This is a genomic window from Arthrobacter sp. MDB1-55 (assembly GCF_059092925.1).
In genome coordinates this window covers 340256-565509 of the sequence record NZ_JBNHID010000002.1, presented here as the reverse complement: position 1 = coordinate 565509, position 225254 = coordinate 340256, and the positions used below count along the sequence as shown (strand labels likewise).

Genomic DNA, 225254 nt, shown 5'->3' with positions numbered 1-225254 from the left:
CTCTGCCTGCAGGGTCGTACTCAGCACGAACACAGGGGTTTCACCGTAGAACCATTCGCCCATCCCCCGGACCACGTCATACGTGCTTCTTCCCATGACCAGGTGGTCGACCGAAGCCATGAACTCGTTGAAGCCCGAGTCGCTGGGGTCGTCAGCCCCGCCGGCGGATTCGCCCATCAGCCAGTCGAGGCTGTCGTCAGCCCTGGCGATCATGCCGTCGACGCTCATTCCAATGAATACATGCCCGGACCACTCCCGCTGAGTCATGGCAGCATCGTAGACCAGGGCCAGGCAATCGGGACCCTGTAATTCCGGAAATCAGCCCTTCCGCTGCGCCTGTGCACCCTCGCGGACGATCAAGTCCACGATCGCGAGAACATCCTGCAGCTCCTCGCCGCTTTGTTTCTCGGAGCTCGCACCCGCGAAAAAGGCGGCGTCGTAATACAGACCGTCGCCGAGCAGCTTCACTGCGCGCGCGACACCGCGACTGCCGAGCTCCGCCTCAAGCGCCCCGAGCCACTGCTCCTGAATGAGCGTGAAGGTGGCCTGCGCCTTGGCGTGTCCCTGCTGGGCCAGGCGGGCCATCGCAATCAGGGCCCGGTCCAAGGGGCTGTTTTCATACATCGAGGTGCGGACGTAATAGCGCGCGGGCCCCTCCGGATCGGCGGCCATCGCCTCCCGGTCTCGTGCGACAAGTCCGACAAGCCGGTCGGCCAGTCCATCGACCAAGGCTTCCTTGGACCGGAAGTGATAGAGCAGGCCGCCCTTGGAAACGTCGGCGGCAGCAGCCACCGATTCCATCGTGGCGCTGCGCTCACCTTCGCTGATGAGGATGTGTTCGAAGCTGTCGAGAATGCGCTCGCGGGCAGTTGCCATGACGTTCATCATACTGAACCCTGGGAGCTTTACTGTACCGGCTGGACGGTATAGCGTGGAACCCATGACCCAGTACACCCCTGCCTCGACGGTTGCTTCCCCAACGGTCGAATCCCCTCATGCCGGACGCCGGGAGTGGCTTGCCCTTGCCGCGCTCATGCTGCCGGTCCTGCTGGTGGCCGTGGACAATACCGTATTGAGCTTCGCCATGCCGGAGATCTCGCTGGCCTTCAATACGAGCGGTACAACCCTGCTATGGATCATCGACAGCTACCCGTTGGTTCTGGCCGGCCTGCTGGTCGCGATGGGCAGCTTCGGTGATCGATTCGGACGTCGCCGCCTCCTCATGATCGGCGCGACCGGCTTTGCGGTGTTCTCGGTAGCTGCGGCCTTTGCGCCGACAGCCGAACTGCTCGTGGCGGCCCGCGTGGGGCTGGGTGTCTTCGGCGCAATGCTGATGCCCTCGACGCTTTCCCTGATCCGCAACATCTTCCTCGACCGCAACCAGCGGCGCCTTGCCGTTGCGGTGTGGGCCGCGGGCTTCTCTGCCGGTGCAGCGCTGGGACCGCTTGTCGGTGGTGTCCTGCTCGAGCACTTCTGGTGGGGATCGGTCTTCCTGCTTGCTGTCCCCGTTCTGATGGTCCTGCTCGCAGTCACCCCGCTGCTGGTGCCCGAGTCTGCTGACCCCAACCCCGGACGGGTGGACTACGTCAGTATCGCGCTGTCCATCGGCACCATGCTGCCCATCGTCTTTGCCATCAAGTCATTCGCCAAAGATGGGTTCACTGCGGTAGCGGCTGCCGCCGTCGTCGTTGGTTTTGCAGCCGGCGTCACCTTCGTGCGGCGGCAGCTGAAGCGCGGAAATCCGATGCTGGATGTGCGGCTCTTCACCGTCCGGCCTTTTACGGGCGCTGTCCTGGTGAATCTGCTCGCGATCTTCTCGCTGGTTGGCTTCCTCTACTTTGTTTCTCAGCATCTGCAGCTGGTCGTGGGACTCAGCCCGCTGGACGCCGGCATAGTGCTGATGCCCGGCCTCATCACAACGATCATCGCGGGGCTCACAGTGGTTCCCGTGGTCCGCCATATTTCGCCGCACGTGGTCGTCCCGACCGCGCTGCTGCTCTCCGCGAGCGCCTACGTGCTGGTGGCGGTCGCGAGCCAGGACGGATCGGTGGGACTGCTGCTCGCAGCCTTCGTCCTGCTCGGCGCCGGAGTGGGGGCATCGGAGACGGTATCCAATGACCTCATCCTGTCCAGCGTGCCCGCCGCGAAGGCCGGAGCCGCGTCAGCGATTTCCGAGACGGCCTACGAAGTAGGCTCCGTCTTCGGCACGGCGCTCCTTGGCAGCGTCCTGCTGGCTTCTTACCAGGAGCACCTCGTGCTTCCCGCCGGCCTCACCGCCGCACAGGGCACGACGGCGGCAGAGACGCTGGGCGGCGCGATCAACGTTGCGTCGGAACTGCCCGCCGGCTCCGGGTCTGCCCTGCTTGAGTCCGCATTCCACGCGTTCGACAGCGGCGTCGTGATTACCTCCGGCATCGGCGCTGCGCTCATGGTTGCGGCCGCCGGACTGGCTTTCTGGAGCCTTCGCAAGCCGTCCGCATAATGCTCATACAGCAGGACACGCCCCTTATGCCGCGGGATAAGGGGCGTGTCCTGACCATTGATGGAGGTTTACGCGGAGGGGTCCAAGGCTCCGCTGCAGGCCGCACCGGGCTCGCGGGTCTGCTCGCCCTGAACGTACTTCGCAAGGAAGGCGACGAGGCGCTCGTCGTCAGCCGAATCGACACCGAGCTGTAAGCCCCAGGCGCTGGCCATGACCGGAGATTCCTGACCCTCGTACGGGCTGAGAAGAACGTAGCTGCGGTCGCCGACCAGCTCGGTCAGGGCGTCGATCTCCGACTGCGCGAGGTCCGGCTGGTAGGTGATCCAGACGGCACCGTGCTCCAGGGAGTGGACCGTGTTCTCGTTCGGAATCGGCTCGGTGTAGATGCCGCAGTTGGTCCAGAGAGCGTTGTGGTCGCCTCCAACGGGAGGAGCCTGCTCGTACTCGACCGGCCCGGGGACATGCTCGAACGAGCTCACCTCGATGGTCTCAACACCCTCGATATCCTGTTCAGCGAGCGCGTCCAGGCGGTCATTCTCCCGGACCTGCTGCACGATCACGATCGTTACGGCCACGATGATCGCCACGATCACCAGAGCAATACCGCCGAAAATCAGGCTGTTCCGCTTCCGTTCGCTGGCCCGCTGCTGTGACTGGATTGCAGCCAACCGCGCCTGGCGGTCCGCATTCTCCTGAGCTCGCTTCTTGTTCAACGCGCTGATTCCTTCTGTTCTTTCAAGGGGTTCGGGTCTAAATGTACCGGGCGGCCGGCCTAGAGCTGTGCCAGGAGCTTTTCCATCTCCGCGATTTCAATGGTCTGCCCCTCCGCCATCTTGCGGGCGAGTTCGCGGACGTCGGGCTCCTGGACGAGGTCCACTGCAGCCAGGGCCATCTCCGCGCCCGCCTCGTGGTGGTCGATCATGAGCTCCAGGTAGAGCCGTTCTGCGTCCTCACCCGTGGCTTCTGCGAGCTGTGCCAATTCTTCGTCCGTCGCCATGCCGGGCATCAGCCCTTCCGCGCCGATCGCACCGGAGCCACTCCCGCCGTCGTTCTCGGTGTGGGCATGACTGCTGCCCGACATCCACGCCATGCGCTCAGCGCCGTCGCTCTGGGGCAGGCCCCATTCCTTTAGCCAGGCGTACATCTGGCCAACCTGGTGCTGCTGGGTCATCGCGATGTCATAGGCAATGGTGCGGATTACGACGTCGTCCGTCTGGTCCCGGACGATGCGCGACATCTCCACGGCCTGTGAGTGGTGAACCTGCATATCGCGGGCGAAGCCTGCGTCAGGGCTGCTGTTGCCGGGGTGCTGCGGTGCGGCCGCCACCCTTCCTGCCGTGAAGGCAAGAGCAAATAGACCTGCAACGGCAATGAGGCCGAGCACAAGGAGGGCGCGCTTCTGCCACGCCTCGAGGTTGAGGGTCATAAGGGATTGCCTTTCATGTCTTCCCCTCTAACGTAGAGCACCCGCCTGAGCGTTCCCAAAACATACCCCCGGGGGGTAGTTGCGCCGATACCCCCTATGGGTATATCCTCGATGAGGCAGCCAAGGAGGAACCATGACACAGACAACTACGGAACACGGATATACCGCCGACAAGGAGGCCTACCTCCGCCGTCTCAAGCGCATCGAAGGACAGGTACGCGGGATAGCGCGAATGGTTGAGGAGGACAAATACTGCATCGACGTCCTCACCCAGGTGTCCGCGGTGAACAAGGCTTTGCACGCCGTCAGCATCGGGCTCCTCGAAGAACACATCGCCCACTGCGTTGTGGGTGCAGCCAACGAATCCCAGACATCCGGGGATCCCCGGGCTGTCAACGAAAAGGTGCAGGAAGCCTCGGCGGCCATCAGCCGCCTGTTGCGCTGACTGCCTGAACCATCAGGAGAAATCATGAGCACTACAACCGTCAGCATCTCGGGAATGACCTGCGGCCACTGCGTGGACTCCGTCACCGAGGAAATCTCTGCCATCGAAGGCGTACAGAACGTTGAAGTTGACCTGAACAAGGGCGGGATTTCAACCGCAACCGTCACCTCAGAGCGCGACATCGAACCAGAGCAGATCGGTGAGGCAGTCGCTGAAGCCGGTTACGTCGTCGTCTCGAACGACGCATAGCAACACGCCGACAGGCTGCCGGCAGCAAGCCGGCCTGGAAGGACCATCATGACCACCGAACCCGGCATCACCCGGACCGCCACCGCTACCGCTACCCGGACCGTTGAACTCGACATCCAGGGCATGACCTGTGCCTCGTGCGTGGGGCGGGTGGAGCGCAAGTTGGGCAAGCTCGACGGCGTTGAGGCGAGCGTGAACCTGCCGCTGGAATCGGCGGTGGTCACCGTACCCGCACATATCTCTGACGAGGACATCGTCAACACGGTCAACGCCACCGGCTACACCGCGCAGGTGAAGAAGCCGCATCACCAACCGGGGCCCTCCTCGGAGGGGGAACCGGCGGCCGATGGGCTCGATCACGATTCACACGACCACATGGCACACGGCGGGACTGCATCACAGTTGCGGCCGCGCCTGGTCACCGCTGCCATCCTGACCGTGCCCGTGTTTCTCATCTCAATGATCCCGGCGCTGCAGTTTCCCCACTGGGGTTGGGTTGTCCTGGCGCTGAGTACGCCGGTGGTCACGTGGTCAGCCTGGTCATTCCACAAGGCAGCCGCGATCAACGCCCGGCACTTCTCGTCCACGATGGACACCCTGGTGTCCATCGGCGTTACCGCGGCTTACCTGTTCTCACTCAGCCAGCTCCTCGCCGACCCGATGCTCACCGAGCACGTGGGCATGGACATGGGCGGACACGGGCTCTACTTCGAGGTTGCCGCCGTCGTCGTGACCTTCCTGCTCCTCGGCCGGTATCTGGAAGCGAACGCGAAGCAGCGGGCAGGCGACGCGCTGAAGTCGCTCCTCAATCTCGGGGCGAAGGATGCAACTGTGCTGCGCGAGCAGCACGGCAAGAGGGTCGAAGTGAAGGTGCCGGCGTCGTCATTGGTGCATGGGGATGAGTTCGTTGTCCGGCCAGGCGAGAAGATTGCAACCGACGGCTTCGTCATTGAGGGTCGCAGCGCCGTGGACACCTCACTCATCACCGGCGAGTCACTTCCCGTCGACGTCGGCCCGGACAGCACCGTCACGGGTGCAACCATCAACACGTCCGGGCGCCTGATTGTCCGTGCCACCCGCGTGGGCAGCGAGACGACACTCGCCCAGATGGGTCGGCTGGTCAGCCAAGCCCAGAGCGGCAAGGCGCCGATCGCCCGGCTGGCGGACCGCATCAGTGCTGTGTTTGTTCCGGTGGTCCTCGTCATCGCGGTGCTCACCTTCGTCGCTTGGATGCTGCTCAGCGGAGACGTGCAGGCTGCATTTACCGCCGCCGTTGCAGTGCTCGTGATCGCGTGCCCGTGTGCGCTCGGCCTCGCCACTCCGACGGCCCTGCTCACGGGAACAGGCCGTGGTGCGCAGCTCGGCATCCTGATTCGCGGCCCGCAGGTACTCGAGGACACCCGCACCGTCGACACCATCGTTCTGGACAAGACCGGCACCGTGACAAGCGGTCGCCTGTCGGTGACGGACGTCGTCGTACTCGGTTCGCGCACCCGTGAGGATGTGCTGTCGCTCGCCGCCGCCGTCGAGTCTGCCAGCGAGCACCCGATCGCTCAGGCAATCGCAGCTGCAAGTCCCGGGCACCCGACGGTGACGGACTTCACGAGCTCCGCCGGCGGCGGGGTGCGCGGCACGGTTGACGGTTCCACGGTGCTCGCCGGGCGTGCAGGCTGGCTGGAGGCAAACGACGTCGTTATCACCGACGCACACCGTTCAGCTTTGGCGGCGGAACAGGAGGCCGGATCCACGGCCATCTGGGTTGCGGTTGACGGTGAGGTTGCGGGCCTGGTGAGCCTGAAGGACACCGTCAAGGAGTCCTCGGCAGCGGCGATTGCGCGCTTGAAGGAGCTGGGCCTGCGCCCGATGCTGCTGACTGGAGACAACGCCGCCGTCGCCCGAAAGATCGCTGCTGAGGTCGGCATCGCCCCGGAGGATGTCATGGCTGACGTACTCCCCGAGGGGAAGGTCGACGCTGTGAAGCGGCTTCAGGCACAGGGAGCTACCGTGGCGATGGCCGGTGACGGCGTCAACGATGCCGCGGCCCTGGCCCAGGCGGACCTGGGAATCGCGATGGGTTCCGGTACCGATGTCGCAATCGAAGCCGCTGACCTGACCGTGATGGGCAACAGTCTCGAGCAGGTGGCCCAGGCGATCGAGCTGTCTCGGAAGACGCTGGGCACCATCAAGAGCAACCTGTTCTGGGCGTTCTTCTACAACACGATCGGCATTCCGGTTGCGGCTCTGGGACTGCTCAACCCGATGGTGGCGGGCGCGGCCATGGCGGCGAGCTCGGTTCTGGTCGTCGCGAACTCGCTCCGGCTGCGCCGGTTCGGGAAGTAGATTCCGGGCGCGGGAAACCCGTATCCAGGAAGGACCGCACATCGAAGGATGTGCGGTCCTTCCTTCTACCCGGCTAGATCAGCGACGCTGAATTCTCGAACAACCGGTTCGATGCGATTCGTGCTCCGGAGCCCAGGGCCTCCAGCTTCGCCGTGGCAATCTGGGGATGCAGGCGACCCCCAAGGCCACAGTCGGTGGAAGCGATCACGTTTTCCCGCCCTACCAGGCTTGCGAAACGTTCGATGCGCTGCGCGACCAGCTCAGGGTGCTCGACCACGTTCGTCGCATGGGACACCACACCGGGAACGATGATTTTGCCCTCCGGCAGTGTGACGTCCTGCCAGATGGCCCACTCATGTTCGTGGCGGGCATTGGCAGCTTCGAAGGAGTACGACCCTGCGTTGATGCCCAGCACGAGGTCGACGATGTGCCGGAATTCGAGGTCGGTGGTGTGCGGCCCGTGCCAGGATCCCCAGCACACGTGCACTCGGACCTGGTCCTCCGGCAGTCCTTGGAGCGCATAGTTGAGCGCCTCGATCCGGATCTGGGTGAAACGCCGGTAGTCCTCGATGCTCGGCTCCGGGGTGATCTGGTCCCAGTTCTCGGCCAGTGACGGGTCATCAACCTGAACGATGAGACCCGCGTCAACGATGGCCCGGTACTCCTCACGGAGCACGTCCGCCCACGCGTAGATGAACTCTTCCTCCGTGGCGTAGTAATCGTTGCCGATCCTGCTCGCCGACCCCGGCGAGAGGGCAGTGATGAAACCCGTCTGCACATCCGCCGCGTCCAGTCCGGCCTTGAGGTTGGCGATGTCCGAAGCGAGCGCTTCCTGTCCAATGTAGGAAATGGGGCCGGTCGCTGACGGGAAGGCAGTGGCGTTCTTGCCCAGTTGAATCCCGCTCTCGGGGTCCTGATAGGCGTCCGCGAAGCGTGTCCAGTCGCGCCGGTTGGCGAACGATGTCAGCTTGATCGCCCCGGGTTCGCTGATCACGGCGTCGGCGAGGATCGGATTGAAGTCGGTCAGCTCAAGACCGGCGGTGCGCTGAAAGCTGTAGGTCCACCATGCGCCGTAGTCCACGGAATTCGACATGGCTTTGCCGTACTCGCCATCGCCGGGGATAGTGATTCCGGCGTCCTTCTGCCACTGAACGAGGTCGACCACGGAGGAGGCGAGCAGGCTCTCGAATTCCGTGGTGCGCTCCAGGGTGAAGCCGTCATCGGCCAGGGTTCTGGCGGCGTTCGCGGCAATCAGTTTCGGAGTGCGCGGCAGGGATCCCGAGTGACTGGTGTGAATACGATCGATCGTCATTGGTGCTGTTCCTTCCATCGGTCCTGCCATTAGCACCCTTTCGGACAGGAATCCGGGGGAAGCTGCAGCGTCACGGAGGCAGGTCTCTCAGCTGCTCTGGATGGTGTGGCTTAGGGCTCTAAATCCACCGGCGACGCAGGCACGCCCCCTCCCCGGCCATAGGCCGAGCACCCACAGGAGAGGCTTCCCCCATCATCGCGGGCCGGCCCGCCCGACTCCAAAAAACACCTGTCATGAACGGACAAGAACGCGCGCTACGAGGGCGGCTCGGCCGATGACGTGCTAGTGGCTGATCCCGGTTTCGGCGCGTGCGACGTCCTCCACCCTCGTGAGTTCAAGGTTCTCGACAGCGTTGGACGGCGCCTTTGTCCGCGCATGCGTGATGTAGAGGGGAAGCGCAGTGAACAGCAGGCCGCCGACGAGGTTACCGAGCACCGTCGGGATCTCATTCCACGCCAGATAGTCGAGAACGGTGAACTGGCCGCCAAGCAACAGACCTGATGGGAAGAGGAACATGTTGACGATCGAATGCTCGAAGCCCATGAAAAAGAACAGCATGATCGGCATCCACATGACCATCACTTTCCCGGGAACATCCTTGGCGATCATGGCGCCGACCACGCCGATCGAAACCATCCAGTTGCACAACATTCCACGGACGAACAGTGTCAGCATCCCGGAGGCGCCGTGCTCGGCATAGCCGAGGGTGCGCCCCTCACCGATGTGGCCGATGGCGACACCGACTTCGTTCGGTGGGATGGCGAAACCGTAGGTGACGACCACCGCCATCAGCACGGCCACGGTGAACGCTCCGATGAAGTTCCCGACGAACACCAGTCCCCAGTTGCGAAGGACACCGCGCACCGTCACGCCCGGTCGCTTATCGAGCAAGGCAAGGGGCGTCAGGACGAACACCCCGGTCAGCAGGTCGTAGCCGAGCAAATACAGCAGGATGAACCCGACCGGAAAGAGAACCGCTCCCGCCAGTGGGATGCCGGTGGTGACGCTCACCGTGACGGCGAACGCCGCAGCCAGGGACAACAGCGCACCGGCCATTGCCGCGCGCACTACGGTGTCGCGGGTGGACATGAATACCTTCGACGCACCGACGTCGATCATGGTCGTGATCAGGTCACCAGGCTTCACATAAGACATAGCGGCAGGCTCCAGGGCTCTTCAGGCGGTCCAACTTGGGCAGCTTGAAAAACGGTAGGTGCCCGGCATTTCAGTGAAGTTTCCTTGAAGGCGCTTCCGCGTTACATCCAGCCCACCCGGCCGATCGCCCGCGGTGAGGAGTACACACGGTGCATAGGGACGGAACCTGTCCGCTTCAGGCCGCTCGGACCGGTTCAGCCACCCGGAACAGTAGGCACGGCCTCGACGACGTTGGGCTGGTCGAGCGGGTCCGCTGCGTCTGGGTTTCGACGCAGTTCGTCGATCCGCACCAGAATCACTCCGCCCACAATGAGTGCGCCGCCGAGCAACTGAACCAGCGACGGGAGTTCACCCAGAATCAACCAGGACGTAAGAACCGCAAACATAACCTCAGTGAGCCCGACAAAAGACGCCACCTTCGAGCCCAGGCGGCGCGCAGCGAAAATGCCCGTGACGTAGGAGAATACGGTGGCGATGAGGACAAGCGCCAGAACCGGAACCAGCCAGGAAGTCTGCCAGCCGGCAAGACTGACGTCGCGGAATTCGAAGGCGAAGGGCATAACGCCGACGAGGCCGAGAATCAGAATAGTGAGTGCGCCGACTACCATGCCGCCGCCGGCCATGACGAGAGGCGGCAGGTCATCGTCAGCCTTCGCGGACATCACGAAGAAAACCGCCAGGCATACAGCTGCGCCCAACCCGTAGAGCACCCCGACGGGGTCGAGGCGCTGGTCGCCCGTGAGGTCGAGGACGAGCAGGAGCCCGAGCATAGCCGCAACGGACCCGCTCACCGTCAACCTGCTGGGAGCACGCCCGGAGCGCAGCCACAACCATCCAACGATGAGTACCGGTGCAAGATACTCCAACAGCAGGGAGACGCCCACAGACATGCGCTGAACCGCACTGAAATAGAAGAACTGACACAGGGCGATCGCGGTCGCTCCGTAAATGATCAGGGTCAGGGCATTGCCGCGGAGGGTGCCCCAGCGTCCACGCAGGGCAATGATCACCGGGATGGCCAGCACCAGGGCGGCACCGCCGATGCGAATTCCGACGGCGGCGCCAGGGCTCCAGCCGATCTCCAGGAGGGACTTCGCGAAAGGTCCGGATACCCCGAATGAAGCGGCGGACATCAACGCGAACCATAGTCCGGTGGCGGTACCGCTTCTCATTGCTCTCCTCAGGGCGTCATAACCAAAACAAATCTATGGTGATGACGGTAGACGCCGGGTTCGTCATGAGTCAAGCGCAATTACACTCATGACGTCACGAAGTCTTCTTGGCCGCCGCCTTCGCTGCCCGCTTGGTTTCCCGTACCTTCGCCAGGGATTCAGGATCGACGATGTCGGCTACGGAACGATAGCTGCCTTCATCACCGTAGGAGCCGGCTGATTCCCGCCAACCTTGCCCGGCGTATCCGTAGCGTTTCCCCAGAAGCGCGAGGAAGATCTTCGCCTTCTGATCACCGAACCCGGGGAGGTCCTTCAGTCTGCGCAGCACCTCCGGGCCGTCCGGTTCACCGCGCGTCCAGATTGCTGCGGCGTTGCCGTCCCATTCATCAACCACGGTTCGACAAAGCGACTGGATGCGTGCGGCCATATTCCCGGGATAGCGATGGACCGCCGGAGGAGTGCGGCACAGTTCAATGAAACTCTCCGCCTCGTGATCAGCGATGGCGGCGGCATCGAACGAACCGAATCGTTCCTTGATTTTCGCCGGACCGGCGAAGGCCGTTTCCATCGCGACCTGCTGGTCGAGGAGCATGCCCACCAGAAGGGCAAGCGGATCGTTGGACAGCAACTCATCGGCCGTGCTGTCCCCGGTGATATTCACGTGTGGAGCCATTGCTCCATGCTAGCGATCGCCGTCGTCGTCCGTTCTCCCATAGCGCGGGGCTTCCGAGAAGATCCGCAGTAGCGCGCCGACCTCATGGTCGGATTCTGCCGGATGCCTGAAGGGCCGGTCGCCATCCACCCGATAAGTCGTTCGGCGCCCCTCCCTCAACCGCTGTATATACCCGGCTTCCTCGAGATCCTTCAAAATGCTGAGTGTGGCGCGGCGCGTGATGCCCACGCGGTGAGCTATCTCTTCAACGCGGATGTGCGGTTCCGCGGCTACAGCAAGCAGCACATGACCATGGTTCGTCAGAATCGTCCACGAGGGACGGCGGCTGCCGCCCCTCGTGGATGAAGGCTCCTCACCTGATGTCGGGTACCCCGCCTCACCCGACATACCGCCTCCTTAGTCACTGTTGGCCCCGCTGCCGGAACTTGATCCGGTCACCACGCCATTCTTACCCCGGAGCGGCTTGATTTCAGCCATTTCTTCTTCTGTTGCCTTCCGGAAGGGAGAGTCCGACGGCGAGGACAACCCGCGCCGTCCCTGTCCCCGCGTTGCCACCAGGCTCGCTGCAATGGCGACCGCCAGAATGGTGATGATCACCGTGAGGGAGACAGTCGTCGGAATGTAGTAGAGGTCGACCTTGAGCATCATCTTGATTCCCACCCAGACAAGCACCAGGGCCAGCCCCACCTTCAGGTAGATGAACCGGTGAATCAGGTCCGCCAGAAGGAAGTACATGGCACGCAGGCCCAGGATCGCGAACGCGTTGGCGGTGAATACGAGGAAAACCTCATCGGTCACGGCGAAGATCGCGGGGATGGAATCGACGGCGAAAACGATATCTGTCACCTCAACCATCACCAGGACCGCCAGCAACGGAGTAGCTAGCAGCACGCCGCCCTTGCGCACGAGGAGTCGCTGACCATAGAAGCTGTCGGTCATGGGCACGAAGCGTCGAAAGAGCTTAAGCGTCCGTGACCGCTCTGGATCGATGTGCTCGTTACGCTGATTGAGCATTCTGTAGCCGGTGAAGATCAGGAAGGCAGCGAACAGGTAGAGCACCCACTCCGCACCCGAGATGATGGCGGAGCCGGCAGCAATAAAGATCCCACGGAATACGAGGGCTCCCAGGACGCCGAGGAAGAGAACCCGGTGCTGATATTCGCGGGGAACTCCGAAGAACGCGAAGATGATCGCCCAGACAAAGACGTTGTCCACGGCCAGCGACTTCTCGATCACATATCCGGCAAAGTACTGCTGTCCGAATTCCGCGCCATAGCCGAGCCATACTACGCCGCCGAACGCGACACCCATGAGAACCCAGACCGCCGACCAGGCGGCTGCTTCACGGACGGAGATGATGTGAGCGCGCCGATGCGCGACGAGGTCGATGGTCAGCATGAGAAGAATCAGACCGATGACGGCGAACCAGAGCCACAGGGGCACATTCATGGGAAACCCACTTCCAGTCAGTTGGTACTAACTGGAGGTCTCTCCCGGCCGGTGGCGGGCCCGTCCACCGGGAGGCGCTGGGGCCGCCGTAATGACGATGGACTGGTTGGGGGATACTCCCCTCCGTACAAACAGTGAACCAGAGTTCACCTTTTCAGGCAACAGAGCGTGCTGCTGCGCCTAGGCTCCGCTGATCCCCATGAGACCGATGACGAGAGCCATGACAACGAAGGTCACCAGCTCATGCGCACAGTTGAGCACCGTGAGTCCGGCTGGCCGTCCCTCGAAGGCGTCATGGGTGATGAATCGGGAGGCGGTGAAGCCGGCCCACAGGATGACGGCGGTAACGAGTGTGTTCATCAGGAAGTTGCCGCCGTAGAACTCCTGGGCAATCGCGGCGCTGCCCGCCAGAACCCAGGCGCTGATGAAGCTCACTACCAAAGTGATGAGGATCGGCTTGACGGCGTCCTTTGCGTCTCCGCTGGGATTCACCTTGGCGAGCCGCATCCAGTAGTTGCCGAACACCCTCGGTGTGTACCAGATGGTGCCCACCACCATGGTGGAGAGGGTGGCAATAATGACAGCGAGGACGTTGATCTCGGGAACAGCCACGGACGCTCCTTTTCCTAACCGGCGTTGTCGCCGTTGTGGGGGTTGGTCCCGCGGGGATTGCCGTGCTCATCGAGATTCGCCGCACCGCCCCTGATCTTGGAGGACGAGCGGTTGATGCCGGTTCCTTTGCCCAGGTGATCGTCGTTGGGCTTCTCAGTCATCAGCAGGAGGGCGCTGATAACGAGCGAGGCGATGAACGCTATGCCCGCGGCGGTCAGACCGAGGTCTATGCGCGGTTCGCGGGTACCACCGCCGGTTGCAAAGACCATGGTGGCAGCACCGGCCACCGCAGCGAGAACGGCAGAGAAGATGAGCGGACCCTTGACGCCCTTAACCTGCTTGGACACGGTGCCTTCTCCTCAATATTTTCTACGAATAGTAGAAATCTAGTTTACGGGGTTGGTGCGGGTGGCCGAACCGGCAGCCGCACTGAGATCGTGCCGGTAGCTGAGCGCGGCAAGAGCGAGCACGACGGCGGTGATCACCGCACCGCCTCCCGCCACACCGAGCAGGGCGTGTGCCCCGAGGGCCTCGAACACCGGAAGCAACCCGCCTGTCAGCACGGAGACAGTGCCGGTCAGGAGGAAATCCCGGGCGGCCAGATGCGTGCCGCGGTTCCTGCCCCATACCACCAGGTGAACGATGCCCATCAGGACGAGGGCGAGGGCGCCGGTTCCGCTGAACATGCGGTCCGAGTGGACCCACAGATTGAGCAGCCCCGCAACGGCCAGGAAGACCGGCACCGTCCGGGTGAGCCACAGGGGCACTGCGTCCTGCGCCCTGAGGCTCCTCTCCGTGAGGTGAACGGCTACAGCCAACCCCAGAAAGTACAGGCCTCCCGCGACAGACATCACGTGCACGGAGGGCTGACTCCAGAAAATTGTCAGCAGTCCGAAGGCCCCGGCAACCGCCGCGTGCAGCAAAAAGGCGCGCCACAGCGCGGGAGATGCGGACTTGTCAGCCGATTCCTCGCTCATCGAGGCCTTCCTCTGGGCGGTTGGACGTTGCAAGTTTAGTCCTAGGCCACGCCAGTAACCATCCAGCGATCATCGCGGACACGCCAGCCAAGGGTCAGTGCACGGGCCAGCATGAAACCCACACCGAAGGCAGCCCACAGCCAGGCGATTCCCGCGGGCCCGCTGAGGTCCGCTGCGAACACCAGAACCAGCAATGGAATGTACAGGACGAGATTGACGACGCCGGCGAGCGCCAGATACCGAGCATCCCCTGCTCCGATGAGCACGCCATCCAACACGAAGACATAGCCGCAGATGGGTTGCGCCGCGGCCAAGACCCAGAGACCGACGGTAAAGGCCGTTCGCACGCCTTCATCGGATGTAAAGATCCAGTCGAGGAATGGTGCGACGGCGGCAAGCAGGATCCCGGTCAGGAAGCCGAACGCCACACCCCAGCGAACCATGGTGCGGGTCAGGGCGTGGGCGAGCGGGCGGTTGCCTGCTCCCAGTTCCTTGCCAATGAGCGCTTGGGCGGCGATTGCCAGGGCATCCAGCGCGAACGCGAGGAGGGTGAAAATGGTCATCACCAACTGATGTGCCGCGAGCGAAACAGACCCTTGTGCCGTAGCGACAAACACCGTTGCCAGAATTGCGATGCGCAGGCTCGCGGTGCGCAGCATCAGCCAGGAGCCCACCCGGGCGGTAGCACGCACCCCCAGCCAGGTGGGGCGCAGCGCAACGGAGTTCCTGCGGGAGAAACGAACGATGATGACGAGATAGACGGTTGCCATACCCCATTGCGCGATGCTGGTCCCCAGCGCCGAACCGGCAACGGAGAGCCCCACTCCATAGACCAGCAGGAAGTTCAGCACGATATTCGCCCCAAACCCTGCTCCCGCTACGACCAGCGGTGTCCGGGTGTCCTGGAGCCCCCTGAGCACGCCCGTGGCTGCGAGGACAACCAGCATGGCCGTGAGACCGGGCATCGAATAGCGGAGGTAGTCCACGGCGAATTGGTGAACCTGCCCTTCCGCACCCATTGCGGATGCAAGCGCAGGCGCGAGAACCCAGCCGAGGACCGAGAGGACAACGCCGAGCACAAAAGCCAGGCCGACGCCGTCGCGCCCTGCAGCGACGGCGTCCGGCATACGGCCGGCGCCCAGGAAACGGGCTACCGCAGGGGTGGTTGAGTACGCGAGGAAGACCATGAGGCCGACAGCGGTCTGCAGAACCGTTGAGGCCAGCCCCACCCCTGCCAGCTCTTCCACACCAAGGTGCCCCACGATTGCGGAGTCGGCCAGAAGGAAAAGAGGCTCGGCGATGAGCGCGCCAAGCGCGGGTACGGCGAGCCTGAGGATGGAACGGCTGAGCTGGCGCCGGTCGGGGACGGTGGCTGTCACGAAACCAAGCCTAGGCGCCGCTCCCGACAAAGCGGGCGAGGTGTCTTCCCTTTCCACTCGCTAGGCTTGGTCTTCAGGCCTCTGCGAAGGAGAAACGTGAAAGTTGGAGTGAAGCACTTCATTGCCGGTGGTGTGCTCATTCTTCTGAGTACTCTCTTCATTCCGGAAGGGATGTCCGGATTTGCGAGGTCTGCAGCTTTCGGTGAACCCGTGCAGGCGATGTCGGGAGTGCTCCTCGCCATCGGCGCTGTCCTGGTGGTGGCCGCGATCGCGCTGTTCGCCCGCGGGCACGTCCTGCGCTACAGGGCTCGGATGCGCGGCACCAGATAAAACTGTTGCGACCGGAGCGTCATAGGCCCTTTTCGACCATATCGAGCAGCCGGCTCGCGGCAAACGTCCGCTGTTCCACGTCGAGACCCTGCAAAGGTCCATCGATGACCAGCATTGCAAGCCCGTGCACCGAGGACCAGGCAAGGAACTCGGCGCCGAGGCGGCGTTCCGGGGGCAGGACGCCCGCTTCAACCAGTCCGTCGAGCGCTAGCGATAACAATTGAAACGGCGTCAGGCCGTTGTCCCCCGCCGAGTCCGCCGTACCGGCGTCACGCAAGTCAACGTGTTCAAAGAACGCGGTCCGGAAAAGCCCGGGCTGGGTCTGCGCGAACCGCAGGTACCCGGCACCGACGGCCCGTAGACGGGCCTTCGCGGTGGCGCCGTCGTCGTCATCGGACTGAAGGATTTTCGACTGCTCAGCCTCGATCGAGCGCGCCAGCTCGGCCTGCGCTGCCATCGACACCGCATGCAGGAGGGCCCGCTTGTCGGCGAAGTGCCGGTAGGCAGCATTCGGTGTCACCCCGGTGCGGCGCGTCACTTCACGAAGTACGACGGCGGACGGCCCGCCTTCCCGGGCAAGGTCAGTGCCAGCTGCTACCAACGCGCGGTGAAGGTCGCCGTGACGATAGGTATTGCGCTTCCGGTGCGACACCCCACCTCCTTGCTGCTCGGCGGCCAAACTGTGCAGCTCCCGCCGAATGTAAACACTGTAAACAAGATGTGCCACCATGATCTCATGCACCGGATCGAAGCTCTTCCTGACGATTCCCTGCGCACCAAGGCATTCGTCGCCCTACTCCGGGACGCGGCCGGGCAGGAGGATCAGGAGCTGCACCGTTTGATTGCAGACGTTCTTCCGGTGATGGCGACCATAGGCGTGCTTGAGGACGCGGAACCTGTCGCATTCGCAAGCTACCGTGCTCACGGTAGGGCGAATATGCTGGAGTACCTTGCGGTCCGTGCTTCCCACCGCGGACGCGGCGCGGGAACTGCTCTCATCCGGTTCATCAGGGCCGAGGATCCCGGGATGCCCCTCATCGCGGAAACCGACGATGACGCCGCCGGCTTCTACCACCGGCTCGGCTTCACCGTCGAGACCGCCCCTCCCGACCCGAGATGGCCCGGACGTTTACGCTACCGCTGCACCCTGCCTCCCCTCAGCGCAGCGTAAGGGCCTCAGCCCGCAGGTTCTGCTGGGCCTGGTCCGCCCATAGCCGCTGCCCCTCCCCTGTCCGGTACAGCGGGTCAAGGCACCGCAGACGGTCGACGACGGCGGCCCTACCGCGGGCGAAGTCCTCGTCCGGCACATGGGCGTACTCCTGGCGGACGGCTGACAGGTAGCGCCGGTATCCGCTCGGCGGGCGGCCCAGCACGGAGAGATCAGCGTCGCACAGCAGTTCCCCGGGCCGGTCCCCTTGGCCTGGCGCGTGGGTGGCGGTGAGTAACACCAGCCGTTGAACCTCAGCGGGCTGCTCGAGGTGGCGTGCAAGGCGGGCCTGCGCGAGCGCGGCGGACGCTTCCTCGTCCCTCCCGGCCTCGCCCGCATACACTGCGTCGTGGAACCAGGCGGCGAGCCGGACCTGAAGGCGGGTGTCGGCGTCGTCGTTCTCGGTGAAGAGGAGGTCCAGCGCTTCCAGCACATCGAGCAGGTGCTCGGGCGTGTGATAGCGACGGTGCGGCTCAGACCACCGGCTCAGGAGCTCTGACCCCAGCCGCTGCGCACCGGGCAGGGTTTGCTCCCAGCGAGCCTGCAGGGCTTGCTGGATTTTGGCAGGCCTTCGTCGTGCGGGAACCCGCAATCCGCTCGCGATGAGGATACGAACCAGGGCGCCGCCGTCGACCTCCCGTGCGCCGAGCGTGACGAGTTGGCGGTATCGGCGGGCGGGCACGTCGTAGTGGTCAAGGTCAAAGGCCCGCTCCGGGATGCCGGCTTCCGCTGCGAAAGCGTGCAGTTCCTCCAGCGAGGCATCCGAGATCAGGTGGGAAAAAACGGTTCCGTGCGCAGGCCAGAGGGGAGGATCAATGTACACGGCCATGGGCAGAAGCTTATCGGCCTACGGTTCCGGCGAGCGGCGCCCGGACTGTAGGGGACCTCTCCTTCAAAAACCTCTGTACAGCCCAAGGCGGCTGTGCCATTGTTTACAGTGTCCACATGCGGTCGGTCATGTGATGGTGTGTCCACGGCGGCCGCGTACTCCTCTTCCGGTGAATCGAGTACTCATGGAAACCACCGTCATTGCCATCGGCACCAAAAAGGGTCTGTGGCTGGCTACCAGCACGGACCGACAGAACTGGACCCTGTCCCAGCCTCACCATCTGATGTCGGAGATCCCGAGCATCGGTATCGATACGCGCGGCGGCAGGACGAGAATCCTCGTCGGGATGATGGACTGGCACTGGGGCCCAACTGTTGTCTACTCCGACGATCTCGGCTCCACCTGGTCCGAACCCGAGCAGGGTGCCATCAAGTTCGCCGAATCAGACGAGACCGCCCTTGGCCGGATCTGGCAGTTGCAGCCGGACTCCGAAGACCGCCCCGGCGTTGTCTGGGCCGGCTGCGAACCGATCTCGGTGTGGAAATCCACCGACGGCGGACAGCACTTCGAGCTCAACCGGGGGCTATGGGACCACCCGCATCGCTCGGAATGGGGAGCCGGATTCGGCGGGGCGGCAGCTCACACCGTCATACCCCACCCCGTTGACGACACCGTCCACGTGGCCATGAGCACCGGCGGCGTCTACCGCTCCATCGACGGCGGTCAGTCCTGGGAACCCCGCAACAAGGGCATCTCGGCCTACTTCATGCCTGACCCGAATCCGGAGTTCGGCCAGTGCGTTCACAAGATCGCCCGCGACTCGGAAAACCCGGAGCGGCTCTATGCCCAGAACCACCACGGTGTCTACCGGTCCGATGACGGTGCGGAAACGTGGGAATCGATCGCCGACGGACTGCCCGCGGACTTCGGATTCGTGATGCTCTCCCACCCGCGGCGCGGTGGTACAGCGTGGGTAATCCCGCTCAAGGCCGACGGCGAGCGCATCCCACCGGATGCGCGCCTTGCCGTTCACCGCACAGACGACGCCGGAGCCACCTGGACCCGCCTAGACAACGGCCTACCCTCCAGCGAATACAACGCCGTGTTGCGCGACGCCGCAGGCGTGGACACAGCAGAACCAGTCGGCGTCTACTTTGGCACCCGCGGCGGAACGGTCTACGCCAGCGCTGACGAGGGCCAGACCTTCACGGAAGTGGCAGCGCACCTGCCGGACGTACTGTGCGTACGTGCCGCCGTCGTCGTCGGGGCTACTGCACCTGTCCCCTCGCCATGAGTGCAGTGACGGTGCTCATCCCGACGCTGTTGCGGCCACTGGTCGAGGACCGGTCGGCCGTCGAGGTTCCGGTCGACGCACCGGCGACGGTGTCCGCCGTACTCGACGCCCTCTCAGAGGGCAGGCCCGTGTTGGCGCGACGCATCCGCGACGAGACAGGCGCACTGCGCCGGTACGTGAACGTCTACGTGGACGGCGAGGACGTCCGCCGGGTGGACGGGCTTGCCACATCCGTCACCCCCGGATCAGAGGTGATGATCATCCAGTCCGTCGCCGGCGGCTAGGACGCGGGTGAGCCGTCGGCCAGTTGCGAGAGGAATTCGTCGATCAGTTCCTCGGAATCCCGGAGGTTGTCCCTGTGCCGGGACGCCGCAACTCCCTCGATCAGACTCAGGTCGTAGCGGTCACCCTCACCGGCCTGGCGGTCTGCGGTGCTCGAGAGCCACCTGAGCACCACCCAGGAGTCGATGATGGCGCCGAGTTCACGCTGGTACCGCTTGCTGGTCTTCGCCGCCCTGTGTAGGTCCTTCTGCGGCTTGATTCCCGCGCCGTGCAGCACCGAGGCAACATAACGGACCGCTTTGGCGGCTTTGCGGACGTTGTGTGCGCGCTGTAGCACCGCCTCATCCGAAGACAGGGCGTGGTCCGGCGGCTCAGCCGCGCTTTCCAGGACGCCCCGCAGGCTTCGTCGGAGGAGTTTGTTGGCAAGTTGACGGGCGGTCAGGCCGGTCACCTTGTCGGTCAGCGGCGGATTCAGCGCGAAGGCGCTCATCTCCGTCAACAGATCATGGTGTTCTTTCTGCTGCAGGACCTGCCTGACAGCGCGGGACCCCTCGGTGTATTGAGCGAAGGCAAGCTCCTGCAGATGGGTGATCAGGTCCTCGTTCACAGGGGTAAGTGAATCTAGGCCCATGGTGAGCAACTGTGCCGTGATCTCAGCATCACGCGCCGGTGCGCATACCCTGGCGAGAGTCTTCAGCCGCTGACTAGCTTCCCGCCTGCGGCTGCGCTCCAGGAACGGTGCCGCGGCCTTCAGCAGGGCCCGCAGGGATCGGCAGGTCACGCGTAGCTGGTGAATGGCATCGGGCAGTTCAAGCCGGACGGCGAGGTCTCCCACGAGGAGTTGGTCCGAGAGATGCCGGAGCATGGCCGACAACGCCGCAGGTGCTCCTGCGCGCTGTGCGAGGGATGTACTGCCGGCAGCTCCCGAGCTGCCGCTCGGTCGCACCGGTGCGAGCTCCTCACCGCCGGTGAAGCCGACAAGGTGACGCGATAGGGCAACCGGGAGATCCAGGGGCCGCGATTTCAGGCCGGCGAAAGTCACCTCATGGTGCTGCCCGGCGAGCATCAGCCTGATGATCCAGCGGGCCGAATCATCCTGGACGCGTCGGACCAACTCCACTGATCGACGGCCGAGTGCATTCCCTGCGGTGTCGTAGGGTGTGTCCGCGGGGTCTGCTGCAGACGCCTCGACGCTCATGAGTCCATCATGCACGTTGCTTCCGTCTCCGCAGCGGCTGGCTGCAGAGGCTGCCCGATCCCCCATAGCGGTCCTCCTCCCGGTGAACCGCTAGTTTGTGTACATGTCCGAGTACCGGTACAACGTCGAAATACTTCATCTGCTGGTGTCGCCGCAGCACGCCTACTTCGGCAGGGCCCGCGACGGCGCTGCCGAGGTCAGCACCCTCGACGCCGACAAAGCCGATGTAGTAGCGGGCAAGGGCATCGTGGGTGACAGGTTCTTCGGAAAGGCCGCACACATGGACGCGGCCGTAACCCTGTTCCCGGTCGAAGCCCTGGAAGCTATCGCAGCGGAACTGGGAGCCGGTCCCTTCGATCCCCTGCTGACGCGCCGCAATGTGATTCTGAGGGGTGCACACCTGGCACCGCTCATCGGGCAGGAGTTCGCACTGGAGTCCGGCGGAGACAGCGTCACTTTGAGGGGTGGCAGGCCGGCCCACCCGTGTGTATGGATGGATAGGATGCTCGCCCCCGGAGCACATGCGGCAATGCGCGGGCGCGGTGGCGTTCGATGTCAGCCGCTCTCCACCGGTTCCTTGCATACTGGCGCGGCCGTGCTCGTGAGCCCCGTAGAACTCGTTCCGGCACAGGCTGGCGTGCCGCACCGCCTCAAACCGAGCCGATTGCCCTGACGGACTGAATTGGTTAGAACCCGCCGGTGTCAGCCGCCATGTTGTTGAAGCGCGAATAGTGCCCCTGGAATCCGACCACAAGCGTCTTGGTAGGTCCGTTACGGTGCTTCGCAACGATGACATCCGCCTCACCGGCGCGTGGCGACTCCTTGTCGTAGACGTCGTCACGGTGGAGCAGGATGACCATGTCAGCGTCCTGCTCGATCGATCCGGATTCACGAAGGTCAGACACCATGGGCCGCTTGTCAGTACGCTGCTCCGAGCCACGGTTCAGCTGTGACAGGGCGACGACGGGGACGTTCAGTTCCTTGGCCAGCAGTTTCAGGGCGCGTGAGAACTCGGAGACTTCCTGCTGCCTCGACTCAACGCGCTTACCTGAGGACATCAGTTGCAGGTAATCAAGGACAACCAGCTTGAGATCGTGCCTCTGCTTCAAGCGACGGCATTTGGCACGAATCTCCATGAGGGACATGTTCGGGCTGTCATCGATGAAGAGCGGGGCGTCGTTCATGCGGCCCATGGTGGTGGCGATCTTGCCCCACTGCTCGTCTTTGACCGTGCCCTTACGGAGGTCCTGCAGCCCGATCGTGGCCTCGGCGGACAACAGGCGCATAGCGATCTCGTTCCGGCCCATTTCGAGGGAGAAGAACACTGTGGTCATGTTGTGCTTGATCGCAGCCGACCGGGCCCAGTCGAGTGCGAATGTTGACTTACCCATGGCTGGTCGCGCAGCTATGACGATCATCTGCCCGCCGTGAAGGCCCTGGGTGAGCTCGTCGAATTCGTAGAACCCCGTGGGTACGCCGGTCATCCCCTCCCCGCGATGGCCGGCAGATTCGATCTCATCCACCGTGCCCTCGATGATGTCCTTCAGGGGCACATAGTCTTCAGCCGTACGCCGCTCGGCAACCGCATAAACCTCAGCCTGGGCAGCGTTGACGATGTCATCGACCTCCCCGTCATTGGAGTAGCCGAGCTGAACGATTTTGGTCCCGGCGTCCACCAGGCGACGCAGGACGGCGCGCTCACGGACGATCTCCGCGTAGAAGCCCGCGTTGGCTGCGGTGGGAACCGACTGGATCAGCGTGTGCAGGTAAGCCGGGCCGCCGATCCGTGAAATCTCGCCACGTTTGGTTAGCTCATCCGAGACGGTGACGGCGTCAGCCGGCTCCCCGCGACCATACAGGTCAATGATGGCCTCGTAGATGCTCTCGTGGGCCGGGCGGTAGAAGTCCACTCCACGCAGTACCTCGACGCAGTCTGCGATGGCGTCTTTGGAAAGCATCATGCCGCCGAGGACGGACTGCTCCGCCACCAGGTCCTGCGGTGGTGTCCGGGAGAATTCCGGGGAGCGAGTATCTTCTGATGTATCCGCATGAGTCAAAGACACTAGTGCGGCCTTCCTTCCCGAAACTTCCCCAAATCCCGTTCCCAAGCCCTTGGGGGCGATGGATCCGAGCTGAATAACCATAGGTACCAGCCGCCACCGACAGCCTTGCGCGGGATGGGATACCCCGTAACGCTAGTGCCCAAGCGCCACCCTGCCAAGCAAGTTATCCACAGGGGGTGTGCATAAGTGGGTAATTGTTCGGCGTGTTGTGTGCAGAGGCTGGGGATATCTATGTGGATTTACTCCGTCGCCCGCTCACAACAGCGGTTTGACTAGGCAAGACGTTCCGAACAGCCTGTGGAGAAAAACTTTCTGAGCCCAACATTCACCCGCTGGTTCCGTGTTGACAGAAGGTGAATTTGGCCCTACGGCCGGCCCTTTATGCACCCAATATCCACAACTCCACAGCTAGCTGGGTATATGTGCGGGGGATGGGTGGGCAGCGCCGTGACGGCCGTTTATTCTCAGGCCCTGATGGTGGCCCGGACATATACGGGGACGGGCATGCGCACCGATGCGCCCTTCGGCATCAGTACACGCGAAAGGCCCCGCTCCAAAGGAGCAGGGCCTTCCCTGAGCGAAACTGATCTAGCTGGCTACGACATCCAGGTCGATAACAGCGGCAACATCCTCGTGGAGACGGACGTTCGCCTGGTAGCTGCCGGTCGACTTGATGTGGGCCGGCAGTTCGACCTTGCGCTTGTCGATGGAGCCGAGGCCAGCGGCCTCGACAGCCTTTGCGACATCTTCGGCCTTTACGGTTCCGAAGAGGCGGCCGGACTCGCCGGCCTTGACGGTCAGCTTGACCGGCTTTGCCTGGAGGGCAGCAGCCTGGCGCTGGGCGTCCTCGAGGGATGCGTGCTCGCGAGCAGTACGTGCAGCCTTGATGGACTCCACCTGCTTCTCGCCACCCTTGGTCCAGGTCAGAGCGAAACCGCGGGGCAGAAGGTAGTTACGTGCGTAACCGTTCTTCACCTCGACGACGTCGCCTGCGGTTCCGAGACCGGTGACTTCCTGGGTCAGAATAAGCTTTGCCATGGTGTGTTCCTTTCCTTAGCCGCGGCCTGCGCCGGAGTAAGGCAGGAGTGCAACTTCGCGGGCGTTCTTGATTGCCTGGGCGATTTTGCGCTGTTCCTGCACGGTCACGCCGGTAACGCGGCGCGCACGGATCTTTCCGCGGTCGGAAATGAACTTACGCAGCAGTGCTACGTCCTTGTAGTCGATGACGGTGACGTCAGCGGCCTTCAAGGGGTTGGACTTTGGTTTGGGCTTACGAAGTTCAGCCTTAGCCATCGTGGTGCTCCTTATGTCTGGTGGAGCCCGCAGAACGGTTCTGCGGGATGGGAACTACGTGGTGAAGACGACGCCGCTGCGGCGACGCTTCGTGGAAGGTCTAGAAGGGCGGTTCGGACGAATCCGGGCCGCTGCCCCAACCGGACGAGTTACCGCCGGCCGGTGCACCCCAGGGGTCCTGAGCCGGCTGGCTCTGCTGGCCGCCGCCTCCCCAACCCTGGTTGGAGCCGCCGCCGCCGAAGCCGCCGCTGTCTCCCCCACCGAAGCCGCCGCCACCGCCGGAGCGCTGGGTACGGCTTACCTTGGCGGATGCGTAGCGCAGGGATGGACCGATTTCGTCCACCTCCAGCTCCATGACGGTGCGCTTCTCGCCTTCCTTGGTTTCATACGAGCGTGACTTGAGGCGGCCCTGTGCAACAACGCGGGTTCCCTTGGTGAGGGTCTCCGCGACGTTCTCAGCCGCTTCACGCCAGACCGACGCCCGGAGGAACAGCGTTTCGCCGTCCTTCCATTCGTTGGACTGACGGTCGAAGGTCCGCGGCGTCGATGCAATGGTGAAATTAGCCACTGCGGAGCCTGACGGGGTGAAACGAAGTTCCGGGTCGCTGGTGAGATTACCGACGACCGTGATTGTGGTCTCGCCTGCCATGGTGCCTCCTACGGTCACTGGTCCACCGGGGTGGACGTGGTTGAAAGCCGAAACTACTCGGCAGAAACCTTCTGCTCCTCGGGGCGGATGATCTTGGTGCGCATGATGGTCTCGTTCAGACCAAGCTGGCGGTCAAGTTCAGCTGCGATAGCCGGGGTAGCGGTGAAGTTGACGACGGCGTAAATGCCCTCGGACTTCTTCTTGATGTCGTAGGCCAAGCGGCGACGTCCCCAGATGTCCACCTTGTCTACAGTGCCTTCGCCGTTGCGTACAACGTTCAGGAACTTCTCAAGTGTTGGCTCAACGGTACGTTCCTCGACATCGGGGTCGATGATTACCATCAGTTCATATGCACGCATTGTGAACCCACCTCCTCTGGGCTAAACGGTCGCGGTCCTTCCGCAACAGGAGGTTCTTTTGCGTTGACCCGTGCAGCTGTTACCGCTTTACTTCCAGCGGCTCCACGTCGGCACGGACTTATCAATACTACCGGACTGTAAACGGGTCACCGAACCGCCTGTGGATAAGCACTACGGCTTAGGCAACAGTGAAGAAGCGCCGCGCAACGCGGGTCAGCTGGTAGGGATCCTCCACGCCGCACAGTTCGCGGGCGGAGTGCATCGACAGCAACGGAACTCCGACGTCGACCGTCCGAATGCCCAGTCGGGTCGCTGTCAGCGGTCCGATGGTCGACCCGCACGGCATCACGTTGTTGGACACAAACTCCTGGTACGGAGCATCTGCGTCGCGGCACAACCGGGCCCAATAGGCTGCGCCGGGAGCATCAGTGGTGTACCGCTGGTTAGCGTTGATCTTCAGCAGCGGTCCACCGTTCAGGACGGGATGATTTGCGGGGTCGTGGCGTTCGGCGTAATTGGGATGGACGGCGTGGCCCGCGTCAGCGGAGACACAGAATGAGGCCGCGAAAGCGCGCCGCCGCTGCTCTTCACTTGCGCCCAGCCCCGCCGAGATCCGGTGCAGGATGTCCTCCAGGAACGGCCCGCTCGCCCCCGAGCGCGAACCGCTGCCCACCTCCTCGTGATCGAAGGCGGCCAGCACCGCGATCGGTGCGTTCCCGGCGTCGTCCTTCGTCGCGTGGATGAGTGCGGTGAGCCCGGCGTGTACCGAGGAGAGGTTATCGAGCCGACCGGAGGCGAAGAACTCGCCTTCCGCGCCGAACACCCGCGGTTGCTGGGTGTCGGCGATGACGACGTCGAACCCGCCGACATCCGCTGCCTCCACGTCGGCGTCCACGGCCAGGAGCTGCAGGAGGTCAGCCCGCCCGGGATCGCCAAGGCCCCACACGGGGTTCATGTGCTGCTGCTTGTCCAGCTTCAGGCCATCATTGACGGCACGGTCGAGGTGTATGGCGAGCTGGGGGAAGCGCAGGAGCGGCCCGGTGTGCACGAGGTGCTCGACGCCGTCGTGCGTCACGAGCCGCCCGGCGAGTGCCAACTCGCGGTCCAGCCACGAGTTGAGCAGCGGACCGCCGTAGATTTCGACGCCGGCCTGCAGCCAACCGTGGCGTCCGGTGGTCGGCTTCGGCTTCAGCTTGAAAGAGGGCGAGTCAGTGTGTGCTCCCAGTATGTGGAACCCGGTGGTCTCGGTTGCCGTCGACGGAACAACCCATGCGATCAGGGCGCCGTCACGGACGACGAAATACCGGCCCGGTCCACCGTCCCAGGCATCACCCTCGTGCAGTTGGGTGAATCCGGCAGTCCGCAGTCGGGCACCGCCTTCATGAGCTGCGTGGAAACTCGACGGCGAAGCGCTGACGTAGGCGCCAAGATCGGCAATGTGAGCATGAGCGGCAGTCATGACTGCAAGCCTACAAGCCGCAGCGGGTCAGAAATCGAGTCCCTGGCTCGGCGTCACCAGGCCGGTCTCGTAGGCGTAGACAACGGCCTGGACGCGGTCGCGCAGGTGCAGTTTGGTGAGGATCCGGCGGACGTGTGTCTTCACGGTGGCTTCCGAGAGGAAGAACCGGTGCGCCAGCTCGGCATTGGACAGGCCCTCGGCAATTGCGCCGAGGACCTCGAGCTCACGCGGGGTCAGATCCTGCAGCAACGGGTCCCGCGGAGTTTTCGGCGCGCTCGGCTGGGAGCGCACATATTCCTCGAGGAGGCGCTGGGTGACCCTGGGCGCGACGACGGCGTCCCCGCTGGCAACCACCCGCACTGCGTGCACGAGCTCGTTCGGTGCAACGTCCTTGAGAAGAAAGGCCGAGGCCCCGGCCCGCAGGCCGGCGAACGCGTACTCGTCAAGATCGAAGGTCGTCAGGATGATGATCCGGGCACAGCTGCCCGAGTCAGTGATGCGTCTGGTCGCCTCGATGCCGTCCATAGTTGGCATCCGCACGTCCATGAGGACGACGTCGGGCTTCAGCCGCTCGGTCAACCGCACCCCCTCGGCGCCGTCGGACGCTTCCCCGACGATATGCATGTCCTCCTCGCCCTCAAGGATGAGCCGGAAACCCATTCGGAGGAGCGGCTGGTCGTCCACCAGGAGGACTCTTATCGGTTCACTCACGCAGACTTCTCCTGACGGTTCTCTTGTGGAATCTGTAGTTCAGCGGTGACGATCCAGCCGCCGGACGGTCCGGGCCCGCAGGTTACCGTCCCGCCGTAGATGGCCGCCCGTTCCCGCATGCCGGCGATTCCCTGACCGGTGCCGACCGACGGCACAGGCTCCATGGCACCCCGGCCGTCATCGGAGACGCGCACCCTCACGGTGGAGCCCAACCGCGCGATCAGCACGTCAACCGTTGTCACGGCCTTGGCGTAGCGCAGCACATTGGTGAGCGACTCCTGGATGATTCGGTGGATGGTCATCTGGAACGCAGCATCTTCCGGCAGCCCGGGTCCGCTGAGTTGCACGCGGATGGGCAGCCCGGCGGCGCGGAATCCCTCGAGAAGCCCCGCCAGTGAACCACCCGCGGGCAACGGTGCCAACGGCGCGGAGTCGGGTCCTTCCCGAAGGACGCCGAGGACCCTCCGCATGTCCGCGAGCGCGGTACGCCCCGTGGCCGAGAGTTCGCTCAGCACGTCGCGCGCACGGTCTTGATCGCGCTTCATGACGACGGCGGCGCCGTCGGACAGTGCAATCATCACGGAAAGCGAGTGGGCAACCACGTCATGCATCTCCCGGGCAATCCGGTTCCGTTCATTGGCGGAGGCGAGTTCGGCGTTCCGCTCCGCCCACTCACGCAGTTCATTCTCATGGAGCCTTTCCCGGCGGATGGTCACACCGACGCCGACGGCCACGACGTACCACATGACAGCGAAGCCCATGATGACCCACACCAGGTAGGGAGCTTCTCCGGGGACGATGTCGGGGATGAAGGCGAGCGGCAGAACCGAGGCGACAAGCGCGAGGGCAAAGGCCCCGATCGCCGTGCGCAGCTGAAACGCAACCGAGACGGCATATAACGCAAACCAGATTCCGATGCCGACGGTGGAGCGGGCATCCGAGTAGAGCAGGGCGACCGGTTCGATGACGCACAGTGCTACCAGTACTGTCCGCGGCGTGATGCGGCGGAAGAACAGGACGAGTGCTGCTGCACAAATGGGTAGGGCGGCCCACCAACCCGGGGCGCCTTCAACAGGCAGGACGACATTGGGCAGGCTGGCCAGGAGAAACAGGAAAACGACGACGGCATCCATCATCCGCGGATGCGACCGGAAGTACCGGCGGATGGGTCCGAGTCGTCGTGCATTGATCTCGGTGAAGGAGACGGCGGCCGTTCGCTCCGACGTCTCCTTCACCAAGGCTTTTTCACTCATGGAGTGAGCTTATTGGGTGTGCTTCTTCAGCCCGCTAGACGTCCCGCTTCTTGGTGACGATGAGCGAGAGGACCAGGAGTACAAGGGCCCAGCCGCCGAGCACCAGAGCGCCCTGCCACTGAGTCAGGCCGTCTTCCACGGTGGTGACGGCCACCATCGCCTCACCGGCGCTGCTGGGCAGGAACCGGGCTGCGTCGGGGATCCAGTCCGCGAGGCCGGAGAAGATCTGGACGATGATGGGCAGCACCATCAGCAGGCCGATTGCCGTCACGACGCCGCCGGCGGTGTTGCGCAGGAGGGCGCCGATTGACATGGCGATTACGGCCATCAGCGCGAGTACGGAACCGGTGTTGACGATGCTGAGCAGGACGCCGTCGGTTGTGATTGCGAAGTCGATGTCCTCGGGTGCGAGGAGCGGCTGCGCCACGAAGTAGGAGATGAAGGCTGCACCTGCGCCCACCACGAAGGCGATGGCGGCGATGATGAGGTTCTTCGCGAGCAGAGCCGGAATTCGCTTGGGCACGGCGACCATCGTCGACCGGATCATCCCCGTCCCCCATTCCGATGCGATCAGCACAACGGCGAGCGAGGCAATCAGGAGCTGGCCGAAGATGATGCCGGCACTGGGTGCGGTCAGCGCCATCTCGCCGTAGTCGGTCGCGGCGAGCTGAGCCGCGATTTCCGGGTCGGAAGACGTGAATGACTCAGCGGAGGCCTGACTTGTTGCCATTGACCATGCGAAGAGCGCGGACAGTCCGATCATCACGACCAGCGTGATGGATAGCAGGATCATCGTGGACGGAACTGTGGTCACCTTGATCCACTCGGACTTGAGGACGCGAGCGAAATTGACGCCGGATCCTGAAGTCGGTCGGCGGTGGCTGGTGGTCCCCTGCGGGCTCGGTGCGGTGGCGGTGTGTGCCATGGCTACTTGCCTTCCTGAAGGCCGGCTCCGCCACCGGCAGTGACGCCGGCCTGCGGAAGAGTGTGTGAGTGGTACTCGACCTCGTCGGAGGTGAGCTGCATATACGCGTCCTCGAGCGAGGCCTGAAGCGGCGTCAGTTCGTAGACGAGGATCTGATGGTTGAGGGCGACCTCAGCGATGCGGCGGGAGTCGGCCCCGGTGATCTCCAGAAGGTCAGATTCGAACTGCTGGCTCGAAACGCCGTCCGCGGCAAGCGCCCGGATAAGGTCCGCCGGGCGGTCGGTGCGGACGCGTGCGCGGGTCTGACCGTGGCCGGCCAAGATTTCCTTGATCGGGGCATCCGCAATGATCCGGCCCCGGCCGATCACGATGAGGTGGTCCGCGGTGAGCGCCATCTCCGACATCAGGTGGGACGAGAGGAACACCGTGCGGCCTTCAGAGGCGAGCCCCTTCGCCAGGTGACGAACCCACTGGACGCCTTCCGGATCCAGCCCGTTGACGGGTTCGTCGAGGATGACCGTATGCGGATCCCCGAGGAGGGCGCAAGCGATACCGAGCCGCTGGCCCATGCCCAGGGAGAACCCGCCTACTCGCTTCTTCGCAACGGGACCCAGGCCGGTCATTTCGATGACCTCCTTGACCCGGCTGTTCGGAATGCCGTGGGTAGCCGCCATGGCACGGAGGTGGTTATACGCGGTGCGCTTGGTGTGGACAGCCTTGGCGTCGAGCAGCGCGCCGACCTCACGCAGCGGCGCTGAGTGCTGTGCGTAGTGCTTTCCGTTGACCCGTACGTCGCCGCCCGACGGGTTGTCGAGCCCGACGATCATGCGCATGGTCGTTGACTTGCCGGCGCCGTTGGGTCCGAGGAAACCTGTCACTTGTCCCGGCTTAACGCTGAAGGAAATACCGTCTACTGCTGTCTTGGCGCCGTAGCGTTTGGACAGTTCTGCTGCCTCAATCATGATGGGCATCCTTGGGGAAGGGGGATTTTTGGACTACTTCAACCCTACGAAGCTTTGCCGTTCGCGGCGCCGACCGGGGGGATGATTCTGCGCCGAACCCACTACGTCGAAAGGATGACCCCTGCTAGGGCTGTCCGGAGGGCACGACGGCGAGCGCCTGCGGCCTGCCCGGCACTGCAAGCTCCTGCTGCTCGAATGTCTCCAGGTCGATGACGGTGATGCCGTCCCAAAACCCGTCCCGTGTGTAGCCGCCGGAGAGGAGTGCATAACGCCTGCCGGTCTCCGGATGAACCCACGGCGCTACTGTTTCGTGCAGCCGCTTTAGCGGCACTATCTCTTCGGCATCCGTCGCGAGGTCACGCACGGTGAAATTCGGCGTGCCTGTCGAGTTGCCGAACGCTCCCGTCCCTATGACCAGCAGCGTGTCCTCCACGATGGCCGTGCCGTGCTGATGGGAGTTCGCGGTCATCTTCTCCACCGTCACGGCGCCCGAAGCGGGATTGACGACGGCGAGCGCAAGGCCCTGGTATGGCAGGAGAAGGTTGCCCGCATCGTCGATGGCTGCGTAGTGGGGTTTTTCCCAGGAGGCTAATCCGCCTTGAATCCCGAACGGCGCCACCTCGATCCGGCGTGCTGCGAGGGACTCGGCGTCGACCACGTGTACGGAGAAGGAATCATGGTCGATTGTGTACAACTGGGTACCGTCCCCCGATAGCAGGACGTCGAAAGGACGCAGCCCCACCTCCACTGAATCCACGGTCCTGCCGGCCGTGACATCCATCTTCTCCAGCACGGAGGTACCGTCCGCCCGCAGCACGGCCACGTAGACAAACGCGCCGTCGGCGCTGGCTACGAGGCCGGTACCGCCGGCCCGGTACTCCCCATACTCGATACGGCCCGCCGGGTTTGCGTACGGGATCAACCCAGTACGACGCCGATCGTCCAGATCAACTACCGCCACGCCTTCCGCTGTGGAGACGAACGCCTGTCCCCCCGCGACGAACACGTCCCACGGTGCCTGCCCGACCACGACACTTGCGACGAGGGGATTCGCGGGATCGGCCGGGTCCACGAAGGCGAGGGAGTCTCCGGATGCCTGGGTTGCAAGCACGATCGACGGCTCCGGTGGCGCCTCTTCAGGCCCGTCAGTCGTCGCTGGCGCCGGCGGTGACGCTGCAGACGACGGTGACGCTGCGGACGACGGTGACACGGGCGAAGTAGGCGACGCGGTTGGGGAGGCGACCGGCGTCGTCGTTGGTGGCGGCCCGGGGGGCGCCGGGCCGGTGCAGCCGACACTGAGCAGCAGGAACGCCGTCCAGGCCAGCCCGGCAAACCTAGCCTGCAAGGGAGTCCGCGATGGCATCAAGACCCGCTTGGGCGCATGCCTCATCCGCCTCGCCCGACGGGGCACCGCCGACTCCAATGCCGGCGATGGACGCCTCCCCGGCCTTCACGCTCACGCCCCCCGCAAGGAACAGGGTGCCCGGAATGTCGCGGATCGTGGCACCGTCTCCTGCAGCGCGTTCCGTGAGTTCGGAGGTATTCGAGCCGAAGGCTGCGGCGGTATAACCCTTCAACCGTGCCGATTCCATGGTGTGCTCACCGGCGTTGTCTCCCCGCAGCATGGCCTGTACCTGACCGAACCGGTCGACTACCGCGACTGATACGAATCCGAGATTGTCCTCCTGGCACTGCGCGAGAGCAGCCTGAGCGGCTTCCGTGGCTGCCTGAATGCTAAGCCGCGGCATGGTGAGCACGGCCTCACCGGACGACTCAGCCGGTGCGGACTCGGCGGGAGCAGACTCGGTTGCAGGAGCTGCAGACTCCGAGGTCACCTCTGCGGCCGGCTCGGCGGTGTCCGTGTCGGGTGACGAACACGAGACGAGGGCTGCGGCAAGCGCCGCCGCCGAGAGGAAGGCGAAGGACGCGCGGGGAAGATGAGTATTGGACATGACACTCCTTGACTGGTCGGGACGCTGACTGGACCTCCAGTGTCCCGCTGCTGGACACATCGGTACATCCCCTGTTTGACCACCTTTGGGTACGACCTACAGTCAGGTCCGTCTCCTACCTTTGGACGAGGGCAGTTGAATTCTCCTCAGGCTAAAATCCAAGAAGTTCCCGCTACCGATCGGCCCCCCATGACCTTGCAGTTGCCCGGCAGGGCCACCGTTCTGATGTGGATGCATGCCGGTTTCTACCTGCTCCTGATAACGTCCGCGGTGCGGTACCTGCTGTCACACGGGCTGGACGGCGAGTGGGTGGTTCTGCTGGCCCTGTCCGTTCTCCTCGTTGTTCTATATGCCGCAGGGAGCATTTTTCTATCGACGGGTCGAACGGCCGTTGGCTGGCTTTTCGCGGTGTTGCTGTTGTGGGGAATCGTCGCCTATATCGCACCGAGCTTCCTCTGGTGCGCCTTTCCCCTGTTCTTCGTGTGCCGGCATCTCCTCAAGGGATGGGCGGCCCGTCTCTCCCTGATAGTGGTTGTCGCGGTGATGATGATCGCTCTGGCACGCCTCACCGGCGGCCTGGACATCACCCTCATCGTCGGGCCGGTGGCTGTGGCTGTACTCATGCTGGCCGTGTACAACAGGGTTGAGCAGGAAAGCCTCGCACGAAAGAAACTTCTCGATGAGCTCACCGAGGCGCAGGCGGAACTCAGCACCAGCAAGCAGCGCGAGGGCGCACTGGCCGAACGTGAACGGCTCGCCCGCGAAATCCACGACACAGTCACTCAGGATCTGACCCAGTCGGTGCTGCTTCTGGAAGCAGCAGACCAGCTGTGGGACGTCGCGCCGTCGTCGTCGCGGTCACATCTGGGAAAGGCCACGGCATCCGTCCGCGGCAGTCTGATGGAGGCACGCAGCCTGGTACACAACCTCACCTCCCCGCAACTCAGTAACCGGACGCTTGCCGAGGCGCTGCGGTCCGCTACAGCTGAGGTGCCGGGTCTTCAGGTCACCGTCACGGGAGAGGAGTATGACCTCCGCCCGGAGATCAATCATGCCCTCCTCCGCATAGCCCAGAGCGCAGCGGCGAACGTGAGGCTGCACTCGGGCGCCGACACGGCGGTACTCACCCTGACGTATGTTCCGGACGGTATCAGCCTCGATTTGTTCGATAACGGCAGGGGCTTTGATCCGGCCGCTGAACACCACGGCTACGGACTACGCGCGATGCGCCAGCGTGCGGAGCAACTCAACGGCACGTTTTCCGTGGAGAGTTCACCCGGCGACGGCACAGTGATCACAGCGTGGCTGCCGCGGCAGGATGACCCCTCATGAGGATTCTGCTGATCGACGATCACGACGTTGTGCGCGCCGGACTACGCGCCATCCTCGGGACGCAGTCCGATATCGAAGTAGTGGGCGAAGCCGCCAACGGAGCAGACGGCGTACGCCAGGCCCTGGCCCTGCAGCCCGACGTGGTCCTCATGGATCTCGCCATCGGTGCAGGAATGGACGGCATCGAAGCAACGCGGCGAATAACAGCCGACGCTCCCGGCATACGTATCCTCGTCTTCACCACCTATGACTCTGACGCCGACATTGTCCGCGTCATCGACGCCGGCGCCACGGGTTATCTGCTCAAGGATTCGACGCCGGAGGAACTGTACGCGGCAATCCGGGCTGCCGCCCAGGGTCAGGCAGCGCTGTCCGCGCCGGTGGCGTCCGTCCTTCTGAAGCGGATGCAACAGCCCGAAGGCGCATTGACTCCGCGGGAAGCGGAGATCCTGGAACTGTTGGCCGCAGGGCTGAGCAACCGTGAGTTGGGCCGGAAGCTCTACGTCAGCGAAACCACGGTCAAGACCCATCTCCTGCACATCTACCGCAAGCTGGGTGTGGAGACCCGCTCTGCTGCCATCGCGGAAGCGGGCCGCCGCGGTTGGGTGCGGCACCGTCCCTGAGATGTGCCGCCGGGAAACGACGACGGCGACACGTGGATGCCGCCGTCGTCGTGCCTAGGTCCTAGCGGGAACTAATCGACTTGAACTTCTTCACCGAGAGCGGGACGAAGATGGTGAGCATCACGACAATTCCGACGATCACAGTGATGATCGGGTTCTGGAGTGTCCACGCGGTGGGCTCGGGGAATTCCGGGTTAGTGTTCCCAAACAGCATCCGCGCCGACTCGACAAGGGCGGATACGGGGTTCCATTCCGCAATGTTCTTCAGTACCTCCGGCATGGTGTGGATCGGAACGAAGGCGTTGGAAATGAAAGTCAGCGGGAACAGGATCATGAAGGACGCGTTGTTGATGACCTCCGGGCTGCGCACACTCATTCCCAGGAGTGCCATGACCCAACTGAAGGAATAGGAGAAGAGGAGGAGGATCGCGACGCCGCCCAGGAAGCCCCAGAAAGACGTGGTCACGCGCCATCCAACCAGCCAGCCCGTTCCCATCATGATCAGCATGGAGATGCTGTTGATGACGAGGTCTCCGTTGGTCCTGCCGATCAGTACCGCAGCAGGGCTCATGGGCAGCGTCCGGAAGCGGTCGATGATGCCGTCCTTCAGGTCCTGGGCCATGGCAGCACCAGAGAAGGTGGAACCGAAGATGACGGTCTGCGCGAAGATACCCGCCATCAGGAAGTTCACGTAGTCGGGCACGTTCATGGCACCGGCGTACACCTGGCTGAAGAGCAGAACGAACATGATCGGCTGGAGAATGGTGAAGACGAGGATCTCCGGGACCCGCTTGATCTTGATCAGGTTCCTCCGGGTGGCGATCCACCCATCAGAGATCAGCTGAGTCAATGGAGACCCTACGCTCCCATAGGCGGGTTGGGTGACCGCGGTCATTGTGCATTCTCCAATTCAGCGTCAATCTTCCGGGTCTTCTCGTCTTCGGCTTTGTGGCCGGTGAGCGTGAGGAAGACGTCGTCTAGTGTGGGTCTGCGCATCCCGGCATCATGCAGCCTGATGTTCGCCTGCCCCAGATCGGACAGCACGTACTGCAGCGCGCGTGGGCCCTCGACGACGGACACCTCCACTGTGCGGTCGTTCACGAGGGGCGTGCCGTCGCCGTGGCGTGCCAAGATGTCGCGTGCGGCTCCGGCGTCGGCCTCGTCGACAAGAGTTACCACTACCCTGTGACCGCCGATCTGGGCCTTCAGCTCGTCCGACGTGCCCTCGGCAATGACCTTGCCGCCGTCGATCACCGCGATGTCGTCCGACAGGTGGTCGGCCTCCTCCAGATACTGGGTGGTCAGCAGGAGGGTGGTGCCGTCATTGACGAGCTTCGTGATGATTTCCCACAGCGCGAGCCGGCTGCGCGGGTCCAAACCCGTGGTCGGCTCGTCAAGGAACAGGATCTTCGGATTGATAACCAGGGCACCGGCAAGGTCAATCCGACGGCGCATACCACCGGAGAAGCCTTTGACCGGACGGTTTCCCGCCTCGGTCAACTCGAACTGCTCGATGAGTTCCTGTGCCCGCTTCCGCGCGGTTTTGGCCCCCAGGTGATACAGCCTGCCCACCATTTCCAGGTTCTCAAACCCCGTGAGGTTTTCATCGACCGCCGCATACTGGCCGGATGCTCCAATGATTCTCCGAGCCGCCTTCGGATTGCGGACGACATCGATGCCGTCAATGTGCGCGGACCCCTCATCGGGCTTGATGAGGGTGGTCAGCACCTTGACCGCGGTGGTCTTTCCTGCCCCGTTAGGACCGAGCAGAGCCTTCACCGTTCCCTGGGGAACTGAAAGGTTGAGACCGGCGAGTGCATGCACCGGTCCGCTCTTTGATTTATACGTTTTCTTCAGACCTTCGGCCTGGATGATTGTCATGGGTCAAACCTAAGTTCGGGGCAAGGGAGGGTGAAGCGCATCACGGACAGCTTCTGTCCGCTATTCGAATTGGACTGTCCTTAACGGGACTGCAATGCGTCCAACGCGACCGCCATCGCGGCCGCTACCCGCCAGTCCAAACGACCGCCCGGAACCGTCACGTCGTAACGGTCCCGGAGGGAGGCGCGCCGCTCCGAGGTGAGGACCAGCTGCCCAGATGGGTCACGGAAGTCGAAATGGAACAGGAAGGGCGCCGGAATGGCGTCAAGGAATGGAACGATCTCCCACACCCTGCGCGCTATGGCAACTCCCTGGCTGCGCTCACTCCCGACGGCCTGGACACCAGGTGCATCAAGCTGCCACGTGGAACGAAGCAGCGACGCCCCGAAGTTCTTGCGGAAACTGCCGATCGGGTTCCCCTGCGCGTCCAGCACGTCATAGGTCGCGCCCAGGTCCAGCCGCTGGCGCGCCTTGAAGGAAAACAACACCGTCTGCCGTGACTCGTCGGCGAAGAAGCGGACTACCTCCTTGAAGGCGGCGCGTTTCTGTTGCGCGAGGGCCATGAGCTGACCGGGGTTGCCGCTCGGGTCCACCGAACGCACTTCGTACCGATTCACCATCATCGTGATTTTCTGCGTTACCGAGAACTTCTCGATCGATGCACTGTGCTCCACTTGCTCTTCCTCCACGCTTTACCCGTGCCCGGATGAGGGCAGCGTTTCTGAGCATAGCCACGACGCCGGGTGCCGGCGTCGTCCTGAGGGAGGATCTCTTCGTCGACGGCCAGACGGCGGCATAACAGCCACCCCTTGACGACCCTCAAGTACAGGTCAAGAGTTACTACTAGACGTCCCTATCGGGCGCCCCGAATACTGGCTCGCCCGGCGTGGCAGCCATTCATCAGGAAGGCGAAGGCAATGGACGCAATGACATGGGTATGGATCATCATCGGGATCCTCGTAGTGCTCCTCATCATCGGATTGATCGTTTTCCTTGGACGCAAGCGCAAGCAGCAACACGATCAGGAGAAGCGCCGGAAGGATCACGAGCGTGCCAACCAGATTCGTGAAGAAGCACAGGTCAAGGACCTCGAGGCGCGCGAGCGTGAGGCCCACGCTACCCGTGCGGCCGCTGAGGCCCAGCAGGCCGAGGTCGACGCCGAGCGGTTGCGCCAGGAGGCAGAACAGCGCCAGGCGGACGCACAGGGACTACGCCGCGAAACCGAAGATCGCGCCCGCCACGCAGATGAAATCGATCCCCTGGTGGGGAACGACGACGCGCGCCGGGACAACGACCGCCGGAACGACGCCGATCAAGGCCGTCCCGGACGCCATTAGGGAAAAGGGCGGGCTGCGCTAAGCAGCCCGCCCTTTCGCATATCTGGAGTCATATCCTCAGTACGACGGCGGCCGCATCAGGACGGAATGCGGCTTCCTTCCGGTTCCCCGGCCTTGCGCTCGGCCGCCGCGGGAGCCACGAGGAATGAGGCCAGGACGGCCACGCCGACTGCCAGCAGCGCATTACGGATGCCCACCTGATCTCCGAGGAACCCAAGCAGGGGCGGCCCTGCCAGGAATGCCATGTAGCCGATGGTCGACACGACGGAGACCCGAGCGGCCGCAAGCCGCGGCTCATCGGCGGCGGCGGACATACCCATCGGGAAGCCGAGGGCGGCACCGGTTCCCCAGAGAACGGCCCCAAGTCCGGCGAGAATCACGTTCGGTGCGAAAACAAAAAGCACCAGGCCGGCCAGTGACGATGCCAGGCTGACCTGCAGCACCCGGACCCTGCCGAACCGGTCGATGAACCCTCCACCGATGAATCGGAACAGGGTCATGGACGCGACGAAGACGCCGAACATCAGGGCACCGACAGCCTCATCCGCGCCCAGCCCGTCGACCGTGGCCTTCGCTACCCAATCGTTCGCGGCACCCTCCGTCAGCGCGGCACCCAACACCACCAAACCAATGAGAAGCGTGCGCGGCTCCCTCCAGGCTGTGAGTCCGCTGCGGCGGGAGGCCCCGTCGTCGTGCTTTTCCTCGTGAGAGTGCTCCGGCAGGAAATAGCGCGGAATCCACAGCGAGATGATCAGCACCAGAACCGCAACGCCCACAAGATGTGTGGATAGTTCCACGCCGGCGGCAGCGAGCCCGGCACCGGCGAGCGCACCGATGAAGGCACCACCGCTGAAGGCTGCATGGAATTTGGGCATGATGGTGCGCATGAGCCGGCGTTCGACGTCGGCTCCCTCAAGGTTCTGCGCGACATCCCACAAGCCGATACCGAGGCCGAAGATGAAGAGGCCGGTTGCTGCGAGGGGAACCGACTCCGCGATCAGTCCTGCGGCGATCGTTGAGGCCGCAATGGTTGCGGCTACTCCGCCGACCCTCACGGTGTTGGCGGTTCCGATCCGGGCCGCGATTCCCCCGGACAGTGGGAGGGAAATCATTGAACCGATGGCGGCGACCAGAAGCAGCGCACCCGTAGCACCGTCACTCAGTCCGAGGACGTCGGAGGCGGCCGGAATTCGCGCCGCCCAACTGGCGAAGACCAGGCCGTTGAGTCCGAAGATTGCAAAGGTTGCCCACATGGCGGGGTTGACGTTGTTCTGCACCCATAAACCCTATGTGCCGTGACCGGGTCGGTCTACACACAGCACGGCGTATCAGGACCTAACTGCCCATGCACTACCGGGCGCGCTGCACCCTGCCCTCGTCCCACACCGGGGTCTCGGACTCGTACACCTTGCCGTCTTCGCCGAACACCAGGAACCGGTCGAAACCGCGGGCGAACCAGCGGTCGTGCGTCACTGCGAGCACTGTTCCCTCGAAGGCGTCGATAGCCCGTTCCAGCGCCTCGGCCGAATGAAGGTCGAGGTTATCCGTAGGCTCATCGAGGAGCAGAAGGGTGGCACCGGAGAGCTCAAGCAGCAGGATCTGCAAGCGCGCCTGCTGCCCGCCGGACAGGGAGTCGTACAACTGCTCCGACTGCCCTGCGAGCCCGTAGCGGTCCAACACTGCGGAAGCGGCTTCGCGCCCCAGCCCGGACCGGTGATCGTCGCCGCGGTGCAGTATGTCGAGCAGGGTGCGCCCCAGGAGGTCCGGACGGACGTGGGTTTGGGCGAAGAACCCCGGCCGGATGCGTGCTCCCAGCTTCACGACGCCGGTGTGCGGCACCGGAGCGATGCTCACCTCGGAGACCGGCTCATGTTCCTTGTCGGGATCGCTTCCGCCTGCTGCAAGCAACCGCAGAAAGTGTGATTTGCCGGAGCCGTTGGAACCGAGGACGCCGACGCGGTCACCGAACCAGATCTCCGTGCTGAACGGTTTCATCAGCCCGGTCAGTTCGAGCTTTTGTGCCACCACCGCCCGCTTGGCGGTGCGTCCGCCCTTGAGCCGCATGTTGACGTTCTGCTCGATGGGGATCGCTTCCGGCGGACCGGCCTCAAGGAACTTCGCCAGCCTCGTCTGGGCGGCGTGGTATCGGTTGGCCATATCCGAACGGAACGCTGCCTTGTTCTTGTACATGTTCACGAGCTCTTTGAGCTTGATGTGCTCCTCATCCCAGCGACGCCGGAGCTCCTCGAACCGTGCGTTGCGATCGGTCCTCGCCTGGAGATACGTGCTGAAGCCGCCACCGTGCACCCAGCTGGAAGCACCTAGAGCCCCGGGCTCCAGCGTCACAATGCGCGTCGCCGCATTGTCGAGCAGTTCGCGGTCGTGGCTGACGAAGAGCACGGACTTGCTCGACTCGTTCAGTTTTGCTTCCAGCCAGCGTTTGCCGGGTACGTCGAGATAGTTGTCGGGTTCGTCCAGGAGGAGCAGCTCATCCGGTCCGGCGAAGAGGGCCTCCAACACCAGCCGTTTCTGCTCACCGCCCGACAGTGACGACGCTGCACGGTATTGGGCGCGATCGTAGGGCACGCCCAGGGCCGCCATCGTGACTTCGTCCCAGGTCGTTTCGAGTTCATATCCGCCGGCGTCTCCCCAGTCGGCGATTGCCTGTGCGTAGCGCATCTGGGTGGGTTCGTCGTCGTGCTCCATCATGGCCAGCTCGGCGTCATCGATCCGCTTGGCAGCTGCGGCGAGCACCGGCGGGGCGGCCGACACCAGAAGGTCACGGACGGTGGTGTCGTCGCGGACCTGGCCAACGAACTGACGCATGATGCCCATGCTGCCGGACCTCGTCACGGCCCCCTCATCGGCGGTGATGTCACCGGCAACGATACGCAGGAGGGTGGTCTTTCCCGTTCCGTTGGGGCCGATGAGCGCAGTCTTGTGGCCCTCGCCCACTTTGAAGGAGACGCCGTTGAGCAGCTGGCGGCCGTCGGAGAGGAAGTAATCGATGTTGGAAACGTCAAGGTGTGCCACAGCTTAAGTCTTGCACCCGTAAGCCCAAGCCCGGCGCAAAGAGTTGCGTTTGCAGCACCGAAGGCACTCGGCGGCTCCGGGGCTGGTGTCAATCCTCTTGAAGTGGTGATCCCCGTCACTACCAAAGGAGCAAGCCGTCTCCGACGACTGATCAGCGTTCCGGCCTAGCTCATCGTCCGGTGAGCCCTCTCGCGCAGGTTGGCACGCTGGAAGTCCGTGAGCGATAGCCACTGCGCCGGAGTGAGCTTGAGGTACGGGAGCAGGCGACGGTCGGCAGAGGACAGCTCTGCAGGTTCAGGGGTGATCCGGCGCTGACTCGTCGCTGCAAGGCGGGTTGTCAGGCCAACGGCGGCTGCCACGGCCGTGATCGCCATGGCGCCGACTATCTCAATATCCATGGATCCTCCTGCGGACGGGTCTTCCCAGCCGCCACTGGGAAGGAATCGCTTCATGATTTCCCGCAGGCCTTGGGGAAAGGTTGGTTGAAGCTCTGGTGCAGGTGAAGGACGATGGGACGATCATGGAAAACGTCAGCCCCACGTACGTGAACTTCGCCAGCATCCTCGATGACCAGACTCGGGCGCAGAACCTGAAGACGGCCTCTATGCCGTTCATCTACCCTCATCTGGCGAGCATGCCGGACGCGCATCTCGGGAAGGGCGCCGCCGTAGGTTCGGTCATCCCCACCCTGGGCGCGATCATTCCAGCTGCGGTGGGCGTGGACATCGGCTGCGGGATGATCGCTGTACGAACCCAATTCACCCTTGAAGACCTGGCTAGGCTGGACCGCAAGGTACTTCGTCAGTCCATCGAGCGGGTCATTCCGCTCTCCGCCGGTCACAGCAACAAGCGCGTGCTTGACTCCGCGCAGCCGCGTGTCGATCGGCTGGCACGGGACGCTGAGCGCGCGGGTTTCGATCCGGCGTCGTATTCAAAGCAGTGGGCATTGCAGCTCGGGTCGCTGGGATCGGGCAACCACTTCATCGAGGTCAGCCTCGATGAGAACGACAATGTGTGGCTTTTCCTGCACAGCGGATCACGCGGTGTGGGAAACCGGATCGCCCAGCGGCACATCAGGGTCGCCCTGGATCTGTGCGACAAACGCCGCATCTCCCTGCCGGACAACGATCTGGCCTATCTCACGGAGGGCGATGAAGAGTTCGAGGAATACATCCGCCAGCTTCGGTGGGCCCAGGACTTCGCCCTGCTGAACCGCGAGGAAATGATGGACCGCGTCATCGGGTGCTTCGCCCGATGGACCGACGGTGAAGTGCGGGAACTCGAGCGCATCAACTGCCACCACAACTACACCGCCCAGGAAACGCACTACGGCAAGCAGGTTTGGCTGAGCCGCAAGGGTGCGATCGATGCCTCCCCCGGCCGCCCCGGGCTCATTCCAGGGTCCATGGGCACTGCGTCCTACGTGGTGGAGGGCCTGGGTTTCGCTCCAGCCCTGAATTCCGCTCCGCACGGTGCGGGCCGTGAATACAGCCGAAGCGCCGCGCGTCGCACCTTCTCCCGTGAGGAGCTGAAGAAGGCCATGCGAGGCATCGAGTACCGCGATACAGATGCCTTCATTGATGAGATTCCGGCAGCGTACAAGGACATCGATGTGGTGATGGAGGACGCCCGGGACCTGGTCCGCATCCGGCATACCCTCCGCCAGATCGTGAACGTGAAGGGCGACTGACTCCGGGCTCAGGCCCGGGGAATCCCCGAGAAGTCGTTGAAGCTGTAGACGTGCACCCCGGCGAACGCGTTACTGCGTTCGATGGACCGAACCAACGGCGCCGGATCGTACGACGACGGCGCCAGAACAGAACGGAGCAGCGATCCGCTGCGCTTGGCGAACTTCAGTGACGGACCGACGCCGATTCGACCGGCCAACGCAATGAGCCGGGTCCGCCGCACCCGCCCCGGGACCCCTGCCCACACCGGCACAGTCACACCGTCGGACCTCAGTCGGGCGACATACCGGTTGAGGACATCGCCCGAGAAACACATCTGGGTGACGGCCCAGCTGCCCAGCTGCTGCTTCTTCAGCAGTAACTGGATCAATTCCGGTTCAGAAATTGAGGGATGACCCTCGGGGTAGGCCGCGAAACCGGTATTGAACCCGCCGACGTCCGCGATCTCCTCCATGACCGGCATGCTCCAGTCGTAGGGTCCCTCCGGGTCCTTGTCATCGCCGGCGATCACGAAAATGTCCCGCACCCCGGCGTCAGCGAGGCGCGTCGTGAAGTGCATGAGTTGCCGACGGGACGTGAGCGTACGGGCCGCGAGGTGCGGCACCGCGCGATAGCCGAGACCCGAGAGCTTCACGGCGAGGCCAACGGTCTCCTCCGGACCATGGTGTGGAAGGCAGGTGACCGTGATCGTCGCCGGAGGAGAAACGAGTCCCTGCAGCCGGTCGACGACGCCGCCCCCAGGGACAATCTCGACCCGCGTCGGTAGCGCCATTCAGCATTCCACCACGTTGAGGGCCAGCCCCCCGCGGGCCGTTTCCTTGTATTTGTCCATCATGTCCGCACCCGTTTCGCGCATCGTCTTGATGGCGGCGTCGAGCGACACGAAATGCTGACCGTCCCCGCGCACGGCCATGCGGGCGGCGGTGATCGCCTTCATCGCACCGACCGCGTTTCGCTCGATGCACGGAATCTGCACCAGTCCACCCACCGGATCACACGTGAGTCCCAGATTGTGTTCGATGCCGATCTCGGCAGCGTTCTCCACCTGTTCGGGAGTGCCTCCGAGCACTTCCGCGAGCCCGGCCGCCGCCATTGCACAAGCGGAACCGACCTCCCCCTGGCAGCCCACCTCTGCGCCGGAGATAGACGCATTTTTCTTGAAGAGAACGCCGACGGCAGTGGCGGCAAGCAAGAAGCGGATGACGCCGTCGTCGTCGGCTCCCGGGACGAAATCTGTGTAGTACTTCAGAACGGCGGGAATGATGCCGGCGGCACCGTTGGTGGGTGCGGTGACTACGCGGCCGCCTGCCGCGTTCTCCTCATTCACCGCAAGCGCAAACAGGGTGACCCATTCCATGGTGCTGAGATGATCGTTCGGGTCCGCTTCCTTACGGAGCAGTTCCAGCTGCCGTGCCGCCCTGCGTCGGACATGCAGCCCACCTGGAAGGATGCCGCCGGTCGAGGACCCCCGGCGGATGGTGTCCTGCATGACGTTCCAGATCTCGAGCAAGCCGCTTCGGACCTCCTCCTCGGACCGGGAGACCAATTCGTTGGCAAGGACGATGCCGGAGAAGGGCTTACCTGTTGCTGCCGCAATGTCCAGCAACTGGGCCCCCGATTCGAAGGGGTAGGGCAGAGGAACAGTCGAGCCGACGGATACGTCCGAGTTGATTTCATCCTCATCCAGGACGAATCCACCGCCGACTGAGTAGTACTCGCGGGCCAGCAGAGACATTCCGGAAGCGTTATATGCAGTGAAACGCATGCCGTTGGTGTGGTAATCCAAGCGCTGCCTGCGGTGCAGGACGAGGTCAGCTTCCGGGTCGAAGCTGATATCCCGAACCCCGCCGAGCCGCAGTGTCCTGGACGACTCGATTTCGCCGACCCGCGGTTCCGCGCGCTCGGGATCGGTGAGATGAGGCTGCTCACCCTCAAGGCCGAGCAGAACGGCCTTGACCGTCCCGTGGCCATGACCGGTGACACCGAGGGAACCGAACAGTTCAGCCGAGATCCGCGTGACCTGCCCCATCAGCTCCTGCTCCGCCAGCAGCCTGGTGAACAGGTATGCCGCGGTCATCGGTCCACCGGTATGCGAGCTCGACGGTCCTATCCCGATCTTGAACAGGTCGAAGGCGCTGATGGTCACGAGCGGTCCGGACGCTTGTAGAAGGGCAACTCCACCACGGTGAAGCCTTCGGGGCGGCCGCGCAGGTCCACCTCCAGTTCCGTACCGGGTTCACTCAGCTCGGGATTCACGTAGGCGAGCGCCACCGGGTAGCCGAGCGTCGGGCTTGGCAGGCCGGACGTCACTGTTCCAACCGTGCGTCCATCCTGAACGACGCCGTACCCGGCGCGGGCAGAACGCCTTCCGGATCCACGGAGACCCACGAGCTTCCGGCTGGGAGTTCCGCCCTTGAGTGGTTCGAGCACGGCGCGGCCCACGAAGTCCTCGGTCTTCTTGAAGCTGACGACGCCGCCGAGGCCGGCCTCGAAGGGGTTGGTACCGAGCCCCAGCTCGTGTCCGTACAACGGCATGCCTGCCTCCAGCCGGAGCGAGTCCCGCGAAGCCAGCCCACAGGGCGCAAGGCCGTGTTCAGCGCCGGCCTCGGTCACGGCCTTCCACAACTGCAGCGCCTGCCCGTTCTCGATGAAGAGCTCAAACCCGTCTTCGCCGGTATAACCGGTCCGGGCGAGGAGAACCGTGAGCCCTGCCAGCTCCACTGTGACGGCGGCGTAGTACTTCAGTGAAGTGATCGCCTCGGCGTCTGCTGCGCCGGCCATACCGAGCAGGATCGCCTCGGCGTTAGGCCCCTGTACCGCGATCAGGGCTGTATCTTCCGACTGGTCCTGAACTTTCACCTCGAAGTCAGCCGCCCGGCGCTGCAGCTCCGCGGCGACGGTGTCGGAGTTCGAGGCGTTCGGAACAACCAGGAACTCGTCCTCCTCCAGGCGGTACACGATGAGATCGTCGATGACTCCGCCGTCCTCAGTGCAGATCAGGGAGTATTTGGCCTTGCCTACCGGCATGACTGCGAAGTTGCCGACGAGTGCGTAGTTGAGGAACTGTACCGCCTGCGCTCCGCTCACCTTCACCTCGCCCATGTGTGAAAGGTCGAAGATGCCCGCCGCACGCCGCACCGTATGGTGTTCCTCCAGCTCGCTCCGGTACTTCAGGGGCATTTGCCAGCCGCCGAAGTCGGTGAAGGCGGCGCCGAGTTCTTGATGCTGCGCGTAGAGCGCTGTCTGCTTGGTCATGAGACTTCCTTAGTTTCCGGTGTTCTCGTGAAGGGACTCGGCATTGTCCTCGAAAGCTTCGAGGGGCGGGCACGAGCACACGAGGTTCCGGTCGCCATGGGCGCCGTCGACACGACGGACCGGCGGGAAGTACTTGTCATGGCGCAGGGACCGCAGCGGGAATGCTGCCTCTTCACGCGAGTAGGCCTGGGCCCAGTCGTCGCTGATGAGTGCCTGCGCGGTGTGCGGCGCCTGGCGGAGCGGGCTCTCCTCGAGCTGCCATTCGCCCGTTGCTACGCGGTCAATCTCCCCCTTGATCTCGATCATCGCGTCCACAAAACGATCGAGCTCTGCGAGGTCCTCTGACTCCGTGGGCTCGACCATGAGCGTGCCGGCAACGGGGAAGCTCAGGGTCGGCGCGTGGAAGCCGTAGTCGATGAGGCGCTTCGCGACGTCTTCTGCGGTGACGCCGGTCTTGGCCGTCAGTTCCCGGAGGTCAAGGATGCACTCGTGCGCAACCAGGCCGTTCTCACCCGAGTAGAGCACCGGGAAGTGTTCGTTCAGGCGGGCGGCAACGTAGTTGGCCGCGAGGAGGGCGGACTTGGTGGCAGCAGTCAGTCCCTCACTGCCCATCAGGGCGATGTAGGCCCAGGAGATGGGGAGCACGCCTGCCGAACCGAACCGTGAGGCGGAGATGGGAACGCCCGCTGCACTTTGCGTGCTGTTCGGGTCTCCGGGCAGGAACGGCACCAGGTGCTCCGCTACGGCTACCGGACCGACGCCCGGTCCCCCGCCTCCATGCGGGATACAGAAGGTCTTGTGCAGGTTGAGGTGGGAGACGTCGCCGCCGAATTCACCGGGCTTGGCAAGACCGACGAGGGCGTTCAGGTTGGCACCGTCGATGTAGACCTGGCCACCGGCGGCGTGCACCTGGTCGCACACCCAGCGCACGTCCTCCTCGAAGACGCCGTGCGTTGAGGGGTAGGTGATCATGATCGCGGACAGGGAATCGCTGTTCGCTTCGATCTTTGCCTGGAGGTCGTCGTGGTCAATGTTGCCGTTCTGCGCTGTCTTGACCACCACCACCTTCATGCCGGCGAGCACAGCGGACGCTGCGTTTGTTCCATGCGCCGACGACGGGATGAGGCAGACGTTACGGGCTTCATCACCGCGAGACAGATGATAGTTCCGGATGGCCAGGAGGCCGGCCAGCTCTCCCTGCGATCCTGCGTTGGGCTGGATGGACACCCCGGCGTAGCCGGTGATCTCTGCGAGGCGCGCTTCGAGGTCACCGATGAGCTCACGCCAGCCTTCGGTCTGGTGCTCCGGCGCGAACGGGTGGATGGTTGCGAACTCGGGCCAGGAGATCGGCTCCATTTCGACCGTCGCGTTCAGCTTCATGGTGCAGGAACCGAGGGGGATCATGGTGCGGTCAAGCGCGAGGTCCCGATCGGAGAGACCGCGCAGGTAGCGCAGCATCTGCGTCTCGGAGCGGTGAAGCGAAAACACCGGGTGGGTCATGTACGACGACGTCCGCTTCAGTTCCGCGGGAATGGTTCCCTCGGCTCCATCCGGAAGGTCCGCGCCGAACACTCCGGCGAGGATCTCGAGGTGTGCATCCGTGGTGGTCTCGTCGCAGGAGATACCGACATGGTCGGTATCGACGAAGCGCAGGTTGATCCCGCGTTCTTCCGCCTTGGTGACGATGTCTTTGGCGCCGCCGTCGACCTTCACGAGGAGGGTGTCGAAGAAGGAGGTGTGAACAGTTCCGGGCAGTGCCCTGGCAAGTTTCGCAGCCTTCCCGTGCACGCGCTCTGCAATTGCCTTCAGCCCGTCAGGTCCGTGGTAGACGCCGTACATGCTCGCGACGATGGCGAGTAGTGCCTGGGCCGTACAGATGTTGGAAGTCGCCTTCTCGCGGCGGATGTGCTGCTCGCGTGTCTGGAGCGCGAGGCGGTACGCGGGAGCGCCGTCGGAATCTTTGGACACGCCGACCAGCCGGCCGGGGAGCATCCGCTCGAGACCCTTGCGGACAGCCATGTACGCGGCATGCGGTCCGCCGAAGAAGAGCGGAACGCCAAAGCGCTGTGCAGAGCCGACGGCGATATCCGCACCCTGCTCACCGGGAGGAGTGATCAAGGTCAGCGCCAGAAGGTCAGCGGCAACCGTCACCAGCGCACCATTGTCGTGCGCCGTGGCGATGATGCCGGTGTGGTCACACAGCGCGCCGGAAGCACCGGGCTGCTGCAGCACCACGCCGTTGATGTCACCGTCAGGAAGACCCTCGGACAGGTCCGCGATCTCCACCTCGAAGCCGAGCGCTTCCGCCCGACCCCTGACAACGGCGATGGTCTGCGGCAGGCAATCCACATCCACCACTGTCCTGCCCTTGTTCTTGCCCGACCGGCGCATGAGCAGGACGGCTTCTGCAACGGCGGACGCTTCATCGAGCAGTGAGGCGTTGGCGATGGGCAGCGCGGTGAGGTCCTGCACCATGGTCTGGAAGTTCAGGAGCGCTTCGAGGCGGCCCTGGGAGATCTCCGGCTGGTAGGGCGTGTACGCGGTGTACCAGGCCGGCGACTCAAGAACGTTACGGCGGATCACCGGTGGTGTCACGGTGTCGTAGTAGCCCTGCCCGATCATCTGGACGGCGGTCTTGTTCTTCGACGCGATGCGGCGCAGTTCGGCCAGAACTTCCGGCTCGCTGAGCGCGGAAGGAAGGTCCAAACCCTCGTCGATGCGGATGCTCGCCGGCACCGCGACATCAACGAGCTTGTCCAGGGAGGGATAGCCGAGAACCTTTAGCATCTGCTCGGCATCATCGGAGCGGGGACCGATGTGTCGGTCGGAGAAGGTTGATTCCGTCAGGTGGGTCATGGGAACTCCGTAGATCAGTGTGCGCGACATGCGCGAACCAGGGTCGAGTTCCTCCCCACTCTGTATTGGACCTGAGAGATTCCGCGAACGCGAGGTTCGCATTGCACCGTCGGTGAGGACAGCCGGGCTCGGCTGTCCTGCTTTCCAGAGTTGCCTTTCCGCTGCGGTGCTGGGCCTGAGAGATTCCTGGGGAGGGTTTGCTCCTACGGCGCCTACCGGTGTGTGAAGTCAACGGCAGAACTCTCCCGCTGCGGGTCAAGGGCGTTATTTACTTGCGATCGTGATCAAGCTTACTCTTGCGCTTCCTGAGCCGGAAATGGTCCGGTCAGGACCAGTTCAACGGCGCATCCCCAACTTCGGCACCGGCAGCCCGAAGACGTCCTTCAACGCCAATCTGGCCGCGTGGTACCCGCCCATTCCGTGAACACCGGGCCCCGGAGGTGTCGACGCAGAGCACAGGTACAGACCGTCAACCGGCATGCGCCATGGGTTCGGTCCGAAGGAGGGGCGCGCGAGCAGTTGCGGGATGGTGACCGCCCCGCCGCTGAAATCCCCGCCCACGTAATTGGCGTTGTACTGTTCCAGATCCGCCGCTGTCATCACGTGCGAACGGACGACGACGTCGCGGAACCCCGGTGCGAAACGTTCGATCTGCCGCACGATGGCCTCAGTCATATCCCGCGTCGATCCGTTGGGGACGTGGCAGTAAGTCCAGAGGATCTGGCGTCCGTGCGGAGCGCGGGTGGAGTCGAATACAGAGGGCTGCGATACCAGGACATAGGGCTTCTTTGGATGTCGGCCGGAAGCGACGTCAGCCTCGGACGCCGCAACCTCCCGGCGGCTGCCGCCTGCATGGACGGTTCCGGCCGATCGTACTTCTTCATTTGCCCATGGCACTGGACCAGAGAGGATGAAGTCGACCTTGCAGGCTCCGTCGCCGTATCGGAAGCCCTCCAGCGCGGAAAGGTAGCGCTGAGGCAGCCGGTCTCGGGCCAGATCGGCCGCAACCCGGGGTGAAACGTCGAGCAGGACCGCGCGTGCGCCGTCGAACTCGCTCACCGATGTGATCGGGCGGCCCGTGTGGATTCTCCCTCCGTGCGCACGGATATCTTCCGCCATGGCATCCACCAGCGCCTGCGACCCACCCACCGGGATCGGCCAACCCACCGTGTGCGCCAACGCACCCAGGGTGAGGCCGGCTCCGGCGGCCGCGAGGGTGGGAAGGGGGGAGACGGCGTGGGCGGCCACGCCGGTGAACAATGCCGCTGCCTCTTCGGTTGAAAAACGTAAGCCCCACAGGGGTGTTCCCTGCTCAAGCGTCGCCCGGCCCAGAAAGGCCGCGGCCACAGGATTCCGTGGAACACGCAGGAACGAATTAAGGCCCGTGTCCACCACGCCCTCTATGTGCTGCACGAGCGGGCGCATCAGACGCCGCCAGGATTGCCCGTCCTTGCCCAGCCCCATGGCGGTGCGTCCGAGGTCCCGGTACGCGAGCCCCGCCCTTCCGCCGTCGAGCGGGTTGGCATATGACAGCGCCGGCACAACGAAGGGAACGCGGTCAGAGAGGGCGAAATCACGGAAGAAGGGCGATGCCAACGCCATCGGGTGCACCGCTGAACAGACATCATGGCGATGATCCGGTTCGAGCAGCTCCATGGAGCGGGAGCCGCCGCCGATAGCATGCTCAGCCTCGAACACCTCGACACTGAGTCCCGCCCGTGCCATCACGACGCCGGCCGCCAGCCCGTTGGGTCCGGCACCGACAATCGCGACGTCAGTCATGGTTAGTTCCTTGCCTCGGAGCGGTCTGTCCGCAGCCTCGACAACGACGCCGCCGCCCCCATCAGCAGCGCGCGACCCTTCGCCGGTGCTGTCCTGCGGAACGTCAGCAGCCCTGCAACTACCCGGTATTTTCCCGGGTTGAGGGGGATGTCGTAGGTGGTGGGAATTTCGACCACGTTCTTCGAGAAATTCCGCTTGAAGGTGGTCACATTAACCAGCTGGGGATAGTTCTCGCTCACGATCCCGGTGAGGCCGCATGCGGTGTTGCCGGCAGCCTTGAGCTGCTTGAACGCCTCCCACAGGAGCAGGTAGGGGGCGAACGTCTTCCGGGCATCGTGCGTGCTGCCCGCGAAGTAATACACCGAGTAGCCACGGTACTCGGTGGTGATCAGCCAACTCACCGCGCGGCCTTCGACGTACGCCACCATGAGGCGCAGATAGTCGCCCAGTTGATCCAGAAGCTTCTCGTAGTATTCAGCACCGAAGCTTGCGAAGCCGTCCCGTTCAGCTGTCTCCTGCAGGATCGGATAAAGGTCCCGCCGGAACACATCGACCCACTCGGGCCGCTCGATAGTCCGTATCTCGACACCCGAACGCTCAGCCCGCCTGATGCTGTTGCGTGCGTTTGGTCGGAAGGACTTGAAGATGGCGTCCTCACTGGGCGTGAGGTCCACCACGATCTCGCGCTCGTACCAGCCGTGCTCGATCGGGCCGTCAGCAGGAGCCTGGGGATGCTTGACCTGCATCCGGACGTAGAGGGGATCGGTATCGACGTCCTCGTCGAACTGCGCCTGGACCGTCCGCATGAGGCGAAGCTCCGCGTCCGGCGAGCGGTCCCCCAACCAGACGGGGCCGTTGATGGCCACCAGGGATTCACGGAATCGCCGCCGCACCCGGAGCAGGCTCATCAACACGGCCGGCGCGCCGTCGTCGTCGTAGTAAGCCCACAGCCCATACGGTTCCCGGCCGAGGCTCCGCTCGAAGTCAGCCCACTGCGGGGTCTGCTCCAGGGGGATGACGACGCCTGGGTGAGCCGATGCAATCGTCTCAAAAGCTTCAGGCGTCAGGCGTTCGCTGCGGAAGACGGAACGTGTCACTGTGGGTCTTTCGGTGCGGGAATCGGCGGGTCCTGAGCGGACGCCCTCAAGCCTACCCGAGCATGGTGAATCCGATCCGAAGCGCCGTCGAAGGGGCCGCCCGCCGGATCGTCGATTCCGAGTGTGCGAACCGGGTCGTATTCGGGTTCAAGTATATGTTGGGCAACTCGGTACATCAGATAGCCGGTGACCAGTAGCCGCGCGAGGACGGCCAATGCCACGTACAGCGGATCGATGTTGTTGGCTACAGCTCCAGCGGAGGCCTCTCGCGCGGCGAACATCCAGTGCGCCCACCAGTGCAGCACCTCCGCCACTTGCCAGACAAGAAGTATTCTCCAGTCGACATAGGAGAGCGCAAGAAAGGGCAGTAGCCAGAGGCTGAGCTCAGGACCATAGTCGGGAATGATGAGCACCAGGGCGCCAATGAGGAGAAATATCACTTGTGGGAGCCGGGGGCGCCGCGGAGCGCGCAGCACCAGCAGCACAATGAGCGCCGCCAGCACTACGAAGCCGACGGATCCTGCCACCCCCACCGCACCGGGCGGCATGGGAGGCAGTCCCAGCCGATCCGCAAGGAGGTTATACGCCCCCCACACGGAGGACGAGATACCCAGGTGCGGGGGGTCGTACTCCCATGGAAGGGCGAGCGCCTGCGAAGGGCCGAATGGGAGAACGGTAATAATCCAGACCGCGGCAAGGGCACCTGCGGTTACCAGCGCTCCCCTGAACCGCCCGGTACGTGCGGCCAGAAGAACCACCGCCGCAAGAACAAGCACAACGTGAACGCTGAATCCGGCACCGAATCCGAGCAGTATTCCTGCCACCGCGTAGTGGTGCCGGGCGAACGCCCTGACAGCCAGGATGCTCAGAAGAACCGACAGCAGCACCCAGCTCGAGGTCGCGGTCAGAACGGCGATCGGCGCAACGGCCACAATCGCTGCATCCCAGGGCCGCCTGCTGGCCAGCCGCATCGTCGCAACAACGGTCCCCAGCCACGCCGCTGCAATCACCACAGCGTTCACATCGAAGTACTGCACCACTGACTGCGACTGCACTATTCCATCCGCAGACGTCGGAACCAGCAGAGCCGTCAGTCCCGCAACCACCCCGACCAGCAATGGGCCATCGAAGGCGGATCCTTCCGCGAACGGAGACAGTCCGCTTCCGATGCCCTGGAACCTGAATGCTTCGGTCCAGTCCGAATAGCAGGCGCGGTAGAACTGTTCCGGACGTGCCCAACCATCCGTTCGGCAGGGCACCTTGACCAACATCGCAAGGAGGGCCGCCGCCGTCGTCATGAGAATGAGAACCCGCTCGACGGTGAAGATTGCCGGCCGTACGCGGCCGGGCGCGGCATGCCTGCCCAGCGGTCCCCCGACGGACTCGGTGAGCTGCCTCAAGAGGGGATCTTTACGGGAGGGCACCGAGATGCTCACTGGGCGGCGCGGGCTCTCCTCGTGCTCCATGTACCGAAGCCTAGCGAACCGCTACGACGACGGCGCCTCCCCGCGATGTGCCGCTTGCCCCGCTCCCATTGGACCAGCGACGGAATGCGCGAGCCACAACGCGTGTTGGCAATAACAAGTAGACTGTGTGAGCTGTGGATTTCGCCGCGGGCAAAGGCAACATAACCTCAGTCTGAGCGGTTCAGAATGCGCGTAAAGAGGAGAACAGTGGGAACTAACCCCATTCGGGTAGCAATTGTCGGTGTCGGAAACTGTGCAGCATCACTTGTACAGGGTGTGCAGTATTACAAGGATGCGGATGCAACGGCCACCATCCCGGGCTTGATGCACGTGGAATTCGGCAAGTACCACGTCGGCGACGTCCAGTTCGTTTCTGCCTTCGATGTTGATGGCAAGAAGGTCGGCCTGGATCTTGCTGATGCGATCGGTGCCAGTGAAAACAACACCATCAAGATCGCGGATGTGCCGGCAACGGGCGTCAAGGTGCAGCGCGGCCACACCCTGGACGGTCTGGGCAAGTACTACCGCGAGACCATCGTGGAGTCCGACGCCGAGCCTGTTGACGTTGTGGCCGAGCTCAAGGCTTCGCAGGTCGACGTCATGGTGTGCTACCTCCCTGTTGGATCCGAAGCGGCTGCGAAGTTCTACGCCCAGTGCGCCATCGATGCCGGTGTCGCATTCGTCAACGCCCTGCCGGTCTTCATCGCCGGCACCAAGGAATGGGCCGACAAGTTCACCGAAGCCGGTGTCCCCATCGTGGGCGATGACATCAAGAGCCAGATCGGCGCAACCATTACGCACCGCGTCATGGCGAAGCTTTTCGAAGACCGTGGAGTGACGCTGGACCGCACATACCAGCTCAACGTCGGCGGCAACATGGACTTCAAGAACATGCTTGAGCGGGATCGCCTCGAGTCCAAGAAGATTTCCAAGACGCAGGCTGTCACCTCCAACGTGGAAGCCGAACTTCACGCCGACGACGTCCACATCGGTCCATCCGATTACGTCGCCTGGCTCGACGACCGCAAGTGGGCTTTCGTCCGGCTTGAAGGTCGCAACTTCGGAGACGCTCCGGTGTCGCTCGAGTACAAGCTGGAAGTTTGGGATTCCCCGAACTCGGCCGGCGTGATCATCGATGCAATCCGCGCAGCGAAGATTGCCGCAGACCGCGGGATCGGCGGCCCCATCCTGTCGGCGTCGAGCTACTTTATGAAGTCGCCGCCGGAGCAGTACAACGATGACATCGCCCGCGAGAAGGTTGAAGCCTTCATCCGCGGCGAGGTTGAGCGCTAAACGACGCTCCTTCGACGAAACGCTCCCGGTCATGCCGGGAGCGTTTCGTGTTCACAGGAGGATTTGGCTAGTGCGGCCCGCGATGCGTGAGAGATTGTTGACATGAGCAATCGCTCGGGGCGTCTGCTGCCCATACTTCCCGGCCTCGCATTCTGCCTTGCCGCTGCTGCCCTGTCGTGGCTAGGAAGCAACGTGATCCCGGGTGCCAGCCCCCTCCTGATAGCCATCCTGCTCGGCGCAGTACTGGGCAATGTCCTACCCATGCCGGCGATCTTCTTCCAGGGAATCGCCGTAAGCGCCAAACACCTTCTGCGGGGCGGAATCGTGCTGCTGGGACTCCAGCTACCGTTCTCGGCGGTTCTCGGGCTTGGCCCGGGTGTGCTGTTGATCGTTCTCGCATCGGTTGGGGTGACCTTCGCAGCTACCGTCTGGTTCGGCAAGCTTCTGGGGATCGCGCCTTCCCAGCGCCTACTGATCGCGTCCGGATTCTCAATCTGCGGCGCGGCCGCCGTAGCGGCGACGGAGAGCGCGGCCGGAGCCCGCAAAACAGACGTCGCGACCGCCATCGGGCTCGTAGTACTCTTCGGGACCCTCATGATCCCCGCCGTCCCCTTCCTCGGGGAACTTCTGGGACTATCCGACAGGGCTCTCGGGATCTGGATAGGTGCGTCGACCCACGAGGTAGCGCAGGTAGTCGCAGCGGGCGAAGCTGTTGGCGGCACGGCACTGGCCGTAGCCGTCACGGTCAAGCTCGCCCGGGTGCTGACGCTGGCCCCGATCATCGCCGGACTCACGATGTACCAGCGCCGGACGGACCCGCGGACCGGTGCTTCGCTGCCGCCCGTAGTCCCCCTGTTCATACTGGGATTTGTCGGGGCGATGCTAGTGCGCAGCGTCAGCGCCCTTCCTCCAGGTGCTCTGGAACTGGCGCAGCTTGTGCAGACGTTCATGCTTGCCGCAGCGATGTTCGCGCTCGGTCTCGGCGTGCACTTGCGGAGCCTGCTGCGAGTGGGCCACCGACCGGTTCTGCTTGGCCTGCTCGCGACCGGGGTCATCCTTGCGGTATCTCTGACCGGTACCGTAGTGGTGGCGGCGCCGCGACCCTGAACAGCCCGCGTAGGGTCATGTGGATTCCCCACCGCCGAGACGCTGAATGCTGCGCGACGCCTGGGCCAGTGCCACCAGACTCAGCAGCAACTTGCCATAGGCACGCACACCCACCGCCACGGCGAGCACCGTCCTGTCCCGGGACTTCTCGTCGAACACCACTCCCAGGTCCTGCTTGGCCACCTGATCTGCCGCGCGTGCGTAACCCAGTACGACGTCGGCGCTCACCGACAGTCCCATCGCCTCCATTTCGCGAAGCGTTCCATTGAGCACCGCGCGTGCGTCAGTTGGTACGTCCGGCCAGGAATATGCGTCCAGCAGTTCCCTGACGAGCGGAAGATCGGGCAGGGTCTGCGGCGGTGCTCCCAATACCATTGCCTGGGTCCTGCCGAGCAGTTCGAGCCGGGTGACGGCAGGATCGTCGATCAGCCCGATCAGGGACCGGATTTGGTCAATCCGAAGCCCCACGACCGATCGAAGCCCAGTGATCAACTCAAGACGTTCGGTGTGCCTGGGCCCATACTCGGCTCGGGTGGGATGAATCTCGTCTCCGCGGGGCAGGAGGCCTTCACGGAGGTAGAACTTGATGCTTGCCGCGCTGACACCCGTTGCGGCGCTCAATTCCTTCAGCTGCATCGGGTGCTCCTCATCGGATAGTAGATCGGCAGCAACTATCCAGATATACATCCATAGGATAGTGTGTCTATCTTATAGGCATGGACTGGAGCCCGCTGATAACCGCCCACGTGATCGCGGCGCTTTACGTACTGGTGCTCGGGCCGATCAATATCTTCCGGCGACGCCGCGACCGGACACATCGAATCATCGGATATACGTGGGTAGCCTCGATGTACTTCGTCTGCATCAGCAGCTTCTGGATCGTCTCCGACGGGCAGTTCAGCTGGCTACACGGCCTCTCTGCGTTCACCATCGTCACCGTGACGCTCGGTCTGGTATCCGCCATCCGCCACAACATCGTGGCCCACCGGGCGAACATGATCGGCAGCTATATCGGGATCGCTGTTGCCTTCGTCTTCGCGGCCACCGTGCCCGGGCGCGCGATACCACTGCTATTGGCTGATGACCCGGCCACCGCGGTCGTCGTCGCTGCCCTGATCCTCCTGACCGCGGGCGCCCTGTATCTCGCAGTCCGACCTCGGTCAAAGGCACCGAAGGTCCTCGTTCGGCCACGTAAGACGCCGGCATAGGCACTTCCCGTCCATTGTCACCGGCGGGCGAATGAAGTGGCCTACACCGGGTGTTTGAGCGACTCCAGTGCAACGAACTCGGTCTGAAGGAACGGGATTGCCGCCGCGAGCCCTGCGCCCGTGCCCGCCGCCGGCTGGTTGCCGTGAGTGATGATGATGTCACCCTGTTGAGCCCTGACCACTTCCTCCGTGACCGCCTGCGCCGAAAGCGTCGCTCCCGCATCGCCGTTGATGCTGAATCCGGTCGGAGTCTGGCCGAGGGCAAGGCAGATCTGGGAGGCTACGTCGTCCAAATGGGCGGTCCCGGACCGAAAGAAGCGCGGCGGCTTGCCGGCGAGTTCGGAGATTACCTCGGTGTTCTGCATGATCTCGTCGTATACCTCGCCCGGTCCGGTTGTACCGGGTATGCCGTAGGCGCTCTGTCCGTTCACGCTCAACGGAAGATGTTGCGTGCCATGGTTGGCGATTTCGAACAGCGGATCACCCGCCAGCTCCTTCGCCAGACCCGGGTTACCGGCAATCCACCGAGCGTTGAGGAACAGTGTGGCTGGTACCTGGTGTTGGCGCAGGAAATCCAGGATCGTATGGTCTGTCTGGCTTCCTCCCGGCCCTCCGCAGTAATCGAGGGTCAGAGCAGCGCCTCCGGCAGTTGTGGGCAGACGACTGGCCACTCCGGGGACATCCAGCCCCCAGTGGTGGGGAGCGAGACCTGAGAAAGTAGAGATGATCTCGTCCCGTGTAGGCAGCGCCGGCTCCGGCGGCGGACTCGTGAGTGTGGGTCGTGGTGTCGGTGACGGCGCCGTAGAGGGCGTCAGTGCGGGGGACGTGCTCTCGGTCGGCAGGGTCTGCGGCGCCTTTGCCGCACATCCCGCCAGCGTCATACCAAGACCGGCCAGAATGAAGGCTCGGCGGCCCGCGTCGAACGGCATAGGACTCCTTCAGGCTGGGTGATCCTCGTCAGTGTAGGCATTGACCATCTCCGCAGCGATGTATGACGTCACCCACTGAAGTGTGTCGCCCCGGGGCGTCTGTTGGAAGGACGTTCACGACGTTACTGCTGGACCACCGCCTGACGGGCCGTCACAAAGGCCGAAACACACGCCTCAACATCCTCGGCGCTGTGTGCGGCCGAAAGCTGGACGCGAATACGCGCCGCGCCCCTGGGTACCACCGGGTAGCTGAACGCGACCACGTAGACACCATGCTCCAGCATGTTGTCGGCCACCCGGGCGGCCACAGCCGCGTCACCGAACATGACCGGGATGATGGGATGCTCGCCCTCCAGCAGGTCGAAGCCCTCCTCGGTCATCCGCCTCCGGAACAGCGCCGCGTTCTCGCTCAGCCGCGCGCGAAGATCCGCGCTGTTTTGCACCAGGTCCAGCGCCGTCAGAGTGGCTGCGACAATCGACGGGGCGAGCGAGTTGGAGAACAGGTACGGCCGCGCTCGCTGCCGGAGCAGTTCAACGATCTCGCGGCGTCCGGACACATAGCCGCCCGATGCTCCACCGAGGGCTTTACCGAAGGTACCGGTATAGATGTCGACACGATCGGATACACCGGCATGCTCCGGTGTTCCGGCGCCGGTGGTGCCCATGAATCCGACGGCGTGTGAGTCGTCCACCATCACCATGGCGTCGTACCGCTCTGCCAGGTCGCAGATCTCCTGCAGCGGAGCAAGGTAACCGTCCATCGAGAAGACACCGTCGGTGACGACGAGCCGGCGGCGGGCGCCGGAGGCTTCCTGCAGCTTCGCTTCCAGATCCGCCATATCGCGGTTCGCGTAGCGGAACCGCTGCGCCTTGCTCAGCCGGATCCCGTCGATGATTGAGGCGTGGTTCAGGGCATCGGAGATCACGGCGTCGTCAGTGCCCAGCAGTGATTCGAACACTCCGCCGTTCGCATCAAAGCAGGAACTGAAGAGAATGGTGTCATCGGTCCCGAGGAACCGGGAGACCCGCTGTTCGAGCGCCAGGTGCAGGTCCTGGGTTCCACAGATGAAACGCACCGACGCCATGCCGAAGCCGCGGTCGTCGAGCGCGCCTTTCGCGGATTCGATGATCGAGGGGTGATCGGCAAGGCCGAGGTAGTTGTTGGCGCAAAAGTTTAGAACCCGCGCTCCTTCACCGTTCCCGAGGGCGGCTCGGATCGCGCTGGACTGCGGAGACGAGATGGTCCTTTCCCGCTTGTACAGACCGGCATCCCGAATCTCCTGCAGCTCTGACTGCAACTGATCCTTGACTGAAGCAAACATTCCCAACTCCCTAAATTGACGACCAGTCGAGTACGACTTTGCCGCTGCGCCCATTGCGCGCGATCGTGAAACCTTTCTGCCAGTCCGACGCCGGCAGCACGTCCGTCACTACACTCGCCACAGCATCACGCAGCCGATGATTCGACTGCAGCATGGCGCTCATCGCATACCAGGTTTCGAACATCTCCCGCCCGTACACGCCCTTCAGGGTGAGCATGTGCGTGACGACCTTCCCCCAGTCGATGGTGATGTCCTGCGCGGGCAGCCCAAGCATCGCAATCCGGCCGCCGTGGTTCATGTTGTCGATCATCTCGGGCAATGCAGTGGGGTGTCCGGACATCTCAAGCCCGACGTCGAAGCCTTCCACCATGTGCAGTTCCCGCTGCGCCTCTGTGATCCTCATCCTGCTCACATCGACGGCGAGATCGACCCCAATGGATCTGGCGAGATCAAGGCGCGGCTCAGAGACGTCCGTGATCGCGATATTGCGGGCACCCGCATGACGGGCTACGGCAATGGCCATCAGCCCGATGGGTCCTGCGCCGGTGATGAGAATGTCCTCGCCGACCAGGGGGAAGCTCAACGCGGTGTGAACAGCGTTCCCAAACGGGTCGAAAACCGCACCCAACTCGGGCGTCACGCCGTCGTGGTGCACCCAGACGTTGGTTTCGGGAAGGACCACGAATTCAGCAAAGGCGCCGTCACGCTGCACACCGACGCTGACGGTCCTGATACACATCTGACGGCGTCCGGCCCGGCAGTTGCGGCAGATACCGCACACAATGTGGCCCTCACCGGATACCCGGTCTCCCACCCGCACATCGTGGACACCGTCACCAAGCTCAACCACCTCGCCGTAAAACTCATGACCCGGAATCAGCGGTGCCCGGATGATCCCAGCCGCCCACGCGTCCCATGACTCGATGTGAAGGTCTGTTCCGCAGATTCCCGTGGTCAGCACGCGGATCTTCACCTCCCCGATACCGGGGACGGGCTCCGGTCTGTCGACGAGGTCAAAACCGGCCTGGGAACCGGCTTTATAGAGCGCCTTCACTCAAAGTCCTTTCGTCAGGTTCGCGCGGTGAGGTACCGACGGGATGGAGCCGGAGACGGTGTTACTCAGAACAGACCTACTGCGCCGCCGTCGTCGTCGACGTCCATGCGCAGGGCGCCCGGCTCCCTGGGCAGTCCGGGCATGGTCATGACGGCGCCCGTGAGGGCCACGATGAACCCGGCGCCGGTCTTCGGCATCAGGTCGCGCACATGGAGAGTGAAGCCCTCGGGCGCACCCAGCAGAGTGGCGTCATCGGAGAAGGAGTACTGCGTCTTCGCCATGCAGACCGGCAGCCGGTCCCACCCGTTGGCGCGGATCTCCGCCAGGCGGCGCAACGCTGCAGGAGCGAATTCGACGTCACAGGCTCCGTAGATTTCCTGGGCCACCGTGCGGATCTTCTGGTCCACCGGAAGGTCCAGAGGATACAGGTGACGGAACGACCGGGGGGCCTCCAGGGCCTCCAGGACTTTCGCGGCGAGCTCATCTCCGCCGGGACCGCCGCCGCCCTCACCCCAGATGTCCGCAACGGCAGCACTGATACCTTTGCCGGCACACCACTGCAACAGCCAGGCCAGTTCCTCATCGGAGTCCGTAGCGAACTTGTTGATCGCCACCACGGGCGTGATTCCGAACTTCAGCACGTTCGTCACATGCCGCTGCAGGTTGACCACTCCGCGCTCAAGCGCCGGGACATTCGGCGCCCGTAGATCATCCTTCGCCACGCCTCCGTGCATCTTCAGCGCGCGGATGGTCGCCACAAGTACGACGGCGTCCGGCGCCACATCCGCCGACCTCGCCTTGATATCCATGAACTTCTCAGCGCCAAGGTCAGCACCGAACCCGGCCTCAGTTACGACAACGTCCGCCATCTCCCGGGCTGTCCGGGTGGCAATGACCGAGTTGCAGCCGTGCGCAATGTTGGCGAACGGCCCACCGTGTACCAGCGCGGGCGTGCCGGCAATTGTTTGCACTAGGTTTGGTTTGATCGCGTCTTTCAGCAGGAGCGCCAGGGCACCCTCAACCCCGAGGTCCGCCACGGTCACGGGTTTCCTGTCATACGTGTAGCCGACAGTCATCGCGGCGAGCCGTCGCTTCAGGTCGGCAAGGTCGGTCGCGAGACAGAACACTGCCATGACCTCGGAGGCCACCGTGATGTCGAACCCGTCCTGGCGCGGGATCCCCTGCGCGGGACCCCCGAGTCCGATGACCACCTCCCGCAGCGCGCGGTCGTTGACATCGAGCACGCGTTTGAACGTGATTCTGCGGGGATCGATATTGAGGGGATTGCCCTGGTAGATCGAGTTGTCCACCAGAGCCATCAGGGTGTTGTTGGCACTGGTGATTGCGTGAAAGTCGCCGGTGAAGTGGAGGTTAATGTCCTCCATCGGCAGGACCTGCGAGTAGCCGCCCCCGGTGGCGCCGCCCTTCATACCCATCACCGGACCCAGGGAAGGTTCACGGAGCGCGACCATCACGCGTTGACCTGCCCTCGCCAGGGAGTCAGCTAGTCCCACCGTGCAGGTGGACTTGCCCTCCCCGGCTGGCGTGGGGCTCATGGCGCTCACCAGCACCACCCTTCCCGGCGCCTTGCCCGGGACGCGAGGTAATCGCGCGGGATCGATCTTTGCCTTGTACCGCCCGTACAACTCCAAGGCCTCAGCAGGAATACCCGCCGTCGCTGCAATGTCCTCGATGGGGCGCATGCGGGCGGCTCGTGCAATGTCGAGGTCGGACACTGGGGCGTGGATAGACGTCATCGTCTGAATCCTTCCGGGGTGCTGGCAGGACTATGGGCGGCTCGGGTGTGAGCTCACGACCAATCTACCAGCGGGGCGAGCGACGGTTATGCCGCGCATCACATGCGTTCGTCGCCATCAGTCAGGACAGTCCCGCCCGCTCGAGAATGTATCGGGTCATCGGCTCATAGAGCCCTGGACACAGATTGTCGTCCAGGGGAACCGCAACCTCGAGCTGTCCCTGCGCTTCGGAGACAAACAGGCCGGGATCGTTGCAGTCGGCGAACCCCAGGGTCGGTATTCCTTCGGACGCGGCATGTCCGGCCCAGCCGTGATCGGCCACCACCAGCTGTGGCGGCAGCGCACCCTGCGAGGCCAACAATTCGAGGCTGAGCCTCATCGGCTCCGGGTAATGGGTGTGGACGAGTCCGCCGTACTGGTGCCATGCCAGGACACCGAAGAGCTGCCGAATGTCACCGTCTCGGAACGGTTGGCCTTCCGGCACCTGCACCACTGTTGCTCCGCCCCGCTCAGCGGCGGAAGCGAGCGCAGCATGAACGGGCAGCAGGCCGGCGGGATGGCCGGTAGCGAACAGGATGCGGTCCTTCGCGCGAACAGCATCCCCCAACCGGTCCGCGAAACGGTCGAGCGCCGCAACGCACTTACCGGCGTCGATGGTGTCCTGACCCTCGAGCAGCGCAGGGTCGGCGCTGGTGCCGACGCGCTCGTGCATCAGGTCGAACACCTCGTCGAACGTCCACTCACGTGTGAGCCGCACGCCGAACTCGAGGTGCTCATTGCCCTCAAGGAACAGCCGCATGTGCCGCAGGTTGTCCTGTCGGGGCGTGGCAACCTTACCGGTGATACCTACAGAGTCGAGATAACTGGCGAGTTCTTCGGCGGCATTCACCACTCCATCGTAGGCACACCGGGCGCACGTGGGCTGCCTTTGCGGTTCAGAGGGCGGGAGCGGCCTCATACTGCTCGACGGCGGTGCGGTAACTCTGCGCTGTGAACAGTGCTGTGCGCTGCCACCCGAAAGCAAGCGCATGTACCGCAGCGTGGGCGCCGAGCGTGCGGCGCATGTCGCCGCCGTCGTGCAGGACCTCCAGGGCGGCTGACCACAAGGCAACACCGTGACCATCCACCAGGATGCCGGTGCGTCCATCGCTGATGGCCTGGGGCAGCCCGCCCACGTTGGCTGCGAGCACGGGTGTACCGCAGGCCTGGGCTTCCAGGGCAACCAGACCAAAGGACTCGCTGTAGGAGGGCATGGCCACGACATCGGCTGCACGGAACCAGTGCGCAAGCTGGGCGGGCAGGACGGGAGGGTAGAGCCTGACGACGTCGTGCAGTCCAAGCCGGTCGATCAGCGGCTGGAGTTCCAGCGCCTCCGGCCCGCTGCCTGAGCCGATAATGCTGACCTGCAGCGGAATGTCAGGGCGCCTGGCGAGCAGATCCGCGGCAGCCTCCACGAGCAGGTGCGGACCTTTCAGTTTCTGAATCCTGCCGGCGAAGACCACGTGGAACGCCTCGGCCGGGAACTGGAGACGCTCCCGGGAAGCGGGGCGATGCAGTGCGTGGAAGACATCGAGGTCGACGCCCGGAGCGACTATATCGACCTTTTCGGCGGCGGCTCCGTAGAGTAACTCGAGTTCGGCAGCCTCCGTACTCGTGTTGGCGATGAGGCGGTCGGCGCCGTCGACGATGGAGTGCTCACCGGCGATACGGGACTCGGGTTCCATCACGCCGCCGGCATGGAGCCTGAGGTTCTTTACCTTTGCCATGGTGTGCATCGAGTGCACCAGCGGCAACTTGAGTGATTTCGCAACGGTAAGGCCCACTATCCCGGACACCCAATAGTGCGAGTGGATAACGTCGAAATGCCCGTCGGCAAGGAGGTCCGTGGCGTCCGCTATAGCGTCCGCGAGGTCATCGGATAGCTGGGGCAGCACTTCTTTGGGCACCCGTCGGGTAGGCCCGGCAATGAGGTGGCGCACCAGGACACCCGGGCCAAGTTCCTCAATGTGGGGCTGCCCGTCGGCGGCTGCACGCGTGAAGATTTCGACGTTGATGCCGACCTTCGCAAGTTCGAGCGCCACTGACCGGACATAGACATTCATCCCGCCGGCGTCTCCGCCACCGGGCTGGTCGAAGGGCGATGTGTGAAGCGACAGCATCGCAACGCGCTTCACGGGGGCCACGCACCCTCCCTTCACTGTCGCTTAAGGGCACACCTGCTCTTGCCCGCTAACCATCTTTGACCATATAACGCGCACAACAGCCGCTACATTCCGTGACAGGTGCGGTGAATTGGGGCTGCTGCTCCGTTAAAGGCGGAAGCCCGCGCTGGGAAGCGCGGGCTTCTCCTGGAATGGGATCGATGACTTGCATCGGACCCTCCTTCGCGGATCGACAGGAAGCAGCTACACAGCCGCATGGACGCTGCTACTTGATGAACAGGTGATGCTGTGGCAGGGCGTAGGACTGGGCGTTGTCCCAGGCGCTATCGACCGACAATTCCTGTATTCGCTTCCAGAAGGAAACACTTTCGCGGAGTTTCTTGATCATGAGGTACACCTCCTTTCGCTGCATGAAGTCGGGCATCACCGCTGCAGAATCGATCGCTTCAGGGCTGGGATCGCCTGCCCTGCCGTCGAGGCGGGTGAGATTGCCTGACATGATGAATTCCCCCTGAGAACGCGGCTGTTCGTCGACCTGGGTCGCGGTGCGTTCTGTGGAAATGGGGACAGATAGGACCTGAGAAGCAGGCATGGATATCTCCTGGAATTGTGGTGCATGAAGTGGAAATGGCGCGTAAAAGCACATCCCCTAAAGGGGGCACGAAAAAGAGAGGCGGACTACGCCTGGCACACAAGTAGTGAAAGAAACTTCTCGCAGAAGTAATTAGGAGAGAAGTGCCAGTTTCAGCAGGAAATTAGTGCGCAGCGACGGCGGAGGCTGGGCGGGTTCGCGCGGCCATCATGCCGCCGAGAAAGTTAATCACCGAATCCCACCTCCACTTCTATCTAGCGCTTACCTGGACTGTGCATAAACCGGAAGATTGAGATCTCCCAATGGCACTTCTCAAAGCTACCGCAAAGGAAGGCCCTTCGCCTAGCTCTTTCTGGGAATTATCTGAAATCTTTTTGGCGAGAAAATTGCGGGGCGATTACGCTGTCAAAGGCCGGGCTTCCCTTGGCACCCCGAGCCGCTCAGGAGGAGACGGCGTGCTTCCTACTCAGGCGCTGCGCGATCCACTGTAAGTCGACGGCTTTCAAGCCAGCCCATAGCGCAATCAGCGATCCGGTGAGCTCCAAACCCTCTTCAAGCATGGCGACGAACTGGTACAGCAATCGACTCCCGGGCGCCGCGAGATTGTCAGAGAAGTTCACGATGATTCCACCCAGCAGTTCGAACCCGACAGCCCCCAGGAGAAAAACAGCCCCCGCAACGATGAGCCGACGGCGCAGCGTGGCATCTATTCGCCGGGCAAGCAGCAGAAGGATCACACCCGCGGTGACTGCGAAAGGGATGCCAATGATGAGCCAACTGAATGTAAATGGCAGGGACAACCCCATCAACCGGGCGGCGATCGCAAACTTCTCATGAAACAGGGTGGCTTCGTCGATTGACATGCCGGCTGCCACCACCGCGAAACAGAAGTAGGGGATGGAACTTTCACCGTTTGACCGGCGAATCAACGCCAGAGTCGCAAAAACCACACCTACCGCTGCAAGCAAGAGCACGGAGTACCAGGTCCACACACTGTCTTCCCTGGACGCGTAAGTCATGTCGCGGATCATGAAAAAGGCCGCGGAGATGCGTCCCCCACCTTCAAAGACAGGCGAGAAAGCATCAATAATCGCCCCTACCGCCAGCAGGGCGGCGCCGGCCCACCCGAGCGTCGAAATCAGCTTTCCCACTACGATTGCCATACCTCCTGAGACCTTCACAAGACGGCGCCGCCGAATAATCAACCGGTTCCCGGTATCTCGTGATGAAGATCGATCCTAGTGGGCCATTATGAGAGTGATATGAGAGTTCCGGACGGGCGTAAGGAAGCACCGGTGAAGCTGGAGCGCCTTCGCGAGGTGGATGCGCTGCGCAGCTTCGCGCTTGGCGGCATCCTCATGGTCAACATCTGGTACTTCGCCGACCCGTTCACCCTCGCCGGCGAAATCAGCCCCGCCCACGACTCTCCTGCCGATGTGACGGTTCGGTTCACCGTCGCAGCGCTGTTCGAAGCAAAGTTCTATCTGCTCTTTTCTTTCCTGTTCGGATACAGCTTCGTCTTGCAGTGGCAAGCGGCCGTTGCTGCGTCCGCCTCCCCGGTTCAGCGGATGTCGCGCCGATTGACCGCCTTGCTTGTCCTCGGTTTGCTGCACGGGACTTTTCTGTTCTTCGGAGACATCCTGCTCACGTACGCGCTGATGGGCTTCATTCTGCTGGCGACGTACTCCATCCGGACATCCACAGCCGCCATCGCGGGCAGTGCCCTGATCGGAATCGTCGGATCGGCCATTCTGGTGGTGGGACTTTTCGTCGCCGTAGCCTCGGTAGGCCTCCCGCCGGTGGGTTTCGATGTCGACGCAGACGCGCTCGTGCAGAGCCCAGGCTCCGCATTCTTCGCCAACGTCGACAATCTCCTGAACAACGTTGCCGGAGTCGTGCTGTTCCAGGGCCCCCTCTCCCTGGCGATGTTCTACCTCGGTCTCGCAGCCGGAAGGGTTGGACTCCTCTCAGGGCAGCTTTCCCGCCGCGCTCTCACGACGACGGCGTCAGTAGCCCTCCCGGTTGGCCTCACCGCCGGGGCGATCCAGGCCTACCTCACCAACTATGTGGACGCTGAGCAGTTCAGCGTTCTAGCGGTCGGGATTTCGACGCTCACCGCGCCCTTGCTGACGGCCGGATATGTCAGCCTCCTCCTGCTGTTCTTCCGCACGACGACGGGAGGCAGGTTCCGTGACTTCCTCGCCCCCGCCGGCCGCATCGCGCTCACCAACTACCTGATGCAATCGCTGATCATGGCCTTCCTCTTCACGGCCTACGGGCTGCGTCTATCGGACCAGCTGCCCGCCGCCGCGGTCGCAGGCATCGCCGTCGTTATTTATGCAGCCCAGCTGGTTTTCAGCCGGATCCTGCTCTCACGGGTCTCAATGGGTCCGATGGAGTGGCTGATGCGCCGCATCACTTACGGCGCGCGCAGGGCACAGGCTGTGCGAAATTAGATGTTCCAACGCAGGATGGCCGGCGTGTGCTTGTCCCAGCCGAGGGCGCAGACCGCAGCGGTACCGAGGATGAAGCGCCGTCCTTCAACGGCGTCGAACTCCAGCCAGCGCGCGGTGAGAATGCGAAGAAAGTGCCCGTGCGCGACCAGAAGTGCGTTGCGGACGGGAACGGCGTTCGGATCCTGATCCGCGGGCGTTCCGCAGCCCGCCTGGACGCGGGAGATGATTCTGTCGGCGCGAGCTCCCACCTCGGCGAGCGTCTCGCCGTTCGGCGCGCCGTCCTTCCAGATGAGGTACCCGGGATTCTCCTCGCGCACCTTCACGCTGTTGCGGCCTTCGTTGTCGCCGTAGTCCCATTCATGAGCGTGCGGCAGTACTTCCGCGTTCGGGAAGCCCGCCAGCTCTGCTGTCCGCCGGGCACGCTGCAGCGGCGACGTGAAGACCACGTCGAAGTCGACGCCGGTCAGCCGGCCGGCGGCGTCGCGGGCCTGCTGCTCCCCGCCCTCGGTCAGCGGAAGGTCCGTGAGTCCCGTGTAGTTGCCGTCCCGCGACCACTCGGTCTCGCCGTGTCGCAGGAGCCAAAGGTTCGGCAGCGGCGTGCCGGCGGGCGTGAGGTCGGCGGCAGCGGCGCCCGGCTGGCTCACGACTCATCCCCGGCGGCTTCGGGCTGGCTGGACCACCAGGTGCGCAGTTTCGCCTCAGCCTCGTCCGGGGTGTGCGGGCCGTGCTCCATTCGCTCCTCCAGCAGGTAGCGGTAGGCCCGCCCCACGACGGGACCCGGCCGGATGCCTAAAAGGGCCATGATCTGTTCTCCGTCCAGGTCTGGCCGTATGGCCGCCAGTTCTTCCTGCTCGGCGAGCGCAGCAATGCGTCCCTCGAGGTCGTCATACGCGAACGCGAGCCGCTCAGCCTTTCGGCGGTTGCGGGTTGTCACGTCCGAGCGCGTCAGCCGGTGCAGCCGCTCAAGGTGGGGGCCGGCGTCGGAGACGTAGCGGCGGACCGCTGAGTCAGTCCAGCCCGCCTCGCCATATCCGTAGAACCTCATGTGCAATTCCACGAGGCGGGCCACAGCCTTGATCGTGTCGTTGTCGAAGCGAAGCGCCTTCATCCGCTTCGCCGTCAGCTTCGCTCCGACGACGTCGTGGTGGCGGAAGCTCACCGCGCCTGACGATTCGAAGCGCCGCGTAGCCGGCTTGCCGACGTCGTGCATCAGTGCAGCGAACCGCAGCACGAAGTCGGGAGCCGGCACCGCACCGTCATCGTCGGTTTCCAGCTCACAGGCCTGCTCCAGCACGGTCAGGGAGTGCTGGTAGACGTCCTTGTGCCTGTGGTGCTCGTCCATCTCGAGGCGAAGCGCGGGCACCTCCGGCAGAACGTGGTCGGCCAGCCCGGTGGACACCATGATGTCGATCCCGCGGCGGGGGTGCGCCCCGTTGATCAGCTTCGTCAGCTCGTCACGCACCCGCTCCGCGGAAATGATGGTGATGCGCTCGGCCATTGCCGTCATGGCTCCACGCACCTCCGGAGCAACTTCCACTCCCAGCTGGGATGCGAACCTCGCCGCGCGCATCATCCGAAGCGGATCATCAGAGAACGACGACGACGGCGCACCCGGGGTGCGCAGCAGGCCGGCGTGGAGGTCCTTGACGCCGCCGTAGGGGTCCACGAGTTCCAACGAGGGAAGCCGGAGCGCCATGGCGTTGATCGTGAAGTCCCGGCGGAGAAGGTCATCCTCCAGGTTCGTACCGAACGCCACCACGGGTTTGCGGGAGGATGGATCGTAGGCTTCCGCCCGGTAGGTGGTGACCTCGATCGTGAACGAGTCCTTGCGAAGGCCGATCGTGCCGAATTCCCGGCCGATCTCCCAGAAAGCGTCAGCCCAGCGGCGAATGACAGCGATGGTCTGGTCCGGGTCGGCGTCCGTTGTGAAATCCAGGTCCGGCGAGGAGCGGCCAAGGAAAAGGTCGCGGACTGGGCCGCCCACCAGAGAGAGTTCGTGGCCGGCGTCGGCGAAGAGACGACCGAGCTCGGTGACCACCGCCGGAAGCGGGGCGGTCAGCGGGGAGTTTTCCAACAGGTGCACCATAGTGGTTTAAGCGTGCCAGAGATCAGCCCAAACACCATTACGGGGAAGCAAGGATGGGCATCCGTCCCCAATCGTCGGCTCGCGCACGGCAACACGCCGCACGTTCCGCGCCGCGGCGTCCGCCCCGGGCGTCACGTCATCATCGCCCCGCAAAGGTCGTTAGAGTGGGGACATGGACCGACCCGTTCCCAGCGCCCCCAAGCGCACCCCATTGACAGCGTCAATGGGCCGGACGAGCGCGCCTATGATCCACCAGACGCTTCCGACAGTGGAGGAAGTATCGGCCGGCGGAATCGTCGTCGACACGTCAACCGACCTGCTCAATGTCGCGATCATCGCCCGTCTGAACCGGGGTGGACGCCTCGAGTGGTGCCTGCCCAAGGGGCACCCGGAAAACCAGGAGAACAACGAGCAGGCAGCGGTGCGTGAGATCGAAGAGGAAACAGGCATTCGCGGCCGTGTCCTTGCAGCGCTGGGCAGCATCGACTACTGGTTCACCGTCAGCGGGCACCGCGTTCACAAGACGGTTCATCACTTCCTGCTGGTCTCGACCGGTGGCCACCTCACCATCGAGAACGATCCCGATCATGAGGCCGTGGATGTGGCGTGGGTTCCCCTCGCGGATCTTGGCCGCAAGCTCTCGTTCCCGAATGAGCGCCGGATCGCCGACCTTGCCCGAGAGGTGCTTCCGCAGTACCTGTAAGTGGGTTGCCTCCCGGGCAGCGACGGCGGGTGACCGGCGTGGGAGCGTATTGGTGAGACGATGAGTAACGATGTCTGATACCAACACCGCCTCAATACCCGTCCAGGATGCGGGCGTGGTTCCCAGCCGCCGTCCCACCCCGGCGGGCGAAGTTCCGCCCACCGATTCAACCGCACGCTCCAGCGCAATCATGGCTGCAGGCACGCTGGTGTCGCGCATACTCGGCCTCGTCCGGGTGGCCCTCCTCGCAACGGCGATCGGCACAGCCGGTGCGGTGTCGGACCTCTTTCCCGCGGCCAACAACCTGCCGACCTATATCTTCCTGATGATCGCAGGCGGTGTGTTCAATGCGGTGCTGGTGCCGCAGATCATCCGTGCCAGCCAGCAGGAGGACCGTGGAGCGGACTTCGTAAGCCGGCTCATGACGCTCTCGGTCATCGTCCTGTTCGTCCTGACGGTACTCATCACACTGGCGGCGCCCTTCCTCGCGGATCTGCTGACGAATGTATCCGGGGATGCGCTGGCCTTGACGACGGTCTTTGCCTACTGGTGTCTGCCACAAATTTTCTTCTACGGCCTGTACTCGATCATCGGACAGGTCCTCAACGCCAACGGATCCTTCGGTCCCTACATGTGGGCTCCTGTGGTGAACAACATCGTCTCCATCGGGTTCCTCATCGCCTTCATCACCCTGATGGGCGCTGAACGGACTACGGGCCACACCCCGGACACGTGGACGCCCACGCATACCCTGCTCCTCGCGGGAGGAACCACCCTCGGAATCATCGTCCAGGCGCTCGTGCTCATCGTGCCGCTGCGCCGCCTGCGCCTCGGCCTCCGGCCCAGGTTCAGGTGGCGCGGTGTCGGGCTGGGGAAAACCGGCCGCCTGGCTTCCATCACCATCGTGACGATGCTGATCGGCAACGGCCTGTACATGGTCAACCAGTGGGTTGCGACCATCGCTACCGAGGCACGAACCGACCTCCCCGACGACACCTACATCGCCGGCCTCACCAACCTGGATATCGGTTCGCTTGTCTACGTCCTGCCGCATTCGGTGATCGCTCTTTCCCTGGCCACCGTCATGTTCAACCGCCTCGCCGCCGCGCATGCCGAGAACGATCTGCAAACCACGAAGGAAACTCTGTCGCTTGGCCTGCGGACCATCGGCGTTGCGACTGTCTTCGGTGCCGCAGCCCTTCTGGCACTGGCAGCGCCCCTCGGCATGGTCTTCTCCGGTGGCATCCGCGAAGGCGGTGCCCTCAACGCCTTGATCATCACCCTTCTTGCCGTTGGTGCACCCTTCCTCAGTGCCAACTTCTTCATGAACCGGGTGTTCTACGCAGCTGAAGATGCGATCACCCCGCTCAAGGTCCAGCTCATTCTCTCTGTGGCAGGGGTAGCCCTGGCTCTCACGGCGAGCCTGTTCGAACCGGCCCTGATCGTCCCGATGCTTGCCCTGAGCTTCACGGTCGGCAACATCATCGCCGTCATCGTCAGTCATTTTTTCCTTGTGCGGCAGATCGGGAGCTACGGGGCCGGACACATCTACGACGTCCACGTGCGGCTTAGCATCGCCGGGCTGGTATCAGCCGCTGTCGGCGCCGGCATCCTCTGGCTCTTCGGTGGCTACCAGCCCAATGGATTCGTGTGGCAGTCTGTCGGCAGTGCCGCCGTCGTACTTCTGGTGGCAGGTCCCCTGATGGTGGCCGTATACGTAGCCATGCTGAAGGTCCTGCGAGTCACAGAGCTGAGTGACTTCCTTGCTCCGCTCCTGTCTCGCTTCAAACGGCGCTAGGGGGCGACACCGGGGCATAGACGCAAATTGGCCCGGGAGTCACCGGTAGCATTGGTACAAAGTATCCACATCCGGGAGGAACACGTGCCAGAAGCAGTAGATGTTGGTTCAGTACTGGGCGGCCGCTATAAGGTCACCGCTTATGTACTGTCCTCTGCTGAGAAGGACCTGGTGCTGGACGGCGTCGATCAGGTATTGAATCGGCCGGTAAGCATACTCGTGGCATCGCCCTCCAACGCCGGCCAGGTTGCTACCAGTGCGCGAGAAGTTGCCACCGGCGAGCGGCCAGGAAACATCCAGGTGCTCGATCTTGGAATCACCGACGCCGGCACGTACCTCGTCACCAACCGCGCTCCTGCTGCGGACCTGCTGGACCTCGTGATCCAGCAGGACGCACCCTACATCGAGCCGTTCTTCACGGACACGCTCGGTTCGGAGATCTTTGGCGTGGCCCGCTCCACGGAGCCGGAAACGTACGACGACGACGATCATTATGACCACGAGGAGGAGCGTCGCCCTTCACGCCTCCCTAAGGCCAGAATGCCGCGCTTCGGGCGTGCAGCGGCAGGTGGCGGCGCTGCAGGTGCTGCGGCGGCTGGGTCAACTCGCTCAGAGCCTGGCACCGCTCCCCAGAACATATCGGCATCCCGCCCCGCCGGCGGCGCCAGCGTGCCCCCGCCGCCGAGCGCGCCTCCCCGCGTGATTGCGGGAGACGAGCAGAATCAGCGCCCGAAGGTCTCCCTCTGGTCTGAAGACGAACAGGACCGCACAGAGGACGCTTCCTCCCGGCGGCCGCCGTCCCGCTTTCCCGCGGGGGCTGCGGCCGGTGGTGCTGCCGCCGGCGCAACCCAGTACGACGACGACGACGCGTACGAGGACTACGCCGACGATGAAGACCGCGAGAACAACCCACGCTTCACCAGGCTGCTGGTCGGTATCGTCCTCGCTATTGTCATTGTCGCCGCCGTCATACTTGCGGTAACTCAGCTTCGGCCTGTCTTCGACCCACCGGTCGCGAACGAAAGTGGAACTGCAGAGAGCAGCCCGGAAGCCTCTGCCAGTGAGAACGCAACGCCTCCTGCGTCCAGTTCAGCCACTCCTGAGCCTGAACTGGTGGAGCCGGTAGCAGTGAATGTCACCCGTCTTGTACCGGACAATCCCGAACTCAACTCGCAGACAGACGCCGATCTTCCCGCAATCATCGACGACAACCCCGCAAGCTTCTGGGGCACCCTGGTCTATGCGAACGAGACCTTCGGTGGACTGGCCCAGAATATGGCGTTGGTAGTTGAGCTGGAGGAGCCGTCAAACGTCTCCGAAATCGTGATTGAACAGCTGAACAGTTCGGGCGGCAGCTTTACCGTGTTGCTGAATGACGAACCTACGCTGGACGGCGCTACCCAGGTGGCACAGTCGGGGTTCACCAGTCCATCAGCAACCTTCAATGTGCCGGATGTCGACGGTGTACCGCCTACAGCTCAGTATGTAATCGTGAACTTCACGCAGCTGCCCCGCCTCTCAAACGTCCAGGCACAGTACCCCTGGGGTATGCGCATCGCAGAGATCAATATCTCCTAGCGCCTGCGCCTCGCCCTTCGATCTCGCGGAATAACGCAGGTCGGAGTGTCGTTGATGCAAGTGATCGCGATCGGACTATCAGGTTTGGTCGTTCTGACCGATAGAAAGGTTCCTTCATTCCGTGAGCACCGAGACACAAGTCGGAAGTAAAGCGTCCGACGACATCCGCGAAGTCATCATCGTCGGATCCGGTCCCGCTGGCTACACAGCCGCCGTATACACCGCCCGGGCGAACCTTTCACCTCTGCTGATCGCCAGTTCAGTCACCGCCGGTGGGGAACTGATGAACACGACCGATGTGGAGAACTACCCCGGGTTCCCTGAGGGGGTAATGGGACCAGACCTCATGGAGAACTTTGAGAAGCAGGCAGCCCGCTTCGGAACCGAGATTCTGTTCGAGGACGTCACCTCGGTTGACCTCTCGGGCGACATCAAGACCGTGACTATCGGCACCGGAGAAACCTTCCGGGCACGCGCTGTCATCATCTCCACTGGGTCGGCCTACCGGGAGCTTGGACTCGAAGACGAGAAGCGGCTGTCCGGACACGGCGTCAGTTGGTGCGCAACGTGTGACGGATTCTTCTTCAAGAATCAGGACATCGCGGTTATCGGAGGCGGCGACTCCGCTATGGAGGAAGCACTCTTCCTCACCAAGTTCGCCCGGTCGGTCACCGTCGTACACCGTCGTGATTCACTTCGGGCCTCCCGCATCATGCAAGACCGAGCCTTGGCGCACGAAAAGATCCGGTTCGAGTGGAATGCTGAAGTAACCGCGATTCACGGCGCCGACAAAGTCACTGGATTGACGCTGTCCAGTACTGTGGATGACTCGACCCGCGAACTCGCTGTCACGGGCGTGTTTGTCGCTATCGGCAACGATCCCAGAATCGACCTCGTCAAGGATCAGCTGAAGCTGACCGAGGAGGGCACTATCGCCGTGCTCGGCCGCACATCGAAGACGTCACTCCCGGGCGTCTTCGCAGCGGGGGACGTCATTGATCCCACCTACCGCCAGGCGATCACAGCCTCCGGTTCGGGATGTGTCGCGGCCATCGACGTCGAGCATTATCTTGCCGATCTTGGCGATTCAGTAGAGACCGCCGCGGAAGTCCCGACCCCCCTGGCTGAAGAAGTTTCTGAAAAGGCTACCGTCTAACCCTCAAGAAGGAGTAGAGAGTATGAGCAACGCTAAAGAAGTAACAGATTCATCGTTCGAAGCGGACGTTATCAACGCTGCTAAACCAGTTCTGGTTGATTTCTGGGCAGAGTGGTGCGGTCCCTGCCGCAAACTCTCTCCCATCCTTGACGATATCGCCGCCGAGCACTCCGAGAAGATCGAAGTCGTCAAACTGAACGTCGATGACAATCCTGCGACTGCGGCGAAATACGGCATTACGTCGATTCCTGCTGTGTTCGTCTTCAAGGATGGCCAAGTTGCAGCCACCTCGATCGGTGCTAAGCCGAAGCAGGTGCTGGAGCAGGAGTTCGCGCAGTTCCTGTAGAAATAAGTTTCGACTAATCCATTAGCCGGGTCGCCCATTGGGAGACCCGGTTTTTGTGTACCGCCTGTGGGAAAGGAGTGCCCACCGGCCTTTCGTGCGGTTTCACGTGAAACGTCAGCAGACGCTCCTTGCTCTCCGAGCCGTTGCAGGACGAGCTATCGCTGCCAGGTGCGACGAATGGCCGTTGGTCATACAGAACTGACGCCAGAACAAGTCTCCAAGTACTCGTGAAAGACAACCGTGGGCGTATTCGGTCTGAGAGCCCGCGAGAGAACTGCATCGACCCGTATGCGTTTTGGATTCCCTAATCCAAATTGCTGCCACTGCCGCAGTAGCTAGCCACTAGGCTTGAAGTTTAGGAAGCTCCTACCGAAGAGTGCGTTCCACGTGAAACGACCGGAGTCCACCAGCACGCCTGCCTACGGCAGGCTGATCGACGAAGTCTTCCTCACGCAGCCCTTCCCTAGATGCAAGCAACGCGGTACAAGGTGACGATCACGGCGGGGAATACCGACATTACGGACGCTCATGAGGTGCGTTCAGAACCCGGCGGAGGCTCGTTCCCTGTCAGGCGAGCCTGGCGATCCTACTCCCAGGATGTCCGAATCTGATCGGTGCCGGCAGGCCCGAAAAGGGTATAGCCCGAGGGTCACGACTGCCGACGTTACGCGAAGACACTGGCGGCGTACGGTCACGTTTGCCCGTGCCCGCCAGTAGTCTCTAGGTTACGAGATGAATCCCTGCCCGCGCTCTGGGTCACGGGGAAGCGGTACAAAGCGATGATGCCTAGGCGCTTGGCGTCAAGCATCGCACCGGCGGTAGGGTGACGCAGGCCTGGGCCACCCTATCGATGTTTCACGTGAAACTGCCCACGAGAACAGCTGCCCATCGGGTGGACCATACGTTGTGCACCGGTTGGAAGGCGACGCCGTATGCTGGCTGTATTCCGACGTCGCGGTTCGTGAGATCACACCCAAAGCCAAGTCGGCGCGAGCGAACACCACCGTTGGGACGCTGATGCGACGTCTCGATCTGAGGATCAACACCAGAGAAGAGCGAGCCCGACCGTTCAGGTAGCCCTCTGCTCAAATTGAACATCACCTTGAGAGGACTGGTCACCACTGGGCGCATAGAGGATCACGGCGCGCTTCGTACACGGCTCGACCTTCCGAAACCACGCTCGACCACAAGAGCCGGCGCAGTGCTGGTTGTTATGTACTTCTATTAGCGTTGTCTGATCAGTCAGGAATGATCGCGCTCTGATACTTTCCCCGCGGTGTTTCACGTGAAACGCTCTTCCCTCTTAGCCCTTAGCTCTAAGCTCTAAGCTCTAAGGAGCAATCCTTCCTGCCGCATGGGGGGCCGGTACCGTAGTTCCACCGTACTAAAGTAGCGAGTCCGGATATGACGTGCGATTCACCGCTAACAGCAAGGGCGAAAGCCAGCCTGTGCCGAAGAACGAGCTGATCAGCAGTCTCCGAGCTGGTACTCCACTGGCTGGCGTATGGGCGGGGGGGCCCTCAGCACGCAGGAACGTGGTGGAAGGCCGCTGTTCTCGGTTGTTGGCACCGCACGCAGGCATCCGCCCTAGTTCAAGCGCGCTTTGGTTCGTTCCTTTCCCTTCTTTTCAAAGGCACTCGGACCTTAACAGAAGTGTGCGCGGCAGGCGTTCGCTGTTTCACGTGAAGCACCTAGAACGTGGCGAAGCAGAAGCTCGGTCGCAGCGCCTGTGCGCTGCCCGCTTCAGTCTCGCAAACCAGCCTCACCTACAAGTTGAGCTGGAGCCCATAATGGCGGCACTTAGAGCATGCGGCCATGCTAGGCCCAACATAGGACTAGGTAACGCTGCGGAGGAGCCGGTGCTGAACGTGCCGCAGGGACCGCACGAAAGCTACTGCCCTTGCCTATAGGGGATCCGAGAGATTGGGCGGGTCCCGCCCAGTGCCAGCCTGGCGCCACTGCCATGCTCACCACGTCCATGCGCAATACGGAGGCCACGCCTCCATGAGACGACGCTGGGCCCGCGGATCGTTTCACGTGAAACGCCCTGAGCGACTGCCGGAACTGTCGTGTCACCGAGCGCCTGGGCCCCCGGCTGGAGGGTGAATGAAGGTGCGGGATCTCAGTGGCGCGGCATCCGTTCCGCTACTGTTTCAGTCCAGGCGCGGTTGAATCGCCATCCGGCTGTGCTGCGGATCTGCAACTAGGAAGGCAAACAAGCGCTGGCCGAGCGTTTCCCGCCTCCCTATGAACAGCCTGGTGGAATCCCTCCTTGAGGACTACGACAGGCTGACGAAATCTTGCCCCAGACACGACCCACATAGCACGCACAGGCCGTTTCACGTGAAACAGCCTCGATTGCGCTCGGCGTAGGGTCTCACCAGTTGACTAACACTCTGAGACGGACGATCAGCGAGCCTGTGAGATCGGGCGCTCCAGGTTGGAGAGGGTTCGTGGTGGCGGGGGACTTACAGCGTCATATGAACAGTCACGCTTGCGGATCGAAGAATGACCGATGAAGCAGCGTACAGATCCGCTCCACTCCTTAAACAGAATGCCTCGTTCGGACGTGTGGTCGGGCCTGGCAATGAACCGGACGACTATGGTCTCCGGCCCGGCGACGTTGCTACCTCGGTCATCTAGCGAAAGGCACCGTTTCACGTGAAACGGTGCCTTTCCACATTGCCTATGAGGAGGGAGTAAGAACGCCCATGATGCGATTGAGGTCATCGACACTTGCGAACTCGATACTGACGCGGCCTTTCTTTGCACCCAGGGTGATCTTCACGTTGGTGTCGAGCCGGTCCGAAAGTGAGGTGGCGAGGTAATCGAGGCGCTCATGTCGAGCACCCGCGCGCGGGTTTGAGGGCTTGGTCGGACGCCGGAGTCCGTCGCTCATTGCAACGATCTCTTCCGTCGACCGCACCGATAACCCTTCAGCAACTATGCGCTGCGCAAGCTTCTCCATTTCAGCCGGATCTGAGAGACCCAGGAGCGCACGAGCGTGTCCCGCGCTCAGCACACCCGCAGCAAGGCGACGCTGTACAAGCGGGGGCAGCTTCATGAGACGTAGCGTGTTGGAAATCTGAGGACGTGAGCGCCCGATGCGAACGGCCAGCTCCTCCTGTGAACATCCAAAATCCTCGAGTAGCTGCTGGTATGCAGCCGCTTCCTCAAGCGGGTTCAGTTGACTGCGGTGAAGGTTCTCGAGAAGCGCGTCACGAAGCAAGTCATCATCAGTCGTATCTCGAATGATCGCCGGAACTGTTTCCAGGCCGGCTTCCTTCGACGCGCGCCAACGACGCTCGCCCATCACCAGTTCGTAGGCATGTTCCCCACCCTCTGAGGAGGCACGGACCACGACTGGCTGGAGCACGCCAATCTCTCGAACAGAGTGAACAAGTTCAGCCATCTCGTCTTCATCGAAGACGGTACGCGGCTGCTTCCGGTTGGGATGAATCGAGTTAATCGGAAGCTCAGCGAAGCGCGCACCGGGCACCTCCCTGAGCGTTTCACGTGGAACGTCGACACCCGAGACATCCTCGTCTTCCGCTATCACCGAGGAGGACGCTTTAACCTCGATGGAGTCGTTCTTCTCGTCTACGGAACCTCCAGAATCTCCGACGGAAACCTGTGCTGCTTCGCTGTCAGTAGCTTCTCCGGACGCTGCAGCCAGTGTCGTCTGAGTATCTGCAGCCAGCTCTACAGAGGCGGTAGACGGCGTACGATCATCAGCAGGTTCAGTCGCAACCTCGTGAACCGCGGCGTCCGCTACTGTCGAGTCCTCCTGCACGTTATCGGCCGCGGTCTTCCCGCCGGTTTTGACGCTTGCGCCGGCCTTGGGCTTCGCTGGCTTGGTTGCTGGCCCGCGCTTCACTGCTGCCTGCGCGCGTCCACTGGTCCTCTTGGATGGCGCCGTCAGCGCATCCTTATTGATGGAAGTACGGCCAGGCGCGGTACGCGCACGGGCACCCTGCGTGCCAGAATCATCGTTCTCAGCCGACTCTTTCGGCTCAGGCGAGGGAAAGAAGAGGTCAACCGGCCGACCCCGTTCGGCTACCCTGGTGCCACCGTTCGATGCTGAGCCATCTTGCTGCTCTGCGCTGCTCGGAATGAGAGCACCCAGTCCCCGACCTAGACCCCTACGCTTCTCAGGCATGAAACGGTTCCTCTCAAAGGAGAGCAGACAAACTGCAGCGATTGATATCGCGTCCAGTCTACTGTGATCGCCCTGCTTATCAGCGCAGGCGCTCTAGGCGCGCTCGGCGATTTCTGCCGCTGCCTCCAGGTATGACAACGCGCCGCTGGAGGATGGATCGTACGTAAGTACGGTCTGTTGGTAGCTTGGAGCCTCGGATATGCGCACTGATCGAGGGACTACGGCCTTCAATACCTGATGCGGGAAGTGCTCACGAACCTCGGCCGCTACCTGAGCAGCAAGGTTAGTGCGACCGTCATACATCGTGAGCAGAATGGTTGACACAACCAGGTCCGCGTTGAGGTGCTTCTGAATCATCTCTATGTTCTTCAGCAGCTGGCTTAGCCCTTCAAGCGCGTAATACTCGCACTGAATCGGAATCAGCACCTCGCGGGCAGCAACAAATGCGTTCACCGTCAGCAGCCCGAGGCTCGGCGGACAATCGATGAAGATGTAATCCAGCCGCTCCTGCCCGTTCTCCTTGCGATCCTTCGCATACAGTTCAATCGCGCGACGGAGACGCTGTTCACGAGCTACCAGCGACACCAGCTCGATCTCCGCACCAGCCAGATGGATGGTGGCAGGCGCACAGATCAGATTGGGAACATCCGGGCAGGGCGCCACAACGCTGGATAGGGGGAGGTCATCGATCAGTACGTCGTAGATGCTGTCGACTTCGGCGTGGTGCTCAATGCCAAGGGCGGTAGAAGCGTTGCCCTGTGGGTCAATATCGATGACCAACACGTTCAACCCAGCGGACGCCAAAGCTGCCGCGAGATTGACCGTTGTGGTGGTCTTACCCACTCCGCCCTTCTGATTGCTCACGGTGAGCACCCGGGTCTCGGCCGGGCGAGGGAGCTTACGTCCAGACAGCTTCTCACGGCGCCGTGTTTCGGAAGCGAGCTCCCGGGCTAGCGGAGTGCTGTCGTCCAGGACGTCGATCACATTCTTCGTACTGATCGATTTCGCGCTGACGTTCGAGCCTGAGTTGCTCGAAATGTCTGCGACACCTGTTTCACGTGAAACGATGCCAGTGTTGACCGGATTGGAAAACACTTCAGGTTGAATATCAGCGATTGTGATAGCCAGAGATGTGCCCATCGTCGACGTAGGCTGCTCACGCCGCGTGGCAGAATCTTTCGTCACAAGCTTCTCGCTCACTTTCAGGTGCCGGGTGGGTCCACTCTAGGTTATCTGGTATAGCCCCATTACCTCGGCAGGCAACCCGCAGTATGCCGAAGTTCCGGATCGCTGACAGGATCAGCGGACGACGACGATGCGGACCACAGTCGTCGGTTCGTCCAGCAGTGCGCTGCCGGCCGTTTCTACACTCGTGCTCTTCCCGCCCAGACGACGAATGACCTTGGCTGCCTTTTCCACCTCTTCGGCCGCGCTTCGACCCTTGATAGCGAGCACCTCTCCGGAACGCTTCAGGAGCGGCATCGTCAAGGTGGCCAGGCTGGACAAAGCTGATACTGCGCGCGCAGTGACGACGTTTACCTCGAACTTGCCCACGGCCTGCTCAGCACGCCCCCGAAAAATCTCCACGTTGGTGAGGCCAAGGTCATCTGTCACTTCACGCAGCCAATTGACCCTGCGTTCGAGCGGCTCAATCAGAACAAAGGACGCATCAGGGCGCGCAATCGCCAGAGCCAGCCCTGGCAAACCAGCTCCACTACCGACGTCGGCCACTGCCGCATCTGCCGGGATCAGCTCTCCAACCACTGCACAGTTCAATACGTGGCGGTCCCATAGCCGCGGCAATTCACGCGGGCCCAGAAGTCCCCGTTCGATTCCCGAGGTGGCCAGGTGTTCCACAAAGCGCTCGGCGAGCGTGAATCGATCCCCGAATATGCTGCGAGCTGCCTCTAATTCCTTGCTACCGATCTCGATCGTCAAGCGCGAGCCCTCCTAGGAAAAGACAGCCGAGCTCAGGAGCCGGCCGAGACTACAATATGGCGCCGGGAGCCCTCGCCCTCGGACTCACTGACCATGCCAAGATCAGCAATGATGTCATGCACGATCTTCCGCTCATAAGCAGACATCGGGGCCAGCGCAACCTCTTCGCCAGTTTCCTTGACCTTGCCAACAGCTTCTTCGGCAATCTCGCGAAGCTCCTTGTTGCGCGCGTCACGGAAACCGTCAATGTCGAGGACGAGTCGTGAGCGATGCTCGGTCGAGGTAAGCACGGAGAGTCGGGCCAGTTCCTGCAGAGCTTCGAGGACCTCTCCGTCGTGTCCCACCAGGGCCTGCAAGCCCTGGGCGTCATTGTCTTCGGACACGATAGAGATGTACGTACGCCCGTTGCGCACCTCGATGTCGATGTCTCCGTCTATGTCGGCGATATCCAGGAGTTCCTCGAGGTAATCCGCAGCGATGTCACCTTCATCTTCCGCGGAGCCTCCACCGTCCTGGACAGCTGCTTGCTCGTCAACGGCTTCGAGAGTCTCGTCCTGCATGTTGTCAGTGCTCATTTGCGTTTCCTGTTCTTGCGCTGCGGCTGTACTCGTTGAGCTTTGGGCTGCGCTACTACCTCAACAGCGGGTTCGGCCTTCTTTTCGCCAAGTAGCGGCACCATCGGCAGCCCCTTCTTCGCGCGGCGCTCCGCCAGGGCCTTCGCAGCTGGGGAACCTGGAGTGGGCATCCGACGAATCACATAGAACTGCTGCACCATGGTCCACAGGTTGGTGGTGGTCCAGTAGATGAGTACACCGATGGGGAAGTTGATGCCGCCTACGCCAAAGACCAGCGGAAGGATGTAGAGCATGATCTTCTGCTGACGCATGAAGGGGCTCTGCATGGCCTCTTCCGACATGTTCTTGGCCATGATTTGCTTCTGCGTAATGAACTGCGAAGCCGTCATCGCCAGAATCATGATGATGGACAGGACCACGACCGATGTATGACCTTCGGTACCGAACCCGTGAAGCAATGAAGAGGAGAGTGGTGCTCCGAAGATCTCAGCCGAGTCGAACTGGCGAACATCCTCGACGGTGAGGGCACCGATGCCTTCACCTCTGTCACTGGCGGTCGACACGCCGTTCAGAACCGTGAAGAGCGCAAAGAAGAACGGCATCTGGATGAGGATCGGCAGACATGCGGCGAACGGATTGGTTCCGTGCTTCTTGTAGAGCGCCATCTGCTCCTGCGTCATGGCCTGACGCGAGAGCTGATCCGTTTTGCCCTTGTACTTCTGCTGCAGTTTCCGAAGATCAGGCTGAAGTGCCTGCATCCCACGCTGGGCCTTGATCTGCTTGACGAAGACCGGAATCAGCGCCGCACGGATTACGACAACGAGACCAACAATGGACAGAGTCCAGGTCCACCCCGACGCTGCGTCCATACCAAGGAAGGTGAATCCTTCGTGGAAAGCCCACATCACCCAGGACACCAGCCACCGGAAGGGCAGGAGAATCGTCTCGAAGAAATCCATAATCTATTGCTCCTCAGGCCGCGGGGCGGCTTTCCTCATCTGCAGGAATCACCGGGTGATTCAGCACTACAATCTGTGGCTCTTCGCCCGGTGCAAAACGTCTTCCTCCGACCGGCACATGATCAACACCGCCGTCGTTCCAGGGATGACAGCGACACAGTCGCTTAGCGGCGAACCACGAACCTTTCAGAGCGCCGTGAACTGTCACTGCTTCAAGCGCATATGCCGAGCAGGAAGGAAAGAATCGGCACACCGGACCGTAAAGAGGCGAAATCGACTTGCGGTACACCATCAGAATACCGGCCAGAACGGCGCGGGGCATAAGTGCCCACCGGGAGAGACTCGACGGCGAATGATCCGCTGTCATTTGCCGTCTCCCTTTCTGCCGCCGCCCTTGCTGAACCGCTTCACGCTTGATGCCAGACACCGCTCGAAGTCCGCCCTGAGGTCGGACCAATTCGCTGAGGCTGCCGGGGGCAGTGCGCGCACAACAACATCGATCCCCTCCGGTCGTTGAACCAGAGCAGATGCCGCTGCTTCTCTCAGTCTCCTCTTAACGAGGTTCCTTGTGACGGCGTTCCCAACATTCTTCGACACAATGAATCCGAACCTGGAGGGTGCGTCCGTATCGGTTCCAACCGCATATAACACCAAGTTCCGGCACCCTGATCGGGCACCGGAACGAACGGTATATGAAAAATCTGTGGCCGTCCGCACTCTGTGGGCGGTAGAGAGCACCTGGAGCTCCGGGACGGTCAGGGCGCTGTCAGAGGACCAGCGCCGGTGGGTGAATTAACTGATACTAAGCCGAAAGCTCGGTACGTCCCTTGCCACGACGCGCAGCCAGGATGGCGCGGCCGGCGCGGGTACGCATGCGAAGGCGGAAACCGTGCTTCTTGGCACGACGGCGGTTATTCGGCTGAAAGGTCCGCTTGCTCACTGTGATACTCCAGAACGTTCTTGGCATGCGCTGCCGTTGCAACAAGGGGGAAGAACGGACCGGCGCAATGAAGTTGTAGTACATCTGCCTTGCCTGCCCACGGCATACTGCTCAGCGATCAGCCGTTGGTATGGGGGCATGCGAAATGCAGACATAAAGGACTACATAACGTTAGGGCACCGGGCACAGCAGGGTCAAACCGACTCAGTGATGGCTCCTGTCCCCATGGTAGGGCGGGGCATGTGGACAACCGTGGCTTCAAGCGCCTTTCCCGCCGGCTCTCGGTAGCAGTTCACGTGATCTTATCCACAGGATTTCCGCCAGCTATCCGTTGTAATTTTCATCGTCTAGTGTTGCCGGGTGGCGTATTTATCCACGGGCTGTGCATAAGTCTGTGGATTGGTGCCTGTGTAGGGGCCTGGATGGGCTGGCTGAACTTCCAACTGAGGACGCGAGTGAGTACCGACGAGATCAACGATGTAGGCAGCTCCTGGCGCAAGGTGATTCGTACCCTTGAACAGGATGATCGGATTTCGCCGCGCCAGCGCGGATTTGTGGTCCTCGCACAGGCGCAGGGACTGATTGGCACAACGCTTCTCGTCGCCGTTCCTAATGAACTCACACGTGAAGTGCTCCAGAGTCAGCTCAAGAGCCCGCTCAATGACGCATTGCGTGACGTTTTCCGCGAAGAAATTCAGTGCGCTTTCGTCATCGACCCGGACCTTACTCCGATCATCGAGGAGGAGCCAGAAGAGGTTCCGGAGGAAATTGCGCAGCGCGATCAGGCTCCTTCACCCACACCGCCGAGCAACTCTCACGAGTTCGGGCGTCTCAATCCCAAGTACATCTTCGACACCTTCGTGATCGGTTCGTCGAACCGATTTGCCCACGCGGCGGCGGTCGCTGTAGCCGAGGCACCTGCCAAGGCGTACAACCCCCTGTTCATTTACGGTGACTCGGGACTTGGGAAGACCCACCTGCTGCACGCCATCGGGCACTATGCCAGGCACCTCTATACGGGTATTCGCGTTCGGTACGTGAATTCAGAGGAGTTCACCAACGACTTCATCAACTCAATCAGGGATGACGAAGGGACGAGCTTTAAGCAGACCTACCGGAACGTCGACATTCTCCTCATCGACGACATCCAGTTCCTTTCCGGCAAGGACAGGACCCAGGAGGAGTTCTTCCACACCTTCAATGCCCTCCACAACCACAACAAGCAGGTAGTGATCACATCCGACCTGCCGCCCAAGCAGTTGTCCGGGTTTGAAGAGAGAATGCGCTCCCGCTTCGAGTGGGGACTTCTGACTGATATCCAGCCGCCCGAACTCGAGACGCGAATCGCCATCCTTCGCAAAAAGGCAATCAGCGAAGGGTTGAGTGCCCCGGACGAGGTTCTCGAATACATAGCGTCGAAGATTTCCACCAATATCCGCGAGCTGGAAGGCGCCCTCATCCGGGTTACGGCGTTCGCGAGCCTGAATCGCCAGGCAGTCGACGAGAATCTGGCAGAAATCGTACTCAAGGACCTCATCACCGACGACGGCGCCCAAGAGATTACATCGGCGCTGATTATGGCTCAGACGGCCGAGTACTTCAACATCACGCTGGATGACCTATGCAGCAAATCACGGACACGAACCCTCGTTACGGCTCGACAGATCGCGATGTACCTCTGCCGGGAGTTGACCGATATGTCTCTTCCCAAAATCGGAGCCGAACTCGGCGGCCGGGACCATACGACCGTCATCCACGCTGACCGTAAGATCCGCGAACTCATGGCCGAACGCCGCGCCATCTATAACCAGGTGACCGAGCTTACGAACCGAATCAAGCATCACCGCAAGGATGCGTAGGTGACCTCAAGCGCCGCAGCGAGCTGAATTAACAGCTGTGGAAAGAATTGTGGACAACCCTTTGTTTGTGGTGGACGTTAATGAGGACAAGCACCGTCGAGCCTGTGGACCCGCTGAATCACAAGGATCTCGTACACACCGTCCAGAGGCAGCCGGCGTCCTGAGTGCACAACCTGTCAACAGGGAAAACTCCCGGAACCGCACCGATCCTTCCGGTTATCCACAGTATCCACAGGAGTTATTAACACTACTGATCCTTAAACCCCGATCTTGTCCAAATAACATTTCCCCTTCGTCCACCCCGGCAAGCCACCCCACTGTGTCGCGCTAAGCTGTGACTCAGTAGAGTTGACCTTCGCTCACCCGTCCTCCTTTGCCGGAAGGGTCGAGGATGTGTGACTTCCCCCGATGTACCTCGCGAAAGGCGGCACCCTTCAGTGAAATTCCGAGTCGAGCGCGATGTCCTGGCCGAGGCCGTAACGTGGACGGCTCGTTCCCTGTCACCGCGGCCTCCCGTGCCTGTGCTTTCGGGTTTGTTGATCAAGGCCGGCGCCGGCAGCCTCAGCCTCGCGAGCTTCGATTATGAGATATCGGCCCGTCTTGAAATCCCTGCGGATATAGCGGAAGAGGGCACAATCCTTGTGTCCGGACGGCTGCTCGCCGATATCTGCCGCAGCTTGCCGTCTGCGCCGGTCGAGGTGGAAACGGATGGCTCGAAGGTCACGTTGACCTGCCGGAACAGCCGCTTCAACCTCGCAACCATGCCCGAAGCGGAGTACCCCGAACTTCCGGCCCTCCCTGATGTCAGCGGTGTTGTTGACGGAGATGCATTCGCCGAAGCCGTGTCACAGGTCATCATTGCAGCAAGCCGTGACGACACTCTGCCGATTCTGACCGGTGTCCGTATGGAGATCGAGGAAGACCTCATCACGTTCCTCGCCACCGACCGGTACAGGCTTGCTCTCCGCGAACTGTCCTGGAAGCCCACCAACCCGGGAATCTCAACCAGTGCTTTGGTGAAGGCAAAAACGTTGAGTGAGGTAGCCAAGACGCTTGGTGGTGCGGGAGATCTCAAGATCGCACTCTCCGACAACAGCGAACTGATCGGCTTCGAAAGCGGCGGCCGGCGCACAACATCGCTGCTGGTCGACGGTGACTACCCCAAAATCCGTTCTCTCTTCCCGGAAAATACGCCAATCCATGCGACTGTGGAGACCAGCCAGCTCGTTGAAGCAGTTCGCCGCGTTGCCCTGGTCGCAGAACGCAATACGCCTGTAAGGCTTGCGTTCAGCGCAGGCCAGGTAGTGCTCGATGCTGGTACAGGCGAAGACGCGCAGGCTTCGGAAGCGATTGAAGCAACGCTGGATGGGGACGACATCACCGTCGCTTTCAATCCGCACTACCTGAGCGAAGGTCTCGGCGCCTTCAGCAGCAAATTCGTACGTTTCTCCTTCACGACTCCGCCGAAGCCCGCTGTTATCTCAGCTCAGGAAGAAGCTACCGGTGAGGACCGTGAAGACTACCGATACCTGCTCATGCCGGTGAGGCTACCCAACCAGTAGAGTCGTCGCCCGCCCCCAGTCAACCGAACCATGGAGGACACTATGCACATCGGCCTGATCGGTCTCGGAAAAATGGGGTACAACATGCGGGAGCGGCTTCGCTCACGCGGTGTTGAAGTAACCGGGTATGACCGGAATCCGGATGTCTCCGACGTCGCCACCGTCGATGACCTCATTGCTGCTCTGCCTACGCCACGTGTTGTCTGGGTCATGGTGCCGGCGGGCAGCATCACGGACCAGGTCATCAGTGAGCTCGGAGAGAAGCTGGCTGAAGGCGACCTCGTCATCGATGGTGGAAACACGAAGTTCAGCAGCGACCAGGAACACAGCGAAGCGCTCGCCCCGAAAGGCATCCACTTTGTCGACTGCGGGGTTTCCGGTGGTGTCTGGGGACTCGAGAACGGGTATGGCCTGATGGTCGGCGGCGCTGAGGCCGACGTCGAACGTCTCATGCCGGTGTTTGACGCGCTACGCCCCGACGGAGCACGCGAAGAAAGCTTTGTTCACGTAGGTGAGACAGGCGCCGGGCACTACGCGAAAATGGTGCACAACGGCATCGAGTATGGCCTGATGCAGGCTTACGCGGAAGGGTATGAACTGCTCGAAGCGAAAGACATCATTAAGGACGTCCCCGGTACCTTCCGGGCATGGCAAAAAGGCACCGTCGTACGATCCTGGCTACTGGACCTGCTGGTCAAGGCACTCGAGGAAGATCCTAAACTCAGCAATGTCGGTGCGTACATCGAAGATTCCGGTGAGGGCCGTTGGACCGTTGAGCAGGCGATCGCCAACGAAGTGGCAGCGCCCGCGATCACAGCAGCGCTCTTTGCACGCTTCAGTTCACGCCAGGAAGATGCACCCTCGTTGAAGATGGTGGCCGCGCTGCGGAACCAGTTTGGCGGCCACGCGGTGCGACCGCCCCGGAATTCCGCATGATTGAGTCGCGGTGTACGTCCAGCATCTCTCTCTGACAGATTTCCGCAGTTATTCGCAGCTTGACGTGGCGCTCGAACCCGGCGTGACGGTGTTCGTAGGCCCAAATGGAGTCGGCAAGACCAATATCGTCGAGGCCATCGGATACCTGGGGTCCCTGTCGTCGCATCGCGTAAGTACGGACAAGCCGCTCATCGCCTTCGATGCCGAACGGGCGCTGGTTCGTGGGCGGTTGGTGCGTGGGGCGCAGGCTACGAGCGTCGAACTGGAGATCAACGGAGACCGCGGTAATCGTGCGCGGATCAATCGTGCGAACCCCGTGCGCGCGCGCGATGCTGCCGGCATTCTCCGGACGGTTCTGTTCGCGCCCGAGGACCTCGCATTGGTGAAGGGAGATCCCTCCAATCGTCGGCGGTTCCTGGATGACCTCATGGTGCAGTTGGTTCCGCACCACGCGGGCATCAGGGCGGATTATGAGCGTGTGTTGAAACAACGCAATGCCCTGCTCAAGTCCCTCCGCGGAGGCAGACTGTCCACTGCCCATCAAGCGACGCTCGAGGTATGGGACCAACATCTGGCGACGGTCGGATCCCAGCTTCTGCACGCGCGCCTCGCGGTTTTGACCAGACTTCTGCCGCACGTCCAGAAGGCCTACCGCGAGCTGACCGACGGCACCAAGGTTGCCAACGCAGCGTATCGATCGTCCCTCATCGGCCCCTTGCCCGACGACGACGGCGAGTCGGCGCCGACTGCGGAAGATCTGAGTACTCTCTCCGTCGATGAGATTACCGAACGGTTTTTGGCAGCGATCGCTGAACAGCGCCGACGCGAGACGGAACGCGGGATTTCCCTTGTCGGCCCGCATCGCGACGAGGTCGAGTTGATGCTCGGTCGAGCGCTCGTCAAGGGATACGCCTCCCACGGCGAAACCTGGTCCATGGCTCTCGCGCTCCGTCTCGGTTCGTACTACCTCCTCAACGATGACGACCAGACGCCGGGTTCTTCGCCGGTGCTCATCCTCGACGATGTCTTCGCTGAACTCGACGCTGACCGCCGGGAACGGTTGGCGTCGGTGGTGGCCGGTGCTGAACAGGTCCTCGTGACAGCAGCGGTAGGTGACGACGTGCCAAGTGCGCTTGACGGACGGCAATTCTCGGTCGTCCCGGGAGGGTTCCGTGAAATACCGGCCTGAAGACGAAGCCGCCAAAGCCCACGGTAGACCGACACACAACGACGCCGGCAGTGTGTCACCTCCCGATGGATCCGACACTTCTGGTCAGGACGCACCGCGGTTACTGCTGAACCGGCTACGAAACGCGTCCGCAGCGCGAGGCGATCTTAGAATTCCGGCCGCGCGCCGCCGTCGTACTGAGAGCACATCGCGTCGCTCCACGATCCAGGATTCCTATTCCGGACGCGATCCGCAGGGGGTCGGCGCGGTCTTCGGGCGTCTCCTGAGCGAACGCGGGTGGAATTCTCCGGTGGCCGTAGGATCAGTGATGGCGCGATGGGCGGAGTTGGTGGGCCCGGACATCTCCACGCACTGCACCCCGGAGAGTTTTCACGAGACCACGCTGCTGGTGCGGTGTGATTCGACCGCCTGGGCGACACAGCTCCGGCTGATCAGCCCCGACCTCCTCAAACGGTTTGAGAGCGAGCTCGGACCCGGAGTAGTCACGGCAATGAAGGTCGTCGGCCCGTCCGCTCCATCCTGGCGAAAGGGTGGTCGATCGGTTCGTGGGCGTGGGCCCCGGGACACCTACGGGTAACCCTCCTGATCGGGCTGCTTTGGGTTTTCGATGAATGCCGTACAGCGCCCAGCGGACCCCAGTGGACGTATACGCCCCCACGCGACCCCCTGCTGTGAGCTTAAATGGCGGTTTATTCACCGCCAGGGGGCAATTGGCGCGGTGTTGTGGCAGCGTGCACGGTAGAATGGGAGCCGTGGGCATTCCTTTCCGGGATGCCTTCATTCTGAGACTAGGCAACACTAGGACAACAAGGAGTCGACAGCGTCCGTGGCTAACGACAACGAAGTGGAATCTGCCAGCACGCCGGAAAGTGGTTCCGGCGCACCAAAGGGTTACGGCGCGAGCGACATCACGGTCCTGGAAGGACTTGAAGCGGTTCGCAAGAGGCCCGGTATGTATATCGGGTCCACCGGTCCGCGCGGTTTGCACCACCTCGTCTACGAGGTTGTGGATAACTCTGTGGATGAAGCCCTGGCAGGCTACTGTGACCATATCAAGGTCACGCTGCTTGCCGATGGTGGCGTACGGGTCATAGACAACGGGCGCGGCATCCCCGTCGACATGCATCCCACCGAGGGTAAGCCCACCGTGGAAGTGGTCATGACCATCCTCCACGCGGGCGGCAAGTTCGGTGGAGGTGGATACGCCGTTTCCGGTGGCCTCCACGGTGTGGGCATCTCCGTCGTGAATGCGCTTTCCTCCAGGGTTGACACGGAAATCCGGCGTCAGGGACATGTCTGGCGGCAGTCCTTCGAAGAGGGCGGCAAACCGGTCGGTCAGCTGAAAAAGGGTGAAGAAACCGGTGAGACCGGAACCACCCAGACGTTCTACCCGGACGCGTCGATCTTCGAGACCGTTGAATTCGACTTCGAAACCCTTCGGGCACGCTTTCAGCAGATGGCATTCCTCAACAAGGGCCTGAGGATAAGCCTTGTGGACGAGCGCGTTCCCGAGGTGGAAACCGAAGAGATCACGGACGCCGCGCATGCCGAGGCGGAGAAGTCCGAAGAGAACAAGCACAGGCACGTTGAGTACCTCTACGAGAACGGCCTGCTGGACTACGTCAAGCACCTGAATTCGTCGAAGCGCGTGGACGTCATTCATGAAGACGTCATTGCGTTCGAGACGGAGGACTCCGACCGCTCCATCGCTGTGGAAGTGGCCATGCAGTGGACTACCGCATACTCCGAGAGCGTGCACACCTACGCGAACACGATCAACACGCATGAGGGCGGCACCCACGAAGAGGGGTTCCGTGCCGCAATGACGTCCCTGATCAACCGTTACGCACGCGAAAAGAACATCATCAAGGAGAAGGACGACAACCTTACGGGTGATGACATCCGCGAAGGGCTCACCGCCGTCATCTCGGTCAAACTGTCCGAGCCCCAGTTTGAGGGTCAGACCAAGACCAAGCTGGGTAATTCCGAAGCCAAGGGCTTCGTGCAGCGCGTTGTCACCGACCAGTTGGGTGACTGGCTGGAGCGGAACCCCGGTCCTGCCCGCGACGTCATCCGCAAGTCGATCCAGGCCGCGCAGGCCCGCTTGGCTGCGCGCAAGGCGCGGGAGTCCACCAGGCGCAAGGGCCTGCTGGAGTCCGGCGGCATGCCGGGCAAGTTGAAGGATTGCCAGTCCAAGGATCCTTCGAAATCGGAGATCTACATTGTGGAGGGTGACTCTGCGGGTGGGTCGGCTGTGCGTGGTCGTAACCCGGAAACACAGGCAATCCTGCCGTTGCGCGGAAAAATCCTGAATGTTGAGCGTGCCCGGCTCGACCGCGCACTCAGCAACGCAGAAGTCCAGGCGATGATCACCGCGTTCGGCGCGGGTATCGGCGAGGATTTCGATGTCGAGAAGGCCAGGTATCACAAGATCGTCCTGATGGCGGATGCCGACGTCGACGGGCAGCACATCACCACGCTGCTCCTCACGCTGCTCTTCCGCTACATGCGTCCGCTCATCGAGAACGGCTATGTCTATTTGGCGCAGCCGCCGCTGTACCGCATCAAATGGTCCAACGCTCCGCACTCCTACGTGTACAGCGACCGCGAGCGGGACGAGACCATCAAGATGGGTCTGGCGAACAACCAGCGGTTGCCCAAGGAAAACGGCATCCAGCGCTACAAGGGCCTTGGCGAGATGGATTACACCGAGCTGTGGGAAACCACCATGGATCCGGATAACCGGACCCTTCTGCAGGTCACCATGGACGACGCCGCCGCAGCTGACCAGATCTTCTCGGTGCTGATGGGCGAGGACGTCGAGTCGCGCCGCAACTTCATTCAGCAGAACGCTAAAGACGTACGGTTCCTCGACATCTGATCGATGCCGAACTGACATGGCCGGTCGAGCACCTCTCAATGACCGGTTCCTGACACGCCTTCACGAAATGGAACGAACTAGATGAGTGACGAAGTAACGCCTGAGGTTCCCGGGGACGAAACACCCGTCGAGGGTGCGGTGTTGACTGACCGCATCGAGCAGGTGGACCTGCAGACAGAGATGCAGCGGTCCTACCTCGATTACGCCATGGCGGTCATTGTCGGTCGGGCGTTGCCTGATGTCAGGGACGGCTTGAAGCCGGTTCACCGCCGCGTTCTGTACGCCATGTTCGACGGCGGTTACCGGCCCGACCGCTCATTCAATAAATGCGCGCGCGTGGTCGGCGAAGTCATGGGTCAATACCACCCGCACGGTGACACCGCGATCTACGATGCGCTGGTTCGTCTGATCCAGGACTGGACTATGCGGTACCCGCTTGCGCTTGGTCAGGGAAACTTCGGGTCTCCCGGAAACGACGGCGCGGCCGCACCCCGGTACACCGAGACCAAGATGGCTCCGCTGGCCATGGAGATGGTCCGTGATATCGACGAAGAAACAGTTGATTTCCAGGACAACTACGACGGCAAGAACCAGGAACCCACTATCCTGCCGTCGCGGTTCCCGAACCTGTTGGTCAACGGCTCTTCAGGTATTGCCGTAGGCATGGCCACCAATATTCCGCCGCACAACCTGCGTGAGGTGGCGGACGGTGTGCAGTGGTACCTGCAGAACCCGCAAGCGAGCAAGGAAGAGCTGCTTGAAGCTCTGATTCAGCGCATCAAGGGTCCGGATTTTCCCACCGGTGCACAAATTCTGGGGCACAAGGGCATCGAGGATGCCTACAGAACCGGCCGTGGATCCATCACCATGCGTGCCGTGGTCAACGTCGAGGAGATTCAGGGCCGCACCTGCCTGGTGGTCACTGAACTGCCCTACCAGGCGAACCCCGACAACCTGGCAATCAAGATCGCCGACCTCGTTAAGGACGGCAAGGTTTCGGGGATTGCGGACCTTCGGGATGAAACGTCCGGACGTACGGGACAGCGTCTGGTGATTGTCCTGAAGCGCGACGCCGTCGCCAAGGTTGTGCTGAATAACCTCTACAAGCACACGCAGCTGCAGGAAAACTTCAGCGCTAACATGCTCGCCATCGTTGACGATGTTCCCCGTACGCTCAGCCTCGATGCGTTTATCCGTCACTGGGTTACCCATCAGCTTGAAGTCATTGTCCGCAGGACCCAGTACCGGCTCCGCAAGGCTGAAGAAGCCGCCCACATCCTGCGTGGGTTGCTCAAGGCGCTCGATGCGCTGGATGAAGTGATTGCGCTGATCCGCCGGTCCTCCACCGTAGAGGACGCACGCAACGGTCTTATCGGCCTGTTGGACATCGACGAGATCCAGGCGCAGGCAATCCTGGACATGCAGCTTCGCCGCCTGGCGGCTCTGGAACGCCAGAGGATTCAGGATCAGCACGCCAAGCTCGAAGCTGAAATCACCGAATACAAGAAGATCCTCGCCTCCGAGGTGCAGCAGCGCGAGATCGTCTCGACGGAACTGCAGGAAATCGTCGACAAGCACGGCGATGACCGCCGGACCGAGATTCTCATGGGCTATGACTCCGACATGAGCATGGAAGATCTCATCCCTGAAGAGGAAATGGTTGTGACCATTACCCGCGGCGGATACGTCAAGCGCACACGGAGCGACAACTACCGCCAGCAGGCCCGCGGCGGCAAGGGCATACGCGGCGCGCAGCTGCGCGGGGACGACGTCGTCGAGCACTTCTTCGTCACCACCACGCACCACTGGCTCCTCTTCTTCACGAACCTGGGGCGTGTGTACAGGGCGAAGGCCTACGAGCTCGTCGAGGCAGCTCGTGATGCGAAGGGCCAGCATGTAGCGAACCTGTTGGCATTCCAGCCTGATGAGACCATCGCTCAGGTACTCGACCTCCGGGACTATCAGCAGTCTCCGTATCTGGTGCTTGCGACTAAGCGGGGACTGGTCAAAAAGACACGGTTGGAGGACTACGACACCAACCGATCCGCCGGCGTGATCGCCATCAACCTGCGTGACGGTGATGAACTGGTGTCGGCCCAGCTGGTTTCGGAGAACGACGACATGATGCTCGTGTCCCGGAAGGGACAGTCGCTGCGCTTCAGCGCCACGGACGAGGCGCTGCGTCCAATGGGAAGAGCGACGTCAGGCGTGACCGGAATGAAGTTCCGGCCGGACGACGAGCTCCTGGCAGCCAATGTCGTGAGCGACGACTCCTATGTCTTTATCGTGACCGAGGGTGGCTTCGCGAAGCGAACCAAGGTTGACGAGTACCGTGTCCAGGGCCGGGGCGGTCTTGGTATTAAGGTTGCGAAGCTCGCCGAAGTGCGTGGAGACCTCGTGGGGGCCCTCGTCGTCCAGGAAGAGGATGAGGTCCTCGTCGTCATGGGCGGCGGTAAGGTTGTGCGCTCCGCCGTGGCGGGCGTTCCGGCAAAGGGACGCGACACCATGGGTGTCATCTTCGCAAAGCCGGATAAGTCCGACAGGATCATCGCTGTCGCCCGCAACACCGAGCGGGGGCTGACAACAGACGACGAGATTCCAGTCATGGGAGTGGATGACGCGTCACCTGCGCCGGATGGCGGAGATGAAGTACCGTTGTCGTCAGAAGAAACGGCTCAGCCGGCGGCTGAGCCAAGCGATATTGGAGGTTCCGAGTGAGTTCTGCCAACTCAAATCCGCGCGCTGCTGCGGGCAGTGCCGTGCGGTCATCAGGCGGAGGACCTCGGGTCAATCCACCGGCTCGACCACCTCAGCGGCCCGCCTCTTCAGGAGCACGGCCTACCGGCAACAGGCCGGGACTGGTGAAACCTGCCCCGAAGGCGAAAGCCCGTAAAGCGCGGTTGCTTGTCAGCAAAATCGACCCCTGGTCGGTTCTGAAGATGGCGTTCCTCCTGTCCGTGGCGCTGGGCATTGTCACAGTCGTCGCCGCGATTGTGATTTGGACAGTGCTGGATCTGACGGGAATTTTCGATCGGGTGAATCAGCTGCTTGGTGAGATCGCCGGATCCGAGGGAGCCGGCTTCGACCTTCGACAGTTCGCGTCCCTTGGACAGGTTGTCTCCTTCGCGACGATTATCGCTGTGGTGAACGTTGTGCTGTTGACCGCCCTGGCAATGCTGGCGTCCGTGCTGTACAACATTTCGTCCACCCTTGTGGGCGGTATCGGTGTGACCCTTACGGATGACTGAGTGCACACGGGTCCTCAATTTGTGGATCGCTGAGGGCCTGCTGTAAAGTCGTATCTCGGCCCGATGAGGTACGGGGGCGTATAGCTCAGGCGGTTAGAGCGCTTCGCTGATAACGAAGAGGTCCCAGGTTCAAGTCCTGGTACGCCCACGGATCCTGAAACCGGCAGGAAACTGCAAGTGAGGAGCACTGTGAAGAAGTTGCTGGTAGCGGCAGCCGCTGTCGCAGGAATCTTCGCTTACAAGCGGTGGCAGGAATCCGAGAAGGAAAAAGAAGTGTGGAGCGAGGCGACCGATCCGGTCGAGTGAAGTTTCGCCTCACGGATCAGGTATACTGATCAGGTTCCGTTTTACGGGGGCATGGCGCAATTGGTAGCGCACCTGCTTTGCAAGCAGGGGGTTCGGGGTTCGAGTCCCCGTGCCTCCACCGTGAGAGGAAGGGACCCCAGCTAACTGGCTGGGGTCCCTTCCTTTTTATTTGAAGTTGTACTTTCAGGACCCGCTCTCACCGGCTCGAGTAGCCTCGCATCCGCCGCTAGCGATGCGCCGTAGCCGACCTCGCAGCGCGCGCGGTGTGTACGGCGCGCAGGACCTTCGCCGGGTAGTAGATGGACATGAAGATCAACATGGGGATCTTCAGCACTCTCTTGTCGATCTGATGTGCGCGGTAGGTACGGTCGAAGCGCGTTACGTAGTACCGGTAGTCCTTGGGAGAGTTCTCAAGGCGTCGGGCGGACATACCACTGATCATCCCGGGTATGTATCGGATGACCAGGTCCTGTTCCGCCAGATGCAGGGAGATATCGATGTCCTCATGCATCTCATCCTGCTCGTCGAGGCAGGTATGGCCGCGGATCTGTTCCCAGGCCGTGCGGCGAAGCGCCATGTTGGAACCGAACAGGAAATGGTACTGGTTGCGCGCGAGCTTCAGAACAAGCTGGCGCATCTTGTCGTCCGCCTTAAGACCCCAACGCCGCATCGGCATGTCGTAATAGACCACTGGTCCCGTTGCGGCCGCCACTTCCGGGTCGCAGAACCCTGCCTGTACCGTTTCCACCCAGTCCGGCTCAAGGACAGAGTCAGCGTCGATTCTGCCCAGCACATCTCCGGTTGCATGATCCAGACCGAAGTTCCGGGTGGGGATCAGCCCCTGAATCTCGTTCTGCTCCAGCAGGCGGATGGGACTCTCCGGATACTCCAACTGCATCTGGCGGACGATCTCCGCGGTGCGGTCGGTGGAGCGGTTATTCACGACCACAATCTCGTGAGCCGGGAGGGACTGGTAGATAGCGGCAATGAGGCACTGGCGAATAACGCCTTCCTCGTTGTACGCCGGAATCACAATCGACACGGACGGCTTCGCGGGGTGCACGGCCGTAAATCTATCACCAGCCAGCCGACGTCAGGCGGGAAGCAACGAAAAAGCGGGAAAGATCCCCCATCGGTGGATCTTTCCCGCTTGAAAGTGGGTCGGTGCGACCTAGACAGCAGGTCCCTTCGGTGCGCCTGCGGCGTCGTCGTTTGACTTTTCCGCGGCGCGATCAGCGGCTTCCTTCATGTCGACGACCGCTTGTTTCGCTTCGTCATTGTGAGCGACGTCGGCCACTGGTTTCGGTTCAACCGGGGCCGGCGTCTTCCACGGGTCTTCCACCGGCTGTGAAGCACGCCAGACGGCGATGCCGGCTGTCACAGCAGCGGCGATGATGCCGACGATCAACCAGCCCTTGTTGCCTTGACTCTTCTTGCTGCGCCGGAGGTCCTTCGCTGCACGCTGAGCTGCAACGACGGCGGCCTTCTGATACTTCTTCACGGCCTTCTTGTCACCGGTAACCCTGGTGACCACACCCGCCACACCTGCCGGGACGGTTGCAGCGGCAAGAGAGCGGGACGCAGAGTCCGCAACATCTCCCAGGCGGTACGAGACGGCCGGGATGTACTCGGTGACTACGCGGTCGCGTGCCTGATTGATTGCAGGGGTGGCACGATCCAGAGTCTCCTGGATTCGTGGACCGGTTCCGTCGACGATCTGGTTGAAGCGCGGCCCTACACGATCCAGGCTCTCCTGGATCCGAGGTGTAACGACCGCGATGCCCTCATTCAGGCTCTGTGCCGCCCGGTTCACGCCCTGCTGAATCTTCGGTGCGGCGGTTTCAATCCCTCGCTCGATGCGTGGAGCAACCCAGACCCTGGCTGCATCCACACGCGGAGCGGCCCAATCCCGTGCCGTGCCGACGCCCATCAGAACGTTGTTCTCGAGCGTTCGGACAACGTGTTCGGATTTCTTCACAACTACCTCCCAGGGATAGTGACTGTTCTTAGTCAGCCTACGTGTTATCTGGAGTTACGTGCTATCCGCTCATTCATTTCACAGCATTTTCACTGTGCGCGGAACGCGGTACTTCCAGCTAAACCGCTAGCCCTGCGTGGAACAATGGAGCCCATGACAGCAATCGCTACTGCACACGCAACTATCCATACCAGCCTCGGTGACATCAAGGTAGAGCTTTACGGCAACCATGCGCCGAAGACCGTCAAGAACTTTGTTGGCCTTGCCACCGGTGACATCACCTGGACTCACCCGGCGACGGGTGAGGAGACCAACGCCCCCCTGTACAACGGGACAGTCTTTCACCGGGTTATCCAGGACTTCATGATTCAGGGCGGCGATCCGCTGGGCCAGGGAATCGGTGGCCCGGGCTACCAGTTCGATGACGAGATCAACCCCGATCTCGACTTCACCACTCCTTACAAATTGGCGATGGCCAACGCTGGAATTCAGGGTGGACGTGGTACCAACGGCTCGCAGTTCTTCATCACCTCGGTTCCCACCACGTGGCTGCAGGGCAAGCACACCATCTTCGGTGAGGTGAAAGATGAAGCGTCACGAGCCGTCGTCGATCAGCTCAACGCCATCCCCACCGACGGTCGTGACCGACCGCTCGAAGACGTCGTCATCAGCAGCATCACCATTGAGCAGGTCTAACACCGCATGACCTATGGACTCCCGGCGGACCAGCCGGACCAGGACGTTCCCGTATGCCCACGTCACCCCGACAGGGTGAGCTATGTGCGGTGCCAACGGTGCGGCAGGCCTGCCTGCCCGGAGTGTCAGCGTCCGGCGGCCGTCGGGATCCAGTGCGTTGACTGCGTTCGGGAGGCGCAGCGAAACGCTCCGGTTTCCAGGACACTCTTCGGCGGAACCGTCCGGCAAGGACGCCCCCTCGTCACGTTCTCGATCATCGGCGCCTGTGTGGCGCTCTTCGTGGCCCAAATGGCGCTACCAGGGGTGACCGATGCGCTCGCGTACGCGGGCATCTACACCTCGGAATTTGTATCGCCGGAGCCGTGGCGCATGGTCACGGCTGCCTTCCTGCACTCCACGGGATTCCTGCTTCATATCGGTTTCAACATGTACGCCTTGTGGATTATGGGACAGGCCCTGGAACCGCTGTTGGGCAGAGCCAGATTTCTCGCCCTGTACTTGATCGCAGCGTTCGGCGGCTCGGTTGCAGTGCTTCTGCTCACCAACCCTCTCCAAGGCGTTGTAGGGGCCTCAGGAGCCGTCTTTGGGCTGTTCGGCGCCATGCTGATCGTGCAGCGGCGACGCGGTGGTGACGTCCGGCAGTTGGTCGTGTTGATAGCAATCAACACCGTTTTAGGTTTTGTGGTGCCAGGCATTTCCTGGCAGGCCCACCTGGGTGGTCTTCTCGCAGGAGGCGCCGCCGCAGCCATCATCGCCTACACGCCGCGCAGTCCTAGGCGTTCCCTGATTCAGTGGGCCGGTCTGACCGGCCTGACACTCGTGCTGGTTGCATTGACCGTTGTAGGAGCCAATCTGGTGGCCTCGCCGTTCTAGTTTTCCACAGGGCTTATCCACATCGGGGAAAACTTACACACATGTAATTCCACAGGTGTGGATAAGCAGACTCCCGAATTCACACGAAAAACACTGAGCGTGGAGTCGAAGTTACGCACAGCTGTGGAAAACTCGGTGCACAACGTGTGTATTACCCAGCGGACGAGTTCCATTCGCCATGGAGGTTGCCAGGATGTCCCACGCGTGCGCGTACCGATGTGACTAGGCAGTACGAAGAGCGGGCAGTTAAACGCAAAGAGGCGCCCTTAGAGGGCGCCTCTTGTGGGTCTCGTCTCCCTGGGTGCTACCGCCAGCGCGTCGTCATCAGGAACCCGACAATCGCAATTCCGAAGCCGATGAGGATGTTCCAGGACGCAATCTCGGGGATCGGGAACCGTCCTTCGGAGATGTAGTACACCAGAATCCACAGCAGGCCGAGAATCATCAGCCCGAACATCACCGGCTTGAACCAGACAGGGTTCGGCTTCGGCTCCGCAGCGGCACGCGTCTGTGACTCGACCTGCTTCTTGCGGGACTTCGACTCGGGCACGGATCCTCCTAGACGGTGGGCTGCTAACCCAACCACTGTGTTTGCGGTCATACAGGCTCGGAAAGCGACGATGACACCGGTTATCCTGAAATGAGGCTATTGTCATCGGCACCGTTCTAGCTGCCCATTCTAGCTAATGAACCGAGGCCACAACGCCCGGCAGCAGATACGTAAGCAGGGAGAAGGTTTGAGCAACCTCGGCGGCGGTATCGCGGTGACCCGCCGTGACCGTTCCCATCGCATGCCCGCGGACCGGCACCGGCGTCGTGGATTCCTTCACATCGCAGCCCAGGTCTTCGGTGAGCTTCTCATTACCGCAGGTGTGGTCCTTCTGCTTTTCGTGGCTTGGCAACTGTGGTGGACCAACGTCGAATCCAATGCAAAGCAGGATCAAGCGGTAGAGCAATTCTTCTCAGACCTCGGTGAGGGAAGCACTCGTCCGGAGCCAGCCCAGGGGCAGGAACCCGTGGCACCTGAGCAGGTGCCGGTGATGGATGGTCGAGCGCAGGGTGAGACGTTTGCGGTCATCTACATTCCGCGTTTCGGGGACAATTTCACCCGGCCGATAACCAGCGGCGTAACGACGGCGGTTCTCGACAATCTCGGTCTCGGACACTACCCGGAAACAGGTATGCCGGGCGTCGTTGGCAACTTCGCGCTGGCCGGCCACAGGCAGACGAACGGGGCGGTGCTGGACAACATCCACACTCTGGTCCCGGGCGACCGGATTTATGTCCAGACGCAGGACGGTTACTACACCTACATCTATCGGAACACGCAGATCGTGCTGCCTGACCGCGTTGATGTGCTTGCGCCCGTACCCACCCGACCGGAGAATGAGCCTGCAGAACGGGTTCTCACTCTCACGAGCTGCAACCCCCGCTTCGGTGCAGAGGAAAGGATCATCGCCTATGCGGTGATGGAGACCTTCCAGTCCCTGGACGCAGGACCGCCGACAGAGATCGCGGCACAAGTCGCTAAAATTGCCGAAGGAGCCGCCTGATGTACGCCTTCATCTTCCGCCACCTCCCCGGTCCGCTCTGGCTGCGGGTCATCTGGTCCATCCTGCTTTTCGCCGCGGCCCTGACGGCACTTGTGAATTGGGTATTCCCCTGGCTCTCCCAGTTCAGCCCACTGACAGATTCAACGATTGGTTCCTGATCATGAACAGCCCCACCCGCATCCTGGTTGTGGATAATTACGACAGCTTTGTGTACACCCTTGTCGGCTACCTGCAGGAGCTCGGCGCGGAAACAACGGTTGTACGGAATGACGACGTCACCCTTGAGGAGGCGATCGCCCTGGCGGAAGTGCGCGACGGCGTGCTGATTTCTCCCGGGCCGGGCGCTCCGGCAGAAGCCGGTGTTTGTATTGACCTGATCAAGTGGTGCGGTGAGAACAACAAGCCGATGCTCGGGGTCTGCCTGGGTCATCAGGCACTCGCCGAAGCGTACGGTGGTTCGGTTACGCACGCGCCGGAACTGATGCACGGCAAGACGTCCCTGGTTGAGCACGATTCGACCAATGTCTTCCAGGGGCTGAACTCCCCCCTTACGGCGACCCGCTATCACTCGCTGGCCGCGGTCGGTGACGTCCCCGGTGAACTGCGTGTCACAGCGCAAACGGCCAGCGGGGTCATCATGGGTCTGGAGCACCGCTCCGCTCCCCTGTGCGGCGTGCAATTCCACCCGGAGTCCGTGCTGACTGAGGGTGGCTATAGGATGCTGGGCAACTGGCTTGAGCAGACTGGTCTCGCCGGCGCGGCGGAGCGGTCAGCTACCCTGAGCCCGCTTATTCACCAGCAGGTCGGATCCTGACCCTTCCGGAGTCCGCATTTTACGGGTCGTTATTCCCCTGCCCCTGACCACGCCCGCGTCCCTGGTTCCCGGGTTCTTCTTCCTCCTCAGGGGGAGGCGGCGCAGCGGTGGTGGGAGCGGCAGGTGCCGCAGGCTCTTCGGCGGGAGGCTCAACGGCTACGTAGATCACTACCTCACTGCCCGGTGCGACGTTGGTGTTCTCGTCCGGTTCCTGCCGCACTACAAGGCCAGGCTCGACGACGGCGTTCGGCTCCTCTTCGATGCGCGGCACCAGCGCCCGGGTGGGATCTTCGAGAATAGCCACGGCTTCATCTCTCGTGAGACCGATGACTCGCGGAACCGTCACCTGGCCAGTGGAGAGCACCAGGTTCACTTCCGAGTCGGCAGGGACCGAAGAACCCAGTGCCGGCTCGGTTGCGATGACCCGACCGACCGGAACCGTGGCGCTATTGGTTTCGCTGACACTCCCCCCGCGCAGACCGACCGACTCGAGCGCGTCCCTGGCGGAGGACTCCGTCATCTGGAAGATCTCTTCCGGGATGGTTCGGTTGGCAGGGCCCTTGGATATCTGCAGCGTCACCAGCGAATCAGGTTCCACTTCACTGCCCGCGCTGGGGTCGGTGCCGATTGCAAGGCCGGATTCGACCTCATCGTGAAAGGTCTGTTCGACCTGCGGGCGCAGGCCCACAGCGGTAAGCGCGTTACTCGCATCGGTTTCGGTCATGGAATCAACATCCGGCACTGACGTGAGTACCGGCTCTTCCGGTTGGGCATTGAGAATTCCGAAGTAAGCAACGCCGCCGGCAGTCAGCAGCAGAGCCAGCAGCACGAGCAACACTGCAATCCAGCCTCGACGCCGCGAACGCCGCCGATCATCGGCGTCATGACGACTCTGCGCCGCATGAGCCGTCGGGAGCGAGCCGGCTTCTTCGTTCACTGCCAGGGAATCCGCTGCGATGCTGCCGCCCGCCGGCACCTTCGCCAGGGCCCTTGTCTGTGGGGCGTCGTCGTCGTCCGCGCGTGGCGCGACCGCGGCCATTGCTTCAGTCGGAGCGGCTTGTGCACCGGGCCGAATGCCCTTGTGCGCATCAAGCAACGCCGATCGGAAATCGGCTGCGGTTTGGAAGCGATGTGCTCGGTCTTTCTCAAGCGCAATGTGCAGCACGGCTTCGATTGCCGGCGGGATGCTTCCGTTGATTTCCCGGGCAGGAGTGGGCTTCTCCCTGACGTGCTGGTAGGCAACCGAAACAGGGCTGTCGCCAATGAAGGGCGGTCTTCCGGTGAGCAGTTCGTACAAAAGGCAACCCGCGGAATACAGGTCGCTACGGGCGTCGACGGTCTCCCCGCGTGCCTGTTCCGGGGAGAGGTACTGCGCAGTGCCGATCACTGCCTGAGTCTGTGTCATGGTGGCCGCGGAATCGGCAATCGCGCGTGCGATGCCGAAGTCCATGACCTTTACCTGGCCCTCCGGGGTAATCATCACATTGGCAGGCTTGATGTCCCTGTGGACAATTCCCGCGCGGTGGCTGTACTCCAGGGCCGAGAGCACTCCCAGGAGGTAGTCGACGGACGTCTCCGGTGTCAGGTCACCGGCTTTGAGAAGGTCGCGCAGAGTCCGTCCGGCAACGTACTCCATCACGATGAAGGGAACGCGGACGTCGTCGTGATGTTGGCCGTCGATCTCCTCCTCCCCGGTGTCATACACGGAGACGATGGTTGGATGATTCAATCCGGCGACTGCCTGAGCTTCACGCCGGAAACGCGACTGGAACAGCGGGTCCCGGGCCAGGTCCTGCCGCAGCATCTTGATCGCGACCGTGCGCCCGAGCCGGACGTCGCGCCCGAGGTGAACGTCGGCCATACCGCCACGGCCGATCAGTTCACCCACTTCGTAACGCCGGTTAAGGATTCTCTCGCTGCTCACCTGGTGCCCCTTCACATGTCCCTAAGGCTGATCCTGGTTCGGCGGCGGGGTCTGGCCGGGACCAATCGCCGGCGGCGCTTCAGTCTCATCCGGGCCGGATGAGACAACGTAGCGTACAGTGCTGCCGGGTTCTACCTCGGTGCCCTCCGCCGGATCTACCGACAGGACGGTGCCGGTGGCTTCATCCGAAGGTTCAGTGCTGGAACGCACAGCGCTCAATCCCAGATCAGCGAGGGTTTGCTGCAACTGTTCCTCGGTCGCGCCTTCCAGCCCGGCTGGAATCGTCACGGTGTCAGGTGCCTCGGCGAAGGTGACGGTGATTTGAGATCCCGGTGGAAGCGGACCCACGGGATTCAGCGACAGCACGATGCCTGGTTCGAACTCATCTGTGGTTTCGGGTTGCTGATTGACGGAGAATCCAAGTTGATTCAGCTCGGCCACAACCTGTTCGATGGGACGTCCCTGGTAGGCGGCCGCATCGATGATGATGGCCTCCGGCGTCGTCGGTTCAGGGGTTGTCGGCTCGGGCGTGGTTTCCTCCGGCGTCGGGCTTTCACTTTCCGTTTCCGACGGAGATGGCGACGACGAAGTGCTCGGCGCGGCGGAGGGCTCGTCGTCGTCGGCGGTGAGCAGCGGCGTCAGAAGGAACGCAGCCGCCGCAAGCGCCGCGAGGACAAGCAGGACGACGAGGGCGATCAGCCATGGACTGCGCCCCCGTGATTCCTCCTCACGCGGGATCTCCTGGTCAATGTCGTCTTCCTCGCTCCATTCACGTGAAGCGGCGACCGCTCCGGCACCTGCTCCCACGCCGGCAACGGTGGGCAGCGCCGAGGTGGTCGGGGCGGGCACAACGCGGGTGGCGCTGGTCGGCGCCGGCACGGGGGTGGTCAGCGGGCCGGTCGAATCAGTGAACAGCAACATGCCGGGCACGGCGGCCTCTGCTGCACGAATGTCATTGCGTCGGATGGCATCGACCGCTTCAGCAAGGGCTTCGGCATTGGCGGGACGATCAGCCGGGTCCTTCGCCAGCATGCTGGCGATGAGCGCGCGGACCGGGTGGGGAATGCTCTCCGGGAGATCAGGTGGAGCGTCATTGACCTGTGCGAGGGCAATGGCAATTTGCGACTCGCCGGAGAACGGACGGCGGCCGGCCAGCAACTCATATCCGATGACGCCAAGAGCATAGATATCACTGGAACCGGTGGCAGGCTGGCCGGTGGCCTGTTCGGGGGCCAGGTACTGGGCCGTACCCATTACCTGGCCCGTGGCGGTCAGAGGCACTTGATCAGCGAGCCGGGCGATACCGAAGTCAGTAATTTTCACTCGGCCGTCGGGCATGATCAGGAGGTTTCCAGGTTTGACATCCCGGTGCACCAGCCCCTGCCGGTGCGCGACGCTGAGTGCTGTGGCGGTCTGTCCAATGATCGAAAGGGCACGATCCGGCGCAAGAACCTGCTCGCGCTCAATGATCGTGGACAGGGGCTGCCCCGGGACGAGTTCCATCACCAGGTAGGCGGACCCGCCCTCTTCGCCATAGTCGAAGACGTTTGCAATACCCTCGTGGTTCAGCAGAGCGGTGTGGCGGGCTTCGGCGCGGAACCGATTGAGGAAGCCGGGGTCTCCCGTGTATTCCTCTTTCAGAATTTTAATGGCGACAATGCGACCCAGTACCTGGTCGCGCGCTTTCCAAACCTCACCCATGCCTCCGATGGCGATGCGATCAGTCAGCTGGAACCTGCCGCCTAATGTGATACCTGAAGTAGGTCTCACCTATTCAACACCGCCTCTATGAGTCTTTTAGCGTTTGGACTTGTTAGCTGGGCACCCGTCGCGATGTCGACGTCCTGCATAACGATGGAAACCACTACTTCGGGGTTATCGGCCGGCGCGAAGCCGGTGAACCAGGCATTGTCGCCCTGCTCGGCTACTTCGGCGGTGCCGGTCTTGCCGGCTACCTGTACGCCCGGGACGGCGGCATTCCGCGCCGTCCCGTTCTCAACCACGTTGACCATCCACTCGGTGATTTGGTCCGCGTTCTCAGCGCTGAGCGATTCCCGATAAACCTCAGGCTCCGGTTCGTTGATGATGGAAAGATCCGGAGCGCGGACGGCCTTCACCAGATTGGGCTTCATGAGAACGCCGTCGTTCGCGATCGCTGCACTGACCATTGCCATCTGTAGCGGCGTGACCGCCACACTGAACTGGCCAATGGCAGACTGAGCCAACTGTGCGTCGTCCAATTCGGTTGGGAACTGACTGCCGGCCACGTCGACCGGCATCGTGAAAGATTCACCGAATCCGAAGGCCTGCGCTTGTTCCAGGACGGCTTCCTCGCCAAGTTCCCATGCAATCTGGGCGAAGGGCGTGTTGCAGGACTGTTCAAGTGCGAATCGGAGGTCCGCGGTATCCCGGGCAGCGCACCCGCCGGTTGTGAAGTTGGGGAGTCCAACGTCGGTTCCCGGAAGAGGAAGGACCGGAGGATTCGGGATGGTCGATTCCGCATCGAACTGCCCGGACTCGAGAGCCGCTGCCGCAACGACCAGCTTGAAGACAGAACCTGGAGCAACCAGCGACTGGGTGGCCGGGTTGAAGTAGATGGACAACCCGGGAACCTGCGAGAGTTGGTCGATATTTTCGACGACCAAGGAGGTGTCATGTGCAGCAAGAAGGTTCGGATCGTAGGACGGCTTGGATACCATCGCGAGAACGTTTCCCGTTGCCGGCTCCAGCACCACGATCGATCCGGTCTGGCCCTCCGGGATCATCTCCCACGCCAGCTGCTGTATCTGCGGGTCGATGGTCAGCTCGACAGAGGCTCCCTGTGCTTCGGCACCCGAGAAGAGCCGCACCATCTGATCAATGAAGAGGTCGTCGCTACTGCCGGACAGTTCCTCATTCATGACGTTCTCCAACTGGGTGGAGCCATTGACGAGCGAGAAGAATCCCGTCAGGTGCGCGTACATTTCCGGTTGGTTGTACGTGCGCTGGTAATTGAACTGGTCGTCGGAGGGCACCGATTCGGCGATAGGGCGACCATCGACGAGGATCGCGCCGCGGTTCTTGCCGTAGTCCTGAAGAATCGTCCGGGTGTTCCAATCGTTGTTCTCCAGGGCGCTGGCCTGGAAGAACTGAACGTAGGTAAGTGATCCGAGGACGAGCGCGAACATGCTGATGGCTACGATCCACGAGCGTCGAATGGCCTGGTTCATGCGCTGACCTCCCTGGTGTTATCCGTTACCGGCGAATTACGGTGTTCTTTGCCTTCCGGGAATGTCTCGCGAATCGGTCCCTTGACTGCCGGTCGACGAGCTGTCTCGGAAATGAGAAGGAGCAGGGCGACGATGATCCAGTTCGCCAGAAGGGACGAACCGCCGGCTGACATGAAAGGAGTTGTGAGGCCGGTGAGTGGAATAAGCCGGGTCACTCCGCCGATGACGACGAAGCACTGCAGCGCGATGGTGAATGACAGGCCGCAGGCGAGAAGCTTTCCGAAACCGTCTCGTGTTCCGAGCGCGGCCCGGAAACCGCGCGAGATGAGTAGGACGTAAAGCAGCACAATCGCGAACAGACCGATCAGACCCAGTTCCTCACCGAGCGCGGCGATAATCATGTCGCTGTTCGCGTATGTCACCAGGTCTGGCCTGCCCTGACCGAGTCCGGTGCCTGCGAGCCCGCCATTCGCGAGCCCGAACAGGCCCTGAATGACTTGGCCGCTACCGCCCGGGTTTCGATTGAAGACCTCGGGTTCGAAGGCGTTGATCCAGCTGTCGATGCGTAGCGCTACGTGGCTGAAGAGTTGGAGCGCTACGAATCCGCCAACCGCGATCATCGCCAGGCCGATCAGCACCCAGCTGACCCGGGACGTGGCGACGTAGATCATGGCCATGAATAGGCCGAAGAACAGGATGGACGAGCCGAGGTCGCGCTGGAAAATCAGGACACCTATGCTCACCAGCCAAGCGGCGACCATAGGCGCAAGGTCCCGGAATCGGGGAAGCTGCAGCGGACCCAGTTTCTTGCCCGCAAGCAGGATCAGGTCGCGGTTGGTCGAAAGATACCCGGCAAAGAATATAGCAAGCGTAATCTTCGCAATCTCTCCTGGCTGGAATGTCCCGACCCCAACGTTTATCCAGATGCGGGCACCATTGATCTCCACTCCCAGGGGTGTCAGAGGGAGCAACAGTAGACCGGCGCTCACGATCAGGGAGATGTAGGTGAACCGGCGCAGGATGCGATGGTCACGAATCACCAGGAGCGTGGCAATCGATACGGCCATCGCCACTGTGGTCCACAAGAACTGGCTGGGCGCCACCGCCCGAGAGTCGGCCGGCAGAGCGAGATCCAGGCGGTAAATCATCGCCAGCCCGATTCCGTTCAGCGCGATGACGATTGGAAGCATTACTGGGTCGGCATATTTAGCCCGGAAGCGCAGAACCACGTGGAAGATCAGCGCAAGCGCCGCCAGCGTCCCTCCTTGGGACCAAAAGGCGGAGTCGAATGGATTCTCTTTGTCGAGGCCGACAAGCCAGTTGGCTCCGATGGCAACGGTGAGGGCCACCAACAATAGGAGAGCTTCGACATTCCGCCGCGATTTGGGAATTGTCAGGACGTCACTCATTCGATTCTCCCTCCGCACAGGGCAGGTTCCCCTGAATCGGCTTCTTCGCTCGCGGACGAGCTGGCGCTTGGCTCAGCACTCGCCGTAGCAGACGCGCGCGCGCTCGGTGAGGGCGAGGGTGACGGAGAGGCCGTCGCAGGCGATGCTGAGCTAGTCGGCGAGGGACTTGGGGAAGGACTGGGTTCGCTCGCAGGAGGGCAGGGAAGCGCGCGCAATGACTCGCGGAGGTCCGCGACGATCTCTTGGGCATGCTGCAGATCACTCGCCGCAAGAGTGTTCTCCAGACGGTTGCGCTGGAACTCGGGAAGGCTTGAGACCGGGATGTCAGTTGTCTGGTCGACGTGGCTGAGGGGTATCGGTCCCAGAGTCTGCGCAACTCCGTTATAGATCACTACCTTGTTATCGGCGGCTGCGACGTAATACCGCGTTTGGGTCCACATGTACCCCAGGGCGAGAACCGCGGCGAGGATCAGCGCCATCAGCGCCAGGGCGGCCGGCAGCAGCCATCGGCGGCGACGCGGTGCGGGTTCCTCGTCTGCAGTGTCGTCGTCGGTCGTCTCTGCAGGGGCAGCCTTGTGCGTCAGCATCATCGCCGCGCGCCGTTCGGTGGATCGTTGCGTAACGATCGGGATTTGTCCGGTCTCGGTCGCGAGTGCCGCTGAGCCAACGAGCGTGTGGGGCCGGGAGGAGAGGTCTTCCCGGATGACGTCCGCCCTGATCGCGGCTCCAGGGGCTTCTTTCTCAACTGGAGAGGCGGCAGTGTCTTTTTCTCCCGCAGCTTCCCGAGCGGGCGGTATGGCAGTCAGGGCAGCGGCACGGAGATCGTCGTCGGTGGCCGTGTCCACATCGACGACGACAACGGTCACGTTATCCGGAGAACCTCCAGCAAGGGTGAGGTCGACGAGGGTAGTGACGCAGGCGGTCAGGTCCTTTGTCTCCCTGACCACCCGTTCGATCGCGGCGTCGCTCAGCACGGCATTCAACCCGTCCGAGCACAGGAGCCATCGTTCACCGGGTGTTGCGTCGAAGGTGGTCAGATCCAGTTCCGGACTGGCATCGACGTCTCCGAGAACTCGCATCAGGACGTTCTTGTGCGGGTGGATGTCCGCTTCCTCCGGCTTGAGCCGGCCCTCATCGATGAGCCGTTGCACAAAGGTGTGGTCGACACTGACCTGCTCGAAGACGTCGTCCTTCAGGCGGTAGGCGCGGGAATCGCCGATGTGGGCAAACGAGATCTGCTCACCGTTCAGGAGCATCGCGGTGACTGTAGTTCCCATGCCTGCCAACTGTGGGTTGGTGCTCACCAGTTCGGACAGGAGGGAGTTGGCAGTCTGAATTTCGTCCGCCAGGTGGGTGCCGGCGTCGTCGTCGTAATCCTTGCGGTCAAGGTGCACGAGATCAAGGACCGTTGACGCTGAAGCAATGTTCCCGCCCGCGTGACCGCCCATGCCGTCGGCAACTACTGCCAGGTAGCGCCCAGCATAGGCGGAGTCGTCATTCTTGGCGCGGACCTTTCCCACATCCGAGCGGGCCGCGAAACGAAAAACCAGGGCCATGGGTCTATGGCCTCAATTCAATGACCGTCTTACCGATCCGAACTGGTACTCCGGGTTCTACCGGCAGCGCGCGGGTCAGTTGGTTCCCGGCGAGGTAAGTCCCGTTTGTTGATCCCAAATCTTCTATGAACCACCGGCTGCCTTGCGGGAACAGTCGGGCGTGGCGGCCGGAGGCATAGTCGTCCTCCAGGACGAGGGTCGCTTCTTGTGCGCGACCAAGGAGGATGGGGCTGGAGGTCAGGTCCAGGGAGGTGCCCCTCAGGGGACCTTCCGTGACAACGAGGCGTCGTGCCTGTGCCTTGGCGGGAGGCTCGTCAACAAGTTCCGGGTTTTTGCGCGCTTCCCGGGCCGAAGGGGCGCCGGTCCGGTTGCGGAGACCGACGACGAGGTCGCGACGGAGCGCGCTGACGACGCTAAGCACGAGAATCCAGATCAGCAGGAGAAAGCCGTATCTCAACAGCGTTACGGTCAAATCACTCATGCTTGGCGGCCACCGTTCTGCACGGGAACAAGTCGGAAAGTCATGCGTGTGCGGCCCATGGTGATCACGGACCCGTCAGTCAGCTCAGCCTCGCCCTGAACCCGCTGGCCGTTCACGTAGCTGCCGTTCGTCGAGCCCAGGTCCACCGCGCGCGACTGTCCCTGGTCGGTGTGGATCTCGAGGTGGCGTCGGGACACGCCAGTGTCATCGATCAGGATGTCCGCCTCTGACGAGCGGCCGAGCAGTATCGATCCGGCATGTAGGGAATAACGTTGACCGTCGAGTTCAAGCACCGGCTGGTAGCGCGTGGGCTGACGTCGGGGCGCATTGGAAGCGGCCGGGCGCTGGGATGACTGCTTCTCGGTGGCGGAATCAATTTCAAACACCCCGGGCTTCAGGTTCGAGTCGCGGGTGAATGAAACGCGGACCGGGCCGTGCAGGGTGTAATGCTGGCTGTTGACGTGCTTGATGACGACGTCACACAGTTCCTCGGCCAGCGGCGCTCCCCATTCCTGGGCTAGTGCGAAGTCGGGATCCGACAGACGCGCGGTGAAAACATTCGGTGCAAGGGTGCGTCCCTGGGCAAGCGTCAACGACTTGTTGTCCAACTCCCGGCGGAGTGCACTGGCAATTTCGACGGGTTGTACCTGTGAGCGCGAACCGGTGGAGAAGGCACCACGGACCATCTTTTCGAGTCCGCGCTCGACGTTATCCAAAATGCCCATGTTCTACCTCCTCACCTGCGTTTTTGATTGCCCGAATGCGCTCGCACGAAAGCGCGCGGAGGCGAGCCGGGCGGCTGCTGTCTTGTTTCGATACTACTGGGACGTCCCCTAAATGGCCTTAACCGGGCATCCTGCCCGTCGATAACATTCAACGTTTTGTTCGGCTGCAAAGTTGCGGTGGGTGCCGCAGCTCACACGTTTAGGTGTTTCGGCACGGCTCCGTTATGCTTGTTTCTGCTGATTCGAAGGATTCTTGTAACGGTCCTTGCTCAATATGCGCGAGTGGCGGAACGGCAGACGCGCTGGCTTCAGGTGCCAGTATCCGAAAGGGTGTGGGGGTTCAAATCCCCCCTCGCGCACCAGAGTGAATGCCCCGGCCTCAGGTCGGGGCATTTTCTTTGTCCTTCTTCGGTGGCCCATCCTGGGTAGCGGCGGTTGCCAGTCGGGCGCCTCAACGCAAGTCAGCGAAAGTCCCGGGACTTGGTTGTGGCTTTGAGCCGTAGGACCTCGAACTTGTCGGCGACCAGGTTCACGACTCCTTCGTTTGACCGTTCCAGCACACCCCGAACGAGCACGCTGCTGGCCTCCCGGGCGATCCGCCGATACCGTTGCCACACCCCCACCGAGCAGATGACATTCACCAGACCGGTTTCGTCTTCAAGGTTCATGAAGGTGATGCCGCTGGCCGTGGCAGGGCGCTGGCGGTGTGTGACAACCCCACCAACCTCAACCCGCCGACCGGACTCCGCGGAAAGGAGGTCCGCGGCTGTCAGTGCTCCCCGGCGTCGTAATGTGGGCCGGACGTGGCGCACCGGGTGGTCATCTGTGGTGATTCCGGTGGACCACAGGTCCGCTGCAACGCGGTCGACGTCCGTTAGATCCGGAAACAGGGGCGGCTGAATGTACACCGTGGTGCCGTTGATCTGGCCTTCGCGTTCGGTGGAGGCTGGTCCGGCATGCCAGAGAGCCTCCCGCTGGGAGAGCCCCATTGAGTCAAAAGCTCCGGCTGCTGCCAATGCTTCAAGCTGGTTGGAGTTCAGCTCGGTTCGGCGTGCCAGGTCGCCCATATTCTTGAACGGGCCGTTGGCTTCGCGCTCCTCGACGATGGCTTGCGCAAGCTTCTTGCCGATTGACTGAACGCTGTCCAGCCCCAGCCGAACTGCATAGTTTCCGTCCCGGCGATGGGCAGTTGAATCAAAGGGAACAGAGCGATCGAACTTACCTACGGGAGGTTGATGAAACGCAAGGCACTCGTCCGTGCCTGTGGTCCCCGTGCCGGTGGAGTCATGTTCAAGATCCGCATGGGTTCCGGAGAGCAGGATGTCCGGACGAAGTACCGTGACGCCGTGCCGGCGGGCATCGGCCACCAGGGTCTGGGGAGAGTAGAAGCCCATCGGTTGCGCCCGGAGGAGGGAGGCCAGGAAAGCCCCCGGATAGTGAAGCCTTAGCCAGGCGCTGGCGTAGACCAGCAGAGCGAAGCTGATTGAGTGGCTCTCTGCGAACCCGAAGTTGGCGAACGCCTGGATCTTCCGATACACGGAGTCGGCAACCTCCCCGGTGATCCCATTGGACTTCATACCCTCGTACAACTTCTCCTTCAGGGAGTCGATCCGCTCAAGCCCACGTTTGGAACCCATCGCGCGACGCAGCTGGTCTGCGTCGGCACCCGAGCAGTTGCCGACCACCATCGCCATTTGCATGAGCTGTTCCTGGAAGAGCGGCACGCCGAGTGTGCGTTTCAGAACCGGTATCAGCTTGGGATGGAGATAGCTCTCTTCCTCCTCGCCCAGTTTCCGCTTGATATAAGGGTGAACTGCGCCGCCCTGGATGGGACCGGGGCGAACCAGTGCAACTTCGATCACCAGGTCGTAGAAGCGCCGGGGTTGCAGCCGCGGCAGCATCCCCATCTGGGCGCGGCTTTCCACCTGGAACACTCCGATGGAATCCGCGAAGCACAGCTGGTCGTACACACCCTGCTCTTCCCGCGGCAGGGTGTGCAGTGTCCATGCCTCACCGAAGTGTTTTTTGACCAGGTCGAAGTTGTACTGAATGGCAGCCATGATGCCGAGCCCCAACAGGTCGAACTTCACCAAACCCATCCAGGCGCAGTCATCCTTGTCCCACTGCAGGACGGTGCGCCCGTCCATGCGCCCATGCTCAATGGGACAGACCTCGCCGATAGGGCGGTCAGTGAGCACCATGCCTCCGGAGTGAATCCCCATGTGGCGGGGGAACTTCAGCACGCCCTGTGCCAGCTCCACCACCGGCTGTGGAATGTCATGGTCATCGCTGGACACCAGAGCGCCCCAGCGCTCCACCTGTTTGGACCACGCGTCCTGCTGCCCGGGGCTGTGTCCGAGTGCTTTGGCCATGTCGCGGACCGCGAACTTGGGCCTGTACGTGATGACATTGGCGACCTGTGCCGCATTGAACCGGCCGTACTTGTTATAGACGTACTGGATGACCTCCTCGCGGCGGTCGGAGTCGAAGTCAACGTCGATGTCCGGTTCCTCATCCCGCAAGCTGGAAAGGAAACGTTCGAACGGGAGGTCATACAGGATGGAATCCACCGCTGTGATCTCCAGGAGGTAGCACACAGCTGAATTCGCCGCCGAGCCGCGGCCCTGGCAGAGAATTCCCCGCCCGCGGGCAAACTGGACCAGGTCGTGCACGATCAGGAAATAGCCCGGGAAGTCCTTCTCTTCAATAACGCGCAGTTCCTTCTCAATGCGCTCGTGAACATCGGTGCGGCCGGCGTAAAACTTCGCGGCCCCTTCCCAGACAAGTTTCCTCAGCCAGCTCATCTGGGTGTGGCCTTCCGGCAGGTTCAGTTTGGGCAATCCTGGCTTGACGCTGCTGAGCCGGAACGAAAGGTCATCGGCAAGATCCACCGTCCGCGCCACCGCTCCCGGGTAGGCGGCGAAGCGGGCGGCCATTTCCGCGCCGCTACGAAGGTGGGCAGAGCCCGACGCCGGCAGCCACCCATTCATGTCATCAAGTGACCTGCGTGCGCGGACGGCGGCGACGGCGGTAGCAAGCCGGTGCTGTTCCGGCACCGCAAAATGCACATTGTTGGTGGCGACGACAGGCAATCTAAGCCGGGAAGCTATATCCCAAAGGGCGTCATTGTGCGCACTGTCCAGTGGGTTGCCGTGGTCGTAGAGTTCAACGGCGACATTACCCGCGCCGAACAGGTCCACCAGGAGCCGGGTTTCCTGTTCCGCATCCTCGACGCTTCCATTGAGGAGCGCGTGCCGAACGGATCCTTTACGGCAACCCGTCAGGATCATCCAATTGTTATCTGCCCTGCCGGCGAGTTCGGAAAGGTTGTACCGGGGCTTTCCCTTCTCTGCCTCCGGTTTCAGCTGTGCTTCGGTGATCGCCGCGGCGAGCCGATGGTAGCCTTCAGCGCCGCGGGCCAGAACGAGCAGATGCCGACCTTCCGGATCTGGTTCCCCATTCTGGGGTTTGCTCAGTTCCAGTGATAGCTCGGTGCCGTAGACCGTGGATAGCCCGGGGTGTTTCTCCGCCGCTTCAGCGAGGTGCACCACACCGTAGAGGCCGTCATGATCGGTCAGCGCCAGCCCATGGAGTCGCAGGCGGTGGGCTTCCTCAACGAGCTGCTCGGGGCTGGCTGCGCCGTCAAGGAAACTGAAGTTTGAGTGTGCATGCAGCTCGGCGTAGGGCACCACGGGACCCGCCGCTACAGGCTCGGGTTCCTCCGGCGGCGAATATGGATGCCGTTTAAGTGACCACGCAGGGCTATCACCCCCGTCTGCTCCCAAGGGAGGGGAACCGGGGCGGCGGCGGTCGGAAAGGGTTCGTTCGAACTCCGACCAGGAAATAGGGGGATTATTGAAACCCATCAGGGCTCCCCCAGCCGTAAGGGTACGGATCCTTGCGACTCAGTCATAGCTTGCCTCCGCCCACCAGCGGTGATCCTCAAGAAGCAGCAGCCAGGCTGTTCCGGATTCATCCACCACCTGAAACCGGTTGAGGGCTCGGCCGTTCGAATCCCACCAGCGCTCGACGATAGGCCAAGGCCCGGCCCAGGAGGAAATGACGGATTGTCGGGGAGGCATCGCGACCAATACGGCAGGAGCAGCTGTCAGCAGGCCGCGCTCATCAACATCCACAGCACTACCAGTCCCATCTAGAACTTCAACGGGACGAGGCTCATCAAAAACGGTGGCAGGAGCAGGGCCGGGAAGCTGGCCGGGCCACGGGAGATCCCGACTTTTCGCCACCGCTTCCGATGGGGGATCTCCCCAGGGAATGAAAACCTGCCGGTCGGTGAGCATTCGTCCACCGGCAACCATGGCGGTCAGCACCGCACCATGCCCCAGCATGCCCTGCACCCTGGCAAGACCGTGATGGATATTCTCATCGGGTCCCGTTCCCCATAGGCCATCCGCATGGTCACTAAGGTCCTCGACGGTCTCGGGTGAAAGTTCGACCCTGCTGATCCCTGAGCTCAGTCCATGTTCTACATTCCCGCTACCCTGGAGCTGCCACCGGACCCGGTCAAGGACATCGTCGGCGTCGAACCACCGTGGATGACGCCAGAGGCGGGCTGATTCCTCACCGGATTCCGAGTGGAGCCGCACTACCAGAACGGTGCACACCAACCCCGCCTCACGTAGCCGGTTCACGAACTCCTCAGCGGACAGGCGCAGGGTGAACGTCAGTTCATCGATGCGTGCCAGCGGCGGTTCACAGTGAACGACGACGTCGAGTTCCGCCGGTGGTTTTCTTTCCACCACACTGTGGTGGTCAAGACCGCTTGCCTTAAGGTGGGCCAGTGCGCCTTCCGCCCCAAACCGGTTCCGCACATCGGCGCGGGTAAGAGCAGCGAAATCGCCCAGGGTCCGTATTCCCAACCGGCGTAGGACCACCGCGAGTGCCGGTTCCTCCAGAACTTCCAGAGGGAAGCTGCTGAGAAAGGATGCGGACTCTCCGGGTGGAATGATCCACGCGGGATCCGTCCCCGGATCATCCAGGAACTCGGTTGCCCGGGCTGCATGCTCAGCAGCAAAAGGACTGTCTGCTACTCCAACCCTGGTTGCAGTGAGACCAATGGAGGCGAGGGCTTTGAGCAGCACAGCTGAAGCATGCTCCTCGCTGCCGTAATACCTGGCGGGACCCTTGGCATGGAGGGCACATAGTCCGGGACGGAGGACCTGCACCCCGGGCATGATTTCCTCGACAGCGGCAATTACGGGTTCAAAACTTCTTGCATCAAGAGCTGGATCATAGGGAAGAACAGTGAGGGTGGTGCACCGGGCCTGGGCTTCCCGCAGGCGGAGTCCTCGTTTGACGCCCTGTTCCCGGGCAGCGGGCGAGCAGGCGAAGACCTCGCCCTTCTCGATTAATGCCACGGGATGTTCCGCAGGCAGGAGGTATTCCCTGAGCGCCGCGGTAATGGGCCAGTCAGGACACCAGAGAACCATGGTGCGGGTAGAGGTAGGGGAAGCGGGTACGGGTTCACCCAAGGAAGTGGGATTCATGAGGCGCGGGCTGACCGGTAGGAAAATTCCTGTTGTCCGGGTTCTGCCTGAACGGGGGCTGCCGTGGATGTTGACCACGGCCCGCGCTGAAGACCGGGAAGCCACAGGTCTGCTGTGCGGGCACGGCCGGTGGCAGCACGCGCAGTAATTCTCATCCTGCGGCTGCGAAGGTGTCCGGTACCCGCACCCAGGCCCTGCCAATCGCTTCCGGTCACGCTCAGTGTGGCATCACTGTGCGGCCAGGGGCCCATGGTCACCAGCGCAGCCCCTCGCTGACGCAGGCGGGCCATGAGGCGTGAAGCATCGGACGGAGCGACGTGTTTTGGTGCACAGGTCAGGACAATCGACACGACATCCACCATTGCTGCAGTCACTGTGAGCCATTGATCACCGGGGTGAGGTACCAAAACCAGCCTGTCCAGTGCGATGCCGAAACCTGCAGCGGCTTCCACACTGAAAGTAGGCATGCCAATGACACTGCACCAGGCTCCGGCGCCTGAGGGCCCGGCTAACAAAGCCATGGCGAGAGTGGTGGAGTTGGTCACCGAATACGCTGAACCTGCCTGCAGGCCGCCACCCGGAAGGACCCCTGCCAGCACCGGCACGGTGGGCAACCGCCGGGAAGAGGGCCGACTGCTCTGCATGCCGTTGATTTTGGATTGCAGTTCCGCCTTGAGCCGGGCTTTATCAGCAGAGTGATCCACAGCAGAAAGCACCCGGCGTGCACCCTGCGGGGACTGACCCGTGGGTGCCGCCTGAACCACGGCTGCTGCTGATGAACTCACACTTAATATTCGAACGCGTGTTCGATTAAGTCAATTGACCCGTGGCCCTGTGGATAGGCCCTACAGAGTAGCCTGTCACCATGTGTGGACGCTTTGTGGTGGCAGGCTCAAACAAGGACCTGGTGGATTTTTTCGACGTCGATGCAGTGGGTGAAAACCTTCCCGAACCGTCGTGGAATATCAGTCCCACCGACCCCATTCGTGTGGTGCTGGAATCCCTCAAGGATGACAAGGTCACTCGGCGGATGGAAGCAGCGCGATGGTGGCTGACGCCGTCGTTCTCGAAGGAATTGAAAACCAAGGGACCCACCTTCAACGCCAGAGCCGAGACAGTGGGAAGCAAACCCACTTTCAAACCTTCCCTTGAGAGCCGCCGGGCCCTTATTCCGGCCAGTGGATACTACGAGTGGCGAACCGAAGGCAAAACCAAAATCCCGTTCTACATTCACTTACCCGGCGAGCCGGTGGTCTTCGCGGGTCTGTATGCATGGTGGCGTAATCGTGAACTGCCGGATGACCACCCCAACCGGTGGGTTCTTTCCTCAACCATCCTGACGCGCGAAGCAGTAGGCGGAGTGGCGGAAATCCATGACCGCACACCGGTGACGCTTCCCCGTGAGTTCTGGAACGAGTGGCTGAACCCAACCACCAAGGGAACACAGGAACTGGCAGATGAAGCGGTTGCCGCGTCCACTCCCGTTGCCGAACGGCTACAGTTCCATGAGGTTGGGCCGGTCCGGGACGACAGCCCTCTCCTGATCAAACCGCTGAATCCGGCCTAGGAGCTAGTCCTTCGCGCGCCGTGCTTCCTTGGCGCGCTTTTCCTCCGCACGCACCCGAGCCATTGTGGAGCGTTCGGCCACCAGCCACTCGGGCGGCGACTGCAGCAGCGCGGTGATTTCCGCCGTCGTCAGCGGGTCTGTGATCCCACCGCGGGCAAGGCCGCTGATCGAGACGCCAAGCTTGTGCGCCACCACGGGACGGGGATGCGGACCGTTACGGCGCAGCTCCGCGAGCCATTCGGGCGGGTTCTCCTGAAGCTCGTTGAAGCCGCCGCGGGTGATGTCGTTGTCCTGGAATTCCTGTGGCGTTGCGGGCAGGTAGATGCCAAGTTTCTTCGCGGCTGTAGCCGGCTTCATGGTCTGCGGGGACTTCGGTGGGGTCATTCTCCTAAGCGTACTGGGCGAGGGCCCCGCGCCGAGCGTAGCGAGGGGTGGGAGCCCGGAAGCGCGTACTGGGCGAGGGCCCCGCGCCGAGCGTAGCGAGGGGTGGAAGCCAGGAACGCGGTATAGCTGACTGCGTTACTGTGAGGACGTGCCCGCGTTCCAGCCCTCCGTCCTGAACATCGGCTTTGTCCCTGGGGTAACTCCGGGGAAGTGGGTGGGACGTTGGCGCGAAAGGAACCCGGATCTTCCGATCGAAGCGACCGAGTACGACGACGACGCGCTGGCTTCAGCGCTTCGGAACGGTTCAGTGGACATCGCCTTTGTCCGTCTGCCCATTGATCGGGACGCCCTCAGCGTTATCCCGCTCTATGAGGAACTGGCAGTAGTAGTGGTGTCGAAGGACAATGAGCTCTCCCTGCTGGACGAGGTGGCACTCAGCGAACTGGCCGACGAAAACGTCCTTGATGTCCAGGAATGCGGTGGCGCCCGAACGGCCATCGAGGTTGCGGCGTCAGGTGCGGGCGTCGTTGTGCTGCCCATGTCCGTTGCCCGCCACTACAACCGGCGGGATGTGGTTGCGCCAGTCGTTCCGGATGCACCTTCAACGACCATTGCGGTCGCCTGGATTGCCGACAACACCACGGACGACATCGAGGAGTTCATCGGCATAGTCCGGGGGAGGACAGCCCGTAGCTCAAGGCAGCCCTCGGCGCAGAAGGAAACCCCCAAAGAACCGAAAAAGACAGCCAAACCCGCAAAAGGCAAACCCGCTTCTGGGAGGAACACCACCCGTAAGCCGGGAACATCCAAGGGCGCCTCAGGGGCACGTGGTCGAGGACGCCGTCGTTAGCGTCGAACCAGCGGTTCAGGAAGCTTCTGCAGCCACTGGCGGAATGACTGCGCCGGTGTTGACGCCCTGCCTACCGTGCTGGGCGATGATCTCGGCGTATCGGTGGAAGGATGCACGCGGTACCCGGTCGAGCGTGGCCGGTTCCATACGCACCAGGCCGAACTTTTTCGTGTAGCCCTCCTGCCATTCCCAGTTGTCCACGAGGGTCCAGTGGAAATACCCTCGGACGTCCACGCCCTCGGCAATAGCATCACCGAGTGCCGCCAGGTGCTTTTCCAGAAACTCGATCCGTCGGGTGTCTTTCACGTCTCCGCCGGGGCCGTCGTCGTACGCGCAGCCGTTCTCGGTGATGTAGATCGGCGGAATGTTTGGGTACTGCTCCTTGAGCTGCTTGAGGATGTTGGTCAAACCACTGGGGATGACCGGCCAGTCGAAGTCGGTTTTCGGTACGTCCGAGTAATCCCGCTGCATGAAGGGAACCGGGAACAGCGGCGGAGATGCGCCGACCTTCGTGGGGAAGTAGTAATTGATCCCATAGAAATCAAGGGGCGTGGAAATGATCTCCATGTCGCCCTCCTGGATGACCTCGAAGGAGATGCCTTCAATCCCTGCGAGGTCGGGCGGGTATTCACCGGTGAGCAGCGGTGCCGCAAATTGTCCGTTGTGGTAGTGGTCATAGAGGAGAGCGAGTCCCCGCTCTTTCTCAGAGTCACTGGCCGGTTCCACCGGCGAATGGTTATTGACGACGCCGATGGGCGCGTTCAGCGTTTCGCGCAGCACCCGTACGGCCCGCCCATGGGCCAGCAACAGGTGATGCGCTACCGAGAATGCGCTGCCCAGCAGCATGAGCCCCGGCGCGGCCCTGCCTATGGCGTGCCCCACGCCGGTATGCACCACGGGCTCATTCACCGTCATCCAGGCGGCAACCTTGCTCCCGAACTCATCGCGGACAATCCGGGTGTAATTGACGAAGGCGTCGATGGTGTCCCGGTTCTGCCAACCCCCGGCATCCTGCAGGGCCAGTGGGAGGTCCCAGTGATACAGGGTTACCCATGGTTCGATGCCCCGCTCCAGCAAGGCATCGAGTAGACGGTGGTAGAACGCGATCCCCTCCGGATTTGCGGGTCCCGTCCCGGTGGGTTGGATGCGCGGCCACGCGATGGACATCCGGTAGGCTTTCCCGCCCAACTGCTTGAGGAGATCGAAGTCTTCCTCATACCGGTTGTAGTGGTCGCAGGCTATTGCTGGACTTGAGGCATCCAGGATGTTGCTGTGCTGGCTCGCGTATTCGTCCCAGATGCTCGGCCCGCGCCCGCCCTCGTTGACCGCGCCTTCAATCTGCGCCGCTGCCGTCGAGGTCCCGAATACAAACCCCTCGGGTAGTCCAAACTCGCTCATCAGCACTCCCTGGTCTCGATATCACTTCACTAAAGAACTCCCCACCCCCACCCGTCAACTGCATTGCCCAGTTTCTTCTCGGGATAGACCGATATGGTGCTTGCATGGCCCGCTCCACTCCTTCCCCTCTTGGCCAGTTTCTTCCTGGTCAGCGCATGCCGCTTCGCCTGGCCAATCCTTCTCAGTTGACCCCGGACGGCCCGCTCGCACCGCGTTGGGGGGCCGGCCTCGCGATGACTGGGTTGGTGCTGGTGGTGTTGGTGCCGCTGGGAGGAACGCTTGCACTTGCCGGGGTGCTGCCCTTCGGCCCACAGCTGATCTTCGCGTCTTTGCTGCTGACGTGGACGGCGATGTTCGGCGTTACCCTGTACGCTTCGCGGCGCCATGGCTTCCGTTCTTTTACGCGCGACTTCGGCCTCCGGTTCCGGTGGATCGACCTGGCGGTGGGCATTGGCGTGGGCATCGCCGCCCGTATTGTGCTGGCGATCATTCTTGCGATCCTCACGCTGCTGTGGCCGCTGCAGGACGGTGAGGTGATCCAGGGCAATGCAGAATTGTTTCTCACCGGTGACACTGTCTGGCTGATTATCAACGGCGTGTTCGGTGGTGTCCTGATGGCACCTTTCCTTGAGGAGCTGTTCAACAGGGGGCTGGTGCTGCGCGGGGTGCAGAATGCACTGTGGCTTCGGCGCACCGGGGACCGGCGTGACGCCGTGGCCCCCGCCGTACAGAGAAGGTCCATTGTCACGTCCACGGTCATTGCCCTCCTGGTGAGTTCCCTTGCCTTCGGCCTGTTGCATACCGGTGCAGTCCCGGACCTCCGTTCATCCGTCTACCTGCTGGTCAGTACGTTCACCGTTGGTTTGATGTGCGGGGTTCTGACGGTCATCACGGGCCGCTTGGGTGCTGCGATTGTGACTCACGTAGTGTTCAACGGCACCGGCGTTGCACTGCTGCTGCTGATTCCGCCGGAGCTGTTGCCCTGATCAAGAACCGTTCGTACCCTGCAGGAGATCACCTAATGTTCCGCCGCCGAGGAAGGGTTGTGCAGCAAGGAAGCGGATCTCCCACTGCTGCGGAAGATGGTTGTCCGAACCGACTACCCAGTAGACCTGAAGCGCCGTAAAACCGTTTCGGCCGTACAAGGAAAAAGCGTCGCGGAGTCTTCCCAGTGAAGCCTGCCGCACCTCGATGGCGTGGCCGTCGAACTGCCCGTGAAACACCCGGCTTCCCGACCGGGTAAGCCGCGCGAGCTCCGGTTCAAGCTGTGACCAGGCATGCCGCACGTGGCCGGAGCTTTGGCCATAGAGAATCAGCTCTGGCAGCCCCTGCTCAGTGCGGCCCACTGTGTAGGCGCACGGCAGGCCGCCATGGTCCTGGCTGACGCGCAACTGCACCCCCTCCTGCCTCACCTGGGCCTGGATGTGTTCCCGGTCGAAGTCCTCTTCGCGTCGCAGGCTCGAGAATTCAAGTGAAGAACAGGGGCGATGAAAGATGAGGTCGGTCATGGTGCTCTCCTTCGGTGTCACTGATTCGAAGGTGTCATCCCCCTCCGACATTTCGCCGGGGGCTACGCTTGGCCGCATGCAGTTTCCTGTCTACGCCACTCTTCTCACCGACATTCGTGACACCGTGCTGACCATCACGGTCAATCGGCCAGATGCCCTGAACGCCCTGTCCTCACGAGTGATCGAAGATCTTGAGCATTGCCTTGCTGCGGTGTCTGAGGTCCTGACGAACGACGACGGCGCGTGGCCGGTCCGCGGAGTCATCATCACCGGCGCGGGGAAGGCCTTCGTCGCCGGTGCGGACATCCGCGAGATGACCGCGATGAGTCCCGATGAAGCGCATGCCTACAGCTCCCGCATGCACGGAGTGACCCTAGCGATTGAGCAGCTGCCGGTTCCGGTCATCGCTGCAGTGAACGGGTTCGCCCTGGGCGGCGGATGTGAGCTCGCTATGGCGTGTGACCTGATCTACGCGGTTTCGACGGCATCGTTCGGGCAGCCGGAAGTCAGCCTCGGCCTCGTTCCCGGTTTCGGTGGGTCTGTACGGCTGCCGCGGTACGTGGGCCAGGGTTTGGCCCGCGAGCTCCTCTTCACCGGACGCCGTCTGAATGCCGAGGAAGCACAGAGGGCAGGCCTTGTCACAGCGCTTTTCGACACGGTCGAGGAACTGCTCGACGGCGCACACAGCACCGTGGTCCTCGTAGGGCGCCAGTCTCCCGCCGCCGTCGCACTGGTCAAGCAGACGCTTTCAGCCACGCAGGGTATGACCACCGCCGACGGCCTTGCTGTGGAAGCGGAGTCATTCCGCGCCGCTTTCGCTACGGAAGACAAGGTAGAAGGAACTCGTGCCTTCCTCGCGAAGGAGCGCCCCAACTTCCCCGGACGCTGACAATTCCCGCCCTGACCTGCATAAAAGCTAGTGAAGGGGTATCTTGCTAAGCATGCTGAGAATTCGCGAGGTGGTGCCGTGGCTGCTGCTCCTGCTGGGGCTCTCATCCTGCGGCATCGCCATTCCACAGGACCCGGAAGGAACGCTCGAAAGGGTATCGGGAGGGACACTCAGGGTAGGCGTCAGCGAGAACGCCGAGTGGGTCCAGTTGCCTGCGTCGGGAGATCCGGAGGGCATTGAACCGGAGCTGGTCGAGGAATTTGCAGACACGCTGGACGCCGGCATCGAGTGGGTGCAGGGCACCGAAGACGAACTAGCGGACGACCTCCACCATGGTGAGCTCGATCTGGCCATCGGTGGATTCGGCGCGGACACCCCGTGGATCAAGGACGCTGGGATCACCAGGCCGTACACGGAAACCACTGATGAGCGCGGCAAAACCGTCAAGCACGTCATGCTCGTGCCGCTTGGCGAAAACGCCTTCCTGCTGAAGCTTGACCAGTTCCTTCAGGCGCAGGAGGTTCAACTGTGAACAACGGTGAGAAAGACGCAGCCCGTTTTGGCCACACCGCATTGCCGCCGGAGCAGCAACGCGCACTCCGGAAGGCGGTCAAGTGGGAATGGATCACCATAATCTTCCTGGCCGTCTCCACATTTCTGGTGTATCTGGTGCTGGGGAACTCGCAGGCCATGAAGGCCGCGTGGATTGAAGACATGTTGTCCTTCCTGCCTCCAATCTCCTTCCTTGTCGCAACCAGGGTGATCCGCCGTCGTCCATCTGAGTCCCATCCCTACGGATATCACCGGGCGGTCGGCGTGGCCCACCTGGTGGCAGCAGTGGCGCTGGTGGTCATGGGTGGGTACCTTATTGTCGACTCAGGGTTGAAGCTTGTGACAGCCGAACATCCCACAATTGGCGGAATCACCCTGTTGGGCAATACCTTCTGGCTGGGATGGCTGATGGTGCTGGCGATGCTGCTGACAGCAGGACCGCCGGTGGTCCTTGGCATCATCAAGATGAAACTCGCCAAGACGCTGCATGACAAGGTGCTCTACGCCGACGCCGACATGAATAAGGCGGACTGGATGACAGCACTCTCCGCAGCCGTGGGCGTACTGGGCATCGGTATGGGCCTGTGGTGGGCTGACTCCGTGGCCGCGCTCATCATCTCCACGAGCATCCTGCACGACGGGATCAAGAATCTGCGAGGAGCCATCGGAGGTCTGACTGACACGCGGGCCAGGACTTATGACGACTCCGAGCCTCACCCACTCGGCGAGCGGATCGATGCGTACCTCCAGAGCCTGCCCTGGGTCAGGGAAGCCAGATCACGGGTCCGGGATGAGGGGCACGTCTTCCACATCGAGTCGTTTGTGGTGCCCAGGAAATGGCCCGGTGCAACGCTTCGCAGGATTGAAAAAGCCAGGGAGGCCTGCGTCGGGATGGACTGGAAGGCCCAGGACATGGTGATCGTGCCGGTTACGGTGCTACCCGAGGAGTTCCTGCCCGGCCTGACACAGGGCGGAGGGGAGTACCGCTAGAAAGGAGTCAGGGTGGCGGCCTAGCGGCCAGCACCCCAACCGCTTCCTGTACTACTTCTGAGCGGGCTTCACCACGTTGGCCGTGGGCTGCATGTTTTCGGCGTTGACCATCCAGGCATACTGCTCAAATTTCTCGATCATGCCGTGGAGGATATCCGCGGTCGTCGGATCTTCCTCGTCCACCTGGTCATGGACCTGACGCATCCTGCCGACGGCCGCCTCAAGCATGGCGACCACCATGGTCACGGTGTCCTTGGTGTCCACCAGGCCGGAGGGGAACTCATCCAGTGACGTGCCCTTGGCGACGACGGCGCTCCGTCCGTCCGGAACAGCGTGCAGTGCGCGCATCCGCTCCGCCATCTGATCGGCGAACAGGCGCGCATCCTCAATGATCTCGTCCAGTTGCAGGTGCAGGTCGCGGAAATTTTTGCCGACAACGTTCCAGTGGGCCTGCTTGCCCTGCAGATGGAGTTCCACCAGGTCAACCAGAACGGACTGCATGTTGTCGGTCAGGGTCTTTGACGCCTTCATAAATCCTCCACTCTTGACGGAAATTCGGACGCTGAACGCTGCCAGCATTGGGCTCCCAGTCGAAGTCCGGACTGGGCCCGGAGACTATTACTGGGAAAACCCTAAGTAAACTTAGCATTTCATTGATCCATGGTTCACCGTGGGTTAGCGTGGCGATCAAGCGGTCATCAGTCCGCGACTTGTTCCACGTGAAGTTCCAGTAAAAGAGGAGGAACAGACAATGGCAACAGTTCAGGAATTCATCGACGTATCGGTGCCCGTGTCCACGGCCTACAACCAGTGGACGCAGTTCGAAACCTTCCCTGAGTTCATGGGGGGCGTGGAGTCCATCACCCAGATTTCCGACACCCGCAATCACTGGGTCACCAAGGTGGGCGGAGTTGAGCGGGAGTTCGACACCGAGATCACCGAGCAGCATCCAGACGAGCGCATCGCGTGGAAGAGCACCGACGGTAAATCCCATGCCGGCGTTGTGACCTTCCACCGACTGGATGACACCACCACCCGGGTGACCGTCCAGTTGGACTGGGATCCGGAAAGCTTCACGGAGAAGGTGGGCGCAGCAGTGGGTGCCGATGACCGGCAGGTGAAGTCGGACCTTGCACGGTTCAAGGAGTTCATCGAGAACACGGGCAATGAGACCGGCGCTTGGCGAGGCAACGTCGATGCACCCGGATCGGGTTCGGCTACAACGAGCCAGACGGCGGATCCGCTCGCGGGCGGAGTCGGCCTGGTCGATCCGTCCCTCGACGACCCGGAGTCAGGCGGACCCCGAGCCGCCAACCCGGCTTAGCCCTCACGGGTTGAAGGGAGGGCTCTCCATAGGAGGGCTCTCCCTTTGCGCCTCTGTACGCGTCAGCTTCCGACGCTGATTGTCTCGATGGCTTTACTAGCACGCTCGGAGAGGCCAGCCGAAATCGGCGCACTGCCGGCGGCTTCCGCTGCGGCCTGTTGACCCTCTTCGCTCACCACGAACGTGCCGAAGGTCCGGGCAAGGTTCGCCGTTTCCTCGTCCTCATACGTAGTGCAGTAGATGTGATAGGAAACCAGCACCAGCGGGTAGGCACCTGGCTCTGTTGTTTCCCGGTCCAGGTCCAGTGCAATGTCGAACTCGGCGCGGCCTTCCACAGGTTCGGCTACATCGACCGCGGCCGCTGCCGCTTCCGGGCTGACCGCAACGTATTCAGTTCCGACAAGCAGCTTGGCCCGGCCCAGCGGCGGTCCGACGGCGGAGTCATCGGCGTAGGTTACAGCTCCCTCGGTGCCGGACACAGTGCTGACGACGCCCGCATTGCCCTTGGCGTTTTCTCCGGCAAGGTCAGCCGGGAAGGTGCCGTCCGCCTCGTCGGTCCACACGTCGGGCGCTACTGAGTGGAGGTAGTCGGTGAAGTTTTCCGTCGTTCCGGAATCGTCCGAGCGGCTGACCGGGGTGATTGGGGTGTCCGGCAGGTCAGCACCCTCGTTCTGAGCGGCGATGGACGGGTCATTCCAGCGCGCGACTTCTCCACGGAAGATGCGGGCGATCGTTTCCGCGTCGAGGTTCAACTCCTCAAGGCCGGGCAAGTTGAATGCGATGCTGATCGGCGCCACATAGGCGGGGATGTTGAAAGCTCCGTCGGGACCGCAGACTTCACGCGATTCCTCGAGTTCTTCCTCGCTGAGGTAGGCATCCGACCCGGCGAAGTCCACTGCTCCAGCCAGGAGGGCACCGCGACCGGCGCCGGAGCCGTCGGGGGAGTATTGCACCCGAACGTCAGGGTGAAGGGTGGCGAATTCCGACTGCCAGGCGTTCATGGCGGGGCCCTGGGCTGAGGACCCTGCGCCGGTTGTTGTTCCGCTGAGAGTGGAGTCGGCATTTTGCGCCGCTGCTTCCTGTTCCGGGCCCAGCGGGTAATCGGAGCCGCAGGACACCAGGGTAAGGGCTGCGGCACAGGTAAGGACGATGGTTGTCATGCGACGCGAAATCACACGCTCACGATACAGGTGAATGCAGCGTGAACTCACGTTGAACAACTGGTGAAGGGCTTCACGGCGACTGCAGGTCGCGCGTGGCCGGTCCCTCAAGCCGTACGCCGTCATGGGTGAAGCGCGAGCCGTGAAGGGGGCAGTCCCACGACTGTTCCGCGTCGTTCCAACTCAACACCCCGCCAAGATGGGTACAGACCGCGGAGACCCGGTGGGTGATTCCCGCGATCTGGCAGATACCAACCGGTCGGGCACCCTCCCGCACCACCACGCCCTGGCCCTCGGGCGGTTGCGCATGGGATGCGCGCACCAGTCCACCGAGCCAGCCGCTCACCATCTCTACTCCGACGCCCGCATTGGTTTTGGCGGTGCTCAGTGCGTCCTGCTTGCCTACTCGGGTTTTGTAGAGTTCCTTGGCCCACGGCATGTTGCCTCCAAGGATCTCTGCGGAGAGGGCCAGGGCGGCAGCGACGCCATTGGTGAAACCCCACTTGTTGAAGCCGGTGGCGGCATAGATGGCCTGCCCACCGATGGGCATCCTGCCAACATAAGGGACGGACGACGCCGGAGTGTAGTCCTGCGCGGACCAACTGAAGGATGGTTGCGCGGTGGGGAAGTGCTCCTGCGTCCAGCGGATGATGTCGTCGACCAGGGACTGGGTATGTGCCTGACGTCCGACTGTGTGTCCGTTGCCGCCCACGATGAGGTACGGGCGTCCTTCGACAGTGGCGTTACGCAGGGTCCGCGAGGGTGAATCAACTGAGAGGTACATGGCACCGGGAATTTCATCCTGCACAGTGAAGGCGACCGCGTAGGACCGGTGCGGTTGCAGGACGGAGAAGTGTCCGCCGCGGTCCAGGATCGGCGTCCCGGTGGCGACGATGACATTCGCCGCGGTTACCTCGCCGCGCGACGTTTGAAGCGTAGTTCGTTCCCCCTTTGTGCTTCCGGCCTTCACTCCGGTGACGCGCACGTCCTCGACCAGTTCGCCGGAATGTTTACGCAGGTCGGCCGCCAGCGCGGAGAGAACTTCCATCGGATGGACCTGAGCCTGGCCGGCCGCGCGCAGTGTGCGCGTCACGGGAAAAGGAAGGTCCGACGAGGAGTCCTCCAGTACTGCAGTGAGCCCGGAATTGGCGCATGCGTCACGCTCTTCGCTGAGGAGACGGGCGCCGTCGTCTGTTACTGCGTAGTTGACTGCATCCCGGACGTCATAACTGATGCCGTTCTCATCGCAGAACCGAAGGAGCCAGCTCTGGCCTTCCCGGTTGCCGGTCACGTAATGGCGAGCCAGGGCGGCGCCGTGATGTTTGATGATGGAGGACAACTGTGTGCCCTGCAGGAGGGACACCTTCGCGGTGCTGTTTCCGGTTGTGACTGCGCCGGCAGAGCGGGCTTCCAGGACTGCCACCCGCTGGCCGGATCGCGCGAGCAGTGTGGCGACGGTGAGGCCGGTGATACCGGCCCCAACCACCACCGAGTCGTACTGGCCACCCTCCTTGAAGGCATCGGTGGGTATGCGCGGCGCTGATTCGAGCCAAAGGGATTTCACGGCCAGTTCTCCTTCTGTAGTGCGGTTTCTTACCAGTCCAATTCGATGTGAATGTTGTCGGGTAGGTCTGCCGGAGCGGTGCCGAGATAGATCACTTCACCGCTGTCCAGATCACGCAGGAAAGTGTGGAAAGTGCCGGGAGGGGTCCTTCCGGCGATGGGGGGAAAGCCTTGTTCGGCGGAAACTTCTGCCTTGAATCCGGGGGTAGGCAGGCCTTCAGCATCCACAGTGAACCAGTCCCACACCGCACCCGTGGCCAGGTCGACGGCAAGTATTGCCCCCGCCGGCCAGCCCCGTGCAGGAGTGCGGTTGGGTGCCGGAACCTGGCGTCCGGCCGGTCGGTTGTAACCGGCCAGAAGCTCGCCGGTATCCGCCCGGACAAGCCCTACCCTCAACGGCAACCCGGCGGTACCGGGCGTGAATGCGGGAGTGCTCCACCATCCGCTGTAGAGGGTCCGCAGAGGAAACACGTCTCCCGGTTCCACCGCGACCGGCAGGGGTTGGAAGTAGGGCGGGGAGGCAACCTCGGAACTGCAGCCGGGAAGAACGACGACGGCGAGCAGCACCGCTAGGCCCCCCTGTCGCGTCGGTCGCACGATTGACCACCTCCGTGCGACCAACGCTAGACCCCGTGATCCAACCCCTCAAGGGCCGGTGGGCTTGAAACTGCTCCGTCCTGATCTGAGGACAACAACTAAGTATGCTGTCTGAAGTTGGAGGACCCATTCGGGAAGGATTTCGGACATGACGGCTGCGCTACTGGTCATCGACATGCAGAACGCATTCTTTGAGGACGAGACCCTCGGGAAGCAGAAAGAACCGCTGGTTCGGGCGTGCAACGCAGCCATCGCGGATGCTCGTGGAGCCGGTACGCCCGTGTATGTGATCCGGACCGAGCACCAGCGGGATAAATCGACCTGGACGTTGAGCATGCTCGACGACGACCAGGGTTTCCTCTTCAGCGGGACGGAGCAAGCCGAACCGGTCGAGGGATTGCAGATTGAGGGGCTTCCAGAGATGGTCAAGACCCGCGACAGCGCATTCTTCGGAACGGATTTACTGCAGCGTCTACGGAACTTGAGCGTGGATACCGTTGTGCTTGCGGGGGTGGCAACGCATAACTGTGTGGCTCAGACTGCGGCGGATGCCTACGCCAATAACTTGCGGGTGGTGTACGCCGAGGACGCTATCGCCTCAACCAACGAGGAGTATGCGCAGAACGTCTTGGGCGTGCTGACTGATGAATACCGCCAGCGGCTCATGGGCGCGGAGGCGGTCAAGCAATTGTTCCTGGACCGTGCCGGTTATACGGCGTGATCAGAAAGCGACGCTGTAACCATCCTCCCGGTGGAAGAGTCGTCGCCCGGCCCCATCATCCATGCGCACCCAGACCACTGACGCGTCCTCGGCGCGGTCCTCGAGGACACCCGTGACCTGATGCCCTGAGGTAGATCGCAGGGTAATCCGCTGACCGCGCTTGAGGGCGGAGAAGTCAGTCAGGGAGGCAGGTTCAATGCTCATGGAGGACCTTTCAACGTGTGATTACCGCCACAGTAAGGTGTCTGTCTGAATGTTCGGTGAACGAAAACTGGGTGAATCCCTAACAGCTGGGGAAAGAGTCATTCCCAACCTCAGACGGAGGTTTATCGAAAAGTTAACTAAGCTTGCTTTCTATTTGCGCGGTACTGTGGGATTCTTTGAATACCAGTGGCGGGAAATGCTGTTCATCAACTCGCGAGATCACAGGTCGGCGCCCCGCCCCGCCGGCAACTAGAGGGGATAGTTCAATGGCATCGACACACTCACCGGGCTCGGGCGTCGGGACCCGTACCAATATTCAAAAGGCTGCGCTCGCTGTTGGAGTTGTTTTCCTGCTCGTCGGCATACTGGGCTTCATTCCCGGGATAACCAGCGGCATGGACGAGCTTGCCTTCGCGGGCTCTGAGTCGAACGCGTTACTGCTCGGCATCTTCCAGGTCTCTATCCTGCACAACATCGTGCATCTTCTGTTCGGGATAGCAGGCATAGTGATGGCGAAGACCGCCACCGGAGCCTATAACTTCCTCCTTTGGGGAGGCGTAATCTACGCCGTTCTGTTCATCTACGGCCTCATCATTCCGCAGGATTCGGCGGCCAACTTCGTTCCCGTGAATGCGGCCGACAACATTCTGCACCTTGTCCTCGCTATCGCGATGATCGCCCTTGCGCTCGCGCTGCGGGACAAGCACCGTACAGCCGGGGCGCGGTAACCCTTCCCGGCATAGAAACTGATCAACTGAAAACAGAACGACGACGGCGGGTCGCAACCCGCCGTCGTCGTTCTGTGCGTTGTGGTCCGCGACAGGAGGGGTTTAGGCCTCCACTGCCTTGTCGCCTCGGACCGGCTGCGCGTCCTCGCCGGAGACAATCTCGATCTTGCGAGGCTTTGCGCGCTCGCTGACCGGAATGGTGACACTGAGGACACCGTTCTCATACCGGGCAGAGATGGCGTCAATGTCGATGCCTTGGCCGAGGTTGAGCTGGCGGAGGAAGGATCCGCTTTCACGCTCGCGGGTAAGCCACTTGACCCCCTCGGCATTGCGCAGGGTGCGCTCCGCGCGGATGGTCAGGAGCTGGCCGTCCACGTCGATGTCGACAGAGCCCGGGTCAATGCCCGGAAGGTCAGCGTTCAAGATGTAGTGGTCACCCTCGCGATAGAGGTCCATGGGCATCAGGCGCAGGCCTTGGCGGGGATCCAGAAGTGCGCCGGCCATACGGTCCAGTTCGCGGAATGGGTCGAATTTCATAGCCATGGTGGTTCACTCCCTGTGTGGTCTAGCTGTTACGAGTTGAGTCGTGTTCGCTCAACCCAGTCATTAAATTAGCACTCGAACCTTGAGAGTGCTAACACTTTTTGTTCGCCCACAACGAACGCTCACAGACACCAAAAAGCCCGCCCCGATGGAGCGGGACGGGCTTCGAACGGTGCCTGCGCGGGGCCTCGATCCCCGGGCCTTCCGCGTGTGAAGCGGATGCTCTACCAGACTGAGCTACACAGGCAAATAGTTCCCCGTTAGTTTAGGGCATCCACAGACGGATCACGCAAATGCGGGAAGCGGTAGATATCCAGGCTGCTACTAAGTAGCCTGACTAATCCGGGCTGTTCCAGCTGAAGCCCCGCCTCTGAAAGCCAGCGAAGGAGTTGTCATGAACGATCAGGACATTTTGGCGCGTATCCAGGCGCTTGTGGAGGAAGAACACACCCTGCGGGACGCCGCTCCGGGCGAGGGCGACCAGGGCGGTGACCGCCAAAGCCGGCTGCGGCGGGTGGAGGAACAACTGGACCAATGCTGGGACCTGCTCCGTCAACGCCGCGCCAAGGAAGACGCAGGGGAAAGCCCCCAGGAGGCAGAGGCCAGGCCTATTGATCAAGTCGAGGGGTACCGCCAGTAGCTCAGCCCGTCCATGACACGGGCGGCGACGAACACGGTGTACAAAGACCGAAAGGAACCCATGGATAATCTCAAGGCTTTTGCGCTGATCTGCACTCTGACACCATCGCCGGCGGACTCGAGCAGCGACCTCATGGCGAACCGTATCCTCGGGAAGCTGGAGGAGCAGGGGGTAACGACATCGTCGGCCAGGGTAGTGGACTACAACGTGGCGCCCGGCGTCGAAACCGACATGGGCAACGGGGACCAGTGGCCGCAGCTACGGCAGCAGATCCTCGATGCGGACATTTTCCTCCTTAGCGCCCCGATCTGGGTGGGACACATGAGCAGCCTCGGTCAGCGGGTGTTCGAACGGTTGGATGCCGACATCTCCTCCACGGATGATGCGGGCAGACCGATCATGTACGACAAGGTGGCCCTGACGGCCGTCGTCGGAAATGAAGACGGCGCTCACCACGTCACCGCCGAGATGCACCAGGGGCTGAACGACATCGGGTTCACCGTCCCCGCACAGGGCGGCGTGTACTGGGTGGGCGAGGCGATGCAGACGGTGGACTTCAAGGATTTGGACGAAATGCCCGACGTGGTCGCGTCGACCATCTCAGCGATGACGGCGAACGCAGTGCACCTCGCGAAGTCGTTGAAGGTGGCGTCCTACCCCGCCCCGTAAGCCCTAGCTCAAGTGAGTTCGCAGGGAGCACCCTGGCAGAGGGTGCTCCCTGCGAACTCACGAATCCTTCAAGGGAAAAAGGTAAGCGCTTGAGCGAGCACAAGAATGATGGCGACGCGCGGCGGAGCGAACTCGGCAGCACTGCCGGGCCGGTGGAGGATGAGATCGAGAAGTCGTTCGACCGCACCGTTGACGAGGGTGCCCAGCGGTTGCATCGAACGTTCGCCGACGTCCTCATCACCGGACTGTTTGGTGGTTTCGAGATCGGAATCGGCGTCCTGGCGTACTTGGCAGTGCTCCATGAAACCGGGAACCATTTACTGGCAGGACTGGCTTTCAGTGCCGGACTCATAGCGCTGCTGCTCGCGAAGAGCGAATTGTTCACCGAGGGTTTCCTCGTTCCGATCGCTGCAGTAACAGCCAAGCAGGCCACACTCGGGCAACTGGGCAAGTTGTGGGCCGGCACGCTGGCCGCCAATCTCGTCGGCGGGTGGATTTTCATGATGCTCGTGGTGACGGCTTTCCCGCAGTGGACAGGGACCATCACAAGCTCCGCTGAACACTACGTCCACGCCGACCTGAGCTGGCAGACGATATGTCTCGCAGTGCTGGGAGGAAGCACGATCACGCTGATGACGCGGATGCAGCATGGAACCGAGGCAATGAGCGGCAAGCTCGCGGCAGCGGTCGTCGGCGGTTTTCTGCTGTCAGGTCTGCAGCTCTTCCATTCAATCCTCGACTCGCTGCTGATTTTCGGCGCCATCCAGGTGGGCGCCGAGATCAGTTACCTGGATTGGCTGGGCTGGTTCAGCTACACAGTGGTGTTCAATATCGCCGGCGGGATTCTGCTGGTGACGGCGCTGCGGCTGGTGCGCGACCGAAAGCTCGTGGAGCGCGAACGGAAAGAGGCGCCCGTGGATCCCACTACTGCCTCCAGCTAGCTCTTCCGGGCCAGCCAGCCGAGTGTCAGGCTGCCCATGGTCCTGCGGAAGCCGCTCTCGCCTCGCGTCACCTCAAGCGCTGCCCATACCATCAGGCAGGCTGTGCTCGCGGCGGCGAGTGCCTTCCGGTTTTTCTCCTCCAGCGCCATCATGGATGCCACGCCAAGCATTGCCCACCCGACGATGGGCGCGTTCGGCTTCTGCGCGATTGTCTGCTGCCCCAGGTCGTTCCGGATGAATCCCATCATGCGCCTTTCTTCGAGGTGGCTTTCGCGGTTTTCTTCGTTCCCGCCGCGCTCTTCTTCTCGCGGTTTTTCTCCACGCTGCGGCGGAGCGCTTCCATAAGATCGAGGACGTTGCCGCCCTCCTGGTCGCCCGTCTCTCCGAACGTCTCGTCGGTGTCCAGCGCCTCGCCCTTCTCGAGTTTCGCTTCGATCAGCGTGCGGAGCTGCTCCTGGTAGTCGTCCTTGAAGTTCTCGGGATCGAAGTCGGAGGAGAAGGATTCCACCAGTGCCGCGGACATTTCCTTCTCCTTGGCGGAAATACGAACCTTCTCATCGAGGGAGGGGAAGGTGGCTTCGCGGACCTCGTCCTGCCAGAGGAGCGTCTGAATCATGAGTACATCCCCGCGGACGCGCAGGGCGGCCAGCCGCGACTTCTGCCGAAGCGAGAACTGGACGATCGCGGTGCGGTCCGTCTCCTCCAGGGTCCGACGAAGCAGTACGTAGGCTTTGGTGGACTTCGAATCGGGCTCCAGGTAGTAGGCGCGGTCGAACATGATCGGGTCGATCTGGTCGCTCGGAACGAACTCGACCACCTCGATCTCCCGGCTCTTCTCTACCGGGAGCGAAGCGAGGTCTTCGCTGGTGAGAACGACGGTGCGCTCGCCGTCGTCGTACGCCTTGTCGATGTTCTTGTATTCGACGATCTCGCCGCAGATCTCGCACCGCCGCTGGTAGCGGATCCGGCCACCGTCCTTGTCATGCACCTGGTGAAGGCTGATGTCATGGTCTTCGGTGGCGCTGTAAACCTTCACGGGCACGTTGACCAGCCCAAACGCTACTGCGCCTTTCCAGATCGCTCTCATGTTCCTAGTGAACCAGTGTTGCCCGTGCCGGTCTACGATTGCTTAGGTGAACTCCGAACCGATGGTTACCAAGACGCTCGCCGATGGAGAACCCGCCCTCTGGTTCGAGATGCGCTTCAATGCGCCGGCCAGGGTGCTGTGGAAGCACCTCACTGATCCCGAGAAGCTCAAGTACTGGTTTCCATGCGAGCTGGACATCCTGCCGCGTCCCGGTGCCGTGGTCACCTTCAAGTTCCCGGGCCAGAAAGCCATGGAAGGGACAGTTCTGGAGGCAGAGAAGCCGCGGCTGCTCGCCTATACGTGGGATGAGGAAGTCCTGCGCTGGGAAATCGAGGACGACGACGGCGGCAGCCTCCTCACGCTGACCAACACCGTCCAGGAGGGCCAGGATATCGCCCGCTCGGCGGCAGGCTGGCACCTGACCCTCATGGGCCTCGACGACTTCCTGAACGAACGCCCGCTCGGACAGGATCCGGCACTGTGGGACCAGTACGTGGCCCGGTATGAGGCGGAGCTCGGCGACTGAATCGGATGTCCGCGCTGCCGACCGCACTGGCGTAATCGGCGCATCCCTACAAGACTGGGGAAATGGCTCCAGGCAGCGCGCAGCAGACGGTTACCGTCGGTGGACGCCGCCTGAAGCTGACCAGCCTGGACCGGGTGATGTATCCCGCGACGGGCACCACCAAGGCCGATGTCCTTGCCTACTACGCTGCCGTCGCTGACTGCCTCATCCCACACGCCCGTAACCGGCCGGTGACGCGCAAACGGTGGGTCAACGGCGTCGGCACCGAAGAAAAACCAGGCGAGGTGTTCTTCCAGAAGAACCTCGACAAATCCGCGCCGTCGTGGATTGAGCGCCACGGTATCGAGCACAGCGATCACACCAACGTCTACCCTTTGCTCAATGACCTCGCGACGCTGACCTGGCTGGGGCAGATCTCAGCCCTTGAGATTCACGTGCCGCAGTGGCAGTTCGGTCCCAATGGAGAGGTAAGCAACCCGGACCGAATGGTCCTCGACCTTGACCCGGGACCGGGCGCAACGCTGCTTGAATGCGCCGAAGTAGCCCGGCTGGCCCGCGAGATCCTGAACGACATGGGCCTGGACCCGAGGCCGGTAACCAGCGGATCGAAGGGGATCCACCTGTATGCCCCGCTGGACCGGAAGCAGACTTCGGACCAGGTGTCCGCCGTCGCGAAGGAATTGGCGCGCATCCTGGAGGCCGACCACCCGGACCTGGTGGTCAGCGACATGAAAAAGTCGCTGCGCGGGGGCAAGGTGCTGCTGGACTGGAGCCAGAACAACCGCAACAAGACCACCATCACGCCATATTCACTCCGCGGGAAAGCGCATCCGATGGTTGCGGCGCCGCGAACCTGGGAGGAGCTCGACGATCCGGATCTTGACCACCTCAACTATGAGCAGGTGATTGAGCGGATCACCGAGTACGGCGATTTGCTCGGGGACATGGACCGGGATGGCGCAGAAGACAACGGAGGCCCCGACAACGACGACGGCGGCCCGGACCGCCTGCACACCTACCGCTCCATGCGGGATGCCTCCAAAACACCGGAGCCCGTTCCGGACACGGTGGGCGAGCCGGGCGGCAACAGCTTCGTCATTCAGGAACACCACGCGCGGCGCCTCCACTACGACTTCCGACTGGAGCGCGACGGCGTACTGGTCTCCTGGGCCATCCCCAAGGGACCGCCCACCTCCACGGGGGAAAACCACCTCGCTGTCCAGACCGAGGACCACCCGCTCGACTACGGCTCGTTTGAGGGCACCATCCCCAGGGGCGAATACGGGGCCGGCGAGGTGTACATCTGGGACTCCGGCACGTATGAGGCGGAGAAGTGGCGGCCGGGCAAGGAGGTCATCTGTACGCTGCAGGGCCGTGAGGATGGGGGCCTCGCCAGAGGCGGCAACGCAGTGCGCAGATTCGCCCTGATTCATACCGGCGGGCCCACCGACGCGGCCGAGAAGAACTGGCTGATCCACCTGATGAAGGAACAGCCCGGCCAGCCCTCACCTCCCGCCTTCAGGCCGCGCACCACCGAAGAACTTCCCACGCTGAGACCTATGTTGGCCACAACGGGAAATCCCGGGCTGCTGCGCTCGGAAGACGGCTGGGCCTTCGAGATGAAGTGGGACGGTATCCGGGCTGTCGCGACGGTCACCCCGGAGGGAACCCGGCTCCTGAGCCGCAACGGCAACGACCTGACCAAGGCGTATCCCGAGCTTGCTGACCTCGGCAGCTACGTTAACGGTGAGCAGGCGGTGCTGGACGGGGAGATCGTCGCGATCAATAAGGCCGGCCGCCCGGATTTCGGCCTGCTGCAGGGGCGCATGAACCTCACCAAACACTCAGACATCGAAGCGGCGCGAAGGCGCACCCCGGTCCATTTCCTGCTCTTCGACCTGCTGCATCTTGACGGAAACTCCCTGCTGGACCTCGGATACTCACAACGCCGCGAGGTACTCGAGCAGGCCGTGGACGGTCCCGAGGACGGTCACATCCAGGTACCTCCCGCCCTTGATGCGACGCTCGACGAAGCGATCGAGGCCAGCAAGGAACTGGGCCTCGAAGGCATCATGGCCAAGCGGGTCAGCAGCACCTATTCGCCGGGCCGGCGGTCCGAATCGTGGGTGAAGATCAAGCACGCGCTCACCCAGGAGGTCGTCGTCGTCGGTTGGCGTCCGGGCAAGGGCAGCCGCGCACACAAGGTCGGCTCACTGTTGGTGGCGATTCCCGACGGCGTTGACTTGAAGTACATCGGGCGCGTGGGCTCCGGGCTGACCGAGCGGGAGCTCGCGGAGATCGGTTCAAGGCTGAAGAAGATGGCCCGCAAGACGGCACCGCTCGACGATGTGCCGGCCCCCGATGCGTCCGATGCCCGCTGGGTCCGGCCGGCACTCGTAGGGGAGGTCCAGTTCAGCGAACGCACGTCCGGCGGCAAGCTGCGCCATCCGGTCTGGCGGGGGTGGCGGCCGGACAAGAAGCCGTCCGACGTCGTCGTCGACATCTGACTCCGGAATCTGACTCAACAGGAACAAGGGGAGTAGGAGCCTATGCAGTTTGAACAGCTCGACGCCTGGTGGAGGGCTGCCAACTACCTGTCGGTGGGGCAGATCTATCTGAGGGACAACCCCTTGCTGCGGCGGCCGCTACGGCGCGACGACGTCAAGGAGCGGCTGCTCGGGCACTGGGGGACCACCCCCGGCCTCAACTTCGTCTACGCGCATCTCAACCGGGCGATCGTGGAACGCCGCCAGGAGATGCTTTTCATCACCGGACCCGGCCATGGCGGTCCCGCGAACGTGGCCAACGCCTGGCTGGAAGGAACGTACACGGAAACCTACAGCCATGTGGGTCGCGATGCTGCCGGCCTGAAGGAGCTCTTCAAGCAGTTCAGCTATCCGGGCGGCATACCGTCCCATGCGGCTCCGGAAACCCCCGGCTCCATCAACGAGGGCGGCGAGCTCGGCTACTCGCTTGCCCACGCGTTCGGGGCGGTCTTCGATAACCCGAACCTGGTTGCAGCCTGTGTGATCGGCGACGGCGAAGCAGAGACGGGGCCGCTGGCGGCCAGTTGGCACTCGAACAGCTTCCTCGACGCAAAGCACGACGGCGCGGTCCTGCCGATCCTGCACCTCAACGGGTACAAGATCGCCAATCCGACGGTGCTTTCCCGAATGCCCGAGGCCCAACTCGAACACCTGATGCGGGGCTACGGCTACGAGCCCCACTTCGTCACGGTCACAGATCCGCACGCCACCGAGCAGGCGCACCACGATTTCGCCACCGCCCTCGACACCTGCCTGGAACGGATTGCAGCACTGCAGGCCGAGGCCCGAATGGAACCTCGGGGGAGTGAAGGGTACGCGCCCTGGCCCATGATCGTGCTGCGCTCGCCGAAAGGTTGGACCGGCCCCGCCACGGTGGACGGCAAGCAGGTCGAGGGAACCTGGCGGGCACATCAGGTCCCGCTGTCAGGGGTTCACGACGACGACGCGCATCTCGCGCAGCTTGAGGATTGGATGCGCTCCTACCGGCCCGAGGAGCTGTTCACGGAGGACGGCAGCCTTCGGGACGAGATCGCTGCTGGTGCTCCAGCCGGAGACCTCCGCATGAGCGCAACGCCCTATGCGAACGGCGGACGGCTGCTGCGTGACCTCCGACTGCCCGCCTATGGTGATCACGCCGTCGTCGTCGAGCGACCCGGCAAGGAAAAGGTGAGCCCCATGCTTGCCGTGGGCGGGTACCTGCGGGACATCATTCGGCTGAATCCGGAGAATTTCCGGATCTTCGGTCCGGACGAGACGGCATCTAACCGCCTGCAGGACGTCTACGAGGCCACCGGCAAGGCCTGGCAGCACCGGATTGACGACGTCGATGAGCACCTCGCGCGGTCCGGCCGCGTACTGGAGGTGCTGAGTGAGCACCTGTGCCAGGGCTGGCTGGAAGGGTACCTTCTCACAGGGCGGCACGGGGTGTTCAACTGCTACGAGGCGTTCGTGCACATTGTGGATTCGATGTTCAATCAGCATGCGAAGTGGCTCAAAGTGCACCAGGACCTGCCGTGGCGGCAACCGATCGCCTCACTGAACTACATGCTGTCCAGCCATGTCTGGCAGCAGGACCACAACGGGTTCTCGCATCAGGACCCCGGATTCATCGACCATGTGGTCAACAAGAAGGCCGACGTCATTCGGGTCTACCTGCCGCCGGACGCGAACACGATGCTCGCCGTCACGGAACACTGCCTGCAGACCAGGGACCGAGTGAACGTAATCGTCACCGGCAAGCAGCCGACCATGACGTGGCTCGGACCGGAGGATGCGCGTCTCCACGCAGAACGGGGCATCGGGGTATGGGACTTCGCGGGGAGTGAGGACCCGCGGGGCGGGGAGGATCCCGACGTCGTCCTGGGTTGTGCAGGAGATGTGCCTACCGTCGAGGTGGTGGCAGCGGCGGGTCTGCTCAAGGAGGCACTGCCCACGCTGAAGGTGCGTGTGGTGAACGTGGTGGATCTGATGCGCCTACAAGACGACGCCGAGCATCCGCACGGAATGCGGGCACGGGACTTTGACACGCTCTTCACCCGCGACCGGCCGGTGATCTTCGCCTATCACGGCTACCCCTGGCTGATTCACCGGCTGACGTACCGGCGGACCAACCACGACAACATCCACGTACGCGGCTACAAGGAGGAAGGGACTACTACCACGCCGTTCGACATGGCGATGCTGAACCAGATTGACCGGTATCAGCTGGCAATGGACGTGATCGATCGAGTGCCGTCGCTGCGCTCCACACAGGCCGGTCTCCGGCAATATCTGCAGGATGAGCGGCAGCGGGCGTGGCAGTACACGCGCGACGCCGGTAAGGACATCGCTGAGGTCACCGGCTGGCTGCTGGAGGAGGCATCGCCCGACGACGCCGGTTGAGGAGCGCCTCCCGGCGGCTCACCCTGTTGGCTGCGGCACCCAATGACGACGACGACGACGCATAGGGCTTCGGTGACGAACTTCCCCGACCGGGAAATCAACTTGAACACACAGAAATCCCAAGGTCACGCGAGTACGAATAAGTGTTATGAGCACCATTCCGGTAATTCATACAGCGAACGAGTCGACGGTCCTGGCTGCTGCCAGCCGCGCTGTCGCGGATGCACTCTCGGAGCTCGAGCAGGTCTGGCGCAACCCGCGGCCGGATGCCGTGGTTGCCGCCGCCCGACGCCAGCTTGCAGCTGCCGAGAGTTGGGCTGACGCACGGCGGGAAGGCGCCTGACCGAAGGCGCACAACGCGGGGTAAGGATCGGGTAACCCCATCGTGTAGCGTCTGTGCTGGCGGTAACCGCCGTCACATCAGTCTTATCAAAATGGGGGAACACTGTGGATATTGGCCTGTTGGTCACACTGGGGGTGATTGTCGGCGTCCTTATCGTTCTGGGTCTGGTCGCTGTGATCATCGCACGGATGGCCTTGCGGATTGCGAGTCCTGCGGAAGCGCTCATCATCACCGGCAAGGGCAACCAGGAGGGCCAACGGGTTGTCTTCGGGCGCACCTTCATCAACCCGTTCAGCCAGCGGGCCTTCTCGATCTCGCTGGCGTCGCGACAGGTCACCCTGCAGATCGAGGGCATCTCCAAGAACGGCATCAAGCTGCACCTTACCGGTGTAGCCCAGATCAAGGTCGGCGGCGACGAAGAAGCCGTCCGCCGGGCTGCGCAGCGCTTCCTCAACCAGCAGGACCAGATTGACCACTACACGCAGGAAACACTCTCGGGCTCGCTGCGTTCCATCGTCGGTACCCTCACGGTCGATTCCATCATCAAGGACCGTGCTTCCTTCGCAAAGAGCGTGAAGGAAGAGGCCGAGCACTCGATGCACAACCAGGGCCTCGTGATCGACACCTTCCAGATCCAGTCCGTCAATGACGACTCGAGCTATCTGAAAAACCTTGGGCGTCCGGAGGCTGCCCTGGCCGAGAAGCTCGCAAAAATCGCTGAAGCGAATGCCGCCCAGGAAGCCGCGGAAGCCGCGGCCATCGCGGACGAGCAGGTGGCGCTCGCAGAACAGCGCCTTGCCATCCGCCGCGCCGAGCTGAAGGAAGTTGCCGACGCCCGCCAGGCGCAGGCCGACGCCGCGGGGCCCCTCGCAGCCGCGGAGCAGAGGCAAGCGATCCTGCTCAAGGAACAGCAGGTCACCTCCCGCCAGGCAGAACTCCGCGAACGTGAACTCGACATTGAGATCCGCAAGCCGGCCGACGCCGAAAAGTACCGGGTGGAGCAGGAAGCGGCCGGCAAGCTCGAGCAGCGCAAGCGCCAGTCCGAGGCCGACCAGGTGGAGGCGGAGGTCCTGTTGACCAAGCGACGCCTCACCGCAGAGGGCGACAAGGTGGCCGCCGAGGCAGAAGCCGCCGCGAGCACAGCGCGAGGCAATGCCGCCGCAGCAGTCACGCGGGCAAACGGCGCAGCCGAAGCCGAGGTGATCAAGGTTCGTGGTGAGGCCGAAGCAGACGTGGTCCGCCAAAAGGGCATCGCCGAAGCGCAGGGCATCGAGGCGCAGGCTCGCGCGTACGAGCAATTCAACGACGCTGCGGTGCTCAACAAGGTTATGGAGATGCTGCCGCTCGTGGCACGCGAGATCGCAGCACCTATGTCCGCGATAGATAACATGACAGTGATTTCCAACGACGGCGCCAGCCAGCTCAGCAGGAACGTGAGCGGCGGTCTGCACCAGACGTTCCAGTTGTTGAAAGACACCACTGGTCTCGATGCGGTTGAGATGCTCCGCAATTGGGGGAGCAACGGCACAAAGCCCTCACCTGCCGCGCCGTCCGAACCGCATTCGTAGCGGTCTCGCGGTATCCTCTGTGCAGATGGTTTTCGGTTAACGCTCCCTCACTGAATTGGTGAGGCGCTGCCGGAGCCATCAGACACTGAGGAGGGTCAATGAAGATCGTCGTTCTCATGAAAGAGGTGCCGGACACCTACGGGGAACGCAAGCTGAATCTCGAGACGGGCCTCGCCGAGCGCAGCGACAGCGAAGCTGTGCTCGACGAGATCGGCGAGCGGGCACTTGAGTCGGCGTTGTCCCTTGCCGGCTCACTCGACAGCCCGGAGATCACGGTCGTCTCCATGACCCCTGAATCGGCGACGACGACACTGCGCAAGGCGTTGGCCATGGGTGCGGACAAGCTGGTCCACATCGCCGACGAGAAACTGGTCGGTGCCGATCTTGGTCTCACAGCTGAGGTGTTGGCTGCGGCAATCCGGCGTACCGGGTTTGACCTCGTGATTGCCGGCAACCTTTCGACCGATGGGCAGGGCGGGGTAATCCCCGCCATGCTCGCCGAGTTGCTGGGGGTGCCGCACGCAAGTTCCCTGACCTCCGTCGAGGTGTCTGCCGAGCGTTTGCACGGAACACGTGAAACGGACGGCGGGATCATGGAGGTAGCGGCGGCACTGCCGGCGGTCATCTCGATCACCGAGCGGTTCCCCGCCGGACGCTTCCCCAACTTCAAGGGCATCATGGCGGCGAAGAAGAAGCCCGTTGAGAAGCTGACCGCCGCTGACCTCGAGGTTGATCCGGAGGCGCTGGACGTCCCTCGTTCCATCATGCTTGCAGTGTCAGAGCGGCCCGCACGATCCGCCGGTATGAAGATCGTCGATGAGGGAGACGCCGGCGAGAAACTTGCCGAGTTCCTGATTCAGAACCGACTGGCCTAAGGAACGAGCATGACTACCTTTCCCGAAAACTCAATTCTTGTCCTGCTTGAGACCACCCCCTCAGGCAGGCCGGCCAGGAGCGCAGCGGGACTCCTGGGCGCCGCGGCTGAGGTCGGCACGCCCGTAGCGCTTATCGTGGCAGGACCGGACGGGGCAGCGGATATCGCTGCCGCGGCCGGTGACCTCGGTGCCGCCTATGTGCTCATTGCCCAGCCTGAGTCAGTGTCCTCCCTGCTGGCTGTGCCGACTGTCGACGCCCTCGCCGCCGCCGCAGGACTGGTTCGGCCTGACGCGATCCTGATCTCCAACTCCGTTGACGGGCGGGATGCAGCCGGACGATTCGCGGCGCGCACGCGATTTGCCCTCGCCGTCGACGCCGTGGGAGTCGGGCGGGATCCAGAGGGAATCGTTGCCCACCACTCGGTGTACGGCGGCGCCTACAGCGTCGACTGCGCGCCCACGTTCGGTGCCCCCGTCATCACTCTTCGCGAAGGTGCAGTCGACTCCCGCGCCGAAGCCCGGACACCGCAGATAGAGTCACTCGATGTCCCTTCGTCCGGAATCGCTGCAGCATCCATTGAGTCGTTCGAAGCGCGCACTGTGACCTCAACCCGCCCCGAACTGCGCGGTGCCGTCAAGGTCGTGGCGGGAGGACGGGGTCTTACGTCCCAGGAGCAGTTCGCCCTCGTTGACCAGCTGGCCGATGTCCTGGGGGCGGCCGTCGGCGCCTCACGCGCCGCAGTCGATGCCGGCTGGGTGCCGAACAACTACCAGATCGGTCAGACCGGGATCTCCGTCTCGCCGCAGCTCTACGTGGCGATCGGGGTCTCCGGCGCCATCCAGCACCGTGCCGGCATGCAAACCGCCAAAACCATCGTGGCGATCAACAAGGATCCGGACGCGCCGATCTTCGAGATCGCCGACTTCGGCGTCGTCGGAGATCTATTCCAGGTGGTGCCGCAGCTGATCAATTCGCTGTCCGCCCGGAAGGAGTAGGCCATGGCGACGTACGGCCGCACGATGCGCAGGGGACTGCCCCGGCAGAGCGGCGGCGAACCGTGGCCTCCCGCGGGCACCGCAGTGGCGGACCAGAGCGATGACGCCCGCCGCGAACCCTCTCCCGGACCCGGTGCTGTCCGCAGCGACCGCGTGAGCACGCTGACGGCGCCACCTCCCGAGGAGACGACGACGGCGCCACCTCCGCAGCCCACGACGACGGCGCCACCTCTCGAGGACATGACGACGGCGCTTCCTCCGCAGCCCGCGACGCCGGCAGGGGCGGCTGCACGCACCATGCGCCGCGGCCTTCCCAGGTCCGTGGGAGGTGATCCATGGCCTCCTGCTGTCAAGCTGCCTGCGGCTGCATCCTCTGCCCCTGTGAAGGAGGATCAGGCAGAAGTCGAGACGACGGCAGCTCCGGCGACTGATTCCGTCGAGCTGCCAGGGAAACCAACGGTTCCCGCACCGACTGACGAATCGCCATCAGGGCCCAAAGACATCGCGTCGGCGCCCGCAGCAACAGCGGCGGTGGGGTCCACACTGCTGCGTCGCGGGTTGCCCCGGGTGTCAGGCGGCGATCCCTGGCCCCCGGAGACCGCCGTCGTCATCGAATCCCTAATTGAGCGTAAACGGGTAGCGGCACCTACGACTCAGGAGGGGACGGAAACGTCAGGAGCACAGGAAGAGGCGAAAGCATCCGCGCCGCTTCCCCAGCCTCCCGCAAGCCGGGCGGACCCGAAACCCACGAAATCCACGAACCCGAAGAAACCGCGAAGCCGCACAGCCATACTGGTGTTCGGCGCGCTCGGGCTTCTGGGGGTCGCATTGGCAGCGGTGTTCTTCACGCGGTGGCTGGTCACGCTCGACTTCATGCGGGACTTCCTGACGGCGTATCCGGGTGAAACCGCCCTGCCGGCCGGCACGGATCCAGGGTTCCCGGCATGGGCCCAATGGCAGCACTTCTTCAACTTCTTCCTGATTGTCCTGATCATCCGGTCGGGCCTGCAGGTTCGCAGGGAAACACGACCGCCGGGATACTGGACGCCGAAGTGGTCCAAGGGCAGCGACGGGAAAATCAGCATCACTTCCTGGTTCCATCAGACGCTCGATGTCCTGTGGCTCCTGAATGGGCTGATATTTGTGGTGCTCCTGTTTGTCACGGGCCATTGGGCACGCCTGGTGCCCATCACCTGGGAGGTGATCCCGAACGCGCTGTCAGCCATGATCCAGTATGTTTCGCTGGATTGGCCCACCGAGAACGGCTGGGTGAATTACAACAGCCTCCAGATGCTCGCCTACTTCGTCACCGTCTTCATCGCCGCCCCGCTGGCAGCGATATCCGGCGCGCGCATGTCCGGAATCTGGCCGAAGGACGCCAAAACCCTGAACCGCCTCTATCCGATCGAGTGGGCAAGGGCCATCCACTTTCCCGTGATGCTTTATTTCGTGGTGTTCATCATCGGTCACGTTGCACTGGTGTTCGCGACGGGTGCCCTCCGGAACCTCAATCACATGTACGGCGGCCAGGACGCAGTGAACTGGACCGGGTTCTGGATCTTCTTTGGATCGCTCCTGCTGGTCATCGGTGCCTGGATCGCGGCGCGACCAGTGGTGTTGGCCCCCCTCGCGGGGTTGTTTGGGCGTGTCAGCTCGCGTTGAGTGAGCGGAACGTACGGATCTGGCGGAACCGTCGTACCAGGCTGTCGCGTCGCGAAGCACCGGATTCCGACGACGGATCCGCCGTCAGTTCGATATGCCGTTCGCCAAAGTTCCAGAGCAGCACGTCGTCGAGCAGCCGGTCAGGCCCCGGCGAGTAACGGTGGTCCAGCGCGCGCCGGACCGAGGTGATGGTGTCAGCCTGCAGCAGCGAAACGAGGGCCGTGGTGGTGGTGAGCCGGTGCGCGGACAGCAGCTCCGCCGCCCAGCGCCAGTCGTCGTCGGACTTGCGGTCCACATGCGGCAGCAGCGTCTGCCACACCTCGCGGATGCGGTCCGGCGTCAGTTCGACGCCGCCCTCGCCGTTCGGATCCCAGAAGCCGGTGACTTTCTGGTACCGGGAATGTAGGTCGGCGAAGGTCGACTCGACGCTCTCCAGCATCGCCGCGGTGGCGGTGAATTGCCGGTCGAAGTAGGGGCTCCACGCCTTCGGGTTGAACGACTTGAACCGGATGTCATGCTCGATTTCCGACCAGGCGTGGGCAAGGACGGTGCGGATCTGGGTCTCGAAGAGGTAGCTGCCGGAATCTGAACCGAGCAGTTGCTGGTAGGCACGGACGGCGTCGTTCTGGATGGTGCGCAGGATCAGGTGCCGGCTGGAGTAACCGTACGTTCCCGATTCAATGGAACCGATGTCCTTCTCCCGGTCCCCGCGGCAGTCGAACTCATGCCGCTGACGCTTGATGAGGTTGGCGGCGTCGTCAACTTCGTGGGGGAGGGTCGTGATCACGCGCACGCCGACCAGGTCCGTCAGGTTCCGGAGAGGGTCGGGGAACACCAGGCTGGGCGGTCCGTCACCGTCCACCAGCATCCGCGAGGCCTTGTCCCGGAACGACTCAACCGTCTTGGTACGCGCCGTGATGAACAGCGGCCGTAACTCCGTGCCGTTGAACATGCCCTCGATCCGCTCCCGGGCATCCGCCGTGACGGCCACCAGCGCAGGCCGGACGCGCTCAAACTCCCGAACGCTCTCCTCGACGGCAGGCCGCAGCCTCTCGTCCAACTCATCCCATGCACTCACCAACCCATCTAAACACCCGTCACCGACACCGGCTACGCTGTCGAAGGTGACAGGCCCCCAGCGCTACACCTACGGCAGCGATCCGAACCAGTTTGCCGAACTTCACCTGCCGGTCGGGCAGCAGCAGCCGGGCGTCGTCGTCATTGTTCATGGGGGGTTCTGGCGGAGCCGCTACACATTGGAACTGGGCACCCCGCTCGCCGAAGACCTCAGCTCACGCGGTTTCGCCTGCTGGAACCTCGAATACCGGCGCGTGGGCAACGGAGGAGGCTGGCCGGAATCCTTCCAGGACGTAGCCGCCGGCATAGACCTGCTCGCCTTCGCGGCCAGGGAACACGGCCTCAACACCAGTACGACGACGGCACTCGGCCACTCCGCGGGCGGTCACCTTGCGGTATGGGCGGCGGGGCGGCCGTCTTTGCCCCCGGATGCTCCGGGAGGCGGCGTGCCGACCGTCCCGATCACCGGCGTCGTCAGTCAGTCCGGCGTGCTGAACCTGCAACGAGCCCGCGAGGAGAGGCTGGGCAACGGCGCCGTTCAGGATTTCCTCGGTGAGCCCGATGGCGAAAAGTACCGGCTTGCCGACCCGATGTCGGTTGTCCCGCTATCGGTGCCGGTGCTGGCCCTGCACGGCGAGGAGGATTCCACAGTTCCGTTGAGTCAGTCGCAGTCGTACGTGGATGCCGCGGTCGCGGAGGGAGCGACGGCGGAGGTTATCCGCATTCCGGGTGACCATTACGCGATGATCACGCCTGGAACGGACGCATGGGCAAGCGTCGTTACCGCCATAGAACGTCTCACGTAACGGTGTTCATGGGGAATTCAGGGAAGTGTGGGATCCTGCACCAATGAATGCACGATCCCGGCTCCATCGGGCTGCCCACCGTACCGGCCTCGAAATTCTTGGCTGGACCCTTGTGGTGCTCGGAATCGCCGCGCTCGTGCTGCCCGGACCGGGGCTGCTGATGCTGGTTGGTGGCCTAGCCGTGCTGTCCCAGCAGTACGAGTGGGCAGAGCGGAAGCTGCACCCGATCAAGAAACAGGCGTACAAGGCTGCGCGGGTCGGCGTGAAGACCTGGCCGCGGATCGCCTTCAGCGCTCTGGGTGCCTTCTTCTTCATGGGGCTCGGGATCCTCTGGATGCTGCAGCCGCCGGCGCCTGGCTGGTGGCCGGTGGAGGAACGCTGGTGGCTCTTCGGTGGATGGGGCGCGGGGCTCAGCCTTGTGCTCTCCGCCATCATCGCGCTGACCCTGCTCGTCTACAGCATCCGTCGTTTCCGGTAGGTTCTCCCGAATCCCGCCATCGGGCGAAATGCTAGGTTGAGACGGTGCTCACAGTAATCGGCGAAGCCCTTATCGACGAAGTTCTCAGCGACACAGCACCACCGCGTGCCCATGTCGGCGGCAGTCCCCTCAACGTGGCCGTGGGATTGGCGCGTCTTGGTCACGCCACCCAGTTCCTTGGACGTTTCGGAGACGACGAATTCGGCCGCCGGATCCACCGGCACCTTGCAGACAACGCCGTCCTGGCACCCTTACCCGCCGACTCCCACCCGACGAGCGTCGCTTCTGCACGCCTCGACCCCGCCGGGGGCGCCAGCTACGACTTCCAGCTCTCCTGGGAACTTCCGGGACTCGCGGCCCGCGATGATCTTTTCAACGGCACCACCCTTGTGCACACCGGTTCAATCGCCGCGATGCTGGAGCCCGGGGCCAGGGATGTCCTGACAGCAATCCGTCACGCACGTCCTTTCGCGACGATTTCCTACGACCCGAACTGCCGGCCGACCATCATCACGGACGCCGCTTACGCGCGCGAGCAGGCAGAGAAGTTCGTTGCCCTCGCCGATGTGGTGAAGGCCTCCGACGAGGACCTCGAGTGGTTGTATCCCGGACAGGATCACCGTGAATCCGCACGCCACTGGCTGGAACTGGGGCCCGCCGTCGTCGTCGTAACCCGCGGGTCCAAAGGACCGTGGGCCGTGGTGGACCGAGGGGAATGTGAGGTTCCCGCACCGCTGACCTCCGTGGTGGACACCGTCGGTGCGGGGGACTCCTTCATGGCGGCCCTGCTCAGCGCCCTGGTGGACCACGAGCTGGACGGTGCACAACGGCGGAATGAGTTGCGAACCCTGTCCGTTGAGCAGACACAAGGTGTCCTGGCGTTCGCCGCCGCTGCAGCGGCCGTAACGGTGTCACGCGCAGGTGCCAACCCGCCCACCCGAGATGAACTGAGAACACGAGGAGTGTACGCATGACCCGCGATCCTTACGCAGATCTTCCTGAGGTACCGTCCTTCACGCTCACGAGCAGCGACATAGCTGATAACCAGCCACTCGATATCAAGCACGCATCGGGGCGGATGGGCGCGGGAGGCCATGACGTCTCGCCGCAGCTGAGCTGGAGTGGGTTCCCGGAGGGCACCAAGAGCTTCGCGGTCACTGTGTACGATCCCGATGCCCCCACGGCCAGCGGCTTCTGGCACTGGGCGGTTTTCAATATTCCGGTCACCACCACGTCGATACCTTCCGGATCCGGTACCGAGGACGGCGCAGGCTTGCCGGACGGGGCAGTGCAGTTGAAGAACGACGGCGGTTTCCCCGGTTTTGTGGGCGCAGCACCTCCTGCCGGACACGGTCCGCACCACTATCACGTGGTGGTGCACGCGGTTGATGTCGAGCGCCTCGACGTACCCGCCGATGCGTCGAACGCCTACCTCGGCTTCAATTTGTTCTCCCACACGCTCGGCCGCGCGCGTATCGTGGGCACCTACGAACAATAGGCAGCCGACGCCGGGAGGCATGACATGTTGATTCTGTTTGGATTCAAGACCGCTGTGAAGGAACTTTTCCGTCGGCAGGCTGTCTGCCCCAACTGCGGGCAGCATGCCTCCCAGCGCGTTGACGAGCGCGCGTCGAAGTTCACGCTGTTCTTCATTCCGCTCTTCACCACCAGCCGCCGCTACTTTCGGACGTGTTCCTATTGCGGCATAACTGCACAGGTGTCGAAGAGTGAGATGAATGCGATTGCCTGACGGGGAGCCCACCCGTTCGTTCGGCTTGGGTAGGCTTGATACCTACCCAGGCTAGGAGTTTGAGCATGCGTTTGGTCGCCAGCGACATGGACGGCACGATTGTTGGCCATAATGGCCGGATCTCGGACCGGACGGTGCGTGCGTTCGAGGCATGCCTGGATTCGGGCGTCGAGGTGGTGTTCGTGACCGGACGTCCGCCGCGTTGGCTGCAACCCCTCCGGGAACTCGGGTTCAAGGGCACCGTCATCTGCTCCAACGGCGCGCTGACCTATGACCTGGGTCGTGAGGAAGTACTCGCCTCCCATCTCCTCGACGGGGAGAGCATCTTCGAAGCGCAAAGGATCATCCGCGACCTCTACCCGGCGGCGCGTTTCGCGGCCGAGACTGTGGAGAGCTTTCTCATTGAGCCGGGCTTCGCTGATCCGGGATCTGTTGAGCTGCTCGGCGCGACCGAGCCGCGGCCACTCCGCGACTCCCTCAACGGAGACGGGGTCATCAAGTTCCTCGCCCGGGAGAACGGCATCACCCCGGACGAGTTCCTGCACCGGGTGGCTCCCGCCGTCGAACACCTCGTCGCCACGACGCATTCAGCGCCGAGCGTCCCCATGCTGGAAATGAGCGTGCCGGGGATCAACAAGTCGGTCACTCTCGCCCGGTACGCCGCCTCCCTTGGGATCGACCAGGCGGATGTCATCGCCTTCGGGGACATGCCCAACGACATTCAGATGCTGGACTGGGCCGGCCACGGCTATGCGATGGCGTCCGGCCACCCCGCAGCACTTGCGGCGGCGAACTTCCGTGCGCCGGCGTTCGACGACGACGGCGTGGCGCAGGTGCTTGAGGAGCGGCTCTCAGCGCTGAAGTCAGCCTGAAACGCCGTGGTGAAGCCGTACTTCGCTGCTGACGGCCCTCTTGCCCTGTCACACCGCGGCTTCTCACGCGATGGCTGTGAGAACACCCTGGTCGCTATGGAAGCGGCCATCGACCTTGGTTTCCGGTACTTGGAGCTGGACGTACGCACTACACGCGACGGCGTCGTCGTCGTCTTCCACGACGAGCGCCTCGACCGGGTGACTGACGGGACCGGGCGGGTAGTAGACCATACCTTCGCTGACCTGGATGCAGTACGGGTCCGCGGTCGCGAAAGGATTCCCACGCTGGCCGAAGTGCTTGAGCGGTGGCCGCACGCGCGGTTGAATATCGATGTCAAAGATGACTTCTCTGTGCAGCCGTTTGCGGAGGTCATCGAAGCGGCCGGCGCCCATGACCGCGTGCTGGTTGCGTCGTTCTCGGATCGGCGTCGACTCAGGGTTCTCAAGCGGCTGAGTCGGCCGACAGCGTCGTCGGCCGGGATGGCTGTCAATGCGGTGATCAAGGTTCTCTCTCCGCTCGGTCTCGCGCAGTGGGTGGCGAGGCTGACGCGTGTTGACTGCCTACAAGTTCCGCGTCGATACCGAGGGCTGCCGGTGGTGACGCGCGCCTTCGTTGCACGTTGCCGTGCCGCGGGCATTCCCGTCCATGTCTGGACGATCAACGATCGTTCCGAAATGGAAGAACTGCTGGATCTGGGGGCCGGAGGACTGGTTTCCGACCGGGCCGATGTACTGGCGGGAGTAATGCGGCGTCGGGGGTATTGGCCGCACAGTTAGTGCACTAACTGTTAGGGCTATACTTGATGAAGGCGATCGAGCCCACCATCAGGAAGGCATCACACATGGCGGAGAAAATGCCGTTGTCGCATCGGTTTATGCGGGCGACGGGTCGACTGCGAATGTTCTTCGGTCCAGCAGATCAGGGCGGGTTGGACGGTCCGATCAAATATGCCGATGGTGCCGCCCATCAGCAGCGCCAGCAGGAACTGCAGCAATGGGACGTGGTTCGGAATGCTGATGGCTCGACCTACCTGGTGAAGCGCGGGGAGGACAAGGTTGACTGACACCATCACGCAGTCGCCCCGTAAGTCGGCGGAGGGATCCTCCGAGAATGTGCCGACGGATGATGACCTGCTCCTTGAGCGACAGCTGTGTTTCGCCCTGTCGGTCGCATCGAGGAGCGTTATCGGCGCGTACCGCCCGGTACTGGAGGAACTAAACCTCACCCATCCGCAGTATCTCGTGATGCTCGCGCTTTGGGAGAGCAGCCCACGAAGCGTGCGCGGAATAGGAGAGGCGCTCGCGATGGAGCCGGCTACCCTCTCGCCGATGCTCAAGCGTCTTGAGGCGAATGGGCTTGTGACGCGCCAGCGGGTGGTCGGCAATGAGCGGGCGCTCGCCGTCGGCCTCACCGGAGAGGGCAGGGCACTGCGGGAGCGTGCGCTGTCCGTTCCCGGCACCATGATGGCCAGGCTTGGGTTGTCACGGCAGCAGGCAGAAGACCTCAACCGGATGATGCGCGAGGTCATCGACGCTGCGCACGGCGCCTGAGACTAGAGGACAGGATCCGAGATCGACTGCAGGTAGTTCAGGGCATGCGGGCCGTACTCGCGCATTGATTCGTCATCGGCGTGGATGAGCAGGCGCAGCCAGGAGGCGTACCGGTTGAGGCGGCCAAGCTGGAGGGCCGGAACAAGCGCCTCCCTCAGGGCGGGGAGCGGCGCGTAAGCTGTCCACCGCTCGAGGTAGGCGGTCAGTACCCTGCGGACGCGGGCGTCGTCGGTCCCGGCCTCCCAGTCCTCCATCATGATTCCAAGGGGGACGTAGAGCGAGCTGAACGGATGGGCCCAGTAGGAATCCCCGAAGTCGCAGAACCGCAAGGGGTCCGTGCTTGAACCCGGTATGAAGGCGTTGTTGGGGTGCAGGTCGTTGTGCTCCAGGGACAGGGGCACACCCAGTCCGTTCAGCACGGCGGCTGCGTTTTCGATGGCGGGCACGCTGGCGTAGACACGATCCGCCTGTTCGGCGCTCAGGTACAGCGGATGGTTCTCGGGAAGTCCGCTGTGGAGGAGTAGTTGGTTACTGACGAAGTTGCCCGCAATTCCGGGCTCCAGTGAAGCAAGCCCTGCTCCCGCCAAACGTTCCCTGTGCGGAGCCACCTGCTGCTGCAGCTCCGCGAAATCTGTGACCACCCGCGCCCACAGGGCGTAATCCGAGGACTTCAGGGTGGCGAGGGTGGCCCCATGATCCGCGGTGAGCATCCAACCCCTGGTCGGCTCGATGGCCAGGGGCGCCACGACGCGCTCCGGCGCCAGCTCGGCCAGCGCCGCAACAATCGACGCTTCCTGGAACTGACCCGGATTATTCTCCTTGAACCAAAGCTTTCCGTGGTCCGTGGGAAAGGTGAGTTGCACTGACCAGAAGCGGATCCGTGGCTCACTCATCGGACCCGTTTGCTCGATATTGAGGGTGGCCAGGACCTGCGAGACCCACGACTGCGCCTTCGACTGCCAGTCAGCACTTCTCCAGAGATCGACCGGGTGCGCGGCGGGGGTAGTCACCGGATTATTGTGCCACTCAGCGCGGCGTCCACGGCCGCTTCGGCGTGAATCGCCGTCGTTGGAAACAGTGGGACGTTGGCGTCTTCCTGCGAGATCAGCAGTTCGATCTCGGTACAGCCCAGGATTACCCCCTCTGCGCCGCGCGACGCCAGGTCGGCGATGATTCGCTGGTACTCCTTCCGGGAATCGTCGGATACAGTTCCCACGCAGAGTTCGTCATAAATAACCCGGTGTATGAGTGCGCGGTCCTCCTGGTCAGGAACGAGCACCTGCAGCCCATGGGCGGACAGTCCGTCACGATAAAAGTCCTGCTCCATGGTGAAGGCCGTTCCCAGCAGGCCCACCGTCGTCGTGCCTGTCTTCTTCACCGCGCTCGCCGTCGCGTCGAGCAGGTTGATGAACGGAATACTGATCGCCTGCTCAATCGCAGGAGCCACCTTGTGCATGGTGTTGGTGCACAGCACGAGCAGTTCGGCGCCGCCACGTTCGAGTTCAACGGCAGCCGCTGCCAGGGCAGCACCGGCCTCTTCCCAGCGACCGCTGACCTGTTTCTCCTCGATGGGGGCGAAGTCAACCGACCTCACGAGGCAGTCGGCAGAATGGAGTCCGCCGAGTCGGTCCCTGACCATCTCGTTGACCAGGCGGTAGTACTCCGCCGTGCTTTCCCAGCTCATGCCCCCAAGCATGCCGATGCGCAACATCATCCCATTCTGACAGGCGGGTCCGGCGCGGGACCACGGTAGGCGAGGATGGCCCGTCACAGCAACGGCCCACCTCCCGAAGGAGGTGGGCCGTTTGCCTGTCGTGGGGTGCTAGCTAGCGACCGTCACGGATGCCATCGACGTCGTCGGTGTCGATCTGCTCCTTGCGAACTTCCTCATTGACGGTGTGCTGCTCAGTGACGGTTTCCTTGTCGAGGCGAACCCGCTCCACAGGAACGGCTTCCTTCTCGACGACCGGGCGCTCCTCGTGGAGAACAACTTCGTGCTCTTCCTCGCTGATGGCGGGGCCGGCGTAGGCTTCGTCCCGGTTGGCGTCAGTGATCGGCTCGCGTTCGATGCGGACCTCTTCGCGCTGCACGGGAACCGTCTTGGTGACGTTCTCCGTGACGACGTACTTGCGCAGGCGTGCACGGCCGGCCTCACGGCGCTCCGTACCGACGTGGAGCTGCTCCTCGGAACGGGTCATCGCGTCGTCGGTGGTGGGACCGGACGTGTCGTGTCCAACGGTGGCACGGTCGGACTCGTAGTCAGTGCGGCTGGAGTCGTAGTCACCGGTGGTGCCGGTGGTGTAGTTGGCGCTGTCACCGTCGTATCCGCCGGCTCCACCGGCCGAGATGCCGTAGTAGCGGTAGAGCTCACTCTCCTCCTGCTCGCTCAGGTGGCCGTCCGGTGCCACGTTGGGGGCATCCTTCACCTTGGCTTTGGAGTAACCGATGCGAACGTCGTGACCCTCGAGCGAGGCTCCTTCGAGGGGTGCGAAGGATTCGTTCGAGCCGAAGAGGCCGGTGTTGACTGTGACCCAGCTCGGGTTTCCGGTGTGATCGTCGACGTAGATCTGCCCGACTGAGCCGATCTTGTCGCCGTCGTTATCGATGACCTTGCCGCCGGATTCGAGGATCTGCGAGATGTTGTCCTGGGAAATCATGTTTTTCTCCTTTTCAGTGGTGGTGCATGGGTACTGCGATGGGAGTTCTGCGATCAGACGCGGTGTGCGCCGGATTTATTGGGTTGGTTCGTGGCCTTGGCCTTCTCGGTAGCTCCCTTGAGCTGCTGCGAGGCCGAGGGTGAGTTCTGGGCCTCGGCCTTGAGGCGGGGCGCTTCCTCTTCTGCCTTGTTGAGGTAGTGCTCCCAGCGCTGGGACATCGGCTTGATCAGGCCACCGCCGACGCCGACGATGATCACTCCGACAACCGCCGAAAGGACGGCGATGAGGACGGGGGTGGTGACGGTGGTAGCGATTTCCACCTGGTTCAGGGCGGCGATGATGCCCAGACCGAGGATGAAGATGCTAGCGATGTTCGCCAGAACTTTGCCGTAGGAGAGCCCGCCGAGGGTGTTCTGAATGAGGCTCTTGACCGCTGCAGCGATGGCTGCAGCAATGATCACGATGATGATTGCAACGATGATCTTCGGCAGGAAGGCAATGATGCCACGCAGCAGGTCGCTGACCGGATTCGGTCCGAAGACCCCGAAGGCGAACTGCAGGACGAACAGAACGAGCGTGTAGTAGACGATCTTGGCGATGATGTCGCTCGCGTCCAGTGAGGACTTCGCAAGCGCCTTCTTGACTCCGCCGCGCTCGACGGCCCGGTCGAAGCCGACCCGCTCGAGGAGCTTGGACAGTGCCTTGGAGATTGCCTTGGCGATCAGCAGCCCGACAATCAGGATGACCAGGAACAGCAGCAGCTTTGGAACGAATTCCACGACCGTGGCCAGGCCGCTTCTGAGGGTTTCTTCCATCAATGCCTCCGAGGTGGGGAACATCGGCCGAGCCCCGGGGAGACAACATGCCGATCTGGTGTTCACACACTAGCCACAAAAACGGGTAATAGGAAGCCTACTGATTACTAGGTTGCCGTGGTATACCCTTCGGAGCTTGTGAGAATTTACCCGAGTTTGGACGGTCGCGTGCCGTGGTCTTCCGCCTCAATCTCGTCGGGCCCGGCGACGTCTTCGCTACCCCGTACCCGCGCAATTGCGCTCATTCCGTGGAAAATAAGGAGCGTCGCCGCAGTCCCCAGCGCAATTCCCTCGAAGGTCAGCGCACCGACAGTCCAGGTGAAGTTGGCAATGCCCACCACCAACGCGACGCCCGCCGTCGATAGGTTGATTGGATTCGAAAAATCGACCCTGTTCTGGACCCAGATGCGCACCCCGAGGATGCCGATCATGCCGTAGAGCACGACGCCGGCACCCCCCAGTACGCCGGCAGGAACCGTTGCGATGAGCGCCCCGAACTTAGGGAAGAGGCTGAGGAGCACAGCGATGATTCCGGCGACCCAGTAGGCGGCGGTTGAGTACACGCGTGACGCGGCCATGACGCCGATATTCTCGGCGTACGTGGTGGTGCCGGACCCTCCGCCGGACCCCGCGAGGACGGTAGCCAGGCCGTCCGCCATGAGTGCGCGACCTGTGATCGGATCCAGGTCGCGGTTTGTCATTGCGGCAACCGACTTCACGTGGCCAATATTCTCAGCCACCAGAACAAGGACCACCGGCACGAACAGCCCGACCACGGAAAGGTGGAATTCCGGCGTCATGAACGCCGGCAGGCCGAACCACGCGGCATCGTTGATCGCGGTGAAGTCCACTTCACCGCGCAGTACGGCTACGAGGTACCCGACCAGCACGCCGATGAGGATGGACAGGCGGCCCAAGATCCCCTTGAAGAGCACGGTGACCAACAGGATCGAGGCGACCGTGACGAGAGCGGTCACGGGAGCCTGTTCGAAGCTGGCTTTCGCGGTCGGAGCAAGGTTGAGGCCGATCAGGGCGACGATCGCACCCGTGACGATTGGCGGCATCAAGACCTGAATCCACCGCGCGCCGGCCCAGTGGACCACCAATCCGATCAGGGCCAGGACGACACCTGCCATGACAACGCCACCCAGTGCGCCCGCCGGACCGTGTTGACTCTGAGCCGCAGCGATCGGCGCGATGAATGCGAAGCTCGACCCGAGGTAACTGGGGACCCTGCCTGCCGTGATGACCAGGAAAAGCAGGGTCCCCAGCCCCGAGAAGAGCAGGGTGGTGGACGGCGGGAAGCCGGTCAACAGCGGCACCAGGAACGTTGCACCGAACATCGCAACAACGTGCTGTGCGCCGATGCCGACGGTGCGAGGCCAGCTCAGCCTCTCATCGGGTGCGACGAACCGCCCTGGCTGCACGTTGCGACCGTCTCCGTGCAGCGTCCAGTTCGTTCCGAGTCTGCTCATGGCGGTGCCTTCCGGGGATTGGGGGATCTCCGGAAATCCTACGCGAGAAAGGCCCCCGGGAGGTCAGGCGATTACACCGTCCACCAGGGCTTTGGCTTCCTCCTGCACGCGCCTTAAATGGTCCGCGCCAAGGAAAGACTCTGCGTAGATTTTGTAGACGTCCTCTGTTCCTGAGGGGCGCGCAGCGAACCAGGCATTCTCGGTGGTGACCTTGAGCCCGCCGATCGGCGCACCATTGCCGGGCGCTTCAGTCAGGCGTGCGGTGATTTCTTCCCCCGCCAGGGTGGTCGCTGCCACGTCCGACGGCGACAGCTTGCCCAGCGCCGACTTCTGTTCGCGCGTAGCGGCGGCATCGATCCGCGCGTAGACGGGGGAACCGAATCGCTGGGTAAGGCCCTCATAGTGCTGCGACGGGGTGCGCCCGGAGACAGCCGTGATCTCCGCCGCAAGGAGCGCGAGGAGAATACCGTCCTTGTCGGTACTCCAGGCTGAACCATCATGGCGGAGGAAGGACGCGCCGGCTGACTCCTCTCCGCCGAAGCCCACTTCACCGGACACGAGCCCGGGAACAAACCACTTGAAGCCGACCGGAACTTCCTCGAGCACCCGGCCAAGATCAGCGGCGACTCGGTCAATGATCGACGAGGAGACCAGTGTCTTGCCGATCATCGCGTCCTGTCGCCACTGCGGGCGGTTCCGGTACAGGTAGTCGATGGCGACGGCGAGGTAGTGGTTGGGATTCATCAGGCCGGAATCCGGGGTGACGATGCCGTGGCGGTCCGCGTCGGCGTCGTTGCCTGTGGAGATGTCGTAGTCCGTTGCCCGTTTGATCAGCGAGGCCATGGCGTGGGGGGAAGAGCAGTCCATACGGATTTTCTCGTCCCAATCGAGGGTCATGAACGCCCATTGCGGGTCGACGGTTGGGTTCACCACGGTGAGGTCGAGGTTGTGCCGCTCCCCGATGGCACCCCAGTAATCGACCGATGCCCCGCCCATGGGATCAGCACCGATGCGCACGCCCGCACTTCGGATCGCTTCAAGGTTCAACACATTCGGCAGATCTTCGACGTAGTGCTGGAGGAAGTCATACGTGCCGATGGAGTCCGCCTGTTGGGCCTGGGCGGTGGGGAGGCGCTTGACATCACGCAGGTCATTCTCGAGCAGTTCATTGGCGCGGGCTGCGATCCAGTTGGTGGCGTCGGAGTCCGCGGGCCCGCCGTGAGGTGGGTTGTACTTGAAGCCGCCGTCGGCAGGGGGATTGTGCGAAGGAGTGATGACAATGCCGTCTGCCCGGTCCATTCGTGAACCGTTGTAGGCAAGGATGGCGTGCGAGAGAGCCGGGGTGGGCGTGTAAGCGCCGCGTGCGTCGATGCGAACGGCCACGTTGTTGGCGGCGAGCACCTCGAGGGCCGTGTTCTGGGCGGGTTCGGACAGGGCGTGCGTGTCCTTGCCCATGAACAGCGGGCCGGTGATTCCTTGGCCTGCCCGATACTCAACTATCGCCTGTGTGATCGCGGCGATGTGGCCTTCGTTGAAGGATGACTTCAGGGACGACCCGCGGTGGCCGGACGTCCCGAAGGCTACCCTCTGGGCCGGGTCCGTCAGATCGGGTTTGGAATCAAAGTACGCGTCCAGAAGGGCGCCTACATCAACGAGGTCGCTGGGTTGGGCAACGGTGCCTGCTCGATTAGCCATGGGACCAAGCATGCCATCGTGTGCCATCTGCTGGGTGGGATGACCGCAAATTTCGTCACCTCGCGCGGTTATCCCGTCCTTTCGAGCATCGAGTGGGCGCTGGCAACCTTCGTTCGGCTTGAGAGTTGTCCTCAGCGCCCACTCGATGCGGGGTGGCCATCAGCTCGGCGAAGTCCTTCAAATGTGACCCTTGACACGTGTCAGGTGCGGCGAGTAGCCTTCCTAACACGTGTTAGAAAGGATCGACGATGACGTCCACGCAATCATCCGGGCAGGGCAACTCCACTCTCGCCCGAGCCGGCGACCTGTCACGGCGCACCCTCCTCGGAGCCCTCGGCATCGGCGCCGTTGGGGCAACGGTTGGCGCCTGGCCGAGGCTCACCGGCGCCGATATCCCCGGCCGAAACAGCACAGCACTCAACGTGGCGATCCTGGGTACCTCGGCCGACGCCGCTGCCCGCCAGGCCCTTGTCGACGAGTTCACGAGCCTGCATCCGGATATCCCGGTTCGCATCCAGGCAATCCAGGGCGCTGACTGGCGTGACTTCTTCTCCAAGATCCTCACCATGGTCGCTGCCGGGAACCCGCCCGACGTCGTCTACGTCGCTACCGAGGGCGCCCAGCTGTTCGCCAAGAAACTGGCCGAACCGCTCGATCCCTATCTGACGCGCGACGCCGCGGACATTCAGGAGTACTTCCAGGACGTCCACCCCAGCCTCATCGAGGCGTTCATGTACCGCGGCAGCCTCTACCAGCTGCCGCTGGACTGGAACGCCGCCAACATGTACCTGAACACCAGCGCCCTCCAGCGCGCAGGGCTCGACAGGCCAGCCGACGACTGGACCAACGAGGACTTCACGGCGGTCATGCGCGCCATGAAGTCGACGACGGACGGCAGCTTCACTCCCTACTACTGGACCAACCGCCTCTTCGGCGGAGTGGTCCCATGGCTGTACGCGAATGACACCAGCTTCCTCGCGGAGGAGAAGGCGACCGGAGGCGACTGGTTTTGGGACCGCTTCTACTCGAAAGACCCCACCCGATCCCTTCGCAGCGGCGGCTATCTCTGGGAGACACCGAACGCAGAGGACCCCCGGGTCATCGAGACCTTCGATTACCTACGGGAACTCGTCGCGGAAGGCCTGGGTGTGCGGCCTGAGGGAGGCGGCGGCAACGCACTGGTTGGCCTCTTCGCCAGCAGCCGTATCGGCGCAACCCCCGCCGGAGGCTACTGGGTGCAGGGTCTTCATGAGGCCGGCATGGGTGCCGATGACTTCGACGTCCAGTTCTTCCCCCGCTGGCGCACCCAGAGGCACCAGTTCGGTGCTGCGGGCTACGCGATCATGCGTACCGCCAAGGACAAGGACGCAGCCTGGGAATGGGTGAAGTTCTGCGCGTCCAAGCCCGCCATGGAGCTTGCGTTCCCGACACCTAACACCACGCCTACGCGGCGCTCAATGGTGAACCAGTCCCTGTACGCATCGACTGGACCGGAGCACTGGAAGGTCTTCTACGACACCCTCGACCGCTTCCCGACCTCCGGACCCATTCCCGCCCCACCCCAGCAGGCCGCTGTGGAAACCGCCCTTATGAAGAACGTCTCGGTTGCTGTCAGTGGGTCGTCCGCCCAGGTGCGCTCCGCGATGGGAAGCCTGCAGCGTGACCTCGAACTGGCATTGAGGAGCAATTAATGAGCGCCCCAACACTCAAAACCCCATCCAACCCGACGACGACGGCGGCACCCGCGGCACGAAAACGGCCCACACGGCAGAACAAGTCGATGGCGGAACGCCTGATTGCACCGCTTTTCCTCGCCCCCACCGTGATCGGCATGGCCATCTTCACGATCGTGCCCATCCTCGCCTCAGTCCTGTTGGCCTTCTTCCGCTGGGACATCATCTCCGCCCCCGAGTTCGTGGGATTCAGCAACTTCGCTGACATCGTGAGCGACCCAACCGTCCGGGTCTCCTTCCTCAACACGATCGTCTTCGTGATTGTGGCGGTGACGCTGCAACTCGGAATTGCCATGGTGCTCGCCGTCGCAATCCAGGGCAGGATGCCCAACTTGCTGCGGGTCTTCTTCCGTTCGGCCTTCTTCTTCCCACTGATCCTCTCGGCAGCATCCGTGTCCATCTTCATGGGCTACCTGTTCAATGAGCAGTTCGGCGTCGTGAACTGGATGCTTTCCGTGGTCGGCGTTCCGGCGGTTCCGTGGCTGACCACCTCAGGTGGGGCCGCCGCCGTCGTCGTGCTGGTGTATGTGTGGCAGAACTTCGGGTTCTCGTTCCTGCTTTTTGTCGGTGGGCTGGCTTCAATACCCAAGGAGCTTCACGAGTCCTCAGCCCTCGATGGAGCCACCGGGTGGCGGCAGTTCGTCAATGTCACCCTGCCGCTCCTGAGCCCCACCGTTCTGGTGGCTTCCGTCATGGCGATCATCAGCGCCCTGCAGGTGTTCGACCAGCCATACGTCCTGACCCGCGGCGGACCTGGCGACAGCACGCGGACTGCGGTGATGGTCATCTTCGAGTCGGCGTTTCAGCAGCTCGAGTTCGGACGGGCCTCCGCCATCGGGCTGGTGCTCATGATGCTCATCATGGCCATCACAGCTCTCCAGTTCCGGCTCAGCCGCCGATTCGTCTTTTACCAGTGAGGAACCCGAGCATGAGCACCCTGATCCAACCCCGCAAGACCCGCCTGCCCCGTCCGGGCACCGCCGTCCGGATCGCCGTCCTCCTGGTGGCCGCAGCACTGACGCTCGGCCCGGTCCTGTGGACACTGTCCACGTCGCTCCGGACGCCGTCGGAGTCCTTCAACCTCCCCCCGCAGTTCCTGCCGCTCAACCCCGACTTCTCCTCCTACGCCCAGGTCTTCCAGCAGGTAGACATGATCCTCCTGGTGCTGAACAGCGCCCTGGTGACCCTCCTGATCGCCGTAGGGCAGATGACGACGGCGGCGCTCGCCGGCTACGCCTTCGCCCGCCTGAGCTTCAAGGGCAAGAACGCACTGTTCTCGATTGTGCTGGCCACCATGATGGTTCCGGTGCAGGTGACGATCGTGCCGGTTTTCATGCTGATCCGCGGCATGGGACTGTCCGATACCCTCCTGGCGCTGATCCTTCCCGCCATCCCCACCGCGTTCGGTACCTTCCTGATGCGGCAGTACTTTCTGGGACTGCCGAATGATTTCGCGGAGGCGGCATCCCTTGACGGCGCTTCCCCGTGGCGCACGTTCCGTTCCGTCTACGCACCGCTGGCAGTGCCCGGGATGGCGATCGTGGGGATCCTGGCCTTCAACTTCCACTGGAACGAGTTCTTCCGGCCACTGATCCTGACCATCTCCCAGGAGAACTACACCCTCCCGCTTGGGCTGGTCACGCTGCAGGGCAACCTCGGCACCGGCAGCATCTCCGTTGTGCTTGCCGGCGTCATCCTCTCCATGATCCCCGCGCTGGTGGTCTTCATCTTCGGCCAGCGAACCCTTCGCGAAGGCCTGACCGCCGGCGCCAGCAAGTAGTAACGAAAACACACGCAAAGGAACTCTGTGAACTCCCTCGTACCTCCCGCCGTCGCCGTCGATCGGGCCTTTCCGGCCCTTCATCCCCGACCCCGTCAGGGCTGGCTCAATGACCCGAACGGCATCTGCTACCGCAATGGGCGCTGGCATGTCTTCTTCCAGCACAATCCGGACTCTGCCCGGCATTCCGCTATCGCGTGGGGCCACGTCAGCTCATCGGACCTGCTGAGCTGGGACATCGAGCCCATTGCGCTTCGGCCGCAGGCCGGCGGTCCCGACGCGGCCGGCTGCTGGTCCGGTGTCATGGCCGACGACGACGGCGTCCCCACAGCCGTATACAGCGGCGTTCAAAACCACAGCGGAAAGTCACAGGTCACCCTCGCACGTGGTTCCGCTGACCTGCGCACCTGGACGCAAGGCGGAGAGGTGGCTGCCGGCATGCCGGCCGATCCTTCGGTCACCGACGTTCGCGATCCTTTCCTCTTCAACTGGGGAGGTACCCGGTATGCCATTCAAGGTGCCGGCCTCTCGGACGGCCGCGGCGCCCTGTTGCTCTACGACGCCACGAACCTCTCAGCCTGGACGTACCTGGACATCTGGTTTACCACCGGACATCCCGCCGCGGCCCGAGCGCAGGCGAACATCTGGGAATGCCCCCAGCTGGTTCAAATCGACGGTCGCTGGGTTCTGATTGTCTCCCTCTGGAAGCGGCAGAACGGAGCACATCACCTTTCCGGTGTGGCGCATCTGATCGGTTCCATGAACGACGACGGCGCAGGTCGCCCCATCTTCGAACCGGACTCTTGCGCATCGACCGATGATGGGCCCGACTTCTACGCTCCGCAGGCCGTCCAGACCGAGGACCGTGTTCTGCTGTGGGGTTGGTCCTGGGAATCGCGGACTCCCGAGGAGGTCGACGCTGCGGGGTGGGCCGGAATGCTCACCCTGCCGCGGGAGCTGCGGATTGTCGGTGACTCATTGGTTGTGGAACCCGCGCGGGAACTGGTGGGTTACCGCCGTCGTGTGCTTGAGTCCAGTGCCGTGACGGATCTGCCGTCGGCAGCAGAGGCTGTCGTCTCGCCGCGCGGGGCCGTGCGGGTGGCGCTGAACCTGGTGTCGCCGTCGGGCCTCCGTGAGGTGTATGCGGCGGAAAGCGAACGTGGCCTACGGATCCTGATCGATGCGTCGATCGTGGAGGTCTACCGGGAAGGTTCTACCGCTGTGACGTTCCGCGCCTATCCGGCGCCAGATGAGGAGTGGCAGCTGACCGTCTCCGGCGATGCGGGGATCGAAGCATGGGAACTCGGTTTGCCGTAGCCGCCGGGCAGGGCTGCATCCATAATGCAGGCATGGATGCAGCCTCAACTTCGCCGGAAGCGGAGCCGATACCCGCCCTCTGGCATTCGTTCTGCCAACTGCTGCCCGATGGGATTGAGCCGGTGTCCTGGACCGGTCCCCGCCGCTGGTGGGGAGGGCCGTTGGACGTGGAAGGACTCGCCCTCGGTTCCATGCAGGCGGCGGCCACCGCGCTCGCCGTGTGTTCCCCAGGCCGCGACGTCACCTTCACCTCAGCGGCGGTGGCCGCATGGTTCGACTCCTTCTCCCACCTTCGCATTGCGGGTTCGCCGATCCAGGGCTTCGGTCCGCTGTCGGGATTTCGCCGGGGCGCCGACGGGTGGGTCCGCATTCACGGGAACTACCCGCACCATGAACGTGCGCTGCTGGATGCACTCGCGGTGACCCGGGCCTCAGAGGTTGAGGCGGCTCTACGTGAGCTGCCGGTCGCCGTCATCGAGGACGCAGTTACCGGCCGGGGAGGGCTGGCTACAGCTGTCCGTACCCCGCAGGAGTGGGCCGCGATGCCGGCGGCGCAGGCTGTTGCGAATGAGCCGTGGATACGTTTCTCCACCGACCCCGCTCAGGTAGTGGAGGAACACCGCGAGGGCAGCCTTCTGGAAGGTTTGCGTATCCTGGACCTCACCCGGGTCATCGCCGGACCGTCGGCCAGCAGGCTCCTGGGTGCGCTGGGCGCCGATGTTCTCCGCGTGGATCCGACCGCCCTTCCCGAGCTGGAGCACCAGCATGTCGAAACCGGGTTTGCCAAGCGGAGCGCCGTAGCGGATTTCGGAAACCAAGAACAGCTGGCTCGCGTGCGAATGCTCCTTCCTACGGCCGACGTGGTGCTCAACGCTTATCGCCCGGGAGCCCTGGACCGTTTTGGACTCGGCGTGGAGGCCTTGCGCACCGACTTCCCGGACCTGGCGGTGGTCTGCCTCGATGCCTGGGGCGATCACGGCCCGTGGGCGGGCCGCCGCGGGTTCGACAGTATTGTGCAGGCGGCAACCGGAGTGGCCCATGTCCACGGCACGGGGGAAGGGCGCGGGTTCACACCCGGTGCTCTTCCCGTCCAGGCACTCGATTACGCAACCGGGCTCGGGATGGCGGCCGCCGCCGTCGTACTCATGACTGCACGCCGTAGGGGAGTGACCGGATCCGCCCACCTCTCACTGGCGCGTACGGCTGCCGAGCTGCTGCGGATGCCGGCGACCGCGGGTCTGATGCCGGTGGAGCTTGACCCGCCGCTGCAACGCATGATGAGCGACTACGGGGAACTGATTTTCGTGCCGCCGCCGTTGATGATTGATGGGCGGAAGGTTGAGTATCCTGATCCGCCGCAGCGTTACGGCAGCGCCGCTCTCGGCTGGAAGTAGTCAGCCTGCCGGGGCTGTGGACTGGCGCGTGATGAGCGGACAGGGCACCAGGACGCGTTCGGTTCGGCGATCCCCTCCCTCAAGCTCATCAAGCACGCTGTTTACAGCGATGGCGCCGATCTCGGCATGCGGCAGGGCGACCGTGGTCAGAGCCGGCACAAGATTCGCGGCCACGTACTGCTGGTCGTCGTAGCCCACTACCGACAGCTGTTCCGGCACCTTGATGCCCGCAGCGGCGGCGTGCAGCAGGATGCCTGTGGCGACGCGGTCGTTTGCGGCGAGGATTGCGGTGGGCCGGTCAGGTCCCTGGAGCACGGACTCGGCTGCGCGGTATCCCTGGTCGATGTCCCACCCGGTGACCACCACTCGCTGGTGGTGGCGATCCAATCCAGCGACCGTCATAGCGGCGCGGTAACCCTGTTCACGAAGGACGGCCGCATTCTGGTCATCGCCGCCCAGAAGGGCGATGCGCCTGTGCCCGAGGCCGAGGAGGAGTTCTGTCGCCCGTCGGCTCCCGGTGACCTCGTCGGGGACCACCGCGGGAAGAGTGTCCTCCGGGTCGAAGCAGTTGGCCAGCGCATTTGGCTGCGAGCGGAACAGTTCAGACGGGACGTAGGGCTTGAGGCCGCCGGTGGCATGAATCAATCCGTCCACGCGGCGGTGCTGCAGTGCTTCGATGGCGAGTTCATCACGGCCCGGGATGTGTTCGGTATCCACGACGAGGATCATGTACCCACGAGCCAGGGCGGCGTTGGTGGCACCGCTGACCAACCGGCCGGCGAAGGGGCTGGTGACGATCTCGTCCGTGACGATCCCCAGGGTGGCCGTCCGCTGGTTTCTCAGGCTCACCGCCACCGGGTTGGGTACGTAGTTGAGCTCCTTGGCTGCAGCACGGATTCGCTCCTGCGCATCCTTCGAGACGTTGCCCTTGATGTTGCCGTTGAGCACCATCGACACGGCGCTCCGGGATACGCCGGCGACCTTGGCAACATCGAGCGCCGTCGCTTTGCGTGCTGCCATGGATCTCCTTCGCCGGATCGGTGCAGCCAGTCTAACTAATACGTGTCAGAGTGGTGGGCCGTCCTTGTTCCTCCTGCGTCGCGTGCGCGCTGGTTGCGTCGAGTGGGCGCGTATGACGGCTTTGCGCAGCGGACGTGGTCGCCAGCGCCCACTCGATGGGCTGGGCGTTCGGTGAAGAATGAGGGCCCGCGTCGAGTGGGCGCGTGTGACGCCTTTCCACAGCGAACGTGGTCGCCAGCGCCCACTCGATGGGCTGGGCGTTCGGTGAAGAATGAGGGCGCGCGTCGAGTGGGCGCGTGTAACGCCTTTCCACAGCGAACGTGGTCGCCAGCGCCCACTCGATTCATGGAGTGCTCGAGAGGGTGGGATACGTCCTGTGGACAACGTCTGCGCGCCCTGCCTCGACGGCAACATGGAACGGGTAAACTCCGCATCCATTCCCCTCCCCGGTCCGTTTTCCTTCACGGTCGACGAGGCCCTCGAGCGTGGGTTGCCATACAGCCGGCTTCGGCGCTCGGACCTCACCATTCCGAGCCGGGGCATCAGATCCGTCAACGGTTCCGACCCATCGCTGCTCGACAGGGTGGCGCCGCTGACCCGGCTCGGCCGCCCGGATGCCGCCAGTCACGCGACCGCCGCGGGACTCTGGGGAATTTTGCTTCCGTTCCGTCTCGAGGAGGACGAGCGACTTCACCTCACCCGGTGGAAGGGCACAAACCGGGTGAGGCGGCCCGGCGTAGTCGGGCATCGCGCACCGCTGATGCCGAAGGACGTCGTCCAAATTTACGGTGCCTCAGTAACCTCCCCTGCCTGGACGTGGACCGACCTGGCCGCTGTCCTGTCTCTAGAGGAACTGGTCATCGCAGGCGATTCTCTTTTGCGGCGGCCCGACGCCCCGCGTCGCCAGTGCAGTCTCAACATTCCGGATCCACTTGCCACCCCGGCCCAGATCGCCGATGTCGTGGATCGGCGTCGAGGCTCCCGGGGGATACGGCGTGCAAGGGAAGCGATGCCTCTTCTCCGACGCGGTGTGGATTCAGGACCCGAGTCCCGTCTGCGGCTACTGATCGTGGAGGCGGGACTACCCGAGCCGGAGGTCAACCAATGGGTACTCGACCACCAGAACGGACAGCGCGTCTCAAGACCCGATCAGATGTACCGGGAACTGCGCATTGCTATCGAGTACGAGGGCGAGCACCATCTGGTGGACGCCGCCCAATGGCACCGCGATATCCGCCGGGACGAACGACTGCGCGAGATGGGATGGACAGTGCTGCGCTTCACGAAGAAGGACCTTGAGGCGGGCAGGGAGCGGGCAACGGTTGCCCGAATCAGGGCCGCGATGATCAGAGCCGGTGCATCGACCGGGCGCCCATAACGGATTTCAGCGAACGACGTGGTTCCCAGCGCCCACCCGATGAGGAGGAGCGGGGTGAGGATGGGGTGGTTCCCAGCGCCCACTCGATGAGGAGGATCGGGGTGAGGGTGGGGTGGTTCCGGGCGCCCACTCGATGGGGAGGATGGTCAGAGGCGCCCTAGTGCCTGCGCCTGCCGGGCGGTACGTTGGGAAGACCCGTCAACGAAAGGTTGTGACATGAGCGATAACCCCACAAGCGACGAGCTCGACGAAACCGACGACGAAGTTCTGGAAAAGGACGCCGAGCGCGCCGCCGGCACGTCAAGTTCCCTCGATGAGGGCGGCTATGGCGGTCCCGGTCCCGAAAGCGAGACAGGCGACGACGACGGCACCTGATACTTCTCATCCATTACGACGACGGCGCCCTCCCGCGAAGGGGGGCGCCGTCGTCGTTATGGGTAGGGGTTAGCGGACGCCGCTCATCATCTTCTTGATGGCGGGAGTCGCGAGGGCAAGGGCAATGCCAAGCACGATCGCAGTGATGCCGCTGAAGGAGAAGTACGGCACCTCATTGTCCTGGTTGTAGTACCCGGCGAGGATGCCGGCGAGGGTCGTTCCCAATGAGATCGAGAGGAAGAACAGCGCCACCATCTGCGTCCGGAAGACGCTGGGGGCCAGCTTAGTCGCCACGGACAGGCCGATTGGCGACAGGAACAGTTCCGCCCAAGTGAAGAACAGCAGAATGACCACGAGCGCGATCAGCGGGGTGCTGTTGGGACCACCACCGGAGAACGGGATGAAGAGCAGGAACGCAACGCCCATGAACACGAGGCCGAGCGCGAACTTCAGCGGCGAGGACGGCTGACGGCTGCCGAGCTTGGTCCACAGCGCAGCGAAAACGGCGGCGAAGATGATGATGAAGATCGGGTTGATCGACTGCACGAAGCTCGGGGGCATGGTCCACCCGAACAGATTGCGGTCGAGGCTGCGGTCCGCGTAGATCGCGACGACGGTGAACTGCTGCTGGAAGAGCGCCCAAAAGGCAGCACTCGCGATGAACAGGGGGATGAAGGAGTACACCCGCTTGCGCTCGATGGCCGTGACGCGCTTGCTGCGCAGGATCACCACGAAGTAGGCGATCGATGCCGCAATTGCCAGATATGCCATGGTCCGGGCGAGGTTGGCCGGGGTGACGAGGCCGGTCGCAAAGGCCAGGACAATAACGACGACCGCGCCAACGGCGATCAGGCCGAACCGGCCCAGCCGCCCGGACGGCAGCGGATTGGTCACCGCGTGGGCCGTGTCCGGCAGGTTCTTCCGGGTCAGCGCGTACTGCACCAGACCGATGGCCATGCCGATGGCTGCCAGACCGAATCCGTAGTGGAAGCCGAGTTCCGTCCAGGCGAGCCCCGTCAGCAGCGGGCCGATGAGGGCGCCGATGTTGATGCCCATGTAGAAGATGGAGAAGCCGGCATCACGTCGTTCGTCGCCCTCGGCATACAGGGTCCCGACCAGCGAGGTTGCATTGGCTTTCAGTCCACCGGAGCCCACTCCGACGAGGACCAGGCCGACGGCCAGGCCGAGCCCGCCCGGAAGCAGGGCCAGGGCGATGTGACCGCACATGATCATGATCGCCGAATAGAAGAGGACCTTCTCGGAACCCAGGACGCGGTCTGCAAGCCACGCTCCCAGGATGGTGGAGAGATAGACGCCACCGCCGTAGGCGCCGACCAGGCCGGTGGCGATTCCCTGGTCAATCCCGAGGCCGCCGTCGGCCACCGAGTAGTACATGTAGTAGAGGAGAATGCCCTGCATGCCGTAGAAGGAAAAGCGCTCCCAGAGTTCTACGCTGAACAGGTTTGCAAGCATCCGGGGATGACCCAGGAACGTCTTGTCCGCCACTGTGGCTGTTTGGTTGTGAGTTGTGCTCATTTACTCCATAGTGCCAGTCACATTTCGGACTGTCATATTCAAAGCGTCCTTAACCAGTTATGCTGATCGGTTTTGGATTGGTGCGGAAATGGTGCTCCAGCTGGGCGGAGACGGTAAGCAGTTCCGCCTCGGCGCTTGGCCTGCCGATGAGCTGGATACTCATTGATAACCCGCCGGCAGTGCTGTACACCGGCACCGAGATGGCGGGCAACCCGCACACGTTCACCATCGAGGTATACGGCGAATACTGGCACTGGCGCAGGTAGTCGGTGTCCGCATCGGCATCGGTGTACCAGCCGATGGGCCGGGGAGTCATGCCCAGCGCCGGTGTGGCGATGAAGTCAAATGCCGAATACTGCTCGATCGTGTCCTGCTCAAACTGCCTGAGGATATCGACGGCGGCGGCCAGGTCCGCTGCCGATCTGCCCTGTGCACGGTGCCGCAGCGTCCGTGCAAGTGTTGTGAGGTCCTTCTCACGGGCAGCGGGGATGCGCGCGACGGCGAGACCGGCGGTCCATACCGACTGGAAAGCCTCGTGATAGCGCCGGTCGTAGTGCAGGTCCGCTTCAACGACGTCGTGTCCCACAGCGACCAGTGCTCGCACGCCCGCGTCGAAGGCGGCACGCGCATCGTCGTCGAGGTCAATCGGGAAGGCCGCCGCGAAGGGTGAGAGATCGCTCACACCGATGCGGAACTTCCCCTCAGCACGGAGGGCCGCATCGAGGAAGGGGCCATGGGCGGCTGCGCTCGTCGCGTGGTAGTTCGGCTCATTAACCATCGCATCGAGCAGCAGGGCGGCGTCCGTCGTCGTGCGCGCAAGCGGTCCGGCAACCACAAACTGTCCCAGATCGCTCTGACCGGACCCGGACGGAACCCGGCCGCGGTTGGGCTTGAGGCCGATCAGCCCCGTTGCCGCAGCGGGAATCCGTACTGAGCCGCCGCCGTCGGTGCCCGGCGCCAGCGGGATCATGCCGGCTGCGACGGCCGCGGCACTTCCACCCGACGAGCCCCCCGAGCTCAATGCGGGATCCAGCGGGTTCCGCGACGGCGGCGCGATCAGGTTCTCGCTGTAACAGCTCAGTCCGAACTCGGGCACCTGCGTCTTCCCCACGCAGATGGCGCCCGCGCGGCGCAGCACGGACACGAGCGGGGAGTCCGTAGCGGCGACCGAATGCTGCAGCGCCGCACTTCCGTGGGTGGTCACCACACCGACGACGTCGGCAAGATCCTTATGGGCGAGAGGCAGGCCGTGAAGCAGGGGCAGGTCATGACCTGCGGCCTGCCGCCGGTCAGCTGCGGCAGCTTCGGCCAGCGCCGCATCGGCGGTCACGGTGATGAAAGCTCCCAGAGCGGGATTCAGTGCCTCGATCCGGTCCAGGTAGTGCTCTGTCAGTTCCCGCGAGCTCAACTTCCCCTGTCGAAGATGGCTGACTTGCTCAAGGGCGGTCAGCTCGTGGAGGGAGCTCATGGGCACCTTTCGATAGCTGTGGGATGAGTCCGGTCCCACTATAGGCTTGGATGCAGTCCGCAGAATCGGGTGAGCGACAGGAGCGGGGCGGTATGACCAACAGTGAGAATGTGTCCATCGAGGCAATCAGCGAGGACACCGTCGTTCTGGACGTCCGGGAGGACTACGAGTGGGAAGCCGGGCACATCGAGGGTGCGCGGCACATCCCGGTGAATGATCTCCCCGCTCGGATCGACGAGCTGGACCCTGACGAGGACCTGCATGTCATCTGCCGCACGGGCGGCCGCTCCTACCGGGTGACGGAATGGCTGGTCGCCAACGGCTACTCGGCGGTGAACGTCGTCGGCGGTATGGATGCGTGGATTGAGGCATCCAGGCCGATGGTTTCCGAGACGGGCAAGGAGCCGCGCGTCCTATGAGTTCGTACGCCTATCTAGGCCCTGAGGGAACGTTCACAGAGGCCGCACTGCTTCAGGTTCCCGGCGCGGAGAACGCGGATCGGGTCCCCGCAACCACGGTGAATGCGGCCCTCGACATGGTGCGTTCCGGTCGGGTAAAAGCTGCAATGGTTCCGATCGAAAACTCCGTGGAGGGCGGAGTTTCGGCAACGCTGGACGCCATTGCGCAGGGCGAGCAGCTTCGCATCATCCGTGAGGTGCTCGTACCGATTTCCTTCGTCCTGGTCGGCAAGCCCGGCATGGAACTCGATGCCATCCGGTTCGTCGCAACCCACGGCCATGCCTGGGCGCAGTGCCGGGGGTGGACTGAGAAACACATTCCCGCGGCGGAATACATACCCGCGTCCTCCACCGCTGCAGCAGCACACGAGCTGCTTGACGACGGCGCCGACCATGATGCAGCGATCTGCTCTCCACTGGTTGCCAGCCGCCTTGGATTGACGGTGCTCGCTGAGCACATCGGCGACGTTGCCGACGCCGTGACCCGCTTCATCCTGGTCAGCAAGCCTGACTTCCTGCCTGAGCGGACCGGGGCGGACAAAACGACGCTGGTTATCCCCCTGCCGGAGGACCATCCCGGCGCCCTGATGGAAATCCTCGACCAGTTCGCCGCCCGCGGCGTCAACCTCAGCAGGATCGAGTCCCGACCCACCGGCCTCTTCCTGGGCGACTATTTCTTCAGCATCGACGCGGACGGCCATATCGCCGACGCCCGGGTGGCCGATGCGCTTCAGGGCCTACACCGGATCAGTCCGGGTCTTCGTTTCCTCGGTTCTTATGCCCGTGCGGACCGCAGAGAGTACGAGGTGGCCAGACACACCTCCGATCAGGCGTTCGAGGCGGCGCAAGGCTGGGTCCGATCCATCCTGGTCTCCCCCGCAGCAGGCTCCGAGGACATAGGCTAGGGCATTCTTTACGGGCAACAAGAGGAGACGGCGTGCCGCGACTCAGACGCAGTGACTGTAACAAGCCCGGCTATACGCGCCGTCGTCATGGGAAGGGCTTCAGCTACCGGGACCAGCACGGGGAGCCGTTGACTCCTGATGATCTGGCCCGGATCCGGGAGCTTGTCATTCCCCCGGCTTGGCGGGACGTCTGGATCAGTCCATACCCCAATGGGCATATACAGGCGGTGGGAACGGACGACGCCGGGAGGCGCCAGTACATCTACCACCCCGCCTGGCGTGAGAAAAAGGACCGGGAAAAGTTCGACCGTGCCCTGGACTTCGGCGAGCGGCTGCCCAGCGCACGTCGGGTCATTACCCAGCATCTGCGGAGCGATGGCAACGGTAAGGAACGCGCGTTCGCGGCTGCACTGCGGATCGTGGACTCCGGTGCGCTGCGCATCGGTTCGGCGCAGTACGCTGCCGAGAACGGCTCCTTCGGTGTGACAACCCTTCGAGTGGACCATGTAACCATCAGCGGTCCGCTGATCACCCTGCAGTTTCCGGGCAAGAGCGGGCAGCTGTGGGATACGACGATAGAAGACCCGGACCTCGCCGCGGCGCTGGAACCGATGATGTCCAGGGAGGACGCAGACACCATGCTGGCGTATCGAATGCCGGACGGATCCTGGCATTCAGTCGACGCCTCCCAGCTCAACGAGTTCCTCCGTCAGGTCACGGGCGGGGGCTTCACGGCGAAGGATTTCCGCACGTGGCAGGCAACCGTCGTGGCTTCCATGGAACTCGCCCGGATGGACCTGGGTGCCACCAGCCGCACTGCGCGGCAGAAGGCTGTTGCAGCGACCATGCGCTCAGTCGCGGACCATTTGGGGAACACTCCGGCGGTCGCGCGGAGCTCGTACGTTGATCCCCGCATCGTGGACCGCTTCATGTCAGGGGAGGTCATCCCGGTGGCGAGCTACTCAGCGTCGGAGAAGGCTGTTCGCGAGCTGCTTAATGACTAGGAATCCTTTCGCCACGCCCAGATGCTAAGTAGGCTGATGGGAGCGTCCGGCCAGGGGCGCGACCCTTGATGAAAGGCAGGCACCATGAGCGAGCAGCCACACAACAGCGAGGTCAACCCGAACGAGGGTGACGGAGCAACCTCCGACCCGAACTGGCACGGCGACGCCGGAGACCAGGGGAATGACCTTCGCTTCGCGGAGGAACAGCAGTTGATCAACAGTCAGGCGCAGAACGCCGATGCTGTCGGAGATGCCTCAGCGGGGGTTACCGGAGGCTACACCGGCGCCCAGCGTGCGGACGGTGTGGGGGAGTACACCGAGGGCGGGGACCAGCTCGATGAGGGTGAGTACACCGACGTCGACGGCACTACAGACGCCGACTCCGACGTCGAGGGCGAATACACGGACGTCGACTCCGTGCCATCCCTTCAGGAGGGCGGGGATGACGCAGAAGGCACCGACCGCCGCTAGCGGACCCGCTACTCCTTCAGGGAATCGCCGAACATTCCTGCTGATGGTCCGGTTGCCCTCCCGGGGACCCGGACCATCAGCGCGCCTGGGACGACTCCGACGCTGAGCGACGTGACATCACCGGAGGTGTCTCCGTCCAGCTGCGTGCCTGTTGCCTCGGATACGCGGACCTCCACGTGCTTCACCCGGTGGTAGCTGATAACGGGGATGGGGCCCGGATGGCGGAACAGGATTTTCCCGGCCACCCATAGCCATCCGAGCATGCTGCGCGGACTGGTAATCACTATGTCCAGGTAGCCGTCGTCGATCGTGGCATCCGGTATGAACGTGATCCCGCCCGGGAGCCGGGCACAATTGGCGAAGAGGACGCTGTGGACCTTGCGTGTCTGCGCAGGTTCTCCATCAAGGCTGATCGACATGCGCTGACGCTTGCCGGGCAGGCTCCGTACCCCTGCCTCGCTGTAAGCCAGCCAGCCGAATTTCCGCTTCAGGGTGTCCTTGGTCGCTGCGACGACTACGGCGTCGAGGCCGACGCCGCCCATCACCAGGAATGTATGGTCGCCGCTGACTCCGGTCCGCTCGTTGTGCAGCTGCACACGGCCCATGTCGATCCGCCGCACCGCCCCGTGGAGTGCCTGCCGTACGCTACGGGGACATCGTTGACAGCGATGCCGAGGTTGCGCGCCAGCAGGTTTCCGGTCCCCAGCGGCAGCAGTCCCAATGCGGCACCGCTGTGCACCAGGGCGGACGCCACGGCACGAACTGTGCCGTCCCCACCTCCGGCGATCACGACGTCGCACCCCTCCTCGACCGCGCGTCTCGCCTGGGCTTCACCGGGCTCCTCCACCGTAGTCTCCAGGATCAGGGGCGGATCCCAGCCCGCATCGGAACAGGCCTGCTCAACCTGTTCGCGTGCAAGGGACGCGCTCAATTTCACCGGGTTGAGGACCAGCGCCACCCGCTGACGCTCACCGGTCGGCTGGACCGCCGCACGCGGCTCGTCCCAGTGAGGCGCCCGTTCGCGGCGCAGTTTTCGTACTCCCCACCAGCTGAAAGCTGACGCGGCCGCGGCAACAACCGCAAGGGCGACGATGATCCACTCGAGGGGCATGATTCCCCAGACTATCCTTCAGCGCGCGGGTGCGGGCGCCCGGGTGGCGTTCGGTACTCTTGGGTGGTGATCGACGTAAACGAACTCCGCGACAATCCCGAAAAGTTCCGCCTTTCGCAGCGCTCGCGAAAGGCGGATGAGTCTCTGGTGGATGCTCTGATCGCGGCAGATTCCCGCCGCCGAGAGGCAGTCACCAGCGCGGAGTCGCTTCGTGCCGAACAGAACACCTTCAGTAAGCGGGTCGCGAAGGCACAGGGCGATGAGAAGCAGGCTCTCCTCGCCGAGGTCAAGGAATTGGCAGCATCGGTGAAAGCTGCAGCCGCAGAGGCTGAAGCAGCGAAGTCGGAGGCCGAGTCCCTGCTTCGCCGGCTTCCCAACGCCATTCTCGACGGCGTGCCGGCCGGCGGCGAGGACGATTTCGTCGTCGTGAAGACGGTGGGGGAGAAGCGGGAGTTCGACTTCGAACCCCGGGACCACCTCGAGATCGGTGAGCTCATCGGCGCCATCGATATGGAACGGGGCGCCAAGGTCTCAGGCTCGCGGTTCTACTTCCTCAAAGGCGTAGGCGCGCGGCTTGAGCTCGCCCTCCTGAACATGGCCATGGACCAGGCGGTTGCAGCCGGATTCACGCCGATGATCACACCCACGCTGGTGCGTCCGGAGACGATGCAGGGTACCGGGTTCGACGTCGCCCACGACGCCGAGATCTACCGGCTGCCGGAAGATGACCTTTACCTCACCGGGACTTCCGAGGTAGCGCTGGCCGGATACCACTCGGACGAGATCCTCGACCTTTCGGCAGGACCGCTGCGCTATGCCGGTTGGTCATCCTGCTACCGCAGGGAAGCGGGATCGCACGGCAAGGACACCCGCGGGATCATCCGGGTGCATCAGTTCAACAAGGTGGAGATGTTCTCCTACACCACCGTCGAGGAGTCTCACGCGGAGCACGAGCGCATGCTCGCCTGGGAGGAGGAGATGCTCGCCAAGGTCGAGCTGCCCTATCGGGTCATCGACACCGCCGCCGGCGATCTCGGGATGTCAGCGGCCCGGAAGTTCGACTGTGAAGCGTGGGTGCCGACGCAGAATGCCTACCGCGAGTTGACGTCCACGTCCAACTGCACGAGCTTCCAGGCGCGGCGGCTGAACATCCGCGAACGAGTTCCGGGCGCGAAGTCCACGCGTGCCGTGGCGACGCTGAACGGTACGCTCGCAACCACGCGGTGGATCGTTGCCATCCTTGAGCACCACCAGAACCCGGACGGGTCGGTGACAGTGCCCGCAGCGCTGCGTCCTTACCTCGGCGGACTCGAGGTCCTGCCGGTCCTGTAGGCCGGACTCAACCCAGCTCGGCATCAATCAGTGCGGCCGGCGCCGAGATCACCGGCCACGCGCCCTCAGAGCTGTTGCCCAGCACGCTTACTCTGTTCATCGACCTGCATGCCGGCATCCCGTTCCGTAACCGCGCATTTGCCCAGTTGTGATCAAAAACCTACCCGCGATTACCGGGTTTCTGGTTCACTTTAACGATGACAACCACGTATCCAGCTGGCATCGATGACCAGCAGCAGACAACACGGAAACTCATTGCCCTCGATGTCGACGGAACCCTGGTCGATCACGAGGGACAGATGTCGGACGAAGTTCGGACATCGGCCAGCGCCGTAGTCGACGCCGGCCACGAAGTGGTGATCGCCACCGGCAGGTCTTTGGGTGCCACTCTTCCAATCATCCAGAAAATCGGACTCACCCGCGGGCATGCTGTGTGCTCGAACGGCGGCGTCACCCTGCGCATCGGGGTCGATGAGTTCGAGGACGGCTACGAAATCATCAACCGCGTAATCTTCGACCCGCGGCCGGCCCTCGTTGCCCTGAGAAAAAGTCTTCCCACCGCAAAGTTCGCCCTCGAGGACGATGAGGGACGTTTCCTCTCCACCGAGCGGTTCCAGGACGCGAGCTTCGGTGCAGAAGCCGAAAGCGTCGATTTCGAACGCATGCTAAAGGCTCGCGCTGTCCGCGTGGTGGTCTTCAGCACGGACAGCACCGCCGAGGAATTCGGCGATGCCGTCGAGTCAATCGGCCTCCACGGCGTGACCTATTCAGTGGGCTGGACCGCATGGCTGGACATTGCTGCCGCTGGGGTCACCAAGGCCAGCGCCCTTGAGCTGGTTCGGCGGCGATTGGACATCGACCCCTCGGAGACGGTGGCTATCGGGGACGGCCGCAATGACATCGAGATGCTTTCATGGGCGGCGCGCGGCGTGGCCATGGGGCAGGCGCCAGAAGAGGTTCTGGCTGCCGCTTCCGAGGTGACGGCGTCGGTGTACGACGACGGCGCGGCCAAGATCCTGCGTTCGCTCGCCCGCGGGGCGCAAGAGGAGCGTTAGTAGGCCAGCGCTGCCGGCGGCAGCGCCGCCGGACCGTAGGTCAGATCGAGGAGCCGGGCGGCAGCGGGACGCGTGGCCCACTCTTCTACCCAGTGCGACCGTATAACGGCCTTGCTCACGGCCTGGGTGGTAATACCCAGCTCAACTGCGATCAGCTTTTGCTGCCCGCGTGCCCCGGGCGTCATGAGATCCAGCACGTTCCACTCGGCATCCGTGCGGGTATAGACAATCTGCCCGAGCAGCCGCAGGACCGCTTCTGCTTCGGCAGCGACTTCCGAGTCCGGCCCCTCGATGGCCAGCGGTATACGCTCGCCGGTTTTCTGGGCACGGTTCACAGCTCTGCGCGAGTACACCAGGCCGTAACCCTCAGCGTCGGTGATCCGTTCCGGAAGAGGCGAATGGACTTCGCCGACCCCGATACCGACGTGCCAGCGGCGGAACCGGATTGCCTTGAGCGCTACATCGACGGCCAGCTTTGCGCTCCCGACGACGCCCTGAAGTTCGTCTCCGACGGAGCGCTGAAAGGGGATGACGGCGTCGACGAACCGGAATTCCCGCAGCAGCTCCGGAACCAGGTCGCCGACTTCGCGGGAATCGCGCTGGTTGATCGTCACCACGAACAGCATGACCTCAGTATGACTGAGTCAGGCGCGGAATCAACCGATTTGCGTTGATTCCGACGGGTCGTCGACCACGGACTGCAGCGAGGAGCGCAAGGAGGCGGGTGAGACCTCGGTAATGCTGAAGGTCACAGAGCCCTCATGCTCGGCGGCCAGAAGCGTCTTCACAGTCGAGGGAGCGGTGTACACCGTGAGGTTGGTGAACGTCTCCGCACCCCCCGATGCGCCGGTGAAAACCGTTACCGCACGGCTCTCGGCCAGCAGCGGCGCTCCTTGTGCTTCGAACTCGGACTGCGGGAGAATCACGGGCTCCCCATCGACTGACGCGCTGTTCTCCGGATCTGCCAGGACGGCAAGCCGTTCGGCGAGGCGCGAGGTGGGGTAGACAACGAAGGCGTGGATGCCGCCGTCGTTCACTTCTTCCTCCAGCACGATGTCGTCGTGGATGTAGGCAAACAGCCAGTGTCTTCCGACCTGCGACGTCCGCTGACCCGTAACGATGCGGCTGGCGGTCCGGCGGAGCGTCATGATGCCGGTAACGCGTTCGGTGGCGTTGAGCCTGGTGGGCTCGTTATAACCCTCTTCCACAACGGGAAATGCGAGCCCTTTGGACATCAGGCTGCGCAGCGCAACGGTTGCGGCCAGGTATTTCTGGTCCTCGTGCTTTTCGAGGAACGGCAGCGCAACGAATTGCTCGCGTTCGATCCCGTCGAGCGCCACGATCTCTTCATCGGTCAGGGTGGGTAGGTCTTCACTCTCCTCGAAGGAGAGAGCAAGGATCTTACGTGCACTTTCCAGGTCTCGGGTGGTCCACTCGATCGGCTGCGTGGTCACGAGAACAGTCCTCCAATTGATCCGATCGGATCCTCAACGAAATCTCCGACACCCTCTGTCACACTATCCGCCAGATCCGTCGCGCCCTCCCAGGCGTCACCCGCCAGGTCGGTAGCGCCCTCGTAGGCGTCGCCGACGAAATCGGTGGTGGCGTCCCAGGCGTTGGAGGTCCACTCGGTGATGCCGTCCCAGTTGTCGTAGACGTAATTTCCCAGAGCCCACGCTCCCGCAACAAGCCCGGCTCCGACCACGACACCGGCACCTACCGGCCCCAGCATGCCTGCGGCAAGGAGCAGGGTGCCGCCGGAAGCCACGACGCCGAGCCCACCGGCTGCGCGGTCGCCGGCTCCGCGCCAGCCCTCGTGCTCCGGATTGATCATGTCGTGAATTCCGCCGTAGATCCCGAGCGGTGCCAGGAGTGGGCCCGCGAAACGGGAGAACTTGGTGATCTTCGAGGTTTCTTCGAGGAACTCGCTCGCGAGTGAGATGTTCCGCAGGTCGGTGACGTCGAGTATCCGGGTGTTCGCCAGGAACTTCTGAATGTCGGCCAGTTTGAAGACCTTGTTGACGTCGAGTCCAAAACCGACGACCTGACCGAGGGCCTCCCAGATACTGAAGTCGTCCTCAGTGGTGACCGCCGGCGTTCCGGGCAACCCGGTTCCGTCGGGGGAGCCGCCGATGGCTCCGGAGCCGGCGTCGCTGGCGGCTTCCTGCTGACGCGCTTGTTCGAGGAGGTCCCGGGAACCGCGGTCGAGGGTGTTGGCAGCCAACATGATCGCCATTTGGTGGCTGTCCCAGGACGCCCGCAGTGATTCAGCGTCCGGTCCCAGCCAGCCCGTGTTATTGATGACGCCTACGGTGAGCGTTGATCGAATGCCGCGCAGGGTCTCGGCGGATTGCGAGAAGCGCTCGGCCAGCGATTCAAGCTGCTCGAGGTTGGCGCCAAGGGTTTCCGACATGAGGGCCTTCTGCTGAGACTAAGGGATCAGGTTCCGAACCTATCGGCAACCCGTCGCGTGCTGCCATGGGCAGAGCTCCCCATGAGCGCGGAAAGACCGATTCAGCGGCGGCGCACATCCGCAACCACGTAGCTGCGGAAGCGGGTCTTGTTGGCGTTGATCCCAGGTGAGCCGGTCAGTGGGCTCACCACTACGCCAAGGAAAATGAAGGGCCACAACAGCGCAAGCGCAAGCATCCGCCAGGAGCTCTGAAGAGGGCCCATGGGCTTGCCGTCGCGGTAGCGGAGATTACGGACACCAGCGGCTTTTGCGCCGAGGCTGCGTGAGAAGCCGGCAACGAAACCGTAGCCGAGCGCACTCAGCGCATATCCACCGCCGAGCGCGATCGCGGCCCCAACATCCCGGGACAGGCCGGCTCCGGCCGTGACCGCCGCCAGGATGAAGAAGAGGATCACGAACAGCACCAGGACGATGAGCAGATCCAGGGCGTACTTACCGACGCGTTGACCACTGGTCGCCTCGACGAAAGGCCGTCCGTCCTCGAACGTTCCTTCACGCCACGGCGGTAACGGCTTCTGCTGGGTCGACTGGCTCATGCTCCCCCTGTGATTTTCGAGAACGACGGCGGCGCGCACCGCCTGGGTGGCGCGCCGCCGTGATGGTTGGTTTAGCGGCCCTGCGGCTGCACGTCGGCATTGTCAGCGTCGGTATCCACTGAGCGGCCCTGCGGTTCGTCCTCTTCGCTGGCCTCACCGAGAGCCTCGAAGCGCTTCAGCGATGCCTCGACCTCTGCCTCGGCAGCCTCGCGGCCCTGCCAGTCAGCTGCTTCTACCCACTTGCCTGGCTCCAGGTCCTTGTACTTGCGGAAGAAGTGCTCGATTTCATCCAGCAGGAACTTCGAGACATCGCCGAGGTCCTGGATGTCATCGAAACGCGGATCGACGGGAACGCACAGCACCTTGGCGTCGCCGCCGCCGTCGTCAACCATGTTGAAGACTCCGATGGGGCGGGATTCAACCAGCACGCCCGGAATGAGGTCGAAGTCCTGCAGCAGCACCAAAGCATCCAGGGGATCGCCGTCTTCTCCGAGGGTGTTCTCGAAGTAGCCGTAATGCGTGGGGTACTGCATGGAGGTGAAAAGCACCCGGTCCAGGCGGAGACGGTGTGTTTCGTGGTCGATCTCGTACTTGACGCGAGACCCCTTGGGGATCTCGATGGTGACGTCGAGCTTCATGGCCATGTGGAACTCCTGCGGTCAGCGGGGAAGAAACGGGCAACTTCGACGGGCCGTGGCAGGGCGACGCGACGCGTCTGGAATGTGACTCAAACGTGTCAATCCAGCGTGACCCATCTACCCATGGCCCCGATCTACTGTTAAAGATATAGGCCGCCGCCGACATCATCGATTCATGACCGGAGCGCCGATTCACGCAGTTCCATGAATGTTCGGAAGGGGGGTCACAATGACGCGCAGTGCAAGGGTATTCACTGCCCTCCTGCTTGCCCTCGTTCTGGGCGCGCTCGCAGTGCCTTTCGGCCTCCATTACGGACCCCAGGTCGCTCAGCTCCTCACCGCTCCACCGGCCGACGCAGAACCGGACATTCCCGCAATCCAGCAGACCCCCCGCGACGTCACGGCCCCAACGGTCGTGGACCAGCTTGACGCCCACGCGCCGACACCCGACCCCGCGGTGCTCGCGCCCCTGCTGACGGCGGCGCTGCAGGTACCAGGCGATACGCCGGTGAGCGGCGTCGTCCTCGATGCGCAAACCGGTGACGTTCTCTTTGACCAACAAGGAAGCGAACCGCAGCTGCCGGCGTCGAACATCAAGGTCCTGACCGCCACGGCGGTGCTCGCGAAACTGGCTCCGGATCACCGCATGACCACCTCCGTACTCGCCGGAGGCACCGGCGCCGAGGGCGTTCTGGTGTTGCGCGGGGGAGGGGACGTCCTCCTCGGTTCAGGGGAATCGGATCCGGATAACGTTCGCGGCCACGCCGGTCTGGCAACGCTTGCCGAGCGCACCGCGTCGGCAGTCGGCAGCGGCGAACCCTACCGGCTCGTCCTGGACGACACGTTCTTCGTCGGCGATCCGCTGAATCCCACCTGGCAGCCCGGTGACATCGAAGCGGGCGAGATCGCGCCGGTCTATCCCCTCGCAATCAATTCCTCGTGGGCCGACGAGTCGCAGCAGTCCGGCGCCCGAAACCCGGATGCAGCGATGGCCGCCGCGACGGTGTTCCGGGAGGCGCTGATCGCCGCCGGAGTGGAGGTGGAGGAAGGCATCGAGCGGCAGCCCGCAGCTGAAAACGCCGTGGTGTTGGCGTCCGTCGAGTCGGCCACCGTCGAGGCGCAGGTGGAGCACATGTTGCTGACGTCGGATAACTACCTCGCAGAGGTGCTCGCCCGCCTCGCTGCGGACGCCAGTGGGAGGCCGGCGTCTTTCGGCGGCGGTCTGGAAACGATCGGTGAAGTCATCACCGAGCTCGAGGTTCCGACGGAAGGCATGGTGCTCGGTGACGCTGCCGGCCTTTCGCCCCGCAACCGCGTTGCGCCCCGGCAGCTGGCCGACGTGATGCGCACGTTGCTCCGCTCGGACAGCCGCGCGCTGCGGCACGTGCTCCACGGCCTCCCGGTGGCAAGCCTCTCGGGGACCCTGGCGGACCGCTACGACGACGCCGACTCTCCGGTTTTCGCCGGAGCAGGCCTGGTGCGCGCCAAGACAGGTACCCTCAACGCCGTGACTGCCCTGAGTGGCCACGTGGTGTCCGCCGACGGGCGACTGCTCGTGTTCTCTTTCATCGCCAGCGGCCTGAACGGAACCACTGATCCCGCGCGTGCAGCGGTCGATGCGGCGGCGGCGGTCCTCGCCACCTGCGGGTGCCGGTAACCAGTCCCGACCGACGGGGCGGGTGCAGACGGACGCCCCCAAGCGGCTTCCCAGACTAATGTGGTCGAATGGCCACCATGGACAGCAACGCCCCTCTTCAGCTCGTCAACTGGGATCTCGCCGCGACCACGGCAGCGAAACTTACGCCTCCGGGTCCGAAGCTGAGTGCCCGGGAGGTCCGCTCCGTCGTCGACAATCTGCGGGAGCTGGCTGATCTCTCGGTTGAGCACGTCCACCGCATCACCGGGCTGGAGGCAGCACGGGACCTTCGGGATTCGGACCTGATCATCGTGGACCGTGCATCCTGGGCCAAGGCCAACACCCAGAGCTTCAAGACGCTGATGGCACCGGCCATCGACCACCTCGCACACACCAAGGCCGAGCAGCTGAAAGCCGCGAACGCCGCACTGGGCGGCACGGTCACGGGCGCGCAGATGGGCGCCATCCTGGCCTTCCTCTCGAGCAAGGTGCTTGGCCAGTACGATCCCTTTGTCGCCTCTGCACGCGGTCCGGGCGGTCGCCTCATGCTCGTGGCACCGAACATCGTGTCCGTGGAGCGGGAACTGAACGTCGAACCGGCTGATTTCCGGCTCTGGGTGTGCCTCCATGAGCAGACGCACCGGGTGCAGTTCGCCGCTGCTCCGTGGCTGAAAGACCACATGATGGAGCACATATCAAAGCTCACGGTCGGGCTGGCAGACAAGGCCGACACACTGGCCGAGCGCCTAGCCAACGCGCTGAAGTCGCTGCCCTCCCGCGGTCAGCAGAACAATCAGGAACAGCACGACGACGACGGCGTGCCGCCCGGCGACGGCGGCATCCTGTCCCTGCTCCAGGACCCGGAAGACAAGGCGCGCCTTTCACACCTCACCGCCGTCATGAGTTTGTTGGAAGGGCACGCCAACGTGGTGATGGACGCCGTCGACTCCAGCATCGTGCCCACAGTCAAGACCATTCGCCGCCGGTTCAATGCCCGCGGGAAGACCAGGGGACCGGTGGAGAAGTTCATTCGCCGCCTCCTGGGCCTGGATGCCAAGATGCGCCAGTACAGCGACGGTGCCCGCTTTGTCCGCGCGGTGGTTGACGCAGCCGGCATGGAAGGCTTCAACAGGGTCTGGGAGCGGGCGGAGAACCTTCCCACGGAGAAGGAGATCCACGCCCCCACAGAGTGGATCCGCCGGATGGGGCTGTGACCCGGCGCCCACGACTCAGCCCTACGGTTGGCACGGCGAGGAATCTCATCCGTGCTGCGCTTGACGAAGCACGGATCGCCCTGGGATCCCGCATCCTGGTGGCCTGCAGCGGCGGCACGGATTCGCTGGCGCTGGCGGCCACTGCCGCCTACTTCGAGCACAGCGGGCAGTACCGGGTAGGTGCCGTCGTCGTCGATCATGGGCTGCAGCCGGACAGTGCTGACGTCGCAGAATCGGCACGGACTCAACTCGCCGGACTGGGCCTCGACGGGGTGGAGGTGCGTCGGGTCCGGGTGGCCACTACCGGGATGGGTCCCGAGGCGGCAGCCAGGACAGCACGCTACGAAGCCCTTGACGCAGCTGTAGAACAGCAGGGAGCCGCGGCCGTCCTGCTCGGCCACACGCTCGACGACCAGGCGGAGCAGGTACTGCTCGGCCTGGCGCGCGGCTCCGGGACGCGTTCGCTCAGCGGGATGCCGGCCCGGCGGGGAGTCTATCTGCGACCGTTCCTTGGCCTGCGGCGCATGGAGACAGAAGAAATCTGCCGGTTCATGGGGCTGATGCCGTGGCATGACCCCACCAACACCGATCCCGCACTGACCCGCTCACGCGTACGCACGCAGGTGCTGCCATATCTGGAGGACGCGCTCGGTCCCGGCATCGCCGAATCGCTCTACCGCACGTCCCGCATCCTCGCCCAGGACGCCGCCTATCTGGACGAACTCGCCGCGTCGGAGTATGAACGGCTCAGAAAGCCGGCGGTCAGCGCGGAGGCTGACAACACAGAGCACGACGACGGTGCGCAGCTCTTGCTGTCCGAGGACGCCCTGCGTGCCCTGCCGCCTGCGATCCGGCAGCGGGTCCTGGCGCTCGCGGTCGTCGAACTGGGCGGGGTGCAACCGAGTTTCGAGCGGCTGCTGGCCGCCGAAAACCTGCTGCGGCGCACCGGTTCTGCGGGTCCGGTGCAGCTCGGCGGGAAGGTGAGCGCCTACCGTCAGGTGAGGGGTTCCCGGGTTCCCCAAGGGGACCCAAGCTATGGCAGTCTTGTCCTTAGAAAAAACCTCTAAATCCGGGAGCAATTGGTGGATTCAAACGACGTTCAGTCGGACCTCAAGCACGTTCTCTACACCAAGGAAGAGATTCAGCAACGCGTGCAGGAGCTGGCCGCGGAGATTGACCGCGATTACTCCGACCGGGACGTGCTCATCGTCGGTGTGCTGAAGGGCGCCGTAATGATCATGGCGGACCTCGCCCGCGCCATGCACTCCCACATCACCATGGACTGGATGGCGGTGTCCTCCTATGGCTCCGGAACCCAGTCCTCGGGCGTCGTACGGATCCTCAAGGACCTCGAGACGGACCTGATGGGCAAGCATGTCCTGATCGTCGAGGACATCATCGACTCCGGGCTTACGCTTTCCTGGCTCAAGGCGAACCTGCTCTCGCGTGGGCCCGCCTCGGTGGAAATTTGCACCCTGCTGCGCAAGCCGGATGCTGCGAAGGTTGCCATCGACGTGAAGTACGTCGGCTACGACATCCCCAACGAGTTCGTGGTCGGGTACGGCCTGGACTTCGCGGAGAAGTACCGCAACCTGGACTTCATCGGTACGCTTGCGCCCCACGTCTACGAGTAAAACGGCGGTCCTGTACGCCCAGAGGGAACTTTCCGCCCTGCATGCGCGTGGATTCTGCAGGGAATGTAAAGCTGGTAGCACGTTGGGTGCACCTCACTGGGGATGCGCAGCGTGTCAACCGGGCGCCATCGTGGCCGTTAAGCAGGAGGGACAGGGCACTCAGCCCTGAGTTGAATGAAATTCAAGAACATTTTCAAAGGACCGATCTTTTGGATCGTGCTGGCTGTCGCTGCACTCCTGGTCATCCTGCCTTCCGTGTTCAACACCAGCGGCGCCCGCGTCGACACCAACGTCGGCCTGGAACTCCTTTCCAGCAATGAAGTGGAGCAGGCCAAGATTTACGACGGCGAACAGCGCGTCGACCTCACCCTGCGCGATGAGTATGAAGACCTCGGCCGGAACATCTCCTTCTTCTTCAGCGCTGCCCGTGCTGAAGATGTGGTCGACGCCATCAACAGCTCCGAGGTTGACGGCTTCACCGACCAGCCTGTCGAAAACAACTGGTTCACCAGCATCCTCGGACTGATCCTGCCCATTCTGATCCTTGGTGTGATCTTCTGGTTCCTGCTCAGCAGGATGCAGGGCGGTGGCTCCAAGGTGATGCAGTTCGGCAAGTCAAAGGCCAAGCTCATCAATAAGGACATGCCGCAGGTGACGTTCAACGACGTAGCCGGTGCGGACGAGGCGGTCGAAGAACTTCACGAAATCAAGGAATTCCTGCAGGAGCCTGCAAAGTTCCAGGCCCTCGGCGCAAAGATTCCCAAAGGCGTCCTTCTGTACGGCCCTCCGGGAACCGGTAAGACGCTTCTTGCCCGCGCGGTTGCCGGTGAGGCAGGAGTGCCTTTCTATTCGATTTCCGGTTCGGACTTCGTGGAGATGTTCGTCGGCGTCGGTGCCTCCCGTGTCCGTGACCTGTTCGAGCAGGCCAAGTCGAACGCTCCCGCGATTATCTTTGTGGACGAGATCGACGCCGTCGGCCGCCACCGCGGTGCGGGCGTGGGCGGCGGCAATGACGAACGCGAGCAGACGCTAAACCAGCTCCTGGTCGAGATGGACGGATTTGACGCGACCACCAACGTCATCCTTATCGCGGCGACCAACCGCCCCGACGTGCTTGACCCGGCGCTGCTGCGACCGGGCCGGTTCGACCGGCAGATCGGCGTCGAGGCTCCGGACATGGGCGGGCGCCACCGCATCCTGCAGGTTCATTCCAAGGGTAAGCCGATGGCGCCCGGCGTCGACCTTCAGTCCGTCGCGAAGAAGACACCCGGCTTCACCGGTGCCGACCTTGCGAACGTGTTGAACGAGGCCGCCCTGCTCACAGCGCGGTCCAACGCCCAGCTCATCGATGACCGTGCTCTTGACGAGGCTATTGACCGGGTGATTGCCGGACCGCAGAAGCGCAGCCGCGTCATGAAGGAGCTGGAGCGGAAGATCACGGCCTACCACGAGGGCGGTCACGCGCTTGTTGCTGCCGCCCTGCGCAACACGGATCCGGTCACCAAGGTGACCATCCTGCCCCGCGGTCGCGCGCTCGGCTACACCATGGTGCTGCCCGCCGATGACAAGTACTCGATCACGCGAAATGAGCTGCTCGACCAGCTGGCGTACGCCATGGGCGGCCGCGTGGCCGAGGAGATCGTCTTCCACGATCCCTCCACCGGTGCTTCCAATGACATCGAGAAGGCTACGGCGACGGCCCGGAAAATGGTCACGCAGTACGGCATGAGCGAGCGCATCGGTGCTGTGAAGCTCGGGCAGGGCGGCGGCGAGCCGTTCCTGGGCCGCGACATGAGCCACGAGCGCAACTACTCCGACCACATCGCCTACATCGTCGACGAAGAGGTGCGCCGCCTCGTTGACAATGCTCACGACGAGGCGTACGCGATCCTCACCGAGAACCGTGACGTCCTGGACCGGCTGGCTCTCGAACTGCTTGAACGGGAGACGCTGAATCAGGCAGAAATCGCAGAGGTCTTCGCCGACATCCGCAAGCGGGACGCACGCAGCATCTGGCTGTCGAAGGACAGCCGACCCGTGCATTCGCTGCCCCCGGTGGTCACCCCCCGCGAGCGTGAGGAAGCCGAGGCTGCCGGCGAACCGGATCCGGAGAGCGTGTCACCGCAGGACCAGATCGCCGACGCAAACCTCCCGGGTGACTTCGACGTCACCGGTGATGGGCTGCCGGAACCCGAAACCGAACCGCAGGACAAGGGCGGAACAACCGGAAATACCGGTGCCGACCGCCCACAGGGGCCCGGTCAAGCCTCGTAACGACTAGCGGGACGGCCACACGGGCCGGGATAGGATTCTTGGCGTGACCGATTTTGACGATGAGATGGTTGATGCCGCGCTGGCGGCCAGTGGTTCCACGGTAGATCAGCCGAGAATCGAGCGAGCGGTCCGTGAGATCCTTGCGGCGATCGGTGAGGATCCGCTTCGGGATGGACTGCTGGACACCCCGAAGCGGGTGGCCCGGGCTTACGCCGAGTTTTTCGCCGGTATCCATCAGGACCCGAAAGACATCCTGTCGACAACCTTCGACATTGATCACGAAGAACTTGTCCTGGTCAAGGACATCCCGTTCTACTCGACCTGCGAGCATCACCTAGTACCATTCCACGGGTCAGCCCACATCGGGTACATCCCCTCTGATGACGGCAAGGTCACCGGTCTGAGCAAGCTGGCGCGACTGGTGGAAATCTTCGCGAGGCGGCCGCAGGTTCAGGAACGCCTCACCACGCAGATCGTTGATGCGCTGATGGAGTACCTGCAACCAAAGGGCGCCATAGTAGTCATCGAGTGCGAGCACATGTGCATGTCAATGCGGGGGATCCGCAAGCCAGGAGCAAAAACGGTCACCTCGGCGGTGCGTGGGCAGGTGCGGGACGCCGCCACACGGGCCGAGGCCATGAGCCTGATACTCGGAAGATAGGACACAGCAACTTCATGGATTCACTCGCGGCAGCTCCAGGAACCGGACCGGCAACTTCGCCCATTCCAGTCCTGCGTCCGACCCGGGTCCGCAAGTCCTTCGCGGATCTGCCTACCGATCGGTCGCTGGTGATGGGGATTCTCAATGTCACGCCCGATTCCTTCAGTGACGGAGGCAAGTTCGCGACTGCGGATGACGCCATTGCAGAGGGTCTCCGCATGCACTACGCGGGAGCCGACATCGTGGACGTTGGTGGGGAATCCACCCGTCCGAACGCTGATCGCATCTCGGCCGAAGACGAACAGAAGCGCATCATCCCTGTCATCTCAACCCTCGTGAAGGCCGGCGCGCTCGTCAGCGTCGACACTATGAACGCGTCCACCGCAGCGAAGGCAATCGAGGCCGGCGCGGCCATCATCAACGACGTCTCCGGGCTGGAATTCGATCCGGAGATGCCCGACCTCGTGGCCGAACGCGGTGTCCACTACGTCCTGATGCACCAGCGCGGCAACCCGCAGACCATGGCGACATTCGCCAACTATGACGACGTCGTCGACGACGTGATTACAGAGCTCACCAACATCCGGGAGAAGTTCTACGCCGCCGGAGTATCGCAGGAGCAGATCATCGTCGATCCCGGAATCGGCTTCGCCAAGAACGACAGCCACAACTGGGCGCTGCTGGGTTCGCTGGAACGGTTGGAAGTCCTCGGCCATCGCATCCTCGTCGGCGCCTCCCGCAAGCGGTTCCTCGGCTCGCTGCTCAGTTCGGCGGGCAAAGCGGCCCCTCCGTCGGAACGCGACAGCGCCAGCATTGCGGTCACCGCTCTCGCTGCCGCCCACGGCGCATGGTGCGTCCGCGTGCACGACGTCGCAGCGAACCTGGATGCGGTCAAGGTCGCCGCAGCCTGGACCAGGTAGGCGGCTATGGCGCCCAGCCTGCCCGCGCGGCAGGACACAATCACCCTGACGGGTATCACCGCCGTCGGCCATCATGGCGTTTTCGAGCATGAGCGGCGCGATGGGCAGCCCTTCGTTGTCGACGTCGTACTTCATCTTGACCTGCGGCCCGCGGGGCAGAGCGATGACCTCACCAAAACCGCTCATTACGGGGAGCTGGCCGAGCAGATCGTGGAGCTCATCACCGGCGAGCCGCTCGATTTGATCGAGTCTCTTGCAGAGCGCATCGCTTCCTCCGTTCTGGCAACCTTCGCCGTGGAAGCCGTTGAAGTCACCGTTCACAAGCCGAAGGCACCCATCGAGGTTCCGTTCGGGGACGTTGCGGTCTCGATCTATCGGGAGCGCACATGAGCGGTACGGTGCGGGCAATACTCGCGCTGGGCAGCAACCTCGGGGAAAGCCGGGACACCCTCTCCCTCGCCGTTGCTGACCTTGTCGATTCCCCGAACGTCCGGTTGCGGGAAGTCTCGCCGATCGTGCAGACCAAAGCGGTCGGCGGTCCGGAGCAGCCCGACTACCTCAACATGGTGGTCGAGATCGAAACCGATCTCGGGCCATATGAACTGCTCGACCACTGCCAGGCAGTGGAAAACAAACACCACCGGGTGCGAATCGTACGGTGGGGTCCCAGGACGCTCGACGTGGACATCATCACCTACGGTGACCTCGTGCTGGAAGATGAGAGGCTGACGCTGCCGCATCCCCGGGCGGCTGAGCGGGCGTTCGTCCTGCAACCCTGGGCGTGGATGGACGGAACCGCAACCCTTTCCGGGCGGCCTGTCACCGAGTTGGCGGAACAGGCGGAGGACCTCCCCGGGCTCATACCGTTCGAGGGGGTCTGAACAAACCAGTGGGATCAATCCGAATAGGTTGGCTTTTTCTTATCGGCCTCGTGTTCGGCGCCGCGGGGTGGCTGATCAACTGGTGGGCCACCAGGAACGGCTATCCCACGCCGTCGCTTCCGCTCAGCTCCCTCCTCACAATCGCCGCAGTCGTCGCCGTGACGCTGGTGTTCGGGTTCAGGGTGAGGCGTTGGCGCTCGGGCAACCGCAACCGGGTACTGAACCCGATTCTGGCGGCCCGCACGGTGGTGCTGGCCCAGGCAACCGCCTATGCGGGAGCGCTGACCACGGGATGGCACGTCGGCATCCTCGCAGACCAGCTGATCCTGGTAGGCGTGCGAAGCAACCTCGGTCCGGTGTGGGGTTCGCTGGCGTTGATCGCCGGTGGCATAGTCATGATCGGAACAGGATTGATCGTAGAGAGTTTCTGCAAGCTGCCCCCGGATGACGAGGCCGGATCAGGCACGTCCCGGGAGAGCGGCGAGGGGGAGTATGCGTAGGGAACCGATAGATCCGGCGGGCATTGAATGGACGCGGGTGTCGCCGAAGTATCTGAAGGTGCGCCTCGCGGGGTGGGCAATCGGCAGCTTCATTTTCCTGGCTATTTTCTCAGTGCCGCTCATCCTGTTGCTGACCGGTGTCCTCCCGCGGCTTCCGTTGCTGCTCGCATGGCTGCTGCCTGCCGTCGTCGTCATCTTTGCCGCCTGGCGCGGACTCCTGCTGCCGAGGCAGGTGCGGGCCATCGGTTACGCCGAGCGCAACGAGGATCTGTTGATCCGCAGCGGAATCTTCTTTCAGCGCACCATGGTCGTTCCCTACGGCCGCATGCAGTACGTGGATGTCGCGGTCGGGCCGATCGAACGCGCCCTCGGGCTGTGCACCCTCAAGCTGCACACCGCATCCCCGGGCACCAACGCTGAGATCCCCGGGCTTCCTTCAAGCGAGGGAGCACGTCTGCGCGAGCAGCTCTCAGCACGCGGTGAAGCGAAACTGGCTGGACTGTGAGCAACGCAGAACCCGACCCGGCAATCTTGTCCGGCTTGCCGGATGAATGGAAGCGGGTGCACATCATCTCGCCGCTGGTGCGCGGCTGGATCGCCATCGCGGCGCTCATCTTTTTCGGGGGAAGGGACTGGTTCGAGGGACTCCTGATCGGGGAACCGAGGGGGTTCCGGGGAGAATCGGTCGACAACCTGGCCATTGCTGTTGCAATCGGGGCCGGCGTTGTACTGCTGATCGCTGCGGGTTTCTTCCTCTCCTGGTTCTACACCCGGTATCAGGTCACCGAGGAACATGTGAGGGTCAATTCCGGCGTCATCTTCCGCCAGCACCGGCAGGCGCGCCTGGACAGGGTCCAGGCCATCGACGTCGTCCAGCCCTTTCTCGCGCGGGTTTTCGGGCTCGCGGAGCTGAAGTTCGATGTGGCCGACGCCGGCGAATCGGCAGTGCGGCTCTCCTTCCTCAGATTGGCTGAGGCCGAGAAACTCCGCGCCACGATCCTTGCCCGTGCGGCAGGAATTGTCGTGGACCCCGAGCATCCGCAGGACATTCCCGAAGCGCCGGAACGGGAGGTGCTCGCCCTCACGCCGGCGCGGGTCATCGGGTCGGCGGTCCTCTCGGGCAATACGGTGGCGGTGTTGCTCGGACTGGTCGGCGTGGTGGTCTTCGCCGTTGTGCTTGATACGGGCGCACTGCTTGCAGCTCTCGTACCCATCCTCATCGGTGTCGTTGGCGGCTACTGGAACGTCCTGAACACCGGCTTCAACTTCCGGGCGGCCATCTCGCCGGACGGGATCCGGATCCGCTACGGTCTCCTCGACACGCGGACCCAAACCGTGCCGCCCGGGCGTGTGCAGGCGGTAGGCGTGGTGCAATCACCGCTATGGCGCCTCAAGGGTTGGTACAAGGTCACGGTGAACGTCGCCGGGTATGGTGCTTCCGTCAGTGGCGAGGCGCAGGCACGGGCAACGCTCCTGCCAGTGGGGACGCTCGACGAGGTCCTCCAGGTGATGGCGCTTGTGCTCCCCGATCCCGGAACGGGTTCTCCGGTTGAGGTCTTTTCCGCCGGTCTCGCCGGACGGGATTCCGACGCCGGTTTCATCACCACTCCCCAGCGGGCCCGCCTGATTGCCCCGCTGGCCTGGCGGCGAAATGGTGTGGCCGTGACGGACACCGCGTTGTTGGCCCGGTCCGGCGCCTGGTGGCGGCAGCTCGCCGTCGTACCTCATGAACGGACCCAGTCGCTGGCACTGCACCAGGGACCGCTGGCACGCAGGTTCGGCGTCGCTGACCTCATCTTCCACACCACGCCGGGACCGGTAGCTCCCCGTGTGCAGCAGATCGCCGCGGAGGATGCCTGGCGACTCTTCCATGAGCAGGCGTCCCGGGCCGCGGAGGCCCGCAGGCGCAGTGTCCCGGAGCAGTGGATGCGGCCGGTGCCGGCTGAGGAGATCGCCGAAGAACCGAACGTTCCACCCGAAACTCCCGTCATGCCTCCGCCGCCGACCTACCAGGAGGGTCCAGCACATGAGCGTTCCTGAATTTCCGGGCCGTCCCGATTCCCGCTCGCAGAAGCCGCGCCGGAAGCCAGGCCGCCTCGGGGTCGGGGTCATCGGCGCAGGCCGGGTGGGAGCAGTACTGGGGGCTGCTCTCCGCGCGGCTGAGCACGCCGTCGTCGGCGTTTCCGCAGTCTCGGAAGCCAGCCGCGAGCGGGCGGAGAACCTGCTTCCCGGCGTCCCGGTGCTTGAGATTCCAGCGATCGTGGAGCGCGCTGAACTCGTTTTGCTGGCAGTGCCCGACGACGCCCTCCCGGAACTCGTTTCCGGCCTCGCCGCGGTCGATGCCTGGCAGCCGGGGCAGCTCGTCGCTCACACCTCCGGCCGGTTCGGCACGGCCGTCCTGGAATCTGCGCGCGCCCTGGGCGCCATCCCGCTCGCCCTCCATCCGGCGATGACTTTCACCGGTATGAGCCTGGACCTCACACGGTTGCCTGACTGCACGTTCGGCGTCACGGCACCGGCCGCGATACTCCCGGTGGCGCAGGCGCTCGTGGTTGAGATGGGAGCAGAGCCTGTGGTCATCGAGGAGGAGGACCGGGTTGTGTACCACGCTGCGCTGGCGCACGCCTCGAACCACCTGGTCACCCTCGCCGCGCAGTCCACCCAGTTGCTCACGAGCATAGGAGTGGAGCGGCCGGACCGGCTCCTCGGACCCCTGATGCGGGCCTCGCTCGAGAACGCCCTCGCCGGCGGTGAGGGTGCGCTGACCGGACCTGTCGCGCGCGGTGACGCCGGAACGGTCGCAGCCCACGCGGCAGCCCTCACAGACGTGCCGGAAGACATCCATCTCGCATACATCAGGCTCGCCGAGGTGACCGCCCGCCGCGCGGTTGATCGAGGCCTGCTCAGCGCCGACCAGGCACGGGCGATCACCGACGCCCTCACATCGTCCTGGCAGAAAGGGACCGAATGAGCCCACGAATCATCTCCACCGCCGCCGAACTCCGTGCGGCGACCATCGAGTTGCTGACGTCCGGCGGCCGCAGCCTTGGACTCGTTCCCACCATGGGCGCCCTGCATGAGGGTCACGCGGCGCTTGCCCGCGCCGCGCGGGAAGAGAACGACGTCGTTGTGGCCACCATTTTCGTGAACCCGCTGCAGTTCGGTGATCCGAACGACCTTGACCGCTACCCGCGGACGCTTGAAGCCGATGCGGAACTTTTGGGAGAGTGCGGGGTTGACCTGATCTTCGCTCCATCACCGGAAGAGATGTATCCCGGCGGCCAGCCGCTGGTCCGGCTGTCTGCCGGTCTGCTAGGTGAGAGATTCGAGGGCGAGTTCCGGCCGGGACATTTCGACGGCATGCTGACTGTTGTCGCCAAATTGCTGCATCTGGCATGGCCCGCGGCTGATGTCCGATATCGAGCGTATTTCGGGCAGAAGGATGCCCAGCAGCTAGCCCTGATCCGCAGGATGGCACGTGACCTCAACTTCGCCGCGGAGATCCGGGCGGTCCCTACCGTCCGCTCCGCAGAAGGGCTGGCGCTCTCAAGCCGTAACCGGTTCCTGAGTAAGGCAGAATCAGAGGCCGCCCTCGTCCTGTCTCGCGCGTTGCGGCTCCTGGCCGAGCGAGCCTCCCGGTGTGAGCCGCTCGACCTGGACTCCGCCGTCGCGCTGGTTGAAAGCCAGCCACTGGTGAAGCTGGAATATTTCGAGGTGGTGGATCCGGAAACACTGGAGCCGCTCGCCTTCAACTGCCGGGACACGCCCTTCTCAGGTGACGGACTGGCACTTATCGCCGCCCGCGTAGGGAGTGTTCGGCTCATCGACAACCAGCCGCTCGCGGCTGATCCGGTGGGCGTCCAGAGCTGAACCGGTAACCTTGGATATCGTGACCACTGAGCCAATCCTCTCCGCCGAAGAATTCAATGAGCAGATGCGCATCCGCATGGAGAAGCGTGCCCGACTGCTGGAGCGCGGTGATGAGCCGTATCCCGTCAAGCCGGAGCGGAGTTCGTCGCTGGCTGAGATCCGCGAACGCTTCGCTGACCTGGAAGCCGGTGAGTCGACGGGGGAGAACGTCAGCGTCGTCGGGCGTGTGGTCTTCCTGCGCAACACGGGAAAGCTCTGCTTCGCAACCCTGCAGGAGGGTGACGGTACCCGTCTGCAGGCCATGTTGAGCCTTGCCGCTGTGGGTGAGGAAGCGCTCGCAGACTGGAAAGCGACCGTCGACCTGGGCGACCATGTGCAGGTCACCGGCGAGGTCATCAGCTCACGGCGCGGTGAACTCTCCGTCATGGCTTCCGGCTGGATGATGGCGTCCAAGGCCCTGCGCCCACTGCCGACACTGCACGCAGGCGTCAATGAGGAGACCCGGGTCCGCCAGCGCTACGTCGACCTGCTGGTGCGGGAGGAAGCGCGGCAGATGGTCCGGACGCGCGCGATGATCACGCGCAGTATCCGGGAGACCCTGCATCAGCGTGAATACATCGAAGTTGAAACCCCTATTCTGCAGCTCGTCCATGGAGGGGCGGCGGCGCGTCCATTCGAGACGCACGTCAACGCTTTTGACCAGAAGATGACTCTGCGCATCGCGCTGGAGCTCTATCTCAAGCGCGCCGTCGTCGGTGGAATCGACCGAGTCTACGAAATTGGCCGGATTTTCCGCAATGAGGGTGTTGATTCGACGCACAGCCCTGAATTCACGATGCTCGAGTGCTACGAGGCTTATGCCGACCAGTTCGTCATGGCCGAGCGAATGAAGGAGATCATCCTCAATTGCGCGGATCTCCTTGGCTCGAGGCAGATCGAGACTCCGGCCGGCACCATTGATCTCGACGGTGAATGGCGCTGGTTGGGCGTTTATCCCGGACTCTCGGAAGCCGTCGGCCGGGAGATCACGCCCCAAACCCCGAAGCAAACGCTCCTCGCGGTCGCAGCCGAACGGGAAATTTCGGTGGATCCCGCGTGGGGCGAGGAAAAACTCGTCCTCGAACTTTTCAGTGAAATTGTCGAACCCACTTTGTTGCAGCCGACGTTCGTTTACGATTACCCGCCCTCTGCCCAGCCGTTGGCCCGCCCTCACCGGGATCAGCCTCAGTTGATCGAAGCCTGGGACCTGATTATCGGAGGGATGGAAAGGGGAACCGCGTTCTCCGAGCTCATTGACCCGGTGATCCAGCGCGAGCGCCTCACCGAGCAGTCGCTGCGCGCGGCTGCCGGGGACGAGGAAGCCATGCAACTGGACGAGGACTTCCTTCGTGCACTCGAATACGGAGCCCCGCCGATGGGTGGAATCGGCCTGGGAATCGATCGACTCGTCATGCTTTTCACTTCCGCCGGTATCCGGGAAACGATCCTATTCCCGCTGCTGAAGCCGGAGCTTGGTTAATTCATGGAGTATTTGACAGTTCTCCTCCCATCCCTCGCAGTGGGGCTCATCTTTTACTTCGTCATGAAGGCGATCTTCAATGCGGACCGGGCCGAGCGGGAAGCGGAATCGGTGGAGCGGACCAATCGGGAGAATGCAATAACAAAACTTCCACCGGAAGAGGATGCCGCAGCCGAGGAGAAGTAAGAACTCAGGTTCGATTCTTTCTCTTTGACGTTTGGCTTTATTGCGGAGGATAATTATTCTGGAATACTGATCCGGGGCCGATTGAGGAGATTATCGTGGCGCAGAAAGTCAAAATCATCCTGATTGACGACCTCGACGGCGGCGAGGCAGATGAAACCGTGAGGTTCGGCCTCGACGGTACGCAGTATGAAATAGACCTTTCGGCGGCACACGCCGAGGAGCTTCGAAGCGCTCTTTCCAGCTATGTCTCGGCAGGCCGGCGTGAAAGCCAGCCGAAACAGCGCCAGAGCGCACCGGCTTCCAGAAACCAGGAAGCCTCGCAAATCCGTGAATGGGCCAAAGCGAACGGCTACAACGTTTCCTCGCGGGGACGGGTCAATTCGGAAATCATCGAGGCATACCGCGCCGCACAGCGCTAGCTGGGTCTCGGGGCACGCACTCCTGCCTCACCGGGCTATCTCGCCTGTGGCGAACACGCCCCACAAGCCTTCCATCGGCACGTAGCATCGAATTACGCGTTAGCTAGGAGTGTGTCTCATGTTTGAGAGATTTACGGATCGTGCCCGTCGAGTTGTAGTGCTGGCCCAGGAAGAGGCCCGCATGCTCAACCACAATTACATCGGCACCGAGCACATCCTGCTTGGGCTAATTCATGAGGGTGAGGGCGTCGCTGCGAAGGCGCTTGAATCTCTCAGCATTTCCCTGGGCGCGGTGCGCGAGCAGGTGCAGGAGATCATCGGGCAGGGCCAGCAGGCTCCCTCCGGTCACATCCCCTTCACTCCGCGTGCCAAGAAGGTGCTTGAGCTGTCTCTCCGTGAGGCGCTCCAGCTCGGTCACAACTACATCGGAACCGAGCACATCCTGCTCGGCCTCATCCGCGAGGGTGAGGGCGTTGCGGCGCAGGTCCTGGTCAAGCTCGGCGCTGACCTGAACCGTGTCCGCCAGCAGGTCATCCAACTGCTTTCCGGCTACCAGGGCAAAGAGCCCGTGGCGTCCGGGGGTCAGCAGCAGGAGGGCACTCCTGCAGGTTCCGTGGTGCTGGACCAGTTTGGCCGCAACCTCACGCAGGCCGCCCGCGAGGGCAAGCTGGATCCGGTCATCGGCCGCGAGCTCGAGATGGAACGAGTCATGCAGGTCCTCTCGCGCCGCACCAAGAACAACCCGGTGCTCATCGGTGAGCCCGGCGTCGGCAAGACCGCCGTCGTCGAGGGTCTGGCACAGGCAATTGTCCGCGGAGACGTCCCCGAGACCATCCGCGACAAGCAGCTGTACACCCTGGATCTCGGCTCGCTGGTTGCCGGTTCCCGCTACCGCGGTGACTTCGAGGAACGCCTCAAGAAGGTTCTGAAGGAAATCCGCACCCGCGGTGACATCATCCTCTTCATCGACGAGATCCACACGCTCGTCGGTGCCGGTGCCGCCGAGGGCGCAATCGATGCGGCTTCCATCCTGAAGCCCATGCTCGCCCGCGGCGAGCTGCAGACCATCGGCGCAACCACGCTGGATGAGTACCGCAAGCACATCGAAAAGGATGCCGCGCTGGAACGCCGCTTCCAGCCTATCCAGGTTCAGGAGCCTTCGGTGGCGCACGCCATCGAGATTCTGAAGGGGCTGCGCGACCGCTACGAGGCGCACCACCGCGTGTCCATCACCGATGCGGCACTCGCCTCGGCCGCGAACCTTGCCGAGCGCTACATCTCCGACCGGTTCCTCCCGGACAAGGCAATTGACCTCATCGACGAAGCCGGAGCGCGTCTCCGTATCCGCCGCATGACCGCGCCGCCGGAGCTCAAGGAGATCGATGAGCGCATCGCCTCGGTAAAGCGGGAGAAGGAATCCGCTATTGATGCCCAGGACTTCGAGGGCGCCGCCCGCCTGCGGGATCGTGAGCAGAAGCTTCACGACGAGCGCATGGACAAGGAGCGCCGCTGGAAGTCCGGTGGTCTCGATGACATCGCCGAGGTTGATGAGGAACTGATCGCCGAGGTTCTCGCCAACTCCACCGGCATCCCGGTCTTCAAGCTCACCGAGGAAGAGTCTTCCCGGCTGCTCAAGATGGAAGAGGAGTTGCACAAGCGGGTTATCGGCCAGGACGACGCCATCAAGGCAATCTCTCAGGCAATCCGTCGTACTCGTGCCGGCCTCAAGGATCCGAAGCGCCCGGGTGGCTCGTTCATCTTCGCCGGCCCTACCGGTGTGGGTAAGACCGAGCTGGCCAAGGCGCTGGCGGAATTCCTCTTCGGCGACGAAGACGCCCTGATCACGCTCGACATGTCGGAATACTCCGAGAAGCACACGGTTTCCCGTCTCTTCGGAGCGCCTCCGGGGTACGTGGGCTACGAGGAAGGCGGACAGCTCACCGAAAAGGTCCGTCGTCGTCCGTTCTCCGTGGTGCTGTTCGACGAGGTGGAGAAGGCGCACGCCGACCTCTTCAACTCGCTGCTGCAGATCCTTGAGGATGGTCGCCTGACCGACAGCCAGGGCCGCGTGGTGGACTTCAAGAACACCGTGATCATCATGACCACCAACCTGGGTACGCGGGACATCTCGAAGGGCGTCATGACCGGCTTCCAGTCGGGCACCGACACCAACACGAGCTACACACGCATCAAGGCGAAGGTCACGGAAGAGCTCAAGCAGCACTTCCGCCCCGAGTTCCTGAACCGTGTTGATGACACCGTGGTGTTCCCGCAGCTGACACAGGACGAGATCATCCAGATCGTCGACCTGTTCCTGGAGCGCCTGAGCAAGCGCATGGCGGACAAGGGCATGAGCATCGAGCTCACTCCCGCAGCCAAGGTGCTGCTCGCCACGCGCGGCTACGATCCGGCGATGGGCGCACGGCCGCTTCGCCGCACCATCCAGCGCGAGATCGAGGACCAGCTGTCCGAGAAGATCCTCTTCGGAGACCTGAAGTCGGGCGAAACCGTCTCGGTAGACGTCGAGGGCGAAGGCGACGATGCTCGCTTCACCTTCGTCGGACACGGCGCACCCAAGGAGATCGAGGATGCACCGCCCGCGATCGAGGCCGTCGTTCCCGAGTGACTGTAACTGCCTGATCGAAAATGCCCGCACCGCATCGCCGGTGCGGGCATTTTCGTCAGGTGCGTCCGGCGCTGACTGTGAAGCAGGACACATCCGGTGATAAAGATTGATGCATGACATCTGCATCCGATTCGCCCACCCCCGCTGAATCTGCCTCTGCCTTCCACGACCTGGACCGCTTCGTTTCCCTCCCGCGATTGAGCGGTCTGACCCTGAGTATTGACGGCACACGGCTTGTTACCTCGGTAGCCACCCTCAACCCCAAGGGCACCGCATACGCCACAGCGCTATGGGAACTGGATCCCACGGGACACGAGCCCGCTCGGCGCATTACCCGCAGTTCGAAGGGGGAGTCAGGCGCCGCGTTCGTGCCCAGCGGTGACCTGCTCTTCACCTCCTCAAGGCCGGACCCGGACGGATCCGATGAGGAGCCCGTCGCAGCGCTGTGGAAACTCCCTGCCGCCGGGGGCGAGGCCCGCATGATTCATTCCCGGCCAGGAGGTATCCAGTCGGTCATCGCTGCAGCGAAAGCGGACGCCGTCGTCGCAGTAGCGGAGGTGCTGGCGGGATCTACCGATGAGGCGGACGATGAGGTGCGCCGTAAGACGCGCAAGGAAGCCGGGGTCGCTGCGATTCTGCACAGCGGCTACCCCGTGCGCCACTGGGACGCCGATCTGGGGCCGGCGGAGCCCCGCTACTTCCTGGTTGAGGAGGACGTCCAGCGCGAGGCTGAACCGGTCACAGTCGACGATGAACCCCGCCTCACACTTCGCAACGTCACCGCCGACTTCGGTCCGGGCCTGCGAAACGCCACTCCCCGGTTCAGCCCGGACGGCACGTTCCTGGTCACCTCCCACACCGTGCCTCTCGCCGGCGGTGATCAGCGGTCGGTTCTTGTGCGGGTTGAGGCTGCGACGGGGGAACGTACTGTCCTGCTGGACCACCCGGATTTCGATTACGACGCCGGCCCCATCAGTCCGGACAGTTCAACGATCGTCGCGGTGGTGCGCCGCCGGACCGGTGCTGATGTGCCGCCCAACGTGGAGCTTGGTCTTCTTCCCGCCCTGGGTGGGCACCTGACACCGCTGGCGGACGCCTGGGACCGCTGGCCCTCTCCTGCCGCCTGGCTGCCGGACGGCAGTGCCCTGCTCGCTACAGCCGACGACGACGGCGCCTGCCCGGTCTTCTCGGTGAACGTGACCTCCGGCCAGGTCCGCAGGGTGACCATGGACGCTGCGGCGTACACCGACGTCGTGGTCTCACCCGACGGTGACACTGCCTACGCCCTGCGCAGCTCGTACGAGTTCCCTGCCGAGCCGGTTCGTATTGACCTTGCTACCGGGACGGTCGTGCCGTTGCCCGCTCCGAGTGCGCGGCCTGAGCTCCCGGGCCGGCTCGAACGCGTGGAGACTGTCGGAGCGGACGGGCACCCCGTGAAGTCCTACCTCGTCCTGCCGGAAGGAGCGGACGGATCAAAGCCGGCGCCCCTCCTGCTCTGGATTCACGGCGGACCGCTTGGATCGTGGAACGCCTGGACGTGGCGGTGGTCGCCCTGGCTGCTGGCAGCAAAGGGGTACGCCGTGCTTCTGCCGGATCCCGCTCTTTCGACCGGGTACGGCCAAAAGATGATCGAGCGTGGCTGGGGTGCCTGGGGAGACGCGCCGTACACGGACCTGATGGCGGCGACGGACGCCGTGGTAGCCCGCTCGGACATCGATGAGAACCGGACTGCCGCGATGGGCGGCTCCTTCGGCGGCTACATGGCCAACTGGGTAGCCGGCCACACTGACCGTTTCAACGCAATCGTCACCCACGCGAGCCTCTGGGCGTTGGATCAGTTCGGCCCAACCACCGACGCCTCCTTCTACTGGGAGAAGGAAATGACGCCGGAGATGGCGCTGGCTAACTCCCCGCACGCCCACGTGGGGAAGATCAGCACCCCGATGCTCGTCATCCATGGAGACAAGGACTATCGGGTGCCGATCGGCGAGGGACTGCGACTCTGGTACGAATTGCTGTCCAAGTCTGCGCTGCCGGCAGGCCCCAACGGGGAGACCGAGCACCGATTTCTTTACTTCCCTGACGAAAATCACTGGATCCTCAAACCGCAGCACGCGAAGATCTGGTACTCCGTCGTCGAGCACTTCCTCGCGCGGCACGTACTCGGTGAGAAGGTCGACCTGCCCGCCGAGCTGGGAATCTAGCGGGCGCGCAGGTCCCTAGACTGGATCAGATGAGCCACTCCTTTCGAATCCGTCGCGCAACTACCGCTGATGTGCCGATCATCAAGCAGCTCGTGGCCCCGCTCGCGGAAGAGCGCATCCTGATTGCGAAGGAAACGGTCGCCTACTACGAGGGTCTCCAGGAGTTCAAGATCGCCGAAGACGACGACGGCGGTGTGCTGGGGTGTGGCGCACTGCATGTGATGTGGGAGGACCTCGCGGAAATCCGTACCCTTGCCACCGCAGAGGGAGCACGAGGCAGGGGAGTAGGCAGCGCCGTCGTCAATTCTCTGCTGGAGGAAGCGCGCGCAATCGGAGTGCGGCGGGTTTTCTGCCTGACCTTCGAGGAGGCGTTCTTCCGCCGGCATGGGTTCCGGGTAATGGAGGATCAGTCGGCGGTTGATCCCGTCGTGTACTCGGAGCTGCTGCGCTCGCACGACGAGGGTGTGGCGGAGTTTCTGGACCTGGCGCGGGTGAAGCCGAATACGCTCGGCAACACAAGGATGATCCGGGAGTTGTGACCTCTGCCTAGCCAGAGGCTCTTCCCGCCGATATAATAAGGGTGCTTGGTATTTGAGACGAAAGTTCGGATATCGGGTGAGTCCTCCCGACTGGAGGACGGACACGTCGACGAAAGGCGGAACGCCATGGGTGCAGACGAGAAAGCGCAGAACAACGCCGAGAAGCTGGGTGGAAAAATCCAGGAAGGCCTGGGCAAGGCTACCGGCAACAGGGACATGGAAGCCGAAGGTCAGAAAGACCAGAGCAAGGCCAACCTCAAGAACGCCGGCGAGAACATCAAGGACGCGTTCAAGAAATAGGCGGCACTGACTACGGCGGCACCAGCCCGTCACCTGTGGGAAGGACCAATTGGTCCTTCCCACAGTTGTTTCCGGGGGCTGGCGGCGCAGGGTCGGACGGATAGGGTCTGGGCAACCGTCACTGCCGCAGAGTACTGTTCAAATACCCTCGCGACCCGCCGGGTGAGGCTTCTTGCTGTAGCGGACACACAGCGGGTCGATCAGTGGCGAACCGGTTTTCACCCGTCGATCACCGTCAAGGAGACTCGCATGAAGAAGCTGATCAACGACCCGCAGGCAGTAGTCACCGAATCCGTCGAGGGATTCGGTGCCGCGCACGCTGACCTGGTCGAGGTTCATTCCGATCCACTGTTCATCACCCGAAAGGGCGCGCCGGTTCAGGGCAAGGTGGGTTTGGTATCCGGCGGCGGAAGCGGCCATGAACCCCTTCACGCCGGATTTGTGGGCCGGGGAATGCTTGATGCTGCGGTGCCCGGTGCTGTCTTCACCTCGCCCACCCCGGACCAGATCATCCCTGCCACCCTCGCTGTGGACGGCGGCGCCGGCGTTCTTCACATTGTGAAGAACTACACCGGCGATGTGCTGAATTTCGAAACGGCCGCAGAGATGGCGCAAGCGGAGGGGGTTGAGGTCCGCTCCGTCCTGATCAATGACGACGTCGCGGTGGAGGACTCGCTGTACACTGCCGGCCGTCGTGGCGTTGGCGGGACGGTGCTTGTGGAACGTATCGCCGGCGCGGCAGCGGAGCGTGGTGATTCCCTCGACGCCGTCGCGGAGATTGCCCAGCGCGTCAACGACAACGTCCGCTCGATGGGCGTGGCGTTGTCCGCCTGCACCGTGCCGCATGCCGGTGTACCCAGCTTCGAGCTGACCGAGGAAGAAATTGAAATTGGCATCGGCATTCATGGAGAACCGGGCCGGCATCGCATCTCGATGGAGAAGGCTGACGGTATAACGGACCGCCTTCTGGAGCCGATCCTCAGTGACCTGAAGTCGGCGGAAGGCGACCGTGTTCTGTTGTTCGTCAACGGTATGGGCGGAACCCCTGCCAGCGAGCTCTACATCGTGTACCGCCGGGCTCGCCAGGTTCTTGCTGAACGCGGCGTCTCCGTCGAGCGGTCCCTCGTGGGCAACTACATCACGGCATTGGAGATGGAAGGCGCGTCGATTTCAGTGCTGAAGCTGGACGATGAAATGGTGGAACTTTGGGACACGCCGGTGTGGACGCCGGCCCTGCGATGGGGAGTGTAAATGGGTTTGACTGCACACTGGGCCGAAGCCTGGATCCGTGAGTCCTCCAAGGTCCTCACAGAGCATCGCGCTGAATTGATCGAACTTGACCGCGTCATCGGCGATGCAGACCACGGCGAGAACATGCAGCGCGGTTTCGCGGCCGTAACGGCAAAGCTCGACGGCGGCGGACAGGACACACCGGCGGCGGTCTTCAAGCTCACGGCCATGACCCTGATGTCCACCGTCGGCGGAGCGGCCGGACCCTTGTACGGCACGGCGTTTCTTCGCGCGGCCACCGCGCTTGGTGACGCAGCGGAGATCGATCCTGCCGCCGTCGTCGCTTTTCTGGCGGCAGCACGCGACGGCGTGGTGGCACGCGGCAAGGCGGAGCCGGGGGACAAGACCATGATCGACGCCTGGACTCCCGCGGTGGAGGCCGCCGAAACGGCGAAGTCGGCGGGTGCCTCGAGTACGGAGGTGCTCGAGGCCGCCGCCAACGCCGCGCAGGCCGGCGCTCTGGCAACTGAACCGCTCATCGCACGGAAAGGCAGGGCAAGTTACCTGGGTGAGCGCAGTGCGGGCCACCGCGACCCGGGTGCGCAGTCCACGGCCCTGATTCTTCAGGCAGCAGCAGACACCGCGGGGCGGGAGCAGTGACCGTCGGGCTGGTCATCGTTTCCCACAGCAGCAAAATCGCCGAGGGCGTGATTGAGCTCGCTGCACAGATGGCGCCGAACGTTCAGATGGTCGCCGCCGGCGGCACCAGTGACTCCCCCCCGCGAATCGGTACGAGCCTTGAGAAGGTGCAGTCGGCGCTCGAAGAGGCAGATCAGGGTGACGGGGTGGTTGTGCTCACTGACCTCGGCTCCGCGGTCATGACTGCGGAGATGACACTGGAATTTCTCGCTCCCGACGCCCGCTCGAGGATCCGGCTGCCCCGGGCTGCCCTGGTGGAAGGCTCGGTAGCGGCGGCGGTGCAGGCGGAGTCCGGCAGTACGGTCGACGAGGTTGCAACGGCAGCCGAGGGTGCCGTCGTTTCAATTGACCCCGAGTCACTTGAGCCGTTTGTGTCCCACGGGGCGGCCGCTCCTGGCCACTCGTTACCGCTGGACGAACCCGCCGGAATCCCGGTGACCGGCGCCTGGACGCTGCCGAACAAAATGGGATTGCATGCGCGGCCTGCTGCCGTGCTCGCCAGGGCGCTCACCGATCTGGACGCCGAGGTGACCATCAACGGCGTCGACGGAAAATCGGTGATGCTGCTGATGTCGCTCGCGCTCGGCGAGGGGCAGGAGCTTCGCGCCGAAGCAACCGGCCCGCAGGCGCAGGAAGCCATCGAGTACATCGCGGGTGCGGTCAAGGCAGGGTTCGGCGAACTCTAGTCCGGAATCCCGGGTCAGACCGGTCCCGCGTCAGGCGGACAAAGCGCCACGGTCCAGGGTGAGGGAAAGCTGGAGCGCCTCGCCAGGGCAACCGCGACCGTTGGGATAGACCACTTCCGGAGTGGCAGCAGTGCGGTAATACTGTCCGCCGGATATCACCGTCACGCCAATCTCTTCGGCGGTCAGCCCATCAACGCTGACGAAGCCCACCAGGGTGCCGTTCGGCCGCGCACTCCCTGCGCAGCTGCCGTCCGGCTCGTCAGAGTCGCAGCCGAGATCGACCGTCTCACTTCCGGGGTGAAGCTCCAGCTGATAGGTCCGGCAGCCGTCAATGCAGACCTCGAGCACAGGGTTCTCGATCGCGTCCGCCATGTCCTCCCCGACAGTGACTGATACGCCGGGCTCGGCGCCGATCTCCGTGCACGCAAGCGGGCTCGCTCCGCCGCCGGCACACCCGGTGCAGAGCACAGCGGCGGTGAGTGCCGGGGCTGCCCGGATGAATCCCATGGAAGCAGGATAGGCCTCAGCGGGAGAGCCGGCGGATACGATCCGGTACCAATCCCGCCGCGCCATTCAGCGAGCGGGTAACTGCAGTCCGTGCAATGTCTCTTCAGCAAGCCCGTCAGACAGGAGGCCGTCGAGCGCGCGCTCCAGCTGCTCGAGTGGTGCGTTCAGCCCGTACAGTTTCTCCAGGGTCGCGGGGGTGCCGTGTGTCAGCTCGACAGGGCGCTCATGAATCAACGACCGCGGAACGGGGGTCTCCGCTTGGCGCAGGACGTGCATGATGGCGCCGCGCACCTGCCGGTCCGTGCCCGCCCAGGACTGGCCCTTCGGCACGTAGGTGGGGGCAGGTCTCCCCGCCGCGACCCAGGCACAACGGTCGAGGACAGGACAACGTTCGCAGGCAGGTGTCCGGGCGGTGCAGATGAGCGCACCCAACTCCATCACGGCGACGTTCCATCGCACGGAAGCGTCGTCGTCGTCGGGCATGAGGTTCGCGGCCCGCTTCATCTCAGCCGCGGTCAACGAGGGCGAGGGCAGTGCCGCGCCGCCCACCAGGCGGGCCTGTACCCGCCGGATATTGGTATCCACAACGGTCTCCCTGCGCCCGAAAGCGAAGGCGGCGACGGCGGCAGCGGTGTAGGTGCCGACACCTGGCAACGCCAACAGGGCATCATACGAGCTGGGCACCTCACCGTGATGACGGACGACGACGGCGGTCGCCGTAGCGTGCAGGCGGAGCGCCCTTCGCGGGTAGCCCAGTCGACCCCAGTGCCGAACTGCCTCGCCTGACGGAACGGCGGCCAGGTCGGCCGGCGTCGGCCAGCGGGTCACCCACTCCTCCCACACGGGCAGCACCCGGGAGACCGGTGTCTGTTGAAGCATGATCTCGCTGACCAATACGCCCCACGGCGTCCGGGAGGGTAAACGCCACGGTAGGTCGCGGGCAGCATTATCGAACCAGTCGCTCAGGCGGGCATGCAGCACTGCAGTGTCCACGGTGAGCTCCAGGTGTTCGGTAAAAGGGCAGGATCCACCTTATCGAAGCTCGGTCGGAAGTGGAGGCTTTGCGGCGTGGTGCGCACTGCTGCTGCCCCCGTGTCTCTTAGCCTTGAATCATGAGCTCGGCAGGAGGTACAGGCAGCAGCCGGGTGAGAATCCCCCGGCGGAAACCGAGCCCACAGGTGTACCGGCGTCGACGCCAGGTGGCCGCGGTTTTGGCGCTCTTGCTTCTAGGCGCTCTGGTGTGGGCGGCCATCGCCATCGCGGGCCTGTTCCGTGGTGATCCGGAGCCTACTCCCGTCGCGGCAAACTCCGCAGGTGCTGTTCCCGAAGCTACCGCGTCCGCCCCGGCTACCGCTTCACCGTCTCCGACACCGTCCGCAACCGCCAGTGAGAGCTGCAACCCGGCCGCTGTCAAAGTCACCGGCAGCACCGACTCGGAGAGCTACGCAGAGGACCAATCGCCGGTCCTGTCCCTGACTGTCAGCAACACCGGTGATGTTCCTTGCCCGATCAACGTCGGCACTTCCCAGATGGAATTCCTCATCACCAGCGGCGATGACCGCATCTTCTCGTCCACGGACTGCCAGGAGGGCGCGGAGGACCTGGAGGTGACCATCGAACCGGGAGATTCGGAGACGGCGCGGTTCACGTGGGGGAGGATCCGCAGCACGCCCGAGTGCGCCGCAGTCGACGCAGTGCCCGGAGCCGGCCAGTACGTGTTCCAGACCCGCCTGGGCGAGCGCGTCAGCGACGAGGTCTCGTTCAGCCTTGAGTGAGGGTTGGTCTCAGGCGCGGCTACATGAAGCGGTCGAGCAGGCTGGTTTCCGCGATTCTTGAGAGACCTTCACGGACGGTGCGGGCGCGCTGATCACCGATGCCGTCCACGGCCATCAGGTCATCGATATTGGCGGCCATGAGGTTCTGCAGCCCGTCAAAATGATCGACCAGCCGGTTGGCGACCGTGGGAGGAACCGCCTTGATACCGGAGAGCAACCGGTAGCCCTTGGGTTGCACTACGGCATCCAGCGAATCCGACGACGGGTTGAAACCAAGGACGCTGGCAATGGTTCCGAGGTCGATCAGGTCCGTCGAGCTGAACCCCTGGAGGCGTGCCAGCTGTTCCTCGACAGGCGCCGCGTTTCCATCCAGCCCGGAGTAGTCACGCAGCACCATCTCGCTGCCCGGGCCCAGGCCCGTGGTGAGCTCTTCCACCTGTAGCGACAGGAGACGGCCGTCGATGCCCAGCTCGAGTACGTACTGGGAAATCTCCTCGGAGATGCGACGCACCATTTCCTGGCGCTGCAGGGTGACTGCTACGTCCCGAACAGTGACCATCGCTTCAATCTCAAGAGCCGAGAGCGACCCCGTGACCTGGTCCAACCGCGCACGGTACCGCTCAAGGGTGGCCAGCGCCTGATTGGCGCGCGCCAGCACCGGCTCGGAACCCTCGAGGACGTGCCGCAGGCCGTCAACGTAAAGCGCAATGATCTGCATGGACTGGCTGACAGAAATAACGGGGAAACCGGTCTGGATTGCCACGCGTTCGGCGGTTCGGTGCCGGGTGCCTGATTCCTGCGTTTCGATGCGGTGGTCCGGCACCAGCTGCACGCCGGCGCGGAGGATGTTGCTCGCGTCCCGGTCACAGACTATTGCACCGTCCATCTTGGCGAGCTCCCGCAGGCGCGTCGGCGAGAAGTCGATTCCGATGTCAAAGCCGCCCGAACAAATTGAATCCACCGTGCGGTCGAACCCCAGAACAATCAGGGCGCCGGTGCGGCCGCGCAGGATTCGCTCAAGGCCGTCGCGCAGCTGCGTACCCGGCGCTACCCGCGCAAGGGTTGCCTTCAGCGCGTCCTCCGGACTGCGTGCCATCTCACTCCCTCTTCCTGCCGGACGGGCGAATGCACGATCCGGCAGTTCCTAATCCTATGGGAGCGCGCAATCGGCTGTTGGCCCCGTTTCTGCTCAAATCCATAACGTTCGGATCTGTTACGCCCCGAAACGACCAACGGCAGCGTCAGAAGAGCAGTTCCAAAGCCTCCGTGAGGGTGCTGATCTGCTTCACGGTGAATCCGGCCGGTATGCGGCCGGGCCCGTTCGGCGACTCCGGTACGACGGCGTGGGTGAAGCCCAGGCGCTCAGCCTCCTGGATGCGCCGGGAGATGCCCGGAACGGGACGTACTTCCCCAGCAAGGCCCACCTCGCCGAACGCAATCATGCGGGAGGGCAGCGCCTGGTTGGTCTTGGCGGACGCAATTGCCAGCGCCACCGAGAGGTCCGTTGCCGGTTCGCTCAGCTTCACTCCACCTACCGTCGCGACGTAGCTGTCGTCCTTGTGAAGTTGCAGCGACGCACGCCGCTGCAGGACGGCAAGGAGCATGGACACCCGGGAGCCATCCAGGCCGCTGGTGGCGCGGCGCGGCTGTGCGTTCGCTGACTCGGCAAGGAGGGCCTGAACCTCCGCCAGCAACGGCCGCCTGCCCTCCAGCGTGACGGTGATGCAGGTTCCCGCGACGGGTTCCTTGGTGCGGGAGACGAACAGCCCGCTGGGATCAGCAAGACCCTCGATGCCTGTGTCCGTCAGGTCGAAGCACCCTACCTCATCCGTGGGACCGTAACGGTTCTTGACTGCGCGCATGAGACGGAGGCGTGAATGCCGTTCGCCCTCAAACTGGCAGACGACATCCACCAGGTGTTCCAGCAGCCGGGGTCCCGCGATGGAGCCGTCCTTGGTGACATGCCCAACCAGCAGCGTGGTCATGCCCCGGGTCTTGGCAGCATTAATCAGGGACGCAGCCACTTCCCGTACCTGGGTAACCCCGCCGGCGCTACCGTCCACCGCCGGGCTGCTGAGGGTCTGCACCGAGTCCACAATGAGCAATGCGGGATCCACCTTCTCGACCTGGCCGAGCGCCTGGCTGAGGTCTGACTCCGCGGTCAGGTAGAGCGTGTCCGCGAGGGCACCGATGCGCTCAGCCCGGAGTTTCACCTGCGCCGAGGACTCCTCACCGGTGACGTAGAGGACCGTACGTCCCAGCCGTGCCACCCGTGCCGCGACATCCAGGAGCAGGGTGGACTTGCCGACGCCGGGTTCACCGGCGACAAGGATGACTGCTCCCGGGACCAGCCCACCGCCGAGGACCCGGTCCAGTTCACCTACTTCAGTGGGCTGGTAGGAAGCGGTGGTGGCGTCCACATCGGCGATGCGGAGGGCCGGCCGCGCAACGGTAGTAGCCGCCGTCGTACGGGCAACGCCTGCTGCGGCGGTTTCCTCCACTGTTCCCCAGGCCTGGCACTCGCCACACCTGCCGACCCATTTGGCGGTGGTCCAGCCGCACTCTCCACAGCGATAGGCGGGGGATTGGGCGCGCGAGCGCGCGGTCTTTGTTGCCATGACTCAAACGTACCGGGTGCTTCTGACAGTCCTGTCGAAGCTCACAGCTTCGGCAGGTAGCCGGCGGCATCCTCGTGCGAAAGGCCGGTGGCTTCGAGCAGGTCGACGACGAGGGGCCGGTACAGGATGACGAGGCCCTCACCCTCGAGGCGCGTCACGTTGAGCCGGGCAGGATGCAGGACCGTGGCGACGGCCGCCAGATCCTCACGGGCCCTTCGCAGGTGCTGATCCCTTTCGGAGGCGGAGGACGAGTGAAGTGCCAGCGCGAGGACATCCACGGCGTCGGCGGTCTCCTCGATCACCTGCGCGAGTGACTGCACCGCCTCGTCCGAGAGGGCGGCGTGGTTGATCACGGACGTCAGGCGTCGGGAGAACACCCGGCTGTTGCGGATGGCAAGGTCAATGAAACCAATCGACCCCCGAAGCTCACCGAGCTCACCCCGATGCCTCCGGTATGCCGGTGATATCCGGGCGACCTCGGCAGCCGCGCGCATCGAACCGGACAGGCCGTCCATGAGCGGCTGACAGTTCCGTGCCCTCACCAGCGCGTGCCAGGCTTGAGTCGAGTCGCTCGCGGAGAGCGCCCGCGAGTTCTCGCGGAGCACGCCCGAGAGCTCGCCGAGCAGTTTGCGCACATCACCCTTCGGTTCGCGGCGCGGGTCGCGCGGCATCACCATGGTGATCAGCAGGGCGAAGACGCCACCGACGATGGCATCCACACTGCGCGTGAACGGCCCGCCGTCCGGAGCGGGCAGCAGCACAACCAGGAGGGACTGCAGGGCAAGTTGGGTGGTGAAGATGGTGCCGCTGTCCAGAAAGCGGGCCAGGAGTACAGAGATAAAAAGCACGACGGCGGCCTGCCACAGTCCCGTGCCCAGCACGGCAAGCAGAACATCGCCCACGGCGATTCCCAGTGTGCAGCCGAAACCGACCTCGAGCACGCGGCGCAACCGCGGATCGCGGGAGAAGCCCAGGGCGATGAGGGATGAGGTGGCGGCGAAGAGGGGACCCTCATGGCCCAGTACCTGCTCGGCGAATGCGTATGCGCCCACGGCGCCGACGGTGATCTGGACGGCCGGGAGCAGGGAGGATCGGCTGCGGCGCAGACCGACGCGGGATCGGTTGCGCACGAAGGAACGTGCACGGTCCACTCTGGATCGCCGGGTCATACGCCTGACCCTACCGCCGGTCGCGGTCCATGAGGGTGAAGCTGGTTGCCCTGCCGCTGGTCCGCGTCCGGACGGCGGCGAGCGGAGCTACCAGCAGGAGTGAACCGGCAATCAGCTCCATGAACTCCTCGAGATGGGAGAGCAGCTCCAGGGCGATCACCGGCGCCCCGAGGCGAATTAACTCACCGGCGACGAACTCCAGCCCGACGGCGGCGAAGAGCAGTGTCGCTATGCCAAGCACTATCAGCCGGGTCGATTTTTCGGGCAGGCGGCGGGTGCTGATGATTGCCATGATCAGGACGACCGCCGCCAGCGGAACGCCGAGGATCAACCAGACGAAGGTGAAATCCGGTACCTCTGCAAATTGCAGGACGAGGGCGTCGAGGCGTTCATGGAGCTGGGTGCCTTCATCCAGGGAAAAGAGGAAGACTATTCCGCCAAGAATCCACCAGGCAGCGGCGCCCCTGATTTTTTGGTGTTGGGCCAGGACCGCGACGAACACAAGGCTGGTGCTTGCTGCGGCAAGCTGCGCAACCGACCACCAGGTGAGGAAGTTGCCTTCGCCGTTCACATCGAAGTAAGCGCTGAAGGGAGTTGCTCCTCGCTCCTCGCCGGTGAGAAAGGGAGAAATGAGACTGAGTGTCACAGCCAGGACGTGAACCACCCCGAGCGGGAACAACAGGCGGCGCCAGCGCAGCGGGTGGTCATGCCCTCCGACCGAGGACCTTTCATCCGTCTCCGGATCCTCCGGCCGGTTTTCGGTGGTCATGCGTTTAACGCTAGTCCGTCTCCTGGGGAAAAGGATGAGACCTAAATAACCCATTCAATCCAAAGCACAAGGGCCGCGGACGAAGTTGGGGTAAATATCCTCCCAGCGTTCACTTTCCGTTCACTTTCACCGGTCAGTCTCGTTACCTGCGGTGCCTAGCGTGTCATGCGTACCGAATCTCGTACAGACAACTGTCGAAGACAGGATCCGTGCCTTTTGTGAGCACCGACTGTTCAAAAACCCTGGAAGGGGCAATATTCAAGTGAAGGCTCTTCGCTTTGGCCGCGCTGCGGCAGTAATCTCTGTGGCCGCTCTGGCTCTCACGGCGTGTGGCTCGGACAACGCCGTCACTCCGGCGTCGGAGGGCGAGTCAAGCGCAGCCCCCGAAAGCACCGTTTCCGGAACCCTGACCGGCGCCGGCGCCTCATCGCAGCAGGCAGCAATGACCGCATGGAAGGCCGGTTTCGAGGAACTGAACACTGATGCAACAGTCCAGTACTCCCCGGACGGCTCCGGCGCGGGACGTGAAGCATTCCTCGCCCAGGCCGTGCAGTTCGCCGGTTCCGACGCATACCTGAAGGACGAGGAGTACGAAGCCTCCAAGGAGATCTGCGGACCTGACGGCGCGATCAGCATCCCTGCCTACGTGTCGCCGATCGCCGTAGCCTTCAACCTGCCGGGCGTTGAGGCAGTAAACCTCGACGCAGAGACCATTGCGTCCATCTTCAAGGGCGAAATCACCAACTGGAACGACGAGGCAATCGTCGCCCAGAACGAGGACGTCGATCTGCCCGACCTCGCGATCACCGTAGTTCACCGCGCCGACGAGTCGGGCACCACTGAAAACTTCGTCGAGTACCTTGCTGCCGCTGCACCTGAGCAGTGGACCTACGAGGTGTCCGGTGACTGGCCTTCCGACATCGTCGCAGAGAATGCCCAGGGAACCAACGGCGTCGTTTCCACGACCTCGGCAACCGAGGGCGCTATCACCTACGCTGATGCTTCAGCTGTGGGCGACCTTGGACAGGTGCACGTGCAGGTTGGCGAAGAGTATGTAGAGCTGAGCGCCGAGGCTGCTTCGCGTGCAGTTGAGGTAGCTACTCCTGTTGAGGGCCGTGGAGACCTCGACATGTCCCTCGACCTTGAGCGTGATACCACTGAATCCGGTGCCTACCCCATCGTTCTGATCTCCTACCACGTGTACTGCACCACGTATGAGGACCAGGAGACCGTGGACCTCGTCAAGGCCTTCGCCACCTACGCAGTCAGCGAAGATGGCCAGGCAGACGCAGAGGGTTCGGCGGGCAACGCCCCGATCTCCGAGACCCTGCGCGAGCAGGCAATGGAAGCCATCGATTCCATCACGGTTGCTTCCTAATCAGCCGACAATGCCCCGCCTGGCCGATCCCGGCCCGGCGGGGCAATTGGCTGTCTGCAACCCAAGCGGGTTGCGGGTACCTTGTAAGAGCGAGACAGTAGCGTGAGCGCTGTCCCATTTGATTCCGCGCAGCGCCGAAAGGTCCACACGTGTCCACCAATGCAGTGAAACGAACGGGTGGTGCAGGTCAATCCGGAGACAAGATCTTCTCCGGCGCCAGCCTGCTAGCCGGCTGTTTGATCCTGGCAGCCCTCTTCAGCGTCGCCGTGTTCCTCATCATCGAAGCCCTTCCGGTCCTCGGTGAAGACCCAGCGGAGATCACCGGTGGTCAGGGCTTCTTCTCCTACATCTTCCCGATCGTCATCGGCACCATCATTGCGGCAGCGATTGCTCTCCTCATCGCGACACCGCTCGGCATCGGCGTTGCGCTGTTCATCTCACACTATGCGCCCCGCAGGTTCGCCCAGGGCCTCGGATATGTGATCGATCTTCTCGCCGCCATCCCGTCGGTGGTTTACGGTGCCTGGGGTTACGCCGTCCTGGCTCCGCAGTTGGCCCTTGCTTACGCATGGCTGGCAGAGAATGCCGGGTGGGTTCCACTGTTCGAAGGCCCCGCAAGCCAGACCGGACGCACCATTCTTACCGCCGGCATCGTCCTCGCAGTCATGGTCCTGCCGATCATCACCTCGCTGAGCCGTGAAATCTTCCTTCAGACGCCGAAGCTTCACGAAGAAGCAGCCCTCGCCATGGGAGCCACACGGTGGGAAATGATCAGCATGGCGGTTCTGCCGTTCGCCCGTCCGGGCATCATCAGCGCCGCAATGCTGGGTCTGGGCCGCGCGCTCGGCGAGACGATGGCTGTGGCCCTGGTTCTCTCGGGAGGTGGCTTGACCGCGAGCCTGATCACGTCCGGAAATCAGACAATCGCTGCGGAAATTGCGCTCAACTTCCCGGAGGCATATGGCCTGCGGCTGGCCGAACTCATCGCAGCCGGCCTGGTGCTCTTCGTCATCACGCTTGCCGTCAACGTCATCGCACGGTGGATCATCAGCCGGCACAAAGAATTCTCAGGGGCTAACTAATGGCCAACGCCACTCTGACTCCGCGTCGCTCCCAACTGACCAAGGGCAAGATGCCCTCCTACACCCTCTGGGTGGTGCTGGCAGGATCACTCGTGCTGGGTGCTGCGCTGGCCGCCCTGGTCGGCTTCAGCCTGGTGCCCTGGGCCCTGTTCAGCGCACTGATCTTCATCGTTGCAGGAACTGCTGCCACCGGCGTTATCGAGGGGGCGCGCAAAGCGCGCAACCGTCTGGCGATGTTCCTGGTCTACGGTGCATTCCTGGTGGCGTTGCTTCCCCTGTTGTCGGTGATCTGGACCGTGCTGGAGCGGGGGCTGCCCGGGCTGACCTACAACTTCCTGTTCACTTCGATGAACGGCGTTACCGGAGCGATCGACAACCAGACTGTCGAAGAGGGCACGCCGGTTCTTGGCGGTGCCTACCACGCCATCATCGGTACGCTCCAGATCACCCTGTGGGCGACGCTCATCTCCGTACCGATCGGCCTGCTCGCGGCCGTGTATCTGATCGAGTACTCAACGGGCGGCAGGCTCGCAAGGGCCATCACCTTCTTTGTCGACGTCATGACCGGTATCCCTTCCATCGTCGCCGGCCTCTTTGCGGCGGCACTGTTCGGCCAGTTGTTCGGCCCTGGAACCCGTACGGGGTTCGTTGCCGCGGTGGCGCTGTCCGTCCTGATGATCCCGGTAGTGGTGCGCTCCACTGAGGAAATGCTGAAGATCGTCCCGAATGAGCTTCGGGAAGCCTCTTATGCGTTGGGCGTGCGCAAATGGCGAACCATCACCCGGGTGGTCATTCCGACGGCGATCTCCGGCATCGCGTCCGGTGTCACGCTCGCGATCGCCCGCGTGATCGGAGAGACCGCTCCGATTCTGGTGACTGCCGGATTCGCCAGCGCGATCAACTGGAACGTGTTCGGTGACTGGATGAGCACCCTGCCCACGTTCATCTACTACCAGATCCTCACCCCGACCTCCCCAACGGCCACCGACCCCAGCACGCAGCGTGCGTGGGCGGCCGCGCTGGTGCTGATCATCATGGTCATGCTCCTGAACCTCGTGGCGCGCCTGATCGCCCGCCTCTTCGCTCCCAAGACCAGCCGCTGACCCGCCGGCACAACCAGAAGGATCACCATTGTCCAAGCGAATCGACGTCAAGGACCTGAACGTCTACTACAGCAAGTTCCTTGCGGTGGAAGATGTGAACATCAGCATCGAGGCACGCTCCGTCACTGCGTTCATCGGCCCGTCCGGTTGTGGCAAGTCGACGTTCCTGCGGACGCTGAACCGCATGCACGAGGTCATTCCCGGTGCTCGTGTCGAGGGTGAAGTTCTGCTCGACGGCGACAACCTGTATGACTCTGCAGTTGACCCGGTAACGGTGCGCAGCCAGGTGGGCATGGTCTTCCAGCGGCCCAACCCGTTCCCCACCATGTCAATCCGCGACAACGTGCTGGCCGGTGTGAAGCTGAACAACAAGCGGATCTCCAAGGCAGATGCCGACGCGCTGGTCGAGAAGTCCCTCCGCGGGGCCAACCTCTGGAATGAGGTCAAGGACCGCCTCGGCCGTCCGGGTTCCGGTCTGTCCGGCGGCCAGCAGCAGCGCCTGTGCATCGCTCGCGCCATCGCGGTCTCGCCCGAGGTCATTCTGATGGATGAGCCCTGCTCGGCGCTGGATCCTATCTCCACCCTTGCGATCGAGGACCTCATCAACGAGCTCAAGAGCGAGTACACGGTGGTCATCGTGACCCACAACATGCAGCAGGCGGCGCGGGTCTCCGACAAGACCGCTTTCTTCAACATCGCGGGCACCGGCAAGCCCGGCAAGCTCATCGAATACGGGGACACCACCAACATCTTCAATATGCCCTCCCAGAAGGCAACCGAGGACTACGTCTCCGGGCGGTTCGGATAGAACGAATCAGGTCGAAGACTGCGGGCGCTCAACACATCGTGTGGGGGGCGCCCGCAGTGCTTTCCAACCCTCAACCCTCGAGGCGGGCGAGCGGACACCCAGCTAGAGCAACGGGCTGATTGCCAGATACAGGGTGGCGCCGAGCAGCGCGGCGACCGGCGCCGTCGTAATCCAGACAAGCAGCACGGTCCTGACCACGCGACGATGCACCGTGCTGTAGCGGTGGTTGGTGCCGGCGCCCACGATGGCAGAGGTCATCGTATGGGTGCTTGAAAGCGGCATATGGAAGCCGATAGCTCCGACGAAAAGCATCACCGCGCTGACGCCCTGGGCTGCCATGCCGTGAAGCGGGTCGATGCGCACAAGTCTGTGCGAAAGGGTGTGGGTGATCCGCCAGCCGCCCAGCAGGGACCCTGCAGCCAGCACGACGGCGGCGAACACCTGTACCCAGATCGGTACCGTGCTGCCCGTGTAGACTCCGGCTCCCACCATCGCCAGCACGATCACGACCATGGTCCTTTGACCGTCCTGCAGCCCGTGCCCCAGAGCAAAGGCCCCCGTCAGGACCGCCTGCGCCATGCGGTTGCCCTCGTTGACCTTGCGCGGGGAGTTGTTCCGCAGGAACCAGGTAGCGGGAAAAACCGCCAGGTAGGCCAGCAGGAAGGCTATGACCGGGGAGAGGAGCAGCGGCAGGCCGATTTCCAGGAGGAACACTCTTCGGGACCACGCGATCGACTGATCGCTCAGGAAGGCCGAGGCGAGGCCGGCACCCACCAGGCCGCCGAGGAGCGCGTGGGTCGACGACGACGGCTTTCCCCGGTACCAGGTGAATAGGCCCCAGGAGGATGCGGCGAGGAGCCCTGCGATGATGATGCCGAGCCCGGTCTGACCGCTGGGAAGGGCGATCCGGTCACCGGTGAACAGGTCGGCAAGGCTGACGCTCATCAAGGCACCGACGAGGTTGAACAGGGCGGCAAGGAGCACGGCCACCGTCGGCGTCAGTGCGCGGGTACGGACGGAGGTTGCAACGGAATTGGATACGTCGTGAAACCCGTTGATGAAGGCAAAACCTCCGGCGAGCACCACGGCTGTACCAAGGAGGAACAACTCCACCTACGATTCCTTCACGATGATCGCGCCGACGTGGGTGGCGACCTTGCGGATGTCCTTGGTGGCATCGATGAGTTGTTCCGCGACGTCCCGGTGCCGGGCGTAGACCAGCGGTTTATGGTCGTGCATCAGTTCCGAGCACCAGATCCGGTGGGTGCGCTCGGCGCGCTTGGAGAGGCGGACGATCTCGATCCAGTAATCCTCGAGCTCATCCAGGTCCGTGAGCTGCCGCATCGCTTCCGCAGTGAGCTCAGCCTGGCGGGTGATTACCTCGAGTTGCTCCGACGCCCTGCGGCTGAGCTTGCTGAGCCTATACAGAGCGATCAGCTCAGCAGCGCCGTCGAGCTTCTCCATTGCTTCACCCAGCAAACGCGAGATGGCGTACAGGTCTTCGCGCGGCAGCGGATTGATGAAGCTGGTGCGCATGGATGTCAGGAGCGCGAAGTGCATCTCGGTGGAGGTGCCCTCGGCCTGGTGCAGCTCCTCTGCCAGGGCGTCGTAATCCTCAGGCGGGGCACCAAGGATGCGGGACATGGTGCGAACGCCGATTACCAGTTGCTGAGCCATGCTGGAAAGTAGTTCCAGTCCTGCATTCTCCTGAGGGAAGAGGCGGAGCTTCACTAAAGTCACCTAGGGGTTGCACGGACGGTTGCCACCTAAGAATACCTGTGCCCCGGCATGGGTTTATCGGCGCGTACAGCCTGCCACGCGGACATAAAAGTGGCGCCGAACCGGGAGCGCCTCTCGGCGGAAGGCCGCTCGAAGCGGCTTAATGTTGAAGCCCGGGGGTTCCACGGTCCGACACCAGTTTCAGTCTGCTACTGACCCGCCCCCATGTCAACGCGGCGTCCGGGATTGTCAGTCGAGTTCGCCGCGACGCCAGGACGCGGCGGCGTGCTCAAGGTCTTCGGCGGTCTTGACCAGCTGGTGTGAGCTGCGGGTCAGCTTACTGGCGTGAGCGCCGTTGGAGGGCTCCGCGTCGTCCGCATGATTGGTCTGGCCAAGAGCAACTACCCGGCAGAATGCGGCAAAACGCTCGAGTGCCACATCAAACTCGCCGTCAAAAGCGCCGGAAAGAATGGTGTCCGCCATCTGTTGGACCTCATCGGCGCCCGGGGGCTCCGCAACTCCGGCGACAACCTTGGAGACCTGGGCAACTTCCTTGCCGGCCTTGAAGTAGGAGGCGATCCGCTCGGGATTCTGTTGCGTGGCTGCACGAAGTGCATAGAGCCGCCAAAGAGCTCCGGGTAGCGAGCGCGCGGGGCTCTCCGCCCACAGCTCGGCGATCGCCTCCAGGCCCTGTTGATCGGCCAGTTGCACCAGACGCTGCGTCACCTGCGGGTCATCGGCCTCCCGACCATGATGGACCAGGGCGTGCGCTGCAAGGTGGGCCGCCTCGGAAACCCTGGAGGGGTCAGCTCCTCCAGCAAAAATCTCGAAGTCTGCAGGCGCGAACGGCTTGGGTTTGTGATGCCGAGGGCTGTTGTTAATATATTCGCCGTCCATGGGTCGAGAATACTCCTGCGCCTATTGAGGGGCTAGGCACGCTGTGATCGTCGGCCCAGGCAGCCCGGAACACGGTTGCATCAAGGCCCGATCGGGTGCGATAAAGTAGACACGTCGTCTGGGCTGACCGGGCGGTGTGGGCCTTTAGCTCAGTTGGTAGAGCATCGGACTTTTAATCCGTGGGTCGTGGGTTCGAGTCCCACAGGGCCCACCCTGAATATCGCAGCTCATCCCCGTCGCCTAGCGGCGGGGATGAGCCGGTTAAGTGTGCCCGTGATCCTCAGTCGGCTCCTTTCCTCCACAACCATTGACTCCCGCGCTGTGGAAGCCTGTACTGGAAGTGCAGCACCTTTCCAGTACAACGGCACGGTGGTGCCGAGAGGAAGCCCGATGCCCGCCCTCATGGCGATTCCCGCCCAGACGGTGCTCGCCGTCGTCGTGATTTGTGCGCTGACGGCGATGACAGCGCTGGCAGTGTCGCGCGGCTTGGCAGCGGATGAAGACCGCGACGGGGTTTTTTGGTACGGCTTCACCGGTGGTTTCGCCAGTCTCGGGGCAATCACCGGCGCCATGGTCCTCATCCCGGAGACCGCAGCGATGACCGGGCTGACCGGCGTGCTTGGGTTCGGGTTGGCTGCCGGCTGGTTGTGGCGCGGGGAGCAGGAGCGGGCGGCACGGCGTCGTCGTCGAAGCGCGGAAGAGGCACGGACAGCGTTGCGGGCACGGCATGAATCTGTTGTGCAGCGGTGGGTGAGTTACGAATTGGACCCTGCCGTGGCCATCGACTTTCCGGGTATGACCGATTTGCGGCAGCCCGAGACGGCGCACCTGGTGCGCACCATGCGAAAAGCCGCGTTATTGCGCGAGAAGATAGACACAGACGACACCGCCGCACCGGCTTATGAGTCCGCCGTCGCCGAGCTGGAGGCGGCTTTCTTCGCTGCCGAGCGGGCCGCCGGTGCCCATTCGACCCCTCGCGGACGGGACGGTTAGGCTGTATCGGACAGTCCGGATTGAAGGGGGAGTCCCGTGGTTTCCGCACGTTCACCACGCCGCACGGCGTCCACCGTCCTCCTCGCGGGAGCGCTCGCCGTCGCCGCCCTGGGTGTCTCAGTGCCGTCGGCGGTTGCCGGTTCGGACAAGCCCCGCGATGCCGAACAGCAACAGCGGCAGGCCCAGCAGAGCGTTCGCTTCGCAACCTACAACGCGAGTCTCAACCGGTCCGCGGAGGGTGCCCTCGTCACGGACCTTCGCACCCGGGACAATGGGCAGGCGCAAAGAATCGCCGAGGTCATTCAGATCAATAACGCCGATGTGGTGCTGATCAATGAATTCGACTACGACGCTGATCATCTGGCTGCGAACCTCTTCCGGACCAACTACCTTGAGGTCAGTCAGAACGGCAAGGCGCCGGTGCGCTACCCCTACATGTACACCGCGCCCTCCAACACCGGCGTCCCAAGCGGGATGGACCTCAACAACGACGGCATTGTGGGCGGCCCGGACGATGCGCTCGGATTCGGCCAGTTCGAGGGGCAGTACGGGATGGTGCTCTACTCGAAGTACCCCATCGATACGAAGAACGTTCGAACATTCCAGAACTTTCTCTGGAAAGACATGCCCGGTGCACTCCTGCCCGATGACCCGGCCACAACCAGGTCCAACGACTGGTTCACCGACGATGAACTGGCGATCGTCAGGCTCTCCAGCAAATCCCACTGGGACGTTCCGGTCCTCGTTGGGAACTCGACGGTACACGTGCTTGCAAGCCATCCGACTCCTCCGGTCTTCGACACCGACGAAGACCGCAACGGCCGTCGAAACAGCGATGAGATCCGGTTCTGGGCGGACTACGTCCGCGGCGGCCAGCACGCCCGCTACATCTATGACGACGACGGCGGCAAAGGCGGACTTGATCGGCGCGCCAACTTCGTGGTGTTGGGCGATCTCAACAGTGATCCTGTAGACGGCGATTCCCGGCCGGGCTCGATCGGCAAGTTGCTTGCGTTGAAGGAAGTGCAGGATCCGAAGCCAGCCGCAGACGGTGCTGCTGAAGCATCGGTCCTGCAGGGACGGGTGAACCTGGAACACCGGGGAGACCCGGCCCTCGACACCGCAGATTTCGAGGACGCCGCGGCAGGCAACCTCCGCTCCGATTACGTTCTGCCCTCAAAGACGCTGAAAGTGCGCGGAGCAGGAATGTTCTGGCCGCGTGCCGGCACTCCGGGTTCGGAGCTGACGGGTGTCTTCCCGTTTCCGACGAGTGACCATCGACTGGTGTACGCGGACGTCGACGTCAGAAAGCACTAGCCGCAGCGGCGCAACGCTTCTACCTCTGCTGAGCACTGCCCCGCTGCCGGTCCCAGCGAACTGCGCTGAGCGCGCCGGCCGCAGCGAGCAGGATGCTGCCGCTGACAACGATCCCTCCGGCTGATTGGCTGATGATAAAGATCCACTGGGGGAACGGGCCGTTGACCGCGGTTTCATCCACCTGCAGGGGCGCGAAAACAGCCCAGAGGCCCAACGCCAGGAGCGCCGCACCGAGCAACCAGAGCGCGAGCAGGAACGGGTTGAACCGCCGGCCGGTCGACACGGCTGCGTCGTTGTGCGGAACACCTTCAGGGACCACTTCCACGACGTTCGCTCCAGCGTCGGGCGCCGGGGGAAGGTCAGGTTCCGCTGGGGCGTCCGGCCGCTGCTGCGGTGGTTCACCCGGGGACGCCCAGCGGCTGCCATGCGCGGTGGGCACGCCGGAGCCGCCGGTGCCGCCGGTGCCGCCGCGCTGATAAATGGGGCTGTAACGGCTGTCGATGTTCGGCGTGTTTTCGCCCATTCTGCCTCCCTTGGCTATCCGAAGAATCTACCGGTTCTGCAGCAGTGGAATATAAGTATGCGCCGGCTAAGCCGGCGAATACTGCTTAACCCTCTGGCCAAGGCCGGAAGCCTCGTGTACGTTGAAGCGCATGGGAACACTAATTTTCGAGTAAATCGTGCCGGTTGAGTGCGCTGAGCGCTCATCGCATCACATCAACACATTCGAAATAGACCGTGTTGAGGCTTTCGCCTCCAGGTTTTTCCCGCTCCCCCTACGCGTTGATCAAGGTACCGATCAAGCCATGTGTCGTAGAGGCAACCTCGCGGAACCGGTAGCCAACAGCTGACGAAAACGCTGTTGCCCTGCCGTCTCCTGTAGGCCTGGCAGCCTGCGGTCTCAGTCACAAAGAGGAGAGTCATGACCCAGCAAGACAACCAACAGCCCCTGAACGTGCGCGTTACTGAAGCCGCGGCCAAGAAGCTCGTGGACGACCCGCGCGCCCGCGAGGCGCTTGCCAAAAAGAATCCAGCCTTCGGGGAGCTTGACAGTGCCCATAGCACCGGTCGGAGGAACAAATCCCTTCACGCCAGCGGCAAGCAGGGAAAGCCCGAGAAGAAGGTGCGCTGGTAATCCGGTAGGGGAGCGCACGCGTATGCACCTTTAACGTGAGACTGGCTCCGCGTTCTGCGTATGGGGGAATCGCAGAATGGGGAGCCAGCTCTCCAACTATACTTCACAGTAGGGGTGGAAAGTCCAGTTGACTTCAATCCCGTCAATCTCAACGTGAAGGGCAACAATGACGGTCACAGCTAGAGCCTTTCAGCTGTGGCGGAACCAGATTGCCCCTGACGCAACGGTGTCGGATCTCTGCCGCAAGGCGGACATCAAGCGGTCTACCCTTGCCCAGCAGCTGGTGCGCGGGAAGGTCTCGGTGGAGACCGTCGTCAGCATTGCCCGCGCTTATGGCGTTCCTCCGGTGCAAGCGCTCAGTCAGTTCGACGGCTATTTTGATCTCGCAGATGGGATACTGCCGCCTACACCGGCGGAATACCTCAGCCAGGTCTCACCGATGGATCTGCTGAGGCTGATTCTCGGCCGGAGCGAAGATGCGGACTGTGTGGGCCGACCAGTGAGCTTCCAACTTGCGCCGCTCCCGCACCGGTACTCGGTCAGGACCTGGTTCGACGCCGTCGACCGTGGCGAACTGCGTCAGGCGCTGACGGCGCGAACAGGGATTGCACCCCAAAACCTTTCTGCCCAGCTCAGCGCCGGCAGATTGAGCACGCAGCTATGTGTGGAAGTTGCCCGTGTCTCCGGGGTTTCCCTTGCCAACGGCCTGGTGGTAACCGGGCTCCTCACTCCGGAAGAAGGGGGGTGGGCCGAGGATGGCCGTGAGCAGGTCCTGAGCTCCCTGCCCGATTCCGAACTCATCCTGATCGCGCGGGACAGATTGGACGGTCTGGGCAAAAGGTTGCGCAAGCAGGAGCAGGACAGCACACGCGACAAGGCGTTATGGGAGAACCTGGGATGAGCGTGGGAGTGGTTATCCAGTGGCTGGCTCTCGGACTGTGTCTGCTGTTCGCTGCCATAAGGCTGCCGGATGCCCTGCGGGGACGAGGCCGCAGTGTCTTTGCTGTGCTGGTCCTGCTGTGCGTCGCAGTGGCGCTGAGCCTGCCGCACATCTACCTCGCTGTTGACAGTCTGCTTGGCGGAGTCAATATCGCCAACCTGGTCATCAGGCTCAGCCTCTATGCCATCATGCTGCTGCTCGGCATGCGCGGTGCAGCCGCTTTCGGGTCTGAGCGCGCCCTTCGGCTGATCCGGGGCCCTCTCGGCGTGACGGCGCTTACCGTCACGGTGGTGGGCACGGTACTTCTCTTCGCACTCAGCGACCTGCCCGAGTCCTCGACAGGCCTGAGGGCCTATGCCGGCCAGACGTCAGTGCAGTGGTACGCCCATCTGGGACGGCTATACCCGGCCTACATCGGCGCCTGTCTCATAGGTTCTGCGGTTGCGCGGGCACGTGACGCCACCGCACTGCGCCTCCATCGGAGTGCTGCGGGATTGATGGCCGTCGGCTTCGCTATGGTGCTCGCGCACGCTACTCTCCAGCTCACCGGCCTGCCCACCGGCGCGGCTGACCTTATCCTGCCGTTCGGCGCAATCGTCCTGGTGATCATGGGTCTCGCCATGATCTGGCTGTCAGGCAGACGCGCCACAAGCGGCAGAGCGTCCAACTTCCTGGCGAGCGAGGACCGGAAGCTCTAGGGGACCCATTAGTCCTTTTGAATGATTTTTCGTCTTATAGAAGAAACACTATTCACGTTTTCATCAAGCTGTGTCAAAATTATGATTATGTAACTCCCGGCGACCGTGGGGGGTCCTCGGGTTACACAGCAATAGGTGCGTCCATTAGAACGGGTGGACGCACCTATTTTGCTTTAGGCGCTTATATCGGCGCCCGAAGTCTCCCGCCTGCTAGGCGTCGTGATCCGTCTCGAGGATCCGCACCAATGAGTCCAGAGCCTCTTCAGCGCCGTCGTCCTCCGACCGGAGCACCACCACATCGCCGTGTTCGGCTCCGAGGCTCATCAGGGAAAGGATGCTCGACGCGTCCATGGCCTCGTCTGCCGGACTGCTTTCCAGCGCGATAGTCACCTCAACCGGGAGTTCACCCGCCGCCTCGGCGAAGATGGCGGCAGGACGAGCATGGAGCCCCACCCGGCTGGCTACGGTTGCTTTGCGTTCGATCATGATTTTCCTTCCGGTTGCGTTTGGTTGTGAGCCTACAGGCCCAGGGTTTGCAGAATCGGCAACGAGGCCTTTCGCGCCGGCCTTCAGCAGGGCTGTTTCCTCATCCACCGTGGGGTTGGACCACGACCGCGAAAACGCTCAATGGTCCAACTCCTCGATGAAAGACTAGGCGGCGACCGGCTCGGGGGTTTCAGCCGGTTGCGGCTTACGAACAGCGAACCGCTTCAGGGCCACCACCGCGAGGGCCGAGACGACCATGCCTACGAGGATCGATAGGACGAACATAGCCACGTTGCCGATCGCGAAGAATACGAAGATGCCGCCATGGGGTGCCTGGGAGGTCACACCGGTGCCCATGATCATTGCACCCGTGATGGCGGATCCCACCATCCCCGCCGGGATGACGCGCAGCGGATCGGCGGCCGCGAAAGGAATCGCTCCTTCGGAGATGAATGCCGATCCAAGGAGCCAGGCCGCCTTGCCGTTCTCGCGCTCGGCCAGGGAGAAACGACGGCGGTCGATCACCGTCGCCAGAGCCAGAGCCAGCGGCGGGACCATGCCTGCGGCCATGACTGCCGCCATGATCTGCCACGGTGCCTGGTTATCTACCGCTCCGGCGCCAAGTCCGGCAACCGCGAAGGCGTAGGCGACCTTGTTGATAGGCCCGCCGAGGTCCACCGCCATCATGAGTCCAAGGATGACGCCGAGGAGAACAGCCCCCGTGCCGGTGAGACCGGACAGCCAATCATTGAGCGCAACGGTGAGTCCGGCGATGGGCCCCCCGAGAATCAGGATCATGAGTCCGGAGGCCACAATCGAGGCGACCAACGGGATGATGACTACCGGCATCAGGCCGCGGAGCCAGCGCGGCACGGACAATCTTCCGATCCTCATGGCAACGTAACCCGCGAGGAGACCGCCAACAATCGCGCCGAGGAAGCCGGCGCCCATGAATCCGGCAACTGCGCCGGCGACGAAGCCCGGTGCGATACCGGGACGATCGGCCAGAGCGTATGCGATGTACCCGGCAAGAGCGGGAACCAGGAAGCCCATGGACAGGGCACCGATCTTGAAGAGCACCGCACCCAGATAGGCGCCCAGCGCTCCCTTTGCTGTTTCCGGGAACTCGGCTGGGAGGTTCCACAGGCTGTTGTTGACGACCATGTCGTCGGCGAAACCGGTGATGTCATAGCCGCCGAGGAAGAATCCGAGGGCGATCAGCAGACCGCCGCCGGCGACGAACGGGATCATGTAGCTCACGCCGGTAAGTAGCGCGCGCTTCAACTGTCCGCCGACACCCTCACGCGGCCCGTCGTCGTCGGCTCCCGGCATGGATGAGTCGGCGACTCGGCGGGCGTTCGGGTTATCCGCCGCCGCGAGCGCCTCATCCACCATGACGCCGGGCTCATCGATCCCGCGCTTGACGGGAGCGTTGATGACCGGTTTGCCGGCGAACCGGTGCTTGTCCCGGACATCGACGTCGACCGCGAAGATCACCGCATCTGCCGCTGCAATCACGGAAGGATCCAGGGGAGTCGATGCAGAGGATCCCTGGGTCTCAACCTGGAGGTCAACGCCTTTTTCTTTCGCCGCCGCCACCAGCGAGTCGGCCGCCATGTAGGTGTGGGCGATACCGGTGGGGCAAGCCGTTACAGCCACCAGCCGTTTGGTCCGGGCTGCTTCGGGAGGGGTGGCGGTGCCGGGGTCGGCTGCGGACGGGGTGACCGAGGTGGCGCCGCCCTCCTTTCTGGCAGGTGCCGTTTCGATTGCTTCCTCGACCAGCGTCACGATTTCCTGCTCAGAAGCAGCAGAGCGCAGCGACGCGGTGAAGTCCTTCTTGATCAGGGAACGGGCCAGCTTCGACAGCAGCTTGAGGTG

General features: G+C 63.1%; 225 protein-coding genes, 5 tRNA genes, 1 pseudogene and 2 riboswitches (2 of these 233 running past the window's edge). Of the genes and pseudogenes, 116 read left to right on the top strand and 115 right to left on the bottom strand.

Annotated elements, in window-relative coordinates; all coding sequences use genetic code 11:
- Both AC5RU3_RS09955 and AC5RU3_RS09950 read right to left on the bottom strand, forming a co-directional pair.
- On the bottom strand, positions 1-267 hold the start of the coding sequence (locus tag AC5RU3_RS09955; protein ID WP_309123960.1) for a dihydrofolate reductase family protein. It extends 273 nt beyond the left edge of the window; 267 of the gene's 540 nt are visible here — the first part of the coding sequence; the start codon lies at positions 265-267; its stop codon lies beyond the left edge, outside the window.
- A gap of 51 nt (positions 268-318) precedes the next feature.
- Entirely contained in the window at positions 319-876 is a 558-nt protein-coding gene (locus AC5RU3_RS09950) for a TetR/AcrR family transcriptional regulator (protein ID WP_309071037.1), read from the bottom strand.
- A 64-nt stretch (positions 877-940) separates the two neighbouring features.
- Here AC5RU3_RS09950 and AC5RU3_RS09945 point away from each other — a divergent pair, with 64 nt between their 5' ends.
- Positions 941-2482, top strand: a complete 1542-nt coding sequence (locus tag AC5RU3_RS09945; RefSeq protein ID WP_309123959.1) for an MFS transporter — start codon at positions 941-943, stop codon at positions 2480-2482.
- A 68-nt stretch (positions 2483-2550) separates the two neighbouring features.
- Here AC5RU3_RS09945 and AC5RU3_RS09940 read toward each other — a convergent pair whose 3' ends face one another.
- Together AC5RU3_RS09940 and AC5RU3_RS09935 are read right to left on the bottom strand one after the other, a co-directional pair.
- Complete coding sequence (locus AC5RU3_RS09940; protein WP_309072436.1) at positions 2551-3195, bottom strand: thioredoxin-like domain-containing protein; 645 nt, start codon at positions 3193-3195, stop codon at positions 2551-2553.
- Positions 3196-3254: 59 nt separating this feature from the next.
- Positions 3255-3908, bottom strand: a complete 654-nt coding sequence (locus AC5RU3_RS09935; RefSeq protein WP_493965408.1) for a DUF305 domain-containing protein — start codon at positions 3906-3908, stop codon at positions 3255-3257.
- Positions 3909-4041: 133 nt separating this feature from the next.
- Here AC5RU3_RS09935 and AC5RU3_RS09930 point away from each other — a divergent pair, with 133 nt between their 5' ends.
- The 3 genes from AC5RU3_RS09930 to AC5RU3_RS09920 are packed head-to-tail and all read left to right on the top strand — an operon-like array spanning position 4042 to position 6942.
- Positions 4042-4353, top strand: coding sequence for a metal-sensitive transcriptional regulator (locus AC5RU3_RS09930; protein WP_309072438.1), 312 nt, complete (start codon positions 4042-4044; stop codon positions 4351-4353).
- Between the two features lie 24 nt (positions 4354-4377).
- A complete protein-coding gene (locus tag AC5RU3_RS09925; protein WP_309072439.1) occupies positions 4378-4602 on the top strand; it encodes a heavy-metal-associated domain-containing protein in 225 nt (74 codons plus the stop codon).
- 48 nt (positions 4603-4650) lie between these two features.
- Positions 4651-6942, top strand: coding sequence for a heavy metal translocating P-type ATPase (locus tag AC5RU3_RS09920; RefSeq protein WP_493965407.1), 2292 nt, complete (start codon positions 4651-4653; stop codon positions 6940-6942).
- A gap of 73 nt (positions 6943-7015) precedes the next feature.
- Here AC5RU3_RS09920 and AC5RU3_RS09915 read toward each other — a convergent pair whose 3' ends face one another.
- The 10 genes from AC5RU3_RS09915 to AC5RU3_RS09870 form a co-directional block, all read right to left on the bottom strand.
- A complete protein-coding gene (locus tag AC5RU3_RS09915; RefSeq protein WP_493965406.1) occupies positions 7016-8254 on the bottom strand; it encodes a cobalamin-independent methionine synthase II family protein in 1239 nt (412 codons plus the stop codon).
- Between the two features lie 282 nt (positions 8255-8536).
- Positions 8537-9409, bottom strand: coding sequence for a formate/nitrite transporter family protein (locus tag AC5RU3_RS09910; protein ID WP_493965405.1), 873 nt, complete (start codon positions 9407-9409; stop codon positions 8537-8539).
- Between the two features lie 194 nt (positions 9410-9603).
- Positions 9604-10581 carry an EamA family transporter gene (locus AC5RU3_RS09905; protein ID WP_309072360.1) on the bottom strand — a complete coding sequence of 326 codons (978 nt, stop codon included), beginning with the start codon at positions 10579-10581 and terminating at the stop codon, positions 9604-9606.
- Positions 10582-10675: 94 nt separating this feature from the next.
- The gene (locus tag AC5RU3_RS09900) at positions 10676-11254 is read right to left on the bottom strand and encodes an HhH-GPD-type base excision DNA repair protein (RefSeq protein ID WP_493965404.1); all 579 of its coding nucleotides are present in this window, start codon (positions 11252-11254) and stop codon (positions 10676-10678) included.
- A 9-nt stretch (positions 11255-11263) separates the two neighbouring features.
- Positions 11264-11641: a winged helix-turn-helix domain-containing protein gene (locus tag AC5RU3_RS09895; RefSeq protein ID WP_493965403.1), complete on the bottom strand. Its 378-nt coding sequence runs from the start codon at positions 11639-11641 to the stop codon at positions 11264-11266.
- Positions 11642-11650: 9 nt separating this feature from the next.
- Positions 11651-12703 (bottom strand): TerC family protein, encoded by a 1053-nt coding sequence (locus AC5RU3_RS09890; protein ID WP_493965402.1) that lies wholly within the window; start codon positions 12701-12703, stop codon positions 11651-11653.
- A 180-nt stretch (positions 12704-12883) separates the two neighbouring features.
- The gene (locus AC5RU3_RS09885) at positions 12884-13315 is read right to left on the bottom strand and encodes a DUF1761 domain-containing protein (protein WP_309072356.1); all 432 of its coding nucleotides are present in this window, start codon (positions 13313-13315) and stop codon (positions 12884-12886) included.
- A 14-nt stretch (positions 13316-13329) separates the two neighbouring features.
- On the bottom strand, positions 13330-13662 hold the full coding sequence (locus tag AC5RU3_RS09880; protein WP_309072355.1) for a hypothetical protein: 333 nt from the start codon (positions 13660-13662) through the stop codon (positions 13330-13332).
- A gap of 39 nt (positions 13663-13701) precedes the next feature.
- A complete protein-coding gene (locus AC5RU3_RS09875) occupies positions 13702-14292 on the bottom strand; it encodes a hypothetical protein (protein WP_493965401.1) in 591 nt (196 codons plus the stop codon).
- 41 nt (positions 14293-14333) lie between these two features.
- Positions 14334-15671, bottom strand: a complete 1338-nt coding sequence (locus AC5RU3_RS09870) for an MATE family efflux transporter (protein WP_493965400.1) — start codon at positions 15669-15671, stop codon at positions 14334-14336.
- Between the two features lie 96 nt (positions 15672-15767).
- On the opposite strand from AC5RU3_RS09870, the gene AC5RU3_RS09865 reads away from it, so the two are divergent.
- Positions 15768-16001, top strand: coding sequence for a hypothetical protein (locus AC5RU3_RS09865; RefSeq protein WP_458116060.1), 234 nt, complete (start codon positions 15768-15770; stop codon positions 15999-16001).
- A gap of 19 nt (positions 16002-16020) precedes the next feature.
- Here the strand turns inward: AC5RU3_RS09865 and AC5RU3_RS09860 are convergent, their stop codons facing one another.
- Positions 16021-16653 (bottom strand): TetR/AcrR family transcriptional regulator, encoded by a 633-nt coding sequence (locus AC5RU3_RS09860; RefSeq protein ID WP_458116061.1) that lies wholly within the window; start codon positions 16651-16653, stop codon positions 16021-16023.
- 84 nt (positions 16654-16737) lie between these two features.
- Between AC5RU3_RS09860 and AC5RU3_RS09855 the strand changes: the two genes are divergently transcribed.
- On the top strand, positions 16738-17172 hold the full coding sequence (locus tag AC5RU3_RS09855; protein ID WP_309070382.1) for a GNAT family N-acetyltransferase: 435 nt from the start codon (positions 16738-16740) through the stop codon (positions 17170-17172).
- Here the strand turns inward: AC5RU3_RS09855 and AC5RU3_RS09850 are convergent.
- Entirely contained in the window at positions 17159-18037 is an 879-nt protein-coding gene (locus AC5RU3_RS09850) for a DUF4031 domain-containing protein (RefSeq protein WP_309123952.1), read from the bottom strand. The two genes, AC5RU3_RS09855 and AC5RU3_RS09850, sit on opposite strands and share 14 nt — an antisense overlap.
- 184 nt (positions 18038-18221) lie before the next feature.
- On the opposite strand from AC5RU3_RS09850, the gene AC5RU3_RS09845 reads away from it, so the two are divergent.
- Both AC5RU3_RS09845 and AC5RU3_RS09840 read left to right on the top strand, forming a co-directional pair.
- Positions 18222-19331 (top strand): exo-alpha-sialidase, encoded by a 1110-nt coding sequence (locus AC5RU3_RS09845; protein WP_309070380.1) that lies wholly within the window; start codon positions 18222-18224, stop codon positions 19329-19331.
- Positions 19328-19615: a ubiquitin-like small modifier protein 1 gene (locus AC5RU3_RS09840; protein WP_309070379.1), complete on the top strand. Its 288-nt coding sequence runs from the start codon at positions 19328-19330 to the stop codon at positions 19613-19615. The genes AC5RU3_RS09845 and AC5RU3_RS09840 overlap by 4 nt, the downstream gene beginning before the upstream one ends.
- Here AC5RU3_RS09840 and AC5RU3_RS09835 read toward each other — a convergent pair.
- Positions 19612-20877 (bottom strand): CHAD domain-containing protein, encoded by a 1266-nt coding sequence (locus AC5RU3_RS09835; protein WP_493965399.1) that lies wholly within the window; start codon positions 20875-20877, stop codon positions 19612-19614. The genes AC5RU3_RS09840 and AC5RU3_RS09835 overlap by 4 nt on opposite strands.
- A 37-nt stretch (positions 20878-20914) precedes the next feature.
- Here AC5RU3_RS09835 and AC5RU3_RS09830 point away from each other — a divergent pair, with 37 nt between their 5' ends.
- Positions 20915-21484, top strand: coding sequence for an MOSC domain-containing protein (locus AC5RU3_RS09830; RefSeq protein WP_309070377.1), 570 nt, complete (start codon positions 20915-20917; stop codon positions 21482-21484).
- A gap of 13 nt (positions 21485-21497) precedes the next feature.
- Here AC5RU3_RS09830 and dnaB read toward each other — a convergent pair whose 3' ends face one another.
- The 12 genes from dnaB to AC5RU3_RS09770 all read right to left on the bottom strand — a co-directional run bounded on the left by dnaB (position 21498) and on the right by AC5RU3_RS09770 (position 32437).
- Positions 21498-22874 (bottom strand): replicative DNA helicase, encoded by a 1377-nt coding sequence (gene dnaB, locus AC5RU3_RS09825; RefSeq protein WP_309070376.1) that lies wholly within the window; start codon positions 22872-22874, stop codon positions 21498-21500.
- Positions 22875-23462: 588 nt separating this feature from the next.
- The gene (rplI, locus tag AC5RU3_RS09820; RefSeq protein WP_309070375.1) at positions 23463-23912 is read right to left on the bottom strand and encodes a 50S ribosomal protein L9; all 450 of its coding nucleotides are present in this window, start codon (positions 23910-23912) and stop codon (positions 23463-23465) included.
- 15 nt (positions 23913-23927) lie between these two features.
- The gene (rpsR, locus tag AC5RU3_RS09815) at positions 23928-24167 is read right to left on the bottom strand and encodes a 30S ribosomal protein S18 (protein ID WP_005273147.1); all 240 of its coding nucleotides are present in this window, start codon (positions 24165-24167) and stop codon (positions 23928-23930) included.
- A gap of 100 nt (positions 24168-24267) precedes the next feature.
- Positions 24268-24816 (bottom strand): single-stranded DNA-binding protein, encoded by a 549-nt coding sequence (locus AC5RU3_RS09810; protein ID WP_309070374.1) that lies wholly within the window; start codon positions 24814-24816, stop codon positions 24268-24270.
- A 53-nt stretch (positions 24817-24869) separates the two neighbouring features.
- Positions 24870-25175 (bottom strand): 30S ribosomal protein S6, encoded by a 306-nt coding sequence (gene rpsF / locus AC5RU3_RS09805; RefSeq protein WP_309070373.1) that lies wholly within the window; start codon positions 25173-25175, stop codon positions 24870-24872.
- Positions 25176-25353: 178 nt separating this feature from the next.
- On the bottom strand, positions 25354-26634 hold the full coding sequence (locus AC5RU3_RS09800; protein ID WP_309124533.1) for a M18 family aminopeptidase: 1281 nt from the start codon (positions 26632-26634) through the stop codon (positions 25354-25356).
- Positions 26635-26661: 27 nt separating this feature from the next.
- On the bottom strand, positions 26662-27345 hold the full coding sequence (locus AC5RU3_RS09795; RefSeq protein WP_309070371.1) for a response regulator: 684 nt from the start codon (positions 27343-27345) through the stop codon (positions 26662-26664).
- Positions 27342-28598 (bottom strand): sensor histidine kinase, encoded by a 1257-nt coding sequence (locus tag AC5RU3_RS09790; RefSeq protein ID WP_309124532.1) that lies wholly within the window; start codon positions 28596-28598, stop codon positions 27342-27344. Before AC5RU3_RS09790 ends, AC5RU3_RS09795 begins: the two co-directional genes overlap by 4 nt.
- Before the next feature lie 34 nt (positions 28599-28632).
- Positions 28633-29523: an ABC transporter permease subunit gene (locus AC5RU3_RS09785; RefSeq protein WP_309070369.1), complete on the bottom strand. Its 891-nt coding sequence runs from the start codon at positions 29521-29523 to the stop codon at positions 28633-28635.
- A gap of 2 nt (positions 29524-29525) precedes the next feature.
- Complete coding sequence (locus AC5RU3_RS09780) at positions 29526-30485, bottom strand: ABC transporter ATP-binding protein (protein WP_309070368.1); 960 nt, start codon at positions 30483-30485, stop codon at positions 29526-29528.
- 124 nt (positions 30486-30609) lie between these two features.
- Positions 30610-31830, bottom strand: coding sequence for a YncE family protein (locus AC5RU3_RS09775; protein ID WP_493965398.1), 1221 nt, complete (start codon positions 31828-31830; stop codon positions 30610-30612).
- Complete coding sequence (locus tag AC5RU3_RS09770) at positions 31820-32437, bottom strand: GlcG/HbpS family heme-binding protein (protein ID WP_309070366.1); 618 nt, start codon at positions 32435-32437, stop codon at positions 31820-31822. Before AC5RU3_RS09770 ends, AC5RU3_RS09775 begins: the two co-directional genes overlap by 11 nt.
- Before the next feature lie 189 nt (positions 32438-32626).
- Between AC5RU3_RS09770 and AC5RU3_RS09765 the strand changes: the two genes are divergently transcribed.
- Positions 32627-33769: a sensor histidine kinase gene (locus AC5RU3_RS09765; RefSeq protein WP_309070365.1), complete on the top strand. Its 1143-nt coding sequence runs from the start codon at positions 32627-32629 to the stop codon at positions 33767-33769.
- Positions 33766-34392, top strand: a complete 627-nt coding sequence (locus AC5RU3_RS09760) for a response regulator (protein WP_309070364.1) — start codon at positions 33766-33768, stop codon at positions 34390-34392. Before AC5RU3_RS09765 ends, AC5RU3_RS09760 begins: the two co-directional genes overlap by 4 nt.
- A gap of 61 nt (positions 34393-34453) precedes the next feature.
- Here AC5RU3_RS09760 and AC5RU3_RS09755 read toward each other — a convergent pair whose 3' ends face one another.
- The 3 genes from AC5RU3_RS09755 to AC5RU3_RS09745 form a co-directional block, all read right to left on the bottom strand.
- On the bottom strand, positions 34454-35287 hold the full coding sequence (locus AC5RU3_RS09755; protein ID WP_309070363.1) for an ABC transporter permease: 834 nt from the start codon (positions 35285-35287) through the stop codon (positions 34454-34456).
- Positions 35284-36273: an ATP-binding cassette domain-containing protein gene (locus AC5RU3_RS09750; protein ID WP_309070362.1), complete on the bottom strand. Its 990-nt coding sequence runs from the start codon at positions 36271-36273 to the stop codon at positions 35284-35286. Before AC5RU3_RS09750 ends, AC5RU3_RS09755 begins: the two co-directional genes overlap by 4 nt.
- A gap of 80 nt (positions 36274-36353) precedes the next feature.
- Positions 36354-36947: an LURP-one-related family protein gene (locus AC5RU3_RS09745; protein WP_493965397.1), complete on the bottom strand. Its 594-nt coding sequence runs from the start codon at positions 36945-36947 to the stop codon at positions 36354-36356.
- 243 nt (positions 36948-37190) lie between these two features.
- Between AC5RU3_RS09745 and AC5RU3_RS09740 the strand changes: the two genes are divergently transcribed.
- Positions 37191-37610 (top strand): YqfB family membrane protein, encoded by a 420-nt coding sequence (locus AC5RU3_RS09740; protein WP_309070360.1) that lies wholly within the window; start codon positions 37191-37193, stop codon positions 37608-37610.
- Between the two features lie 77 nt (positions 37611-37687).
- On the opposite strand, the gene AC5RU3_RS09735 is transcribed toward AC5RU3_RS09740, so the two are convergent.
- The 3 genes from AC5RU3_RS09735 to AC5RU3_RS09725 all read right to left on the bottom strand — a co-directional run bounded on the left by AC5RU3_RS09735 (position 37688) and on the right by AC5RU3_RS09725 (position 41041).
- Positions 37688-38863 (bottom strand): MFS transporter, encoded by a 1176-nt coding sequence (locus tag AC5RU3_RS09735; protein WP_309070385.1) that lies wholly within the window; start codon positions 38861-38863, stop codon positions 37688-37690.
- A 97-nt stretch (positions 38864-38960) separates the two neighbouring features.
- Complete coding sequence (locus AC5RU3_RS09730) at positions 38961-40643, bottom strand: ABC-F family ATP-binding cassette domain-containing protein (protein ID WP_493965396.1); 1683 nt, start codon at positions 40641-40643, stop codon at positions 38961-38963.
- A gap of 164 nt (positions 40644-40807) precedes the next feature.
- Positions 40808-41041 (bottom strand): hypothetical protein, encoded by a 234-nt coding sequence (locus tag AC5RU3_RS09725; protein ID WP_493965395.1) that lies wholly within the window; start codon positions 41039-41041, stop codon positions 40808-40810.
- 122 nt (positions 41042-41163) lie between these two features.
- On the opposite strand from AC5RU3_RS09725, the gene AC5RU3_RS09720 reads away from it, so the two are divergent.
- Positions 41164-42333 carry an RtcB family protein gene (locus AC5RU3_RS09720; protein ID WP_493965394.1) on the top strand — a complete coding sequence of 390 codons (1170 nt, stop codon included), beginning with the start codon at positions 41164-41166 and terminating at the stop codon, positions 42331-42333.
- A gap of 8 nt (positions 42334-42341) precedes the next feature.
- Here AC5RU3_RS09720 and AC5RU3_RS09715 read toward each other — a convergent pair whose 3' ends face one another.
- From AC5RU3_RS09715 to AC5RU3_RS09685, 7 genes are all read right to left on the bottom strand, one after another.
- Positions 42342-43103, bottom strand: coding sequence for a methylenetetrahydrofolate reductase (locus AC5RU3_RS09715; RefSeq protein ID WP_493965393.1), 762 nt, complete (start codon positions 43101-43103; stop codon positions 42342-42344).
- Entirely contained in the window at positions 43104-44477 is a 1374-nt protein-coding gene (locus AC5RU3_RS09710) for an L-serine ammonia-lyase (protein WP_493965392.1), read from the bottom strand.
- Positions 44474-45586 carry a glycine cleavage system aminomethyltransferase GcvT gene (gcvT, locus tag AC5RU3_RS09705; RefSeq protein ID WP_493965391.1) on the bottom strand — a complete coding sequence of 371 codons (1113 nt, stop codon included), beginning with the start codon at positions 45584-45586 and terminating at the stop codon, positions 44474-44476. Before gcvT ends, AC5RU3_RS09710 begins: the two co-directional genes overlap by 4 nt.
- A 9-nt stretch (positions 45587-45595) precedes the next feature.
- The gene (gene gcvP, locus AC5RU3_RS09700) at positions 45596-48442 is read right to left on the bottom strand and encodes an aminomethyl-transferring glycine dehydrogenase (protein ID WP_493965390.1); all 2847 of its coding nucleotides are present in this window, start codon (positions 48440-48442) and stop codon (positions 45596-45598) included.
- A 50-nt stretch (positions 48443-48492) separates the two neighbouring features.
- A riboswitch (glycine riboswitch) is annotated at positions 48493-48595 on the bottom strand.
- Between the two features lies 1 nt (position 48596).
- Positions 48597-48700, bottom strand: a riboswitch (glycine riboswitch).
- A 78-nt stretch (positions 48701-48778) separates the two neighbouring features.
- A complete protein-coding gene (locus AC5RU3_RS09695; protein ID WP_493965389.1) occupies positions 48779-50224 on the bottom strand; it encodes a phytoene desaturase family protein in 1446 nt (481 codons plus the stop codon).
- Between the two features lie 2 nt (positions 50225-50226).
- On the bottom strand, positions 50227-51321 hold the full coding sequence (locus AC5RU3_RS09690) for a lipid II:glycine glycyltransferase FemX (protein WP_309070351.1): 1095 nt from the start codon (positions 51319-51321) through the stop codon (positions 50227-50229).
- On the bottom strand, positions 51318-52787 hold the full coding sequence (locus tag AC5RU3_RS09685; RefSeq protein ID WP_493965388.1) for a hypothetical protein: 1470 nt from the start codon (positions 52785-52787) through the stop codon (positions 51318-51320). The genes AC5RU3_RS09690 and AC5RU3_RS09685 overlap by 4 nt, the downstream gene beginning before the upstream one ends.
- Before the next feature lie 207 nt (positions 52788-52994).
- Between AC5RU3_RS09685 and AC5RU3_RS09680 the strand changes: the two genes are divergently transcribed.
- A complete protein-coding gene (locus AC5RU3_RS09680) occupies positions 52995-54080 on the top strand; it encodes an inositol-3-phosphate synthase (protein ID WP_309070349.1) in 1086 nt (361 codons plus the stop codon).
- Positions 54081-54182: 102 nt separating this feature from the next.
- On the top strand, positions 54183-55187 hold the full coding sequence (locus AC5RU3_RS09675; protein WP_493965387.1) for a YeiH family protein: 1005 nt from the start codon (positions 54183-54185) through the stop codon (positions 55185-55187).
- Between the two features lie 15 nt (positions 55188-55202).
- On the opposite strand, the gene AC5RU3_RS09670 is transcribed toward AC5RU3_RS09675, so the two are convergent.
- On the bottom strand, positions 55203-55874 hold the full coding sequence (locus AC5RU3_RS09670) for a MerR family transcriptional regulator (protein ID WP_493965386.1): 672 nt from the start codon (positions 55872-55874) through the stop codon (positions 55203-55205).
- A 29-nt stretch (positions 55875-55903) separates the two neighbouring features.
- On the opposite strand from AC5RU3_RS09670, the gene AC5RU3_RS09665 reads away from it, so the two are divergent.
- Positions 55904-56395, top strand: a complete 492-nt coding sequence (locus AC5RU3_RS09665; RefSeq protein WP_493965385.1) for a DUF2306 domain-containing protein — start codon at positions 55904-55906, stop codon at positions 56393-56395.
- Between the two features lie 41 nt (positions 56396-56436).
- On the opposite strand, the gene AC5RU3_RS09660 is transcribed toward AC5RU3_RS09665, so the two are convergent.
- The 8 genes from AC5RU3_RS09660 to AC5RU3_RS09625 all read right to left on the bottom strand — a co-directional run bounded on the left by AC5RU3_RS09660 (position 56437) and on the right by AC5RU3_RS09625 (position 65374).
- A complete protein-coding gene (locus AC5RU3_RS09660; protein WP_493965384.1) occupies positions 56437-57324 on the bottom strand; it encodes a polysaccharide deacetylase family protein in 888 nt (295 codons plus the stop codon).
- Positions 57325-57446: 122 nt separating this feature from the next.
- A complete protein-coding gene (locus AC5RU3_RS09655; RefSeq protein WP_493965383.1) occupies positions 57447-58646 on the bottom strand; it encodes a glycine C-acetyltransferase in 1200 nt (399 codons plus the stop codon).
- A 10-nt stretch (positions 58647-58656) separates the two neighbouring features.
- Positions 58657-59700 carry an L-threonine 3-dehydrogenase gene (gene tdh, locus AC5RU3_RS09650; RefSeq protein WP_309123991.1) on the bottom strand — a complete coding sequence of 348 codons (1044 nt, stop codon included), beginning with the start codon at positions 59698-59700 and terminating at the stop codon, positions 58657-58659.
- Between the two features lie 65 nt (positions 59701-59765).
- Positions 59766-61457, bottom strand: coding sequence for a formate--tetrahydrofolate ligase (locus AC5RU3_RS09645; RefSeq protein ID WP_493965382.1), 1692 nt, complete (start codon positions 61455-61457; stop codon positions 59766-59768).
- A 121-nt stretch (positions 61458-61578) separates the two neighbouring features.
- On the bottom strand, positions 61579-62346 hold the full coding sequence (locus AC5RU3_RS09640) for a phosphatase (protein WP_493965381.1): 768 nt from the start codon (positions 62344-62346) through the stop codon (positions 61579-61581).
- Positions 62347-62392: 46 nt separating this feature from the next.
- Positions 62393-63640 carry a D-inositol-3-phosphate glycosyltransferase gene (gene mshA, locus AC5RU3_RS09635; protein ID WP_493965380.1) on the bottom strand — a complete coding sequence of 416 codons (1248 nt, stop codon included), beginning with the start codon at positions 63638-63640 and terminating at the stop codon, positions 62393-62395.
- A gap of 244 nt (positions 63641-63884) precedes the next feature.
- Positions 63885-64211: a hypothetical protein gene (locus tag AC5RU3_RS09630; protein WP_309070339.1), complete on the bottom strand. Its 327-nt coding sequence runs from the start codon at positions 64209-64211 to the stop codon at positions 63885-63887.
- A gap of 440 nt (positions 64212-64651) precedes the next feature.
- Positions 64652-65374, bottom strand: a complete 723-nt coding sequence (locus AC5RU3_RS09625; protein ID WP_493965379.1) for a DUF8692 domain-containing protein — start codon at positions 65372-65374, stop codon at positions 64652-64654.
- A 132-nt stretch (positions 65375-65506) separates the two neighbouring features.
- Here AC5RU3_RS09625 and AC5RU3_RS09620 point away from each other — a divergent pair, with 132 nt between their 5' ends.
- Positions 65507-66667 (top strand): DUF418 domain-containing protein, encoded by a 1161-nt coding sequence (locus AC5RU3_RS09620; protein ID WP_493965378.1) that lies wholly within the window; start codon positions 65507-65509, stop codon positions 66665-66667.
- On the opposite strand, the gene AC5RU3_RS09615 is transcribed toward AC5RU3_RS09620, so the two are convergent.
- Both AC5RU3_RS09615 and AC5RU3_RS09610 read right to left on the bottom strand, forming a co-directional pair.
- Positions 66664-67311, bottom strand: coding sequence for a histidine phosphatase family protein (locus tag AC5RU3_RS09615; protein ID WP_309070336.1), 648 nt, complete (start codon positions 67309-67311; stop codon positions 66664-66666). The two genes, AC5RU3_RS09620 and AC5RU3_RS09615, sit on opposite strands and share 4 nt — an antisense overlap.
- Positions 67308-68753, bottom strand: a complete 1446-nt coding sequence (locus tag AC5RU3_RS09610; RefSeq protein WP_309123995.1) for a CCA tRNA nucleotidyltransferase — start codon at positions 68751-68753, stop codon at positions 67308-67310. Before AC5RU3_RS09610 ends, AC5RU3_RS09615 begins: the two co-directional genes overlap by 4 nt.
- A 223-nt stretch (positions 68754-68976) precedes the next feature.
- Here AC5RU3_RS09610 and AC5RU3_RS09605 point away from each other — a divergent pair, with 223 nt between their 5' ends.
- The 5 genes from AC5RU3_RS09605 to trxA all read left to right on the top strand — a co-directional run bounded on the left by AC5RU3_RS09605 (position 68977) and on the right by trxA (position 74334).
- Entirely contained in the window at positions 68977-69456 is a 480-nt protein-coding gene (locus AC5RU3_RS09605; RefSeq protein ID WP_309070384.1) for an NUDIX hydrolase, read from the top strand.
- Positions 69457-69526: 70 nt separating this feature from the next.
- Positions 69527-71254, top strand: a complete 1728-nt coding sequence (gene murJ, locus AC5RU3_RS09600; RefSeq protein WP_493965377.1) for a murein biosynthesis integral membrane protein MurJ — start codon at positions 69527-69529, stop codon at positions 71252-71254.
- Positions 71255-71338: 84 nt separating this feature from the next.
- Positions 71339-72832, top strand: coding sequence for an ABC transporter substrate-binding protein (locus tag AC5RU3_RS09595; protein WP_493965376.1), 1494 nt, complete (start codon positions 71339-71341; stop codon positions 72830-72832).
- Positions 72833-72953: 121 nt separating this feature from the next.
- Positions 72954-73988, top strand: a complete 1035-nt coding sequence (gene trxB, locus AC5RU3_RS09590) for a thioredoxin-disulfide reductase (RefSeq protein ID WP_493965375.1) — start codon at positions 72954-72956, stop codon at positions 73986-73988.
- Between the two features lie 22 nt (positions 73989-74010).
- Positions 74011-74334, top strand: a complete 324-nt coding sequence (trxA, locus tag AC5RU3_RS09585; protein ID WP_309072732.1) for a thioredoxin — start codon at positions 74011-74013, stop codon at positions 74332-74334.
- Positions 74335-77020: 2686 nt separating this feature from the next.
- Here the strand turns inward: trxA and AC5RU3_RS09580 are convergent.
- The 8 genes from AC5RU3_RS09580 to rpmH all read right to left on the bottom strand — a co-directional run bounded on the left by AC5RU3_RS09580 (position 77021) and on the right by rpmH (position 82905).
- The gene (locus tag AC5RU3_RS09580) at positions 77021-78493 is read right to left on the bottom strand and encodes a ParB/RepB/Spo0J family partition protein (protein ID WP_493965374.1); all 1473 of its coding nucleotides are present in this window, start codon (positions 78491-78493) and stop codon (positions 77021-77023) included.
- Positions 78494-78586: 93 nt separating this feature from the next.
- A complete protein-coding gene (locus AC5RU3_RS09575) occupies positions 78587-79588 on the bottom strand; it encodes a ParA family protein (protein ID WP_493965373.1) in 1002 nt (333 codons plus the stop codon).
- A gap of 204 nt (positions 79589-79792) precedes the next feature.
- Entirely contained in the window at positions 79793-80425 is a 633-nt protein-coding gene (gene rsmG / locus AC5RU3_RS09570; protein WP_493965618.1) for a 16S rRNA (guanine(527)-N(7))-methyltransferase RsmG, read from the bottom strand.
- 38 nt (positions 80426-80463) lie between these two features.
- Positions 80464-81006 carry a Jag family protein gene (locus AC5RU3_RS09565; RefSeq protein ID WP_309070436.1) on the bottom strand — a complete coding sequence of 181 codons (543 nt, stop codon included), beginning with the start codon at positions 81004-81006 and terminating at the stop codon, positions 80464-80466.
- Complete coding sequence (yidC, locus tag AC5RU3_RS09560; protein WP_309070437.1) at positions 81003-81965, bottom strand: membrane protein insertase YidC; 963 nt, start codon at positions 81963-81965, stop codon at positions 81003-81005. Before yidC ends, AC5RU3_RS09565 begins: the two co-directional genes overlap by 4 nt.
- A 13-nt stretch (positions 81966-81978) precedes the next feature.
- Entirely contained in the window at positions 81979-82332 is a 354-nt protein-coding gene (yidD, locus tag AC5RU3_RS09555) for a membrane protein insertion efficiency factor YidD (RefSeq protein WP_309070438.1), read from the bottom strand.
- Positions 82329-82703, bottom strand: coding sequence for a ribonuclease P protein component (rnpA, locus tag AC5RU3_RS09550; protein ID WP_309070439.1), 375 nt, complete (start codon positions 82701-82703; stop codon positions 82329-82331). Before rnpA ends, yidD begins: the two co-directional genes overlap by 4 nt.
- 64 nt (positions 82704-82767) lie before the next feature.
- The gene (rpmH, locus tag AC5RU3_RS09545) at positions 82768-82905 is read right to left on the bottom strand and encodes a 50S ribosomal protein L34 (RefSeq protein WP_003800212.1); all 138 of its coding nucleotides are present in this window, start codon (positions 82903-82905) and stop codon (positions 82768-82770) included.
- Positions 82906-83360: 455 nt separating this feature from the next.
- Between rpmH and dnaA the strand changes: the two genes are divergently transcribed.
- The 11 genes from dnaA (at position 83361) to AC5RU3_RS09490 (ending at position 95004) form a co-directional block, all read left to right on the top strand.
- Entirely contained in the window at positions 83361-84764 is a 1404-nt protein-coding gene (gene dnaA / locus AC5RU3_RS09540) for a chromosomal replication initiator protein DnaA (protein ID WP_309123722.1), read from the top strand.
- A gap of 437 nt (positions 84765-85201) precedes the next feature.
- Entirely contained in the window at positions 85202-86326 is a 1125-nt protein-coding gene (gene dnaN / locus AC5RU3_RS09535; protein ID WP_309070441.1) for a DNA polymerase III subunit beta, read from the top strand.
- A 42-nt stretch (positions 86327-86368) separates the two neighbouring features.
- Positions 86369-87262, top strand: a complete 894-nt coding sequence (gene gnd, locus AC5RU3_RS09530) for a phosphogluconate dehydrogenase (NAD(+)-dependent, decarboxylating) (RefSeq protein WP_309070442.1) — start codon at positions 86369-86371, stop codon at positions 87260-87262.
- Positions 87263-87272: 10 nt separating this feature from the next.
- On the top strand, positions 87273-88451 hold the full coding sequence (gene recF / locus AC5RU3_RS09525) for a DNA replication/repair protein RecF (protein WP_309070443.1): 1179 nt from the start codon (positions 87273-87275) through the stop codon (positions 88449-88451).
- Between the two features lie 52 nt (positions 88452-88503).
- A complete protein-coding gene (locus tag AC5RU3_RS09520; RefSeq protein ID WP_458117210.1) occupies positions 88504-89028 on the top strand; it encodes a DciA family protein in 525 nt (174 codons plus the stop codon).
- Positions 89029-89277: 249 nt separating this feature from the next.
- Positions 89278-91332, top strand: a complete 2055-nt coding sequence (gyrB, locus tag AC5RU3_RS09515) for a DNA topoisomerase (ATP-hydrolyzing) subunit B (protein WP_493965372.1) — start codon at positions 89278-89280, stop codon at positions 91330-91332.
- Between the two features lie 81 nt (positions 91333-91413).
- Complete coding sequence (gene gyrA / locus AC5RU3_RS09510) at positions 91414-94050, top strand: DNA gyrase subunit A (protein ID WP_309070444.1); 2637 nt, start codon at positions 91414-91416, stop codon at positions 94048-94050.
- Complete coding sequence (locus AC5RU3_RS09505; protein ID WP_309070445.1) at positions 94047-94580, top strand: DUF3566 domain-containing protein; 534 nt, start codon at positions 94047-94049, stop codon at positions 94578-94580. Before gyrA ends, AC5RU3_RS09505 begins: the two co-directional genes overlap by 4 nt.
- Positions 94581-94654: 74 nt before the next feature.
- Positions 94655-94728, top strand: a tRNA-Ile gene (locus tag AC5RU3_RS09500).
- A 41-nt stretch (positions 94729-94769) separates the two neighbouring features.
- Positions 94770-94886: a DLW-39 family protein gene (locus AC5RU3_RS09495; protein WP_309070446.1), complete on the top strand. Its 117-nt coding sequence runs from the start codon at positions 94770-94772 to the stop codon at positions 94884-94886.
- Between the two features lie 45 nt (positions 94887-94931).
- A tRNA-Ala gene (locus AC5RU3_RS09490) sits at positions 94932-95004 on the top strand.
- A gap of 108 nt (positions 95005-95112) precedes the next feature.
- Here the strand turns inward: AC5RU3_RS09490 and AC5RU3_RS09485 are convergent.
- Entirely contained in the window at positions 95113-95949 is an 837-nt protein-coding gene (locus AC5RU3_RS09485) for a glycosyltransferase family 2 protein (protein ID WP_493965371.1), read from the bottom strand.
- Between the two features lie 108 nt (positions 95950-96057).
- Complete coding sequence (locus AC5RU3_RS09480; RefSeq protein ID WP_309123721.1) at positions 96058-96864, bottom strand: hypothetical protein; 807 nt, start codon at positions 96862-96864, stop codon at positions 96058-96060.
- A 153-nt stretch (positions 96865-97017) separates the two neighbouring features.
- Here AC5RU3_RS09480 and AC5RU3_RS09475 point away from each other — a divergent pair, with 153 nt between their 5' ends.
- Together AC5RU3_RS09475 and AC5RU3_RS09470 are read left to right on the top strand one after the other, a co-directional pair.
- A complete protein-coding gene (locus AC5RU3_RS09475) occupies positions 97018-97560 on the top strand; it encodes a peptidylprolyl isomerase (RefSeq protein WP_309070449.1) in 543 nt (180 codons plus the stop codon).
- A gap of 6 nt (positions 97561-97566) precedes the next feature.
- On the top strand, positions 97567-98433 hold the full coding sequence (locus AC5RU3_RS09470; protein ID WP_309070450.1) for a rhomboid family intramembrane serine protease: 867 nt from the start codon (positions 97567-97569) through the stop codon (positions 98431-98433).
- 304 nt (positions 98434-98737) lie between these two features.
- Here the strand turns inward: AC5RU3_RS09470 and AC5RU3_RS09465 are convergent, their stop codons facing one another.
- On the bottom strand, positions 98738-98983 hold the full coding sequence (locus AC5RU3_RS09465; RefSeq protein WP_309070451.1) for a cell division protein CrgA: 246 nt from the start codon (positions 98981-98983) through the stop codon (positions 98738-98740).
- Between the two features lie 241 nt (positions 98984-99224).
- Here AC5RU3_RS09465 and AC5RU3_RS09460 point away from each other — a divergent pair, with 241 nt between their 5' ends.
- Genes AC5RU3_RS09460 through AC5RU3_RS09450 form a run of 3 tightly spaced genes read left to right on the top strand, consistent with a single transcriptional unit; the run spans position 99225 to position 100800 of the window.
- Positions 99225-99986: a class E sortase gene (locus AC5RU3_RS09460; protein WP_309070475.1), complete on the top strand. Its 762-nt coding sequence runs from the start codon at positions 99225-99227 to the stop codon at positions 99984-99986.
- Positions 99986-100144, top strand: a complete 159-nt coding sequence (locus AC5RU3_RS09455; RefSeq protein ID WP_309070452.1) for a hypothetical protein — start codon at positions 99986-99988, stop codon at positions 100142-100144. Before AC5RU3_RS09460 ends, AC5RU3_RS09455 begins: the two co-directional genes overlap by 1 nt.
- Before the next feature lie 2 nt (positions 100145-100146).
- The gene (locus AC5RU3_RS09450) at positions 100147-100800 is read left to right on the top strand and encodes an anthranilate synthase component II (RefSeq protein WP_309070453.1); all 654 of its coding nucleotides are present in this window, start codon (positions 100147-100149) and stop codon (positions 100798-100800) included.
- A 19-nt stretch (positions 100801-100819) separates the two neighbouring features.
- Here the strand turns inward: AC5RU3_RS09450 and pknB are convergent, their stop codons facing one another.
- From pknB to AC5RU3_RS09415, 7 genes are read right to left on the bottom strand one after another with little or no spacing between them, the layout of a single operon-like run.
- Positions 100820-102724, bottom strand: coding sequence for a Stk1 family PASTA domain-containing Ser/Thr kinase (gene pknB, locus AC5RU3_RS09445; RefSeq protein WP_493965370.1), 1905 nt, complete (start codon positions 102722-102724; stop codon positions 100820-100822).
- A 21-nt stretch (positions 102725-102745) separates the two neighbouring features.
- Complete coding sequence (locus AC5RU3_RS09440) at positions 102746-104494, bottom strand: protein kinase domain-containing protein (protein ID WP_493965369.1); 1749 nt, start codon at positions 104492-104494, stop codon at positions 102746-102748.
- A complete protein-coding gene (locus AC5RU3_RS09435) occupies positions 104491-105933 on the bottom strand; it encodes a peptidoglycan D,D-transpeptidase FtsI family protein (RefSeq protein ID WP_493965368.1) in 1443 nt (480 codons plus the stop codon). Before AC5RU3_RS09435 ends, AC5RU3_RS09440 begins: the two co-directional genes overlap by 4 nt.
- Positions 105930-107342 carry an FtsW/RodA/SpoVE family cell cycle protein gene (locus AC5RU3_RS09430; protein WP_309070457.1) on the bottom strand — a complete coding sequence of 471 codons (1413 nt, stop codon included), beginning with the start codon at positions 107340-107342 and terminating at the stop codon, positions 105930-105932. Before AC5RU3_RS09430 ends, AC5RU3_RS09435 begins: the two co-directional genes overlap by 4 nt.
- Positions 107339-108898 carry a PP2C family protein-serine/threonine phosphatase gene (locus tag AC5RU3_RS09425; protein ID WP_493965367.1) on the bottom strand — a complete coding sequence of 520 codons (1560 nt, stop codon included), beginning with the start codon at positions 108896-108898 and terminating at the stop codon, positions 107339-107341. Before AC5RU3_RS09425 ends, AC5RU3_RS09430 begins: the two co-directional genes overlap by 4 nt.
- A 4-nt stretch (positions 108899-108902) precedes the next feature.
- A complete protein-coding gene (locus AC5RU3_RS09420; protein ID WP_309070459.1) occupies positions 108903-109379 on the bottom strand; it encodes an FHA domain-containing protein FhaB/FipA in 477 nt (158 codons plus the stop codon).
- The gene (locus AC5RU3_RS09415; protein ID WP_493965366.1) at positions 109376-110104 is read right to left on the bottom strand and encodes an FHA domain-containing protein; all 729 of its coding nucleotides are present in this window, start codon (positions 110102-110104) and stop codon (positions 109376-109378) included. Before AC5RU3_RS09415 ends, AC5RU3_RS09420 begins: the two co-directional genes overlap by 4 nt.
- 276 nt (positions 110105-110380) lie before the next feature.
- Between AC5RU3_RS09415 and AC5RU3_RS09410 the strand changes: the two genes are divergently transcribed.
- Positions 110381-110466 (top strand) — tRNA-Leu (locus AC5RU3_RS09410).
- Between the two features lie 99 nt (positions 110467-110565).
- Here the strand turns inward: AC5RU3_RS09410 and AC5RU3_RS09405 are convergent.
- From AC5RU3_RS09405 to imuA', 3 genes are read right to left on the bottom strand one after another with little or no spacing between them, the layout of a single operon-like run.
- Positions 110566-113970 carry an error-prone DNA polymerase gene (locus tag AC5RU3_RS09405; RefSeq protein ID WP_309070461.1) on the bottom strand — a complete coding sequence of 1135 codons (3405 nt, stop codon included), beginning with the start codon at positions 113968-113970 and terminating at the stop codon, positions 110566-110568.
- A 39-nt stretch (positions 113971-114009) separates the two neighbouring features.
- Positions 114010-115554 (bottom strand): DNA polymerase Y family protein, encoded by a 1545-nt coding sequence (locus AC5RU3_RS09400; RefSeq protein WP_493965617.1) that lies wholly within the window; start codon positions 115552-115554, stop codon positions 114010-114012.
- A gap of 53 nt (positions 115555-115607) precedes the next feature.
- Entirely contained in the window at positions 115608-116396 is a 789-nt protein-coding gene (gene imuA', locus AC5RU3_RS09395; protein WP_493965365.1) for a DnaE2-dependent mutagenesis accessory factor ImuA', read from the bottom strand.
- Between the two features lie 80 nt (positions 116397-116476).
- Between imuA' and AC5RU3_RS09390 the strand changes: the two genes are divergently transcribed.
- Complete coding sequence (locus AC5RU3_RS09390) at positions 116477-117178, top strand: SOS response-associated peptidase (RefSeq protein WP_493965364.1); 702 nt, start codon at positions 116477-116479, stop codon at positions 117176-117178.
- Between the two features lie 3 nt (positions 117179-117181).
- Here AC5RU3_RS09390 and AC5RU3_RS09385 read toward each other — a convergent pair whose 3' ends face one another.
- Complete coding sequence (locus AC5RU3_RS09385) at positions 117182-117535, bottom strand: DUF5997 family protein (protein ID WP_375164384.1); 354 nt, start codon at positions 117533-117535, stop codon at positions 117182-117184.
- A gap of 175 nt (positions 117536-117710) precedes the next feature.
- Here AC5RU3_RS09385 and AC5RU3_RS09380 point away from each other — a divergent pair, with 175 nt between their 5' ends.
- Entirely contained in the window at positions 117711-118412 is a 702-nt protein-coding gene (locus AC5RU3_RS09380; protein ID WP_309070466.1) for a LysR family transcriptional regulator substrate-binding protein, read from the top strand.
- 15 nt (positions 118413-118427) lie between these two features.
- Here the strand turns inward: AC5RU3_RS09380 and AC5RU3_RS09375 are convergent, their stop codons facing one another.
- The gene (locus tag AC5RU3_RS09375; RefSeq protein WP_493965363.1) at positions 118428-119810 is read right to left on the bottom strand and encodes a GH1 family beta-glucosidase; all 1383 of its coding nucleotides are present in this window, start codon (positions 119808-119810) and stop codon (positions 118428-118430) included.
- A 104-nt stretch (positions 119811-119914) separates the two neighbouring features.
- Here AC5RU3_RS09375 and AC5RU3_RS09370 point away from each other — a divergent pair, with 104 nt between their 5' ends.
- Positions 119915-120796 carry a CPBP family intramembrane glutamic endopeptidase gene (locus tag AC5RU3_RS09370; RefSeq protein ID WP_458116110.1) on the top strand — a complete coding sequence of 294 codons (882 nt, stop codon included), beginning with the start codon at positions 119915-119917 and terminating at the stop codon, positions 120794-120796.
- On the opposite strand, the gene AC5RU3_RS09365 is transcribed toward AC5RU3_RS09370, so the two are convergent.
- Positions 120797-121396, bottom strand: coding sequence for a DUF4262 domain-containing protein (locus AC5RU3_RS09365; RefSeq protein WP_493965362.1), 600 nt, complete (start codon positions 121394-121396; stop codon positions 120797-120799).
- On the opposite strand from AC5RU3_RS09365, the gene AC5RU3_RS09360 reads away from it, so the two are divergent.
- From AC5RU3_RS09360 to AC5RU3_RS09350, 3 genes are read left to right on the top strand one after another with little or no spacing between them, the layout of a single operon-like run.
- Entirely contained in the window at positions 121395-122207 is an 813-nt protein-coding gene (locus AC5RU3_RS09360; protein WP_309070470.1) for an enoyl-CoA hydratase/isomerase family protein, read from the top strand. The genes AC5RU3_RS09365 and AC5RU3_RS09360 overlap by 2 nt on opposite strands.
- A gap of 52 nt (positions 122208-122259) precedes the next feature.
- Positions 122260-122739: a transporter substrate-binding domain-containing protein gene (locus AC5RU3_RS09355; RefSeq protein WP_493965361.1), complete on the top strand. Its 480-nt coding sequence runs from the start codon at positions 122260-122262 to the stop codon at positions 122737-122739.
- Positions 122736-123749 carry a cation diffusion facilitator family transporter gene (locus AC5RU3_RS09350; RefSeq protein ID WP_493965360.1) on the top strand — a complete coding sequence of 338 codons (1014 nt, stop codon included), beginning with the start codon at positions 122736-122738 and terminating at the stop codon, positions 123747-123749. The genes AC5RU3_RS09355 and AC5RU3_RS09350 overlap by 4 nt, the downstream gene beginning before the upstream one ends.
- A gap of 51 nt (positions 123750-123800) precedes the next feature.
- On the opposite strand, the gene AC5RU3_RS09345 is transcribed toward AC5RU3_RS09350, so the two are convergent.
- The gene (locus AC5RU3_RS09345) at positions 123801-124280 is read right to left on the bottom strand and encodes a Dps family protein (RefSeq protein ID WP_493965359.1); all 480 of its coding nucleotides are present in this window, start codon (positions 124278-124280) and stop codon (positions 123801-123803) included.
- 220 nt (positions 124281-124500) lie between these two features.
- Here AC5RU3_RS09345 and AC5RU3_RS09340 point away from each other — a divergent pair.
- Positions 124501-124950, top strand: a pseudogene (locus AC5RU3_RS09340) (SRPBCC family protein); the annotation flags it as partial.
- A 185-nt stretch (positions 124951-125135) separates the two neighbouring features.
- Here the strand turns inward: AC5RU3_RS09340 and pstS (AC5RU3_RS09335) are convergent.
- The 3 genes from pstS (AC5RU3_RS09335) to AC5RU3_RS09325 form a co-directional block, all read right to left on the bottom strand.
- The gene (gene pstS, locus AC5RU3_RS09335; RefSeq protein WP_309124308.1) at positions 125136-126233 is read right to left on the bottom strand and encodes a phosphate ABC transporter substrate-binding protein PstS; all 1098 of its coding nucleotides are present in this window, start codon (positions 126231-126233) and stop codon (positions 125136-125138) included.
- Between the two features lie 73 nt (positions 126234-126306).
- Positions 126307-127797 (bottom strand): FAD-dependent oxidoreductase, encoded by a 1491-nt coding sequence (locus AC5RU3_RS09330; RefSeq protein ID WP_309124306.1) that lies wholly within the window; start codon positions 127795-127797, stop codon positions 126307-126309.
- Positions 127798-127826: 29 nt separating this feature from the next.
- A complete protein-coding gene (locus AC5RU3_RS09325) occupies positions 127827-128393 on the bottom strand; it encodes a hypothetical protein (RefSeq protein ID WP_493965358.1) in 567 nt (188 codons plus the stop codon).
- A gap of 148 nt (positions 128394-128541) precedes the next feature.
- Here AC5RU3_RS09325 and AC5RU3_RS09320 point away from each other — a divergent pair, with 148 nt between their 5' ends.
- On the top strand, positions 128542-129114 hold the full coding sequence (locus AC5RU3_RS09320) for a cysteine hydrolase family protein (RefSeq protein ID WP_493965357.1): 573 nt from the start codon (positions 128542-128544) through the stop codon (positions 129112-129114).
- Here AC5RU3_RS09320 and AC5RU3_RS09315 read toward each other — a convergent pair whose 3' ends face one another.
- On the bottom strand, positions 129115-129318 hold the full coding sequence (locus AC5RU3_RS09315; RefSeq protein WP_309070772.1) for a hypothetical protein: 204 nt from the start codon (positions 129316-129318) through the stop codon (positions 129115-129117). It abuts the gene before it with no gap.
- Positions 129319-129584: 266 nt separating this feature from the next.
- Between AC5RU3_RS09315 and AC5RU3_RS09310 the strand changes: the two genes are divergently transcribed.
- Positions 129585-130046: a DUF4383 domain-containing protein gene (locus AC5RU3_RS09310; protein ID WP_309070773.1), complete on the top strand. Its 462-nt coding sequence runs from the start codon at positions 129585-129587 to the stop codon at positions 130044-130046.
- Positions 130047-130148: 102 nt separating this feature from the next.
- Here the strand turns inward: AC5RU3_RS09310 and AC5RU3_RS09305 are convergent, their stop codons facing one another.
- Both AC5RU3_RS09305 and AC5RU3_RS09300 read right to left on the bottom strand, forming a co-directional pair.
- On the bottom strand, positions 130149-130589 hold the full coding sequence (locus AC5RU3_RS09305) for an Hsp20/alpha crystallin family protein (protein WP_309070774.1): 441 nt from the start codon (positions 130587-130589) through the stop codon (positions 130149-130151).
- 173 nt (positions 130590-130762) lie between these two features.
- Positions 130763-130836: transfer RNA gene (locus AC5RU3_RS09300), tRNA-Val, on the bottom strand.
- 147 nt (positions 130837-130983) lie between these two features.
- Here AC5RU3_RS09300 and AC5RU3_RS09295 point away from each other — a divergent pair.
- The 3 genes from AC5RU3_RS09295 (at position 130984) to AC5RU3_RS09285 (ending at position 132839) form a co-directional block, all read left to right on the top strand.
- The gene (locus AC5RU3_RS09295) at positions 130984-131229 is read left to right on the top strand and encodes a DUF2630 family protein (protein WP_309070775.1); all 246 of its coding nucleotides are present in this window, start codon (positions 130984-130986) and stop codon (positions 131227-131229) included.
- 60 nt (positions 131230-131289) lie between these two features.
- Entirely contained in the window at positions 131290-131898 is a 609-nt protein-coding gene (locus AC5RU3_RS09290; RefSeq protein ID WP_309070776.1) for a flavodoxin family protein, read from the top strand.
- 89 nt (positions 131899-131987) lie between these two features.
- Positions 131988-132839 (top strand): formate/nitrite transporter family protein, encoded by an 852-nt coding sequence (locus AC5RU3_RS09285; protein WP_309070777.1) that lies wholly within the window; start codon positions 131988-131990, stop codon positions 132837-132839.
- Here AC5RU3_RS09285 and AC5RU3_RS09280 read toward each other — a convergent pair.
- Positions 132836-133087 carry a hypothetical protein gene (locus AC5RU3_RS09280; RefSeq protein ID WP_493965356.1) on the bottom strand — a complete coding sequence of 84 codons (252 nt, stop codon included), beginning with the start codon at positions 133085-133087 and terminating at the stop codon, positions 132836-132838. The genes AC5RU3_RS09285 and AC5RU3_RS09280 overlap by 4 nt on opposite strands.
- Positions 133084-133926: a non-homologous end joining protein Ku gene (ku, locus tag AC5RU3_RS09275; protein ID WP_309070779.1), complete on the bottom strand. Its 843-nt coding sequence runs from the start codon at positions 133924-133926 to the stop codon at positions 133084-133086. The genes AC5RU3_RS09280 and ku overlap by 4 nt, the downstream gene beginning before the upstream one ends.
- A 46-nt stretch (positions 133927-133972) precedes the next feature.
- Between ku and AC5RU3_RS09270 the strand changes: the two genes are divergently transcribed.
- From AC5RU3_RS09270 to AC5RU3_RS09235, 8 genes are all read left to right on the top strand, one after another.
- Positions 133973-134452: an SRPBCC family protein gene (locus AC5RU3_RS09270; protein ID WP_493965355.1), complete on the top strand. Its 480-nt coding sequence runs from the start codon at positions 133973-133975 to the stop codon at positions 134450-134452.
- A gap of 62 nt (positions 134453-134514) precedes the next feature.
- The gene (locus AC5RU3_RS09265; protein ID WP_309070781.1) at positions 134515-136959 is read left to right on the top strand and encodes an ATP-dependent DNA ligase; all 2445 of its coding nucleotides are present in this window, start codon (positions 134515-134517) and stop codon (positions 136957-136959) included.
- Between the two features lie 42 nt (positions 136960-137001).
- Positions 137002-139380: a phosphoketolase family protein gene (locus tag AC5RU3_RS09260; RefSeq protein ID WP_493965354.1), complete on the top strand. Its 2379-nt coding sequence runs from the start codon at positions 137002-137004 to the stop codon at positions 139378-139380.
- A 148-nt stretch (positions 139381-139528) separates the two neighbouring features.
- Positions 139529-139723 (top strand): hypothetical protein, encoded by a 195-nt coding sequence (locus AC5RU3_RS09255; RefSeq protein WP_309070783.1) that lies wholly within the window; start codon positions 139529-139531, stop codon positions 139721-139723.
- A gap of 104 nt (positions 139724-139827) precedes the next feature.
- Complete coding sequence (locus tag AC5RU3_RS09250) at positions 139828-141291, top strand: flotillin family protein (protein ID WP_309070784.1); 1464 nt, start codon at positions 139828-139830, stop codon at positions 141289-141291.
- Positions 141292-141389: 98 nt separating this feature from the next.
- Positions 141390-142166: an electron transfer flavoprotein subunit beta/FixA family protein gene (locus AC5RU3_RS09245; RefSeq protein ID WP_493965353.1), complete on the top strand. Its 777-nt coding sequence runs from the start codon at positions 141390-141392 to the stop codon at positions 142164-142166.
- Between the two features lie 9 nt (positions 142167-142175).
- On the top strand, positions 142176-143162 hold the full coding sequence (locus tag AC5RU3_RS09240; protein WP_493965352.1) for an electron transfer flavoprotein subunit alpha/FixB family protein: 987 nt from the start codon (positions 142176-142178) through the stop codon (positions 143160-143162).
- Positions 143163-143165: 3 nt separating this feature from the next.
- Positions 143166-144824 carry a cytochrome b/b6 domain-containing protein gene (locus AC5RU3_RS09235; RefSeq protein ID WP_493965351.1) on the top strand — a complete coding sequence of 553 codons (1659 nt, stop codon included), beginning with the start codon at positions 143166-143168 and terminating at the stop codon, positions 144822-144824.
- Here AC5RU3_RS09235 and AC5RU3_RS09230 read toward each other — a convergent pair.
- Positions 144811-145905, bottom strand: a complete 1095-nt coding sequence (locus tag AC5RU3_RS09230) for a GTP pyrophosphokinase (RefSeq protein WP_309070788.1) — start codon at positions 145903-145905, stop codon at positions 144811-144813. The two genes, AC5RU3_RS09235 and AC5RU3_RS09230, sit on opposite strands and share 14 nt — an antisense overlap.
- A gap of 43 nt (positions 145906-145948) precedes the next feature.
- Between AC5RU3_RS09230 and AC5RU3_RS09225 the strand changes: the two genes are divergently transcribed.
- The 9 genes from AC5RU3_RS09225 (at position 145949) to AC5RU3_RS09185 (ending at position 151358) form a co-directional block, all read left to right on the top strand.
- Positions 145949-146707: an alpha/beta hydrolase family protein gene (locus AC5RU3_RS09225; RefSeq protein ID WP_309070789.1), complete on the top strand. Its 759-nt coding sequence runs from the start codon at positions 145949-145951 to the stop codon at positions 146705-146707.
- 43 nt (positions 146708-146750) lie between these two features.
- On the top strand, positions 146751-147185 hold the full coding sequence (locus AC5RU3_RS09220) for a PGPGW domain-containing protein (protein ID WP_309070790.1): 435 nt from the start codon (positions 146751-146753) through the stop codon (positions 147183-147185).
- Between the two features lie 44 nt (positions 147186-147229).
- Positions 147230-148159, top strand: coding sequence for a carbohydrate kinase family protein (locus AC5RU3_RS09215; protein WP_309070791.1), 930 nt, complete (start codon positions 147230-147232; stop codon positions 148157-148159).
- Positions 148156-148683: a YbhB/YbcL family Raf kinase inhibitor-like protein gene (locus AC5RU3_RS09210; protein ID WP_309070792.1), complete on the top strand. Its 528-nt coding sequence runs from the start codon at positions 148156-148158 to the stop codon at positions 148681-148683. The genes AC5RU3_RS09215 and AC5RU3_RS09210 overlap by 4 nt, the downstream gene beginning before the upstream one ends.
- A 24-nt stretch (positions 148684-148707) precedes the next feature.
- Positions 148708-148935, top strand: coding sequence for a zinc-ribbon domain-containing protein (locus tag AC5RU3_RS09205; protein WP_309070793.1), 228 nt, complete (start codon positions 148708-148710; stop codon positions 148933-148935).
- Between the two features lie 65 nt (positions 148936-149000).
- Positions 149001-149807, top strand: coding sequence for an HAD family hydrolase (locus AC5RU3_RS09200; protein WP_493965350.1), 807 nt, complete (start codon positions 149001-149003; stop codon positions 149805-149807).
- 6 nt (positions 149808-149813) lie between these two features.
- The gene (locus tag AC5RU3_RS09195) at positions 149814-150584 is read left to right on the top strand and encodes a glycerophosphodiester phosphodiesterase family protein (RefSeq protein ID WP_493965349.1); all 771 of its coding nucleotides are present in this window, start codon (positions 149814-149816) and stop codon (positions 150582-150584) included.
- Positions 150585-150610: 26 nt separating this feature from the next.
- A complete protein-coding gene (locus AC5RU3_RS09190; protein WP_309070796.1) occupies positions 150611-150871 on the top strand; it encodes a hypothetical protein in 261 nt (86 codons plus the stop codon).
- A 4-nt stretch (positions 150872-150875) separates the two neighbouring features.
- Positions 150876-151358, top strand: coding sequence for a MarR family winged helix-turn-helix transcriptional regulator (locus tag AC5RU3_RS09185; protein ID WP_493965616.1), 483 nt, complete (start codon positions 150876-150878; stop codon positions 151356-151358).
- Between the two features lie 2 nt (positions 151359-151360).
- On the opposite strand, the gene AC5RU3_RS09180 is transcribed toward AC5RU3_RS09185, so the two are convergent.
- From AC5RU3_RS09180 to pgm, 6 genes are all read right to left on the bottom strand, one after another.
- A complete protein-coding gene (locus AC5RU3_RS09180; protein ID WP_309070797.1) occupies positions 151361-152368 on the bottom strand; it encodes an aminoglycoside phosphotransferase/kinase family protein in 1008 nt (335 codons plus the stop codon).
- Positions 152365-153054, bottom strand: coding sequence for an aspartate/glutamate racemase family protein (locus AC5RU3_RS09175; RefSeq protein ID WP_493965615.1), 690 nt, complete (start codon positions 153052-153054; stop codon positions 152365-152367). Before AC5RU3_RS09175 ends, AC5RU3_RS09180 begins: the two co-directional genes overlap by 4 nt.
- A gap of 130 nt (positions 153055-153184) precedes the next feature.
- Positions 153185-154015, bottom strand: a complete 831-nt coding sequence (locus tag AC5RU3_RS09170; RefSeq protein ID WP_309070799.1) for a DUF2382 domain-containing protein — start codon at positions 154013-154015, stop codon at positions 153185-153187.
- A 53-nt stretch (positions 154016-154068) separates the two neighbouring features.
- Positions 154069-154830, bottom strand: a complete 762-nt coding sequence (locus AC5RU3_RS09165; protein ID WP_493965348.1) for a mechanosensitive ion channel family protein — start codon at positions 154828-154830, stop codon at positions 154069-154071.
- A gap of 146 nt (positions 154831-154976) precedes the next feature.
- On the bottom strand, positions 154977-156305 hold the full coding sequence (locus AC5RU3_RS09160; RefSeq protein ID WP_493965347.1) for a uracil-xanthine permease family protein: 1329 nt from the start codon (positions 156303-156305) through the stop codon (positions 154977-154979).
- 63 nt (positions 156306-156368) lie between these two features.
- Entirely contained in the window at positions 156369-158000 is a 1632-nt protein-coding gene (gene pgm, locus AC5RU3_RS09155) for a phosphoglucomutase (alpha-D-glucose-1,6-bisphosphate-dependent) (RefSeq protein WP_493965346.1), read from the bottom strand.
- Between the two features lie 248 nt (positions 158001-158248).
- Between pgm and AC5RU3_RS09150 the strand changes: the two genes are divergently transcribed.
- Genes AC5RU3_RS09150 through AC5RU3_RS09130 form a run of 5 tightly spaced genes read left to right on the top strand, consistent with a single transcriptional unit; the run spans position 158249 to position 164224 of the window.
- Complete coding sequence (locus AC5RU3_RS09150) at positions 158249-159691, top strand: extracellular solute-binding protein (RefSeq protein WP_493965345.1); 1443 nt, start codon at positions 158249-158251, stop codon at positions 159689-159691.
- The gene (locus AC5RU3_RS09145; protein WP_493965344.1) at positions 159691-160650 is read left to right on the top strand and encodes a carbohydrate ABC transporter permease; all 960 of its coding nucleotides are present in this window, start codon (positions 159691-159693) and stop codon (positions 160648-160650) included. Before AC5RU3_RS09150 ends, AC5RU3_RS09145 begins: the two co-directional genes overlap by 1 nt.
- 11 nt (positions 160651-160661) lie before the next feature.
- Positions 160662-161513, top strand: a complete 852-nt coding sequence (locus AC5RU3_RS09140; protein ID WP_309124144.1) for a carbohydrate ABC transporter permease — start codon at positions 160662-160664, stop codon at positions 161511-161513.
- Positions 161514-161540: 27 nt separating this feature from the next.
- On the top strand, positions 161541-162830 hold the full coding sequence (locus tag AC5RU3_RS09135; protein ID WP_493965343.1) for a glycoside hydrolase family 32 protein: 1290 nt from the start codon (positions 161541-161543) through the stop codon (positions 162828-162830).
- Positions 162809-164224 carry a CoA transferase gene (locus tag AC5RU3_RS09130; protein WP_493965342.1) on the top strand — a complete coding sequence of 472 codons (1416 nt, stop codon included), beginning with the start codon at positions 162809-162811 and terminating at the stop codon, positions 164222-164224. Before AC5RU3_RS09135 ends, AC5RU3_RS09130 begins: the two co-directional genes overlap by 22 nt.
- On the opposite strand, the gene AC5RU3_RS09125 is transcribed toward AC5RU3_RS09130, so the two are convergent.
- Positions 164225-165244, bottom strand: a complete 1020-nt coding sequence (locus AC5RU3_RS09125) for a LacI family DNA-binding transcriptional regulator (RefSeq protein WP_493965341.1) — start codon at positions 165242-165244, stop codon at positions 164225-164227. It abuts the gene before it with no gap.
- 376 nt (positions 165245-165620) lie between these two features.
- On the opposite strand from AC5RU3_RS09125, the gene AC5RU3_RS09120 reads away from it, so the two are divergent.
- Together AC5RU3_RS09120 and AC5RU3_RS09115 are read left to right on the top strand one after the other, a co-directional pair.
- The gene (locus AC5RU3_RS09120; protein ID WP_493965340.1) at positions 165621-166622 is read left to right on the top strand and encodes an endonuclease domain-containing protein; all 1002 of its coding nucleotides are present in this window, start codon (positions 165621-165623) and stop codon (positions 166620-166622) included.
- A 216-nt stretch (positions 166623-166838) separates the two neighbouring features.
- Positions 166839-166997, top strand: coding sequence for a hypothetical protein (locus tag AC5RU3_RS09115; RefSeq protein WP_309070128.1), 159 nt, complete (start codon positions 166839-166841; stop codon positions 166995-166997).
- 69 nt (positions 166998-167066) lie between these two features.
- On the opposite strand, the gene AC5RU3_RS09110 is transcribed toward AC5RU3_RS09115, so the two are convergent.
- On the bottom strand, positions 167067-168533 hold the full coding sequence (locus tag AC5RU3_RS09110) for a peptide MFS transporter (RefSeq protein ID WP_309124554.1): 1467 nt from the start codon (positions 168531-168533) through the stop codon (positions 167067-167069).
- Positions 168534-168582: 49 nt separating this feature from the next.
- Positions 168583-170001: an amidase gene (locus AC5RU3_RS09105; RefSeq protein ID WP_309124553.1), complete on the bottom strand. Its 1419-nt coding sequence runs from the start codon at positions 169999-170001 to the stop codon at positions 168583-168585.
- Positions 170002-170093: 92 nt separating this feature from the next.
- On the opposite strand from AC5RU3_RS09105, the gene AC5RU3_RS09100 reads away from it, so the two are divergent.
- The 4 genes from AC5RU3_RS09100 to AC5RU3_RS09085 all read left to right on the top strand — a co-directional run bounded on the left by AC5RU3_RS09100 (position 170094) and on the right by AC5RU3_RS09085 (position 172839).
- Positions 170094-170420: a rhodanese-like domain-containing protein gene (locus AC5RU3_RS09100; protein ID WP_309070125.1), complete on the top strand. Its 327-nt coding sequence runs from the start codon at positions 170094-170096 to the stop codon at positions 170418-170420.
- A complete protein-coding gene (gene pheA, locus AC5RU3_RS09095) occupies positions 170417-171364 on the top strand; it encodes a prephenate dehydratase (RefSeq protein WP_493965339.1) in 948 nt (315 codons plus the stop codon). The genes AC5RU3_RS09100 and pheA overlap by 4 nt, the downstream gene beginning before the upstream one ends.
- A gap of 32 nt (positions 171365-171396) precedes the next feature.
- Positions 171397-172368 carry a DNA topoisomerase IB gene (locus AC5RU3_RS09090; protein ID WP_309124552.1) on the top strand — a complete coding sequence of 324 codons (972 nt, stop codon included), beginning with the start codon at positions 171397-171399 and terminating at the stop codon, positions 172366-172368.
- A gap of 84 nt (positions 172369-172452) precedes the next feature.
- Positions 172453-172839: a hypothetical protein gene (locus AC5RU3_RS09085; protein WP_493965338.1), complete on the top strand. Its 387-nt coding sequence runs from the start codon at positions 172453-172455 to the stop codon at positions 172837-172839.
- Between the two features lie 8 nt (positions 172840-172847).
- Here AC5RU3_RS09085 and AC5RU3_RS09080 read toward each other — a convergent pair whose 3' ends face one another.
- Both AC5RU3_RS09080 and AC5RU3_RS09075 read right to left on the bottom strand, forming a co-directional pair.
- Entirely contained in the window at positions 172848-173444 is a 597-nt protein-coding gene (locus AC5RU3_RS09080) for a diacylglycerol/lipid kinase family protein (protein ID WP_493965337.1), read from the bottom strand.
- Positions 173381-173950, bottom strand: coding sequence for a diacylglycerol/lipid kinase family protein (locus AC5RU3_RS09075; RefSeq protein WP_493965336.1), 570 nt, complete (start codon positions 173948-173950; stop codon positions 173381-173383). Before AC5RU3_RS09075 ends, AC5RU3_RS09080 begins: the two co-directional genes overlap by 64 nt.
- A gap of 66 nt (positions 173951-174016) precedes the next feature.
- Between AC5RU3_RS09075 and serS the strand changes: the two genes are divergently transcribed.
- Both serS and AC5RU3_RS09065 read left to right on the top strand, forming a co-directional pair.
- Complete coding sequence (gene serS, locus AC5RU3_RS09070) at positions 174017-175282, top strand: serine--tRNA ligase (RefSeq protein ID WP_309070120.1); 1266 nt, start codon at positions 174017-174019, stop codon at positions 175280-175282.
- Positions 175283-175479: 197 nt separating this feature from the next.
- Positions 175480-176337, top strand: coding sequence for an HAD family hydrolase (locus AC5RU3_RS09065; RefSeq protein ID WP_309070119.1), 858 nt, complete (start codon positions 175480-175482; stop codon positions 176335-176337).
- Here the strand turns inward: AC5RU3_RS09065 and AC5RU3_RS09060 are convergent.
- The 5 genes from AC5RU3_RS09060 to AC5RU3_RS09040 all read right to left on the bottom strand — a co-directional run bounded on the left by AC5RU3_RS09060 (position 176334) and on the right by AC5RU3_RS09040 (position 179984).
- Positions 176334-176960 carry a hypothetical protein gene (locus AC5RU3_RS09060; RefSeq protein WP_458117211.1) on the bottom strand — a complete coding sequence of 209 codons (627 nt, stop codon included), beginning with the start codon at positions 176958-176960 and terminating at the stop codon, positions 176334-176336. The genes AC5RU3_RS09065 and AC5RU3_RS09060 overlap by 4 nt on opposite strands.
- A 33-nt stretch (positions 176961-176993) precedes the next feature.
- Complete coding sequence (locus tag AC5RU3_RS09055; RefSeq protein WP_493965335.1) at positions 176994-177791, bottom strand: hypothetical protein; 798 nt, start codon at positions 177789-177791, stop codon at positions 176994-176996.
- Positions 177788-178750 (bottom strand): hypothetical protein, encoded by a 963-nt coding sequence (locus AC5RU3_RS09050; RefSeq protein ID WP_493965334.1) that lies wholly within the window; start codon positions 178748-178750, stop codon positions 177788-177790. The genes AC5RU3_RS09055 and AC5RU3_RS09050 overlap by 4 nt, the downstream gene beginning before the upstream one ends.
- 101 nt (positions 178751-178851) lie before the next feature.
- Complete coding sequence (locus AC5RU3_RS09045) at positions 178852-179346, bottom strand: RDD family protein (protein WP_493965333.1); 495 nt, start codon at positions 179344-179346, stop codon at positions 178852-178854.
- A 71-nt stretch (positions 179347-179417) separates the two neighbouring features.
- Positions 179418-179984 carry an inorganic diphosphatase gene (locus AC5RU3_RS09040; protein ID WP_309070135.1) on the bottom strand — a complete coding sequence of 189 codons (567 nt, stop codon included), beginning with the start codon at positions 179982-179984 and terminating at the stop codon, positions 179418-179420.
- A gap of 229 nt (positions 179985-180213) precedes the next feature.
- On the opposite strand from AC5RU3_RS09040, the gene dacB reads away from it, so the two are divergent.
- The 24 genes from dacB (at position 180214) to dhaM (ending at position 203982) form a co-directional block, all read left to right on the top strand.
- Positions 180214-181641, top strand: a complete 1428-nt coding sequence (gene dacB / locus AC5RU3_RS09035; RefSeq protein WP_309070115.1) for a D-alanyl-D-alanine carboxypeptidase/D-alanyl-D-alanine endopeptidase — start codon at positions 180214-180216, stop codon at positions 181639-181641.
- A 68-nt stretch (positions 181642-181709) separates the two neighbouring features.
- Positions 181710-182834 carry a zinc-dependent metalloprotease gene (locus AC5RU3_RS09030; RefSeq protein ID WP_458116144.1) on the top strand — a complete coding sequence of 375 codons (1125 nt, stop codon included), beginning with the start codon at positions 181710-181712 and terminating at the stop codon, positions 182832-182834.
- Positions 182831-183901 (top strand): tRNA lysidine(34) synthetase TilS, encoded by a 1071-nt coding sequence (gene tilS, locus AC5RU3_RS09025; protein ID WP_309070113.1) that lies wholly within the window; start codon positions 182831-182833, stop codon positions 183899-183901. Before AC5RU3_RS09030 ends, tilS begins: the two co-directional genes overlap by 4 nt.
- A 15-nt stretch (positions 183902-183916) precedes the next feature.
- Positions 183917-184468: a hypoxanthine phosphoribosyltransferase gene (hpt, locus tag AC5RU3_RS09020; RefSeq protein ID WP_309070112.1), complete on the top strand. Its 552-nt coding sequence runs from the start codon at positions 183917-183919 to the stop codon at positions 184466-184468.
- A 174-nt stretch (positions 184469-184642) separates the two neighbouring features.
- Entirely contained in the window at positions 184643-186742 is a 2100-nt protein-coding gene (gene ftsH, locus AC5RU3_RS09015) for an ATP-dependent zinc metalloprotease FtsH (protein WP_493965332.1), read from the top strand.
- A 43-nt stretch (positions 186743-186785) separates the two neighbouring features.
- The gene (folE, locus tag AC5RU3_RS09010) at positions 186786-187403 is read left to right on the top strand and encodes a GTP cyclohydrolase I FolE (RefSeq protein WP_309070110.1); all 618 of its coding nucleotides are present in this window, start codon (positions 186786-186788) and stop codon (positions 187401-187403) included.
- 14 nt (positions 187404-187417) lie between these two features.
- A complete protein-coding gene (gene folP, locus AC5RU3_RS09005) occupies positions 187418-188323 on the top strand; it encodes a dihydropteroate synthase (RefSeq protein WP_309070109.1) in 906 nt (301 codons plus the stop codon).
- 6 nt (positions 188324-188329) lie between these two features.
- The gene (gene folB, locus AC5RU3_RS09000; protein WP_309070108.1) at positions 188330-188713 is read left to right on the top strand and encodes a dihydroneopterin aldolase; all 384 of its coding nucleotides are present in this window, start codon (positions 188330-188332) and stop codon (positions 188711-188713) included.
- Positions 188710-189204, top strand: a complete 495-nt coding sequence (gene folK / locus AC5RU3_RS08995) for a 2-amino-4-hydroxy-6-hydroxymethyldihydropteridine diphosphokinase (protein ID WP_493965331.1) — start codon at positions 188710-188712, stop codon at positions 189202-189204. Before folB ends, folK begins: the two co-directional genes overlap by 4 nt.
- A 50-nt stretch (positions 189205-189254) precedes the next feature.
- Entirely contained in the window at positions 189255-189704 is a 450-nt protein-coding gene (locus AC5RU3_RS08990) for a DUF3180 domain-containing protein (protein ID WP_375164374.1), read from the top strand.
- Positions 189697-190209 carry a PH domain-containing protein gene (locus AC5RU3_RS08985; protein WP_309070105.1) on the top strand — a complete coding sequence of 171 codons (513 nt, stop codon included), beginning with the start codon at positions 189697-189699 and terminating at the stop codon, positions 190207-190209. Before AC5RU3_RS08990 ends, AC5RU3_RS08985 begins: the two co-directional genes overlap by 8 nt.
- Entirely contained in the window at positions 190206-191744 is a 1539-nt protein-coding gene (locus tag AC5RU3_RS08980; protein ID WP_493965330.1) for a PH domain-containing protein, read from the top strand. Before AC5RU3_RS08985 ends, AC5RU3_RS08980 begins: the two co-directional genes overlap by 4 nt.
- On the top strand, positions 191731-192675 hold the full coding sequence (locus AC5RU3_RS08975) for a Rossmann-like and DUF2520 domain-containing protein (protein WP_458116148.1): 945 nt from the start codon (positions 191731-191733) through the stop codon (positions 192673-192675). The genes AC5RU3_RS08980 and AC5RU3_RS08975 overlap by 14 nt, the downstream gene beginning before the upstream one ends.
- Positions 192672-193574, top strand: a complete 903-nt coding sequence (gene panC / locus AC5RU3_RS08970) for a pantoate--beta-alanine ligase (protein WP_493965329.1) — start codon at positions 192672-192674, stop codon at positions 193572-193574. Before AC5RU3_RS08975 ends, panC begins: the two co-directional genes overlap by 4 nt.
- A 64-nt stretch (positions 193575-193638) precedes the next feature.
- Positions 193639-195093, top strand: a complete 1455-nt coding sequence (gene lysS, locus AC5RU3_RS08965; RefSeq protein ID WP_309070134.1) for a lysine--tRNA ligase — start codon at positions 193639-193641, stop codon at positions 195091-195093.
- 3 nt (positions 195094-195096) lie between these two features.
- Complete coding sequence (locus AC5RU3_RS08960; protein ID WP_309070101.1) at positions 195097-195279, top strand: hypothetical protein; 183 nt, start codon at positions 195097-195099, stop codon at positions 195277-195279.
- Between the two features lie 95 nt (positions 195280-195374).
- Positions 195375-195698: a histone-like nucleoid-structuring protein Lsr2 gene (locus AC5RU3_RS08955; protein ID WP_309070100.1), complete on the top strand. Its 324-nt coding sequence runs from the start codon at positions 195375-195377 to the stop codon at positions 195696-195698.
- 118 nt (positions 195699-195816) lie between these two features.
- The gene (locus tag AC5RU3_RS08950; RefSeq protein WP_309070099.1) at positions 195817-198324 is read left to right on the top strand and encodes an ATP-dependent Clp protease ATP-binding subunit; all 2508 of its coding nucleotides are present in this window, start codon (positions 195817-195819) and stop codon (positions 198322-198324) included.
- A gap of 113 nt (positions 198325-198437) precedes the next feature.
- A complete protein-coding gene (locus tag AC5RU3_RS08945) occupies positions 198438-200528 on the top strand; it encodes a S9 family peptidase (protein ID WP_493965328.1) in 2091 nt (696 codons plus the stop codon).
- Positions 200529-200557: 29 nt separating this feature from the next.
- Positions 200558-201067 (top strand): amino-acid N-acetyltransferase, encoded by a 510-nt coding sequence (locus AC5RU3_RS08940; protein WP_309070097.1) that lies wholly within the window; start codon positions 200558-200560, stop codon positions 201065-201067.
- Positions 201068-201112: 45 nt separating this feature from the next.
- Complete coding sequence (locus tag AC5RU3_RS08935; RefSeq protein WP_375164375.1) at positions 201113-201367, top strand: CsbD family protein; 255 nt, start codon at positions 201113-201115, stop codon at positions 201365-201367.
- Between the two features lie 249 nt (positions 201368-201616).
- Entirely contained in the window at positions 201617-202618 is a 1002-nt protein-coding gene (gene dhaK, locus AC5RU3_RS08930; protein WP_309070096.1) for a dihydroxyacetone kinase subunit DhaK, read from the top strand.
- Positions 202619-203257, top strand: a complete 639-nt coding sequence (gene dhaL, locus AC5RU3_RS08925; protein WP_309123638.1) for a dihydroxyacetone kinase subunit DhaL — start codon at positions 202619-202621, stop codon at positions 203255-203257.
- Positions 203254-203982, top strand: coding sequence for a dihydroxyacetone kinase phosphoryl donor subunit DhaM (gene dhaM, locus AC5RU3_RS08920; RefSeq protein WP_309070094.1), 729 nt, complete (start codon positions 203254-203256; stop codon positions 203980-203982). The genes dhaL and dhaM overlap by 4 nt, the downstream gene beginning before the upstream one ends.
- A gap of 30 nt (positions 203983-204012) precedes the next feature.
- On the opposite strand, the gene AC5RU3_RS08915 is transcribed toward dhaM, so the two are convergent.
- Entirely contained in the window at positions 204013-204489 is a 477-nt protein-coding gene (locus AC5RU3_RS08915; protein WP_493965327.1) for a hypothetical protein, read from the bottom strand.
- A 66-nt stretch (positions 204490-204555) separates the two neighbouring features.
- Positions 204556-205482: an HhH-GPD family protein gene (locus AC5RU3_RS08910; protein ID WP_493965326.1), complete on the bottom strand. Its 927-nt coding sequence runs from the start codon at positions 205480-205482 to the stop codon at positions 204556-204558.
- 119 nt (positions 205483-205601) lie between these two features.
- Between AC5RU3_RS08910 and AC5RU3_RS08905 the strand changes: the two genes are divergently transcribed.
- On the top strand, positions 205602-206264 hold the full coding sequence (locus AC5RU3_RS08905) for a DUF4232 domain-containing protein (protein WP_493965325.1): 663 nt from the start codon (positions 205602-205604) through the stop codon (positions 206262-206264).
- Between the two features lie 19 nt (positions 206265-206283).
- Here AC5RU3_RS08905 and disA read toward each other — a convergent pair whose 3' ends face one another.
- From disA to AC5RU3_RS08885, 4 genes are all read right to left on the bottom strand, one after another.
- Positions 206284-207360, bottom strand: coding sequence for a DNA integrity scanning diadenylate cyclase DisA (disA, locus tag AC5RU3_RS08900; protein ID WP_309070090.1), 1077 nt, complete (start codon positions 207358-207360; stop codon positions 206284-206286).
- A gap of 145 nt (positions 207361-207505) precedes the next feature.
- On the bottom strand, positions 207506-208882 hold the full coding sequence (gene radA / locus AC5RU3_RS08895; protein ID WP_309070089.1) for a DNA repair protein RadA: 1377 nt from the start codon (positions 208880-208882) through the stop codon (positions 207506-207508).
- A 41-nt stretch (positions 208883-208923) separates the two neighbouring features.
- A complete protein-coding gene (locus AC5RU3_RS08890) occupies positions 208924-210051 on the bottom strand; it encodes an FUSC family protein (RefSeq protein WP_309070088.1) in 1128 nt (375 codons plus the stop codon).
- Positions 210052-210061: 10 nt separating this feature from the next.
- Positions 210062-210820: a DUF8692 domain-containing protein gene (locus tag AC5RU3_RS08885; RefSeq protein WP_493965324.1), complete on the bottom strand. Its 759-nt coding sequence runs from the start codon at positions 210818-210820 to the stop codon at positions 210062-210064.
- 262 nt (positions 210821-211082) lie between these two features.
- On the opposite strand from AC5RU3_RS08885, the gene pstS (AC5RU3_RS08880) reads away from it, so the two are divergent.
- The 4 genes from pstS (AC5RU3_RS08880) to pstB all read left to right on the top strand — a co-directional run bounded on the left by pstS (AC5RU3_RS08880) (position 211083) and on the right by pstB (position 215191).
- Positions 211083-212198, top strand: coding sequence for a phosphate ABC transporter substrate-binding protein PstS (pstS, locus tag AC5RU3_RS08880; RefSeq protein WP_309070086.1), 1116 nt, complete (start codon positions 211083-211085; stop codon positions 212196-212198).
- Between the two features lie 149 nt (positions 212199-212347).
- Complete coding sequence (gene pstC, locus AC5RU3_RS08875; protein WP_309070085.1) at positions 212348-213280, top strand: phosphate ABC transporter permease subunit PstC; 933 nt, start codon at positions 212348-212350, stop codon at positions 213278-213280.
- Positions 213280-214383: a phosphate ABC transporter permease PstA gene (gene pstA, locus AC5RU3_RS08870; RefSeq protein ID WP_309070084.1), complete on the top strand. Its 1104-nt coding sequence runs from the start codon at positions 213280-213282 to the stop codon at positions 214381-214383. The genes pstC and pstA overlap by 1 nt, the downstream gene beginning before the upstream one ends.
- Positions 214384-214411: 28 nt before the next feature.
- Positions 214412-215191 (top strand): phosphate ABC transporter ATP-binding protein PstB, encoded by a 780-nt coding sequence (gene pstB / locus AC5RU3_RS08865; RefSeq protein WP_309070083.1) that lies wholly within the window; start codon positions 214412-214414, stop codon positions 215189-215191.
- A gap of 102 nt (positions 215192-215293) precedes the next feature.
- On the opposite strand, the gene AC5RU3_RS08860 is transcribed toward pstB, so the two are convergent.
- From AC5RU3_RS08860 to AC5RU3_RS08850, 3 genes are all read right to left on the bottom strand, one after another.
- Positions 215294-216304, bottom strand: a complete 1011-nt coding sequence (locus tag AC5RU3_RS08860; RefSeq protein WP_493965323.1) for an inorganic phosphate transporter — start codon at positions 216302-216304, stop codon at positions 215294-215296.
- Positions 216305-216922 carry a DUF47 domain-containing protein gene (locus AC5RU3_RS08855; RefSeq protein WP_309070081.1) on the bottom strand — a complete coding sequence of 206 codons (618 nt, stop codon included), beginning with the start codon at positions 216920-216922 and terminating at the stop codon, positions 216305-216307.
- A 237-nt stretch (positions 216923-217159) separates the two neighbouring features.
- Positions 217160-217807: a hypothetical protein gene (locus tag AC5RU3_RS08850; RefSeq protein WP_309070080.1), complete on the bottom strand. Its 648-nt coding sequence runs from the start codon at positions 217805-217807 to the stop codon at positions 217160-217162.
- A gap of 138 nt (positions 217808-217945) precedes the next feature.
- Between AC5RU3_RS08850 and AC5RU3_RS08845 the strand changes: the two genes are divergently transcribed.
- From AC5RU3_RS08845 to AC5RU3_RS08835, 3 genes are all read left to right on the top strand, one after another.
- A tRNA-Lys gene (locus AC5RU3_RS08845) sits at positions 217946-218018 on the top strand.
- A gap of 179 nt (positions 218019-218197) precedes the next feature.
- Positions 218198-218800: a hypothetical protein gene (locus AC5RU3_RS08840; protein ID WP_309070079.1), complete on the top strand. Its 603-nt coding sequence runs from the start codon at positions 218198-218200 to the stop codon at positions 218798-218800.
- Positions 218801-218836: 36 nt separating this feature from the next.
- A complete protein-coding gene (locus AC5RU3_RS08835) occupies positions 218837-220117 on the top strand; it encodes an endonuclease/exonuclease/phosphatase family protein (protein WP_493965322.1) in 1281 nt (426 codons plus the stop codon).
- 19 nt (positions 220118-220136) lie between these two features.
- Here AC5RU3_RS08835 and AC5RU3_RS08830 read toward each other — a convergent pair whose 3' ends face one another.
- Complete coding sequence (locus AC5RU3_RS08830) at positions 220137-220640, bottom strand: hypothetical protein (RefSeq protein WP_493965321.1); 504 nt, start codon at positions 220638-220640, stop codon at positions 220137-220139.
- Between the two features lie 399 nt (positions 220641-221039).
- Between AC5RU3_RS08830 and AC5RU3_RS08825 the strand changes: the two genes are divergently transcribed.
- The 3 genes from AC5RU3_RS08825 (at position 221040) to AC5RU3_RS08815 (ending at position 222890) form a co-directional block, all read left to right on the top strand.
- Positions 221040-221252, top strand: coding sequence for a hypothetical protein (locus AC5RU3_RS08825; protein ID WP_309070076.1), 213 nt, complete (start codon positions 221040-221042; stop codon positions 221250-221252).
- A 166-nt stretch (positions 221253-221418) separates the two neighbouring features.
- A complete protein-coding gene (locus tag AC5RU3_RS08820) occupies positions 221419-222153 on the top strand; it encodes a helix-turn-helix domain-containing protein (protein WP_493965320.1) in 735 nt (244 codons plus the stop codon).
- On the top strand, positions 222150-222890 hold the full coding sequence (locus tag AC5RU3_RS08815; protein ID WP_493965319.1) for a hypothetical protein: 741 nt from the start codon (positions 222150-222152) through the stop codon (positions 222888-222890). The genes AC5RU3_RS08820 and AC5RU3_RS08815 overlap by 4 nt, the downstream gene beginning before the upstream one ends.
- A 210-nt stretch (positions 222891-223100) precedes the next feature.
- On the opposite strand, the gene AC5RU3_RS08810 is transcribed toward AC5RU3_RS08815, so the two are convergent.
- Entirely contained in the window at positions 223101-223376 is a 276-nt protein-coding gene (locus AC5RU3_RS08810; RefSeq protein ID WP_458116161.1) for an HPr family phosphocarrier protein, read from the bottom strand.
- 165 nt (positions 223377-223541) lie between these two features.
- On the bottom strand, positions 223542-225254 hold the 3' portion of the coding sequence (locus tag AC5RU3_RS08805; protein WP_493965318.1) for a PTS fructose transporter subunit IIABC. Its footprint extends 330 nt past the window's final position; 1713 of the gene's 2043 nt are visible here — the last part of the coding sequence; its start codon lies beyond the right edge, outside the window; the stop codon is at positions 223542-223544.

Bases quoted from the DNA above. Each gene is read 5' to 3' on its own strand.
- AC5RU3_RS09405 (WP_309070461.1), bottom strand. From the start codon at position 113,970: ATGGGTTTCAATAATCCCCCTATTTCCTGGTCGGAGTTCGAACGAACC.
- AC5RU3_RS09065 (WP_309070119.1), top strand. From the start codon at position 175,480: ATGACAACCACGTATCCAGCTGGCATCGATGACCAGCAGCAGACAACA.
- disA (WP_309070090.1), bottom strand. From the start codon at position 207,360: ATGGCACGCAGTCCGGAGGACGCGCTGAAGGCAACCCTTGCGCGGGTA.
- murJ (WP_493965377.1), top strand. From the start codon at position 69,527: ATGTCTGATACCAACACCGCCTCAATACCCGTCCAGGATGCGGGCGTG.
- AC5RU3_RS09840 (WP_309070379.1), top strand. From the start codon at position 19,328: ATGAGTGCAGTGACGGTGCTCATCCCGACGCTGTTGCGGCCACTGGTC.
- gyrA (WP_309070444.1), top strand. From the start codon at position 91,414: ATGAGTGACGAAGTAACGCCTGAGGTTCCCGGGGACGAAACACCCGTC.
- AC5RU3_RS09900 (WP_493965404.1), bottom strand. From the start codon at position 11,254: ATGGCTCCACACGTGAATATCACCGGGGACAGCACGGCCGATGAGTTG.
- yidC (WP_309070437.1), bottom strand. From the start codon at position 81,965: ATGGATTTCTTCGAGACGATTCTCCTGCCCTTCCGGTGGCTGGTGTCC.
- AC5RU3_RS09830 (WP_309070377.1), top strand. From the start codon at position 20,915: ATGTCCGAGTACCGGTACAACGTCGAAATACTTCATCTGCTGGTGTCG.
- AC5RU3_RS09315 (WP_309070772.1), bottom strand. From the start codon at position 129,318: ATGAGCATTGAACCTGCCTCCCTGACTGACTTCTCCGCCCTCAAGCGC.
- AC5RU3_RS09605 (WP_309070384.1), top strand. From the start codon at position 68,977: ATGGGCCGGACGAGCGCGCCTATGATCCACCAGACGCTTCCGACAGTG.
- AC5RU3_RS09165 (WP_493965348.1), bottom strand. From the start codon at position 154,830: ATGGAAGAAACCCTCAGAAGCGGCCTGGCCACGGTCGTGGAATTCGTT.
- AC5RU3_RS09695 (WP_493965389.1), bottom strand. From the start codon at position 50,224: ATGACTGACGTCGCGATTGTCGGTGCCGGACCCAACGGGCTGGCGGCC.
- AC5RU3_RS09140 (WP_309124144.1), top strand. From the start codon at position 160,662: ATGAGCACCCTGATCCAACCCCGCAAGACCCGCCTGCCCCGTCCGGGC.
- AC5RU3_RS09925 (WP_309072439.1), top strand. From the start codon at position 4,378: ATGAGCACTACAACCGTCAGCATCTCGGGAATGACCTGCGGCCACTGC.
- AC5RU3_RS09115 (WP_309070128.1), top strand. From the start codon at position 166,839: ATGAGCGATAACCCCACAAGCGACGAGCTCGACGAAACCGACGACGAA.
- AC5RU3_RS09460 (WP_309070475.1), top strand. From the start codon at position 99,225: ATGCCCGCGGACCGGCACCGGCGTCGTGGATTCCTTCACATCGCAGCC.
- AC5RU3_RS09850 (WP_309123952.1), bottom strand. From the start codon at position 18,037: ATGGCCGTGTACATTGATCCTCCCCTCTGGCCTGCGCACGGAACCGTT.
- AC5RU3_RS09145 (WP_493965344.1), top strand. From the start codon at position 159,691: ATGAGCGCCCCAACACTCAAAACCCCATCCAACCCGACGACGACGGCG.
- AC5RU3_RS09365 (WP_493965362.1), bottom strand. From the start codon at position 121,396: ATGCGGCCAAGCGTAGCCCCCGGCGAAATGTCGGAGGGGGATGACACC.
- AC5RU3_RS08840 (WP_309070079.1), top strand. From the start codon at position 218,198: ATGCCCGCCCTCATGGCGATTCCCGCCCAGACGGTGCTCGCCGTCGTC.
- AC5RU3_RS09740 (WP_309070360.1), top strand. From the start codon at position 37,191: ATGGACGCAATGACATGGGTATGGATCATCATCGGGATCCTCGTAGTG.
- AC5RU3_RS09665 (WP_493965385.1), top strand. From the start codon at position 55,904: ATGGACTGGAGCCCGCTGATAACCGCCCACGTGATCGCGGCGCTTTAC.
- folB (WP_309070108.1), top strand. From the start codon at position 188,330: ATGGCGCCCAGCCTGCCCGCGCGGCAGGACACAATCACCCTGACGGGT.
- AC5RU3_RS09770 (WP_309070366.1), bottom strand. From the start codon at position 32,437: ATGTCCAATACTCATCTTCCCCGCGCGTCCTTCGCCTTCCTCTCGGCG.
- AC5RU3_RS09580 (WP_493965374.1), bottom strand. From the start codon at position 78,493: ATGCCTGAGAAGCGTAGGGGTCTAGGTCGGGGACTGGGTGCTCTCATT.
- AC5RU3_RS09040 (WP_309070135.1), bottom strand. From the start codon at position 179,984: ATGAAGCTCGACGTCACCATCGAGATCCCCAAGGGGTCTCGCGTCAAG.
- AC5RU3_RS09160 (WP_493965347.1), bottom strand. From the start codon at position 156,305: ATGAGCAGACTCGGAACGAACTGGACGCTGCACGGAGACGGTCGCAAC.
- ku (WP_309070779.1), bottom strand. From the start codon at position 133,926: ATGAGAGCGATCTGGAAAGGCGCAGTAGCGTTTGGGCTGGTCAACGTG.
- AC5RU3_RS09245 (WP_493965353.1), top strand. From the start codon at position 141,390: ATGAAGATCGTCGTTCTCATGAAAGAGGTGCCGGACACCTACGGGGAA.
- AC5RU3_RS09260 (WP_493965354.1), top strand. From the start codon at position 137,002: ATGCAGTTTGAACAGCTCGACGCCTGGTGGAGGGCTGCCAACTACCTG.
- AC5RU3_RS08825 (WP_309070076.1), top strand. From the start codon at position 221,040: ATGACCCAGCAAGACAACCAACAGCCCCTGAACGTGCGCGTTACTGAA.
- AC5RU3_RS09175 (WP_493965615.1), bottom strand. From the start codon at position 153,054: ATGCTTGGGGGCATGAGCTGGGAAAGCACGGCGGAGTACTACCGCCTG.
- AC5RU3_RS09475 (WP_309070449.1), top strand. From the start codon at position 97,018: ATGACAGCAATCGCTACTGCACACGCAACTATCCATACCAGCCTCGGT.
- dhaL (WP_309123638.1), top strand. From the start codon at position 202,619: ATGGGTTTGACTGCACACTGGGCCGAAGCCTGGATCCGTGAGTCCTCC.
- AC5RU3_RS09725 (WP_493965395.1), bottom strand. From the start codon at position 41,041: ATGGATATTGAGATAGTCGGCGCCATGGCGATCACGGCCGTGGCAGCC.
- AC5RU3_RS09100 (WP_309070125.1), top strand. From the start codon at position 170,094: ATGACCAACAGTGAGAATGTGTCCATCGAGGCAATCAGCGAGGACACC.
- AC5RU3_RS08915 (WP_493965327.1), bottom strand. From the start codon at position 204,489: ATGGGATTCATCCGGGCAGCCCCGGCACTCACCGCCGCTGTGCTCTGC.
- AC5RU3_RS09305 (WP_309070774.1), bottom strand. From the start codon at position 130,589: ATGGCTATGAAATTCGACCCATTCCGCGAACTGGACCGTATGGCCGGC.
- AC5RU3_RS09895 (WP_493965403.1), bottom strand. From the start codon at position 11,641: ATGTCGGGTGAGGCGGGGTACCCGACATCAGGTGAGGAGCCTTCATCC.
- AC5RU3_RS09170 (WP_309070799.1), bottom strand. From the start codon at position 154,015: ATGATTTCCCAGGACAACATCTCGCAGATCCTCGAATCCGGCGGCAAG.
- AC5RU3_RS09360 (WP_309070470.1), top strand. From the start codon at position 121,395: ATGCAGTTTCCTGTCTACGCCACTCTTCTCACCGACATTCGTGACACC.
- pheA (WP_493965339.1), top strand. From the start codon at position 170,417: ATGAGTTCGTACGCCTATCTAGGCCCTGAGGGAACGTTCACAGAGGCC.
- AC5RU3_RS09150 (WP_493965345.1), top strand. From the start codon at position 158,249: ATGACGTCCACGCAATCATCCGGGCAGGGCAACTCCACTCTCGCCCGA.
- AC5RU3_RS09765 (WP_309070365.1), top strand. From the start codon at position 32,627: ATGACCTTGCAGTTGCCCGGCAGGGCCACCGTTCTGATGTGGATGCAT.
- dacB (WP_309070115.1), top strand. From the start codon at position 180,214: ATGACGCGCAGTGCAAGGGTATTCACTGCCCTCCTGCTTGCCCTCGTT.
- AC5RU3_RS09610 (WP_309123995.1), bottom strand. From the start codon at position 68,753: ATGGTGCACCTGTTGGAAAACTCCCCGCTGACCGCCCCGCTTCCGGCG.
- folK (WP_493965331.1), top strand. From the start codon at position 188,710: ATGAGCGGTACGGTGCGGGCAATACTCGCGCTGGGCAGCAACCTCGGG.
- AC5RU3_RS09905 (WP_309072360.1), bottom strand. From the start codon at position 10,581: ATGAGAAGCGGTACCGCCACCGGACTATGGTTCGCGTTGATGTCCGCC.
- AC5RU3_RS09845 (WP_309070380.1), top strand. From the start codon at position 18,222: ATGGAAACCACCGTCATTGCCATCGGCACCAAAAAGGGTCTGTGGCTG.
- AC5RU3_RS09625 (WP_493965379.1), bottom strand. From the start codon at position 65,374: ATGGCAATCGTAGTGGGAAAGCTGATTTCGACGCTCGGGTGGGCCGGC.
- AC5RU3_RS09110 (WP_309124554.1), bottom strand. From the start codon at position 168,533: ATGAGCACAACTCACAACCAAACAGCCACAGTGGCGGACAAGACGTTC.
- AC5RU3_RS09345 (WP_493965359.1), bottom strand. From the start codon at position 124,280: ATGAAGGCGTCAAAGACCCTGACCGACAACATGCAGTCCGTTCTGGTT.
- AC5RU3_RS09190 (WP_309070796.1), top strand. From the start codon at position 150,611: ATGAAGGCGATCGAGCCCACCATCAGGAAGGCATCACACATGGCGGAG.
- AC5RU3_RS08885 (WP_493965324.1), bottom strand. From the start codon at position 210,820: ATGACCACCGAAAACCGGCCGGAGGATCCGGAGACGGATGAAAGGTCC.
- AC5RU3_RS09930 (WP_309072438.1), top strand. From the start codon at position 4,042: ATGACACAGACAACTACGGAACACGGATATACCGCCGACAAGGAGGCC.
- AC5RU3_RS09205 (WP_309070793.1), top strand. From the start codon at position 148,708: ATGTTGATTCTGTTTGGATTCAAGACCGCTGTGAAGGAACTTTTCCGT.
- AC5RU3_RS08830 (WP_493965321.1), bottom strand. From the start codon at position 220,640: ATGGGCGAAAACACGCCGAACATCGACAGCCGTTACAGCCCCATTTAT.
- AC5RU3_RS09945 (WP_309123959.1), top strand. From the start codon at position 941: ATGACCCAGTACACCCCTGCCTCGACGGTTGCTTCCCCAACGGTCGAA.
- AC5RU3_RS09075 (WP_493965336.1), bottom strand. From the start codon at position 173,950: ATGCCCCTCGAGTGGATCATCGTCGCCCTTGCGGTTGTTGCCGCGGCC.
- AC5RU3_RS09780 (WP_309070368.1), bottom strand. From the start codon at position 30,485: ATGATTGAGGCAGCAGAACTGTCCAAACGCTACGGCGCCAAGACAGCA.
- AC5RU3_RS09835 (WP_493965399.1), bottom strand. From the start codon at position 20,877: ATGGGGGATCGGGCAGCCTCTGCAGCCAGCCGCTGCGGAGACGGAAGC.
- AC5RU3_RS09935 (WP_493965408.1), bottom strand. From the start codon at position 3,908: ATGACCCTCAACCTCGAGGCGTGGCAGAAGCGCGCCCTCCTTGTGCTC.
- rplI (WP_309070375.1), bottom strand. From the start codon at position 23,912: ATGGCAAAGCTTATTCTGACCCAGGAAGTCACCGGTCTCGGAACCGCA.
- lysS (WP_309070134.1), top strand. From the start codon at position 193,639: ATGCGCATCCGCATGGAGAAGCGTGCCCGACTGCTGGAGCGCGGTGAT.
- folP (WP_309070109.1), top strand. From the start codon at position 187,418: ATGGATTCACTCGCGGCAGCTCCAGGAACCGGACCGGCAACTTCGCCC.
- pstS (WP_309124308.1), bottom strand. From the start codon at position 126,233: ATGACAACCATCGTCCTTACCTGTGCCGCAGCCCTTACCCTGGTGTCC.
- AC5RU3_RS09125 (WP_493965341.1), bottom strand. From the start codon at position 165,244: ATGGCAGCACGCAAAGCGACGGCGCTCGATGTTGCCAAGGTCGCCGGC.
- gnd (WP_309070442.1), top strand. From the start codon at position 86,369: ATGCACATCGGCCTGATCGGTCTCGGAAAAATGGGGTACAACATGCGG.
- AC5RU3_RS09080 (WP_493965337.1), bottom strand. From the start codon at position 173,444: ATGGGCCGTGTGCAGCTGCACAACGAGCGGACCGGAGTCAGCGGCGAC.
- AC5RU3_RS09875 (WP_493965401.1), bottom strand. From the start codon at position 14,292: ATGAGCGAGGAATCGGCTGACAAGTCCGCATCTCCCGCGCTGTGGCGC.
- AC5RU3_RS08940 (WP_309070097.1), top strand. From the start codon at position 200,558: ATGAGCCACTCCTTTCGAATCCGTCGCGCAACTACCGCTGATGTGCCG.
- AC5RU3_RS09105 (WP_309124553.1), bottom strand. From the start codon at position 170,001: ATGAGCTCCCTCCACGAGCTGACCGCCCTTGAGCAAGTCAGCCATCTT.
- AC5RU3_RS09720 (WP_493965394.1), top strand. From the start codon at position 41,164: ATGGAAAACGTCAGCCCCACGTACGTGAACTTCGCCAGCATCCTCGAT.
- AC5RU3_RS09265 (WP_309070781.1), top strand. From the start codon at position 134,515: ATGGCTCCAGGCAGCGCGCAGCAGACGGTTACCGTCGGTGGACGCCGC.
- AC5RU3_RS08985 (WP_309070105.1), top strand. From the start codon at position 189,697: ATGCGTAGGGAACCGATAGATCCGGCGGGCATTGAATGGACGCGGGTG.
- AC5RU3_RS08810 (WP_458116161.1), bottom strand. From the start codon at position 223,376: ATGATCGAACGCAAAGCAACCGTAGCCAGCCGGGTGGGGCTCCATGCT.
- AC5RU3_RS09715 (WP_493965393.1), bottom strand. From the start codon at position 43,103: ATGGCGCTACCGACGCGGGTCGAGATTGTCCCTGGGGGCGGCGTCGTC.
- AC5RU3_RS09390 (WP_493965364.1), top strand. From the start codon at position 116,477: ATGTGTGGACGCTTTGTGGTGGCAGGCTCAAACAAGGACCTGGTGGAT.
- AC5RU3_RS08905 (WP_493965325.1), top strand. From the start codon at position 205,602: ATGAGCTCGGCAGGAGGTACAGGCAGCAGCCGGGTGAGAATCCCCCGG.
- AC5RU3_RS09370 (WP_458116110.1), top strand. From the start codon at position 119,915: ATGGCCCGCTCCACTCCTTCCCCTCTTGGCCAGTTTCTTCCTGGTCAG.
- AC5RU3_RS09470 (WP_309070450.1), top strand. From the start codon at position 97,567: ATGACCTATGGACTCCCGGCGGACCAGCCGGACCAGGACGTTCCCGTA.
- AC5RU3_RS09280 (WP_493965356.1), bottom strand. From the start codon at position 133,087: ATGATGGGATTCATCCGGAACGACCTGGGGCAGCAGACAATCGCGCAG.
- yidD (WP_309070438.1), bottom strand. From the start codon at position 82,332: ATGACAGCGGATCATTCGCCGTCGAGTCTCTCCCGGTGGGCACTTATG.
- AC5RU3_RS09950 (WP_309071037.1), bottom strand. From the start codon at position 876: ATGGCAACTGCCCGCGAGCGCATTCTCGACAGCTTCGAACACATCCTC.
- gcvT (WP_493965391.1), bottom strand. From the start codon at position 45,586: ATGACCAAGCAGACAGCGCTCTACGCGCAGCATCAAGAACTCGGCGCC.
- AC5RU3_RS09565 (WP_309070436.1), bottom strand. From the start codon at position 81,006: ATGAGCACTGACAACATGCAGGACGAGACTCTCGAAGCCGTTGACGAG.
- AC5RU3_RS09030 (WP_458116144.1), top strand. From the start codon at position 181,710: ATGGCCACCATGGACAGCAACGCCCCTCTTCAGCTCGTCAACTGGGAT.
- AC5RU3_RS09890 (WP_493965402.1), bottom strand. From the start codon at position 12,703: ATGAATGTGCCCCTGTGGCTCTGGTTCGCCGTCATCGGTCTGATTCTT.
- AC5RU3_RS09385 (WP_375164384.1), bottom strand. From the start codon at position 117,535: ATGAAGCCGGCTACAGCCGCGAAGAAACTTGGCATCTACCTGCCCGCA.
- dhaK (WP_309070096.1), top strand. From the start codon at position 201,617: ATGAAGAAGCTGATCAACGACCCGCAGGCAGTAGTCACCGAATCCGTC.
- AC5RU3_RS09235 (WP_493965351.1), top strand. From the start codon at position 143,166: ATGGCGACGTACGGCCGCACGATGCGCAGGGGACTGCCCCGGCAGAGC.
- AC5RU3_RS09810 (WP_309070374.1), bottom strand. From the start codon at position 24,816: ATGGCAGGCGAGACCACAATCACGGTCGTCGGTAATCTCACCAGCGAC.
- AC5RU3_RS09130 (WP_493965342.1), top strand. From the start codon at position 162,809: ATGGGAACTCGGTTTGCCGTAGCCGCCGGGCAGGGCTGCATCCATAAT.
- AC5RU3_RS09750 (WP_309070362.1), bottom strand. From the start codon at position 36,273: ATGACAATCATCCAGGCCGAAGGTCTGAAGAAAACGTATAAATCAAAG.
- AC5RU3_RS09735 (WP_309070385.1), bottom strand. From the start codon at position 38,863: ATGTGGGCAACCTTTGCAATCTTCGGACTCAACGGCCTGGTCTTCGCC.
- AC5RU3_RS09435 (WP_493965368.1), bottom strand. From the start codon at position 105,933: ATGAACCAGGCCATTCGACGCTCGTGGATCGTAGCCATCAGCATGTTC.
- AC5RU3_RS08815 (WP_493965319.1), top strand. From the start codon at position 222,150: ATGAGCGTGGGAGTGGTTATCCAGTGGCTGGCTCTCGGACTGTGTCTG.
- AC5RU3_RS09920 (WP_493965407.1), top strand. From the start codon at position 4,651: ATGACCACCGAACCCGGCATCACCCGGACCGCCACCGCTACCGCTACC.
- AC5RU3_RS09375 (WP_493965363.1), bottom strand. From the start codon at position 119,810: ATGAGCGAGTTTGGACTACCCGAGGGGTTTGTATTCGGGACCTCGACG.
- AC5RU3_RS08975 (WP_458116148.1), top strand. From the start codon at position 191,731: ATGAGCGTTCCTGAATTTCCGGGCCGTCCCGATTCCCGCTCGCAGAAG.
- AC5RU3_RS09660 (WP_493965384.1), bottom strand. From the start codon at position 57,324: ATGCCGTTCGACGCGGGCCGCCGAGCCTTCATTCTGGCCGGTCTTGGT.
- AC5RU3_RS08890 (WP_309070088.1), bottom strand. From the start codon at position 210,051: ATGACCCGGCGATCCAGAGTGGACCGTGCACGTTCCTTCGTGCGCAAC.
- AC5RU3_RS09085 (WP_493965338.1), top strand. From the start codon at position 172,453: ATGAGCGAGCAGCCACACAACAGCGAGGTCAACCCGAACGAGGGTGAC.
- AC5RU3_RS09355 (WP_493965361.1), top strand. From the start codon at position 122,260: ATGCTGAGAATTCGCGAGGTGGTGCCGTGGCTGCTGCTCCTGCTGGGG.
- AC5RU3_RS09785 (WP_309070369.1), bottom strand. From the start codon at position 29,523: ATGGCACACACCGCCACCGCACCGAGCCCGCAGGGGACCACCAGCCAC.
- trxA (WP_309072732.1), top strand. From the start codon at position 74,011: ATGAGCAACGCTAAAGAAGTAACAGATTCATCGTTCGAAGCGGACGTT.
- AC5RU3_RS09800 (WP_309124533.1), bottom strand. From the start codon at position 26,634: ATGACTGCCGCTCATGCTCACATTGCCGATCTTGGCGCCTACGTCAGC.
- AC5RU3_RS09050 (WP_493965334.1), bottom strand. From the start codon at position 178,750: ATGTCGGAAACCCTTGGCGCCAACCTCGAGCAGCTTGAATCGCTGGCC.
- AC5RU3_RS09655 (WP_493965383.1), bottom strand. From the start codon at position 58,646: ATGTTTGCTTCAGTCAAGGATCAGTTGCAGTCAGAGCTGCAGGAGATT.
- AC5RU3_RS09760 (WP_309070364.1), top strand. From the start codon at position 33,766: ATGAGGATTCTGCTGATCGACGATCACGACGTTGTGCGCGCCGGACTA.
- AC5RU3_RS08950 (WP_309070099.1), top strand. From the start codon at position 195,817: ATGTTTGAGAGATTTACGGATCGTGCCCGTCGAGTTGTAGTGCTGGCC.
- AC5RU3_RS09220 (WP_309070790.1), top strand. From the start codon at position 146,751: ATGAATGCACGATCCCGGCTCCATCGGGCTGCCCACCGTACCGGCCTC.
- AC5RU3_RS09210 (WP_309070792.1), top strand. From the start codon at position 148,156: ATGACCCGCGATCCTTACGCAGATCTTCCTGAGGTACCGTCCTTCACG.
- AC5RU3_RS08945 (WP_493965328.1), top strand. From the start codon at position 198,438: ATGACATCTGCATCCGATTCGCCCACCCCCGCTGAATCTGCCTCTGCC.
- AC5RU3_RS09645 (WP_493965382.1), bottom strand. From the start codon at position 61,457: ATGACGTCTATCCACGCCCCAGTGTCCGACCTCGACATTGCACGAGCC.
- AC5RU3_RS09425 (WP_493965367.1), bottom strand. From the start codon at position 108,898: ATGGCCCTGGTTTTTCGTTTCGCGGCCCGCTCGGATGTGGGAAAGGTC.
- AC5RU3_RS08850 (WP_309070080.1), bottom strand. From the start codon at position 217,807: ATGGACGGCGAATATATTAACAACAGCCCTCGGCATCACAAACCCAAG.
- AC5RU3_RS09240 (WP_493965352.1), top strand. From the start codon at position 142,176: ATGACTACCTTTCCCGAAAACTCAATTCTTGTCCTGCTTGAGACCACC.
- AC5RU3_RS09855 (WP_309070382.1), top strand. From the start codon at position 16,738: ATGCACCGGATCGAAGCTCTTCCTGACGATTCCCTGCGCACCAAGGCA.
- rpsR (WP_005273147.1), bottom strand. From the start codon at position 24,167: ATGGCTAAGGCTGAACTTCGTAAGCCCAAACCAAAGTCCAACCCCTTG.
- AC5RU3_RS09915 (WP_493965406.1), bottom strand. From the start codon at position 8,254: ATGACGATCGATCGTATTCACACCAGTCACTCGGGATCCCTGCCGCGC.
- gcvP (WP_493965390.1), bottom strand. From the start codon at position 48,442: ATGACCCACCTGACGGAATCAACCTTCTCCGACCGACACATCGGTCCC.
- AC5RU3_RS09450 (WP_309070453.1), top strand. From the start codon at position 100,147: ATGAACAGCCCCACCCGCATCCTGGTTGTGGATAATTACGACAGCTTT.
- AC5RU3_RS09755 (WP_309070363.1), bottom strand. From the start codon at position 35,287: ATGACCGCGGTCACCCAACCCGCCTATGGGAGCGTAGGGTCTCCATTG.
- ftsH (WP_493965332.1), top strand. From the start codon at position 184,643: ATGAAATTCAAGAACATTTTCAAAGGACCGATCTTTTGGATCGTGCTG.
- AC5RU3_RS09045 (WP_493965333.1), bottom strand. From the start codon at position 179,346: ATGAGCCAGTCGACCCAGCAGAAGCCGTTACCGCCGTGGCGTGAAGGA.
- AC5RU3_RS09290 (WP_309070776.1), top strand. From the start codon at position 131,290: ATGGATAATCTCAAGGCTTTTGCGCTGATCTGCACTCTGACACCATCG.
- AC5RU3_RS09400 (WP_493965617.1), bottom strand. From the start codon at position 115,554: ATGGTTCTCTGGTGTCCTGACTGGCCCATTACCGCGGCGCTCAGGGAA.
- AC5RU3_RS08820 (WP_493965320.1), top strand. From the start codon at position 221,419: ATGACGGTCACAGCTAGAGCCTTTCAGCTGTGGCGGAACCAGATTGCC.
- AC5RU3_RS09420 (WP_309070459.1), bottom strand. From the start codon at position 109,379: ATGAGTGATTTGACCGTAACGCTGTTGAGATACGGCTTTCTCCTGCTG.
- AC5RU3_RS09430 (WP_309070457.1), bottom strand. From the start codon at position 107,342: ATGAGTGACGTCCTGACAATTCCCAAATCGCGGCGGAATGTCGAAGCT.
- pgm (WP_493965346.1), bottom strand. From the start codon at position 158,000: ATGGCTAATCGAGCAGGCACCGTTGCCCAACCCAGCGACCTCGTTGAT.
- AC5RU3_RS09685 (WP_493965388.1), bottom strand. From the start codon at position 52,787: ATGGAGCACGAGGAGAGCCCGCGCCGCCCAGTGAGCATCTCGGTGCCC.
- AC5RU3_RS09320 (WP_493965357.1), top strand. From the start codon at position 128,542: ATGACGGCTGCGCTACTGGTCATCGACATGCAGAACGCATTCTTTGAG.
- AC5RU3_RS09910 (WP_493965405.1), bottom strand. From the start codon at position 9,409: ATGTCTTATGTGAAGCCTGGTGACCTGATCACGACCATGATCGACGTC.
- AC5RU3_RS09295 (WP_309070775.1), top strand. From the start codon at position 130,984: ATGAACGATCAGGACATTTTGGCGCGTATCCAGGCGCTTGTGGAGGAA.
- AC5RU3_RS09415 (WP_493965366.1), bottom strand. From the start codon at position 110,104: ATGGGCATTTTGGATAACGTCGAGCGCGGACTCGAAAAGATGGTCCGT.
- AC5RU3_RS09675 (WP_493965387.1), top strand. From the start codon at position 54,183: ATGAGCAATCGCTCGGGGCGTCTGCTGCCCATACTTCCCGGCCTCGCA.
- AC5RU3_RS09630 (WP_309070339.1), bottom strand. From the start codon at position 64,211: ATGCCTGCTTCTCAGGTCCTATCTGTCCCCATTTCCACAGAACGCACC.
- AC5RU3_RS09200 (WP_493965350.1), top strand. From the start codon at position 149,001: ATGCGTTTGGTCGCCAGCGACATGGACGGCACGATTGTTGGCCATAAT.
- AC5RU3_RS08960 (WP_309070101.1), top strand. From the start codon at position 195,097: ATGGAGTATTTGACAGTTCTCCTCCCATCCCTCGCAGTGGGGCTCATC.
- radA (WP_309070089.1), bottom strand. From the start codon at position 208,882: ATGGCAACAAAGACCGCGCGCTCGCGCGCCCAATCCCCCGCCTATCGC.
- AC5RU3_RS09670 (WP_493965386.1), bottom strand. From the start codon at position 55,874: ATGTATATCTGGATAGTTGCTGCCGATCTACTATCCGATGAGGAGCAC.
- AC5RU3_RS09255 (WP_309070783.1), top strand. From the start codon at position 139,529: ATGAGCACCATTCCGGTAATTCATACAGCGAACGAGTCGACGGTCCTG.
- pstA (WP_309070084.1), top strand. From the start codon at position 213,280: ATGGCCAACGCCACTCTGACTCCGCGTCGCTCCCAACTGACCAAGGGC.
- AC5RU3_RS09455 (WP_309070452.1), top strand. From the start codon at position 99,986: ATGTACGCCTTCATCTTCCGCCACCTCCCCGGTCCGCTCTGGCTGCGG.
- AC5RU3_RS09310 (WP_309070773.1), top strand. From the start codon at position 129,585: ATGGCATCGACACACTCACCGGGCTCGGGCGTCGGGACCCGTACCAAT.
- rpsF (WP_309070373.1), bottom strand. From the start codon at position 25,175: ATGCGTGCATATGAACTGATGGTAATCATCGACCCCGATGTCGAGGAA.
- AC5RU3_RS09790 (WP_309124532.1), bottom strand. From the start codon at position 28,598: ATGAGTGAAAAAGCCTTGGTGAAGGAGACGTCGGAGCGAACGGCCGCC.
- panC (WP_493965329.1), top strand. From the start codon at position 192,672: ATGAGCCCACGAATCATCTCCACCGCCGCCGAACTCCGTGCGGCGACC.